Below are 230,686 nucleotides of genomic sequence, written 5' to 3' on the forward strand. Positions count from 1 at the left end.
GGACAGAAAAACTGGCTCTGCTGCCAGCCGCCGCGCTTCACCAGCGCCTGATAACCGGAAAATTGACGCGCCTGATTCAGCATCAGCATGAACACATGTTCGACCACTGACGGCGTGGCGTAGCCGCGCACATTGCACACCGGCACGCCATATTCGGCTGCCGCCGCCAAGTCGACATTGTTGTACCCGGTCGCAGCGATGCAAATCAGCTTGAGCGATTGCGCCGTTGCAATGGCGTCACGGCTGATATAAACCTTGTTGCTGACGATCACCTCAGCGGCGCGAATGCGTTCCGCCACTTCCGTCTCGGAGGAATCGTGATAAAACTGCCACGGCGATATCGCCCGCTCCATCGCCGCGCAATCCATATCGCCGCGGGTGACAGAACCAAAATCCAAAAATACAGCACGCATATTCTTCTCCCTGATGATGGAAAATCATACCACAGGCTAATCTTGGAATTTCCCGGCGCGATCACGTAGAATCGGGCGGGTCAAAATAAATAAGGAAGCTCTGAAAAAGGTAGCGAGCATAGTAGTTTTTCAGAGCTTCCCAAGAATAAACCGGAGACCGCATGGCCCTAGCCTGGAACGAAATCAAAGACCGCGCGCTGGCGTTTTCCCGCGAATGGGCCAAAGCGGAATCGGAAGACGCCGACGCCAAACCGTTCTGGATCGAATTTTTCAATGTGTTTGGCATCACCTCGCGGCGCATCGGCAGCTTTGAGCAGAAAGTCAAAAAACTCGGCGACCGCGACGGCTACATCGACTGGCTGTGGAAAGGCAATCTACTGATCGAGCACAAATCGCGCGGGCGCGACCTGGATCGCGCTTATCAGCAAGCCATCGACTATTTTCCCGGACTGAAGGAACACGAGCTGCCGCGTTTCGTGCTGGTCAGCGACTTCGCGCGCTTCCGCCTGTACGACATGGTGGAAGGCACGCAGACCGAGTTTCTGCTCAAGGAACTGTACAAAAACGTCAAGCTGTTCTGGTTCATCGCCGGTTACCAGCCGCAAAAAATTTCACCGGAAAGCCCGGTCAACGCCAAGGCGGTGCAGCGCATGGCGAAGCTGCACGACCAATTGAAACAAATCGGTTATGGCAAGGCCAAGCCGCGCGACTTGGAAGTCTATCTGGTGCGCCTGCTGTTTTGCCTGTTCGCCGAGGACACCGGCATTTTCGAGCGCACCCAGTTCACCGAATTCATCAGTCAGCAAACGCGCGAAGACGGCAGCGACCTGGCGCCGCAACTGGCACAACTGTTCGACGTGCTCAACACACCGGAACACGCGCGGCTGAAAAACCTCGACGACACGCTGGCCCGGTTTCCGTACGTCAACGGGAAACTGTTTGAAGAGCGCCTGCCGTTCGCCAGCTTCGACCGCGACATGCGCGCCGCGCTGCTGGTTTGCTGCGCGCTCGACTGGAGCGGCATCTCCCCGGCGATTTTCGGCTCGCTGTTCCAGAACATCATGGACGAAACGCCGAACGCGCGGCGCAACCTCGGCGCGCATTACACCACCGAGGAAAACATCCTCAAGCTGATCCGCCCGCTGTTTCTCGATGAACTGCACGCCGAATTTGAAAAAATCCGCCAGACTGTCAAAGGCCGCACGCAAAACCTGCAAGCCTTTCACAGCAAACTCGCCGGTCTCAGATTTTTAGACCCGGCGTGCGGCTGCGGCAATTTCCTGGTGATCGCGTACCGCGAACTGCGCCGCCTCGAATTGGAGGTATTGCGCACACTCCATGGGGGCGGGCAGTTAGTACTCGATATATCGAATATTGTCCGGGTTAATGTCGACCAATTCCACGGCATCGAAATCGAAGAATTCCCGGTGCAAATCGCGCAAGTCGCCTTATGGCTCACCGACCACCAGATGAATGCGCAAGTGTCGGAAGAATTCGGCCAAAACTTCACCCGCCTGCCGCTGACCAAATCCGCGCATATCGTGCACGGCAACGCGCTGCGACTGGATTGGAATGCAGTGATTCCTGCGGAGCAATGCCATTACGTGATGGGGAATCCGCCGTTCATTGGCAAAACCTATTTAAACGACGAGCAACGCGCCGATGTCGCCGCGATTTTTCACGATACCAAGAATGCCGGATTGCTTGATTACGTCAGTTGCTGGTACCGCAAAGCTACCGATTATATCGCTGCTCATCCGGCGATCCGGGTGGCATTCGTGTCGACCAACTCGATCACGCAAGGCGAACAGACCGGCGTATTGTGGCCGGATTTATTGCGCCGTGGCGTGCATCTGCATTTCGCCCACCGCACCTTTCAATGGACAAGCGAAGCCAGCGGCAAAGCGGCGGTGCATTGCGTCATCATTGGTTTTGGCTTGCAAGAAGCAGCGCAGAAAACCATTTTTGAGTACGCCGACATTCAAGGTGAACCGCATGCCGTAGCGGCCAAAAACATCAATCCCTATTTAGTGGATGCTACCGATGCGGTTCTGGAAAACCGCACCCATCCAATTTGCAATGTACCTGAAATGCTTTATGGCAATAAGCCAGTTGATGGAGGCAATCTTCTGTTATCACCAGAAGAAAAAATTGAATTGTTAAGTAAAGAACCTCAAGCAGAAAAATGGCTACAGCCTCTACTTGGTGCAGAGGAGTTTATCAATGGAAAAACACGTTGGTGCCTGTGGTTGATTAACATTGCTCCCAATGAGTTACGGGGCATGCCTGAAGTAATGAAACGAGTTGAAGCTGTACGAATTTTTCGACTTAAAAGTACAAAAGCGCAAACCCGGCAACATGCTGCAACAGCGACCTTGTTTGTCGAAAATCGCCAACCTGAAAGCAACTATATTCTAGTTCCACGTGTTTCATCTGAGCGCAGATTATTTGTACCAATAGGATTTTTCGATAGTCATACTATCAGCACAGATCTGAATAATATGATTCCCAATGCCACCCTCTACCACTTCGGTGTCCTCACTTCCACGATGCACAACGCCTGGATGCGCACCGTATGCGGGCGCTTGAAAAGCGATTATCGCTATTCCGTTGGGATCGTCTACAACAATTTCCCGTGGCCGGAACCCAGCGATACCCAGCGCCGAACCATCGAAACCGCAGCACGGGCTGTGCTCAACGCCCGCGCGTTGTTCCCCAATGCCACGCTGGCCGATTTGTACGACCCGCTGGCGATGCCGCCGGAGCTGGTGCGCGCGCATCAGCGGCTGGACCGCGCCGTCGACGCCGCATACGGCAAAAAATCATTCGTTTCCGAAGCCGAACGCGTGGCGTTTTTGTTCGAGCGCTACCAAACGATCACCAGCCTGCTGCCCGCCGCCGCAACCCGGAAACCCGGCAAGAAAACAACGAAGCAACCCGACCTTACCTGACGATGAAACCCGCACCGAGCATTACGGTACGCTACTACACGCATTTTCTGCATGCCGCCGGTCATTGAAAACGGTCACCCGGCCGATCTCGATGTTTTAATTGAGTCAATCACATCCAGCCTTGTAGGGTTTGCCGTCATTGATAACCGGTAAACTGAGCTGAAAATCAGCAGCCGTTATTTTTCCGAAGGATCTGTAATGAATCCGATGCGGGTCATACCAGCCTTGGCGGCAATGCTCATTATCCGTGCGACATGCTCATAATGCGCCAGTTTGTCCGCACGGATATGCAACTCAGTATTGGGCGCTTGAGCGGCTGTTTCGCCAAAGCGAGGCGCCAATTGCTCCAATGCCACCGGCTCGCCATTCCAAAAGAAACTCCCTTCTGCCCGGATGGCCAGTTCAACGTGCTCGGGCTGGGTGATATTGGGCGTGCTTTCGGCCTTTGGTAAATCAATTTTGACGGAATGTGTCAGCAACGGTGCTGTGATAATAAAAATGATCAACAATACCAGCATGACATCGACCAATGGCACCACATTGATTTCCGCCATCGGCGCTTGACGGCCGCTATCATGCATACTACCGAACGCCATTATTGCCGCCTCCTTTCATAGGCTGTATCCAGTGTTTCTGCAACAACGGATGTGGCGGAGGATTGCGCCGGAGAATTTTTTTCATCGCCATCCCCGACTGTAATCAGGATAAAAAGATCATGCGCAAAAGCTTCCAGGCGCGCCAGCCAAATGCGATTCCGGCGCACAAAGGCGTTATAGGCAAGCACTGCGGGGATAGCCACCGCCAATCCCAGTGCTGTCATGATCAGCGCTTCTCCGACAGGGCCGGCCACTTTATCCAATGTGCCCTGCCCCGAAAGCCCGATCTGAATCAAGGCATGATAGATTCCCCAAACTGTACCAAACAAACCGATATAAGGCGCTGCCGAACCTGCTGTTGCAATCAGCGTGAGCCCATTCTCAACCCGGGTAGCTTCCTGATCGATGCCATTACGCAAAGTGCGCGTCAGGAATTCACTGGTGCCGCCTGCTGCCGCTAATTTATGCGAACTGTGAATTTTGGAATCAGCCGCGGCATCGATTCCCAGCCTGGCAATCGCTGCGAAAGCATTATTGGGGAGATTATCCGGGTCGTTCTTTTTAAACTCGGTACTGACTGCCTGGAGAGAATCAAAGCTCCAGAAATGTTTAATAAATGCTTCGGCGCGGCGCTTGGCCATATAGTTGGCGATACTTTTTGTGATAATCAGATACCAGCTCGCTATTGAGAGTAATACCAGTAGCGCCAGCACACTGATACCGACTTCATCAATTTGCGCGAGAAAGTGAGAAAAACCAAGTCCTGTTTCCATTTATTCATTTCCTTGCAATACAAAATTAAAAGGTTGTAAGGCGACTGCCCGAACGGGCTGGCCATTGCGCAGCGATGGATTGCATTGCCAGCTTTTCACCGCGGCCAATGCCGCTGCATCAAGCCGCTGATAGCCGCTGCTATTGATGATACTGATTGTGTCGACGCGCCCGTTTTCATCCAGCTCCACACGCAGCTCCACCTTACCTTCCTCACCCATGCGGCGGGAAATCGCGGGGTAAACTGGCGCCGTCAATTTTGAGCAGGAAACGGACAATTCCGCAGATAGCGCAACGGGGCCAGTTTGCATTGGTGCAGGCGGCGCAACCACGGGGGCAGCGGCTTTAGTTTGTTCTGCTGCCGGAGGCGCCGGTGACGGCTCGACAGACACATCCTGCTTGGACGTTACCGGTGCTTTCGCGGCAAGACGCTCTTGTTTTGGCTTGACTACTGCGTTTTTTTTGACAGGCTGAGGCTTGGCAACCGGAGGTTCCGTCACGCTGACCGGGGGCGGCAACGTAATGAGATCGGCAAATAATGCCACCATTTGCTCAGGCGGTGGCGTCAGGCGCTGATTCCACAAAAAATAAAACAGGCCCGCATGTATTATCAGTACACACAACAATCCTGGTAAGGTAATAGCCCGCTGTTGTGATCCCAGATAGCCAATATTGTTTCGCGATAATGATTGCATTGCGAAATTGAAATATCGAAAGATTAAAGACCGGCTTGGGCAACGAGTACGTTAAATTCACCTAACGTAACAATATTGGCGCCAAATTCACCACCCACCGCAAAGATATGATTATCTTTTATACCGACACAAACGTTGTTTCGATAACAGCGCGCGTAATATCCAAGCGCTATGATTGATGCCGTTGTGTGTGGAAACAGAGCGGGATAATTGGATTCGGCCCAATTAAATAATTTATCGGCTAGCGCGGTATCGGTATTCGGTTGCAGCACACGTCCCGCCACGGCTTGTTGAAAATCCGCTAATGGCAAACCGTTATTGAACATGATCCACAGCGAGTCGGAAGGTACAGGGTAAGACTCGGTGACCAACTGTAATTCAACCATGTAAGCACCCGCAGGCGCATTCGAAGCACCCCGGTCTGACTCAACAATCCAGTCGAGATGCGTGTGTAAGGAGCCATTGGCACGCACTTCACCGACAATGAGTGATGTTGCGCTGCTTACGCCGTGCCGGTTAAATAGCGTAAATCCTTCGACAGTTTTGGGAAGACAGAATACCTGGCCGCAATCTTGATTCGGCTGCAAATCCAAACCACCAGCCAAGCGGATTTGTATTCCTTCCGGCGCTAGTGTCCATTGGCGCTTATCGGTACTCCAATAACTCAAGTGTCCGCTGGCACGGTAGCGCACCCGGTCTCCGGCCGTCATATCGCCAGCAATGCTCTCGAAGCCTGGACTATCAATCGCGGTACGGTCGGGGAAGATGCTGAACTCCGATACATAAATCGGGGTGCCGGTCAGTTGGTCAATCGGCATCTGCCCGGCGGGTAAACCGAGGGTTTCCGGCTTCACCAAGCTGCATCCTTTTTCTGGGTTACAAAAGCTGGCTTGTACACGTTCAGCCACAACTTTAACCTCGATATGCTGATGCAATTCACCGGCATTCAGCGTCAGCGGATGCGATAAATACAGTCCCAGCAAGATGCTAGAGATTACATGGCGTGAATTAGCACCCAGTGCAGGAAGAGAATTTTTGATTACGTTTCTAAATAGATTAGGCATATCTCAGTGTCAGTAAAGTTGATTAATCTTGCGTTCAGTGCGATTGAACATGGCTAAAATGTGGCACTCATGCCAACTTGCGCGCTAAAACCCGGCTCAGGCGCAAAATTCCGCAAAAAGGAAGTCGAATTCCTGATGGTCATGTTCGTCATATTCGATAGCTTAGCGAAGAACAGGATTTTTCTATGATCGGACATCTTCCAATCGTAGGATAAATCCAAGTCCAGCCGATGGTAGCTTGGTGTTTCGGTTTCCAGAATTCCGGGCCTGTTTTGTTCCAGCGCATGGGTATAACGTAGCCCGCTGCGCCATTGTGTCCATTGGACTCCTATTTCACCACCGAATCGCAAGGGCGGAAGTCTTGGCACATCGCCAAAGGCATCGTTCTGAAACCAGCCCCGCACATAATCAGAAAATAGCGTTAAACGGGGTTGGACGGGTATGCCCAAGCGCGGATGAGCGGTAATCTCAGCTTCGTAACCGGCAAAGTTTGCGGTATTAGCCTGATACCCGAAAACCGGCAAACAATTTCTTAAGTTCGCGCAAGTCAGTTGGAAACGCGGTGGATCAGGTGCGAAATTAAAGAAGAAACCTTGGTTTTCCAGATAGATAAAGTCTTGTATCGATTTGTAATAACCATTGGTATGAAAGGAAACATGCCTGCCGGTATAGCGTAAACCTAATTCGTAGTGATTGGTTTGCTCAGCGCTGAGATTAAGGCGGCCGATTTCATAACTGCGGGTAGCGAAATGCGGCCCTGCTGCAAATAATTCTTGCACATCGGGCGCCCGCTGCGCTCGCTGCCAACTCAAATACAATGAAGTTTGCGGCAGGATTTCGTAATTCAAGCTCGCCGCCAGCGAGTAAGTCAGATAATTCAATTCATTGGGCAAGGGCAATGCACCCGAAATGCCCGCTAATTTAATTTGATCACTCTTCGGCGTGGTGGTTTGATTTTCGATACGTGCGCCCATTTCAAGATTGAGACGATCGGTAATAAAGACCGTTTCAGTGATGAAGAATCCTAAGGAATCAATAGTGGCGGCCGGGGTGAATGTTTCGATTCCTGCCGCGGCAAAATTGCGATTCTGCCATTGCATGCCAAATGTGCCATCGAGCCAGCCTCCGCGCTGATGATTCATTTCTAAGCGCGACTCCCATACTGAATTCTTAAACTGGGTCAGCGATGAACTTCTATCGGTCACACTTTTATCATAATCCTTATGATTGTAATCAACGTAGCTCAGTTTTGCCTTGATTCTGGGTAATGCTGGCCAATAGGTTTTCCACAGCCCATCTAAATCATAACGGCGTTGTGACATATCAATCCGGATGGCTTCTTGCTGCACTCTGCCCGCTTCGGTGTGACCTGGAACGCCGGGTGGAATTCCATAATTTCTGGTCATCTCATGATAACTTCCGCCCAAATGGCCATGTTTACCGATCATCGATATGCCGGCCGAGCCGCCCTGACTGCTGGAATGGCTATTTTGGATGACGTTCTTGCTATTGCTACTCGGATCAACTTGGAATTGTTGCCGGATTGCTGCTTCGTCTAAAGCAGTTCCCGGAATGTGTGTGTTATTGGAAGAGCGCTGAAAATAGTCGACATGAATCGCAAACATTCCCTTGCCCACATCCAGTGCGAACATCCCGGCCTTATCGGCGGAGTTATGGTCGTAACGGAAATCCATCCGGCCAGCAACGCCTTTCAGCGGAACCTTTTCCGGTATGCGTTGATGCTTAATATCAACCATACCGCCAATTGCATTGCCGCCATAGCGCAGCGTGGCAGGTCCTCTTAGCACCGTAATGCTGTCCGCCAGCATGGTTTCAAAAGCGACCGCAAGATCGGGACTTAAAGCGGAAAGATCATGTGCGCCTATCCCATTTTGCATGATTCTGACGCGCGGGCCGCTCATGCCACGAATGACCGGTTGACCCACACCCGGCCCATAGGACAGATTGCTGACTCCCAATTCACGCTCCAGTGTTTTACCGAGCGTTTCACCTGTGCGAATGCGTAATTCCCGGCTCTCCAGCTTTTGGATAGGGTCAGCCGATGTAGAGCTCGCTTCAATGGTCATTGTTTCAAATTTGACCGGCTCTGGCGGAATAGTAGCACTGGGCTTGGGTTGCACAGGATTCGGCTGATTTTCCGCTGGTGACTTTTTTTGCGCATTCTGATCATCCGCGAAGGCGGGATTCAAAAAACAAATCATCAACGCAGGCAAAAAAATACAGCGGAAACCCATATACAAAACCTGCATTAAAGCCCTGCCGCGTCATAAAAAGTTTCTATCGAACCCTGTTCAGCGATGTCGCCCAGAATTCCGCCAGCCGTGTAAATCTTGCCGTCTTTGCTGCCCACGCACACGGAATTGTCATAACAGCGGGCATAGTAGCCGAAGACAAAACGGCTTTCGGCAGCATGCGGGAATAATTCTTTCATCTCTGCTTCCGCCCAATCAAACAGTGCATCCATGCGCTGGTAATCGTTCAATCGGACTTCCGGCGGCACTTTCAACGCTTCGGAAAGCGCCAATGGATCGAACTTGGCTTGGGCATTGATATGAAAAACCAATGCAAATGGAACAGAGGGTTTATAGAGTATGCGCTCGCCTGATTCATCGACGCCTGCAATACTGATGAAGACCATATAAGCGCCATCATCCGGTAACGATCCGTCCGCTTTCTGGATCTTGAAAATCGCATGGGCTTCGAAATTACTCTTGTTCGTTAAACTATCGATGATTCCTTGTAATCCATTCCCTTCTTTATCAGTGACTACGTTATCATCCGCTAAACGGCTGATCACGAGTTGCTCGGCAAAGCCTTCTTTCAACCATTGTGATTGCTCACTTGACCATTTCAACAAGGTGCTTTCGGTTTGATAGCCGACTATGCCGCCTTGGTCAAAACCTAAGCCCGTAAATCCGGAATCTCCCATGCGATAAGGCGTTAATGAATCGGCAAATGAGATGACGAATGCTTTGTGGTCACCCAGCGCCCTTCCCTGACGCTGGATATCGACTTCAATTTTTCCATCGCGCCATGCAAATGCCATGTTCGGTTCACCTTCATGCGCCATCGCCATGGTGCTGAAAAAAAGTAAAAGCGATCCCATACAAATAGTTTTAATCAAAAGATACTCCGGTAATTTTTCAAAAAAGGATTCGTAATACGAATCTATAAAAGCGTTGCTACCCTTGAGGGAGGAATTCCGATTTCCATAAGAACTCCCAATTGACGTAATTCAGAATTCATTTATTGTTGTCATGCGTTGCAACAAACCTATTTCCTGATAGAGGAGAACCTTCAAATCAATTCTAGATTGCCACAACTATTGAACCGATTTTATTAAAATAGGAAATGAAGATCAATGCGGCAAAATGCCGCACAGGCCGTACTTATCAAGCACGGTGACTGGGCCGGATGAATCAAGACACAATCTCGTAAAGATAAAATAGTGCTCACTTCAGCGTTGGACCGGCTGTTGATGGAAACCGTATTGCGGTTCGATGCATTAAGAAAGTCCTGACACTACGGCTTCCCTTGGCCCGAAGTTATCAACCAGCCTGATGCCCGCTATTACAATTAGAAAATCCGGTAGAAAACGATGCAAACCGTTGATAGTGAATACATGGCTGGTACTGATGTCCGCATGGAAGAATGGACAGATAAAAATACGGTGAACCGGTCATTCACCGTATGTTAGGGTGCTGAGGCTAGTAGGACGATTGCTTTGGTGCGGGGGCGGGTGTGGATACGGCTTGCTTAAAATGGGTTACAGCATCTGTGGCCGCTTTCTTGGCTGCTTCGGTATTTCCACCCTTGCCTTCTTTGATCGCGTCATCCAGGCACTTAATACCATCATCGATATGTTTGGGGTCGCTTTTGGAGTTTTTATTATTTTTCGCATCAATGGCATGCGCTTTCGCATGCTCGGCATGTTCGGCTACTGCTTTGCCATCAGCCGCAGCGGCCGCAGCTTCAGCGTGCTTTATGGCGTGCACCAGATGGCTTTCCCCGGCTATTGCACTCAGTGAAAAAAGAATCATGATCATGATGCTGGTAAAAAACAGCCGTGTTTTTACGCTCATTTTATAACTCCTTTCAAATTCATTGATCGACGGGAAATCTTTTGATTACCCTCCGCTTTTCATACTAGAGTGATTGGCTTAATTAATGAATAAGCATTGTGCTTATTTTTCTTGTAGTTATTCGCCTACAGCTGTCAGGGTATATGCCGTTGGCGATACCAGAAAGAACATCGAGGACTCGGATTATTTAACCACCACGCAGGCAATGTTCGATGCCCGTTAATGCCGCAGCCGTTAAAAAAACCAGTAAGCGGTCAGCAGCCTAAACTAGCCAAGCTATTTTGCGATGGTAATACTCGGCACACCGACGCGAGGAATGTCGGTGACGGTCATTTGAAACAGCAGGAATAATAACTGGAAGGCATCGCGGTTCCAGCGTGCGTAAGGTCCCGCGGTATTCACCGCGTAATAGCGGCCATTCCAGCGGATGGAAAGATCGACATCCTGGGGGCGCCAATCGGAAACGGTGAATTCCATGGTCAGATCGGGATTTTCGTTATTGAGGATCGGTGGCGTTCTGGGATCTTTCTCGACGTGATAGCCGCGCTCTTCGCCCAGCGCTTTGCCGAGAAAACCGAGAATCGAGTGGAAGCTTCTGAGACGGAACACGCCGCTCATCGCCCAATCTCCGCCATAATGCCCGGCGCGGATATCAAACGCGATGTCGCTGCTATTACCGTCCCCCACATGCTGGCGCAAGGTTTCACGTTCTTCGTCGGACAAGATATTGGGGTCGTAGTTGGTGATCAGAATCGGTCCGGCGATGTGTTTCTTCAGCGTGTAGGTATTGTCTTGCGGATTGTAGCGCACGCTGAATTCCTTTTGCAGCGACTGAAAACCATCCGCCGTGATGGCGCTGCCCGGGATATGCCAGGTATTAATCAGCGCCAAAGGCTCGGCGTACAACTGGTTATGATCTTGAATCGACGACAAGTGCAGCACCACGCGGCGGAACATTTCATAACCGGCTTCGTCCGCCGGATTGTTGCGATAAACGCCATTCGATTTCTTTGCATTCAACAGGTGCACTTCTTGCGCCATCATGCGCAGCAACAGATCGACGTCGAAGCGCTGGCGCAACAACAATGTCAGCTTGTTCTGCGGAAACGGTGTCAGCAGCCGCTTGGTGAATTCCTCCCCTTCGATCGGTACGATGCTGATGGTCGGGCTTTCCGCCATGCCGCCGCCAAAAACCGGCGATATCACGGCACCGGCCAGCCCGCCCGGCGATGGTGTGGCGCCCGCACTCGCCTGAAAATTGAAAGTTGCGGCGATGTTGGATACGCCGGTGAAATGAATCGGCTGACGGTGATGCGCGCGCACGATATTGATCAGCAACTGCTGCGAAACCGCATCGGTAACGGCGTCATCATACGCAAGCACGGCACGATTCAGCGCCATCGGCGACAGGCAACCGGTGAGAATGATCTGGATAAACAGGCATGACAACAGTCGCAGCAAACGGTTTTGCCGAATTGGCCGCACGTTCTTATATTTCACTCATCATCTCACTATCTAAAATAGACCTTTTCGATACAACGCGCACAGATCCATCGTCAGCGCAACACTACAGTGAATCATAACACCCAGCCAGATACTTTTGCTTTTTAAGCTCAGGAATCCTAAAACGACGCCCGCGATGATCGCAGCGATCGTTTCCGGCATCGGCTTGCCGAAATGGATCATGCAATACGGGATCACCATGACGAAAATGGCGTAAAACCCGAAACGCTGCTTGGTGCCGTGCAGAATAAAACCACGGAAGAAGAATTCCAACGCGAGAAATTGCAGGAAATACACGATTTCCCAGAGGAAGAAATTGGGGAACAGGCTTTCATTTCGAGCCACGTTATAAAACGGATAGCGCTCGAGAAAGCTCTCGCTGCCGGAAAAATAAAATACCAGCGGCATCATGATCGCCAGCATCCCGAGATACAGCGGATAGCCTTGACTGGCGTTCTTCAACTGTAATCCGTATTCCGTCAGGCTTTCCTTGAAAACCAACAGAATAATGCCCGCCGGGAAAACGAAGTAAAAGAAAATGATGACCGCTGCCCAGTAAAGCAACTGGTGCAATTGCGCATTGGCATGCTGGAAAAGGAGATGATTCGCTAGCTGCGCCAACCCGGTCAGATTCAAATCGCGCAAAAAGGCAACCGGAAAGTGCGCATTGTCCAGATAGTATGTGCACGTGAGGGAAAAAGCGACGACCAGACATACCAGCACTACTTTCACATCGAGCTGACTGATGTTTTCCTGCAATGACCGTAACGAACTGACTTCCGACTTCAGAAACACAAAAGAAAAAAGTTTTTTATTGATCATCTTTAATCTATAAACCAAGGAAATAAACCGGAAATAACGCTCAACGCTTGCTCACCCGAGAAACTGAAAAACTGCCAAAAGCTTTACCTGGCTTAGTTTTACAATAGAGCCGGAGTGAATTATTGGTTAATTTTATGTGAGTGCGGCTGATTAAATGCTTCACATCGATCCATCGTGAAGAATGGTTTGGAAACACACCAAAAACCCGAGCTAGTAATATTCCGGCCTGGCGAGGCTTTCAAAACATGTGTATTGGCCCAGGAAAGCCAAATCGACTTTGCCGATCGGACCGTTACGCTGTTTGCCGATGATAATCTCGGCGATGCCTTTGTCGGGTGAATCGGGGTTATACACTTCGTCGCGGTAAATGAACAGAATCACGTCGGCGTCTTGCTCGATTGCACCCGATTCACGTAAATCCGACATCACCGGGCGTTTGTTGGGGCGTTGCTCCAGGCTGCGGTTCAGCTGCGACAACGCGATCACCGGCACTTTCAGTTCCTTCGCCAGCCCCTTCAATGCGCGCGATATTTCCGAAATTTCCGTGGCGCGATTTTCCCCTTGACTGGCGGAAGACATCAGTTGCAAATAATCGACCACGATCAAACCGAGCTCGCCGTACTGACGGTACAGCCGCCGCGCGCGCGCGCGCAATTCCAAGGCATTCAGCGCGGCGGTCTCATCGATGTAAAGCGGTGCTTCGTTCAGTTTTCCCAGCGCATGCGTGAGTTTCGGCCAATCGTCGTCGTCCAGCCGTCCGGTGCGCACTTTGTGCTGATCGAGCTTGCCGACCGACCCCAGCATCCGCATGGCCAGCTGCGCGCCGCCCATTTCCATACTGAATACCGCCACCGGTTTGTTTAATTCCAGCGCGACATTCTCGGCGATGTTCAAGGAAAACGCGGTTTTTCCCATCGACGGACGTCCCGCGACGATGATCAGATCGCCGGGCTGGAACCCTGAAGTCTTTTGGTCGAGATCGTGAAAACCGGAGGCGATGCCGGTGACGTTGCTGGGATTATCCTGGCTGTACAGCAGCTCGATCCGCTCCACTACTTGTTTCAACAGCGGCTGAATGCCGACGAAACCCTCCTTGCCGCGCGCACCTTCCTCGGCGATTTCAAACACCTTGGCTTCCGCTTCGTCGAGTAAGTCCGCCGCAGAACGCCCCGCCGGGTTGTACGCGGAATCGGTGATCTGCACCCCGACTTGCGCCAGGTAGCGCATGATGGACCGTTCCCGGACGATTTCGGCGTAGCGCTTGATATTCGCCGCCGATGGCGTGTTTTGCACGATGGTGCCGATGTACGCGAGACCGCCGACAGTTTGCAGCTCCGCCGATGTTTCCAGGGATTCCGCCACGGTAATGACATCCGCTGGTTTGTTATGTTCGATCAGTTTACAAATGTGGTGATAAATCAGGCGATGATCGTGGCGGTAAAAATCGCTGTCGGTGATGATGTCAGCGACTTTTTCCCAGGCGTTATTATCCAGCATGAGTCCGCCCAGCACCGATTGCTCGCTTTCTATCGAATGCGGCGGTGTTTTATAGGGATCGAGAAACTGCTCTTGATGAAGACTGATCGGTGATTGTGCCATAGGATCCGGAAACACCATTGAAGGAGTATTGATTTTATCACTTGCTGACCAGCAAATGAAAAAGGACTACCGAAATAGTCCTTTTAAAAATGTAACCACCTGAAAATAGGCTATTACATCGCTGCCTCACCCAATACCGATACGGTGATATTGGCGGTCACATCGCTGTTCAGCGCAATGGTCAACGGATAATCGCCAACCTGTTTCAATTGGCCATTAGGCATGCGGATCATGGCGCGCTCCACGGTAAAGCCGAGTGCAGCAAGCGCTTCGGCGATATTGGCATTGGTTACTGAACCGAACAATTTTCCATCGCTACCGGCTTTTTGCGTAATTTGCACCAGCAATCCTTCGAGTTTCGCAGCAACCGCTTGCGCTGCTGCCAGAACGGCTGCTTGTTTTTTCTCCAGTTCCGCACGTTTCGATTGGAACTCTGCAATGGATTGCTCGGTTGCACGTCTTGCCTTGCCTTGCGGAATCAGATAATTCCGTGCAAAACCGCTTTTGACGTTCACAACATCACCCAATTGCCCTAAATTCGTAATTTTTTCCATCAAAATAATTTGCATCGTAATTACTCCTTAGTGACGATCGGTGTAAGGCAATAACGCCAGAAAACGCGCATGCTCTATCGCGGTGCTCAGCTGACGCTGGTAGAAGGAAGTCGTGCCGGTAATACGCGCCGGGATGATCTTGCCATTTTCACTGACAAAATCCTTCAGGATTTCAATGTCTTTATAGTCCACATGTTTGATGCCTTCCGCGGTGAAACGGCAGAATTTTTTGCGTTTGAATAACGGGCGGTTGGCTTTCTTTTCTCTTTCTTTATCTTTGCTGTCTTTGCGTCTACTGGTAAAACGTGCCATGTTAATTCCTGTTTTCTGATTAAATAAGTTCGATATGTTCCGCGTGCAAAACCAATTGTTGGCTCATGTGACTCTTTCTGTTGAGAAATCCGCTCAGTTTGACCATGCTGTCAAGCTTAAACCCGGCGATCGTCAGAGCTAATTGGCCCAATGCAACAGCCAGAATATCCAATATTATTTGCCGAACTACACCTGCTTCCTTTTGCTTCGACACATGATTGATCGTAAACTCAATCACGGCCATACCAGCCGGTGTGTAGCGTAAAACGCCCAGTTTGACAATTTTTCCACAAATGATGGTGCGATTACATTCCAATTGCAATGCGTTTACGCAGGGGTGCTGGATTCATCCGGCACGTCATCGGTTTCCAGTTCGTCAGCCACCGCTTCGGCAGTACTCAAACCTGCGGCGCGCGATCTTTCCTCTTGACGCATCATCGCCGATGGTTCCGTGATAGGGCCGTCGACCTTAATGGTTAAATGCCGCAGCACAGCGTCGCTGAATTTGAATGCATGATCCAAGTCATCCAGCGCTTCTTGATTGCATTCGATATTCATCAACACATAGTGCGCTTTGTGAACTTTCTGAATCAGATAGGCAAGCTGACGGCGCCCCCAATCTTCCACGCGATGAACCTTGCCATCTTTTGCGGTTACAATGCCGCGATAGCGTTCGATCATTGCAGGTACTTGTTCACTTTGATCAGGATGAACAATAAAAACGATTTCGTAATGTCGCATAATTTCCTTTTGGGTAAAGCCTCCCACGACTTTCATGTGGTGAGACAAGGTTGAAAAGCCGGTAATTTTACTGAATTATTAAGGCAATATCAATTACTGTTCAAATAATTGCGATTCTATTATTCGCCTCACGGCTGAACTGGTAAAATTCACGTGCTGCGCGCAGGCATTCATCCTTTGCTATAATCTCTTCCGTCACAATTAAACGATAGTAAGTACAAACAAAGAGTTAAAACCAATGCTGCTGATGATAGACAACTACGATTCCTTTACCTATAACTTGGTGCAGTATTTCTCCGAGCTGGGTGAAAAGGTTGCGGTATACCGGAACGATGAAATCACACTGGATAAAATCGCGCAATTGAATCCCGAGCGGATCGTTATTTCTCCAGGGCCGTGCACACCCAATGAAGCCGGAGTATCGTTGGCGGTGATCAATCAGTTCAGTCAAAACATTCCGGTATTGGGCGTCTGTCTGGGACATCAAAGCATCGGGCAGGCGTTTGGCGGACGAGTAGTTCATGCAAAACAACTGATGCATGGCAAAACATCGCCGATTTTTCATCACGACACCGGCGTTTTCCGCGGCTTGCCCAATCCATTCACCGCCACCCGTTACCATTCCTTGGTCGTTGAACGCGCAACGCTGCCGGATTGCCTTGAAATCACAGCGTGGACCGAGGACGGCGAAATCATGGGCATCCGTCACAAAACACTCGCCATCGAGGGCATTCAATTCCATCCCGAATCGATTCTAAGCGAGCATGGGCACCAAATGCTCGAGAACTTTCTCCACCGGCAATAAGCCCGCTCGATCAAAGGTGATTGAATGACGCCACAAGAAGCACTCCAGCGCATTACTGCGCATCAGGAAATTATGCATGATGACATGGTTTCCTTGATGCGCCAGATCATGCAAGGAGAAATCCCGCCCGTTCTTATTGCCGCGATCATCACCGGTCTCCGGGTAAAAAAAGAAACGGTCGGGGAAATCACCGCAGCGGCGCAAGTAATGCGTGAATTTGCCAGCAAAGTGGCTGTTCCTGAGCACACGCATTTAGTGGATACCTGCGGCACAGGTGGAGATTCCTTGCATACATTCAATATTTCCACGGCATCGGCTTTTGTCGCCGCAGCGGCAGGCGCGCGCGTCGCCAAACATGGCGGCCGGTCGGTTTCAAGCAAATCAGGCAGCGCGGATGTATTGGAAGCGCTCGGCGTCAATCTCAACCAAACACCGCAACAAGTTGCGCAAAGTGTCGGTGAAATCGGCGTCGGCTTCATGTTTGCGCCCAACTATCATGCAGCCATGAAACATGCTGCACCGGTCCGGCGTGAACTGGGTATCAAAACATTATTCAACATCCTCGGCCCGTTAACTAATCCCGCCAGCGCCAAAAGGCAAGTTCTAGGTGTGTTCAATGCAGATCTGGTCAAAACCCTGGCGCTTGTGCTGCAACGGTTGGGCAGCGAACATGTGCTGATCGTGCATGGCAGCGATGGATTGGATGAAATCACCATCACAGGCGAAACAAGCATTGGTGAGTTGAAGAATGGTCAAGTCACCGTTTATGCCGTCAGGCCGGAGGATTTCAATCTAAAAACATCAGCAATCGAAGCTATCCAGGTTACCGATAGCGCCGATGCCAAAACAATGTTGCTTTCGGTATTGGAAAACACCGCCGGTCCGGCGCGCGATATCGTGCTGATGAATGCCGGCGCGGCGATATATGCCGCCGGAATTGCGGACACGCTCGAACAGGGAATCAAAGCCGCGCTCCGCGCTATCGAAAGCGGCGCCGCGTTAAAGAAACTCCACGACCTGGTGGAATTCACCCACAGAAATTCTGTATAAGATCACAATGTCCGATATTCTAAAAAAAATCCTCACCGTCAAAAAACAAGAGGTCAGTGCCGCCAAGGCATTAAAGCCGTATGCCATTTTAAGCCAGGAAGCGCAATCCGCATCACCACCGCGCGATTTCACCGCCGCGATTACTAACAAAATTAAAGGGGGACAGTCGGCTGTCATCGCCGAAATCAAACAAGCCAGCCCCAGCAAGGGAATATTGCGCGGCCGCTCCGCTGGCGGAAGTGGTTCTGCATTTGAATTTCTTCCTGCCGAGATAGCCAAAACTTATGCGCAACATGGCGCAGCTTGCCTGTCGGTATTGACGGATAGGCAGTTCTTTATGGGTAGCCCCGAATATTTACAAGCAGCACGTGCCGCATGCGCATTGCCGGTTTTGCGTAAGGATTTTATTCTGGATGAATATCAGATTGCCGAAGCGCGTGCGATGGATGCCGATTGTATTTTATTGATCGTGAGCGCTTTCATGATGGAATTCGGCGCCGGATCCAGTGATGCTGCCGATAATGCCTTGCAGCAAATGGTTGCACTCGAGAAATTGTCCCACTCGCTGGGCATGGCGGTTCTGGTCGAAGTTCACGATGCGGTCGAATTGCAACTGGCGTTGCAGCTGACCACTCCGCTCATCGGCATCAATAACCGTAATCTGCGGACTTTTGAAACTTCCCTCGATACAACGCTGGAGTTACTTGATCAAATTCCATCCGGGAGGATTGTGATTACCGAAAGCGGCATTCATACCCCAGCGGACGTTGCACGCATGCGATCGCATCACGTCAATGCTTTCCTTGTCGGTGAAGCTTTTATGCGCGCCGAAGACCCCGGCATTGAATTAGCACGATTATTTTTCTGATCCCGAGTGTCGCTGCCAATGCGCTAGCGTCAAAAGAAGCTCGCTGTTCCAATTGACATTGAGGAAGGATAGTGCATTGTTTCCTCAAGATTTATCCATAGGTGTCGTAGAAAATTCCTGACGTATCTCATTCAGGAGTTGAAAATGCTACAACAACATCAAAGAAAATTATCGGATTGGGTTAATTTTCTTACAACAGCTGAAATTCCTGTTCTCAAACAGACAGCTCGAAACCTCGCCATTCTCCAACAGGACGAGCAACATCTCAACGCGCGCAGTTTCGCTCATGTTGTGAAAAACGACCCGTTAATGACTGTAAAGCTACTGCGTTATATGCAGCAGCATAAACACCGGACGCAAGAACATGATGTAATGGAAGTTGAGCAAATCATTTTGATGCTCGGCCTTGAAGCGACGCTGAACAAGATACCTGCCAAGCCTCTGGTTGAAGACATTTTGGCGCGCAACAATATGAATGCGCTGGTCTATTTACTAAAAACCACTCACCGCGCAAATATAGCTTCTACCTACGCTTTTGACTGGGCGGTCCGCCTGCACGATTTACATTTTGCGGAAATCCGTCTGGCGGCATTACTGCACGATATCGCCGAAATGCTCATGTGGTGCTTTTCCCCCGCGGAAATGCTAAAAATAAAGCAGCTACAAAAACAAAACAAAGCACTTCGCAGCACCGTCGCACAAGAAAAAATCCTCGGCTTTTCTTTGTATCAACTCCAGCTGGAACTTGCAATTAAATGGAAACTACCAGCATTATTAATCACCCTTATGGATGATAATAATTCAAGCTTACAGAGAGTGCGTAATGTGGTCTTGGCAGTAAATTTAGCCCGGCATTCCGCTAATGGGTGGGACGATGCTGCATTACCGGATGATTATGAAGATATTGCGAAACTTCTACATCTGCAAGCGGGCGACATCATGACCATCGTAGGCGCCAGCAAACAATCCGAAGACGCGAGTCATCTCGCATGAATCCATTTTAAATAGGGAAATTGGTGCCGACACCAAGAATCGAACTCGGGACCTTCTGATTACAAAACTTATTTACAAATTATAATCACATATAAATCAATCACTTACAATGCTTGCCAAGCATAAAAACTGTCTCACACAACCACAAACAGTGACACTTGCAGAGTAGTTTGGCACAAATTTGACACAGTCAATTCTGCATCTTATTTCGTTCTCGCATAACGCTGCTCCTTTGGTAACTACCTTTAACACAAAATACCTAAGATCATTCTTCCCAAGGATTGATGATGGGCACTCCGGCAGCGGCAAAAGGCTCAGTATCTCGCGTCGCTATGGTGAATCCATGTACGACCGCGATTGCGGCAATCTGACCGTCTGCCACAGAGATGAGGCGGCCATTAGTCCTAGCTCGACCGACTATGGGCGCATATGCTATCGCAGCCTGTTGATCGAATGATAGTATGCGCGCCCCAAAAAGCCTCTCCATCAGTTTCCTCAATGCAGCATCAAGTCCTTCTTTACGCTTTCCATCTGGCAGGTTTTGAATGCCGACCAGCAATTCGGAAAGACTTGTTGCAGTCAGATACAGTGTCTCGGCTGTTTGCCGATCAAGCCAAGCTTGAACGGCGGGATTGCCGTTGGGTTTCATTGGCTCGGATATGACATTCGTATCCAGAACGATCATTCGAACACTGCCGGATCAGTCGGTGTCTGATCACGAGTATCATTAAAATCAAGCCCCCCAAAGGATTGCCTAAAAGCAGCGAGTTCAGATCCGATTTTGACACGCGTCCTAGGACGCACTGCCTCTTCCAGAATTTCCCGGATTTCAGCTTCGGTGCTACGTCCATGCTGAGCAGCACGCAGCTTAAGCGCGCGATGCGTTTCTTCGGGCAAATTGCGAACAGTAACAACAGACATTTGACTTCACTCCTTATTATGTGAAATCAATGATAGCATATGATAACAAACGACATCAATTCTTGATATGCACTGCCAAAATGTGTAAGCCCGCGTATGCTGTTCTGCGCAAACTAAACACCAAGCGTATATGCATGCTTTTAGAGCCATACTTCAATTTAATCGGATTAACATAAACATCTGTTTTTTGGAAAGTGGATAGATCCTACATGATCGATCCGCTGCAAGAAGTAGCTCTCGTTAGCTTCCCCATTGAATCCGCCAAAGGATAACCCCCCATTTTTAAAAGTTTATGACCAGAAAGCCTGCGAAAAATATGGCAACTCACTCAATACCAATAAAACCGAAGATTAACCAGTCGTAGGAAACCTATCGTTAAAACTGCCTGTGGAAATCCGAACTATTCTACCGCACGCGCGGCAACGTTTACCGGTATTGAAGATATCCGGTTTGTTCAGCCGAGCATGGCGAACGGATAAACGGCGCCGCGCTTGATCGAAGTGTAGGCATACCGGCTATAATATACAGAAATGAGTTAAGCACGTGATGAACACATAGCTCAGTTCGAGGAGGTTGCTTCACAATGTTGGGAAACGGCTTTCTAATTAGGATAAATAACTGCCGGTAGCGCCTCGAACGCCGGGCGAGCAAACAAATAGCCCTGAAAAAGAACAATCCCCTCGTTCCGGAGCCACTCATACTCCGCAGCGGTTTCCACACCCTCGGCGACTATATCAATCCCGAGATCTTCACAAGTGCGTAACACACCGCGAACAATCGCTTGCCGCGGTCCGCGGTGCTCGATATCCCGTACCAATAGCATATCCAATTTGACCGCCTCCGGCTGAAACTCAGCCAACAAGTTGAGACCGGAATAACCGCTGCCAAAATCATCAATGGCAAACTTGACACCGAGTCTGCGGCATTGATTGGCATGTTCGACAAAACAATCGAAATCCTTGATCGTCTCCGATTCGCTCACTTCGAGCACAAGTTGATCCGGCTTCAAACCGTATTGAACGGCCATTTCCACCATGGCCTGCAAGGCTTCCATGCTTGATCCATCCTCGAAATCCGCCATAGCTTCCGGCAACACGTTGAGGTTGATGCGGCTAGATAGTCCGAGCTGAGCGCTTAATTTGATTGCCCGCAGCCTGGCATCCGCATCAAAGGCGCGCAGCTGTGCCGCATTATGTTGCTTCAACACCCAATTTGCGGGTTCGTTGTTGGGACCGCGGACCAGAGCCTCAAAAGAATGTGTTTCATGTTTTTCGACATTCACTATGGGTTGGTAAGCAAAAGTAAATTCAAGAGCCATTTTTTGGGATCCTCTCTACAAAAGATCGGCGGGAAGCATTGGCCGCGGCAGCGATTCAAAGCCTGGTTTGGCGAACAGGAAGCCCTGAAATAGCTCGATACTTTCATCGCGCAGCCAAGAATATTCTTCTATGGTTTCTACGCCCTTGGCAATAATATCCACACCCAAATCGCGGCAAGTCTGTATCAAGCCTCGCAAGATAGCCTGGCGTGCCCCATGACTCTCGATGCCGCGAACAAGCCACATGCTGAGAGAAATCATCTCAGGTTGATAATGTTCCAGCAGGGCGAGGCCAGAATAGCCAGAACCAAAATCATCGATACTGATGCGCAATCCTTGGCGCCGTGACTCTTTCAACCATTCGCTAACCGCCGATGGATTGCTCACGGTCGCTTCGTGCTTGAGTTCGAATATGATTCGAGTGATGTCAATGCCGCAAAGCCTGGCAGTTTCGAGCGAAGACTCAATAGTCTTGGGCGCGTTTGCCCAAGAATAGGGAAAAACGTTCAAGTGGAGATTTCCTGCGATGCCGAGCCTTGAAGCAAAACCGATTGCCATACGGCGGGCATCTTCATCAAAAGCGCCGAGCTCACCCAATTGAATGTGTTGCAGCACATCCGCAGCAGTGCCGGTTTCTTTCGAACGAACCAGCGCCTCATAACCGGAAACCATTCGCCGGGAAGCATCAACGATCGGCTGAAAAGCAAATGTAAAGACCGGGCGAGGCTCAATAACTCTTTTCTTTTTACCGCCCACCCGTGTTACTAGCGGCGGAGACTGTGTCGTGGCTGATAACCTGACGCGCCAACGGCCTTGCTTAAAGGCAATCAACAATTTCTTCGCGCGGCCGGAATCGATATCGGTCAAAACGTTGCCAGTGGTGAAAAAATCATTTAAGCCCTCAATTTCATTCAGATCTTTTAAGGAGATCTGCGTAAATCCCATGGTCCACTCGCTGAATGCGCGTTTTACGATTGGTTCACGGATAATTGTAGTCATGCGGGTATGCCTGGGATCTTGGCGAATTGTCTCTGCCAGCGCATTCACAGTATTTTCCGGCCCTTCCAGCACCTGAAAAAAACAACCTTCGATATATAGCAACATACCCGTAATATCGAGCGAAGCATTTTTACTGCGCGCCTTTCTTAACATGACGGAAAAATCTTCTTCCGTGAAAGCACAAGTTGCAGCGCTATTGTAAATCAGATGAATCAGGTTACTCATGGAATTCCTTCGGCTATGGCCATAAACTGTAAATCTCCTTTATATTGGCATTGAGTTTCTAAATACAAGTCTCCCAATCGTTTATTTTTTCCTTAAGTAACCACCTCGTGAAATAGCAGGTGTCATAAGTAGATTTTTCTTGTAATTGATAGGCGGGAGAGCCCTGCAATGAAGCAATCGAAATTCAGTGGTAACCCGATCATGACGATACTCAGACAAATGGAAACCCGCATTCCGGCCCCTTAACTGTGCCGTGAACCGGGTATGAGCAATGCGGCATTTCTGCTGGCGCCACCGTACGATGTGTCTGGGCGTTAATGTGGATAGAAAGGAAAGGCCTAAAGCTGAAACGCCCCCTTCTCCAATCACGGCAAGGGGGCGCCTACGGCACGGCTAACTAATCAATGGCCTGAGAAACCTCTCGGATACTTTTCTAAAGCCACAGTGAAACTGTTATCAAACTATGAAGTTTGCATCAGGTGCATAAATATTGACTGTGTAACCCGTCGTATTTCCACCCTGATCGGTACCCACTATAGCCACTTGGATGGAGATAGTTGCAAAATAAAACCGCTAGACCGAACCAGGTTAGCGGTTTTATCGTTGAAATTCAGCGTTATCTTTACTCCATTTATTATGGAACAGGATTAAGCTGAGAAGCGGTCAAATTTGTTTTCCATGAATCCGGTAAATTTTGAACCCATCCATTATAAATATTTGGAATTGCATAAACACCCTGACCACCCGTACCTGCTAGCTTCGTGACTGTATCATCGGTTGGCACGCTCCTGTCAGCAACCAACGAGATCCGCCCAGCTATTTTTGAATTGGCGGGATTATCCAAATCCACGTCGACAACAATCAACTGATTTGAAAACTTGCTTGTCACATAGGCATAGTAACCTCCGCCCAATTTTGCACCGAAATTGGCTCCATGGCACCCCGGATCACAAGGCAGCATCGCAACAACTTTGTCCAATTTCGTATCAATGATTGTGATTGAGCCGCCAGTATTGGCAGTTACTACCACACGGCCGGTCGGATCAACCGGTGTTTGGATAGGAAGTACGCCTACTGTGGCCAGACCATCTCCATCACGATCTTTGACGGTATCAGGACCGGTCGGACTGACAGGATCATAATCGGCGATAAGATTAATGGTTTTCAGTAGCTTTCCACTAAAGTCGCTAACATTCATGGAATGATCCAACAAATTAGTCGTATAGACTTTATCCACACTGACTCCAACAGCAAGCGGGTGAGGTGCTGCAGGAAAAATACCACCCGCAGGTGTTCTTGCAACGATACCACCGGTCGTTGTATCGTAGAGACCAATGTCAGAGGTATTCACATTGGGTGTCACAATCAACTTACCATCCGGTGTAACCCAGTGACCATGCGGTGCTGCTGCTGTTTGACCTGGAAGCTGAGTCATTATCATAGGTTGAGGCGACATTGTCCCCGCTGGAATGATTCGAACCCCATTTTCACCGTTAATAGCCACAGTAAGATCATCATTGGTAGGTAGAGTTACGACATGCGATGGCGTATTCCCAATCTGGATGTTATTGATTAATTTGCCATCTTCGCGATTAATAAATGTCAGTTTATTATCAAACCATTGTGTCTGAAAGACGATGGTCTGATCGCTATTACTCCACATGTTGTGGGGATGATTCATATTAATTTCAGGCAAAGCGATTTTTCGCTTGATTTTCCAAGTCGAGGCATCCAATACCGTAATCGTGCCCGGTTTCGTTTTACCGGCAGTTTTCTCAAACTGTGTATTAATCCATACTTCTCCGACACCCGGCGTAGCTGGATTAAAGAGACTTGCTAGCTTTATGTCCTGGCCGTACCGGCTCTCCAGTACCGTTTTTAAATTTGCTACCGCTCCTCCTGTGATACGAACATCGACACTCGGATATTCCGGATGCCAAGGGTTGGGCGATGTATAATTTTGCCAGTTTTCCTGAGTAGTGGCGACAAAGAAAGTTCTGAGTAAACGGGTTGCTAGATCACTACTGGTCGGAAGGTTATTGATACCTGTCACGATATCGATCGATTCTCCCAAATCCAACCCATCTGTTGCAGGATCATCGACGATCACAGCACCGAACATGTAAGGATGTATCTTGCAGGTAAATACATATAGACCCGGCACATCCAGCTGCAAAATAGCGCCACCTTTATAAGCCTTGGTTTGACTGAATGGTATAACACGATGATCACCATGATCGGTATCATTGGCATCGCTAGGCCAGAGTAACGACGTTATTGTATGCACAGCGTTGGTATCCGACATAATGAAGTGCACACTGCTACCCGGAGGAATAATTTCCAGTGAGCGAGTTTTGGTAATGGGACTCAGTATATCGCTGCGGACACTTCTGAAGAATTGCCCCGGCTCATCGGAGATCTCAAAGGTTACAAGACCGGGTACACTGGCAGTTGGATTAAGAAAAATCTTGCCGCTAGGAGAAGCTCCAGCAAGACTATCACCCGATTCACCTTTAGCGGCTACATGAAATTTTCCAGCCATGCCAGCTTCCATATGCGAAACCAGATGACAGTGATATTGCCAATGCCCGGTTCCAACCCCTGCGCCCGCTTTGATTGTGAAAGAGTGGCTGTCTAAAGTATCTTTCAGCAATTTCACATCAATAATTGAATCGCTGTTATTGTTATCAGGCCAGCGATGCGCATGCAAATGCCAAGTATGGCCGGGACCTACAGAAAGAATATGAAACCTGACAATGTCATCCTGTACAGCTCCAAGAGTAGGATTAGTCCATAATGGTCTTTGTACGCCATTGACAGTTTCCGATCCCCAGAACGTCGAGCCGACCATGAACATTACAAATTCTTTATCCACATCGCTGCGCTTTGTTGCGACGCGATTGCCGATTTCATCGACGAAATCTTGTACCGAGCCATCGGCATGATCAACAACGAGTGCACCGAATAATCCAAGCAAATGCGAAGATTCGTCACCATAAGCAAAGGTACCCACATCATTTGCGGTGTAAGTGTAGGTTCTTGCTTCGCCATAGGCAACTTCAATGCTACCAACTGTTAATCCAACTTTGAATTGCGTGCCACCGGGTAGTTGAATATTGTTGGTCAGTGTTACGTTAAGGATATCGCCTTTTTTTACAAATACGGTCGGGCCTGGAATCGTTGCTTCAGCCGGATATAACGGGGTTGGGCCGTCACTGCTAGTATGCTTTTCCATTTTAAAAGCATACTGTCCATTGGGGAGAGTATTCGCGGATAGATGAATGTCATGCGTAGCTGCAAATGTGTTACCGGCAAACCATAAGACAGAAAACAACACAAGCGTCATCATGGTCTTAAAATTTAATCCTGAAATATTTAATTTCATTATTTTATCCTTTGAATTGAGAAATGTGCTTTTTAGGGATTAACAGTGAAACTACCGGTCATGTTTTGTGCTTTACCCGCAAAAGATGCATCCATATAGCTGGAACTAGCGCCAGCTTTAATAGCAAAAACATGTTTCTCAAGTGGACCGATTGCTTTTTCCTCAATAATGGTCCGAGTTGCCGGATCAGGCCAGCTATAACCGGGCAGTTTAAATTGATGAAAGTTAGTCCCCATTGCGATCAGATGAAACCGGATATTTGTTCCAGCCTGAGCCGATAGCGCCGGATTAACCCAAATTGGCGTTTGTTGACCTGTGCGATTGTCAATTTCTGTTCCAACAAAGGCATCGTCTATGACGTATAAAATGTAATCTTTAGCAATACTTGAAAGTGGAACACTGGTAATACCACCGTCTTGGCCAATAGATACGGTTCTCGATGCTGGATTGACAATCAGAGCACCGTACAGACCTTTGTCTTCCGCGCCATTGTGGGTATGCATATTGTGATCATGATATGCCCAGGTACCAGCTGTGCCGAACGCAGCATCCCAGCGGTATGTATATGACTGAACCAATGTTGCGCCTTCATCTTTAAATAAATTGATGTATTTAAGCGTACCGTCACTGACGATATCGTAGTGCACACCATGTACATGGAGACTGACATTTTCGTGTAGATCGATATGATCTGCGTTTTCAGGGATAGGAACTTCACTATAAAGTGTGATTTCGGCTACATCACCTTCATCCATGATAATAGTCGGGCCGGGGATGATAGGAGCCGTACTATAACGGGAGGTAATGTCAGTGGTCAGGCCATTTTTATCTGTAATTTCGTGCCGTATCATCCCATAAGCAAGATATTCATAATCTGGATGGGGTTTTTTAGCATACATCTCGATACGATGGAGATTATGCGCTGCAACATTGCTTATATAAATGAAGCACGAGATCGCGAGCAGTAAGCCAAAAATAGCAATCCGTTTTGCATAGCCATTCGATCGAATTGTTCCGGGAGTACACAGCGAGCTGTCTAAATTCGGTGGAAATTCTTTCTGACACTTACTTTTCATTCTATGACCCTCCATTATTCGCAAGTTTAAAAGATCAATGAGGATAATTGATTATCTATCGGTTTTGAATGAGTGCGAATACTCATTTTGGGGCACATGATTTACGAGTTGATTGCAACTACAGCGCCAGATAATGAATGATTTGGGCTCTCAACCTTAAAATGCGACTGCATTGACAAATCATCGGTATATCAAAGCAAAGCGGAGAAATATCAGCAAAAATTGCTGTTTGTTTAATCGGAATAGAGGTGAAAAATTAATGAGCATCCATACTCATTGCTGTGTCGATTGGATGAAGAGGTAAAATCATAGAAACATGCCGCACGTGAAGCGGCCTCATAAATTCTAGCAACCGGAATCACTCCGCAATCCGTGCGCAGGTAAAACATGTATTCCGGGTGATAGAACGGCAATTTATATACGAGCGCAAAAAACTAACAGCAATTCCAAGAAATCTTAAAACCGCCAGTTGTTATAGGTTTTCCCAGACTCAACAATGCAATCGTGTAATCCCAAAGAATCAATACGCATTCGTTTTAAAATAGCTGGCAATATTTCGTAAATCATCCAGTACCAGTGTGCCTGCTGCTAACTGCAAGCGCAGATAGGCCAGTAGATAATCAAACCGCGCCTGTGAAAGATCGCGTTGTGCGGTATATAGTTGTTGTTGCGCATCCAAAAGATTTAAATTGATGCGGATACCGCCACGGATACTTTTTTCTGTCGCATCGACGAGCAACTCAGCAGACTTGACTGCCAGCTCCAGCGATTCAATTTTTTTGACGCCGCTTTTTAGCAGATTGTATTGTTTTTTCAATTCGACGAGGACCTTATCGGTTACCGCATCGAGATCCGCTTCCGCGCGTGCGTGATTCGCTTTAGCCTGAGCCGTGAGGGCATTTACACGGCCACCGGCATACAGAGGGAAATTAACTTCAACCCCAATGGTGGCAAGTTCGGCATCCTGACTCCGTGTGATAAATGACCCTCTATTATTTTTAGAGAGACTGGCGACTAAATCGACGCGCGGTGTATGTCCGGCAAAACTCTTTCTGATTTCTTCCTTACCGGATGTTACTGCATGGCGTTGTGTTACCAGCTCGGCATTGCGTTCCAGCGCCAAGGAATACCAACTGTCATAATCTTGCAACTGAATGGCACGCGTATTAAACGCATCGGACAGTCGGTCTAGCTGGTTTGTTTTTTGTCCTATGATGGCTTCAAGTTTGAGCCGGGCTCCTTCCAGCTCATCATTGGCTTCAATAACACGTGCTTGTGCAATGGCGTGTTTCGATTGTGTTTCCAAGACATCGGTCGTTGTTCCCTCGCCCTTGATTAACATACGTTCATTGACACGTTTGAGTTCTTCAAGGGAAGTCAGTTGCGCTTCGGAGAGCTTGACGTGATCCTGTGCCAGTAAGGTTTCCACGTAAGCCTCTACCAGCCTTACAACCAGCTGTTGGCTGCGGCCGGTGAATTTTGCCCGGCTGGAATCGGCTTGCGCTTTTCCGATGCGGTAACTGGCTACCGCTTCCAAATTGATCAATGGCTGACGCAAAGTCAATGCGCTGATCTGGCTATCAAAATGCGTATTGTCTGAAACTTCGATGACCCTGTTTGGCGCGACTTGTTGCGGGGCTGTGATAGTTCCCGTGCTTCTGCTTTGATTATGCGTGAGCGAGAGATTGGGCAGTAAGCTAGCCAGGCCGATGGCCTCGGCTTGTTGCCCGGCTTCATTTTCATGATAAGCGGAACGATAAGTCGGGTCATGCAGCAATGCAGCTTCATAAGCCTCTAAGAGGCTCATTGCATGGCCATAGCTGATCGGGCTCAAGAAAAACCCGGCTAAGACTAAAATTTTACGGATATCTATCATTACCGTTATTCTTCACTCAAGGCCGAATGAACACGATCCAGGATCGGTTTGAAGAGGTAGCTCATCAACGAGCGTTCACCGGTTTTAATGAATATTTCCACCGGCATGCCGGCGCGTATTTGTTGATCGGTCAACTTTTTCATGCCTTCCGGTGTAACCTTGGCCTTGATATTATAAAACGGAAGCCCGCTGCGTTCATCCATAAGACGATCCGCCGATACCTGAGTGACGGTGCCCGGTATGTTAGGGGTTTGCTTTTGATTCAGCGCGGAAAAAATAAGATCGACAGGAAGGTCGACGTGCACCCGGTCAATCAGATGAACCGGCACTTGCCCGGTAATGATCAGCATATCATCGCTCGGAACGATATCCATGAGCTTAAATCCCGGGCTGATCACACCGCCTTCGGTAAAAACGTTCATACCGACCACAAAACCGTCCACAGGTGCTTTGACTTCCACGTTGGCCAGTTCAAAATCCTGTCCGCTCAGGCGGCTGCTTAAAGAATCAATTTCCCGTTTGATATCGGATAACTGTTGCCGCACTTCTTTCTGGTATTCCTGCTGGCGGTGGATGCGCCGTTGTTCCAGTTCGGCTATTTGGCGCTGGATGCGGCCGATATTGCCGGTTTCCGCAGAAATCTCCCCGGTCAATTGGGTATAGGTGCGTTCGAGTTCCAACACGCGATTGCGCGGGACGAAACCATCCTGTGCCAAGTCGCGCAGATTGACAAGCTGCTCTTCCAGAAACTTCAATTGCGCATTTTTACTGCTCCGCGAAGCTTCCAGTCCACGCAATTGCATTCTTGAGCCTGCAATATTTTCTTCCAGTGCCGCGATTTCATGATGCAAGGCTAACTGGCGCGATGTGAATAATTGGTTCTGAGTGATGATGTTATTGGCAATGCGCGGATCATGCTGGAATGTCAGCAAGTCTTGCGGAAAAGTGATTTCCTTGCTGCCATCGCGCTCCGCCAATAGACGCGCTTCCACTGCGCGCGCGGTATACAGTTGACTGCGGGTGATTTCAGCTTGCGCTTTGAGCTGAACATCATTCATCCGGACTAAAACTTGGCCAACCGCGACATGCTCTCCTTCCTTCACCAGAATGCTGTCGATAATGCCACCGATTTGATGCTGGACCGCTTGCAGATGACTGGCGACCGTGACTGTGCCAGGAACCGGCACGCCTTTATCCAATGGTGCGAAAGATGCCCATAGGATAAATCCGCCAAAGCCTGCCAAAACGATCCACCAGCCCAATTTGGTATGGAGCGTCTCATCGGTGTCAACCTGATGGGATAAATCGGCGGGAACATTTTCAATAACGGTCTTTTTTTCTTCAGCTGCAAGCTTCATTATTCTTCCTGTCCGGTAATCTGTATGTGCTCAAGGTAAGGTTGAAAGGCGCGGTAAAAATTAGCCGGTTTGAGAGTCGACCGCAGGAGTGGTTGGAGGTGCTGGGGGTGCTGGATTTTGCGCAGCTTGCTGCCCGGCTTTCTTTTGCGCCAGCTGTGCCTGATGCGCTTGTTGTTGTTTTGCGAGCGCCTCCACCACTTGATTGGTCGGCCCGAATATTTTTGCTGCGCCGTCCTGCAATAGCAGCAATTTAGTGGTTACACTGAGAATACTGGTGCGGTGTGTGATCAACACGATGGTTTTGCCGCGTATGCGCAGATCGGTGATGGCGGCCAGAAGTGCTTGTTCACCCACATCGTCCAGGTTTGAATTGGGTTCATCGAGAACAATCAGGGATGGATCGTCATACATGGCGCGCGCCAAACCGATGCGTTGTTTTTGTCCGCCGGAAAGACCGGCGCCACCTTCACCCAGATGCGTGTCGTAACCTTCCGGCATATTCAAGATCATGTCGTGAACCCCGGCACGTCTGGCTGCCAGAATAACTTTTTCCGCGTTGATTTCGCCAAAACGGGCGATATTTTCCGAAACCGTGCCAGCGAAGAGCTCGATATCCTGCGGCAGATAACCGATATGCGGGCCCAATTCATCCTTGTTCCACAGATAAACATCAGCGCCATCCAATCTGACTTTCCCCGCCGCTGCCGGCCACACGCCGACCAATAAGCGCGCCAGAGTTGATTTCCCCGATCCGCTCGGGCCAATAATACCGAGCACTTCACCGGCAGCGAGGGAAAAATTCAATCCCTTGATGACGGGAACTTTACTGCCGGGCGGCGCTGCCGTGACATTTTCCACCGCAATCACGCCGAGCGGTTTAGGCAGTGCCATGCCAGCCGTTCGTTCCGGATTCTGTTCAAGCAATTGCGTCAGACGCTCATAAGCGCTGCGGGTGCCGCCAATCTGCTTCCACACACTGATGAGTAACTGTACCGGTGCGATGGCTCTGCCCAACAGGATTGAACCGGCGATCATCATGCCCGGCGTGATGCTGTTATCCAGCACCAATAAAGCACCTAATCCCAGCATCAGCGACTGCAATGCGACGGTACAAGATTTTGACAGCGCGGTGACAATACCTGATTTCTCGCTGGCCTCGGCTTGCAGATTGAGAAAACGGCGATGCAGCTTATACCAGCGCGCTTGGAGATTAGGCAGCATGCCCATCGCTTCGATGACTTCGGCATTGCGTAAATTGTTGGAGGCGATATTGCTGGACGCAATCGACATCGAATTAGCTTCGGCTAGCGGTTTATGCGAGATCTTCTCATTGATGTACGCTAATGCAATCAATATGACTGTGCCGCATAAAGCGAAAACTCCCAGAATGGGATGAAACATGAATATCACGAACAAATAAATCGGAAACCATGGTGCGTCAAAAAAAGCGAACAAGGCATTGCCGGTCAGGAACTGCCGTAGATTAGTCAGATCTTTTAAAGCTTGCCCGGCGTTGCTATCGCCTTTTTTGAGGCTTTCCTCAAAGGCGGCGGTGTAAACGCGCTTGTTCAACTTCATGTCGAGTTGCGCGCCGACACGGATCAATACAAAGCTGCGGACGAATTCCAGCGCGCCCATGAAAATGTAGGCGCCTAACATGATCAATGTCAGCATCAACAGAGTCATTTCATTGCGGCTGGTCAGTACGCTGTCATACAGTTGCAGCATGTAAATGGCCGGCATGAGCATCAGCATGTTGATGACTGCACTAAAAACACCAATGTTTCTAAAGGTCTTCTTAAAGCCGGTCAGTACCTGCGCAATTTCATTCTGAGGCGCTTTAAATTTGAAATTCATCTGGTTATCAATACCGTGCTGTTAAGGGAGTTATCGGTGAAAGTGCAATTCATTGAATGGATTTTTGTGTCAGTGGTTAAGTGAGGAGCCGGTAAGCGATACTATCAGCATGCAAGGAAAACGATTCGTCGCTTCGAATACATTCCAGAAACGTTAAAACCATTCCTGCTGCATCAAAACGCTTCCGATTAAATAAGTCGATGCTTCATTACTATCAGCCACTTCATAGGCAAGCTGTTCTCTGCTTATCTGATGATTCTCCAGCCGCAATAACTGATCTGTTAATTCTTTTTCCGTTGCCAAGCGCCCTAATGTTTGCTCATAAATTTTTTGTATGTAATTTTCATTCGGAATATTTTTCAGCTCCGAATGCTCCTGAAACCACTTTAAAATTCCTTCGAAATTTGCGGATTCATTGAGCACTTCCACATTACCCAGCACCTCAATGCCAAGCTCCCATTCATCCGCTGTTACGTCACGATTAAAGAAACTGTGCACAAGGTGTGCAAGCGTCGCTTGTGCTTGATTTTGGGCAATTACAATCGTTTCTCCACTATCGAAAGCTACCGCCTCGGCATTGACAATGCTTTGCATCGCACCATCGCTCAATCGGGTTAATTGCAGACGATGGTCTACAAATTCATAATGGAAATCTGTGCGACTGCCAGGCATCTTTAAAATATCGCACCCTTTACCGCCGTCCGCATATACAGTCAGACCCAGAGGCAAATAACCAACTTCATTTGCTTCTGTGCCAACAAGCGATTGGTGCGTAACTTCCCAGTGGACAAGATTGGGATCGGTTGGTAAATCGCGCAGCAATTCCTCATCGCTCATATCCCTAACATTGGCTGCTTCGGGCAAACTGCGAAAAACTCGCAGGATTTCATCGGTTGAAGCGGCGGTCCAATTCTGCACCGCAACACCTTCTGCTACCGTTAAATCACGTCCCAGCCAAGTCTTTACAAGATGATGCGCAATTGCTTCCGTCGATGAATAAGGGATTGCTAATGCCGGTCCCGAAGTAAATTTGATCAGTTGAATATCGGTAAAAATATCGGTTTCACTGCTTGCCTTATTGGCAAGCTTGAGCGAGTTTCCGGTAAATTCCAGTTCATAGTCGGACAACTTCCCTTCTTGTTCTGCAATATTAAAGCCGGCACCGCCATTTATGCGGTCATTGCCAGTTCCCCCGCTCAGTAAGTCGTTCCCATCGCCGCCGAAAACAATATCGTAGCCAGCATCGCCAAAAACCTGATCGTTGCCGGTTAAGCTTCCAACGGTATCGTCACCTCCTCCGCCATGCAAAATATCGTCATCCGCGCCGAGTACAATATATTGGACGGCATTATCGCCAATGGCGAAATTTTCTCCGGCACCGCCCATCGCATGAACTGAGCCGATAAAACTCACAAAGGCTATATTATCCAATTGGATGACCGTAGCCACTGGCAGCTTGCTGGTATCAACAATCAATGCCTGCCGGACGGTATCGGATTGTCCCGTGCCGCTGATTAATATAGGTTTTGTGAGCGCAGTATCGCCATTTACTACTGGCGTTAGCAGTTGAACAACTACCGGCGATACCGCAGCCTGAGAAGAAAGGAAGGTTTCCACGCCACTTTTTAAAACCCCCTTGAGGGTCTCATCGGATGCTACTTTATCAATCAATTGATTCAGACTATTCTTTGCATCGTTCCCACTCAATGGATCCGATCGGCCTTCTGCATTCAAGCCTGCTCCGACCGGCAAACTGACATTCAACAAGCCTTGACCCGCCGCATTCTTTATAAGAGGAATATCGGCATAGTCCCTAAACAAACTTTGCGAATCGTCCTTGCGGTCAATGGCAACCACAGGAATCGTGGTAATCACGCTGCCATCGGCTTGAGAAAGCGTATTAACAGTTACTCCATCCACATTTGTGACGGTAGGAAGTGGTGGTTCTGAAATTTCTTTCGTATTTATTGTAAAGTTTTCAGAATTTACGCTCCCGCTGTTGCTGTTGCCGGCCACGTCCGTAACACTAGCGGATGCCAGCGTGATAACGTTGGTGTCATCTTCAAGATCGGCAACCGGCGTGAACGCCGCTGTCCAGGTAACGCCGCCGTCAGTGCTCGATATCGGACTTAATGTACCGTTGGTAATCGTCAGATCGCTGTTATCGAAACCGATGACTTTTTCGCTGAACGTGATCGTCATCAGGCTGCTTTCACCCGCTTTCAGCGCAGTATCCGCCAACACGATGGTCGCCGTCGGCAGTTTGGTGTCGATGGCGTAGTTGTTGGAATTTACGCTCCCGCTGTTGCTATTGCCGGCCGCATTCGTAACGCTTGCATCCTTCAGCGTGATCACGTTGGTGGCATCCTCGGTGCCGGTTGACGGCGTGAACTCCGCCGTCCAGGTGATGCCGCCGTCCGCGCTCGATACCGTGCTCAGCGTGCCGTTGGCTATCGTCAAATCGCTATTGGTAAAACCGCTCACCGCTTCGCTGAACGTAATCGTCACCAGGCTGGTTTCGCCCACTTTCAGCGCAGTATCGGCGACTACAATCGTGGCCGTCGGCAGTTTGGTGTCGATGGCGTAGTTGTTGGAATTTACGCTCCCGCTGTTGCCGTTGCCGGCCGCGTCCGTAACGCTGGCGTCCGCCAGCGTTATGACGTTGCTGGCATCCTCGATTCCGGTTGACGGCGTCAACGACGCTGTCCAGGTGACGCCGCCGTCCGCGCTCGATACCGTGCTCAGCGTGCCGTTGGCTATCGTCAAATCGCTATTGGTAAAACCGCTCACCGCTTCGCTGAACGTAATCGTCACCAGGCTGGTTTCACCTGCTTTCAGCGCAGTATCGGCGACTGCAATCGTGGCCGTCGGCAGTTTGGTATCGATGATGTAGTTGTTGGAATTTACGCTCCCGCTGTTGCTGTTGCCAGCCGCATCCGTAACGCTAGCGGATACCAGCGTGATGACGTTGGTAGCATCTTCGGTAGCGGTTGACGGCGTCAACGTCGCTGTCCAAATAATGCCGTCCGCACTCGATACCGTGCTCAGCGTGCCGTTGGCTATCGTCAAACCGCTATTAGTAAAACCGCTCACCGCTTCGCTGAACGTGATCGTCACCAGACTGATTTCTCCCGCTTTCAGCGCAGTATCGGCCAACACGATGGTCGCCGTCGGCAGTTTGGTGTCGATGGCGTAGTTGTTGGAATTTACGCTCCCGCTGTTGCTATTGCCGGCCGCATTCGTAACGCTTGCATCCTTCAGCGTGATCACGTTGGTGGTATCCTCGGTGCCGGTTGACGGCGTGAACTCCGCCGTCCAGGTGACGCCGCCGTCCGCGCTCGATACCGCCGTCAGCGTGCCGTTGGCAATCATCAGATCGCTATTGGTAAAACCGCTCACCGCTCCGCTGAATGTGATGGTCACCAGACTGGTTTCACCCGCTTTCAGTGCAGACTTAGCCACCTCGATGGCGGCGGTTGGCCGTTTGGTGTCGATGGCGTAGTTGTTCGAATCGGTGGCGCCGCTGTTGCTGTTGCCGGCCGCGTCCATCACGCTGGCGGACGCCAGCGTGATGACGTTGCTGGCATCCTCGATGCCGGTTGACGGCGTGAACGACGCCGTCCAGGTGACGCCGCCGTCCGTGCTCGATACCGTGCTCAGCGTGCCGTTGGCAATCGTCAAATCGCTATTGGTAAAGCCGCTCACCACTTCGCTGAACGTAATCGTCACCAAGCTGGTTTCGCCCGCTTTTAGCGCGTCGTCCGCTACCGTGATGGTCGCGGTTGGCGCGGTGGTGTCGATAGTGATTACTTGCTGAGTTGAGTAAACATTACCAGCAGCATCGGTTGCTTTTATGATTAAATCGTATTCGCCATCGCCCAGCTCAACTATTCCATTGTCAACGAAATCAAATGTGAACGTGCCTGATTGACCTGTAACTTCATTTGCGGAGCCAATAAATATCTCGTCACTTCCATCATCAAGAAACACTTCCACCGTCGATTCCGCTTCGGCGGTTATCGTCAATACCGGCGTGTTGTCGCTGGTTACATAATCAATGCCGCTTATTCCCGTGTCGTCGCTCAAGCTGACAATAGAGGTGGCCGGATTTGGATTTGTCGCATCTATGGCGATGACACACGCAGCCGATTCGCTGACATTACCGGCCGCATCGGTGACTTTGGCAGTGAAACTGTAGGAGCCATCTCCCAGTGCTGCCGAGGTAAACGTGAACGAACCCGGCTGACCTTCAACTTCGGTTGCGGTACCCACCAACACCTTGTCCCGGAATACTTGCACAGTCGCTCCCGCTTCCGCAGTGATTGTCAGCGTTGGCGTTGTATCTTTGGTTAGGTTGTCGCTGGTATTCGCGCCTGTGTCGTCGCTAAAGCTATCAATCTTTGTGGCGGGAGTTGGCTTTGTCGCATCGACCGTTACGGTTAATTCCGCCGCAGTCGAAATTAGACCGTTCGCGCCTGCTTCCGTCAACGTCGCGGAAAGATTGTGCGCGCCATCGCTCAACGCGGTGGCAAAGGTATAGTCGACGTAACCGTCCTCAATATGATCGGCTGTCAGTATTATGGTTGTGACTTCCGTTGCGCCGTCGTAGATGGTCAGTGTGTCGCCCGCTTTAGCCAGTTCTCCCGAATTTGGCAAGGAAACTTTGATCGTTGGATTCGTTTCCTTAGTCAGATCATCGGTTATCGAAGTACCGGTGTCGCTGGTAGACAGCAAATCGATGGTTGGGGTGCCGATCGGCGTGCCTTGAACCGTCACCGTGAAGCTGACAGGGTCGGATTCGATGCTGATGTCGCCATCCAGCGGATCGGTGTATGTGTCCTTAACCACGAAGCTGAATTGGCGGTCGCCTTGCGTCGGCGTGTCGGATGTATTGTTATAGCGCAACGCATCGAGCAGCGCTTCGCCTTCCGAAAGCGTCAGGTTACCGCCACCGTCCTTGGTGAACGTCAGGGTGCTGGTTCCGCCATTGACTGCTGCTTGCACCAGATAGGTTACGCCAGCCAGCGTGACCGGACCGATCGCTGTGCTATCGGCGAAATCCAGCGCGATCGAATCGCCTGCCGTGGCGCCGTCGATGCGCAATTGCTCGGCCGCGCCGTCCTTAATCGCTGAAGTGCCGAAGGATAGTTTGATGTACTGCAGTTCCGCGCCAATATCCGCATCTGTAACCGATATATCAAAACCCAGCGGCACGTCATTGCCGCCATCGTCTACACCCGCCGTTTCGGTGTAAGTACCCACTGTATTAGCCAGCGTAATGACCGGCTTGTCGTTGGCCTGATAGATATTAATCGTTGCCTCGCTCGGCAACAGGGTGGTATAACCCTCAGCGTCCGTCAAACTGAACGTTACAATTCTATTTTCAACATCCGGATTGTCCGTAACATTGTTGAAATATATTTCATTTAACACTCCTTCCATGATGGTATTGGATACTTGACTCGCATACCCCGCAGCAGGGGTAACCGTGACGACTATTTGCGCCGTTCCGTCCACCAGGGATCCGATGGTGTGAATCTGATAGGAGAGTTCTACGCCTGAAACGGTCATTGTTCCGTTAGCTGCCGTTCCGCCTGCTGTATAAGCAGCTCCGCTTAACAGATATAACTGATCGCCGTCTTTCGCATTGGTCAGCGTTGCTGTCAGCGATGCAATGCTGTCGCCATCCAGATTTTCAACTTTGAAACCGGCACGGGTCAGGGGGATATCTCCTTGACCGTCGATCGCCAGAGAAACAACATTCGAACCGATGCGGCCTTCTTCGACAAAACGCAAGTCATCCAGACCATATCCGGGCGCGTCCTTATCAATATCGACGTTTGGAACGAAACCCAATGAATTGGTTTGCGTTAAAGTAACTTCATAGGATTTACTGGCTGTGGTGCCAACGATGAAGCCGCTGGATAGCTGCCAGTTTTCAAACGTTTGCGCTGTCGAACCGCCGAGCGTGCTGACCTCGAGGGCCGCTGCCCCAGTCGCCGTTAATTCAATTCTGATCTCAGTTTCAGAAACAATCGTAACACTGCCGCTGTTAACCCAGGTGCCAGCACCGGTTTTTATTACACTATTGTTGAGCTTGATCTGTAGCTTCGTAATATCGAGGTAACTGCTTGCAGTTGCCCCGGGATTGAATCCAGCACCCCCAATTATTAGCGTATGGGAATTAAGATCAAATCCTAATGAGGAAAATGAGGGTTGTTGAACCAGAACTTGCTGGAATCCGGCAAGTGTATCGGCAGTAAACGGTGGAGCTGGAGAAAATCCCAATGGAATGCAAGAGGAATTTGGAAAATATTTAGTATTCATAGCGAAACTCCATTTAAAGAACTTTCCTCTGCTTCACAATTCGCAGAAAGAAATTGGGAAATATTTATCAGGTAATATCGAATAAGCGCAACTCACTAAAATTTAATAAAAAAAAGACTGACAGATCGCATTTGTAAATCCATCCCCCATCACAGATAACCTCCCATTTCCAGTTGGTTATCTGTGACGATTAATGATGCGTTAGCTGTCAGTCCTCAAGTGCTACTTAGTGGTCAACCTTGCTTATCCTTGTATCACTATGTGCGTATTGAGAAGCTGATCGACGCCAACGAGTGAAGTGATTTCCACTGCACTTCCCGCACCCGAGCCGTCCGCATCGTAACTTAATACATGCGTAGAGCTGTTATAAACAAACTGCGCTTTGGCGGTTGTTGCATGGCCGTCAACATTAGATGCTAAGCCATCGGATTCCAGCGTGTACCACTTGCCAGCGGATGATCCACTTACCAAGCCTGTCACATCGCCCGTCAATTCGGACAATTTGAACGTCAACACATCGCCGTTGATCAAGCCGGTGCTGGAAGCGCCTTTCAGTATGGTCGAATTGCCTTTGAAATCCAAAATGGTATCCAGACCGTTGCCATCCAGACCTGCCCAATTAACGGCTTTATCCATATAGCGGAATTGATCGTAGCCACCATTGCCCACAGTGGTTTTACCGCCGCCGGTCAGCACATCCGCGCCGCTGCCGCCCGTCAGAATATCGTTACCGCTGCCACCCTGAATATCGTCGTTACCCGCTCCACCGGACAGCACATCGTTACCATCCTGGCCGAACAGCAAGTCCTCCAGACTGCCGCCCGTAACTGTGTCATTGCCGGAAAGCGCGTAATAGATGTTGTTGGTCGAGTCACCCAAGGTAACCAGATCAATACCGTTGCTGGTGGATGAGGATGCCGTGCCGTTGCGATAAGTATATTCTTCGCTAATGGTATCGCCATTCAACGATGCATCTAGAGTGAAGTTGTACGTCGCACCGGCGGTAAGTGGAGTACTACCCACTGACAGCGTCTTGGTGTTGTTGTCAACCTTGAACAGGCCGGCATTGGCGCCGCTGAGCGAGTAATTGTACTGGCTGCCCTCGCCGGTATCGGCATCGGCCACGCTCAAGTCGGCTATTACCGCGCGTATATTTTGCACAGCATTGCCATAAGTCGGGGTTCTTCCGGCAAGTAGGATATTAGTAGGTTTATCGTCAACAGATGCCACATTGACTGTGGCCGTCTGCGGATCGCTGAATCCTCCTTTACCATCGGAAACGACGTAACTAAAGCTGGCTGCTCCATGGAAGTTAGCGCTTGGCGTAAATACCACATCGCCATTGCCATCGAGCGAAACCGTACCGCCTGCAACAGCCGTAACCGAAGCGATCGATAAGGTATCGATGACGCCAGCCGAATAGTTATTATCCACATCGCTATCGTTACCCAGCAAATCGGCTTTCGAGAATGTCACCGGAGTGTCTTCCTCGGCAGCCAGGGTGTCGGCAGAAGCAACAGGCGCATCGTTGACGTTATCGACGGCGAAAGTCAATGTTCCATCGGCTGAATTATCGTAATCATCCAGCACGGTGTATGCAATCGTTACATCGCCGAAGAAATCGGCTTCCGCTGCAATCGTCCAGGAATCGCCAACTTTTGTCACCTCCAACTCGTTTCCAGTATCGGTTGTTGCAGTGACGGCACCGACATGAATTGAACCGAAATCGGTGCTCCATCCTTGCAGCAGATCCGCTGCGGTTACGGTGTAATTCTGATCCTCTGTTCCATCATCGAGATCTGCCTGGTCACCTGTCAGTTCAGGTTTATCGAACTTGCCAAGGATAGAGATCTTGACGGTTCCGAAAGCACCTGCTGTACCGGGATCATCCGGAAGAATTTGCGGATTGATCGTGAAAATAGCTTGCATCTCAGAGCCTGGCGCCACTGGAACCAAATTCTGAATTACTTCACGATCATTTTTGACCGCATAAGTCCAGTTACCCTGCTCATCGATGCTGAAGACCGATAACATATCGCCATTGTCATCGTAACTCACATCCCATTGCGGCTCGATCAGTGTCGATTGCACCGATGTCAACCCAATCGTACCCGTTTTCACCAGCACATCCGTCAAGTCATAGCCTTCGCCAATGCTCTCATTGAATACCGTATACGTCGCTTGAACATCGGTATCCTCGGTTACCGAACCTTCCGATATCGTTTCAAAGACACCTTGGTCGTCCGCGCTGGTAACGTCAATTTGTATCCATTGCTCGGCTTCGCCATCCTTGGATTTGACGCTGAAGACTTCGAATGGATTATTTTCCGATGACAACTGTTGCGTGACGATACGGTCATTGTCGATGAAATAATTCCATTCCCCGTTATCGGTATTGAAAATCAGATTACCGTACAAACCGGTAACCGTCGCAAACGATCCACTAAGGGTCACGACACCGACCGTAAGGTCGTCATAGTTTCCGGTAACGGTATTGAGGTACTCGATCGAGTAACCATTGGCATCGGCAACTTCACCGTTATAGGTGAAATACTCGGTACTGAAAGAATTCCAGCCTGGTTGCACATTTTGAAGCGTCAGCACGCCGCTGGCGGTGAAATAGCCAGGATCATCGCCATGCGCAACCAACTCATAGTTGTTGTTACGGTCGGCAATCTTCTGACCGTCATATCCACCTTTCTCGTAAACCTCGCCGGTCAAATCGCCATCGATAACCGTATCGAGCAGCGTATCGATTTCGAAATTGTCCGACGAAGCTTCAGAATTACCATTACCGGCCGCGTCGAAAACACTTCCAGCGGCCAGCGTGATGGCGTTGCTGTTGTCTTCGGTACCGGCATCCGGCGTAAACGTCGCCGTATAGCTGAAAGTGCCATCGTTATTGTCTACCGCGCTCGAGAGATTATCGATTGTGCCATTTTCATAGTTCAGATCGGACAAATCGAAACCGCTCACCGCTTCACTGAATGTAATTGTCACGTTGGCTATGTCGCCAGTTCTCAAGACGGTATCGTCAAGAGTAATGGTGGCCGTTGGCAACAGCGTATCGATCGCGTAGTTGTTCGAATCGCTGCTGCCGCTGTTTAAGTTACCGGCCGCATCCGCAACGCTCGCATCCGCCAGCGTAATCAGGTTGCTGGTATCTTCCACGTCGACATCCGGTGTGAACGTCGCTGTCCAGGTAACGCCGCCGTCTTCGCTTGATACTGCGGTTAGCGTGCCGTTGGCAATCGCCAGGTCGCTGTTATCGAAGTTGCTTACCGCTTCGCTGAACGTGATGGTCACCAAGCTGCTTTCGCCTGCTTTCAGCGCGTCATCAGCCACGGTAATCGACGTTACAACTGGAATCAGCGTATCGATCGCGTAGTTGTTCGAATCGGTGGCGCCGCTGTTGTTGTTGCCGGCCGCATCCGCAACGCTCGCATCCGCCAGCGTGATCAGGTTGCTGGCATCTTCCACGTCGACATCCGGTGTGAATGTCGCTGTCCAGGTGACGCCGCCGTCCTCGCTTGATACTGCGGTTAGCGTGCCGTTGGCAATCGTCAGGTCGCTGTTATCGAAGTTGCTTACCGCTTCGCTGAACGTGATGGTCACCAAGCTGCTTTCGCCTGCTTTCAGCGCGTCATCAGCCACGGTAATCGACGTTACAACTGGAATCAGCGTATCGATCGCGTAGTTGTTCGAATCGGTGGCGCCGCTGTTGTTGTTGCCGGCCGCATCCGCAACGCTCGCATCCGCCAGCGTGATCAGGTTGCTGGCATCTTCCACGTCGACATCCGGTGTGAATGTCGCTGTCCAGGTGACGCCGCCGTCCTCGCTTGATACTGCGGTTAGCGTGCCGTTGGCAATCGTCAGGTCGCTGTTATCGAAGTTGCTTACCGCTTCGCTGAACGTGATGGTCACCAAGCTGCTTTCGCCCGCTTTCAGCGCATCGTCTGCTACTGCAATGGTGGCTGTTGGCAGTTTGGTGTCAATCGCGTAGTTGTTCGAATCGCTGCTGCCGCTGTTTAAGTTACCGGCCGCATCCGCAACGCTCGCATCCGCCAGCGTAATCAGGTTGCTGGTATCTTCCACGTCGACATCCGGTGTGAATGTCGCTGTCCAGGTGACGCCGCCGTCTTCGCTTGATACTGCGGTTAGCGTGCCGTTGGCAATCGTCAGGTCGCTGTTATCGAAGTTGCTTACCGCTTGACTAAACGTGATGGTCACCAAGCTGCTTTCGCCTGCTTTCAGCGCGTCATCAGCCACGGTAATCGACGTTACAACTGGAATCAGCGTATCGATCGCGTAGTTGTTCGAATCGGTAGCGCCGCTGTTGTTGTTGCCGGCCGCATCCGCAACGCTCGCATCCGCCAGCGTGATCAGGTTGCTGGTATCTTCCACGTCGACATCCGGTGTGAATGTCGCTGTCCAGGTGACGCCGCCGTCCTCGCTTGATACTGCGGTTAGCGTGCCGTTGGCAATCGTCAGGTCGCTGTTATCGAAGTTGCTTACCGCTTCGCTGAACGTGATGGTCACCAAGCTGCTTTCGCCTGCTTTCAGCGCGTCATCAGCCACGGTAATCGACGTTACAACTGGAATCAGCGTATCGATCGCGTAGTTGTTCGAATCGGTGGCGCCGCTGTTGTTGTTGCCGGCCGCATCCGCAACGCTCGCATCCGCCAGCGTAATCAGGTTGCTGGTATCTTCCACGTCGACATCCGGTGTGAATGTCGCTGTCCAGGTGACGCCGCCGTCTTCGCTTGATACTGCGGTTAGCGTGCCGTTGGCAATCGTCAGGTCGCTGTTATCGAAGTTGCTTACCGCTTCGCTGAACGTGATGGTCACCAAGCTGCTTTCGCCTGCTTTCAGCGCGTCATCAGCCACGGTAATCGACGTTACAACTGGAATCAGCGTATCGATCGCGTAGTTGTTCGAATCGGTGGCGCCGCTGTTGTTGTTGCCGGCCGCATCCGCAACGCTCGCATCCGCCAGCGTGATCAGGTTGCTGGCATCTTCCACGTCGACATCCGGTGTGAATGTCGCTGTCCAGGTGACGCCGCCGTCCTCGCTTGATACTGCGGTTAGCGTGCCGTTGGCAATCGTCAGGTCGCTGTTATCGAAGTTGCTTACCGCTTCGCTGAACGTGATGGTCACCAAGCTGCTTTCGCCCGCTTTCAGCGCATCGTCTGCTACTGCAATGGTGGCTGTTGGCAGTTTGGTGTCAATCGCGTAGTTGTTCGAATCGCTGCTGCCGCTGTTTAAGTTACCGGCCGCATCCGCAACGCTCGCATCCGCCAGCGTAATCAGGTTGCTGGTATCTTCCACGTCGACATCCGGTGTGAATGTCGCTGTCCAGGTGACGCCGCCGTCTTCGCTTGATACTGCGGTTAGCGTGCCGTTGGCAATCGTCAGGTCGCTGTTATCGAAGTTGCTTACCGCTTGACTAAACGTGATGGTCACCAAGCTGCTTTCGCCTGCTTTCAGCGCGTCATCAGCCACGGTAATCGACGTTACAACTGGAATCAGCGTATCGATCGCGTAGTTGTTCGAATCGGTAGCGCCGCTGTTGTTGTTGCCGGCCGCATCCGCAACGCTTGCATCCGCCAGCGTGATCAGGTTGCTGGCATCTTCCACGTCGACATCCGGTGTAAACGTCGCTGTCCAGGTAACGCCGCCGTCCTCGCTTGATACTGCGGTTAGCGTGCCGTTGGCAATCGCCAGGTCGCTGTTATCGAAGTTGCTTACCGCTTCGCTGAACGTGATGGTCACCAAGCTGCTTTCGCCTGCTTTCAGCGCGTCATCAGCCACGGTAATCGACGTTACAACTGGAATCAGCGTATCGATCGCGTAGTTGTTCGAATCGGTGGCGCCGCTGTTGTTGTTGCCGGCCGCATCCGCAACGCTCGCATCCGCCAGCGTGATCAGGTTGCTGGCATCTTCCACGTCGACATCCGGTGTGAATGTCGCTGTCCAGGTAACGCCGCCGTCCTCGCTTGATACTGCGGTTAGCGTGCCGTTGGCAATCGCCAGGTCGCTGTTATCGAAGTTGCTTACCGCTTCGCTGAACGTGATGGTCACCAAGCTGCTTTCGCCTGCTTTCAGCGCGTCATCAGCCACGGTAATCGACGTTACAACTGGAATCAGCGTATCGATCGCGTAGTTGTTCGAATCGGTGGCGCCGCTGTTGTTGTTGCCGGCCGCATCCGCAACGCTCGCATCCGCCAGCGTGATCAGGTTGCTGGCATCTTCCACGTCGACATCCGGTGTGAATGTCGCTGTCCAGGTGACGCCGCCGTCCTCGCTTGATACTGCGGTTAGCGTGCCGTTGGCAATCGTCAGGTCGCTGTTATCGAAGTTGCTTACCGCTTCGCTGAACGTGATGGTCACCAAGCTGCTTTCGCCTGCTTTCAGCGCGTCATCAGCCACGGTAATCGACGTTACAACTGGAATCAGCGTATCGATCGCGTAGTTGTTCGAATCGGTGGCGCCGCTGTTGTTGTTGCCGGCCGCATCCGCAACGCTCGCATCCGCCAGCGTGATCAGGTTGCTGGCATCTTCCACGTCGACATCCGGTGTGAATGTCGCTGTCCAGGTGACGCCGCCGTCCTCGCTTGATACTGCGGTTAGCGTGCCGTTGGCAATCGTCAGGTCGCTGTTATCGAAGTTGCTTACCGCTTCGCTGAACGTGATGGTCACCAAGCTGCTTTCGCCCGCTTTCAGCGCATCGTCTGCTACTGCAATGGTGGCTGTTGGCAGTTTGGTGTCAATCGCGTAGTTGTTCGAATCGCTGCTGCCGCTGTTTAAGTTACCGGCCGCATCCGCAACGCTCGCATCCGCCAGCGTAATCAGGTTGCTGGTATCTTCCACGTCGACATCCGGTGTGAATGTCGCTGTCCAGGTGACGCCGCCGTCTTCGCTTGATACTGCGGTTAGCGTGCCGTTGGCAATCGTCAGGTCGCTGTTATCGAAGTTGCTTACCGCTTGACTAAACGTGATGGTCACCAAGCTGCTTTCGCCTGCTTTCAGCGCGTCATCAGCCACGGTAATCGACGTTACAACTGGAATCAGCGTATCGATCGCGTAGTTGTTCGAATCGGTAGCGCCGCTGTTGTTGTTGCCGGCCGCATCCGCAACGCTTGCATCCGCCAGCGTGATCAGGTTGCTGGCATCTTCCACGTCGACATCCGGTGTAAACGTCGCTGTCCAGGTAACGCCGCCGTCCTCGCTTGATACTGCGGTTAGCGTGCCGTTGGCAATCGCCAGGTCGCTGTTATCGAAGTTGCTTACCGCTTCGCTGAACGTGATGGTCACCAAGCTGCTTTCGCCTGCTTTCAGCGCGTCATCAGCCACGGTAATCGACGTTACAACTGGAATCAGCGTATCGATCGCGTAGTTGTTCGAATCGGTGGCGCCGCTGTTGTTGTTGCCGGCCGCATCCGCAACGCTCGCATCCGCCAGCGTGATCAGGTTGCTGGCATCTTCCACGTCGACATCCGGTGTGAATGTCGCTGTCCAGGTGACGCCGCCGTCCTCGCTTGATACTGCGGTTAGCGTGCCGTTGGCAATCGTCAGGTCGCTGTTATCGAAGTTGCTTACCGCTTCGCTGAACGTGATGGTCACCAAGCTGCTTTCGCCCGCTTTCAGCGCATCGTCTGCTACTGCAATGGTGGCTGTTGGCAGTTTGGTGTCAATCGCGTAGTTGTTCGAATCGCTGCTGCCGCTGTTTAAGTTACCGGCCGCATCCGCAACGCTCGCATCCGCCAGCGTAATCAGGTTGCTGGTATCTTCCACGTCGACATCCGGTGTGAATGTCGCTGTCCAGGTGACGCCGCCGTCTTCGCTTGATACTGCGGTTAGCGTGCCGTTGGCAATCGTCAGGTCGCTGTTATCGAAGTTGCTTACCGCTTGACTAAACGTGATGGTCACCAAGCTGCTTTCGCCTGCTTTCAGCGCGTCATCAGCCACGGTAATCGACGTTACAACTGGAATCAGCGTATCGATCGCGTAGTTGTTCGAATCGGTAGCGCCGCTGTTGTTGTTGCCGGCCGCATCCGCAACGCTTGCATCCGCCAGCGTGATCAGGTTGCTGGCATCTTCCACGTCGACATCCGGTGTAAACGTCGCTGTCCAGGTGACGCCGCCGTCCTCGCTTGATACTGCGGTTAGCGTGCCGTTGGCAATCGTCAGGTCGCTGTTATCGAAGTTGCTTACCGCTTCGCTGAACGTGATGGTCACCAAGCTGCTTTCGCCCGCTTTCAGCGCATCGTCTGCTACTGCAATGGTGGCTGTTGGCAGTTTGGTGTCAATCGCGTAGTTGTTCGAATCGCTGCTGCCGCTGTTTAAGTTACCGGCCGCATCCGCAACGCTCGCATCCGCCAGCGTAATCAGGTTGCTGGTATCTTCCACGTCGACATCCGGTGTGAATGTCGCTGTCCAGGTGACGCCGCCGTCTTCGCTTGATACTGCGGTTAGCGTGCCGTTGGCAATCGTCAGGTCGCTGTTATCGAAGTTGCTTACCGCTTGACTAAACGTGATGGTCACCAAGCTGCTTTCGCCTGCTTTCAGCGCGTCATCAGCCACGGTAATCGACGTTACAACTGGAATCAGCGTATCGATCGCGTAGTTGTTCGAATCGGTAGCGCCGCTGTTGTTGTTGCCGGCCGCATCCGCAACGCTTGCATCCGCCAGCGTGATCAGGTTGCTGGCATCTTCCACGTCGACATCCGGTGTAAACGTCGCTGTCCAGGTAACGCCGCCGTCCTCGCTTGATACTGCGGTTAGCGTGCCGTTGGCAATCGCCAGGTCGCTGTTATCGAAGTTGCTTACCGCTTCGCTGAACGTGATGGTCACCAAGCTGCTTTCGCCTGCTTTCAGCGCGTCATCAGCCACGGTAATCGACGTTACAACTGGAATCAGCGTATCGATCGCGTAGTTGTTCGAATCGGTGGCGCCGCTGTTGTTGTTGCCGGCCGCATCCGCAACGCTCGCATCCGCCAGCGTGATCAGGTTGCTGGCATCTTCCACGTCGACATCCGGTGTGAATGTCGCTGTCCAGGTGACGCCGCCGTCCTCGCTTGATACTGCGGTTAGCGTGCCGTTGGCAATCGTCAGGTCGCTGTTATCGAAGTTGCTTACCGCTTCGCTGAACGTGATGGTCACCAAGCTGCTTTCGCCCGCTTTCAGCGCATCGTCTGCTACTGCAATGGTGGCTGTTGGCAGTTTGGTGTCAATCGCGTAGTTGTTCGAATCGCTGCTGCCGCTGTTTAAGTTACCGGCCGCATCCGCAACGCTCGCATCCGCCAGCGTAATCAGGTTGCTGGTATCTTCCACGTCGACATCCGGTGTGAATGTCGCTGTCCAGGTGACGCCGCCGTCTTCGCTTGATACTGCGGTTAGCGTGCCGTTGGCAATCGTCAGGTCGCTGTTATCGAAGTTGCTTACCGCTTCGCTGAACGTGATGGTCACCAAGCTGCTTTCGCCTGCTTTCAGCGCGTCATCAGCCACGGTAATCGACGTTACAACTGGAATCAGCGTATCGATCGCGTAGTTGTTCGAATCGGTGGCGCCGCTGTTGTTGTTGCCGGCCGCATCCGCAACGCTCGCATCCGCCAGCGTGATCAGGTTGCTGGCATCTTCCACGTCGACATCCGGTGTGAATGTCGCTGTCCAGGTGACGCCGCCGTCCTCGCTTGATACTGCGGTTAGCGTGCCGTTGGCAATCGTCAGGTCGCTGTTATCGAAGTTGCTTACCGCTTCGCTGAACGTGATGGTCACCAAGCTGCTTTCGCCCGCTTTCAGCGCATCGTCTGCTACTGCAATGGTGGCTGTTGGCAGTTTGGTGTCAATCGCGTAGTTGTTCGAATCGCTGCTGCCGCTGTTTAAGTTACCGGCCGCATCCGCAACGCTCGCATCCGCCAGCGTAATCAGGTTGCTGGTATCTTCCACGTCGACATCCGGTGTGAACGTCGCTGTCCAGGTGACGCCGCCGTCTTCGCTTGATACTGCGGTTAGCGTGCCGTTGGCAATCGTCAGGTCGCTGTTATCGAAGTTGCTTACCGCTTGACTAAACGTGATGGTCACCAAGCTGCTTTCGCCTGCTTTCAGCGCGTCATCAGCCACGGTAATCGACGTTACAACTGGAATCAGCGTATCGATCGCGTAGTTGTTCGAATCGGTAGCGCCGCTGTTGTTGTTGCCGGCCGCATCCGCAACGCTTGCATCCGCCAGCGTGATCAGGTTGCTGGCATCTTCCACGTCGACATCCGGTGTAAACGTCGCTGTCCAGGTAACGCCGCCGTCCTCGCTTGATACTGCGGTTAGCGTGCCGTTGGCAATCGCCAGGTCGCTGTTATCGAAGTTGCTTACCGCTTCGCTGAACGTGATGGTCACCAAGCTGCTTTCGCCTGCTTTCAGCGCGTCATCAGCCACGGTAATCGACGTTACAACTGGAATCAGCGTATCGATCGCGTAGTTGTTCGAATCGGTGGCGCCGCTGTTGTTGTTGCCGGCCGCATCCGCAACGCTCGCATCCGCCAGCGTGATCAGGTTGCTGGCATCTTCCACGTCGACATCCGGTGTGAATGTCGCTGTCCAGGTGACGCCGCCGTCCTCGCTTGATACTGCGGTTAGCGTGCCGTTGGCAATCGTCAGGTCGCTGTTATCGAAGTTGCTTACCGCTTCGCTGAACGTGATGGTCACCAAGCTGCTTTCGCCCGCTTTCAGCGCATCGTCTGCTACTGCAATGGTGGCTGTTGGCAGTTTGGTGTCAATCGCGTAGTTGTTCGAATCGCTGCTGCCGCTGTTTAAGTTACCGGCCGCATCCGCAACGCTCGCATCCGCCAGCGTAATCAGGTTGCTGGTATCTTCCACGTCGACATCCGGTGTGAATGTCGCTGTCCAGGTGACGCCGCCGTCTTCGCTTGATACTGCGGTTAGCGTGCCGTTGGCAATCGTCAGGTCGCTGTTATCGAAGTTGCTTACCGCTTGACTAAACGTGATGGTCACCAAGCTGCTTTCGCCTGCTTTCAGCGCGTCATCAGCCACGGTAATCGACGTTACAACTGGAATCAGCGTATCGATCGCGTAGTTGTTCGAATCGGTAGCGCCGCTGTTGTTGTTGCCGGCCGCATCCGCAACGCTTGCATCCGCCAGCGTGATCAGGTTGCTGGCATCTTCCACGTCGACATCCGGTGTAAACGTCGCTGTCCAGGTAACGCCGCCGTCCTCGCTTGATACTGCGGTTAGCGTGCCGTTGGCAATCGCCAGGTCGCTGTTATCGAAGTTGCTTACCGCTTCGCTGAACGTGATGGTCACCAAGCTGCTTTCGCCCGCTTTCAGCGCATCGTCTGCTACTGCAATGGTGGCTGTTGGCAGTTTGGTGTCAATCGCGTAGTTGTTCGAATCGCTGCTGCCGCTGTTTAAGTTACCGGCCGCATCCGCAACGCTCGCATCCGCCAGCGTAATCAGGTTGCTGGTATCTTCCACGTCGACATCCGGTGTGAATGTCGCTGTCCAGGTGACGCCGCCGTCTTCGCTTGATACTGCGGTTAGCGTGCCGTTGGCAATCGTCAGGTCGCTGTTATCGAAGTTGCTTACCGCTTGACTAAACGTGATGGTCACCAAGCTGCTTTCGCCTGCTTTCAGCGCGTCATCAGCCACGGTAATCGACGTTACAACTGGAATCAGCGTATCGATCGCGTAGTTGTTCGAATCGGTAGCGCCGCTGTTGTTGTTGCCGGCCGCATCCGCAACGCTTGCATCCGCCAGCGTGATCAGGTTGCTGGCATCTTCCACGTCGACATCCGGTGTAAACGTCGCTGTCCAGGTGACGCCGCCGTCCTCGCTTGATACTGCGGTTAGCGTGCCGTTGGCAATCGTCAGGTCGCTGTTATCGAAGTTGCTTACCGCTTCGCTGAACGTGATGGTCACCAAGCTGCTTTCGCCCGCTTTCAGCGCATCGTCTGCTACTGCAATGGTGGCTGTTGGCAGTTTGGTGTCAATCGCGTAGTTGTTCGAATCGCTGCTGCCGCTGTTTAAGTTACCGGCCGCATCCGCAACGCTCGCATCCGCCAGCGTAATCAGGTTGCTGGTATCTTCCACGTCGACATCCGGTGTGAATGTCGCTGTCCAGGTGACGCCGCCGTCTTCGCTTGATACTGCGGTTAGCGTGCCGTTGGCAATCGTCAGGTCGCTGTTATCGAAGTTGCTTACCGCTTCGCTGAACGTGATGGTCACCAAGCTGCTTTCGCCCGCTTTCAGCGCATCGTCTGCTACTGCAATGGTGGCTGTTGGCAGTTTGGTGTCAATCGCGTAGTTGTTCGAATCGCTGCTGCCGCTGTTTAAGTTACCGGCCGCATCCGCAACGCTCGCATCCGCCAGCGTAATCAGGTTGCTGGTATCTTCCACGTCGACATCCGGTGTGAATGTCGCTGTCCAGGTGACGCCGCCGTCTTCGCTTGATACTGCGGTTAGCGTGCCGTTGGCAATCGTCAGGTCGCTGTTATCGAAGTTGCTTACCGCTTGACTAAACGTGATGGTCACCAAGCTGCTTTCGCCTGCTTTCAGCGCGTCATCAGCCACGGTAATCGACGTTACAACTGGAATCAGCGTATCGATCGCGTAGTTGTTCGAATCGGTAGCGCCGCTGTTGTTGTTGCCGGCCGCATCCGCAACGCTTGCATCCGCCAGCGTGATCAGGTTGCTGGCATCTTCCACGTCGACATCCGGTGTAAACGTCGCTGTCCAGGTAACGCCGCCGTCCTCGCTTGATACTGCGGTTAGCGTGCCGTTGGCAATCGCCAGGTCGCTGTTATCGAAGTTGCTTACCGCTTCGCTGAACGTGATGGTCACCAAGCTGCTTTCGCCCGCTTTCAGCGCATCGTCTGCTACTGCAATGGTGGCTGTTGGCAGTTTGGTGTCAATCGCGTAGTTGTTCGAATCGCTGCTGCCGCTGTTTAAGTTACCGGCCGCATCCGCAACGCTCGCATCCGCCAGCGTAATCAGGTTGCTGGTATCTTCCACGTCGACATCCGGTGTGAATGTCGCTGTCCAGGTGACGCCGCCGTCTTCGCTTGATACTGCGGTTAGCGTGCCGTTGGCAATCGTCAGGTCGCTGTTATCGAAGTTGCTTACCGCTTGACTAAACGTGATGGTCACCAAGCTGCTTTCGCCTGCTTTCAGCGCGTCATCAGCCACGGTAATCGACGTTACAACTGGAATCAGCGTATCGATCGCGTAGTTGTTCGAATCGGTAGCGCCGCTGTTGTTGTTGCCGGCCGCATCCGCAACGCTTGCATCCGCCAGCGTGATCAGGTTGCTGGCATCTTCCACGTCGACATCCGGTGTAAACGTCGCTGTCCAGGTAACGCCGCCGTCCTCGCTTGATACTGCGGTTAGCGTGCCGTTGGCAATCGCCAGGTCGCTGTTATCGAAGTTGCTTACCGCTTCGCTGAACGTGATGGTCACCAAGCTGCTTTCGCCCGCTTTCAGCGCATCGTCTGCTACTGCAATGGTGGCTGTTGGCAGTTTGGTGTCAATCGCGTAGTTGTTCGAATCGCTGCTGCCGCTGTTTAAGTTACCGGCCGCATCCGCAACGCTCGCATCCGCCAGCGTAATCAGGTTGCTGGTATCTTCCACGTCGACATCCGGTGTGAATGTCGCTGTCCAGGTGACGCCGCCGTCTTCGCTTGATACTGCGGTTAGCGTGCCGTTGGCAATCGTCAGGTCGCTGTTATCGAAGTTGCTTACCGCTTGACTAAACGTGATGGTCACCAAGCTGCTTTCGCCTGCTTTCAGCGCGTCATCAGCCACGGTAATCGACGTTACAACTGGAATCAGCGTATCGATCGCGTAGTTGTTCGAATCGGTAGCGCCGCTGTTGTTGTTGCCGGCCGCATCCGCAACGCTTGCATCCGCCAGCGTGATCAGGTTGCTGGCATCTTCCACGTCGACATCCGGTGTAAACGTCGCTGTCCAGGTAACGCCGCCGTCCTCGCTTGATACTGCGGTTAGCGTGCCGTTGGCAATCGCCAGGTCGCTGTTATCGAAGTTGCTTACCGCTTCGCTGAACGTGATGGTCACCAAGCTGCTTTCGCCCGCTTTCAGCGCATCGTCTGCTACTGCAATGGTGGCTGTTGGCAGTTTGGTGTCAATCGCGTAGTTGTTCGAATCGCTGCTGCCGCTGTTTAAGTTACCGGCCGCATCCGCAACGCTCGCATCCGCCAGCGTAATCAGGTTGCTGGTATCTTCCACGTCGACATCCGGTGTGAATGTCGCTGTCCAGGTGACGCCGCCGTCTTCGCTTGATACTGCGGTTAGCGTGCCGTTGGCAATCGTCAGGTCGCTGTTATCGAAGTTGCTTACCGCTTGACTAAACGTGATGGTCACCAAGCTGCTTTCGCCTGCTTTCAGCGCGTCATCAGCCACGGTAATCGACGTTACAACTGGAATCAGCGTATCGATCGCGTAGTTGTTCGAATCGGTGGCGCCGCTGTTGTTGTTGCCGGCCGCATCCGCAACGCTCGCATCCGCCAGCGTGATCAGGTTGCTGGCATCTTCCACGTCGACATCCGGTGTGAATGTCGCTGTCCAGGTAACGCCGCCGTCCTCGCTTGATACTGCGGTTAGCGTGCCGTTGGCAATCGCCAGGTCGCTGTTATCGAAGTTGCTTACCGCTTCGCTGAACGTGATGGTCACCAAGCTGCTTTCGCCCGCTTTCAGCGCATCGTCTGCTACTGCAATGGTGGCTGTTGGCAGTTTGGTGTCAATCGCGTAGTTGTTCGAATCGCTGCTGCCGCTGTTTAAGTTACCGGCCGCATCCGCAACGCTCGCATCCGCTAGCGTAATCAGGTTGCTGGTATCTTCCACGTCGACATCCGGTGTGAATGTCGCTGTCCAGGTGACGCCGCCGTCTTCGCTTGATACTGCGGTTAGCGTGCCGTTGGCAATCGTCAGGTCGCTGTTATCGAAGTTGCTTACCGCTTGACTAAACGTGATGGTCACCAAGCTGCTTTCGCCTGCTTTCAGCGCGTCATCAGCCACGGTAATCGACGTTACAACTGGAATCAGCGTATCGATCGTCACGGTTAATTCCGCCGCACCCGAGGTTAAACCGTTCGCGCCCGCTTCCGTCACAGTGGCGGAGAATTCGTGCGTGCCATCTTCCAAAAAGGGTGATGCGTAGTCGACATAGCCAGCCGCGATATGACCGGGTGTGAGTGTTATGGTATCGGCAAAGACTATCGTACCATTGCCGTCTTTGTCCTCGATGGTCAGTGTGTCGCCCGCTTCCGCCAATTCTCCCGAATTTGGCAAGGAAACTCTGATCGTTGGATTCGTTTCCTTAGTCAGATTATCGGTTGCAGAAGTACCGGTGTCGCTGGTAGGCAATAAATCGATAGTTGGCGTGCCGATCGGCGTGCCTTGAACTGTTACCGTGAAGCTGACAGGGTCGGATTCGATGCTGATGTCGCCATCCAGCGGATCGGTGTATGTATCCTTCATCACGAAACTGAATTGGCGATCTCCTTGCGTCGGCGTGTCGGATGTATTGTTATAGCGCAACGCATCGAGCAGCGCTTCGCCTTCCGAAAGCGTCAGGTTACCGCCACCGTCCTTGGTGAACGTCAGGGTGCTGGTTCCGCCATTGACTGCTGCTTGCACCAGATAGGTTACGCCAGCCAGCGTGACCGGACCGATCAAATCCAGCGCGATCGAATCGCCTGCCGTGGCGCCGTCGATGCGCAATTGCTCGGCCGCGCCGTCCTTAATCGCTGAAGTGCCGAAGGATAGTTTGATGTACTGCAGTTCCGCGCCAATATCCGCATCTGTAACCGATATATCAAAACCCAGCGGCACGTCATTGCCGCCATCGTCTACACCCGCCGTTTCGGTGTAAGTACCCGCTGTATTAGCCAGCGTAATGACCGGCTTGTCGTTGGCCTGATAGATATTAATCGTTGCCTCGCTCGGCAACAGGGTGGTATAGCCCTCAACGTCCGTCAAACTGAACGTTACAATTCTATTTTCAACATCCGGATTGTCGGTAACATTGTTGAAATATATTTCATTCAACACCCCTTCCATGATGGTATTGGATACTTGGCTCTCATAACCCGCAGCAGGGGTAACCGTGAGGACAATTTGCGCCGTTCCGTCCACCAGGGATCCGGTGGTATCAATCTGATAGGAGAGTTCTACGCCTGAAACGGTTATTGTTCCGTTAGCAGGTGTTCCACCCGCCGTGTAATTATCTCCGCTAAGCAGATACAACTGATCGCCGTCTTTTGCATTGGTCAGCGTTACTGTCAGCGATGCAAGGTTGTCACTATCCAGATTTTCAACTTTGAAGCCACCACGTGTCAGGGGAATACCTCCTTGACCGTCGATCGCCAAATATTCAACATTCGAACCGATATGGCCTTCTTCGACAAAACGCAAGTCATCCAGGCCATACCCGGGCGCGTTCTTATCAATATCGACATTTGGAACGAATTGCAATGAATTGGTTTGCGTTAAAGTTGATTCATAGGATTTACTGGCTGTGGTGCCGACGATAAAGCCGCTGGATAGCTGCCAGTTTTCAAACGTTGACCCTGTCGAACCGCCGAGCGTGCTGACCTCGAGGGCCGCTGCCCCGATCGCCGTTAATTCAATTCTGATTTCAGTATCAGAAACAATCGTAACACTGCCGCTGTTAACCCAGGTGGTAGCTCCGGTTTTTGTTGTACTATTGTTGAGCTTGATCTGTAACTTCGTAATATCGAGGTAACTGCTTGCAGTAGCTTCGGTGTCGAATCCCGTACCTGTGATTATCAACGTATTAAGATTAGGGTCGTATGCCAAAGCGGTGAACGTAGGCGTAGGCGGAATCAGAACTTGCTGGAATTGTTCCAATGCCGCATTGGCAAATGGAACCAATGCGTATACTTGCGCTTGATTTAGGCTGCCATCGATTTTGTGTCTGTTTCCTTTGTTTAACATTTTTTAATCCCTTTAACGATTGAATAATTTTTTCTAAATAATGACTTTAGCGTATGAATCTTGCCGGTCCGCGTTCACGGCAACCGCACTTATCCTGCGTGCTCTAACCAACGTTTCTTTTTTCATGTTTAATTCTTTATTGCATTGATGCTATAGCGCGGATATGCAACCACATCGAGTTGCCAACCTCCCCCGCATTTCGAATGACCAACCAAATTGCTCGATGCATAAACATTCGCTCCCGTGCAATCCGCCACGTGCTGCATAAAAATCTTGCCTTTGCTTCCTTTTCCGGTATTGCACGACCAAAAACAGATATTCCATTGATGTGAAAGAGTTGTATTTTTTTGCCACGATGAAATTTTTCCCGGCTGCATTTGCGCAATTTCTGAAATACCGCCGGTTAAATATGACCAATTGGCAATGTCGACTTTTACATCCCCCAAAGTGATCGAACCCGGCATGCCATGGCCGAGCAAGTGAAGCACCGATAGCTCGTAGTTACTGAATGCCTTCTTTAATAACTCTTGCGCGCCGCCATCCTTTTCAATCATCCAGCAGTCAATCCCCAGCTTGAGACCCGCAATGAGCACATCCACATCTTTCACGCTCGCATCGGCAATTAATAATTTTCTTGTTTTTTTTATTGGCGATCTGTTCGCAAATGATTGAGAAGATACCAACTTGAGATTGCCCATAGATTTATTCGCTTAAATTCAGGTAAAAACCACCATTTGACCAAAGACAAGGAATCGTTGTTGAACCACGGACGCAAAACACGCGACAGTTTTTTTGTTAATTTTAATCAATACAGATCAGAAAGTTAATGAGCATAAATACTCATTTTCATGAGTATTGATACTCTTTTTTATGGTTCTATGAATTACTTTATCCCCTGAAATGAAGTTTCGAAGATGAATTGATATGAGGTAATCGCGTTCGCTACATATGGCGCGATGGATTTGTTGCTTTTGAGGTAAATGCACAGGAACTTCGGACCGGGAATGCCAGGTCGTGGAGAATGTATGCGGAAGTAGCGCTAAAGCTCGATACACTACAAGATGCTGCCGCAAAAGGTTTTAGCCCCGGCGAAGACGATTGAACCGATTTTCAACTTATGACAGCAAAACGCTATCCATCTTACCGGCAAGTTTGCCGGTAAGATGGGGAGACGTAATCTTTATCCTTTTGCCGGGCTGGGCACGGGCACTGATTGAGAGGCCTGTTATTAATTTAGAGTTTTTGACAATTTGGCACGTATGGCAAAACCAACCAAACTATTGGGACCGCTGAGATTAAGTTTCCGGGAAATATTATTCCGGTGATTTTCTATGGTTCTTCTGCTTAAAAACAAGGTTCTCGCAATTTCTTCCGACGTATAACCTCGAGCTATCAAATCGAAAATGTAGGCTTCTTTTTTTGTAAGAACATCTAATTTTTCATTAAAAACCACCTGATCCTGATTGGCTCGAATCGATTCATACATTTGCAATTTTCTTAATTCCTTCAATTTTTCCAATCGCGCATGAATGCTGTTGAATAGCTCCTCTTTTGAAAACGGTTTGCAGATATAGTCATCCGCCCCCAGGTTCATACCCACCCGAATATCGGCATGAGTTGCTTTTGCCGTCAGAAATATAAAGGCTGTCGATAGCACGCTCACTTTTGAATTAAAAGCGGAATGAGGTATCTCTTTCATTCTGCGCAACACTTCATAACCATCCATGTCCGGCAACATAATGTCGCAGAGAACGACATCCGGTATTTTTTGAAGCAAAAGCTTTAAACCTTCTACGCCGGTCTTGGCAGGTATTGCTTCATATCCAAAATGTTCAATCAATTCACAGATTCCCTCACGCAATTCATCTTCATCTTCAATGACAAGAATCAGAAATTTAATAGAATTCATAGTTGTGTTTTTATTAAAGTAATGTTGCGTTTTGAACTAGCGACTTTGAATTCCATGCTGCCTAATTCTTAGTCGCTCCAATGTTATTATCGAGATATACTCAGTTACGTATAATGCTCTGAATTCAATAACTCAACTTTAGTTAAGAGGCAATTTAATAGTGACCGTGGTGCCTTCATCTAATTTACTGTCAATGCTTATATCACCACCATGAAGTTGTATTAACCTTTTTGCTATTAACAACCCCAAGCCAGATCCTTGCAAATTTTTTGCATTGCGTGCCCTAAAAAAGGATTGAAACAAAAACTTTTTGTCGCCATCTGGGATTCCTATCCCATAATCTTTTATGGTTAGAAAATAAGCGGAATCATGATACGTGACGCCCAGCTCAGGTTCTTGCCTGCCTTGCGAGTATTTAAAAGCATTCGAAATGATATTTTCCAGAACATTTGTAAAAATCATTTCATCAAGACATACAGTGTTATCAGGCGCAATAAAAAAATATTTTAATTTTCTCTTATCATCATACGTAAGATTAAAATTATTTATAAATTGATTGAGAAATTTTTTTAAGGACACTTCTTTCTTGATCAGATCAATTTTATTTTCATCGATTCTGCCCAGCTCCAAAATGTTTTCCAGGAGTTTCACCATGCGCAAAGTTTCTTTTGCCATGATCGTTTTATATTTCTGAAAAACATCATGAAATTTCGTGTAATTATCCTTTTGCAATTTTAAATCGAGCACGTCCAAAGCCGTTCGCATGGTAGCCAGAGGAGTGCGAAACTGATGAGAAACCAGATTAATAAATTGCGTTTTAAATAGATTCAACTGCCGTTCTAATTGCAAGCTATTCTTAAGTTGTTCCTCTGCTTCTTTTATCGGCGTAATATCATGATTAACAGATATAAAATGATCCAGATTTCCATCCTTGTCATGAATTGCCGTGAAATCGACATAGAGATGAATTGCGGTGTTATTTTTTTTGACGAATTCAATTTCACCGACAAAAACTCCACTCTTACTCAACGAGTCATGAATTGACTTAAAAGACCTTCTCGAAATATTCTTGGCGTGCAAAAAATCGATCAACGACAGTTGTTCGGCTTCAGGTAATGAATAGTCCAGTTTTGCGCGGAAGCTATTATTCGTCCAGACTATCTTGCCTTGTTGATCGGCAATCAGCACCAGGCTACTGGTTTTCTCCGCTACAATCGCCATACGTTGTAATGCTATTTCTTTTTTTCTGTAAAAATCTATTTCTCTGCATATGCAGATAAATCCATCATCATCTAGCTTTGTTAGTGATAATTCTTTTAAAACTGGTGTTCCATCTTTTTTTGTTCCATGTGTATAACCCTTCCAACTTCTATCTCTGAATAAAATTGGAAGGATTTCTTGCTCAATTCTGCTAATCTCAGGCTCTTGATATAAAACGCGCCATGAGTTCCCTATCAATTCTTCTTGATCTTGATATCCTAAAATTCTTACATATGAATTATTTAGATAAGTAAATTTGGCTTCACTATCCAGTAGTGCAATGCCATCCATGGCTTGTTCGATTGCCTCAAAAAAAATCCCAGAATTAATCTGAACAATGCTTAGCGATTTTTTATCAATTTCTGCTTGGTATGGAATTTTGGCATTGATTATATTCATAACATGAGAATCTATTTTAATAATGTTATTTAACAATATTTTTTGATATCAATACTCTATCAAGAGCAAATCTTTCGATTGATTCTTACTGTAACTAATTTTTTAATTAGTTTCTCCGCAAAAATTGAATAATCGGAAAAGTAGTAGAATAAGTCTGAGAAGTTAAGAAAACTTCTCAAGATTTTTTTGGGGGTCTATCAAAACAGATAACTTCTCTTAATTTAATGTAATAGTCTAAACGTGAATTTATATATCTAATGCCTTGAGGCGAACGCTCTTTCTTTTGAATTTTTTTTATTAGGTATAAATAACTATCAAATAAACATATGGTTGATTCATACAAAACCACCCCCGGAGCAAGATGAAGTAATTCGACATTGCAACGTATAAGTTCTCGCAACATAACGTAAAAATCAACACGCCTATCTATATATTCAATATATTGATCAGAACAGTTTGAAAACTCGGGCCGATCCGCAATTTTGATGTAAACATACAACAAGGATGCTATTTTTTTATATAAACCGGCCCTCTCTTCGTTACGGTCCAATAAGTCTTCGATTTTGCCATATTCTCCACAAAAATACCGAATGTGCTCCAAAATTCCTTTTGGCGTACTTACATTCACACAAAAAGTATCAAGTTCATACAATAGCTCATTAAGTCGTTGATTATTATTTCCGCAACTACTTTCCTGAAGGTGCTGCATATTAGAACTCATATTCATCGTTTCATAATCAATTTAGCACCCTCCGCGAGACCAGCGAGGTATTAAACCGGAGGAGATTAAACATGATTGCAATCATAGGATTCATATCGAATCATCTGAAAGCGCACATTACTGTAAAATTTTATCGAATTTTCAATTTTCTCCAATTGATTCACAGAGTATCCCGCTGCTTCCATTTCTTCGGCAAGAATCGTATAAGCACATGACAAATCAATAACTGCTTTATTGAAATTATTACGCAATATTTTTCTTAATTCGAGATCTTCTGCATTACCTCTCTTCCCACAAAAGTAAAGAATATGCTCTAACTCATCTTTAGGAAAATTGACTTTGATGCATAAAGACCGCACTTTTTCAAGCGCTGAATCCAACTCTGCCCGCGCTTTCACTAGGCGAGTTTGCATTAAGACGCTGCACCGTACAGTTTCCCGTAATTGAATATAGTAATCAACACGGTTTATGACACTATTTTTTGCATCGGTCGTATAGCCCGCAGCCTCCATCTCATCGGCAATGCCGATATAAAAGCGCAATAATGAAGCGGTAAGCTTGTAAAGAGTTTTGCGCTTATTCTCTGTAAATAAAAGTTCTTGCAGAGTTCCGCTCTTACCACAAAAGAAATGAATATAATTCAATTCGTTCTTTGGAAACTCAACTTTACTACATAACAAATCAAGTTCTTTAAGCACAACATCAAGCTGTATACGTTCATTAATTAGATGGTTCTGCAAAAGAACATTCGAATAAATAGTCTCACGTATACTCACATAATTGTTGATAGTTTTCTCTAGCTCAGACAATGAGTTATCATTGAAATCATTATTATCAGATTTTGACCCGCCCATGATATTGATATACGAAATCACCAATTCATTAATGGCCTTAAGTAAACCTGACCGCTTAGTTTTGGTTGCATTAAGTTCTACTGCAGATCCGCTTCGACCGCAAAAATAACCGATATATTCCATCTTGCCACGAGGCAAGGGCACTTCACGAAAAATGGTTTCGACTTTCTGCAAGTTTTCTTTTAACTGTGTTCTGCAATAATAAAAAAAATCTTGCGATGGAATAAACTGAGTGGCGCCTTTAGAAGAATCATAGGATTTAACAGCGTAATTGCTCATATTTAATTCTCACTAGGATAAATTTATGAATCTTTCGATTAACCCAGATTCTGACAGGGAATGTAGTCGCGATCTTACTTCAATTTACTTTTAAATAAAATGAGTATTGATCCTCATTTTTAAATGAAAAAACTCTAAACTAGCAGAGACAATTTCGCTTAATTCTCAAGCAATAAAGCACCCCGCCACAAGCAGCGAGGTATTAAAAGCGCTCTTCAGACTGCTGGTTTTCAACCAACTTTCGCCCCAAGGGACAAGGAATTAAACCCGGAAGAGATTAACTCCCAAAACCGGCCACAACATTACAGCAATAGCATCCTGCCAGCAAAGACTGAAAATCTGGCTTATTTTTTATCCGCAATCAGTTGACCGCTACAGTGTGATTTTTTGCCAATGCCCCGATCACTAAGGAAAAGCGCTATAACCACCATTTGGTGATCATCTAAATTGAGTATTGGCACTCATTTAATGGCGATAGGCAATCAATTAACATAGTTGTATTAGCCCAAATAAAGTTGACTCTCAGTTTTTATTTGCGACTTCAACTAGGAAAAATTCGACATAGTTTACTATTTCTAAAGATGCGTACAATCTCATCAGATTCAAGAGCAATTTTTAAGATTTTAGAAGAAATTGAGACACTTGAAGAATCTACTAATCAGAACAATCGCACAAGAAATATAACACTGGAAGATTGTTATGATGCAAGATTACTGAGAAAATTTAATGATTTTTATAGCTTTTTGATAAATTCATTGGCAAGTTTTATTTTTATACTCGATAAAGAAGGAAAATTTGTATTTGTTAGTGAACAAGTTTATGAAATTCTCGGCTATAGAGCCAAGAATTTAATTGGAATGCATTTTTCGCAACTGGTTGATGAAGCAGATTTGTCAATGGCGCGCCATGTTTTTTTAGAGCGAAGAATTAGTGAGCGCGCTTCCTACAATGTTGAATTCCGTCTCAAACGAAAGCTTCCCGATCAATATGAAAGCACAACAACTATCAAAACAAGCTTATGTGTTTCTTGCAGCTCGATTGGCATTTATTCAGAGTATGAAAAAATCGAAGAAAATAAATACTTAGGCTCCTTTGGAATTATTAATAAAATTGTAGATATGAAAGGAACAAATGGCACGAATCATTACCATGAGAATTGCGATATCCTAACGGGCTTACCAAACAAATACTCTTTTCTTAAAGAATTTGACTTCGCTAAATTACAAGCTATTCAAAATGAAACAAGCTTGGTGTTGATGATAATTGACTTGGATCAATTTAAATTAATCAATGATTCATATGGTCTAGAAAAGGGCGATGAGCTTTTGCGGCAGGTAGCCAATCGAATTCAACGTTACATTAAACAAACCGATACGTTAATGAGGATGGGGGGGGATGAATTTGTTCTTTTATTAGAAGGAATTAATAATCAACAAGATACCGCATGCTTCACTGAGAGTCTACTTATAAGCTTTAGAGAACCGTTTCATCTAGGCAATAAAAAAATAAAGATATCTGCCAGTATCGGTGTTGCTTGTTATCCCCAAGATGGTGAAACAGTTGATGAGTTGTTAACAAAAGCGGACTTGGCTATGCAAGATTTAAAAGCCAAAGGCAAAAACGGCTATCGTTTCTTCAACAATTCAATGTTAAATCACTCGAATGTAAAAATGATCGTCAATCAAGATCTCAGTGCTGCACTGGATAAAAACGAATTTGAAATGTACTACCAACCGCAAGTCAATGCCGTTAGTTGTCAGGTGGTTGGCGCGGAAGCTTTAATTCGCTGGAATCATCCCGAGAGAGGCTTGTTAACTGCAGGAGCGTTCATTGATTATATTGAAGATAGCGGATTTATCATACCAATTACCGAATGGGTAATTAATGACGTAATGCAGACGTTGCACGACTGGAATTCGATGAATTACTACATAGACCAGATTTCTATCAACATATCCCCCACTTATCTGGAACGCCTGGATTTTGTTGCTCAATTAACAGCAGCTATGAAGCATTATAGCGTTCGTCCCGAACAGATAGAGATCGAGATTCTGGAAAATTTCAATATTTTTAATTCTAAGCACATAATTGATCAGTTGTGGCAACTGAGAAAACTGGGTGTCAAAATTGCTATTGATGATTTTGGAACAGGTTATTCTTCTTTAAATTATCTTAAGCATTTCCCAATTGATACCATTAAGCTCGATCAATCGTTTGTCCGGGAAATTAAAGAGGACAATATCAGTTTGCCGATTTTGTCGGCTATTATTTCAATCGCGCATGAACTTAAGCTTAATCTGATAGCAGAGGGTGTGGAAACATTTTATCAATCGAATTACTTGAGAAAGCATGGTTGCTATTGGATGCAAGGCTATTTATATAGTAAGCCATTACCGAAAAATCAGTTTGTAGAAATTCTTAAAACAAAAGAATTTAAATTTGCCACTTGATTAATGTGAATCTTAATGATCGATTTTTATTACACCCAAGTTATTGAAATAAAAAATAACGGCATTCCCGCTTAAAAATATGTTGAATTATTTCTTGAACTGAGGTTTCTAATCAAAGTAAGAGATAAAAATGCCTGACAATAATACATTAAAAGATAAAAACAATGATGTATCAAACCAACAACTGAAAAAAATTAACATACGGATAAAACAAATGGATAACTCAATCCAACCGATCTATTCGAATGTTACCTCAGCTTTAGGAAGTAAAGAAATCGTAATGCTTGATTTTGGATATCTCGATATTCAACTGATTGCATCTTTGAATCGAATGCTCGCTTCAGGAGAAAATATTCCAAATATCATTGATGCAAAAATGACATGCCGTGTTGCATTAAATTTTGATGCTGTCAGCCAATTAATCAAGCAATTAAATAACATCTTGGAACCTCAACAAGTAATCAAATCTGGAGAACCCATAGTTGAACAAACTGCCCCAGTTCCAGAAAAAGAACTGGGATCATCTGTCGAAGTTGGCGAACGGCTAGATCAAGACCCCGCCAAACCTTCTCATAGTGGATTCAAATTTCCCTGGTCCAAGTAGAAAATTATCTCCATCTAAGGATGCCCTGAAAAAGCTAGCTAGCGATAGTCAGGCAAGGCAAATAAAGTTAAAAAGCTTACTTTACAAGTGGTAAATAAACATCTTGAACCTGATTTCAACGCAGAATGGCCAAGTGAAGTAGTCTTTCAAAGTTTCCTTGAGCCATCCGATGCGAGGAAAAATGTGTTCGATCAATTTTCCTGAATTCAATAGCTGCGTAATTTTTTCCAGCCTGTCATGCGCAGCGGTTCACTGTATGCCTTTATTTAAAACACACTGTTTTCTTTTCATCCTGCTTGCCATTGCCACATTGGTGTGCTATCACCAGTTTGACCAGTATCTGCAAATCGGTCCTGATCTTTTGACCGGAAACTGGAAATTCCGGTCAACGGAAAACAGCCGGGTTGATTATACAGAAAAGGGCTTAACCCTTTTTTCCAGCGATGCAAGAATTGGCGCCAGCGCGCACCTGGATCTCCGGATGGTAAATCCCGGCACTGTTTTATTGGTTTCCGCCGATGTGAAATGCGATAGCGTGAAAACGGGCAAGCAATCCTGGAACGCGGGAAGATTGCTATTGGCGCAAAATGATGGAAAAAAAAACCGCTGGGATCTGCCGCACTCTGCAGTGGACCTGACTGGAAGTCATGACTGGAAAAATTACCGCAAAACTTTCACCATTGCACCGGATACTGAAAAAATCTGGCTGCTTGCGCAACTCAGTCAATCCAGCGGGTCGTTGCAATTTCAGAATATTCATGTTTACCCGGTACATGAAAATGAAGCTTATCGATGGGCGAAAAGCTTCATTCTGATCGCATGGAGCGCTTATTTCCTGCTGTTTGCCGGTTCATTTCTTTTTGTTAGCGAAATGAATCTCTTCAGCCGCTTACTATTAATTTCCATTTTCATCTTTATCATTGCGGGCACTGCCATACCGGGCGATATGAAAAATCAAGTATTGACCGAAGTCAAAATCCTGCTGGATAGCGGATCATTCAAATCCGCTATCCCGTGGAATTTATCCAAGGTCTGGCATCTGTGCTTTTTTTTCTTATTTGGTGCAATTCTCTGCATAACGATGAGAAAGGAATCAATCCTTCAGACAGTAACGATTATTCTTATGCTGGCCGCAGGTACTGAATTCGCACAACTGTATATCAAAGGACGGACAGCGTTGCTGGGCGACTTTTTTATTGATGTGGCGGGAGGAGTTTTTGGAGTGATTTTGACCGGATTCTTTATTTCAAAGCTGAAAAGCATGCGTTTAGGAAAAAAAACCGTCCAATAATAATTTTATGGTTACCCAGACTTTTTGTCGACCGTCGAATGATCATACAAACCTAGGAATATTGCTCCCCCTTAGATACGGCCGGTTGTGTGTAAATATTCCTCATTCATTTGCGGAGAAACCGTTAAAAAATAATTGGTCTCTGACAAATTAATCCGGAATCACACCGGAATTATAATTTTACGGCATTCTGCAATGGTCTCAGTACCTCTGAGTCAGGTCTATTTTGGAAAAGAATTCTTACTAATTGAGACCTTTGCACGGTCAAGAGCAGATTTAGCTGCGCGAGATGATATAATTTATTTTTGAATCATGGTGTTGGACTAATCCAATGAGTTTTTCTGAATATGATGTAACCCGCCGAACCCGCAAAGGGAATTTCTTGAAGCAAATCGATGAATTGATAGACTGGGACTCGATAGAGAAGGCGATCTCAGTTCATTATGCACCACTATCGGACATAACAGGACGTCCTGCCTATCCTGGGTTGCTGCTTTTCAAAATGCTGTTAGTGGGAATCTGGAATGGTGGTTTAAGTGATGAAGCGGTTGAAGAAATGGCTAATTCTAATTTGCACGTGATGCGATTTCTGGGATTGTCACTTGAAGATGAAGTACCGGATCATTCTGTGCTGTCGCGTTTCAGAACCCGTTTGACGATAGCCGCAGCGTGGGATGGTTTATTGGGGCAAATCAATCACCAAATTCAGCTGCTCAATGTTACTGTAGCCACTGGATGTCACGTTGACGCCAGCATCACGCCTAGTCCACGTAAGCCAAAGACCCGGCCCGCCTATGAAGTAGTTAGTGATCGCGAAGAGCGTGATGACGAAACAGACGCACAAACATCCATGCGGGTCATCGCGGTCACTCAACCTGGTGTCGATATTGAGGCGCGTTGGGTTAAAAAAGGCGGCCAATCGGTTTTTGGTTATAAACAGCACACGCTGGTTGATCACAATGGTTTGGTGATGGCTGTTGAAACAACGGCCGCTAATTGCCATGACAGCAAGCTGCTGCTAACACTGCTCGATAAAGCCGGGATCGTACTAGGTACCCGGGTTCATGCTGATAAAGCTTACTGTAGTCAGAAACATCGTGAAGCCTTTAAATCGCGCGGCATCAAAAATGGCATTCAGGATAAAGCCTTGAAGAACAAACCGTTGACTGCGCGGCAAATACAGCGCAATCGTTTAATTACACAAGCCCGGTATGTCGTGGAACGTACCTTTGGCAGTCAAACACGCTGGTTTGGTAGCAAGATCCTCCGTTACTACGGTCGAGCCAAAGCACATGCCTGGCATATCCTGCAGGCTATGGCCTATAACCTGAAAAGGTTGCCAAGATTGTATGTTGAGAGGCTTCTACCACGACAACCACAAGCTAGTTGCGTCTTCTAACAAAGAAATGGCGTAATAATGTCTTTATCTCTTGGTTTTTGCAAAAAATTCACTAAAATTCCCCAGAATTTCAACATTGAATTGGGTTTTTAAGAATTTGCAGCAGAAGTGGATAGTTTTGCAAAGGTCTCTAATTAGGGATATTTGAAGAAGGGAATCGAGCTTCTAGCCAGTTTGCCCATTTGACGGACTTAGTAATCAAATCAGCCCGATACTTTGCATTATATTTTGGCGTACGTGAATGATAATTGGCTGCTTTTGTCCAGATGTCGCCTTTATCATTTTTGATATGTAAACGCACTCGCCATGCGGCCAGATCATAAGCATAACACCCCGGATTTTCCACATGATCAGGTGTAATGCCATATTTCGATAAATCTTGAAGAAATAAAGTATTAAACTGCATCGAGCCAATATCGTGAGTACCGTTACTGTTACGCACCCATTGGCCCGGTTTACCACTCTCTTTCTCGGCTATCGCCAGCATGATATTGGCTGGTATTTCATACTTGATGGCAGCAGTGATTGAACACACTATCCTTTCCTGCATATCCGGCGGTAAATCCATCATGGAGCGAATCGCTTGAATGCCTTACCTATATTATTTACTCCCTCCTCGCGAAATATTGTTCATACCTGATGATTCCTGGGCCTGACCTTTTTCAATTGCACTCCGCAAAGCATCCATTCCCGCACTTCTTGCTGTTGTCAGCCGACCGGCTGCCAGTGTGCCGCCATAAGACGCAACGGCTGCTGCCGTACCGGCCGCTGCCATAAAACTACCTGCACTATAACTGCCAATTCCAGCGCTCGAGCCTATGCTGCTTCCCGTTATAATGCCAGCAAGTAACGATGGTAATCTGGAAATCAACACAAAAAATGCAATCGTAAAAATCAGCATGACCGCCAGTTCTTCATAATTCAGAACGTTTTTACCCATTTTGGCGTAAAAACTGGATAACAGATCACTACCAATACCAACGATCAGGAGCATAACAAATAGCTGAATACCAACACCCAGAACTGTTTTAAAGTAGTTTATGGCGATGTCGGATGTCCAACGTGCGCCGCCAAAACCCAAAAAGAAGATACCCGCATACATTAGCACCCAGGATGAGATTAACAAAAGCAGCATATTCACTGCAATTACCGCTAAAACAATAAGAACTATCAACGATATGATGACAGCAATCAGACTATCGACCGGTTGCAGTATTGTAAGATTACTCGTTGCTTGATTCCAGATTAAAACACCTATATCCATAATACTGGAATGACTGGCACCACTAGGTAGGCCAGCAGCAGTACCGCCTAACTGCTGCATCGAGGCAATAATAGTACCCGCAATATTGTGTCCAGACACTGCATTAGTCAGCAGCCAGAAGTAAAACCCGGTGAAGATAATAAAACGGGTAAACTCAGCAAAGAAATCCGCGATATCGGCTTTGCGCAACAGCATCACTCCAAATGTCCACACCATGGAAATCAGCACCAACGTCCAGAACAAGCGCTCAGCAGCACCTTGAATGACCGCTTGCCAAGATTTGGCTTTTCCTAAAAACTTCTGAATTACCTGATCTAATACACTTTGATTCGTAGCAGGATCAATGTAAGCAAGCTCTGCAAACACAACAGATGAGAAACTTGACGATACAATAAAAACAAGGAAAATTACGCCTGGATTCTTAAGCATCTTGCTATTCCCATAATATGTAAGGCTCTAGACTATCAGAGGTTAATAATATCTAACGAGCTGCCATAGTTCAGTAGCAAGTTCATCAGGTTGTTTTTTCCAGCGCCATTCAGATTCTTTCAAATGCAGCTCAAAGTTAACTGATACGCCGTTAAACTTTGCCAATCGTCGCTTGGTAAAACTCCAAAACGATTCAATACCGTTAATGTGGCAATGCCCATCACGGGCAAATTCATTGTCACCGTGCGATACTCGAAAATGCTTGGAGTATCCCACATCTACCAAACCATTATAGCCACGCCAGCCATCACTATAAATGACACTTTCAATCGACACTTTACCCAGTATTACCGCTTGTAAGGTCAAGCGTTTACAGTCCGGTACTATTTCGGTGTATACCCTGCCATCTCGCTCAAACACTCCGAATACAGGTTGTTTTAATGTACCGCGACCGCGTTTGAGTTTGCCGTGATAACCACGATGCCGTTTCGCACCAAAATAGCTTTCATCAACTTCCACTCTGCCTAACAACTTGTCTTTAAGGGCAGTCTGATGGCGGTAAATTACTTGCCTGTATATGCCATCATATTAATCGTGTTACGATTTTTACCTAATAGCAGCGCTGTTTTGCTGGCTGGTATATCAATGCATAAGCATTGAATTATTTTTTTAACAGAATAATCACTTAATTTGCTATTTCTTAACATCTTTCTAGACTAACAGATTGTTTCTGCTAGTCTAGAGCCTATGTAATTAGCTACTCAGAACCATCCATTTGTTTCTTAAATTTATCAGGATCAGAAATATCCATTTCAAGCCAGTTCTTTCTTTCCGGCATTTCACTTAATTCCTTTTTAGGCTCCTTCAGTTCAAGCTTGCCATCGCCATCCTTATAACACCCTGACAGCAGCAACAAAGACAATGAGTAGATCACTGCAATAATCAAATAGCCTTTTTTCATCGGTATCTCCTTGAGTTGGTGTTTCAAAAGGCATCTTTCACAGACCAGTTTCTACCAACTGGCAGTATTTCAGGACTCAATCGCTTGGTTGCTGCCTCACGCGTAGCCTGCTGCATGGCCTTTTGATCCACCTCGGCCTGACTCTGCGTATTGGCAGCATTATGCTGGGCAATCAGCATCTGGCGCATCTGCAGTAACTGGTTTGCCTGGTACGCGGCCAGCTGGTTGGCATATTGCAGAGCTTCCATTTGTCCCTGGGCAGATTCGGTTCTTTGTTGTAAGACTTGCAGGTGCGCTGCATCGAGCGGGATCTGATTCTGATGTTCGCTTAAACCCCGCAAGAGCGAATCATTGGCGTTTTTCTGCGCATCGGTGCTGGTATTTTGTCCATCCTTCAGGAGTTTCCAGGCGCCTTCATTGCATTTTTCCTGCAAACTAAAGCACGGGGAACTGCGATAATATTCAACATTGCGAAACCGCTGCATATAACCATCCAGCCCTCCATACTGTTGTTCATAATAGCGTATGGTATTGGTCAGATAGAGCAACCGGTTCATCGTATATTGCGCTTGCGCCCAAACATAAGCTGGTGGCGCCAGCGTGTTGCGGATCATGTTTTCATATTGCTGCAATTGTGTCTGATACTGCTCGATCTGCTTCAGTGTCTGCGCTACATTCTCAATAGCGGTCGTTGTGGTTTGTTTTATGTTCGCTATATCAATGACGGCAAGGCCGCCTGCTTTGATAACCGATGAATAACCGGCATTACCCAGTGCGAGCAGAATTACGATCAACTGAGCAGCTAGATTTTTGCTATTTATCATGTTTGATCACTCCTGTTATTAATAATCAAATGATTGATACGGTTTGGAAAACCTCATGTCTTTGGTCACAATGATGTTGAAGCGATACCCAGGCCTGATTTCAAGCGTTGGGGATATATTCAGGTTTTTACGAATGAGATTGGCGGTTACCAACCCCAATTGCTGACCGAGCGATTGACTCATGATGCTGCCCGCATTTTGCCGCCCGAACGCACCACCTGCATCACGTTGACTGTACGTGGCACCGGCCACAATAGCCGACATGATCAGGGCTGAACCAAAGATGCGTAGATAATGGTTATTGACCAGATCCTTAAAACCTGCGTAACCCACCCCGTCAGCGCCCGGCATGGCACCAATATCCATAGTTTTACCATCTGGAAAAATGATGCGTTGCCAGGCAACCAGCACTCGTGCCTGACCGAATTCCACTTCACTGGAATACGTACCCACTAATCTTGATCCTTGTGGAATCAAACGCCATTTACCAATGGGGGAATCATAAATATGTTGGCTGACCTGTGCCATGATCTGCCCCGGCAGACTCGAATTGATACCGGATATCAGAGTTGCCGGTATGACAAACCCTGTTTGCAGGACATAAGGCGATGCGGGCTTTTGCACTTCGCTATTCAATTTCCAGCGTGCTTCTCCTTCTGCTGAATCAAAGCGCGAATAATCCCTATCCCGTGTACCGGACTCGTCATCCAGCAATCGAGGGGCGCCATCGTCCATGGATTCATCACTTCTACCCGCTCCCGTTCCTCCGGCTCCATCCTGCCGCAACTGCGCCAGGCGCGCATGATACGCAGCCGTTGGATCTTCACGCAGGTTTGAATCAATCTGTTGACGCACCGATGCCAATTTTGCCAGCATTTCATCACGTGTTTTAGGTGCACCGGCATTGGCTAAATCCGGTGATGATCCCGTACTTCTGGGCGCAATGACATTCACATTGGTTTTAGCCTTGATCGCCTCTTCCAGTTGCTGGCGTTTCAGCATCCGAATATGGGCAATATCAGCGTGAAGCGATGGATCGACAGTATCCATAGAGGGCGGCAGAGGCGGCCGATCCAGATCTGATGGCCGCTCAATGATGATTCCATGTAGGGGTGCTTTTTCGGTTAAATCAGAAGTTTTAGTCTGAGTTTTGGGTTCGATAATGCCTCCGATATAGTCTTTGGCAATCAGTGAGGCAAAAGAATTGCTCGACTGAGTATCATGATTACCATCAAAATCGTATTGACCGCGTTCAGCTGCCCGATTCATGGCGACGATCATCATGAGCAACATGAATATCAGCATAATCGCACCGAAAATGACGATCGGAAGATTATTGACGCGCCGCACCCCAACGTTTTTGGCAACTACATCTGGAGATGAATCCGGTGACAGGAGTTTAGAATTGGTTGACATATCACCCTCACCCCCTTATTCTTTTCTGACCCAAAGACCGGCAGGATGGGTACTATCGCCTTGCACACTGAATGCGCGCGATAAGCGCATATCGTCAATCATGAGTTTGACATGATACAAATCCCCCGATTGGTCAATGATGTAACTCAAGGCCAGGCCTTTTTGCGACTCAGTATCAGGTTGATTCGGCGCAGCAAAGATTGGTTGCTGAATGACTTCCTGAACTGCAAACCCTGCCAGTCTCAGGTTCTCGATCAAGGCATGACCAAACGGATCATTAATCACATGGCGCAGATTGAACTGCGTATTGGCCGCCGGGTACAGCCGCACTATTTGGGCCGCCACATCATCGGCCATGACTTTGCTGGTTTCGATTGAAGGATTCTGAATAAAATTGCCATAGGGGTGCGTAGCACAACCATTCAATAGCAATAAAACCAGCATGAGGATAAAAACAGCGTTGGATGCGGTGATCATTTTATTCATCATCAATTCCCCCGCGTAATCGTCACCCGGCTTTGATTGCCGCCTACACCGGCAATCAGAATCGCACGATCAAACACGGTATCCACAATATAGCGATCACCCTGCAAGCGGTAATTCACCATAACGGTTTCATCTTCACTAAAAATACCGCCTTCTTTGTTCAGTAGTAGCAAAGTCGGTGCTTCAGTCTGTGCCATGATGGCAGGCATTTGTATGATGGTTTTTTGACCGTCGTTATAGACACGCAGCGGCTTCCAGGTAGCATCGCCAGACACTGCATACGCAAAATCCAGATTGCCCAGATATTCTCCGGTTTCAGGAAGGGTGCGCGATTTCCTGATTCCCATAACATGGCTTTCTTTATCTCTAATCGCATCCCATTTAATCAGCGCATCTTCCGGATAAGTAAAACTGACTCTCGGCATGAAATCACGACGGTGAGACCGAAGACGCATGTGATACGTGCGCCGGTTGGTCGTCACTACCAAGGATGTTTCAAGCCCCACATCCAATGGTTTTACAATCAGATGTTGCACCTCAGCAGAACCTTGGCCGGTCACTGCTGGTTCAATCAACCAGCGTGCCTGGTCACCCAGGTGGATGGAATTAACCTGCTCACCCGGCTGCAATTCGATATCGCATACCTGCAATACTGCACAGACGATGCTGGGTTGTTGCGAGCCAAACAGAAAACGAATGGATCCATCCGGCCCTGCAACCGGCTTTGTACCGTTAGGATTGACTGCTTGCCATTTCTTGGCCAGATCGATGGCCGCGCGTTCCTGTGGTGTCAGTTGAGGGTTCTTATCGGAGAAATACGCATCCGACAAACCATTAGAATAGCCTGGAGTAACCAGTCCAACGGATAAAGTCAACATGCTCAGCATGCCTATGGTACTGCGCGTACTTAATGAGAGTAACGGTTTCATGATGAGCGGCCCCTTTATGTCTGTTTCGACCAGGAGAAATCCTGGATATAAATACCCAGCGGGTTATTGCGGATCTGTTCTTCCGTCGTGCTTTGCGTGGTCGGCTTGTTATAAATCCTAAGCAGAGCACGCATCTTGAAGGGTGGCTCGGTTAAGTGTCCCTGCCGGTCATAGATTTTCTCCAGCCAATCGACCTGCCAGGTCTCCGGTGATTGGGGTATGACCGATATGATTTCAACATTAACGGTTTGTGTTTCAGCTCGTTTGAAAGGACTACTGGCCTCAGTACTATTGAACCATTCATTAGCTTTTGCCGTGGCGGGGTCGTTATTGGATAGCATGGCATACGCACGAAAGATGGCACGTCGCTGCAAGGCGATATCCGGTGTCACCATCCGCAAATCATTAATAAACGCTGCAACCGACGCATGCACTACGCGCTGATCGGCCACCGCAGCAATATCCGCACGAGAAACCGCGATGGCTTCTCCCAGTTTATTAACCTGTACCACGTAAGGGATGAATTTGGATTGGCTGCCGATGACAATGACTCCTCCCACCCCAGCCAGCGCAATCAGCAAACATAGTAGCGCCAGCATTTGCCACATATTGCGCGAAGCCTGAATCCCGCGCATATGGTCATTCCAGGTGCGCCGTGCTGACAGATAGGGGTTTTCATTTTCACCGCAGCGGTGACCACCTTCCATCCTGTCGTCATTGGCACGCATAGTCTCATCCACAACCGGCTTTAACTTGAATAGCTCGTTGATCATATTCATGCAGCAACTCCATAATCTGATAACGTCAACCCTTTTATCGCCAGCCATTCGTGAACCCATAGGTCGCCATACTTGTCGCACAGGTTTTTAATCGTGGCGATTGATTCCTTATCCGTAGATCCCACAAAAGCCAGCGCTAATGGCCCGAGTGCCAGGTCATAGAGCCGCCTGCCGTTCTCGGATACGGTGTAATATTGCTGTTTGGGAATGGCAGAAGCCAGGATCTCAATCTGGCGCGTATTCAATCCCATGCGCCGGTAGAGTGCCGAAGCCTCTTCATCGCGCGCAAATACGTTGGGCAGAAATATCTTGGTGGCGGTGGATTCGACAATGACATCGAGAATTCCGCTGTTGGCCGCATCCGACAGGCTTTGCGTTGCCATCAATACTAGGCAATTGTTTTTACGCATGACCTTGAGCCATTCGCGGATCTTGGCGCGAAACACCGGATGACCCAGCATCAGCCAGGCTTCATCGAGGATAATCGCGGATGGTTGACCATGCAGGCTGCGCTCGATGCGCCGGAATAGATACAACAGCGTCGGCAGTGCGTATTTATCACCGAGATTCATCAACTCTTCGATCTCGAACGTGGTGAAGGTAGACAGATTCAACCCATCGGCTTCAGCATCGAGTAAGTGCCCCATCATGCCGTCGATGGTATATTGCCGAAGACACTCGCGTATCGATTCATCCTGGATTGTCACTGACAAATCCGATAAGGTTTTTGAGCCGCTTTGATGCATATTGGCAATGGCTTGACTGATTTCATTACGCTGCAAAGGTGTAACGGTAATGCCATTGAGTTCTATCACCATGCAAATCCATTCCAGCGCCCAGGCACGATCTCCCTTAGTCTGCAAGAATTGCAGTGGACAAAAAGACAGCGACTCATCATCCCCTGCTACTGTAAAATGATGGCCACCTATTGCTTTTGTGAGTGGATACATTGACATCCCCTTATCGAAGCAATAAATCGACATGCCCTGATAACGCCGCAATTGCGCGGCAATCAGCGCCAAATGCGTGGATTTACCCGCTCCGGTTGGGCCGAACATGAAAGTGTGACCTAAATCGCGCACATGCAAATTCAGCCGGAAAGGCGTAGCACCTTGTGTGACACAATGCATCAGCGGGGGTGAATTGGGCGGATACATCGGACAGGGTGCTATGGGTTTGCCTGTCCAAATGGTATTGACCGGCAACAAATCGGCCAGATTCATGGTATTGATGAGAGGTCTGCGCACATTCTCAACACCGTGACCGGGCAAGCTGCCCAGATACGCATCCATGGTGTTGATCGTCTCAACCCGCGCGGCAAAGCCCAGATGATTGATTGCTTTCTCTACCTTACGCCCGGCTTCTTCCAATGCTGCCCGATCTTCCATCATCAGCACCACCACGCTGGTATAGCACCCTTGGCCGACCATGCCGCTATTGGTTTCCGCAATGGCAGACTGCGCATCTTCAGTCATATTGAGCGCGTCTTCATCGATGTTGCTGCTTTGCAGGTTAAACACCTGGTCAAAGAATCCACGGATTTTTTGTTTCCAGCGTCTGCGGAATTTTTCCAGATGATTGACCGCTTCATGCGCATCCATAAAGATAAATCGCGATGACCAGCGATACACACCCGGCAATTCAGAGAGCAGATTTAACATGCCGGGAGAAGATTCCAGCGGGAAACCCTCAATCGATACCACTTGAACGAAATTGCGGCCAATTTTAGGCACAACCCCGCCCCACATTTCCTGACCACCGAGCAAGGTATCCAGATACATCGGATTCGTAGGTAATACCATCGGATGATCCAGGCCGGTTACGCATAATTGCAACCACTGTAAGAAATCATCATGGATGATGGTTGTACCGTCTTCATTCACCAGCTTGCGGCTTTTTAAACGCGACAGATGAAATACGCTGGATAATCGGGATTCAAAGTTGGCACATTCGCGCTGGAAATATTCCAGCAATCCTTGCGTGCGAGCTTTTTGGTCGGGTGCCTCGGCTTCATCGTCAAACATCAGTTCAACAAACTTGCGTTGCGCCAGCATCGGCGGCAAGTACGTCAGTGATACGATAAAGCAACTCTCGTATAGGGTGCCGATACGCTCGAACAGATTGCGCCGCTCCTCGTCAATGGCAGCGGTAACGGGATCAGGGTAATTGGAAAGCGCTTTGTCTGAATAACCTTGCGCGGGTTTGCGGATGGCATCGACATGAATCATCCAGCCATTGCCCAAACGGGATAAAGCCTGGTTAATGCGGAATGACACCCGCTCGCGCTCAATCTCGGTGCTGCTGGCCGTATCGTCACCACGAAATATCCAGGCGGCCATTAATGAACCGTTCTTGCCGACAATCACGCCGTCTTCCACCACGGCTGCATACACCAGCAGATCGGCAAAACCCATTTTTTTGGATCGATGTTGATCCAGTTTTAATTCTTTGCCAGCATCACGGATATGGATAAATAGTATCAAGAGCAGCACAGCACCGCATATTGCGATAAAGATAGAAATAGCGGCAATCATAGATGCTGTTTCTCCTGCTGGCGGGTATTGTCATGAAAAGGAGTGCTGCGCGCCGGATAGTATTTTTTGTATTGCATCTGGCGCAGGTAAACATGACGCAATTGCGGATCATTTTTTGCCATCAGTCGCAGTGCAAACAGTGCAAAGATCCATAGGGCTATGCCGAAAAGCGTGGCCTTTATTTCCATAGCCACAAAGATTGAAGTAGCCGCAATCAGGATAGAAAACATAACCAGTTCCCGGTCGCCACCCATAAACAAGTTGGGACGGTTTCCCGATTGACGGATAGGTATGGTTCGAAGCGCCATTAGTTTGCTTCCTATTCTTGTGGATTTACGACTAATTCCTGATCTTGGGGCATTTCACCCGGAATGACCGCACCCTGGAATAAATTGGTCATGATGTTGTTGGCACCGACGAGTAATGCCATAACCAGCACGATAAAAATCAGTGTGCGAAAAAAAGCGTTGAGTTCGCCACCAAAGATCAGAATGCCGCCTGCAACGACAATGCCGACAATGGATAGGGTAAAAGCAACGGGACCGGTAACAGAGTTTCTGAGATTCACCAGCCAGGTTTCATAGGGAAGCGCACCGCCTGCGCCAACAGCGGCTTGTGCGTTATCAATCAACAAGAAAAACAAAAGAAAACTGCATAAAGAAACAATGAAGAAGAGTGAAATTGAAGGCAATATTTTCATTAACTAACTCCTGTTATTTATTTACAGCTTCTTGATTTGGTAACTTCCTCTTTTAAAACCTTGTACTTCGATAATCTGCTGGATTTTCCTGCCGTGGGGTGTGCGCGTGATATGTACGACCATATCAACCGCCTCCGCGATCAATGGCATGATCTCTTTAGGTGCTGAAGGATTGCGTGAAATCAGGGATTCCAGACGAGTCAGTCCTGATAGCGCATCATTGGCGTGCAGTGTGGCAGCCCCTCCTTCATGCCCTGTGTTCCAGGCATCAAGCAAATCCAGTGCTTCAGGGCCTCTCACTTCACCGACCAGGATGCGATCCGGGCGCATACGCAAGGTTGTTTTGAGCAATTGCGTCATATCGACATCGATCGTGGTGTGATACTGCACAAAATTCCGGGCAGTGCATTGAATCTCGCCGGTATCCTCCAGGATAAAGATGCGCTCATCCGGGTCATTGACAACCATTTCATTGATGATGGCGTTGATCAGCGTTGTTTTACCTGACCCGGTGCCACCAATAACCAAAATATTGCGGTGCTTGCGCACGGCCTCTTTAATGACATCACAGTGTCTGGGCGACAACACACCGGTTTCCACATACTGCTCGAGTGTAAAAATCTTGATGGCTTTTTTACGAATGGCAAATGTGGGGGATGAAACAATGGGTGGCAGTTGACCGGCGAAGCGTGAATTATCGAGTGGAAATTCACCTTCGATCATCGGGTTGAATCGATTGATTTCTTTGCCGTGGAAACCTGCAACCGTTTTGATGACCGCTTCAACCTGGGCAGCTTGGATATTTCCGATATGTTGTATCTTTTGACCTAGTTTCTCTTGCCAGATACGGCCATCGGCGTTGACCATGATTTCAACCGTTTCAGGATCTTGCAATGCAGACAGTATTTCCCTTGCATCGCGCTCCAGCTTGCTCTTTGCCCGGTCTTTAACGGATGCGATGTAAGGTAATTGATCTTGCGATGTCATGCGAATACTCCAGAAGCTTACACATGACATTACAATATAACGTAATTATATTTTGCGCAATACTTTTTTACTGCTTTTAACATTTTTCTCTTTTGCTTAATTTTTATTTTTTAATAAGAACGCTCTGTTCTTTTTATCCCATTGCTCGACTTGATAAGCCTCATATTCACTTAGCACGCCACCTTTCCAGACAAAGCCTTTAGGCAAATGCTTTAGTTTTCGATTGGTTAATGCTTCAAGATCAGCCGTGCTCATATCCGTGCTATCCAATAGCATCGGTAGTGGGGTCTCGAGCGCTTCTGCGACGGCTTCTATAATCCTGAGTGATGGATTGGCTTTATCATTGGTCAGATCGGTAAAAAAAGATATAGAGACCCCCGCCTTCTCTGCCAATTCGGACTTGGTCATATCCTTCTCATCAAGGATACGCAAAATATTTGTGATTAAGATTAAATTGTACATATAATAGCCCTGCCATTTTTAGGGTTTAAGCAGCTTAACTAAACAGCACCATTGTTTTGCAGTAGTATTGCTGCTATTTTAATCCAAAATAAAAACACAAATTTATTAATTCAATGGAGGGCCGAATAATAGTTTCGTTATATACATATCTTATGGATAATTATTAATAGTAGATTTAAAATAGAAATTTAAACTATAAATTTATCATGTTATTGATTTATATCAACATAATTAATATTAATAGTTACCTTAGAATGCGATGAATAGAGGATAGATGAGTAGCTGATGGAAAACCTGGCGAGTCTAAAAACGTAACCCGTTTTCTGATACGAGAGGTTAGGCATTCAATAAACTGAACAAGAAGAATAAAAATATAAAAGCGCAAAAACAACTTTTGCGCTTTTATATTTGTTGATGACTGCATCCATCGTTTCTATCTTTCTAATCATAAATTGGCAGAATCATTTAATCCAAATAAATATTTCTGCCCAGCATAACGAGCACAAGTTAGGTCCAAGATAAAAATGGCAGAGAGAAAAAAGGAAAATATAAAAGGGCTTGTTGCGCCTATCGGCGCAACAGAAATTGATATTACGCTGATCAGCGAAGATATCCATCAACCCAGGAAAGAGTTTAATCAGGAAACGTTACGAGAATTAACGGAGACGATTAAATTACGCGGAGTCAAATCACCGATATCGGTTCGCCCCAATCCGGATAAACCGGGAACTTATATCATCAATCATGGGGCGAGACGCTATCGCGCCAGCATTAATGCCAGGTTAACCAAGATTCCTGCATTCATTGATACCGATTACAGCGAAGCGGATCAGGTAATCGAAAATCTGCAAAGAGATGATTTAACCTCCAGAGAGATTGCTGACTTTATTGGGCGGCAACTGGCAGGTGGTAAAACCAAGTCTGAAATTGCCAGACTCATTGGCAAAACCAATCCTTATATCACCATGCACGCTGCATTACTCGATCTACCCGATCCACTCGGAGAATTATACCGGTCAGGTCGTTGCACCGATGTCACAGCACTCTATGATTTAACCAGACTCTATAAAGCCAATAAAGAGGAAGTAATCACCTGGCTGGCACTCAGTACACAAGAAGAAATATCACGATTGGATGTCTATCAATTCAGTCAATTCTTAAAGCTGAAAAAAACGCCCCCATCTAATTCTGCGGATGATCAAGTATCCAGCGCTGAAGGCAAATCGAATACCCCTTCAACTCATAACAACGATCAAACACAAACCACGCCGAATTCATTGCTGGATTCTGTTTACAATCTGATAAAAAAAGACAAATGCAAGCCACAGGATTTAATGCGTGATCTGTCTAACGATAATAAAGAGTTACTAAAAACCAAGATTGGCGATTATTTTGAGCAAGGCAGAAATTGCCCAAATGTCGTTCAGTTCACCATCAAAGCGCTTCAAGATGGTAGCTTCTCAGCCAAGGGGAGCGGCGCACTGCAGTTGATCGCCTTTTTGCATGGTATGGAAAGATCAGAGTCTTTTGATCTCATGAAAATACTGGAAGAAATTGCCGGACAACAGGAAGCAGGATAATTTAATCTTGCCAGTAATCCTACTTACAACTAATTTGAAATGACGACACCCGCAAAGCTACGAATGATTGTAATGAATGGCCAAAAGATTCTACAAACTCAAAATAATAATGAATGGGAAACGATCGGCACTATCAAGAAGGTTGATGAAGGCATCAAGCCAGGTGTCTACAATATTTATCTAGCTACAGCACCCGTTGATAAAAATCAGTATGAGGGACAAATCATTCATGTTGATAAAGAGAATGCTGTTTTTTATCAGCAGGTCAAGAAGGATTTTATTGTGCATCAATTAAATGATGTTGATGGTAAACCTGTTGCGGGGAAAGATGTGGCTATTACTTATGATGGGGAGAAAGCTACGTTAACTCTGGTAAATTCACCTAAGAATAAAAGAATATTAAAAATTTAATGGGTAAATTCTGCCTGACAGCATTGAAGATTTGTCGGTTAGCAGCATTATGTTTTTTAAGCACGCGTAAGGGTCAGCAAAATTTTGGAGTGACCTTGCTCTGGTAATCCGCACATCTTAACGGGCTTATTATGTGATCTTTTGTAACTGTGCCACAAGCCAGTTTTGCTCGAACTTCATTGGACTGATGAATCCCAGTGTCGAATGCAGTCTCTGCGGCTGTAGTAGTTAACCAATCAATGACTCCATCCATTGCCTGACGGCGTATTTCAAACCTCATTCCATACAATCTGCCTGCTTTCAACACGATCCCAACAGCTGCAGATCCCCGTGGCAAGACCACGGGGAATCACAAGTTTAAGAAGCTATTACCATGGTTATGTATCCAAAGATACGGCGGATTTACTGTAGGCCTCCAACCTTTCTATTTTGAGTATTGATGCTTATTGGATCAAGACTGATTATTTGTTTTAATCTCAACAAGCTCAATCCCCCGCTCCTAAGGGAAAAAGCTGGTTAAAACCAGCCCATTGATGAGTGCAGTTATTGCACTGCTTGCGCTGGATGTGCAGTATCTAATAACAACAGAAAAGGATTAATCACACCATATCCTGCCATTGGTTCAGATCGCGAAGTCGAAGCGAATTGGTTTGGATTGTAGGGAATGGAGATCAATTCGATACGCAAGGCATTGTGCCAGCCCAGTAAATTCCACTACAAAGAAACTCATACTGGATATACCAAAGCAAGCACCACGACATTATCGGCGGCAGTAAGGCTTTTAAAGATTTTATTTTGCTCAATGAAGCAAGAGATCCGGAATTTCCCATTTATCTAAGCTACACCCCGGAAGGGGTGGATCGGGTTGGCGGGGAAAGTTCTCGTCATAGTTACTCTGTTTTCTATGCCATATGCGACAAACAACTCATTGGTGCAATTTCAATTAAGCAATTAACAACTAACGAGGATTAAGCATGCCAAATATTTCCGGCATTAAAAGCGTGGATTTTAAAATAGTTGCTAATGGCTATGGCGTAGTTAACTGGAATGGCCCGACTACATTGGTTGGTACTGATGGAATAAATCAAGGCAATCATGCGTTGCCAAAACTACGTGGTTACAGCAACTTAAATGGGATAGTAAAAGAAGAAACGGGGTTCAAATATAAAAAACATGCATCTGATATAGATTTTAAAGAAACTCCTATGTACATAAGTCAAAACTGTATCAGACACCATTTATTTAGAGATCAGGCTTTTGATTTGCATTATGCAAAAGATAAAAACTTGTTGTCGGTTTTAACGTCAATTACAGGTCTGATTCGCGGGTACGTTGTTCCAGCTAGTCAATGTAAACGAACAAGCCCATTATTGCTTGAAGATTTTGTTGATCAGCTTGGTAATGGAAATTTTGAACAACTCTCATCTTCAAGTTCGACTGAAGAAATAATTAATGCGAATGGTACAACAGATTATAAGAAAGGAAAAAATTCGATTTTTTCGAAGACTACATTCGGGGAAACTGAGTATTTAGCTTACGGCTCAATCAGTATTGAACAATTGCAATTTATTTCGCTGGATAAAAAATTTGACCGGGCTTCCATGGTTATCAAGGACGGTGAAGGCGAAAAAATTGCTCAGACTGTTCAATATTTCATTAAATCCATCGATCCTAGCCGTAATCCCAAAGCAGTGTTTCACCCCAACTACGTGCGTGCCGGTACGATATTTGAGGAGGGCGAGGTCGGCATTTTATTGGATAACGAAGCGACGGATGTTCTCGTCAAAAAAACGTTACAAATGATTGAAGAACTCAGTATCCGTCAAGCCAAAGGCTATATGTGTGTCGATCACTTACTCGTCGATTACAACGACAGCATCAAAATGATGCGCATAAAGCGCAACTCAGCCGAAATAAACCAAGAACCCCAATCCCCTTATGCCATTTATTTTTATGCTAAATAAGGGAGAATCATGCGGATTACTATTAACTATGAAGCTTCCTGGCGAAATTCGTTCTTGGATGGCTCCAATAACGACCCCTTACCAAAAGGTGGCCGGGTATTTGTTGGCTCTATGACGACTTTGGGAAAACGGGATAGTCAAGGCAAATATCCGAATTTTATTAAACGTGAGATTACTCATGACACCGTGATGGGTGTTTTGAATCGGCTTATCGGCGATCAAAGAAAGCTCTATTAATCCAGAAATTGCCCTAAATACTTCTTTTCAGGTTTGGAAGAACGCATATCTTTTAACGACCAGCAGGATTCAAGTGCGTCTATCAATACTGAAACGGTTTATATCCGGAATATGGAAGGAAATACCGATCAAAATTCATTCACTGGAATGATTAAAGCAAATGATCCGGTTTTTACATCCGATTATTCAAACATTTTTTGGGGAGTCTTGACGCTTGATATCGAAAATCTTTGCCGCTTCATTGTCGATGAAAGCTTTCAAGTGAGTTCTTCCAAGCAGTTTGATCCTTTGGATGTTTTACAAAAACTGCATGAATTAAATAAATTAAAGGCTATTGATATTGAAACAGTGAAAAATGCTTTGGATGCATTACAGAAACATTTTTCCGACGCTGCTTATAAAGCCGTCGACAGCAAAATAAAGCCAATTGAATTGTACTGTTCAGCGTTGTATTTGCAGATTAGCCGTTTAAGTCACGAATATGACGTATCTCTAGCACTTACAAAGAATGGTGGTCTAGCCGGTATTTCAAAACGTGGTTATACACCAAAAGATTTTATGGATCGATACACCACGGGCAGTAAAAAACCAATATGGGGAAATCCGTACCAACTGAAGGAAAAACGCAAAGGCGAAGGTGAGGTTGTCTCTTTATTAACTAAAGCCAACGGTACGCTTGATATTCTTCTCAACATTCCCGGCGACAAAGCTGAACAACTAAAAAGAATGATCGATGACGCTGGCGTTTCCAGTTTTTACCTGGGTAAAAAAGGCTTGGCTTACGTTGACGTAATTCGCTAATTGGAAGATGCCATGAACTATTATCTTGAAATCACCTTATTATCGAATTATGAAATCAATCTTTTCAGCCTCTGGTCCCAAGCCTTCCAGCAAATCCACTTGGGATTAGTCGAAACACAGGATACGGAAAAACGGGCACCGATCGGCCTATCGTTCCCCGAATACAAGATGGGTGAGAGATTCGGCATGCTGGGCAACAGGCTTCGTTTGTTTGCTCCGGACGAAACCTCCCTGATCCGGTTCGACGCGAAAAAACGATTAAGCCATCTGAGCGATCACGTGAATTGCACCGGTATCCTCCTGGTGCCAAGTATCGTCGAAGGTTATGCCGTTTATCAGCGCGAGCAACCCAAAACTGGCCGGGAACGCCTAGCCCGGCGCTATGCGAAGCGGCACAACCTGGATTACCAAACTGCATTCAATGGCAAGGTTGAGTTGTGCGCAAAGCACGATAATGCAACCGAATATAAAAAAGTGTTGATGAGTTACAGCGAAATGCCGCACAAAACCATCACCACCCCGTTTATCCGGCTGAAAAGTCTAAGTAGCGGCAATACGTTCTGCCTGTGGATCAAAAAAAGAGAAATAGAAAACAGTGTTAAAGGAATTTTTACCACCTATGGTTTAAGTTCTACTGCTTCCGTACCCGAATTTTGACTTATTTTTTGGACGATCTTTAACAATCCAAACAAATAGGCTAATTGCGATGCAGGTATTTACAGGATGGTTATCCATTCCTAAATATCCTGCACACTGCACCACAACTGGCTTTGAGTTTTTTTATCGTCTGTTCGCTGCCGCGCAGGCAGCTTAGAAATTTATTTTGGCTTGCGTTATTATGGCTTCGATGTTCGCTGCCGCACAGGCAGCTTAGAAATTATTTCATTAATGCTTACCAGGCTGTTTTTTAGTTTTCTGCCGAGAAGGCAGCTTAGAAAAAGATTGAGCGAGGAAGTTACACTGAATCGATGTTTGCTGCAGGAGGTGATTTAACTTTTTTTGAAATTGTAAGAAATCTGTCTAACGAGCGATGTTCGAATGTTCCTGGACTTATGATTCCGAGCATGACCACTCATCGGTTCGTGGTAAGTTCGATGCAAGCATACGATACAATGGATTCGGATTCCGTATAGTTTGCCTTTTCCCAGACTAAATCTTTTCTTTCACGACTAGCAGGATTACTTATAAATTTAAACGATATTGCACTCGTTACCGGTGCACGTGGCGGCATTGGGCGCGCACTAGCGGCTCGGCTACGCTCACGAGGGCTGCGCGTTGCTGCGGTTGGCCGTGATATGGCCGCGCTGATTAACGTTCCTGCCGAAGCTCTCATTGCCGCTGACACGACCACTCCAGAGGGCGCAGCTGCAGCATTCAAAGCTTGCCGTGAACAGCTAGGTGCTGCTCCATCGTGGTTGGCTCATGCCGTAGGTAGCACCTTGATTGCACCGCTGCATCGTAGTCCGGTAGAGCAGGTAAGAGAAGTGCTGCGCATCAATCTTGAAAGCAGTCTTTGGACATTACAGGCCTGGATTGCATCGCTGAATGGTGCTCCAGGCGCAGCAGTGTTTACAAGCTCGGTTGTTGCGCGCATTGGGGTCGCCAACCACGAGAGCATTGCCGCCGCCAAAGGCGGCGTAGAGGCATTAGTGCGCGGTGCTGCCGCCACCTATGCGTCACACAGGGTCTGCGCATCAACGCGGTTGCACCTGGCATGACAGAAACGCCAATGACGATGGGCATGCTGAAACAGCCTGCGATGCGCGATGGAGCCGCCAAGCAATATCCACTTGGCGGCTTACAAACTGCTGACGAGGTGGCTGCCGTAATGGATTGGCTGCTGTCTCCGGATGCTGCGAGGCTCACTGGACAGATCTTGGCTGTCGATGGCGGTTTTACATCTGTGCGGCCTTTAGTGAGGTGATCGCCAGGATTAAGCGGACATCATGCAGTTTGTACAAGCTTCGGAATGATTGGAGTGGTCATGGATGCATGACTACCTCCCAGTGCAGTACCACGCCATGTTTAGTACTCTGCGCCCACTTCGCTTCCGTCATCCACGCACAGACCATGCCGTAGCCGATCACCCTCTCTCCGTCGATATCGATCGGCGTGAATGCGGGGAAACATGAGCGCCTGCTAGAATAGGCTCGAGTTTTGAGCCTGCGGTGTGGATATTATGTCGCTAAATGACTTGCGAAGTCATTTGCTTCCCTAAGGAAGCGCTGATTAATTAACCATCATCAGATTTTTCGGTACTGCTGGCGGTTTTTTAAACACGAACACCCAGCAATTCATTTTTTTGCAGTATTTTGCTGCCGAATTTCCCCTGTTTGTGCTTCATCGTCCGCCATCAGGTGTATTTTGAGCGGACTCCTCCCTCAAGTAGTCAACAATCGCCTTCGCAGCAGGTACAGTTTGGCCAAGCCCATCAACATGTTCACCTGAGCAGCATTCTTCATCAGCCCGCGGTAGCGGGTTCGGGTAAATCCAAACTGCCGTTTGATCACCCGGAACACATGTTCCACCCGTGCCCGGATTGAAGAATACTTCCGGTTACGCTTCTTCTGACTCACTGAAAGATTCTGTCCGGGCTTGCGTTTGTCTTGCACACACCAGCGTATTCCCAACTGCCGTGACCCGCGCTTGTACTCATCGCTGGTGTAGCCCGCATCGCCAAAAATAACCTCGTCTTCTGCCCGCAGTAGCTTGGGCAGGATGTTGATGTCGGCTTCATTGGCAGCGGTAACTTCAACCGTGTGCATCGCGCCTGAATCTACGTCTGCCCCTACATGCACTTTCATGCCAAAGTACCATTGCATCCCCTTCTTCGCTTGGTGCATCTCGGGATCTCGCGCCCGTTCCCCATTCTTGGTCGAACTTGGGGCGTGAATGAGTGTGGCGTCCACCATCGTGCCTTTGGAAACCAGCAACCCCCGAGCCTTGAGGTGAGCATTGATCGCCTCAAGGAATACCACCGTCAATTCGTGCTTCTCTAAAAGATGCCGGAAATTCAGTATCGTGGTCTCGTCCGGCAGGGTATCCGGTAACTCCGCTGAATCCCGCAAAACAGCGCATGCTCTTAATCTCGTATAGAGCATCTTCCATTTGCCGATCGGATAGGTTGAACCAATTCTGCAGACAGTAGATGCGAAACATGTTACTCAGCACCATCGGCTGGCGGCCCCGTTGTCCATTCTTGGGGTAATGGGGTTCAATATGCGACAGCAATTCTTGCCAGGGTATTACCCCTTCCATTTCGCTTAAGAAAACCTCCCGGCGCGTCCGGCGCTTCTTGTGATTGTTGTCCAGATCGGCAAAGCTCGTTTGGCGTGGCATTGCATTTTTGAAAAATTATAAGGAAAAACTATTATCCCAGACCTCGGGATTTGTTCAGCGCTTCCCTAAGTGACCAATTAGAAATGCCAACTAGAATAGCCCCGCAGATTCATGAAGAGCACTTGCGAAGTGCGAGAAACACACTCTAAGTCACAACATATGTGACATTTATCACATATGAGGGCTTTTATTTCCAATTATGGTGATTCAATCATTGCTAATGTGTGAAAATTAATGATAATGATGTTAGTGTGATAATAATAGTAAATGTATGATCAATCATAGCAGTGCGGCAGAAATCAAAGTAATTTAAGCATATGAGTAGGCATCCAGGTGTATTCGCAGCTGAATGTTAACCACATAACGAATCATACTTCTTAAGGGATAAATGTCACATGGAACGAAAATATTATAACACCACTTCAGTGTCATGGGAATATGCTCGCCATAGTCAAAAATGTGCTGTTAGCGCAGAAGAACAACTTAAGGAAGAACTTCTGGCTATTAAAGAATTGGCACATTGTATTGAAGCTCTTTCGGAGATGGCAATAAGCGGCGATCAAAGCGGGGTCGCTAATTTAACCATTGTTCATTTGGCTAAGAAAATCGAACAGATGATTGATGTTTGTAACACATTGCAAGTCAATAGTGATGAAACTAATCAGGTAGATGACTTGTTACGATCGTTTATGAAGAAATCGAAAAAATCTGGATTTTTTCCTGAATAGCCCTACAACTGCCTCTTGCGCCGAGAATGAGATTAGTTGGCAGGAAACTGCTTATATATTTTTGGAGTAAAAATGACCACCCCCCCCCCTCCCCTGCCGACCGGCCTAATTAATAACAGGTAACCCTCCAGCTTTGCCGAGGGGTTACCTGTTATTAATTAAAATCATTTTATCCCCGAAAAATCCGGCACGATTCAGCTGATTATTCATTAGTGGGCATGGTTAACAAGAGAGCTTCAAGCCGATCCGTTGCGACATGTATTTTCTCATTTAATTTCTCACAATGAGCATGCGTGTCTTCAAGTTCTTTACGCAGCTTTATGATTTCATTGGTTGCATCCCGATGCAAACGTAAAAGTTGAGAAACTTTGTCTTCTAAAGATTTCAATTCTGTTTCCATAGGGCACTCATTTCCGAACTATTAAAATGTTAATAGGTAATCAAATGCTAAATTCTTATGCTGTGCCCTAGATAGGGTCGTCACAAGATCTTGAGTAAGAATGCGAGGCAGCGGGCAAACAAGGAAAAGAGGTTATTGGTGTAACGAGTAGCGCTGCCGCGACACAGATTCTCTACGTGTGTTCTGTTCCTCCAACTCACCGAATGTCTGAAAGAAATTTTTTGGCGAGCACATCATGAGCACCAAGGCCACACATCTCTTTCATGTCGTAAAGAATCTGCTCAAGCATCGCAAGATCCGCCACAAAGGAATGGAAAAAATAACCGCTTAGATGATTTACGAGTGATTGTGATCTGTGATCTTCCGGGAAAATCCGGCAACCAACAGCCAATCCCCGTCAGAATGATTAACCCGTTTATACAACCGCCCCCTGCCCCACCCAAACTCCAATCGATTATTGTTGATGCAAAGCGGACAGAGGTAGACCCAAAAATCTTGCCCGGGCATCATGCAATCCCCGAAATAAGAATCACCTTCAAGCGGATTTTGGCAATGATCACAAATCTCCGGTGGATCACCGAAATAAAGTGGATCAACATAAGCACGCGTCAGATCGGCGCGCGCAGCACAATACGCTTTGCTAGCGCTGTCTTCCATTATTACTTCCCTTTTCTTGCAGCGCCTGCTTGGCACATGGCTCGCTCGGTTCGATCTGTAATCGACACACATTGTGATCTATCCTGTCCTAACTCCACGCGGCATCGTATCCTTAAATCTGCATTGACAATGGATGCACAGTCCGTGGAACGCTGGTTTTCCTTGGCGAGGCAATATGCGCGGTCATCCGGTTGCGACAGCATCAAGCAAGTACTCGCGGCAGCCATCCAAATAGTAGTTGCCCCTCCCATCATTGTTGCGCCCACTCCTCGAGTCCCTTGAAAAAAAGGCAGTCAAAGACTGCTTCAAGACCGGAATGTGTCCCTCTGAGGCCCGCGACCACTCGCGCCGCCCATTCAAAGTAAGCGCGTTTGCGTTCTGCAGACCAATCGGCGGCGGGAGATGCAAGAATATCGCGCAGATTGCAGATCTTGTCGGCCAGTTTTACAAGCTTGGCTTCAGCCGAAATGTAAGGGGCGTGCCGAACTTGCTCTTCTTTGCGAATCGATTTTTCCAGATTCTTGTCGTCTGTTAATTCCAAAACGATATTCGTAACTTTATCGCCAAATGCAGCCCGGAGCTCATCAGCCGTGGTATCGGTATCCTCGATGGTGTCATGAAGGAGCGCAGCGCAGATTACATCCCGATCGTGGATTCCACCTTCGGCTGCTAGAACAGTAGCCAACGCCAAAGGGTGATTGATATACGGCGATGCCTCCGCGTCTTTACGGCGCTGGTTTTTATGTTTTTCTGCTGCAAACTGAGCTGCTTTCAAAATTCGTGCTGCACTCATGAGTCCACCTTTCATCAATCGTCTATGAATCACCCAAGTTTTGCGGAGACTGATAAGTCAGAGTCCGGCTGCATCGGTTTTCCCCTTTAATTGATGGAATATTTCCATATCGGTTCTAGTAACTTGCGATTGTTGAACCAATCCACCCATTCAAGCGTGGCGAACTCCACTTCTTCGATAGTGCGTCATGGCTGCGATGCCGTATGACCACCTTTTGATCCAAAAGAAATCATAGTGGCTTGAGGAAAAACTCCTGCGATTTTTTATCTTCTCTTATTAAAAATTCCGCAATTTATTGATCGTATAATTAATCTTACGAGTACTGATAAACGCAGCAAATCGCACGCGCAAGTAATTAATCGATTTTTTAAATATGATAGTTGCTTTTACTTTTATTAAAATGAGTGCCAATACTCAATTTTCAATAATCGACTAGGACATGATCATAATGTGATCTTGCTCTGCAAAATCGCATTACTTAGCCGAGATCACGCTATACGTTAGGGAGATGAAGAAATGAGAGTAGAAAAAGGAAAGGAGGAAATATCGTGCATATTGGAATACAAATCGGAAGCGGTACGATCTGCTCAGGGAAGGTAATCATGCAAAGTCAGCGATTGTTGCGGAATACTATAATTTTCTGAATTTTTAAACCAAGCACCATGCTGGACAATAAAAGCGTTATCAGATTAGCCAATATAACGGGCACACTACCGATCAGATAACCATAAAAAAGCCAAAACCCGACGCCGATAGTGAACATGGCGTACATCGGCAGCGATACACCCGATAGATTGCGCGTTTTCCAAGAATGATAAGCCTTTGGCACAAAAGCAGCAATTTAACCAATAATGGGTCGACATCCCTTCAAACATGTTTGATGAGTCTTTTAAAATTCAGCGTTTTTCATAAATCACTTTAGCTCGTTCAATAAAAGATTCTACAGAGCTATTGGCGATTTTATGAAATACTGGCCCGACTAGCTTCTCAAGAATTTTGTGGGAAAAAGTAAAATTCAATCGGAATTTAATCAGGCAAGTGTTTTCCGATATCGGAATAAACTGCCAATGTCCATCCAAATGCTTAAACGGACCATCCAACAGGCTCATCTCGATCAATTCAGGCGGAAAACGTTTGTTTTTAGTAGTAAAGCTGTGTTTGATATGATGATAATTAATCTTGACGGTCGCATGCGTTGTAACCTCGTCTTGCGGTTCGGATGAGGCTCCTCCACACCATGGAAGAAATTTTGGGTATTCCTCAACATTATCGACTAATTCGAACATTTGATTTGCTGAGTATTCAACCAAAGCCGATCTTTCTATTTCTGCCATAAAAGTAAATTACTCCGTATTAATGGAATGATACTGAAACAATTAAAACACATTAAAAATTACTGTTTCCCACCACTCATATTGCTGTTTGAATATAGTGAAAAAATAATAAAACTTTTCAGGATTATTATATGAGTGAAAATTGGTAGACCAGATTTTACTGATGGATCATATTCGAGAGAGAGAAACTCAAAGCAATTCGCGATGACCGTATACAGTTAAAGAAGCTTATCTCTTTATCCATACAAACAGCGAATTTTATCTGATCAGATTTCATATCAGTGCGCCTAAAAATGCTTCAACCTCATTATTTATAAGTGATCAAGTTGGTCATTATATCAAGGCGTACTTTCACGGCCTAACCAAAAAGAAAGTATGGCACAGCTGATGGCGCTGTATGCTCTATTAAAATCCGTAAATGATGCGACAAAACAATCAGACCCTTATTTTTGGCCAGAAAACGGCAGTATGCTTTCCAGCAAATACTGTAGGTTGGCAGTGGCCGATGAGTAATCCTCAAGAAGCTCTAAAAAAGGTAGTGAGCGACACCAGGTAAGTAGAAATGAATCGGGAAATCGTAATTTACAAATGATAAATAAATGTTATAGCTTGATTCAATGCAGTATTGCCGTGTACAGCAGTTTCTCAGTGCTTTCGTAGAGAAAATATATTACTGGCGATTTTTCGCATTATTAATCGTAAGAATTGAATGCACTCATCGCCTAATTTGCAGTCCATAAAGGTGAATTAATAGCATAAGATATTTTGAGGAACTTGGGTTTACCGGAGCCACAGGAGCATTGTCTTCACCGTGAACTGGGTTATCTAGTGTGCTTGAGCAATCGGATGAAGTGGGTTGGTTACTATCAGAAAGTAATATAAGATGCTCCGCGTTAACGGCTAAAGGGCTGGTAAGAACACAATAAATATGTAAGGAATCGAAACTTCTTGGTTTAGCAAAAACTACGCAGGAGATACAGTAATGCTTGGGTTGTTTAAAGATAGTCCTGTCATTGGTAAGGGCAGTACAATTATAAAAAGTACCACCGATAAGGTTTTCAACTTTATTGGGAATGATTTACTTAAAAATTATCCCCGATGGTCACCGGAAGTCAAGGAGTTAGAAAAACTTACCGATGGTCCCATCAAATTGGGTACTACTTGCCGTCAAGTACGTATTGATCAAGGTAATCGTTCCGAGTCGACATTCAAAGTTAAAATATTCAATGAAGGTTCACGTATCTGTTTTGAGGGAGTTTCTAATCCCTATCGTTGCGATTATTTGATCGAGCCAGTTGGTTCAACGGATAGCCGCATTACTTTCACTTTCGAATTGTTGAGCTTAGATTTACATGTCAGGCCTTTTGAGAAACTGGTCCGCATAGCAGTGCAGGATGGCTCTGAACGAACAGTAAGAAATATTAAGAAAATCATAGAAGAAGATCAAGCAAGCTCACAATAATATGTTGTAAAAAAGTTTTTAAGCGAATAGTAAGTTAACCTGGAGAGAAAATATGGATTTTATCGTTGAAAAAGACCCTGGATTAATTCCACAAGTATTGTCTAAAATCCTTGACTCATGCGTCAATGGCGTAACATTGGCTGATCCTGATCAAGAAGACTTACCCTTGGTATATGTTAACAAAGCGTTTGAATCAATAACTGGTTACACGTTAGCGGAGACAGTAGGTAAGAATTGCCGTTTTCTACAAGGAAATGAACATGATCAAGCAGGTGTTAAGCAATTGCGCGAAGCGATAAAAAATAAACAGCCTGTCGAAGTCGTACTGCGGAATTATCGTAAGAATGGTGAGCTGTTCTATAATCATTTATTGGTATCGCCTTTATTTGACTCACACGGCAACTTACTTTATTTCCTCGGAGTTCAGTTCGATATCACACCTCAAATCCGTGCCGAGGAAGAAATTAAATCTTTAAAAGAACAGATAGCTGCACTGAGAAAACCTTGATTTCATTCAATCCTGTTGACTCCGATCAGAAATTAAACAAGTAACTCAGGTATCTTGCTACACTACAGTTGAATCTACAGTTGCTTTTTTAGAAGCTCACATACTCGTATAGATCTTTTGTTCCGGTGAGACTACCTTGGTATCGCACTGTTAAGTTTGCCTGCCTCCGCCATCTTCACCCAGTTGCGTAGCGTTTGCTCAACCAACCCCGGTTTCTTTGGGATGAATCGCCCCGGGTTCTGTGGAGGCTGTTTGGTTTAAGTAACACTGGCAGAATCCGAGTTGTCTAACTGCCGGTAGTATTGTGCCTCAGCTTCTTCCGGCGGTATATAGCCGATAGATCCCAGCAAGCGCTGGTGATTGAACCAGAATACCCAGTTTAACGTCGCCAATTCAACAGATTCCCTGTTTTTCCAAGGCCCTCGTTTGTGAATCAATTCAGCCTTGTACAGCCCATTAATCGTTTCGGCCAGTGCGTTGTCGTAACTATCGCCACGGCTTCCTACTGACGGTTCTATTCCAGCCTCGGCAAGCCGCTCCGTATAACGGATAGAAACATACTGGGAACCCCTGTCGCTGTGATGAGTCAAGGCACCTAGCTCCGGTTGCCGAGCGTATAAAGCCTGCTCCAGTGCATCCAGTACGAAGTCCGTGTGCATGCTGGAACTGACGCGCCAACCCACGATGTACCGGGCAAACACGTCGATGACGAACGCGACATATAGCCAACCTTGCCAGGTGGAAACATAAGTAAAATCCGACACCCACAACTGGTTTGGGCGATCCGCCTTGAATTGCCGGTTCACGCGATCCAGTGGGCATGGCAGCCTCTTGTCAGGAACCGTCGTGCGGACAATCTTGCCGCGCCGCACACCTTCCAGCCCCAACCGTTTCATCAGCCGTTCTACTGTGCAGCGAGCTACCAGCATCCCTTCGCGCTTGAGTTGCCGCCATACCTTGTCGGCACCATAAACCTGCAGGTTGACCTGCCAGACTCGTTGTATCTGCGGCATCAGCTCATCATCGCGAATAGTTCGGGCACAGCGCAATGCCGGATTACGCAGCTCGACAGCGTGACGTCGATATCCTGACGGGGCAACCTGCAATACCTTGCAGATCGGCTCGACCCCGTGGGTGTCGCGATGCCGATCGATGAATGACCTCAGGATTTGAGTTTGCGGTCGAGCTCCGCCTGGGCGAAAAAAGCACTGGCCAGTTTCAGAATTTCATTGGCGCGACGTAATTCCTTGACCTCACGTTCCAGTGCTTTGATATGCTGACGCTCTACACTGGTGACGCCATCTCGCAGGCCTGTGTCGATCTCGTGCTTCTTTACCCAATCATGCAATGTCGGCGATGTGCAGCCAATCTTCGGCGCTATCGATTCTATCGTTGCCCACAGCGAAGAATACTCACTGCGATGCTCTTGCACCAGACGAACTGCTCGTTCTTTGACTTCGGGGGAAAATTTATTTGATTTGTTCATGACTCCATTCTCTCAAGATTTGGAGCCTCCTCAAAACCCGGGGCGATTCAGGAAGGCACAATATCGATGCCTTAAAAATGAGTATCGATGCTTATTTCTCTTACACTCAGAATCAATTAGCATTTTGAATCAGAATAAGCATAAGGAGAGTTTTGTGAAAACTAAAATATTTGTGTTGTTTTTCTTAATGACTACTGCGATGTTTGCTCACGCAAATATTGGTAATACAACAACCCAGCAGCATTGTACTTCGATCGGTACCGAGTCCGCACCGCTACCTCCCAATCAAGACAGCACTTGGGCAAACGGTGGATTAAACCGTTCTCACGATAGACAAATCTATGGTGTAGACATCGTTGCTTACAAAATTAAATGGTCTTCAGGCTGGAGCGATTGGTTTGTCAAAGGTGTGAATGATCTTTATGCTTTCTCAACACCGAACTCAGCTTCACCCAGTGATCAAGATGCACGATTAGCATGGATATATTTCTATGATCACAATTTTATAGCGATTTACTGTCAATAGCTGTTACTAAACAACCCTTTTTAGTTTACGCAGTAACAATGTAGTTAGTGAGAAAAATGCAGCATTAAGTGTATCGTTGCATGATGTTTTTGGTAGATAGCAAAGTTAAGCTTTTTTTTCATTTTTTTAGGCTCTAGACTAGCGGACATGATCTGTTAATCTAGGGCCATCTTTGTAAGATGGCCCTGAAATAGTGAGATATTTTTTGCCTTCTTCTCTCATTCTCATTTTCAGAAGGGTAGAGATATCCAAAAATAATTAAGCTCTACGAAAACCCATGCTCTAGCTTTGCAAAGCAATTTTTCCAATCATTTTTATGTGCTACGGTTGCGCCTTGTCAGTATTTGCAAGAAAAAACCTTGGAGCCATCTAGTAATTCCTCGGCGCTTTCTTGCATCAAGAATATCACTGCTGAGTTTCTTCAGGACTTGTTCAACAAGAAATGATCTTACAGACATAATAAATACCAAATTGAAAACTGTCAGCGTTTATGACTTTTGCATTTGCCCGATCCGTCCTCTTCCTTCACAAATGTTCTAGGCTTCCTAAAAATGGCACTTATTTCACCGGGCATTGACGCAAACACTCCTTCTTCTCGCAATGACCGATAATCAGCCCCCTCTACAGTTAACACATCTTTTAGTATGCCAACTTCACAAGCTTTGGATAATACCGGGTGCCTGTAATCATTGGCATTCGTGATAGCAAATACCGTATTGACACCTGAATTGCGGGCAAAATTTTGCAGTCGCGCCAGCAGCAAATTTTGAGAGCGATCCAGTACCGATAAGGGTAACTCACTTAACGATAATACATATCCTGTTGCACTGATGCCTATCAAGTTAAAAAACTGATCCCGTCTCTTTAAAGTATGGCCTATCTTTGCAAGATCCTCCGGTGAAGTTATTTTCTCCAAGAGCAGCTCATGACTTTTATAGTGGTTATTCTGATAACCACCCGCCAAGTCCCGCATCCAATTCATAAAATCGACATGACCATCTTTATCAATGACACTGTATTGACTGGTATTGATAATGACATGGCCTTTGAAACCCGGAACAGTTGATGCAATTATTTCTGTAAGCCTGATATCCTGATTCGATGGCGTAGCATTACCCGATGGATGGTTATGCAATAACCAGTACCCATCTGCTTTAACATGTCGTCTAGTCTTTTCTACCAAAACACCCAGATCATGTTTGTCATGCCCAATTTTTTCCAGATAGACTGCGCCCGGTAATCTGGAACTCACAGCCGTATGATGAACGATGCGATTCATACGGGTATAGAAGATTCGCAGCGTTTCATAACGCGGATCACGCAGTATTTGCGCCATTATTGCCAGATCATGGCCTGACTTAATAGGCTGATTTAGGAAAGTGGTTTCTCCTTTTTCTCGGAAGTCTTTTGGGAAATCGCAACCCAGTAAGGTGCCACCTGCCCATCGAGCATGAGCTTCGAGCAATTCTGTATAGGCACCTCGCCCTGCTTCCCTTTGTTTTTCGGTAGTACCGGGACGAGTCTCAATGTTTTCATAAAGATCACCTTCATCAGAATGGAATGAATTTCCTGGAGTCTTTAACCTATTATCGCGCATCTTGTAGTCTCCTTAAAAGATTACCTGGCCAATGCCCGTTTTTGCTTGATTTCCTGCTGCTTAGGTTCAATAGGGACTTGTAACTTCAATAAGCTGTCCTGTTTAGCCTGCTGAGAAACTTTCTCAAAAACCGATCCGACCTGACGTTTTACCGCCTCAATACCCAGCGCGCTTTTATTGGCCAGATCATTAAAATCATTTAATTTCTTTGAGTCCTGCTCACCCGGTGCAAAAACCGGAAATACCGCAGCCCCATTGACCAATACCGCTGCTTCAAGCGCTTTTTCCTTGCCGGGGTTTTTGCTAAGGGTCGATTCCAGATGATGATCATCGTCGCCTGCGATAATGATTGGCTTATGTGGATACTTTTCATGCAAATCCTTAGATACTTTGGGTAGGTTACCTGAATCAAATGCGGCGATGACAGGATAATCCAGCGCCTGGGATAGCGTGTCTGCGGTGGCATAGCCTTCAGCAATAACAATGGCAGGTGCAGCATCCAGTGCTGTAAGTCCCTGACTCTCGCCACCAACGACATGAAAGTTATTCTCCTTTCTGCTACCCGCTGCAAAAAGCTTTGCACCACTGGGTTGTATCGTTTGTACACCCCAGATTTGTCCATGAACATCTTGTGCGGCCAGCAACAAATCACCGGCACTCAGTACAATGCTATTTGGATTTTCTTCTCGCAATACTTTGACTTCCTGCCAGTTCTGACCAATTTTGATGATTGAGTCATTGGGTAAATCATCAGCATTCTGCGGCACAATTCTCAGATCGCCTGGCCGGGCGTGCTTGTCTTTCAGATAAGGATGTTCGGAATCGGCAGCAGGTGCGATAGTCAGCAATTGTTGAATTGCATCAGCAACTTTAATTTGCTGCGCATGTTGTTCGGCTTTTCTGTTCTGCTGCTTGATAGCAGCTTGGGCGAATAGCTCGGCTTTTTGCTCATCCGTAAGAGAGTACCCCCTGGCCTTCCAGCGAATTTCAATACCGGTTCGATTATTCTTGAAATATCCGGCAGGATGACCATCCAGATGCGCCACATAAAACCCTGATTTCTCGACCGACTTGTCGCCTTCGACTTTAATTCTGTGTTTACTGCCATCCATCACTGGATGATTGCCATCAACCAAACAACCTTGAGCGCGCAGCAAGTCAGCAAATTCCACGTGAGGATCAGTAGCTAGTTCCTGTTGGCTGGAAACATTCTCCGGTAACCAACGTTGTAATGTTTGAATATCTGCTTCTGGCCCTACATACCAGGAACGGGCCTTTTTGTCCCAACGAGCGCCAGCAGCCTTTGCTAAGTCCTTATCACGATAAGGAACGATCAAATATTGACGAGCATTGTCATCGTTTTGCTCGGCCTTGGTTCCTAATATCGATACTTCAGTGCTAATTGGATCATTTCGGATGCGGTTTTCATGGATGTTAGCAAGCTTAACGGCCTTTTCATGTTCATTTTGTTCTGCGGCGGCGTCGATGAGTGCAAGCAGATCAGTCAAATCCTGCGCTTCTTGTTTGGATTCACAGTCTTTCACCCATTGGAAAGTCTGATCATCACGCTGCATAGTCACACCCCAAAATTGTGGCTCCATGTTTATTAAATCAGCGGATACTATAGACTCAATACCATTTTCATTGGTTTGAATCGTATTACCCTGAATCTGTAACTGTCCATTCCAGTCAGCCGGAATTCTAAAACCCAATTTGTCTTCCGCAACTTCTTCAAACTCCAAGTTATCAATACCGCCGCCCCTCGTAAATTTGAGTGCATCAGCAACCAGAATGATGGCATCCTGATCCTTTTTTGACATATCCTGTGTCAGATCATTAAATCGTTTGATATTGTGGGATGAGATGGTGGCCAGATCATGTGAGAGATTCAGTAAATAAGCTGCGGTGTTTTGCTTGATTTGATCCATCTTGATTGCCTCCTGTGCATAAACTTTCTGTGCAATTTCATGTTGTTGTGACAATGCCAGTACAAAATCCTGGATTTTTTCTGCATCAGCGGCGGCACGGAATATCTCTGTCGGATCCTCCTGCAGCGCTTTGATCCATGAACTCACATAAGCCACATGCTGCCCTGGATCATGACCAATCCCCAGCTCACCACTGAGCAGCATGCTGGCTATCTCAGCGCGTAATTCTTCGCGGCCGTAACCTTCGCTTCCAAATGGATGCGATAGATCACGATTTAAGCGCAATTCATGGCCTGTCCAGTGCCCCAGCTCATGCAATGCAGTTGCGTAGTAGCGATCGGGGGTCGGAAACTGGTGCTTATGGGGTAAGTGGATACTGTCTGTGGATGGTCGGTAAAATGCGCGGTCTGCCTCACCATGACGAATCACGGCATTGGATGCCTGTAATATGTGTTCAGCCCGCTCCAGTGGATCCCAGTCGGGGGCTTTAATGTCAAGTTCTGGCAGATTATCCATTTGTTCCGCATTAAATACGGAGGCATAAAACACTCGGGGGCGCTCTAGTCTGACTTGTTCTTTAATTAGATTGCCTTCACTATTTAAAACAGGATTTCCGTTATCATCTTTTTTGATGTGCTCCTCAGTAAATTTCCAGTATTGCACGAGCGTGCTTTTTTCACCTTTACGCACCTGCGCACCCAGGCTTATCGCTTGCTTGTAGGTTAGCCAACGCGGATCCGTATATGCACGACTCATCAGGTTTAGGCTATTGATGCCCCGGTAGCGCTTACCCGTAGTTGGGTTGATAGGTAATGCGGCTAGCAGATCACCTGGTTTCCACGGTTTTTGCCAGGGTGCAGCGCCTTTTTTGAGTTGCTCAATCAAATTCTCGGCGACTTGTTCATGAAAAGCCTTTTTAGCCTCTTTCATCGTTAACCTCCGCTACATGATCAATTGTGCTATCCAGCGCATCCTGTTCACTCAAGGCATCTTCCGTGAATGCGCCCAGCCTTTCAGCCTCTAAAGGATCAAATTCAGCCTGAAAGCCCGGTATTTCTGCATCGAGTAGCTTGTCCGTTATGACTTCTTGTATGTCAGGATTGTTTGTTTCAGCATCAATCAGTGGTCTATGCATGGCTTTGACTCCTATTAATTTTTGATTAATGACTCCAGGTAAAAATCGGACGAAAAACTTGCTTAATCTGATCACGCGTAATCAGTCCGAAATAGCGCGCGTCAAAGGATTGCGGGTTCAAATCGGATAGCAGCAGGTACTCAGAATCATTGAGCACAGCTTTAAGCCTGTATTGCGGCAATGGTTGACCCTCAGCATCTGCTATTAGTTGAGTGCTGTTGGGTAAGTGTTTGCCATTCACAAAGATGCCAGCCTGATCGATGGAAACCGTATCTCCGGATTGTGCAAACACACGTTTGAGCAACAAACCATAGCCACCAGGGCAATCCCCTCGGTTGATGTAGGATCGATCCATAGCCATATCAAAAACCACATCCTGTGGTGGGCAAAAAGCGACATAAGCGCCGCTGACAATCGGTTCATCAACCATTTTGTAAAAACCTACTGGCAAACTGGGTGTGGTATTGATATAAATCCCGCTGATTCGTGCACCAATACTTAGTACAAATACGCTAACGCTTAGGGTCAGAATCAAAACACCCAGGATTTTGATGGGTTTTTTCATGAAATTGACTCAGTAGAGTTCGAGGTATCTCAAAGTCCGGTTAATTTGTCGCTGAAGCTCGGGGGATTCACTTGTGCCCGTGCCGTAAAGGTTTCATCCTGGAAATACAATGGCTGCGTGCCATAGATGGCAGGGAAACCAGCCACATAAATAATCATGTCGCCAGGCTTTGTGATCTTGCCTTCAGCATCTTTCATCGGGCCTGGCAGTCGCATACACTCATCCGGCGTTAATAACGCGCGCTGCGTCTCCTGTAGGGTACGGGTGACATGTCCATGCATCATTGATGAGCGGCGGCCGCTGGTGGTAATCTGTTCTTTGATGACCGTGGTTTGCCCGGTCAGTTTGGATAAATGCTCCGCTGTTTCAATCCGGTTGGGTGCAAATGCGGTCTGGATGTGACAGTTGGAAGTAATCGCTTCATCATGCCCGTAGCCGGTCTCGCGACTTTTGAGTTGATTTAAGTCTTGGCAAATCAGATAGGCTTTCATGCCATAGCCTGCGATAAACGCGAGAGATTCCTGAAAGATCTCAAGTTTTCCTAAGCTTGGGAATTCATCCAGCATTAATAGCAGTTTGTGTTTGTAATGCGCGCTGGGTTGACCGTCTTTGAACGTGATTCTATCGGCTAACTTTCTGATGATCATATTGATCAGAATGCGGATTAAAGGGCGCAACCGCGATTTATCATTGGGGTGTGACACAATGTATAAGCTGACGGGATGCTCATGGTGCATGAGGTCACGGATTGTAAAATCCGATGTGCTGATATTGTTGGCCACGATCGGATCTCGATACAGGGACAAATACGATTTGGCTGTCGACAACACGGAGCCGGCTTCTTCTTCAGGGCGATCCAGCATATCGCGCGCACTGGCTGCAATCACTGGATGACTCTTGCCATCCAGATAATCTTGCATGGCCATTTCCATCCACAATTCCCTGATGTCGCGATCAGGATCGGATAGCATTGCATCGACAGTCGATAATGTGGCAGGGGTTCCTTCTCGCTGCGATTTGTACAAAACATGCAAAATGACACCTACCAGCAATGCCTGGCTGGTTTTCTGCCAGTGGGTTTGTAATCCCTTGCCATCCGGATCAACAATTAAGGTAGTCAGGTTTTGAACATCGGCGACTTCGGTGCCGCTGCCAATTTGGATTTCATCCAGCGGATTCCAGTGCGCGCTGCTGGTTGATGCCGGGTCAAAGCGCAGCACCTTGTTTTCGGCGTGAAGCTTTCTCCAACCGGCGGTCAATGCCCATAACTCACCTTTAAGATCAGTAATGACCGCGCTCTGAGTCCAGGAAAGCAAAGTGGGTATGACCAGACTCACACCTTTGCCTGAGCGGGTTGGGGCATAGCACAATACATGTTCCGGGCCGCGGTGTTTCAGATAGTGGGTTTTGCCGGAATTATCCCGCCAGCCGCCGACATAAACCGCATCGCTTTTGTGATTCTTGCCTGTTGCCAGTAGTCCTGCGGCTACAATGTCCTGCTTATCCGCCCATCTGGCTGAGCCATGCAATCCCTGATTGGTCCGGGATGAATTGGCCAATACCATTTTAATGACCAGCACCAGAATCAAACCGATGCTGGAAAATAAAATACCAAAACCTGCCGCCAGATCGAAGATGCCCGAATACTCGCCATACCATTTATTCGCCCACACCAGAATTGCCCAGGGTTCATAAATATGAAAAAGGTGTGTACCTAATTGCGGTTGATAATTGAATTGTTGCGCAAAATACTGAGTGGCGACTTGGAATCCGCCAACAAGGCAGACAATGGATAATGAGCGGACGATAATCTTGTCTTTTTTGATATTTCTGCTGTCTTTAGAACTCAGATTGATGTTATTCATCAGAAGCTCCTTCGGGTGGTGATGGAGGTGGTGGGTCGTTTTTGACCTGCCGATTGCACTTTATTGACCCTGTGCTGTTTCATTAACTGCTGACGGTATTGTTCAAGCGGCTTATCGTCAAAAGTGATGCGCATTTGATTTTGTGCGGTCACTTCAGCGATCTCAAGACGAAACGATTCAGTTCCATTGATCGCCAGGTGGCTGCCGTACTTCTTCATGGCCACTTGTAAAATATCCACTAATGCATCTTGTGTTGTATCCGGCAGCACGACTAATCGCTTGCCGTCATCACGGATGGTGGTTGATCCTGCTTTATAAGTGACTGTGCCGATCTTGGTGATCGATTCAACAGAGCTGTCTTTAATAAAGCCATCTTTGAAGTAGCCATTAGGTTTATCATGGCTTTGCTTGGCCGATACCTGATTGCCCTTAAATTGACCGGATCTTCTGGATCGCAACACGGCCAATGCTTCAGCATTGCCATTTCTGGCCTCAAATGTGAGCCAATCCAGCCACCCCATTCTGGAATGATGGGCCTTAGAGTGCTGATAGGATTTTTGATAATCACTTTTAATGACTTCGATAGTCGTTTTGAATTGCTGATGTGCGGTTGCATACAGCGCTTTTTTGGCCAATCTCCCAGCTTTGATGCTTTTAATGATGTTTCGCTTGAGTTTGGCTTCCCGTTTGGCGCGGTCAATGAGTTGATCTCTGCTTTGGCGCAACATAACCCACTGGCTTGAATTCTGTCTGGCGCTATTTGCTTGCTCTTGCTGGTATCGCGCATAAAGCTTTGAAGTATCGATTCGATTCTGCAGTGGTTTTGGCTGGTATTGTTTGGCGTTTTGTTGTGACGATTGTCCAAAATTATCACTAGGTACAAATGCACCCAGTCTTTGAGTTAAATTCCCTTTGGATAAAGAGCGATCAACTGAACTGGCCTTAACAGCCACGCCATTATTGGCAACCAACACAAACCCGTTGCCACGCTCCTTGATTTCAAGGCCATGCCTAACTAGAACCTGATGCAAGTCATGCCAGTTGTCCGCGCCTTTGATTTCAGTAAGTGCCTCACGCTTGATCCAACCCAGCAAGCTCTCTACACCTGTTCTGGTTTCGATTTCTTGCGCTACTCTGGAGGCTTTATCATTCACGGTTTCATGATTAACTATTGTTAAACCATATTCCTGTTCGATTTGTTCACAAAGCTTCGCTACTTTCTTGTAATCATAATAAAGATTGTGGATTGTTAAGTTTCTAGAATGTATCTTATTGATTGCGATATGCATGTGAAGGCTATTGGTATCATCATGCACGACACTGATCCGTTGATGATCTGTAAAACCCAAGACATCACAAAATTGTTCTTCAATGGCATTAAGACTCTCAAGGGATAAACGCTCTCCTTCCGGGAAGCTCAACACCAAATGGCAGGTTTTGTCTGATTTGGCGCGCTTATTCATTTCCTGTGTGTTTTGTATCTCTATCAATGCAGCTATCTGATCATCTGAATAACAGTTTGATACCTTGATCTGGCTGACACGTTCACTCTTGTCCTGAGGATCGGTCAGATACTGTATCAGTGCAGAGTAGTTGCTTTTGCGCACTGATTTGATGGGTATGATTTTAGCGATCATCGTATTTAAGCTGCTTAAGTCAAAAAGGACTATTCCGAAAGTTATTTTTTAAGCTTCATAATGACATCCAGCATCGCGCTTTGCGTATTCCGGATACTGTCCAAGGTTAAGTGCAACTGCGACTTGCCAATTAATTTTGTGCGCCTGTCGTTGGTGAGCCAAAACTTGATTAATCCACCCAGCCTGCCAAGATCCGCATTGATTCTTAACAAAGCATCCACTTTCCGGTTATCTATAACACTGGGCACTTGATAACCTAGGCCCAGATTGCGCAGGTACTCGGCAACGGTTAATCCGGCATCCGTAGCTTTGCTCTTTATTTCAGCGTCTTCGATTGGCAAAACAGGAACCCTGAGCTTTTTGTCTCTTCTCTCTTTTTTAATTGTCTTGAGGTTCTTTTTGTCAATCATTTCAGTTTTCCTCGAAGAGCAAGATCAACGTTGAGCACAGAGTGCGAATAAGTTGGGGTGGAGATGGCCATCTCCACATATCTTGCCCGGCTGTGTGAGATTCAAGAAATATACTAACACTATAATCGATGTTTGCAAATAGTTTATTTTCGTTATATCATAATTACAAACAGTATTAAAATACTTGAAAAAAGCTTTATTCAACTAAATAACAGTCACTTGGAAGCAAAAAAAAGGATAAGCAATTAATTGATACTGAAAGCAACAAAAATAAACAGAAAGGAAAGCAAAAAAACAAAAAGCTGTTTGGACGCCAAGATAACTATTTTTTTGGAAATTGTGTGATGAATAAATCCTTATCAGATCGAATCGCACTTTATGCGGATAAAAACAAAAGTACCGGTAAGCAATTTTTACCAGCGTTCATCGCATTGAAACCTGATATTGAGCAAGCACTCAAGGATGGCTGGACGATTCGACAGATCTGGAACATTTTGCACCAGGAAGAAAAAATCAAATGTTCTTATCAATGGTTCAGGACTTTGGTCAATCGACATATTGGTGAGGACAGAAAGCAACATCTACGCATTGATCAAGGAAATTCAGCCGGGAATGGTCATGAAGGATTTCGTTTTAATTCTGCAACTGAAAAAGAGGAGTTGATCTGATGGCTAAAATACATATGATTCTGCAAGGGAAGGGCGGAGTAGGCAAGTCGTTCATATCATCCACGCTAGCACAACATAAGTTTGCTAAAGGCGGCAATCCAATATGCATTGATACAGATCCGGTTAATGCCACTTTTTATGGATTTAAAAAACTCAATGTTAAGCAGATTAATGTGATGAACAATGATGAGATTGATCCGAGAAAGTTTGATGATTTAATTGAACTTATCGCCAATGCTGAAAATGACGTCATTATTGACAATGGTGCCAGCACCTTTGTGCCGATGTCGCATTATCTCATCAGCAATCAGATACCCGCCTTGCTTTTAGATATGGGGCATGAGTTGGTTGTGCATACCGTCATCACCGGCAGCCAGGCTCTATTGGATACATTGAATGGTTTTGTACATCTGATTAAACAGTTTCCGAAAGAAGCACTGTTTGTTGTCTGGTTAAATCCTTACTGGGGAGAAATCACCATGAATGGCAAGCAGTTTGAGGAAATGAAAGCGTATATGGATAACAAAGGGCGAGTATCCGCCATCATCCGAATTCCACATTACAAGCCTGAGACTTTCGGCAAAGATTTGAGCGAAATCCTGCAATCAAAATTTACCTTCGATGAAGCGCTGAAGAATAGTGCTTTGCCGATGATGGTACGTCAACGATTAACGATTATCCGCAGGCAGCTCTTCACCAACATTGAAAATGTGGCTGCGGTTTTAACATGAATGCCGACAAATTAGATGCGATCATTGAAAGAATAGCGTCAGAACACGGCATTGTTCTGTCACAGGATGATCCGGTGTTGATGATGCACACCTTGAATGAAGTATTGCTGGAACAAAATGAAAAAGCTCATGCTGAACTGCTAAGCAATTACCAGGCGATATTAGAAGAAAACTTTAATCGATGGTGTGAGTATTCTACCAAAAAATCCAATGCCATTATCAGTGCATCCATGGGTAATGCACGATTAACACGAGACCAATTTCTGGAAAGCTGTATTCAGCTGATTAATGAAAAAATAAAAAGTAGAGAGGGTCAGGAGATTTATGAGCTGACCAGAATTTCCAGGCAGGCGGCCATTATTAATTTACTGGCATCAACCTTACTCTTAATTTCGGTTTTAATCATATTTTTGATTTTGCTATAGCCAATCTTTTTTAACAATGCAATGAGATGGCGCATGAGAACATTAAATTTAAATGAAGCTGCCCAATTCTTGAAGTTGCACCCTGAAGAAGTGCGCCGTCGCGCTAAAGCAGGAATTATTCCGGGGGCAAAATTAGGGAAACGGTGGGCATTTATTGAAGATGATCTTGCTGATCACATTCGCTCGTTATATGCTTGCACTCGGCAAGCGTTGCAAGTGGGACATGAGGAGAAACAATTATGTCACTCTGTAAACGTGGTAAGACGTGGTGGATTAGTTTCACCACACCAAGCGGCGAGCGAGTTAGATGCTCTGCTGCAACTGAAGATAAAACCCAGGCGCAAGAATTCCACGATAAGCTGAAAGCGGAATCCTGGCGGGTTGCAAGACTGGGGGATAAGCCAAAGCGCACTTGGGATGAAGCGGCTTATAAATGGCTGATGGAGACGCAACATAAGGCTTCACATAAGCAGGACATGAAGCAGGTTGCATGGTTTCAACAGTTTTTTAGGGGCCAATTACTTTCTGAATTAACTCGGGAAGTAATTGCTGAAGTGGGCGAGATAAAATGCAAAGAAACTTCACCTTCAACAGCTAATCGTTATTTGGCTACAATTCGAGCCATTCTACGAAGAGCCGCTTTAGATTGGGAATGGATTGAGAAAGCACCCTTTATCCGGCTATATAAGGAACCCAAACGGCGGATTCGTTGGATAGCTCCTGAGCAAGTACAAATATTACTAAATGAATTACCTGAGCATTTGGTTGATTTGGTAAAGTTTTCACTTTCAACAGGATTGCGCAAACGCAATGTTACTGATTTGGAATGGTCGCAGGTTGATTTGCAGAGAAATGTTGCATGGATTCATGCAGATCAAGCCAAAGCACGAAAAAGCATTCATATTTCACTGAATGCAACGGCTATGGGAGTTCTGAGAAAGCAGGTTGGCAAACATTCGTTAAGAGTGTTTACTTACCAAGGAAAACCAATTATTCAGGTCAATACCAGGGCATGGCGAAAGGCATTAAGAAGAGCAGGCATAGAAGACTTTCGTTGGCATGATTTGCGCCATACTTGGGCCAGCTGGTTAACTCAAAAAGGTGTACCGTTAAATGTAATTCAAGAAATGGGAGCTTGGGAGTCAACTGAGATGGTGAAACGTTATGCTCATTTGGCGCCCGAACAATTCAGAAAACATGCAATGGTTGTAGATGAAATTCTGAATGACACAATTTTGACACAAGTGAAAAATTAGAAGATCACAAAATCAATCTAACTCATTGATTTTATGGTGCCGACACCAAGAATCGAACTCGGGACCTTCTGATTACAAATCAGCTGCTCTACCATCTGAGCTATGCCGGCAAATTGACAAGTACAAATTAAATTTAAAGAAACTTACTTGATGATGCGAAGTTTTGGTTTACCAGAAGTTTTGGGTTGCGCAACCAGTGAATTTTGAACTGAATCACTTGATTTTTCAATGGCAATTTCATTTTTAATCTCTTCGTCTTCCGATGGGAATGCTATGCCTTGATTGACTTCCTTTGCAAAAATTCCTTTAACTGCATCGATTGGAATATTAAGCTTTCTTGCTACCCCATTAAACCGGGCATCAAAACTAATTGATTCATTATTTATGATCAGTGCATGAACTGCATTTGCACTAATATTAAAAACTATTTCGCCATTTTTTATGTATTGCATAGGAACATCCAGCTCTGGATAAGCTTTTACCGATACAAAAGGGGTAAAGCCACTATCATTGCACCATTCATATATGGAACGAATCAAATATGGTTTCGTTGAATTATCACTCATTTCCGCATTACTTTCTCTGACGCCGATAATGCATCTATGAATAATGGACGACTGAACAATCTTTCTGAATATTTCAATAATGGTGCTGCTTGCTTAGGAAGACGAATTCCATAATGCTCCAGACGCCAAAGCAATGGTGCAATGGCGACATCAAGCATTGAAAATTCATCCCCTAGCATGAATTTTTGCTTATCAAAAATTGGCGATATCATCGCAAGATTATCAGCAATAACTGTCCGAGCTTTGTCAATGACCTTCTGATCTGTGCCATCAAATGCATCGATATGACAAAATAATTCCTGCTCAAAACGAAACAGCAACAACCGTGCTCGTGCACGCATTACTGGATCTGCAGGCATTAGCTGCGGATGTGGAAAGCGATCGTCAATATATTCATTAATGATATTTGACTCATACAACACTAGATCGCGTTCCACAAGTACCGGAGCTTTGCCATAGGGACTCATCACCGCTATATCTTCTGATTTATTATTTGGATCAACATCTATTACTTGAAAATCCATATCTTTCTCGTGCAATACAATCCTGCAGCGATGACTATATGGGCAAGTAATTGTTGAATATAGCGTCATCATAACTTCTAATCTTTGACTAAGTTACCTGTATATCCAGCAAATTTGATATTAATGAATATCTTTCCAATATTCTTTTTTGAGCGCATACGATAAAACTAGCATGCCTAACAAAAAGATCATCACTTCAATCCCTAATTGTTTTCTCGCATTAGCATGCGGTTCGCCCAGATAAACCAAATAATTAACTAAATCACCAACGAATTTATCATATTCGGTTGCACTCAATTGTCCCGCTTTTTCGAGTGCCAGGCTTTTTTGCTCGCCTTTATCTGACGTTTTAACCACCAGTCTTTGCTCACCTTGCAGCTGATACAAAACGTGTGGCATCGCAACACGATCAAAAACCAGATTGTTCCAGCCTGTATGAGTCGCATCATCACGATAGAATGCACGCAGGTACGTGTACAACCAATCGGCACCGCGTGCACGAGCTATGACCGACAAATCTGGCGGCACTACACCAAACCACTCTTCACCTTCTTTTTTCCGCATAGCTGATTGCATCAGATCGCCAACTTTCTGACCTGTGAAAACCAGCTTACTAAGAATTTCTTCGTTTGTATAACCAATATCCCGATGCCGGTTATAACGCATATAACTCGCGCCATGACAGGTCAAACAGTAGTTCACAAAGCTTTCCGCTCCACGTTGCAAGGAAGCATTGTCAGTTGTATCAATCGGAGCTCTATCCAATGGCATACCGGATTCACCAGCAAGAACGCCAAACGGAGCCATGCATAAGATTAATAAAGCAATCGTTATTTTCTTCATTTTTCTACTCTTTTAGTCTTTTTGGTTCAGGCTTTGTTTTATCTATCTTGCTATACCATGGCATCAAAACAAAGAATGCAAAATAAATGACTGTAAAGATTTGTGCCAGCAACGTGTATAAAGGTGTTGGAGATTTTGTTCCCAGCCAGCCCAGTACAAAAAAGCTAATCACAAAAAGTGTCAATGCTATTTTGAAATAAGGGCCTTTATAACGTATCGATTTGACCGGACTTCTATCCAGCCATGGCAAGAAACAAAAAACCACTACAGAGCCTGCCATCAAAATAACACCCCAAAGCTTAGCATCAATACCCAGAAAGTTGACTGTTACAGCCCGTAACATCGAGTAGTAAGGAGTGAAGTACCAGACCGGTGCAATATGATCCGGTGTTTGCAAAGTATTTGCTGGGATAAAATTGTTATATTCCAGGAAGTACCCGCCCATTTCCGGAGCAAAGAAGATAATTCCGCAAAATACAATCAGAAATACTACGACACCAACGATATCCTTAACAGAATAATAAGGATGGAATGGAATGCCATCCACGGGAATACCCGTTTCAGGATTTTTGTTCTCTTTAATCTCTATGCCATCAGGATTATTAGATCCCGTCTCATGTAACGCTAAAATATGCACAAAAACCAAAACCAGCAATACTAAGGGTAATGTCACAACATGATAGGCAAAGAAGCGGTTCAGGGCAGCATCGGAGAGTGTAAAATCTCCCAACAACCATTGTTGCAATGTTTCCCCGATACTCGGAATTGCTCCAAACATACTAACAATTACTTGCGCTCCCCAATAAGACATTTGCCCCCATGGAAGAATATATCCGGTGAAGGCCAAGCTCATCAGCACAAAAAATATAACCATCCCGATCAACCAGAGTAGCTCTCTCGGCTTACGGTATGATCCATACATCATTCCACGGAACATATGAAGGTAGACCACGACGAAAAACATCGATGCGCCCGTCGAATGCATGTAACGGATTAACCAGCCATAATCCACATCACGCATGATATATTCAACCGATGCAAAAGCTTGACTGGCATCCGGTTTGTAATTCATGGTAAGAAAAATTCCCGTCAGCAACTGATTGACAAGAACCAATAAAGCTAATGAACCAAAGAAGTACCAGAAATTAAAATTCTTCGGTGCATAATATTCGGACAAGTGTGCTTTCCAGTTTGACGACAACGGAAAACGTTTATCGACCCAGGCAAGCATTGAATTAAATATATTACTCATTTACGCAGATCCCTCGCTTTCAGATCCAATCAAAAGCCGACTATCGCTCAAATATACATGAGGAGGAACAACCATATTAGTTGGAGCCGGCACACTTTTATACACGCGCCCTGCCAAATCAAATTTTGAACCGTGACATGGACAGAAAAAACCACCCAACCAATCGGGACCCAGATCTGCAGGCGCCACATCCTTCCTGAATACAGGCGAGCAACCTAAGTGCGTACAAACACCCTCAGCAACCAAGATCTCAGGTTTTATTGAACGTGTACGATTTTTTGCATAATCCGGTTGCTGTTTCTTATCCGAATTCGGGTCAGCAAGCTGACCTTCAACTTTAACCAGACTTTCCAACATATCTGGCGTACGATTTAAAATCCAAACGACTTTTCCGCGCCATTCAACCATTAACAGCATTCCAGGTTCAAGCTTGGATATGTCAACTTCTACAGGGGCTCCAGCTGCTTTCGCCCGTTCGCTAGGCATCATGCTCAATAAAAAAGGCGTTGCAATCGCAGCGCCAGCAATTCCACCTGCTACTGAGGTTGCAGCCACAAGGAACTTTCTCCTGCCGCTCATCTCTTCATTAATGCTGAAACTATCCGCCATGTTCAATCATTCCATCAGTAATAATATTGTAAGATTATCAATACAACAAAGGAAAAAACCTCTTCCAATCCCTATTAGATTTATTTGTTAATTACGTTACCCAAACTACAAAAGCGCGCAGTATACCACAATCGTTTTAAGGATTATAGCAATCCTGGAAGTATTTATATTTGCGATAGGCTCACTCAGTTTAATTACAATAACATACTGTTTATTATGATTTACTTTATTTTTCCATGGCATTGCTTATATTTCTTACCTGAACCGCAGGGGCAGGGTTGGTTGCGGCCTACTTTCTCATTTTGACGCACAAAGGGCTGGGTTTTATCATCCTCAGTTTGTATATACCCGTTCTCTTCCACCAACGCTTCTTCATAAGTTTCATGATGAAGTTGTATATTTTCCGGTGACCGCAAAGTGTCTGTCACAGCTTCTACCTGCTGCTCATTCTTGATTTGTACCGTCAACAGTATTTTGGTAACTTCTCGCTTGACTTCTTCGAGCATAATCGTAAAAAGTTCAAACGCCTCGCGCTTATATTCCTGTTTGGGGTTTTTCTGCGCATAGCCGCGCAGGTGAATGCCTTGGCGCAAATGATCCAATCCCGCCAAATGCTCTCGCCAATGTGAATCGAGGATTTGCAACATCACCACACGCTCGTAGTGATGCATGATATCCGCGCCGACTTGTGCAACCTTAGTCTGATAATGGTCACTTGCAAGATCAATAATGCGTTGGAGTAAATTCTCTTCATGCAGGCCGGATTCTTCTTCAAGCCACTCGCGCACCGGGAAATGCAATTGATACTCCGCTGCCAGGGCTTTCTCCAATCCCGCAACATCCCATTGCTCCTCGACACTTTGCGGGGGAATATAGAGATTGAACAAGTCTCCCAAAACACTCTCGCGTATTGCGGTTATCGTTTCCGAGATATCCTGTTCCGCTTCCAATAACTCATTTCGCTGCTGATAAATGACCTGCCGCTGATCATTCGCAACATCATCGTATTCCAGCAACTGCTTACGCATATCGAAGTTTCTCGCTTCCACCTTGCGCTGCGCGTTTTCAATCGCGCGGGTAACCCATGGATGCTCAATAGCCTCGCCTTCCGGCATTTTAAGGCGCGTCATGATACTGGCTACACGATCCGAGGCAAAAATACGTAACAAAGGATCTTCAAGCGAAAGAAAAAAACGGCTGGAACCCGGATCTCCCTGCCTGCCGGAACGTCCGCGCAATTGATTATCCACCCGCCGGGATTCGTGCCGCTCTGTACCGATGATATGCAAACCGCCTTTCTTCAGCACTTCCTCATGCGTCAATTTCCATTTTTCTTGCACTTCTTGAATGCGTTTCTCTTTTACTTCATCACTTAATTTTTCATCATGCCGTATCTGTTCTATTTCAGGTTCCGGGTTCCCGCCCAGCACAATGTCCGTTCCGCGACCCGCCATATTAGTCGCTATCGTAATCATTTTAGGCCGGCCTGCTTGTGCGACAATACTCGCTTCGCTGGCATGCTGTTTAGCATTCAAAACTTGATGCGGAAGTTTGTCGCGATCCAGCAACCTGGACAATAACTCGTTATTTTCAATAGAAGTCGTACCAACCAATACCGGCTGGCCACTTTCATAACATTCTCTGATTTCACGAACAATCGCTTCATTTTTCTCTTTCATCGTACGGAATATCTGATCCATACGATCTTCCCGAATCATCGGTCTATGTGTTGGAATAATGATGGTTTCCAATCCATAAATCTGTTGAAATTCAGCTGCTTCCGTATCGGCAGTACCGGTCATACCCGACAATTTTTGGTACATACGGAAGTAATTTTGAAAAGTAATGGAAGCAAGTGTCTGATTTTCTTTCTGAATAGCGACACCTTCTTTCGCCTCCACCGCTTGATGCAAACCATCGGACCAACGGCGGCCGGACATCAAGCGCCCGGTGAATTCATCCACGATCACTACTTCATCGTTTTGCACGACATAGTGCTGATCAAGCAAATACAAATTATGAGCGCGCAGACCTGCAATAAGGTGATGCACTAAATTGATATTGGCCGGATCATAAAGGCTAGATCCTGTTTTGAGCAGTCCAGCCGATTCCAGCAACTTCTCCGCATGTTCAAAACCGGCTTCGCTCAGCGTGACCTGATGAGACTTTTCATCCACACTATAGTCACCTTGACTTTCCTCCGTTTCCTGCCGGATAAGTTTTGGCACCAGTGCGTTAATGCGCACATAGATCTCGGTATCACCTTCCGCCTGGCCCGAAATGATGAGCGGCGTGCGCGCCTCATCAATTAAAATCGAATCCACTTCGTCCACGATTGCGAAATTAAGCACGCGCTGCGCACGTTCATTCGCATGCGCTACCATATTGTCGCGCAAATAATCAAAGCCATACTCGTTATTGGTGCCGTAAGTGATATCAGCCGCATAAGCAGCTTGTTTTTCGTCATGCGGCATCTGCGCATAAATAACTCCGACACTCATTCCAAGAAACCGGTAGATCTTACCCATCCACTCAGCATCGCGCTTTGCCAGGTAATCATTCACGGTGACAACGTGCACGCCCTTGCCCGACAATGCATTCAAGTAGGCCGGCAATGTTGCCATGAGCGTTTTTCCCTCGCCGGTACGCATCTCGGCAATTTTACCGCCGTGCAAAACCATGCCGCCGATAAGCTGCGCATCAAAATGACGCATCCCGAGAACCCGCTTGCCAGTCTCACGAACCACAGCAAATGCTTCGGGCAGCAATGCATCCAGTGTTTCGCCATTTTGAATACGCTGCTTGAATTCATCCGTCTTGCCACGTAAGTCGGTATCCGGCAACTCTGCAATAGCCGGTTCCAGTTCATTGATAGATCGCACAGCCTGGGTATACTGTTTGATCATCCGGTCATTGCGGCTGCCAAAAATTTTCTTAAGTAGATTGCCTAGCATAAGTCTCTAAATATTCCGTATGAATACATTGTCTAAAAAAACAAAGGGTGAGCATATTTCTCACCCTGCAAAAATCCTGAAGAAATCAGTGCTCCCATTTAACCCGGCTTTTTCAAAAATTTGGCTGGATTCTGCGGTTTGTCTTTATGCCGGATTTCAAAATGCAAATGCGGCCCCGTGGAACGGCCGGTATTGCCAACTTCAGCTATTTTCTGCCCCTGCAATACAACCTCTCCGAGATTCACCAGACGCTTCGATGCATGTGCATACCGCGTAACCAAATCATCACCATGATCAATTTCAACCATATTACCATACTCAGGATGCCTATCAGAATAGATCACCACACCGCCCGCAGCGGCTTTGATGGGTGCGCCCACTTCCGCAGTAAAATCCACACCTTCATGAAACGCTCGCTTTCCAGTAAACGGATCGATCCGGTATCCGTAACCGGAAGAAAACCAATCGGTCTCAACCGGCATCTCGGAGGGCAACACAAACTTTGTGATCCGGTCATGCCGCAACAAGGAATCTAATGCCCCCAGCTTATCCGTTCTTTCATCCAGCATATTGGATAATTCCTGCAACTTGAGGCTGAACTCAGAAAATGACAGCGCTTCAGCGGACAGATCATTCCGCGCACCGCCCTGTCCCGGCATTTGATTAAATGAGAAATCCCCCGATTTGATTCCTGAAGATTCCGCCAGACGCTCACCCAAAGCATCCAAGCGGAGTAACTGCGCCTGCATTTGGCCTAATTTACTCGCCATGATATTCAAGTTATCTTGCAGATGCGTTTGAATCTTCTGATGCCGTTCTTCTTGCGGATTAACCAATACGGCTCTCAGAAGAGGCGCATCGATCCGATCGGCGTAGCGCAATGAAACAAAATTCAAACTCAGCGCTACCGTCACAATGACGAGTAATAAAGCGCTCATTAATAATACAATATGGACTTTGGTTAACGCCAGCTTACGCGCTCGTTCCGAATTATTTGAAATAAAAATAATATTCATACTTTGTTTTCACTGGATATCGATTAAATACCCATGGCCTCTCATAAAGTTAACGCTTACTTTAACCTGCTTGGCAAAACACCTGAATACGCGAGCCTGTTCACAGCGGCTCAAAAACTGCATGAAGATCAATCCACATTTTCCAAGCTGATCCCAACCCAATTGGCACAGCATTGTAACCTTGGCCGGATCACGGACGGCAGATTGACCATAGTGGCCGAGAATGGCGCAATCGCTGCAAAACTAAAGCAAATTTCTCCATCACTGTTGCTTAAGCTGCAGAAATTAGAGTGGCAAGTTACTGCAATTCAAATTTTGGTGCAAGCGGATTACGCTGCCAAAAACGCAAAACCATCAGCAAGACATGGATACAACAAGAAAAAATTAAAATTAAGTTCAAGCGGAAAAACATGCTTAAATCAATTAGCCGCAACACTGCCGGATTCCGAATTGAAAAACACCATTCAGTCGTTCGTTAAAAAGCACCAGAACGATTAAATCTCTTTTTCACTTCAACAATATGCAGTTCATTGACAGCACGCGCGCCACACCTTACCGGAAACTTTTTAATTCAGCTCCGATCTTCCTCATACCGGCGCCAGAGAATTGCTTGATCAAGCATCAGTAACATCCCGGACATCAATCAGTATCCTGAGAAATACCGGCACCATTCCCGGCAATCATGGTCTACTGTTTTTTTATTCAACCGATGTCTCGTATATAATGCAAATCGCTGAGCAGTTTTTCACATCACAAAAAAAGTCTTTTAGTATTGTTTAAGCCTTTAATTTTATGATGATAATGCATTTCCTCCCGATACAATAACTGAACCCCGATTATTCAATCGACCCTGCAAAAACAATCTCATGAATGTTTTTTATGAAGAAGCTGGAACCTTTAAGATAGGCACTATTCTGGCTGACAATACAACGTCGCTGCAAATAGAGGCTGTGCATGGCAAACGATCGAAAATCAAGGCCTCGTCCGTGTTGTTCAGGTTCGATAAACCGCCTTTAACCGAATTCATGGGGCATGTACAAAAAATAACCGATGAATTGGATCCTGATTTTCTTTGGGAATGCTGCGCGCAAGAAACCGAATTTACCAGCGATACGCTGGCTGCAGATTACTTTGGCCATTCCCCGAGCCCGGTTGAATCGGCCGCGACCTTGCTGCTGCTGCAAAATGCGCCGATGTATTTCTATAAAAAAGGACACGGCCGCTACAAAGCCGCGCCGCCGGATGCACTGAAGGCCGCGCTCGCCGGTCAGGAAAAAAAGCGCCTGCAAGCTGCGCAACAAGCACGCTATGTTGAACAGCTAAATCAATTCATCCTGCCCGAGGAATTCCAATCGTGCATCTCCGGTTTACTCTATAAACCGGATAAGAACTCGCTGGAATGGAAAGCCCTCGAGGCCGTCTGTACGGATAAAAAACTCACTGCCGTAAGATTACTGGAAAAATGCGGCGCTATTCCGTCTTCTCACGATTACCATTTCAATCAATTCATCTGGGAATATTTTCCTGAAGGCACTGGTTTCGGTGAACTGGAATCACAGTCGGTTGATGATGTTCCGCTTGATTTAGCGGTAGCCAATGTTGCGGCATTCAGTATTGATGATGCCTCAACGACAGAAATTGACGACGCATTTTCCGTAACCCCATTGCCTTTGGGAAGTTTCCGCATCGGCATTCATATTGCAGCACCGGCATTGGGAATTATCCCTGAATCAACACTCGACAAAACCGCTTCATCCAGACTTTCCACGGTGTACTTGCCTGGAAAAAAAATCACCATGCTGCCAGATGCGGTGATCAATCACTTTACGTTGGCTGAAAGCAAATTGTGCCCGGTCCTGTCCTTGTATCTGGATGTATCGGATGATTTCACCGTCACGGCTACTGAAAGCCGGCTTGAAAAAATCAACATTGTCGCAAACCTGCGCAACAATGCGCTGGAGCAGCATTTCAACGAAACCGCTTTAAACAAAGGCGATTTCACGCATACCTTCAGCAAAGAATTGAGTCTCTTATGGAAATTTGCTTGCAAAATGGAAATTCAGCGTGGCAAAACCAATGACAGTAATAGCGATAAAGTCGATTACAGCTTTGAAATCAATGGCGATCATGTCACGATCAGCGAGCGCAGACGCGGTTCGCCGATCGATAAGGTCGTATCCGAATTGATGATTTATGTGAATACGGAGTGGGGCAAACAACTCACCGATGCCGGTATCATCGGTATTTTTCGCAGCCAAACCAATGGCAAAGTGAAAATGGGCATCTCTCCCGCACCTCACCAAGGATTGGGCGTTTCCCAATACGCCTGGAGCAGTTCTCCGATGCGGCGGTATGTCGATCTGATCAATCAAAGGCAACTCATCGCCATGCTACGCAATGAAGCACCACCCTACCACAAGGACAGCAACAGCCTTTTAATCGCCATGCGCGACTTTGAAACAGCCTACGGGATTTATGGCGAATTCCAGCGTGCCATGGAACGTTACTGGTGCCTGCGCTGGTTATTGCAGGAAAAGATTCAAACCGTGAACGCTCAGGTTATCAAGGAAAATTTAGTAAAACTCGATCATATCCCCTTCGTCGCGCGAGTTCCTTCGTTGCCTGAGATGGCGCCGGGTGCTTATGTCAAACTTAAATTATCTGGGATCGACTTGTTGGAACGCACCTTGCATGCGGAATTTTTGCAAAAACTGGATGCATAAAGACCTATCTTCCATGAATCTGCATGAATCATGTGACAAGCCCATTGTTGTTGCCTAAAATAATGCAATCATCTGTAGCGTATAGACTTAACTCAAGGTTTAACCCTTAGGCTGTGACCACTCAAACTCTCGCAACTTCACCTTTAGCGCTGGCTGGTTATCAGTACTTACAGAGCCATCGTCTAGTTGCCGCGATGATGGCTTCTTTGTTGTTACATGCCCTTGTATTCTTCGGTGTGACTTTTCAGTTTCCGCAACCGAAATCCGACAAGATTGCCTCATCCTTGGAAGTAGTGCTGGTTAACAACAAGACACAGACAAAACCGAAAGAATCCCAATTACTGGCGCAAGATAATCTGGATGGCGGAGGCAACACGGAAGAGGATCGCCGGGCAAAAACGCCGTTCCCGGTACTACCAAGAAACAAACCGGTTATCGCTGAGAGTATTGCGCAGCAAAAAGTTAAACAACTGGAGCAAGAAGCCAAGAAGCTGATGGCCGCTGTCAGCGAAACGCCCCAGATCGAGCTGCCCAAGGAACACAAGAACGAATCGGAAAGCAAATCGGTCGCAATCGACTCGACCGATTTACTGCTGCGCAGCCTGGATATCGCCCGCCTGAGAGCACAGATCGATCAAGACCATGACAGTTATCAGAAACGCCCCAAACGCAAATTTGTCGGCGCGCGTACCAAAGAGTACCGATTCGCCCGCTACGTTGAGGACTGGCGCATCAAAGTCGAACGTATCGGTAATTTGAATTACCCCGAAGCCGCCAGAAAAGAAAAGCTCTATGGCAACCTGCAACTGACCGTCGGTATCCGCGCCGATGGCAGTCTGGAATCGATTGAAATCAATCGCTCATCCGGAGAAAAAATCCTCGACGAAGCGGCTGTCAATATCGTTAAACTCGCCGGGCAAAATGGATTCGCGCCCTTTCCACCGGATATAAGCCAGGACACGGATATTTTGCACATCACCCGTACCTGGGTATTCGCAGCTTCCGATATGTTACTGAGTCAATAATTGTTGAGTCTTAGGAAATTTAATCAGAGATACCAGCCATGCTTGATTCTTATGCCGTAATCGGCAACCCTGTCTCACATAGCAAATCACCGTTGATCCATACCGCCTTTGCGCAACAAACGAACCAGGGCATGCAATATGTGGCCTTGCTGGCACCGCTGGATGGTTTTCAGGCAACCGCGCAAGACTTCCACCAACGAGGCGGAAAGGGATTGAATGTCACCGTGCCATTTAAGCTGGAAGCCTATCAACTGGCGACCCGTTTAACCGAACGAGCAAGCATCGCACAGGCCGTCAATACACTTAAATTTGAAAACGGCGAAATTCTCGGTGACAACACCGATGGCATCGGGCTAGTGCGCGACATCGAATCCAATCTGGGAATTCCCATCGCGAGAAAACGCATACTGCTCCTGGGCGCGGGTGGTGCCGCACGGGGCGTCATCCTACCGTTGCTGCAGCATATGCCCTCGCTGCTGGCAATCGCTAACCGTACCCCTGAAAAAGCAGCAGCGCTACGGAAACAGTTCAACACTTATGGCAACATTGCCGCAGGCGATTTTATGTTTTTCGCCGATGAGCATTTTGACATCATCATCAATGCTACTTCCGCCAGCCTGCACAATGCACTGCCTGAATTACCCGCTAATGTATTTGCAAAGGCGACTTTCGCCTACGACATGATGTATCAGCATGAACCAACTCCTTTTCTCAAATTCGCCCTGCAACATGGCGCGCAACAGATAACCGATGGAATTGGTATGCTGGTTGAACAAGCGGCCGAGTCTTTCTTTATATGGCGCGGGATCAGGCCTCAGACAAAACCCGTCATTGCACAGTTGAAATTATTAATTTGATTCAGTTCACCAAGCATGCAGACCTGATAATCCAAGAAATACGGTGATTACGCACCTGACCGGCAAACGTAATCACCATGCAAAATCTCTAATAAACAATCGAAGCTACATTGCTGGCTGTCGATATATTACCCATCGCATCGAAAGCCTTCACTGTGTAACTATAAATAGACCCAGTAGCATTTCCAAGTGAGTCTGAATAACTCGTTGAAGTACTAACTGCAATTTTTGTTCCATTCCTGTAGATGTAATACCCCGCAACAGCGATATTATCGGAGGATGCATTCCAGGATAGCGAAACCGATGCAGAGGAAATAGTTCTTGTCTTACCTTTTACTTTTGTCGTGGTTGTAGTCGATTTTAATGCCGCCAGAAGTGAAGTGGGTACAGTCGGAGCAACAGAATCCGCATTGACGCAAGACACTCCGTCGCCACAAGGGAAGTCATTCCATATCTCCAATCCGGTAATGTGATTATCCACTGACACATGACCACCACTATATGGATTGCTCACAAAAATCCGGGTTATAGGAAGATTGTAATCCCCCATATTTGGCCCGTGGTAATCCGCTATCACTTCGCCATCGACGGCTGCCCAGAAGCGTCCATCAGTGCCACTTGACCGATGCCAGTAAACTTCAAACTTAAACCATTTATCTATCGGCACTGGAACAATATGATTATCTTCACGCCAGTAATCGACCCTGGTGGGGAATACGCCGCCCACATTATCACCCTTTGTCATCCAGTAGAGCTTGCCATCAGCTCCTTTCATTACAGTCACGCTCATCCGATAATCACCCTCTCCTGTGTTATTGTACCCCCCTGTCTTGAGTGAGAATTGTGTCCGCCAATTCGCGGACGAAACCGTATTATCCAACTGCGTTTCTAAATTTGCCTGATACTTAAACCAGTAAGTAATGTACAAATCATTGACATCACCTATTGTCCATGGTCTTCTAATCAACAGTGGCGCCTGTGAACCAGCCCGCCCCAATTCACCGGTTATTTTCACTTGTTGAAAAAGCTCATTAACCGCTTCCCCTTTTGGCCCAGCTACTGATCTGATTTCACCACTGATGTAATCTCCGATCGTCGTAGAAGTAATAGGATCGACAGTAATCAGTTGCACACCCGAGAAATTTGCACCTAGAGCAGAGACCGGCCAGCTATAACCAGTTTCTTTATCTGTACCTATAATATCCTGATAAGCCCCTTTAGTAGCAAAGCCATAGGGTGCTCCAAGCGATATACCCGCACCAAAGTTAGATTTAAACAGCAGACCGGCCGCATGGGTGACGGGAGCAGCCGCCAATACCAGCATCATGAGCACTACACCAGCACTCAGCTTGATCATGTAACTTGTTCCGGCGTTTCTCATTAACTCTGTTGCGTCATCCGTTGCCAGCGGATTGGCAGTTTGTCGTTTCTGATGATTGAAATTCATATTAGGGTTCCTCCTTAACGTTAAAAGGACGGAACTGCGTGGATATGCTTGTATCAACATTACTTCGTTCGATACTTGTCGAATCATTGCGATGATCAAGACGAGAGCGTTATCTGGCAGTCCTGCTATCCTGGGGCACTGGCCCGTTAGATCAGTGACTTTGCGTCCCCTGCTTTCGCAGGGTTTGCCTTTTTCATACTACGAACCATCTATAAGCAGGAACTGTGCCAATCAAGAATTTGCCGGTCGACAATTCAAGAAAATACAATTAACAAATACATTAAATGTATTCTTGTCATGGACACGCAGGAATCAAGCAAAGAGTAGGTGACGTTTCTTGTCAGCTGGCGACAAGAACGGTCAGCGCCGCATAGTAAAAATACAAAAAAGTGGAACGACCCCGGTTAGCCGTCCAATATTTTGTTGGTGCTGACATAGCACGGACGGTTATACTTCCCGGTCATTAAATTGCAAACTATTCAGCGTATAAGCAGGCTGAATTTATTCCCAACGAGAAAGCTGCTTCGCCAGCGCAAACCTGTTATGACTGAAACTGACAACGACAACGATCAGGACAATTCACCGACGCCGCTGCAGCAGGTCACGTTTCTGTTACGCAAATACAAGCTGGTCGAAGGTCTGGTGAATCTGCAGGATGCACCGGACGAATCGCTGGTTCATTCCGCGGTGCAAAAACAAAATCTGTCCGAGCTGCAACATTTTCTGGATCAACTCCACCCCGCCGATATTGCGCTGATTCTGGAAGCGCTGCCGCTGGAAGACCGGCTGCTGATCTGGAGCATGGTCAAATCGGACCGGGACGGGGAAGTCCTGCTGGAAACCTCCGACGCCGTCCGCGCCTCGCTGATTACCGACATGCACAATCAGGAACTGGTCGCGGCGGCGGAATATCTCGATGCCGACGAAATCGCCGACCTTGCGCCCGATTTGCCGCAGGAAGTCATGGACGACGTTTTCCGTTCGCTCCCCGTGGAAGAACGCGAACAACTGCGCGCCGCCATGTCGTACCCGGAGGATTCCGTCGGCGCCTTAATGGATTTCGATGTCATCACGATCCGCGAGGATGTCCGCATGGAGGTGGTGTTGCGCTACCTGCGCATGCTGGACGAAATGCCGGATCATACCGACCAGCTCTTCGTGGTCGACCGGAATGAACAATTGAAAGGCGTGTTGCTGATCAACCGCCTGCTCGTCAGCGATCCGGACACCTTGGTTGCCGATGTCATGACCAACGAAATCATCAAACTGCAACCGGACGATGTCGCTCAGCAAGCGGCCAATGCGTTCGAGCGCTACGATCTGGTCTCCGCGTCCGTGGTGGATGAAAACGACAAACTGCTGGGCCGCGTCACCGTCAACACCGTCATCGATTTCATCCGTGACAAAGCCGAAAACGAAGCATTGAATCTCGCCGGTTTGAGCGAAGAAGAGGATCTTTTCGCACCAGTCTTAAAAAGCGTGCAGAACCGTTGGGTGTGGCTGGCCGTCAATCTGGTCACCGCGTTCATCGCCTCGCGCGTCATCGGCCTGTTTGAAGATTCCATCGAGAAACTGGTCGCGCTCGCCGCGCTGATGCCGATTATCGCCGGTATCGGCGGCAATTCGGGCAACCAAACCATCACCATGATCGTGCGCGCGTTGGCGCTCGATCAAATCAACACCAGCAGCGCCTGGAAATTGATCACCAAGGAAGTCGGCGTCAGTATCGTCAACGGCCTGCTGTGGGGAACCATCGTCGGCCTGTTCACCTTCGCCATCTACCAGAACGCCGAACTCGGCCTGGTCATGACCCTGGCGCTGGTGCTGAATCTGCTGCTGGCCGCGTTGCTCGGTGTCCTGATCCCGCTGACCCTGCGCAAATTCGGCCGCGACCCGGCGATTGGCTCCAGCGTGATGATTACTGCCGTGACGGATAGCGGCGGATTCTTTATTTTTCTGGGGTTGGCGACGATTTTTTTGCTGTAAACAGCGAAGGTGTATTTGCTGGCATGGTTTGTTCGATTGTTATACTGTATAGAAAGTATCTAGTTTCAGAAATTATTGGATAATTGATGTCGTAATATTACTTTGGGTTTCACCTTATGCTTAAGCTAATATTTGGATTTTCATTTTTACTGCTATCAGCTTGTGTCTTCGGGCAAGTTATCGATGCAGAGACTTATATCAAACAAAATGGCTTCCAAAAGAAAGCTGCTGCTGGCTTCGGCATTTTCTACACAACGATAAAAAGGGTCAGGGCAGATGAAATGCCACCATTTATAGAAGCAGTAAAAACAATGCCCCGCACTGAAGATGCACTTAATATGTGCCAACAGCAAGCCATTGGAGCGCAGAAGCAGTTCGACTCAGAGGGAAGGCAAGATCTTCGTATTCAAAAGTCAGTGGGCTACGGGGGACCACAAGACGAAAAATTTGGATGTATTTTCTTTATTGAATCGCAGAGCAAGATTGCAGCTACTCAAGTTTATTTTCTAAAAATCGTGCTTCGTGGTGATACCTACGATGCTTACACCGTAATTGTTTCACACTAGTGATAAAAAACGCATCGGGTCCACTACGGTAATCCCTCACGCCAAAAGGCTAAGCCTCGCATGATTCCCTCCAAACTGCTTAACGATCTTATCGCTTCCGCCATCGGCGCGAAGGCGCACTACGATATGTGGTGGGCACAAGTAAATGAAGCATTGCCGCACTTCGAGCGCGAAATGAACGAGCACAGCGACTTCTTCCTCGCATGCCGCGATGCGCATTACACAGCATTCTTCGTTCACGTCGCCCGTCTATTCGACCATCGCCACGATTCATCCTCACTGTTCAATTACCTCAAAGCCATCCGCAATCAAACTGATCCCGCAAGAATGAGTGTCCTTGATGCTCGCTATGATTCTCTTTTAGTGCGAGCAAAGCCTCTTCTAACCATTCGTCACAAGACCATTGCTCACATAGATGCTCGCTTAACCGAAAAAGACATCTTTGCACCACTGAACATCACATGGAACGAAATTCGAAGCATCATCAACGACACTGCTATATTCGTCACCGAGCTTGCGGGCGCGTCTCAGCCCGGCGAAGTTGGTATTCCGCGTGACGGGCGATTAAGTGAGGCAACAATACGACTTATTGACGCACTCCGATCGAATAAGACCTAAGACCTAAGACCTGATCGACATTCAGGTGAAACTGTAAAGGGAAACACAATCCCTCAATTCTTTCGTTATGCACTTTTTAAAAATATTTAGAACATCCATGAAACTCCTAACCTTCCTCGGCACAGTCCGCAGCAGCTCACCCCCCAACCCGCCCCGGCTCGGTCTGAGAGTCGCCAGAGCTTGTGTGGCACAGCTTCACCAAGGCGATATTTCAGTGGAGCTGATCGATCCGCTGGATTTAGACCTTGGTTCGATATTCAAGCCGCACTTTGCTTACGCTCAGGGCAAAGCGCCCGTTCAACTGCAAACCTTGGCGGACAAAATCGCAGCCGCGGATGGTTATGTCATGGTGAGTCCGGAATACAATCATTCGCTCAGCCCGGCTTTGGCGCATTTGCTCAATCACTTCGGCAGTTCGCTGTTTTCGTACAAACCCAGCGCGATTGTCACTTATTCGGCGGGGCAATGGGGTGGTATCAGGGCGGCGGTGGGGATGCGATCTTTTCTGTCGGAATTGGGTTGTTTGCCGGTTTCGGCGATGATCCATGTCCCGAAAGCGCAGGAAGTGCTCGCCGAGGACGGAAGCTTTCTCGCATCCGTCGACACGGAAAGATGGACGAACTATTTTTCCCGATCCTTTGCGCAGCTCACTTGGTGGGCATCCGCCGCCAAAAATCAGCGGGATGCTATCGACCCGCACAAACTGGCACCCGCTTTTAAAAAAGACCCGTCACAAAGGAACGCTCCCTAAGCGCATGAATTACTAAACTGCTTAACCCGCAGGTTGCACGCCGGGTATGAAAAATATCCATTAGGGTTCAAATGCCTCATGTCCGAACGATTGCACCACGTATAATAAACCCGGTTAACGATTCCCCCTGCAATTATGCCCGCGCCTGAAAATAACAAGCACCCGCAAACCAAAAACCCTTTGCAAGGCGTTACCCTGGAAGCGCTGCTGACCGAGTTGCATGCGCACTATGGCTGGGAGGGGTTGGCTCAAAGGATCGATATCAATTGCTTCAAGCAAGATCCCAGCATCAAATCCAGTTTGAAATTTTTGCGCAAGACGCCGTGGGCCAGAGAGAAAGTCGAGGCCCTCTACATCCAATTGAAACAAGGCAGCCATGAGTGAATTCAGTCTTAAAGGGCACGACACGATTGCATTGAACGATCTGCTGAAGATCACCGGCCTGTGCGGGAGCGGTGGCGAAGCCAAGGCCGTGATCGCTAAGGGCAAGGTCAAAGTGGATGGTCAGGTTGAGCTGCGCAAAACCTGCAAGATCCGCAACGGCCAAGTGGTGGAATACGCCCGGGAGCAAGTCACCGTAACAGGCTGAACCACCCGGTTCAAAAAAGCCAGCGCGCTGGCAGCACATTCGAGTATCCTACGCGGTTATTCAGCCCAGACCGTAAACCATGACGCAATACCAACTCTTCGCCACCACGCCCAAAGCGATGGAAGGCATACTCGCCAACGAAATCCAAGCGCTCGGCGGGCAAAACGTGCAGCAGAAACTCGCCGGGGTGGCTTTTCAAGGCGATCTGGCGCTGGCGTATCAAGCTTGTTTATGGTTGCGCACCGCCAGCCGCGTGCTATTGCTGCTCAGCAGCTTCGAGGTGAAATCGCAGCAGGATCTCTACGATGGCGTGCAACGCATCGACTGGTCCGGGCATCTGAACGCCGACGACAGCTTGGCGGTATCGTTTAACAGCAAGAATAATCCGGCGATCAACAACACGCATTTCGGCGCGCTCAAAGTGAAAGACGCCATCGTCGATCAGCTGCGCGCCAAGTTCGGCAGCCGTCCCAATGTCGATACCGAGTACCCGAACATCCGCGTCAACGTCTATCTGCACAACGACACCGCGCAGTTGAGCCTGGATTTATCCGGCGAAAGTTCGCATAAACGCGGTTACCGCGAAGTCAGCATCGCCGCGCCGATCAAGGAAAACCTGGCCGCGGCGATTTTGTTGCGCGCCGGTTGGCCGGACATTGCCGCGCAAGGCGGCTCATTGATTGATCCGATGTGCGGATCCGGCACGCTGCTGGTGGAAGGCGCGCTGATCGCCGGGGATATCGCACCGGGGTTACAACGCGATTATTTCGGTTTTCTCGGCTGGAAACAGCACGACACCGTGCTCTGGGAAAGTATTTGGGACGATGCGCAGCAGCGCCGCGAGATGGGTTTGAGCAAGTTGCCGGTAATCGCCGGTTTTGACCAGGATCGCCGCACCGTCGCCGCCGCGTTGCAGCATGTCGAAAACGCCGGGCTGGCGGGAAAAATCCACATTGAAAAGCGCGATATCGCCGATGCTTCCGCGGCAGAAAGCTGGGCAAAAGGGCTGATCGTCTGCAACCCGCCGTATGGCGAACGGCTCGGCGATGAAGAACAAGCCGCCTTGCTCTACCGCCAGTTCGGCGAGGTGTTAAAACAACGCTTCGCCGGTTGGCAGGCGGCGATGATCATCGGCAATCCGGAGCTGGGCTTCCGCTTGGGCATCCGCTCGCACAAGCCGATTACGCTGTTCAATGGTGCGCTGGAGTGCAAGTTATTGCGCTTCACCATCGAGGAAAAAGCCTTTTTTGAACCGAAAGCCAAATCGCAGCAGGAACGCATTGAACACATCAGCCGCCGCGCCCAGTCCGGGCAAGTCGACAGCCAAGCGGAAATGTTCGCCAACCGCTTGCGCAAAAATCTGAAAAAACTGACCAAGTGGGCCAAACAAAATCAAGTGCATTGCTACCGGCTATACGACGCCGATCTGCCGGAATACGCGGTGGCCGTGGATGTGTATCAAGGCGAGCAGACTTGGGTCAATGTGCAGGAATACGAATCGCCGAAAACGGTCGATCCCGCCAAAGCGAATCAGCGGCTGGCCGGTGTGATGGCGGAAATCCCCAAAGTGCTGGAAATTCCTGCCGATCAGGTTTTTCTAAAAATCCGCCGCAAACAGAAAAGCACCGATCAATACGAGAAACTGAGCGACTCGCGTCACTTTCATGTGGTGGAAGAAGGTGGCTGCAAGTTTTGGGTGAATTTCGAGGATTATCTCGACACGGGCCTGTTTCTCGATCATCGGCCCATGCGTTTACTGATTCAGCAGCAAGCCAAGGGCAAGCGCTTCCTGAATTTATTCGCCTACACCGGCAGCGCCACGGTGCATGCGGCGATCGGCGGTGCAACATCAAGTGTCACGGTGGATATGTCCAACACGTATCTGGACTGGGCCAGACGGAATTTCGTGCTCAACGGCATTGACGGCGATCACCGGCTGGTGCGCGCCGATTGCGCACAATGGCTGACCGAGCAAGCCGGCGCCAAACAAAAACCGCAATTCGACCTGATCTTTCTCGATCCGCCTACTTTCTCGAACTCCAAGAAAATGGACGAAGCTTTCGACATCCAGAAAGATCACGTGGCACTGATCCACAATGCTGCTGCTTTGCTGGCGCCGGGTGGAATCTTGTATTTCTCGACCAACTTCCGCCGTTTCAAAATGGACATGGAAGCGCTCAATGACTTGATCATCGAAGACATCAGCAGCAAGATGATTCCCGAGGATTTCGCGCGCGATGCCAAGATTCATTATTGCTGGAAGATTTCTCACTGAGAGTCCCGCAGTAATCAGGCAGTATTGCAGCGGTTAAGACAAATCAACGCAAGCCCATTTTCGTGACTGGACTGCATGCACTTATGTATTCCATCCATACTGGACAATGATCACACTTCTTCGTATGATCATATTGTCTTCACATAAGTGTGCGTCAAATTATGACACATCGAACCACCATCACGCTGGATGATGAAATTTTTGCATTTCTGGATCAAGTTGCCGGTGATAACCGTAGCGCTTACATTAATGCGCTTCTGAAACAAGAACGCTCTAATTTCCTCAAGCAGGCATTAATCAAAGCCAATCAGGAAGAAGCCGAAGATGCGGATTATCAGGAAGAATTGCAGTCATGGGAAAGCACTCTCTCCGATGGTCTGATCAATGACTGAATTCAAGCAACTGGATATTCACTGGATTGATCTTGAACCGGCAAAGGGTGCGGAAACCAAGAAACTGAGACCGTGCGTGATGCTTCAAGGCGACCTTGTCAATGTACAATCAAAAACAGTGATTGTTGCCCCTTTGCTACCGAACCACAAGCCCTGGCCTTTCGCAGTAAACCTGGAACCAACCCAAGAAAACGGTTTGGATAAAAATCGCCACATCAATCTCAAACAATTACGTGCGGTTGATGTTTCCAGGATTGGCAGAAAACAAGGAAAACTGGAAAGTCAGTATATCGATGCTATTAAAGCGGCCCTAACCATCGTATTTGATTTGTAGATCAAAAAAGACGTATGCATTGCATGACCTCAGTATAAATTGAGAAACCTTGTAACTTGCATGTTATTACCTGATCGCACTATCCACCACCGCATAGCGCAGCATACTGCGCAGATAATTCATTTAAATTATCTCCAGCCGCAATAAAAAGATCGCCTTTTTCTCTATACCTAATACCCTCAAACTAAAAGTATGACTTCAAAGCACTCATCGGCTAATCGATTTCTAAAAATGGGCTTTTTTGAGAACCTGAGTACCTTCCCCGATCTCGAAGCCAAAATTTCCGCGCTCTCTGGCAACAAGGAACGTGGCGATGCCTTCGAAATATTTGCGGAAGCCTATCTCGCCACCCAGAAAATCACTCTGGTGCAGGAGGTATGGCCATTTGAGGCAATTCCGCTGGAACAGCGCCAGGCGCTTTCGCTCGATACTGGGCGTGACATGGGTGTGGACGGCACTTATCTGACCATCGATGGCGAGTTGCGTGCCTATCAGGTCAAGTTCCGTAGTAACAGGCCCGCGCTCACCTGGGATGAGCTTTCCACTTTCATGGGACTAACCGATCAAGTCAGCCAGCGGGTTTTGCTCACCAACTGCGAAGCGCTGCCCAGTCTCATACAAGACCGCAGCGGATTTATACCCATTCGCGGCAGCGACTTCGACCGTCTCACCACAGAAGATTTCGAGGCCATGCAGCAATGGTTACGTAGCGGCCAGGTCAAGTTGCCACGCAAACAACCGAGGCCGCATCAGCAGGAAGCGCTGACGGCCATTGCGAACGGATTGTCAGAAAACGACCGCGCCACCGTCGTCATGGCCTGCGGCACAGGCAAGTCACTGGTCGCGCTGTGGGCCGCAGAGCAGCGCGGTTGCAAAAACTTGCTGGTGCTGGTGCCGTCATTGGCGCTGGTGCGCCAACTGCTGCACGAGTGGCTGAAGGAAACGGCCTGGGAGCAACTCACTTTCATGTGCGTCTGCTCCGATCCGACGGTGACCAAAGGGGCGGATGACCTGATCGTGCATCAGGCTGACCTCGATTTTCCGGTAACGACCGAAAGCGCAGCCGTCAGCCGGTTCCTCAGCAAGCCGTTTGACGGCGTCAAGATTGTCTTCTCCACTTATCAATCGGCGCAGGTGGTGGCCGATGGTATGCCGGTTGGCGCGGATGGGGCGATACAGTCCTTTGACCTAGCCGTTTTCGACGAAGCCCACAAAACCGCCAGCCGCGATGGAACCCGCTTCAGCTTCGCGCTGGAAGATACCAACTTGCCGATCCGCAAGCGGCTGTTCTTTACCGCCACTCCACGCCATTACGACATCCGCAAAAAGGACAAGGAAGGCGACAACACGCTGGTTTATTCGATGGACAAGCCGAAAGTCTATGGTCCGGTCATCCACACTCTGAGTTTTGCCGAAGCCGCACGGCGCGGCATCATCTGCGATTACAAGGTGGTAATCTCGGTAGTGACTTCCGCGATGATCAACGACCATCTGCTTCAGCATGGCGAAGTGATCGTCGATGGCGACTTGATCAAAGCCCGCCAGGTAGCATTGCAGATTGCCCTGCAAAAAGCAGTCGAGAAATACGGCGTGAGCCGCATCTTTACCTTCCACGGTTCGGTTGCGGCGGCACGTTCATTTACCTCCGAGGATGGGGAAGGCATCCGAAATCACCTGCCCGATTTCACCACGCTGCATGTCAGCGGTGAAATGCCGACGGCCCGACGCGAAGATCACATGAAAGTCTTCCGCCAAGCCAAAAAAGCCGTGATGTCGAATGCTCGCTGCCTGACCGAGGGCGTGGACGTACCCGCCGTGGATATGGTGGCTTTCATCTCGCCGCGCAAAAGCAAAGTGGACATCGTGCAGGCCACCGGCCGCGCCATGCGCAAATCGAATGAGACCGGCAAACAATTCGGCTATGTCATGGTGCCGCTGTTTGTCGAACAAACTGCCAACGAGTCCATTGAGGAAGCATTAAAGCGTACCGGTTTTGGCGACATTTGGGACTTGCTCGGCGCGATGAAAGAACAGGATGACGTGCTCACCGACATCATCCGCCAAATGCGCGAGGACAAAGGCCGGACAGGCGGCTACGATGAAAGCCGGTTCAACGAGCGCGTGGAAGTGCTGGGGCCGAATGTGTCGCTGGACACGATACGGGAGTCGATAACTGCTGAGTGCTTGGAATCACTTGGTGCTTCTTGGGATGAGTGGTTCGGATTACTTACGGCGTTTGCTAATCGGGAAGGACATGCGAATGTTCCCAGAGCTTGGGTGATGGAAAACGGGTATCGACTTGGTAGTTGGGTAGCAGAGCAGCGAAAAAAGCAAGACAGACTCTCGCACGAACAAAGCTCACGATTAAAAGCTTTATCTGGATGGGTTTGGAATGCTATTGATGAACGATGGGAAGAAGGTTTTCGCAACCTCAGTTCATATTCGATAGAGATAGGGCATTGTAATGTTCCTATGATGTATAGAACCTCCAGTGGATACCGACTCGGTGGCTGGGTAGGAGAGCAGCGTAAAAAACAAGACAGACTCTCAGTCGAACGAAAAGCACGATTAGAAGCTTTACCCGGGTGGATTTGGAGTGCTAGTTCAGAGCGTTGGGAAACAGGGTTTTCTTACCTTCGTAACTATGTAAAGCAAAATGGCAGTGCGAGAATGTTGAATACTTACATGACAGATGACAGTTTTCGTCTTGGTGGCTGGGTCAGTGAGCAACGAAAGAAACGGAGCACAATATCACCTGAACGGAAGGTACTACTTGAGGATTTACCTGGATGGACATGGGATGTATTTTCAGATCAATGGAATGAGGGTTTGGACTACATACACGAGTTTATAAATCAAAATGGACATAGTCGAGTTCCACAGTACTATAAAACTGAAAATGGATACCCTCTTGGTCAATGGGTAAGTGAACGTCGTAAGAAGAAAGATCAGCTTAGCTTTGAACGACGGGTGCAGTTGGAAACCTTGCCTGGATGGGTTTGGAACAAAGTCGAGGCAGATTGGGAAAAGAGCTATCGTTATCTTTGCGCATTTGCGGATCAAAACGGACATTGTAAGGTTGCGATAGGTTACCGCACTCCAGATGGGTATAACCTCCGGGAGTGGATTTTTACGCAGCGAAAGGCGATAGATAAAATGCCGTTGGAACAAAAAAAGCGATTAGAAGCGCTGCCCGGCTGGGCTTGGAATCCATACAACGAACAATGGGAGCAAAAATTTCATTATCTGCAAGAATTTGCTGAGAGAGAGGGACATTGCAATATTCCCAAAAACTACCAGACAGATGATGGAGATCGTCTTGGCCTATGGGTATCAAATCAGAAAAGGATTAAGAATGAAATGCTACCAGAGCGTAAAGCGCGATTGGAGGCATTGCCCGGCTGGGTTTGGGATGTTCTTGCCGAACAGTGGGAGATCAATTTTCGCAGTCTCATGGAATTCGTAGATCGCGAGGGGCATTGCCGAGTCCCTGCAAACTATCGAACGAGCGATGGACTCCGTCTGGGTTCGTGGGTGAGTAACCAACGAGCCAGTAAGGATGACTTGCTCGCTGAGCGAAAGAAAAGACTTGAAGAGATGCCTGGATGGTTATGGCGAGTTAGGGGTAATGAGGATGACTAATAAACAAATTGATGTGGATGGTTGGTCGAAATGGCTTGAAGAACACGGAACCATTAGGTCCAAGTTGCGCGGGGCAAATAGCCCGGTAGGATGTGCCAAACGCAAGGAGGCACATCAATCAAGTGATAGTTTAAAAGCTGCAAAACAAACGAAATGACAGAATACCGGAGGGTGTAAATAATTTTGTGTAAATGGTCATATTGCAGGAAACTGCTTATATATTTTTGGAGTAAAAATGACCACACCCAACCCCCTGCCGGCCGGCTTAATTGATAGCCTGCTGGCCGATTACAAAAAGCCAGAAGATTTAATCGGTGAGCATGGTCTTCTCAAGCAACTCACCAAAGCGTTGGTTGAACGTGCCTTGCAAGCAGAAATGGCCGATCATCTTGGTCACGATAAGCACGAAACGGTAGTCAATGCCACTGGCAATACCAGAAATGGTAAAAGCCGTAAGACCCTGAAAGGTGAATTCGGTGAGTTACCCATCGAGATCCCCCGTGACCGTGAGGGCAGCTTCGAGCCTCTGATCATTTCCAAGCATCAGACCCGCTGGGCGGGCTTTGATGACAAGATCCTCTCGCTGTATGCCCGTGGCATGACAGTGCGTGAAATCCAACAGCACCTCACTGAAATGTATGGCGCCGAAGTATCGCCTACGCTCATTTCTACGGTCACTGATGGCGTAATGGATGAAGTGAAGCAGTGGCAATCCCGGCCTCTCGATGCGGTGTATCCTGTGATCTATCTCGATTGTATCCATACCAAAGTTCGTGACGCTGGTAGCGTTCGTACCAAAGCGATTTACCTGGCGATCGGCATTAACATGGAGGGCCATAAAGAAATACTGGGCTTATGGATTGCTCAGACCGAGGGTGCCAAGTTCTGGCTCAGCGTTGTCACTGAACTCAAAAATCGTGGCGTGCAAGATATCTTTATCGCCTGTGTCGATGGCTTAAAGGGCTTTCCCGAAGCGATTGAAACCGTCTATCCACATGCCATTGTACAACTCTGTATCGTGCACATGGTTCGTAACAGTCTCAACTACGTCAGCTGGAATAAACGCAAGGAAGTAGCTGCTGATCTACGTTTGGTCTACAGCGCCGCCACGATTGATGAGGCTGAGCACGCGTTAGCCGGCTTTGAAGATAAATGGAACAATGCTTATCCACCGATCGCCCGATCTTGGCGCAATAACTGGCAACGCATCATTCTATTCTTCGACTACCCGACTGAGATACGGCGCATCATTTATACCACCAATGCGATTGAGTCAGTCAATATGAGCCTACGCAAAGTCAGCAAAAACCGTGGATCGTTTCCCAACGATGAAGCTGTGATCAAATTGTTTTATTTGGCTCTCAGCAATATCGCCAAAAAATGGTCTATGCCACTAAGAGATTGGAAACCAGCACTAAACAGGTTTACTATTCAATTTAACGAAAGAATGCCTCGGCATTATTAACCACCGTTTACACAAAATCTAGGACACCCCCAAATACCGGTGTGCCTATATTCCCGGAGGTTCCCGGTTTCTTACGGTCAATCTTGCCGAACGCAAGACCAACCGGCTATTAATCGAGGAAATCGATTACTATGCAGCGCATTTGAATACATCAAACAGCGCTACCCTTTTCGCATGGATGCCGTCGTTATTTTGCCGGATCACTTACACTTTATCTGGGCGCTGCCGCAGGCCGATGGAATCGGTTGAAAGGTTACTTTTCTAATTACATATCAACCGGAGAAAAGATTCCTGCTAGCCGGAAATCTCGCCAGGAAAGGGGAATATAGCAACGTCGATTCTGAGAGCATCTTCTACATGACCAAAATGATTTTAACCGGCATGTCAATTATATTCATTGGAATCCTGTTAAACATAGCTGGACAAAAAGAGCAAATGATTGACCTCACTCCAGCTTTCATCGTTATGTTGAACAAGGCGTCTATCTCGAGAATTGGTGAAATCATGAAGGTTATGATATCGAGAGACTTGAATGATACAGCCGATGCGCCTCCTTTCGGTCGGCACATCCTACCGAGCTTCCGCCGCTTCAAGATGGACCAGGAAGCTTTGCGTGATTTAGTCATCGAAGACATCAGCAGCAAGATGATTCCCGAAGATTTCGCACGCGATGCCAAGATTCATTATTGCTGGAAGATTTACGATAAATGAGCGTGGCTAAATTCCGCTTTAACGAACGCATCGTTACAATTCGAGAAGACCAATCCAGGGATACTCAGGATTGGTCTTAATTTTTCTTACCGGTTGACTGCGATTTGTGTAGCAATACGCCGCCGGATTCAGGTTGGCTCGCAGTTATTGCGGCGGTGGCGTGCGGCAAACCCCAGCAGCCCTAATCCGGCCAGTAGCATGGCATACGTTCCGGGTTCAGGGACGGCCGTCACAACGATATTATCAAAGTATACGTTGCCCGCAATTGCATCAGATCCAACAAAATCTTCCAGCATAAGATGCAGCGGCATACCATTCATGGGGGTGCCGCCATAAACAAATAGAGCGGTATTGGCATCGATCGTGATCGAATAGTTTGTCCATGCTCCATTGTGGGTCAACACCACGTTGAGTCCCGGATAACCGGCCTGAGTGCCCGCGATCCAAGTGTGCGATCCCGGTTTACCATCACTGATACCCACGAATCCGCCCAGATCATTCGTGGGAGCACCAGGGGTCTCGACACTCAAGTAATCGAAACTAACGGTATAAATTTGTGACGGCGCAAAGAAGGAAGCGGCGGTAAAAATATCACCACCGGAGCCGAGTCCAGTAAATGACAGAACGTCATTGCCACTCAGCGGATTCGCTGGATCGGCAACGACAACACCGGTTCCGACGGGATTCCATTGACCCAGACCGGATTCAAAATCTTCACTAAAAAGCGCAGTGCTCGCTTGCACGGAAAAAGACGCAAACACCGCAATCAATGCACCCAAATAATTCGAGTATTTCATGATGATCTCCCTTGTTAAAAAATCTTGATACTAAAACCCCTCGCCGCAAACGGCAGGGCATTCAGTACACCTATCCAATAATCACTCAAAAACATCGCAGCCGATATCAGTAGAAATACGCAGGATCGGCGCTTACACTTTATATCAGTGTTTTATGTGCCTCAACATTGAGCTCACCAAACCTGAATCAAAACCTCAACTAGCCGTTGCATTCCGCCGGTGCACCAATTGATACAACACCGGCACCACCAGCAATGACAGCAAAGATTGCGACAATGTGCTGCCGATCATCACGGTCGCCAGGGTGCGTTGCACTTCCGCACCGGTGGTGGTGCTCAGCGCCATCGGCAAGAAACCTAGCGATTCGACCCACGTGGTGATCAGGACCGGGCGCAGCCGCAATAGCGCCCCGGTCCTGATGGCTTCTTCGAGCTTTAACCCCTGCGCGCGCAAATCGCGGATAAACGACAGCAGCACCAGACCATCCAGCACCGCCACGCCGGACATGGCGATGAATCCGACCCCAGCGGAAATCGATAGCGGAATATCGCGCAGCCACAGCGCGACGATGCCGCCGGTAATCGCCAATGGCACCGCGCTGAACACCAACAAGCTATCGCGCATACTGCCAAGCATGGTGTACAACAGGAAAAATACCAATCCAAGCGCCAGCGGAATAACAATCTGCAAGCGTTCCGCCGCCATGATCAACTGCTCGAATTGTCCGCCCCACGACAACCAATAACCGGCGGGCATTTTGACTTGCTTGGCAATATGTTCTTGCGCCTCCATGACAAACGACCCGATGTCGCGGCCACGCACGTTGGCGGTGATCACCACGCGGCGCTTGCCGTTTTCCCGGCTGATTTGATTGGGGCCTTTGGCAATGTGCAGATCAGCGACCTCGCCAAGCGCCACATACACCGGCAATGGCGCGGCTGGAGCATTTTGGCCGCCGCCTGCTAACAACGGATTCACTGCCATATTCTGCGCTCCCGGCGCGACCGGTACCGGCAGCTTGACCGGCAGGCGTTTGAGCATTTCGATATCACCGCGAATCTGTTCCGGCAGCCGCACTTGCAACTCGAAACGGCGGTCGCCTTCAAAAATCAAACCGGTCGTTCTGCCGCCGATAGCGATATTGATCGCGTCTTGCACATCGCTGCCATTGAGACCGTAACGCGCCATTTTGGTACGATCCATCTGAATCGATAGCACTGGTAAGCCGGTAATTTGTTCTACCCGCACATCTGCCGCGCCGGGCACCGCCTTGATGATTTTTTCAATCCGTTCGGCAAGATTGAGCATGACATCGAGATCGTCGCCGAATACTTTCACCGCGACATCCGCGCGCACGCCGGATAGCAGTTCGTTGAAGCGCATTTGTATCGGCTGCGTGAACTCGTAATTGTTACCCGGCACTTTGCGCACCGCTTCCTCCATCGCCGCGATCAATTCCTGCTTGCTGCGATACTTACCGGACCATTCGGATTGCGGTTTGATAATGATGAAGATATCCGCAACACTCGGCGGCATCGGATCGGTCGCGATTTCCGCTGTACCGATTTTGGAAAACACCCGGCTGACTTCGGAAAACTTCTTGATCGTTTCTTCCAGCTCATTCTGCATCTCAACGGCTGTACTGAGGCTGGTACCGGGAATACGGATGGCGTGCAGCGCAATATCCTCTTCGTCCAAGCTGGGAATAAACTCACTGCCCATGCGCGTGGTCAGCAGCAGCGACAAAATCACGATAACAGCAGCGATGGTCACCGTTAACCCCTTGTTATCCATCGCAACATCCAATGCAGGCGCGTAGATTTTCTTCGCCCATAGCACTGCGGCACCTTCTTTTTCCATCATTTTGCCGGAGAGAAACATGGCCACCGCCGCCGGCACAAACGTCACCGACAGAAATACCGCGCCCAGCAATGCCAGCAATACCGTGTATGCCATCGGATGAAACATCTTGCCTTCCACACCGGACAGCGCAAACACCGGCAGATAAACCACCATGATGATAATCTGCCCGAACAGCAGGGCTTCCCTGACTTCTTTGGAAGCATCGAAAACGATCTCGAAGCGTTCGTCAGGCGTCAATTCCCGCCCCATTCGCCCTTGTTCCAGCGAAAGACGGCGAATACAGTTCTCCACGATGATGACAGCGCCGTCGACAATGATACCGAAATCAAGCGCACCCAGACTCAGCAGATTGGCACTGACATTACTGGCTACCATGCCGCTGATGGTGAACAACATCGCCAGCGGAATAATCAGCGCGGTGATCAGCGCAGCGCGCAGATTGCCAAGCGATATGAACAGTACCACGATGACCAGCGCGGCGCCTTCCATCAAGTTGTTTGAAACCGTGCTGATGGTTTTGTCGACCAGCGTAGTACGGTTATAAACTGGTGTTGCAGTGATACCGGCAGGCAAACCGCGGTTGATTTCGGCCAGTTTTTCCGCCGCCGCCTGCGAAACGGTGCGGCTGTTTTCCCCGATCAGCATAAACGCCGTACCCAGCACCACTTCGTGGCCGTTCTGCGTCGCGGCACCAGTACGCAGCTCCTTGCCGATCAGCACATCGGCGACATTCTTGACGCGTATTGGAACACCCTGATTACTGCCCAGAATGATCTCGCCGATTTCGACCAGATCGGCCACTTGTCCCGGCACCCTGACCAGATACTGTTCGCCGCTTTTCTCGATGTAACCCGCACCGATGTTGAGATTGTTACGCTCCAGCGCCAGCACCAAGTCTTGCAGCGTCAAACCAAACGATATCAGTTTCTCCGGATAAGGCGTGACATGAAATTGCTTGACGTAGCCGCCGACCGAGTTGACCTCCGTCACCCCTTTCACCATGCGCATGCGGGGTTTGACGATCCAGTCTTGCAACTCGCGCAAATCCATCGACGTATACGGCGTGCCATCCGGTTTGCGCGCCTCGGGATCGGCATCGACAGTCCACATGAAAATTTCACCCAGACCCGTCGAAATCGGCCCTATGGTCGGGACAATCGCGACTGGCAACCGGCTTCTGACTTCTTGAATGCGTTGACTGACCAGTTGCCGCACCAGGTAGATATCGGTGCCATCCTTAAAAATCACCGTAACTTGCGATAAGCCGTAACGCGACAGAGAACGGGTATATTCCAGACCGGGCAGTCCGGCCATCGCCATTTCGATCGGAAAGGTAATGCGCTGTTCGGCTTCCAGGGGCGAATAACCGGGCGCCGTGGTATTGATTTGCACCTGCACATTGGTGATGTCCGGCACCGCGTCGATCGGCAGCTTCAGGTAGTTGTACATGCCGAATGCGGCCATTGCCAGTACTGCTAACAAAACAAGCCCGCGCTGGTATATCGATATTTTCAAAATCCGTTCAAACATGATTTTTCCTTGGGTAGCTTATTTTGAGTTGGCTAATGGTCATGCGATGCACCGGCTTTATCGATATCGGCCTTGATGGCGAAGCTGTTGCCCGAAGCATAACGCTCCCCGGCAGCCAATCCTTTCAACACCTCCACCATTTTGCCGTCGCTGCGGCCCAATTCCAGCGGGCGCGCTTCGAGATAGCCGCCGTAACGGCCAAACACCACCGTCCAGTCACGGAACGTCTGTATCGCTTGCGCCGAAACCGCAACCGGCACTTCTATTTCGTCGGATACCAGCTCGATGTTGACGAACATGCCGGGATGCCAGCGGCCGTCCTTGTTGTCCAGGATGACTCGCGCCGTGGCCGTGCGCGTCTGCCCGCCGATCAACGTGGTGATATACGTGACAACGCCTTCGCCTTCGACGTCGAAGGCGGTCGCTTTGATCAAGGCTTTCTGCCCGACTCTGACGATACTCAGATCTTTCGGGTATACCGTCACGGCGGTCCACACCGTCGACATATCGGCCACGGTGAAGATGGTGATATCCTCTTTCAACGCCGCGCCCAGAGCCACCGTCCGGGTAATGATGAGCCCGGAAATCGGCGCGCGCACTTCGTAGCGGGTCAGTTCTTTTGCCGGCAATCCCGGCTCAGGCCGGACACCCAGCGCTTTCAGCTTTTCCGCAGCCAGATCAACCGCGATCTGGGCTTCGTTCAATACCAATTCCGCCGCCAGATAATCCTGTTTGGCCGATATTTTCTCTTCCCACAATTGCTTTTCCCGCTGATAAACGGTTCGCGCCAGCGACAGCCGTTTCTGAGCGGCCATGTACTGACTATGCAAATCCGCCAGCATTTGGCTTTCGATAACCGCCAGCACGTCGCCTTTTTTCACCATCTGTCCCGGCTCGAAATTCACCTCCGCCACCACGCCGGGCAAACGCGGCACCACTTGCACGATCCTATCGGGATTAAACACAATTTCGCCCGGCAGCTTGAGTGTTGACTTGATCATGGCCGGACCGGCCATTTGTATCTCGACACCCATCGTTTTGAGCATCTCATCCGTCATTTCCAAGCGCGCCTCAACTTGGCTGGAGCCCCAGCGGAATGTCTGTCCGTTGCGCTCGGCGGCAATCGCCAGATCAAATGAATGCGGTTCCTCCACCACTTGATCGCCGAGCAGATAATCGGCTTCCGGTGCAAACTTAATCAGCTGCACCGGCGCCCCAAGCCGTGTCAATGCGATAGACACCTTGGCGGCAGCCGGTGGAAGCGGCTTGCCGTTTTCGTACAGATAAATCCGGAACTGCGGCGGCACGCCTTTTTCAAAGATCGTCAATTCCAGCCCAAAACCATTGTCAGCAAACAATTTGCCGCCTCTTGGACCGGTATCCAGCTGATTCTCACCCGCTATCCCGCTGGCATCGCCAGCCGCCGTCTCCGCTGTGTCTGCCGACGGTTTATCCAGCAACAAAATCAATCCCGCCAGTACAATGCCTATGGCAATGACGATCAGGATTGGCATCAATCGCGTTTTATTCATCATGTATCCTTTTTACTTTTTCCGCTGTTAAGGCAAACGTCCGTTGATTTCATGCTTGGGCTTGATGCTATCGATAGGCGCTGCGATCAGGCGTTCTATGTCGTTCATCAGGCGCTGATAGTTTGCCAACGCACGCACATAGAGCAGTTGATTCTGAAACAGCACGCGCTGCGCATCGAGCAGCTCCAGCAAACCGAATTTTCCCAGCTCATAACCTCTACGCATCACATTGAAGGCGCTCCGGGCGCCGGGCAAGATTTCATCGCGCAGAATATTGATTTCATTCCACACCGCCGACATCGTTTCATACGATTGCGCCAGCTCGGTTCTAAGCCGTATGTCGGTCGCCACTTGTTCATCAACGGCTTTATCCACGCGCTGATAAGCCTCCTTGAGATTGCCTTGATTGCGATCGAAGAGCGGCAATGGAATCATCACGCCCGCGACCGCCGTGGTGCCGCCCAATTGCGCATGATGCACAGCACCGGCACTCAGGGTCAGATTGGGAATGCGGCGGGTCTGCTCGACTTCGACCAGCGCTTTGCGATGTTCAATGTTTTTCATGGCACGCAGCGCCATCGGATTTTCTAGCACACGGTCTTGCAGCGTTTGAAAATCGGGCGGTGCAATCGATGTTTCCAGAGTCCCCAAGGCTTTAGCAAACTGCGGCACGGCGCTATCCCATAGCAAGGCAAGCCGTTTCCGGGCGGAAATCAGATCCCGTTGCGCCTGCTCGAATTCGATGCGCGCCGTAGACAGTCCGACTTTGGCTCTGGTTTCTTCAATAGGAGGCACCTTGCCTGCCTGCACCCGCAAAACCACGGTATCCACCACATTTTGCGCCAGCTGCCTGGTTTCCTCCGCGAGCTTGAGCCGTTCCTGGCCGGCCAGCACTTCGGTAAACACATTAGCCACCCGGGCTATGATTTCCACGCGCCTGGACTCATAGTCCCGCGCAGCCAGTTCCTCATTCAACCGGGCGGCGCCAACCCGGGCGGCGCGTTTGCCGCCCAGTTCTATCAATTGCCCGATACGGATGGTGGTCAACTGCTGCACCACCTCCTGCGATACCGAATCCTGCGAATTGATGTCGCCGCTCAGCTTTTGTATATTCCCGGGATTCTCAACATTCACCGACAATTCCGGGTTTCTCAGTAACCCCGCTTGCAGGGTAGCCCCTTCCAGCGCGCGCATTTCCTTGGCAAACGACGCCAATTCGGGATTACGAAGCAAAGCCAGATTGACGGCGTCACGCAACGTGAGATCACCCGTCTCATGCGCGGACGAGTCTGCTGTTTGACTTTTGATACCGTCAGGCGCAACGCCGAAAGCATCGGCGCTGACATCGACCTGGAACGAAAAACCCAGTAAAAAAAAGAACCCCGGCAAGATACGCCGCAATCCGGATACCGCCCAATAGCACGGCGCGATCGATAAGCCGCTCAATGTCATAAATCCTCCGCATAAACCTATGCTATGCAAATGTGAAACGGATCATCGAAAAATCAGAACTGATCTGTTTTTTGCATAACTATGGATTATTACCATCCATCCACAAAAAATACTTTTTAAAATCTGGTTTATAGCAAACGAAGGGCGCGCGGAGGACGCAGGGGCAAATCCGGGATTGTCTCGGGAATCAAGGAAGAAATGAACACCACCATGACTTCCGTCACAACTACATCGGGAATCAAGGGGAAAGAATGAAAGAAAAACGGCTGGTATTGCCCTGCCGAATGCAGGCACAAGTGCGTTGTCGCGTCGAGATCGACACCTTCCCACGACACATTATTGCGATGCAGCTCCAAATGCGTTGCAGGATCGGCGGACAAGGATTGACGGACATGATCCAGTTCATGGGCAAATACTTCACCTCTGAACGATAAGCTCAATCCATTCGTCAATATGCTGACAATAAGCATAAAGATGATTGGATAAGCCGAATATTTCCGCATAAAGTATTTAATCTATAAAAAATGAAAATTTCATTTAAGCGCAATCATTCCACAGAATGATGCTATTTGCAATTTAGAAGTTTATGAAAAAAATCAAACTTTATAAAATTCCAACGTCCTCAGCCATCAGCATATCCACCAGCGCAATGAGCGGCAATCCGATCAGGCCATTCGGATCATCCCCGGTCATGCGTTCAATGAGCGCAATCCCCAGTCCCTCGGATTTTGCACTACCGGCGCAGTGATAAGGCTGCTCTTTGCACAAATAATTTTCAATTTGCTGGTCGCTCAGCGGGCGGAATTTGACGTGATAAGGAATGACACGCGACTGCAAACGATCCGCCGCGCTATTCAGCAGACATAAAGCGGTATAAAAAACAACCTCTTTACCTCGAACCAGTTGCAATTGTTTTACCGCATTCTGATGATTCAAGGGCTTGCCGAGTGGAATATTCCCCAATGCCGCGACTTGATCGGAACCGATAATTAAGGCATGCGGATAAGTCTTCGCCACGGCACGCGCTTTTGCCTCAGCCAAACGCACTGCTGTTTCTTCGGGCGATTCATTGGGCAGCGGTGTCTCATTAATATCCGGATGTTCCGTTTCAAAGGGAAGCTGCAACCGTTGCAGTAATTCCTTACGATAAATCGAACTGGATCCCAGTATAATTTGCGGGGTAATGTTTTGTGTTTTCAAAATTTCCTTCTGTAATTTTTGACACTTAGGTTTAAAAAATATAACATGCGCGCCTTATGTCTGATAGGTTAGTCATAGACTCTCTGGATTTTGTGCGTAATGCGGGCAGTCGTCATGGTAAAATCCCGTTGGTTGAGCTTGTGCGCTTACATGATCTGTTATTTGATCAGGAAGGGGAGCTAATCTATCAAATCAGCGGCCAATTCGACAAGAATGAAAGGCCGGGGATATACGTTGAAATAACTGGAAAAATCCATCTTCATTGTCAACGCTGTCTTGGTAAACTAGTGCATCATATTGATTTGAAGACGTTTCTGATACTGGCTAAAAACGAAACAGAGCTGGAACTGGCCGATGATGACGATACGATTGATGCGATTATAGCAGCCCCTGATCTGGATGTTTTTAATTTAATTGAAGATGAAGTGATTCTCAGCTTATCGATCGCATTGCGTCACGCGGATAACGAATGCAGCATGTTTAAACTGAAATCAAACGGTAACGGCTTAGCTGATAAAACACAACCGGCACACCCTTTTGCAGCATTGGCAGCATTAAAAAAGAAAAATTGAGTTCAAGGAGTTATTCACATGGCAGTCCAGCAAAATAAAAAATCCCCATCAAAACGCGGCATGCACCGTTCACATGATTTTTTGACCAATCCGCCATTAGCGGTAGAGTCAAGCACGGGAGAAATGCATTTACGCCATCATATCAGCCCTAACGGCTATTATCGCGGCAAAAAAGTGGTTAAAACCAAAAACGATTAAAAACACAATTCTTATTGCTACAGATCGCATCAACTATAGCTTCTTCCAGCCGCAAGAGCACCGAAATTGGATATCACTGTAGCAATAGACTGTATGGGGGGCGATCATGGCCCCCACGTGACCGTTCCATCCGCGCTCGAATATTTGCGCCAGGACCCTGAAGCCAATATTATTTTAGTCGGCATTCCCGATGCCATCGAGGCAGAACTGCGCGCCGCTAAATCCGAGTTTGGCCCAAGAATCCGCTTACATCCGGCAAGTGAAGTTGTCGGCATGGATGAATCACCGGCCACAGCCTTGCGCGGCAAAAAAGACTCCTCCATGCGTGTCGCCATAAATCTCGTCAAAACCGGTGAAGCGCAGGCTTGTATCAGCGCTGGCAACACTGGTGCGTTGCTGGCTACTTCCCGCTTTGTCTTAAAAACGATCCCAGGCGTTGACCGCCCGGCGCTGGCGGTAATATTGCCGACCAGTACCGGCCACACTTACGTGCTGGACTTGGGCGCTAACGTCGATTGCACGGCGGAACACTTGTTCCAATTTGGCATCATGGGCGCATCCCTGGTATCCTCGGTAGAGAATAAAGCCTTCCCAAGCGTCGGATTGCTCAACATCGGCGAGGAAGAAATCAAAGGCAATGAAATAGTCAAGCAGGCGGCTGAATTACTGCGCAATAGCGGTCTCAATTTTTATGGCAACGTGGAAGGCAACGATATTTACAAAGGAACCACGGATGTCGTGGTATGCGATGGCTTTGTCGGCAACATCACGCTAAAAACTTCCGAAGGCTTAGCACAAATGTTGGCAGCCTATCTGCGTGAGGAATTCAAACGCAATCTGCTGACAAAACTCGCCGGTGTCATTGCGATGCCGGTCATCAACTCCTTTAAGCGCCGCGTTGATCACCGGCGTTATAACGGTGCCAGTTTCCTGGGTTTACGCGGCATCGTGATTAAAAGCCATGGCTCGGCGGACAAATATGCTTTTGGTTTTGCCATCAAGCGCGCCGCCGACGAGGTGCGCGGCGGCATGCTGCGGCGCATTAGTGAACGGGTAGCCGAGTTCTCCCGTCATTCTCAAACTTCCTCTAAAGAAATAATACGATAATGTATTCAAGAATCACTGGAACAGGCAGTTATTTACCGGAGAAAATTCTCACTAATCTTGATCTGGAACGCATGGTGGATACCAGCGATGAGTGGATCCGCACGCGCACCGGCATCACGCAGCGGCATATTGCCGGAGAAGGTCAAGTGGCCAGCGATCTGGCGCTGTATGCGTGTCAGAATGCCATGCAGGCTGCCGGTGTAACCGGTCAGGACATCGATCTCATTATCGTCGCCACCACGACGCCGGATATGATTTTCCCGAGCACCGCCTGTATTTTGCAAAACAAGCTGGGCATCGAAAATTGTCCGGCTTTTGATGTGCAGGCTGTCTGTAGCGGTTTTGTTTATGCGCTTGCCACAGCCGATATGTTTGTCAGTTCCGGCAAATGCCGCAATGCGCTCGTAGTAGGCAGTGAAATCTATTCGAAAATAATGGATTGGAATGACCGCAGCACTTGTGTGTTATTCGGTGATGGCGCAGGAGCAGTCGTACTTTCGCAGAGCGATCAACCCGGTATTTTATCGACGCATCTGCACGCCAGCGGCAGCCATAGCAACATTCTTTCCGCACCGGGAAGCATCAGCGGGGGAAAAGTACAAGGCACGCCTTATATCAACATGGAAGGCAATGCTGTATTCAAATTCGCCGTCAAAGTGCTGGAAGAAGTCGTACAGGAAGCGGTGGCAAAAAACAATTTGCAATCCACCGATATCGATTGGCTGATTCCGCATCAGGCGAATATCCGGATTATTCAATCAACCGCCAGAAAACTTGGATTGCCGATGGACAAAGTGGTTGTAGCCGTGGACAAGCACGGCAACACCTCCGCCGCTTCCATCCCGCTCGCACTGGACATGGCTGTGCGTGACGGACGTATTCAGCGCGATCAATTGGTTTTACTGGAAGGTGTCGGCGGTGGTTTTACATGGGGAGCAGTCTTACTGCGTTGGTGATTTATGAAATTTGCATTTGTATTTCCGGGCCAAGGATCGCAATCCGTCGGCATGATGAATGGGTACAGCGATTTACCCGTCATTCAGGAAACCTTTCAAGAAGCGTCCGATATCCTTAAGCAGGATCTTTGGTCCATGGTCGTTAACGGCCCGGCGGATGATCTCAATCTGACGATCAATACCCAACCGCTCATGCTGACCGCAGGGATCGCAGTGTACCGCGCCTGGGGAAGTCTGGGCGGCGAGCCACCGGCATTGATGGCCGGGCATAGCTTGGGTGAATATACCGCGCTGGTCGCCTCGGAAGCATTGAGTTTTGCCGATGCCTTGGCATTGGTGCGTTTTCGCGCACAAGCCATGCAACAAGCCGTGCCGGAAGGTGTTGGCGGCATGGCGGCGATTTTGGGACTGGACGATGAAATCATCGAAACCATCTGCCGTGATATCGCCAGTCAAAACAGTGAAGAATCGCTTGAACCGGCCAACTTCAATTCACCGGGACAAATCGTCATCGCCGGGCATAAGAATGCCATTGTGCAGGGAATCGAACTGGCTAAGTCGAAGGGAGCGAAACGCGCCATCATGCTGCCCATGAGCATCCCGTCGCACTGTTCACTGATGAAACCGGCGGCTGACAGCATGCGGCAGCAGCTAGACCATGTGACCATGCAACCGCCGCGCATCCCGGTTCTACATAATGCCGATGTAAAAACGCATAGCGATACCGCGGATATCAAAGAAATTCTGATTCGCCAGCTCACCAGCCCGGTTCGCTGGGTGGATACCGTCAAAGCGTTTGCCGCCAACGGCGTTACGCATGTTGTTGAATGCGGCCCGGGAAAAGTATTGGCCGGACTCAACAAACGCATTGACCCAAACCTGCAGCAGCTATCGCTGACAGATGGTGAAGCCGTCAAACAAGCGATTAACCATTTAAGGACATAGCATTAAAATGAACATTCGTAACACATTATCATGGCTCGATTTAAGGAGGTATGGTTTTGGAAAATAAGATAACGTTGATCACGGGCGCCAGCCGGGGTATCGGGCAAGCCATCGCAATCAAATTGGGGCAATCGGGCGCTGTCGTGATCGGAACCGCAACCACGGAAAACGGTGTCAGCGCGATTAATCAATATTTGGAAAAATCCGGTATCAAAGGAATGGGGATTGCTTTAAACGTCAACGATGCCGAGCAAATCAATCACGCCCTCCAAACCATACGGGAAAAATTCGGTGAAGTGGAAATACTGGTCAATAACGCCGGCATCACACGGGACAATTTATTGGTGCGCATGAAAGACGAGGAATGGGACGATATATTGGAAACCGATTTGAAATCAGTATTCCGGTTAAGCCGCGCAGTTCTCCGCGCCATGATGAAAGCCCGTTACGGCCGCATTATCAACATTTCCTCTGTTGTCGGCGCGATGGGCAATTTGGGGCAAGCCAATTATGCCGCCGCAAAAGCGGGGATGTTCGGATTCAGTAAATCATTGGCGCGTGAAGTGGGCAGCCGCAACATTACTGTCAATTGCGTTGCTCCCGGTTTCATCGATACCGACATGACCCGCGCGCTGGCTGATGAATTCCAGCAGAGCTTGATTCAACACGTTCCACTGGGGCGATTAGGCCGTCCGGAAGAAGTTGCTTCAGCCGTTGCTTTTCTGGCATCGTCCGCCGCAGGCTATATCACAGGCACGACACTGCACGTGAACGGCGGCATGTATATGGATTAACACAGAAACGGAATAGATTGATTCAATCGGATCGTAAAATCAGATTAATCACAAAACAATCACAAAAAGTTCTTTATAATGCGCCACCTAATTAAAAACTTAAATAGGAAGTTATGTGACCGCAGTCATGTTTTGGTTTTGCTGGCATTTAAAATTTGTTAGAATGGCACGCATTTTTCTTACCTGAGAAGGAAATACCTAGATGGAAAATATTGAGCAGCGTATTAAAAAAATTGTAGCTGAACAACTTGGTGTTAATGAAGCAGAAGTCAAAAATGAATCATCTTTCGTCAACGACCTGGGAGCAGATTCGCTCGATACGGTTGAACTGGTTATGGCATTGGAAGAAGAATTCGAATGTGAAATCCCAGATGAGCAAGCTGAAAAAATAAATACCGTCCAGGAAGCGATTGATTACGTCACCGCCAATACCAGCGCCAGTTAGTATTTTGTTTTTCAAGAATAAGTAAGCGGAGTTATTTTGTCCAAACGCAGGGTAGTCGTTACCGGATTGGGTATTGTGTCGCCTGTAGGCAGCACAGTATCCAGCGCATGGGAGGGCATCATCTCAGGAAAATCCGGTATCACCCGGATAACCCGTTTTGATGCATCGAGTTTTGCTTCACAAATTGCAGGCGAAGTGAAAGATTTCGATATTCACCAATATCTTTCTGTAAAAGAAGCGCGCCGCATGGACGTTTTCATCCATTACGGCATGGCAGCCGCAATTCAAGCCGTCAAAGACGCGGGTATCGATGATATTTCCCATCTTGATGCGGAAAAAATCGGCGTCAATATCGGTTCCGGTATCGGCGGCTTGCCGATGATCGAAAATACCGATACAGCGTATCATGCAGGTGGACCGCGTAAAATCTCTCCATTCTTTATTCCCAGCACCATTATCAATATGATCGCGGGTAATTTATCCATCATGTATGGCTATAAAGGACCCAACATCGCAATCGTAACCGCTTGTACCACGGCCACACATAGCATCGGCTATTCAGCCCGCATGATTGAGTACGGCGATGCCGATGTCATGGTGTGCGGCGGCGCGGAATCCTGTGTAACGCCGCTGGCCATCGGCGGATTTGCAGCGGCAAAAGCATTATCTGGAAACAATGACAATCCGGAAACTGCCAGCCGTCCTTGGGATGTCGACCGCGATGGCTTTGTTCTGGGCGAAGGCGCGGGGGTTCTGGTACTGGAAGAACTGGAGCACGCCAAACGGCGCGGCGCAAAAATTTATGCGGAATTGGCCGGTTTTGGCATGAGCGCGGACGCATTCCATATGACCGCTCCTTGCGACGATGGCGAGGGTGCGGCACGCTGTATGACCAATGCGCTCAAGAATGCGGGCATTAATACTACGGAAGTCGATTACATCAATGCACACGGCACATCCACTCCATTGGGTGATATCGCCGAAACCATTGCAGTCAAACGCTGCTTCGGTGAACATAGCAAGAAACTGGCAGTTAGCTCAACGAAATCAATGACCGGGCACTTGCTCGGCGCGGCCGGTGGCGTGGAAGCGGTTTTCTCCGTACTTGCGCTCCATCAGCACATTGCACCGCCAACCATCAATCTGGTCAATCAGGATCCGCAGTGTGATCTGGATTTCATTCCCAATACCGCGCGAGACATGAATATCAAGGTTGCGCTATCCAATTCCTTCGGGTTTGGAGGGACTAACGGAACACTCGTTTTCCGTAGCGTATAAATCATCATCTGTGGCGCATGCACACGCTGAAACGCCTCCTGTTCTACGCGTTTTTCGCAACCCTCCTGCTTATCGGATGGTTTTATCTTCATGTTCATTCCAGTATCACGCTACCGGTCAAGCCGTATGAATTTTCTATCCGGCATGGCAGCAACCTGAAACAAACCGCCCAGCAGTTGGCCGATGCCGGTGTCATCCACACCAAATGGTCACTAATTCTATTGGCGCGTTACCTGAACCTGGAATCCGCCATCAAGGCCGGAGACTATCTGCTGACCGAGAATATCACCCAGATCGCGCTGTTAAACTATCTGACCAAGGGCGATGCCAAGCAGCATGAAATCAGAATTCTTGAAGGTTCGACGTTTGCGCAGCTGCGAAAAACCTTAAATGAACATCCGGCCATACAAAATCAGACGGCCGGACTCAGTGATCCGGAAATTTTACACTTGATCGGCGCGGCTGAAAGTGCTGCCGAAGGATTGTTCTTCCCCGATACCTATTTTTTTGTGCGCGACAACAGCGATATCGACATCTTGCAGCGCGCCTACCGCACCATGCAAAATCACCTGCAAACCAGTTGGGAGTCACGCGCCGGATCGTTGCCGCTAACCTCGCCTTACGAAGCGCTCATTCTGGCTTCCATTATTGAGAAAGAAACCGGCCTGGAGAGTGATCGCGCTGAAATAGCCGGTGTATTTATCAACCGGCTGCGCAAAGGCATGCGGTTACAGACAGATCCCACCATCATCTATGGCATGGGCGAACAGTTTAACGGTAATTTGCGCAAACAAGATCTGCTTGCGGATCAGGAATACAACACATATACTCGCGCAGGTTTGCCGCCCACCCCGATTGCCCTGCCCAGCCTCGCTTCCATTCGTGCGGCAGTGAATCCGGCTGAAACGGATGCGCTGTATTTCGTGGCCAAAGGTAATGGGGAATCTCAATTCTCCACTAACCTGGCAGACCATAATAAAGCGGTAAATAAATACCAGAAGCTACAAAAATAAAATCATGCCGCCAATCGCCACGCCTCAACGTTAATCTGTGGAACTACATGACTCAATTTTCGATTGTAGTGCCCACATTGAATGAAGCCGGGAATATTGATTTACTGCTAACTCGTTTATCCGCACTTAACTTTGCCCCGGATAGCTTTGAAGTAATTTTCGTTGACGACGGTTCTACCGATGGCACACCGGACAAAGTGCGCGCGTGGAGAAATCAGTCTAACGTTCATCTCATTGAACGGCGCGAGAAACCCGATCTGACTGCCGCGATTCTCACCGGCATAGCCGCAGCCAAAAGTGATGTCATTGTCGTCATGGATGCCAATCTGAGCCACCCGCCGGAACAGTTACCGGCAATTGTTACGCCGGTTCTGAACGGAAACTGCGATGTCGTGATCGGCAGCCGCTACGTGGCAGGCGGTAGCACGGAAAACTGGCCGCTGTATCGGCAATTATTATCTCGTGCTGGCAGCTGGATAGCCCGCCCGCTGTGCGATGTGAACGATGCCACCTCGGGTTTCTTTGCCTTCCGCCGTGAATTGGCTGCCAGCATTTCCAACCATACGCGCGGTTACAAAATCCTGCTCGAATTGCTCATGGTCAATCAAGGGAAATTGCGCGTCATGGAGGTGCCGATTTGTTTTCGCGACCGCGCGCAGGGCTCTTTCAAATTATCATTGTCGCACCAGCAAGCCTATGTTCAACGTCTGATCACTTTGGCGGGCGGCACAGCTACACTGAATACCGCCGGACGTTTCGCCGCGGTTGGATTATTCGGCGCACTGATCGATGCCGTCGTTTTTCAGTGGATGATCAGCCGTGACGCCGGACTCGCGCTGGCTCACTTCATCAGTTTCTTCGTCGCCGCGGTCACCAACTATACGTTCAATTCAAAGTGGTCATTCCGCGAACATCATGCGGGTTATCTCAAATGGCATCAATTCGGCCGTTTTCTGACCGTCGGCGCGCTTGCATTATTACTACGCGGCGGTGTCCTGGCCCTGCTGGTTTATGTGTGGCATATACCGCCTTTACTGGCCATATTTCCGGCTATCGTGGCCACTGCGGCGGTCAATTATCTGGGCTCGGCCTTTTATGTATTCCCCAGCGAAAAAGATTTGCCCTCGCTGGATATACGCTGGCGCACCGCGGCGATCGGCATCGTGCTGTTTGCCATATTGTTACGCCTGGTTTATTTCGGCCTGGCGCAACTCATACCGGATGAAACGTATTACTGGCAGTATGCGCAACACATGGACCTGAGCTTCTATGATCACCCGCCCATGGTGGCGTGGTTAATCTGGTTCGGCACCGCTGTCGTGGGTAATAATGAATTTGGCGTACGCATCGGCGCACTGCTATGCGGCTCGATCACCTTGGGTTATTTGTATGCGCTGGCGCAGAATCTGTACGACAAATCCACCGCGATGCGCACTTTGTTATTACTGGCCATTCTACCGCTGGGATTTGGTTCCGGTCTGCTCATGACGCCTGACGCGCCGCTGGTTGCGGCTTGGGCTGCCACGCTGTATTACATGGAACGCGCGTTGGTTGCCGGTCAGCGCACGGCTTGGCTGGGCATGGGTATCGCTTTCGGCGCCGGATTATTATCCAAATACACGATCGGATTACTGGGTATCGCGGCGCTGGTGTTCGTCATCTTAGATCCAACCGCGCGGCGCTGGATGAAAAGTTTTCATCCTTATCTGGCGGCATTGCTGGCGTTATTACTTTTTTCACCGGTCATTATCTGGAACTATGAGAATGACTGGTCATCGTTTGTCTTTCAATCGAACCAGCTGCTGACGGATCACCATGAATTCGCCGTGCATTTTTTAATTTTTCACATTTTGGTGTTACTTACCCCGATCGGCTTTGCTGCGGCGCTGCTCGCCTTGTTTTCGAATAAACCCTCCGGGGATCGGCCATTCGAACGCAGACGTCAGTTATTTGTACAGATCTTCACCGGCGTTCCGCTTTGTATTTTTTTCGCCATCAGCACTTTTGAAACACCGCGTGTTCATTGGACCGGACCGATTTGGCTCGCGGTTTTACCCGCCATCGCTTGGATGATCGGCCAAACAGATCAAGTCAGCGCCTTCGCCAGACGGATTCAAGCCAGCTGGCGATTGACCATCATCAGCTGCATTTTTGTCTATGCTTTCGTATTGCACTACGTGGTGCTGGGAATACCAGGTGTACCTTATCATATGTTCACGGAACATTATTTCTGGCGGGAGACGGCGGGTGAAATCAAGCAGATTGCCGCGGAAGTGAGGCACCAGACCGGTCAGGAACCGATTATTGTCGGCATGAGCAAATGGTCCGTTGCCAGCGCGTTATATTTTTATACGCACGGCGACGATCCATTGGATATCCGATCACGCAATATGTTTGGCGACAGCGGCGCCATGTACGAATACTGGCTGCCTTCGCAGGAAGCAGCTGACCGCCCTATCATTCAGGTGGGTATGAAACGCCGCCATTTGGAGAAAACCCGGAAAAAAAATGACATTAACCACATGCTGAATCACCCAGGCCCTATCGAGTACCGGGTCATCGAACGCTACGGCACACCGGTGCGGCGTGTTTATTACCGGATTTCCCAGGGATTCAAGGGAGTCAGCTGATCCGGGATACAGCGAAATCCTTTATTTGGCCTCATAGTCGGCAATTTGCCAGGTATCATCTTTTGCTTTTGCCAGCGTAATGGTCTCCAATGCCAGACCATTCTCCCCGAAAGTAGTGTAAAACTGCAGCACAACATACTCTCCGTCGGGAAATCCCGATAGCGACTTGGTCGCACCCGCAGTTGCAATATAACGCGCGGTTATTGCGCCACGCGGCGCTCTGATCGCAGTGATCGATTTAATCCATGCGCCTTCGGAAGTTTTCCCCTTGAATAGCGGCGATGTGTTCTCCCAGCTATCTTTATAATCACCGCTGTCCACTAGCTTTAACCATGCGCGTGCGCTGCTTTCAGTTTTTTCGAGAATATTTTTGTCCTCTTGCGCATACCCCGTATTGGTACAAAAAAGCAGCAATAACAGCATTATGAATCGTTTCATTGTGGAATACCTCGTCAGTAAAGTCTCTTTGAGCATCGCGTCAATCATGCGGAAAAAATCCTCCCATGATCCAGATCGAAGCGATGCCCAGTAAAATCAATGTCACCTGTTGGATGGTCGCATGAATCTCCGGGCGTTTATGCAAACCGGGAATCAGATCCGACATCGCCACATAAATCATGCTCGCCGAAGCGATCGCCAGTAACGGTTGCACCAGAAAATTCATATTATGCAACATGAAATAAGCCAGCACACCGCCCACGAGCGTGGCAAAACTGGATAGCAGGTTCATTAGAAATGCCATGCGGCGCGTATAGCCTGAATTCAACAGAATAATAAAATCACCCGCTTCCTGCGGGATTTCATGGGCGATAATCGCAATCGATGTCACGATTCCCAACTGCACATCCACCATGAAGGCAGCGGCGATCAAGATGCCATCGACAAAATTATGGAAAGTATCCCCGACAATCACCATCATACCGCTGCGTCCATGATCATGATCGTGTCCGTGGTGACCGGCAGCGGATGAAACCGCAGCTACCGGCGCGTGTGACAGGTCATGCGCCTCGCAATCTTCCAAATGGCAATGACGCCATAGCACCAGCTTTTCCAGGATAAAAAACACCAAAATACCGAGCAATACGATGAGCGTTATTTGCTTTGGATCGTCCGAATGTTCAAGCGCTTCGGGCAAAGTATTCAGAAAAGCAGCGCCCAGTAAGGCACCGATGGCATACGATACCAGCATGGAAAGCCACGATATCCGGGCATTGAGTGCCAGTATTGCGGCAAATAGTAAACTCAATATCCCGCCCAGCAAGCTGGCGGTAATGATCCAGGTCAGCGTCGACATAAAACCAATGACAAAAGAAAGGCCGGATTATACGCTGTTACAATCCAACAAATTAACAAGTTAAAGAATTTTTACGCCAGCCAGATCAAGGCCGCCATGCGTCCGGTATCACCATCCCGGCGGTAAGAAAAAAAACGCGCGGGGTCGCTATAAGTGCAAACACCACCGCCATAAATTTCCGTGACACCCGCACTGATCAGCCGCTGCCGCGCCAGCAGAAAAATATCCGCCAGCCATTTTTGCTCATGCTGACTGTTTTTGGGCCCAAAGGCTTGCCCCGCTTGCGCGTCATGCCGCATAAAAGTGTCATAAACATCCTTGCCGACCTCAAAATGATCCGGTCCAATTGCCGGGCCCAGCCAGGCCATCAGCTTGCCGTGATCCACCTGCATTGCGGCAATGGATTGCTCGATGATTCCGCCAGCCAGACCACGCCATCCGGCATGCACAATACCCACCGTGGTTCCTGCCGTGTCGCAAAGAAACACCGGCAAGCAATCCGCCACCATGACAGCGCACACAGTGCCTGACTTGCGGCTGAGAACGGCATCGCCCTCCGGCGTTGCCGCTGCTGCATGATCGATCCAGACCGGTGAGGTACCGTGTACTTGTTTCAACCATTTCGGCTCATTCGGCAAATGGCGGCGCAGTAAAGCGCGATTGCGCGTCACATGCGTGACATCATCATTGACATGCGCCCCTAAATTCAGCGAAGCGTAGACGTCATTCTCGCCACGGCTGACGCCGCCATTACGGGTTGTGAACAATGCTTTCACATTGGCTGGCGCCGGCCAATCCGGGATTATCCAATCGTTCATAGAGATCTACCCATCATTAACTACCGCAAGTGAATTCATACTATTTTTACTGATAAAATAAAGCTTATCTTAACCAGTCAATTAGAACGAAGAAAAGATATTTCTAGGTTAGAATACCGGCCATGAAAATCAACGATCCAACATCAGTGCAAAAAGCATTGATCAGTTTATCCCGAAATTAAATCCTGAAAGTCGATCACTACATTACAAGCCCGATATAGGTGTCATAGATGAATTATATAAAAAACTTTGTAAATTTTACGCGCGCATTCGTTATTTTTCCGGTCATCGCAGCGCTATTGACCGTTTCTGCCGCCAACGCTTCTTCCGATGATGAAGCCGAATTTCTTAAAGCGGCATTCTCCGGACAACCGCAAAACCTCAAGCAGTTACTGGATAAGGGAGTCAACGTCAATTACCAGAATGACAAGGGATTCAGCGCGCTGATCGTGGCTTCGCAATACGGGCACGCCGACAACGTCAACTTGTTACTGGACAAGAACGCCGATGTCAATCTGAAAAACGCCGGTGGTGCGACCGCACTGATCATTGCCGCCAAAAACGGGCATGCGGATGTAGTCAACGCATTGCTGGCAAAAGGCGCGCAAATCAATGCACAGACAACGGATGGCATCACCGCCTTGATGCTGGCGATTCAGAAAGGTCATGAAGCCATCGCCAATACACTGCTGGAAAAGGGCGCGGATATCCATTTACAAACCCAGGACAAACTCACCGCTCTGATCATTGCCGCCATGGACGGTAGAGCCGGCATGGTCGACACCCTGCTGGCAAAAGGCGCGAAAATCGATGCACAAGCCGCCGACAATACCACCGCGCTGTATATGGCGGCCAGAAACGGCCACACCGCGATTGTCAAAACGTTGCTGGCGAAGAATGCGCCGGTCGATGTCGTGGCGATCAACGATACCACGCCACTCTACATTGCCGCGCAGAACGGACATGGTGAAATTGTCGATGCGCTGCTGGCAAAAGGCGCCAAAACAGATGTGCAGGATAAAAACGGCGCAACACCGCTCACCCTGGCTGCGTTGATCGGGCACGCCGACGTGGTCAAAGCCTTGATCAAACAGGGCGCCAAAGTCGATCATCAAGCCACCAACGGATTCACACCGCTGATCCTGGCAGCGCAAAACGGGCATACCCCGGTCATTGAGATATTGCTGGAAAATGGTGCAAAAATCGATCTGCAAAACGACGACGGCATAACCGCCTTAATGTGGGCTGCGTTACACGATCATGCGGACGCTGTGAAAGTACTGCTGGCCAAAGGCGCCGACCCGAAAATCAAAAGCAAGACCGAAAAAACCGCCGCTGAAATAGCCAAAGATCCTGCCATCGTTGAGCTGCTGCAGGCTGCTGTGAAGTAATCAAACTATCCATCGACGCGATGTCCGGACTCAACAACCAGCCGCGCAAAAAGTCCCTGGTGTTCGCGCATCGCGGCGCTAACCGGGAAGCGCTGGAAAACACCCGTAGCGCTTTCGATAAAGCGTTAGGGTATGCCATCGATGGCATCGAGACCGATGTGCAGTTGAGCCGGGATGAGATTGCGGTGCTCTGGCACGACCGCTTTCTGAATAAAATCGGTTTGGACGGCAAACGCATCGACGATTTCGATTACCGCGAACTCAAGGCATTGATTCATCCGGAATCGGACGGCGAGGGCATCATGACCTTGCAGGATTTTCTGGCCGCTTACCGTACCCGCTGCCGCTTACTCATTGAGATCAAGAATCGCGACTGGGAAGCGGTTTCCCGTCATCAATTGAAAATCCGCCAGACGCTCGATATGATCGGGCAAAACACGGAGCAACGCATTATCGTTTCCTCGTTCAATCTGCCCAGCCTAGCGTACGCGCATCAATACAACCCGGCATTTCCGCTGGTATACAATTTCGAAGACGATCAAACTGTCGCGGATGCGCGTGCACTTTTAAGCACGCATGCATTCCTTCACGGGCTTTGTGTGCCCATTCAAAATCTGGATCGCGAGATGGTCGATCTGTTACGTGAACAGGGTAAATGTGTCGCGGTTTATACCTGCAACAGCGACGCGGAGATCACAGCAGCTCTGCAATTGGGCGTGGATATTCTGATCAGCGATGTGCCGCAACAAGCGCTGACGCTGCGCGATCGATGAAACGGGACTTCGCCGCATTACACCATCAACCCTTCGATCTCTTTGTGTGCGGCGGCGGCATCTATGGCGCGTGGACAGCTTATGACGCCGCATCGCGCGGCCTGAAAGTCGCCCTCGTCGAGCAAAACGACTGGGCCAGCGCCACATCGTCCGCATCGAGCAAATTGATTCACGGCGGTTTGCGCTACCTGGAAACCTACGATTTCAAACTGGTCAGCAAGTCTCTGAAAGAACGCACTCTGCTGCTGCATAACGCGCCGCACCGCATTTGGCCGCTGCGCTTTGGCGTGCCCGTGTACGCGCAGCAGCGTTTAAACCGTCTGCAATTGAAACTGGGGTTAACGCTGTACGATTTTCTGGCGCAAGACCCAGAACCGCGCATGCGGCACCAGTATTTCAATCCGGAACAATTCACTGCGCATTTTCCGGCACTCACCAACGTTGCACTGAAAGGCGGCTTCACGTACGCCGATGCGCAAACCGATGATGCCCGCTTAGTGCTGGAACTCATCGCCGGTGCGCAACAAGCTGGTGCGCACTGCATCAATTATTGCCAGCTGGTGCGATTATTGGAAACTGATGGCAAAGCAGACGGCGCGATTATCCGCGATCAGCTCACGCAAGCCGAACAGGCAATCCGTGCCAAGCAGATCGTTTTCACCACCGGCCAGTGGCTGGCAACCGGATCACCCAGCCGCGACTGGTGCCGTTTGGCCAAAGGTGTGCATCTGCTCATGCCCGCCGTGCTGCACGATGAAGCTTTATTGCTGACAGCCCAGTCCGATGGACGGGTGTTTTTTATGATTCCCTGGTACGGCTTAACGCTGCTCGGCACTACCGATACCGATTTCACTGGCGATGTGGAAGCAATCCGTGCCAATGACAGCGATATCGATTATCTGCTCGCTGCTGCCAACGGCTATCTGAAAACGCCGTGGACTAAAGCCGATATCATTGGCCGTTTTGCCGGTGTACGGGTTTTTAAACAATCCACGCAAACCGCTTCTTCCGGCTCGCCTTCCGCAGTCAGCCGCGATTGGGAGCTAAAAACCGCCGCTAACGGTGTGCACTATGCCATCGGCGGAAAAATAACCTCATCGCGCCAGGATGCCGCTTGCATCGTCGACACAGTATGCACGCAATTGGGCATCGTACAGCCTTGCATCACGCACACAACCCGCTTTCCTTGGGCGCCGCAAGAAGCTTTTCCAGCATGGTTCAGCACGATGCAGAACCGCGCGATACAGCTAAACATTGACGCGGAAAGCGCAACATGGCTGCTACGCCGTCACGGCACACAAGTGACTGAAATTTTTGGCCGCATCGAAGCGGACACCAGCCTGGCACAACGTATTGTCCCGTCGCTACCGTTCATTGTTGCCGATCTGCTGTACTGTGCAACGAACGAAATGATCGCCCACCTCGACGATCTATTACGCCGCCGCTTGCCGTTATTGATTCTCACCCAACTGACGCAGGATCAGTTGCGGCAGATCGCCTTACGCGTGGCGGTGCCCTTGCAGTGGTCTGATGCTCGTTTGCATCACGAAATTGAGCGCTGCGCGCCGTGGATCGCACACTGATTTCAGCCGCCGCCGTTGCGCTCGATTTGGGCTCAACCTCGATCAAAGCCGCTTTACTCGACCGGCAGGGAAAACTCCAGCATATCGTCACTCAACCTGCACCCGCGATCGATAGCCGCGATGGGCGGTACGAAAGCAGCGCGTCGGATTATGCCCGGATCGCCGCGCAAGTGCTGCAAGACTGCATCGCACAAGCAGACAACAAACCGCCGCTGGGATTGTGCAGCCAGCGCTCGTCCTTTCTGATCTGGGATAAAGCCAGCGGAAAGCCGGTAACACCTCTGATTTCGTGGCAGGATGACCGGGGGAAAAGCTGTTGCGAGCGCTTGCATGCGTCGGAGGAGACCTTGCACTCGCTGACCGGCTTGCGTTTGACGCCCTATTACTTCGCCCCCAAGCTCAGTGTTTTATTACAGGAAAATCCGTCATGGCGTGAGAAACTGGTTCAAGGCGAATGGCTTGCAGGCACACTGGATACTTTCCTGATCTGGCACTGGACCAACGGTACGCACTTTGTCACCGACGCTTCGATGGCCGCGCGCACGCTATTGATGGATATCCACCGGCAACAGTGGTCGGATACGTTATGCCATCTGTTTGATATTCCCCGCTCGATTTTGCCGCACCTCAAGCCATCCACCGGATTGAATTTATCGCTGAATACCGGTGTAACTTTACAAGCCAGCGTGGGTGATCAATCCGCCGCGCTCATTGCCAGTTTGACCGATCGTTCTTCCGAAGCTTTGGTGAATCTCGGCACCGGCGGTTTCGTGATCCGCTCCCTTGCCGCCGATACATCCGCGTTTGGCGGTTACCTGCACACATTGGTTTATCAGGATAACCAGCGGGAAACAAAGTTTGCTGTCGAAGGCACGCTCAATTCCATCGCCGCTGCGCTCGCGCCTTATCCGGTCAAAGATTGCAACACCGCAGATTTAGCGCAAAATGATATTTTCTGCCTGGCGGAACCCAGCGGTTTAGGCGCGCCGTATTTTCGCAATGACTGGGGCATACACTTTTCCGAATCGACATCCGCGCTGACCGCACGGCAAATCGCCGCGTTATTGCTCGAAGCCATTATTTTCCGGGTGTCATGCATTCTGGAAGATTTTCACCGGCACTCGCCATTAACCAGAGTCTATCTATCAGGCGGACTATCCGAACTACCTTGTCTGCAACAGGGCATCGCGCAGTGCGCTCCTTGCCCGGTTTCGCATTTGCAGCAAAAAGAAGCGAGTCTGCTGGGCGCGGCATTACTCGCGAGCGAACATAAAATAAAATACCATCGGCATGCCGAGGACATCATGGCTTTCAATGACAACAACGCTTTAGTCAAAAAATACCAGCGCTGGAAAGTCTGGTTCGATGCGTTATTGAAAACACCTAATCATTAACCTTAAAAAGGTTACCCGCACAAATTATCAATCCTGTAGAATCCGCGTTGCAAATATTTAACCGGTTTACTTTTCTCTAGCATTTAACAAGAATTCATTGCATAACAGCATGATATACAATGCATAGCTAACGACAATCGCTGTTAGTTATGGTGATTAACCTCGTAAACATTTAAAAAGGAAATTTTATGGCAACAAATATACCTGGCTATACCTACGGTACCGCTGCTGTTGGAAAATCTCCCGTATCCCTGGATGATTTCGCCAAGCTGAAACAAGCATCGCTATTCGGTGATGACGATGTGCGTTATCTGAAAATGTCGCACGACATATTGAAAGATCAAGTCGAGCAAATTCTCGACGTGTGGTACGGTTTTGTCGGTTCAACCCCTTTCCTGCTGCACTACTTTACCAATGCAGCCGACGGTCAACCCAACATGGATTACCTCGGTGGCGTACGCAAACGTTTTGGCCAGTGGATTCTGGATACCGCCAATGCGGAATACAATCAAGACTGGTTAAACTATCAACACGAAATCGGTCTGCGTCACCACACCACCAAGAAAAACACCACGGACAACGTCAAAGCGGTGCCGATCATTCATGTGCATTACATTTTTGCCTTATTGATCCCGATCACCACCACTCTGCGTCCGTTCCTGGAAAAAGGCGGTCATTCCCGCGATGATGTGGATCGCATGCAAGACGCATGGCGCAAATCCGTGCTGATGCAAGTAATTCTGTGGTCACAACCTTACATCAAACAAGGCGAGTTCTAATTTCGCACTGGAGAGCGGTCCCCCGCTCTCCATCCTGAATCCGCACATTCACTTTCAATTCCAAGCTGGCCATGCATCTGTCGATCGTCATCCCCGCTTTTAACGAAGAACAGCTGATCCTCGACTGTTTGGATTCCATCAAAGTATCAGTCGGCGCCAACGCAAAACCCGGTTTTACCCATGAAGTCATTGTCGTGGACAACAATTCCAGCGACAAAACCGCGGAACTGGCCACGCAAGCAGGCGCAAAAGTCGTGTTCGAGCCAATCAACCAGATCGGCCGCGCACGCAACACCGGCGCGGCAGCCGCCACTGGTGACTGGCTGCTGTTTGTCGATGCCGACAGCTTGCTGAATCCCGGCATGATCACCGACATTCTTCACATGATTGAATCGGGTAAATACGTCGGCTGCGGCAGTGTCATGCATATGCCCGGGTTGCCGTGGTGGGGTAATGCCGCGATGCGGCTATGGACCGTGTGCTCAGTCACTTTCCATTGGGCATCGGGCGCGCTGGTGGTTTGCCGTACCGATGCGTTTCGCGACGTGGGCGGTTTTAATCAGGAATTATTCGCCGCCGATGAAATCGATCTCAGTCAATTGCTTAAGCAATGGGGCCGCAAGCGCGGCTTGAAATTCACCATCCTGACCCGCCACCCGCTGGTGACTTCACCGCGCAAGGTAAAACTCTATACCGGCCGGGAAATCGCCGGGCAAATCTTCAGCGTCATGTTCAGTCCACGTAAGACGTTGCAGGATAAAAAGAAACTACCAATTTGGTACGATGGGCGGCGCTAATGTAAATTGTAATACCTGACTTTTCATGCAGCTCTCTATTCCAACTCCCATACCTCCGAATACAACTCACTTGCCATCCCTTAAGCTTGCGCTGATCTGTGGCGGCACCGGCGCCGAACATATTGGCAGCATCGAAAGCGCTCTCTGGCTCTTGAGTCAGTTCCGGCCGGATCACCAGCCAGGATTCTTTTATCAATATCCGGATGGGCGTCTGGCGGAAGCAGCCGAGTTACCGGCTTTATTTGAAACCTGGGCAGTTCATCCTTACATCAAAGCTTGGATCGATCCGGCCGGTGCCGAACACTGCCGCGCTGTTTTCCGGAAGGCCACCCATTGGACTGGACCAGCCTGGACCGCTCTTACCAGCGGTAGCTGGGATCTGATTTGGCCAGCCTTTCATGGTCAAGGCGGCGAAGATGGCAGCATACAGGGCCTGTTGGAATTCTTAGGCCTAGCCTACGGCGGCTGTAATCTGGAAGGCTCGGCGTTGGGTATCGACAAGATCCTGACCAAGCAGTGCTGTGAAGCCGTAGGGTTGGCTGTGGCGCCGTGGGCCGCCATCGACAGCGCCGCCTGGGCCAGAGATCCGGCAGCTTGCCTGGAACGCTGCCGCCCTTTGGGGTTGCCGCTCTTTATCAAGCCCGCCCGGCTCGGCTCTTCCATCGGCCTCAGCCGGATCACACGATTCGAAGATCTGGCTCCAGCCATCCAAGCGGGCTTGAACTGGGATAGCCGCATTCTAATTGAAGCCCAAGTTCAGGGCATTGAATACGGCATCGGCATCGTCGGTAACCAAGCCCAGCCAATGATTTCAGCAGTAGCGGAATCCACCCTCCATTCCGATAGCTACGATTACGAGGCAAAGTATAGCGCTGATGCCTTGGACGATATTGTGCCCGCCCGGCTGGATGCTGACACCACCGCCCGGCTTCAGGATTTTGCGCTCAAAGCGTGGCAAGCCTTGGATATGTGTGGATTGGCTCGTATTGATTGTTTCCTAGGCCCGCACGGCCCAATCCTGAATGAAGTCAACACCATGCCGGGTCTGTCCGCTTGGGCTCCTTTTGTCATGGCCTGGCGCCACATCGGAGTCAATGCTCCCGGTCTGATGGATCTGATTGTTCAAGAAGCTCTGAATCGCAATCTCGTTTCTGATAGAAAACGTGCAGACAATATTGTCTTAACCAATTAAATATAATTTTAAACCAGCAAATTAGGCAGCTCTAGACTTACAAATTGTATCTGCAAGTCTAGAGCTATGGCATTAATCCAAATCTATTACGAATAAACAATCAAATACCATTGGATCACCAACATTACCTGCAAAATTAGCCATACTCACCATCCCGGATAAGCGTACTTTTCCTGAAGCATCTGCGAAGCGTCCGGTCCCACCGATAACGGAATTTTGATCACTGGCAGCACCCGTAATATGAGTAACCGTGAGTCCCCTAGGGGTTGTAGTCGGCTGAAGGACTGGCTGTACACTGGTCTTGCCTCTGGTAATCAAAGTACCAGCGGGTAAATGAAAGTATGTTGTACCGACCAAAGCAACCCCAGTTCCTGTTGGAGTAACTTTTGACAAACAATCGGTTCCACGTCCTACGATCTGATTATTTTTCGCATTAACTACATGAACATCAAAACACATTGCATTATCTTCTACACCATCTCCATCGATATCCGGAACTTTACTTTCATACATATCTCCAGATCCTGTCAAATTAAGAACCATGTGTTTACCTGCATTATCATCATGATCTTTAGCATGAACTGCCAATGGAATTAAAATACAAATAAATACTGGAACAATTACTTTTTTCAGATTCATACTTCTCTCCTTTAAAAATTTACTTAAGGAAGTTCTGAAAAACTAATGCACTCTTGGTCATGCTGTGATGAAAACAGATTCAAAATGTTCATTGTCCATTCCAAAGCTTCGGCTTTCACCTAATTTCACCCTGCTTTACCATCGTTTTTTATCTTTCTCAGAACTTCCTTAAGTATCTAACTACTTAAAATCCGATGCGATTTACGAATCCTGCACTCAGTCAATCGCAATTATTTCTTTAATTTCTAAACCGGCATTAACTATCTCATTAAATCCTCTCTTTTCGTGTGATTTTTCTCACAGAGAACATAAGATAGTTTATCTATACTAATGCCATTAGTTCAGCATGACTATAGTGAGTTTTCATTAATTCAATTAGACTAACTACGCTCCATTTTAGTAATTATCGAACATTACACTGAGTTATATTTTAGAAATCCGATTCACTTTTATCCACAGAGAAGGAGGAAACAAATGAAACACCAGAATGTAAGAAAAGTAGCACTCGTAACTTTGGGAACCGCAATGTATTTTTGCAGCCAATTCACGATTGCAGAAACTATCGTAACAAAATGGAATGAAGCGGCATTACAAGCAATCCGCACAACCCATCCAGGTCCGCCGATTGTGGCTAGAGCACTGGCAATCACACATACTTGCATGTTTGATGCATGGGCAGCCTATGACAGAAAAGCAAAAGGCACGCAATTGGATGACCACTTACGTCGGCCAGTCCATGAACACACCGATGCAAATAAAGCAAAAGCCATGAGCTACGCTGCTCATAAATGCTTATCTGACCTTTTCCCTACGCAAGTTTCTAGTTTTAACGGTTTAATGGGGGCATTAGGTTATTCTTTAGATAATTCAACCGATACCTCCACTCCTGCAGGGATCGGCAACGTAGCTGCAGCGGCTGTCATCGAATACCGCCATCATGATGGTTCCAATCAATTGGGTGATCTCAATGGTGGAGGAGCACCTTATAGTGATTACACTGGGTATACGCCGGTTAACACATCTTCATCCATCAACGACCCGAATCACTGGCAACCATTGTCTGTAGGCGGCGCTGATCAACACTATATTGCACCGCATTGGGGAAATGTAAAACCGTACGCACTTAAATCCGGTGCACAATACCGCAAGGAAATACCAGCTCCGGCAAACTTTAATAAAGAACCTGACCGTTATCGTATCCAAGCACAGCAGGTGGTCGATTATGCCGCTCATTTAACCGATGAGAAAAAAGTCATCGCCGAATACTGGGCGGATGGTCCATCATCCGAGCTGCCACCGGGTCACTGGACATTGTTTGCCACCGTTGTATCCGAGCGTGATGCACATACTATCGATCAAGATGTCAAAATGTTTTTCGCCCTAACAAATGCGATTTTTGACGCTAGTATTGTATCGTGGGACGCTAAACGGTATTTTGACTATGTCAGACCCGTTACCGCTATACATTTTCTCTTTGCCGGACAAAACATTCCCTCGTGGCAAGGCCTCATTGACGGCGCCGATTGGAAACCTTATCAAGCAGCCAGCGTGGTTACGCCACCATTCCCTGAATATTTCTCGGGACACAGCATTTTCAGTGCCGCAGGTGCAGAAACGCTTAAGTTGTTCACCAAAAGTGACAACTTTAGGCACAGCGTAGTCATACCGACCGGATCATCCAGAGTCGAACCCGGTACCGTACCGGCAACTGATATTGTCCTTTATTGGGCCACATTCTCCGATGCAGCTGATGAAGCTGGCGTTTCCAGACGCTACGGCGGCATCCATTTTATCGATGGTGATCTTGTTGCTCGCAAGTTTGGCCGGATAGTGGGACAAAATGCCTGGAAAAAATCATTGAAGCATTTTGGTGAGCATAGCGATAGCAAAGACAAGTCTGATAAGGATTGATGAAAAACAAAGCTTTTCCGTGATGCAGGAAAATAATCTATTAGTTGCTATGCTAGAACTGTTACGGAAAGCTTTTATTTAATTCGTCTGATCAAACTGATTCTAGCTGGAATCAGTATCGTAACAACAAGAAGACTACCGGCTCTCAATTGGTGGTCTTCTACCCAAATTCCACAAGCATACTTACAAATCACAAGCAATTTCGGCTTAATTCAGCAAGCGTGACTTTTCTCACAGCGCAAAACTGCTCGGTTATTTAGACTATAACCACTAGTTCAACAAGACTATATCCAGTCTTAATTTATTCGACTAGGACTAAGCCCCAATCTTCAGCATTTGACTGAAACTTTGTTGCGCTAAATTTTGAGAAAAATTTAGCCATTTTATTCACAAATAGGAGAAAGTAAGTGAAGAACAATATTAAGCTGCAAGCAATATCAGCATTACTTATCATGCTGGCAGCACCCGCGTTTGCCAAAGACAGCCATGATCTCGAGCATGATGATCATCCAAACCGCCTGCCGAATATGTTCAGCGCGAAAAATAGCCATGGGAAAGATGCGACCTATAGCACAGCAGGTTTTATTGATCTTAATAACCCATTTTTCAAAAGTATCGGAACCAATGGCCGCAGCTGCGCTTCTTGCCATGCACCGGATCAAGGATGGACAATCACCCCGCAAGAAGTAAAGAAACTTTTCAATAAAACAGAAGGTTTGGATCCGCTTTTCCGTCTGGTGGATGGCGCCAATTCCCCGCTTGCCGATGTAACGACCGTTGACAAACGACGTTCCGCCTACAGCATGCTGCTCAACAAAGCCAATATCCGTGTGGGAATCGGTATTCCCAGCGGCGCGGAATTTGAATTGATCGAGGCCGATGATCCTTATGGCTTCGCGAGCGAAGCCGAATTGTCTTTATTCCGCCGCCCGATGCCAACCACTAATCTGAAGTTTCTCAGCGCTGTCATGTGGGATGGCCGCGAAACGACGCTGAGTCCAGGTTCCGGTAATTGTATTTTCGGCACATCGACTTGCTTCTCTCCGGTATCGTTTGACTTGGGCACTCAAGCCAATCATGCCACACGCGGCCATGCCGAAGCGCTGCGCGATCTGACCGAAGAAGAGCGCGACGCAATCGTCGCTTTTGAATCCGGATTATTTACCGCGCAAATTGAAGATAATGAAGCCGGTCTGCTCACGGCAGAAAATGCATATGGCGGTCCTAAAGCATACGCTAGGGAGAAATACTACTTTGGCATTAACGATACATTGGCTGGTGATTACAAAACCCGTGCTCCCTTCAACCCAAAAACAATGTCGCTCTATGACAGCTGGAACCGCTACAACACAAGCAAGTCGCCGCACAGCACCAGAAGCGCACGCGCTGCCATTGCACGCGGACAAGCGCTATTCAACAGCAAACCGATCTTGATCAAAGGGGTAAAAGGCATTAATGATGATTTGGCTGTGAGTGTACTGCCAGGCACATGCACAACATGCCATAATACCCCGAATTCGGGCAATCACTCCACCCCGATGCCTCTGGATATCGGTATTGCCGATGAATCGCGCCGCACACCGGATATGCCGCTGTACACCCTGAAAAACAAAACGACCGGTGAGATCGTCAAAACAACCGATCCAGGCCGTGCGTTGCTGACCGGAAAATGGAAGGATATTGGCCGCTTCAAAGGACCGATCCTGCGTTCGGTTGCTTCGCGTCCGCCTTACTTCCACGATGGCTCTGCACCGGATCTGCAATCCGTGGTTGAGTTTTACAACACCCGCTTCAGTATCGGTCTGACTGAAAGAGAAAAAGCCGATCTCGCGGCTTTCCTCGCAGCGCTGTAATGTTGAAAACCACATCCGCCGGTTAGGGGATGAAAACGGGCCAATTTATGCTTGACTGGATAAATTGGCCCTTTATCAATCGGTGATTCCCCTGCGCCGCAACCAGTATTTTTCAAATTCAATCGCTACAAACAAAATCAAACTCACTGCGGCAATACGTCCCCAAGCCGCGCCATCCAGTGCAACGGTACCGAATAATTGTTGCATGACGGGTAAATAAGTAAGCAGCAACTGCAATATCAGTAACGAACCCGCCGCCAACACCACATAGCGATTACCCAGCATGCCCTGACGCGAGCACACGGAAGCGATCAAATAGCGGCAATTGAATAAGTAGACGATTTCACATAGCACCAGCACATTCACCACCACGGTGCGGCCAAGTTCAACACTCGAACCTTGCGCCAGCTCCCAGAAATACAAGGCAAAGCTGCCGCCAATCATCAAGAGCGTGACAAAAACGATACGCCACACCAGGAAGCCCGACAAAACCGGCGCATGCGGATCATGCGGCGGACGTGACATCACATTCATTTCGGGCCGTTCAAACGAAAGAGAAATCGCCAAAGTCACCGTCGTGACCATATTGATCCATAAAATTTGCAGCGGCGTAATCGGTAACGCCATACCAAACATGATGGCCAGCAGCACCAATCCGGCTTCACCGCCATTGGTCGGCAGCACATACACCATTGTTTTGCGGATATTATCGTAAACTGTGCGGCCTTCTTCCACGGCATGCGCAATTGACGCAAAATTATCGTCCGTCAGTACCATTTCAGCCGCTTCCTTGGCCACCTCGGTACCTTTCCGTCCCATGGCTACACCGATATCGGCGCGCTTTAAGGCTGGCGCATCGTTCACACCGTCGCCGGTCATGGCAACAATTTCACCGTTATTCTGTAAAGCGTTCACCAGCCGCAGCTTGTGCCCCGGATCGGCGCGGGCAAAAATATCCACATCCGCAGCCGCCCGGCGCAATTGCGCATCGTCCATTCCATCCAGCTCAATTCCCGTCACGGTCTGCTGACCATCCCCAATGCCCAGGCTTGCACCAATCGCAGCAGCGGTGATGCGGTGATCGCCGGTAATCATTTTGACGCGTATGCCCGCGGCATGACATTGCTGCACAGCGGCAATCGCTTCCTCGCGCGGCGGATCCATAATGCCAACCAAGCCGAGCAAAGTGAATCCGGTTTCCACATCGGACATCGCCAATGTGTGCTGCTTTACCGGCATCACACGGCTGGCAATGGCGAGGATACGCTGTCCGTTCTCGCTTGCTTCGCGTATTCTGGCCTGCCAGAAATCGGACTGAAGCGGGCGGTCTTCCCCTTGGCTACGCTGATGACTGCACATAACCAGCACTCTTTCCGGCGCGCCTTTGACATAAACCAGGCTTTGCCCGGTGTGATCATGATGCAGTGTCGCCATAAAGCGGTGCTCCGGCTCAAACGGAATCACATCAATGCGCGGCAGCTGCTCATGTTCCCGCGCGGGATCCAGCGCGGCCTTCGTCGCCAAGGTAATCAGCGCACCTTCTGTCGGATCGCCTTGTATCTCCCAAGTATCATCGCCCTGCCGCAGTAATGCGTCATTACACAACAAACCGGCGCGGCACAGCTCCCGCAGATCGGCATGACCGGCGCTGGAAATTTCCGCGCCATCCCGGCTAAAACCGCCCTTTGGCGCATAACCCGCGCCACTGACCTGCAATTGATCGCCGGCAGTGATTACGCGTTGCACGGTCATCTCATTGCGCGTCAGCGTTCCGGTCTTGTCGGTGCAAATGACCGTTACGGCCCCCAGCGTTTCAACCGCCGGGAGTCTGCGCACAATGGCGCTGCGCCGCGCCATATTCTGCACTCCCAATGCCAGCGTGATCGTCATGATGGCCGGTAACTCTTCCGGGATAGCCGCGATCGCCATACTGACTGCCGCCATAAAAATTTCACTGAGCGGATAGTCTTGCCACAACAATCCATACACAAAAATACCAGCGGCCAGCAATAAAACCACCAGCGTCAGCCAACGGGCAAAAATCGCCATTTGCCGCAGGAGCGGCGAGGTCAGCTTATCGACTTGCGCGATCATCTGACTGATACGGCCGATCTCGGTCTGCTGGCCGGTGGCAACCACGATACCCGTTCCTTGTCCATAAACCACCAGCGTACCGGAGTACGCCATGCAAAACCGGTCTCCGATAGCTGTCACGGCCTCAACCGCACTGATGGATTTCTCCACCGCTTGCGATTCTCCGGTCAATGCAGCTTCCTCGATACGCAGGTTTTTACAATGGAGCAAGCGCAAATCGGCCGGTACCTTATCGCCCGATTGCAGCAGGACAATATCACCGGGCACCAGTTGCTCTGCCGGAATCTGTTCCCGTTGACCCGCACGTATCACAATCGCAGAAAGCGACAGCATGTGCCGGATTGCATTGAGCGCTTTTTCCGCTTTGCCTTCTTGCACGAAACCGATGATGGCATTAATGACCACCACACCCAGAATGACACCGCTATCCACCCAATGCCCGAGAACAGCAGTCAACACCGATGCAACCAGCAAGATATAAATCAGCACATTATGAAACTGCAATAGAAACCGCATCACGGCACTCTTCGCCTGCGATGGCTTCAAACGGTTTGCACCATAGCGCTCAAGCCGCTGCTGCGCTTCCGTTTGCGATAGTCCGTCGCTTCCGGTATTCAGCGCATCCAGCGTGTGCTGCGGTGGATAGGTATGCCATGCGGGTGTACCGTTGGCTTCCGATGCGTGTTCATGCGGCATGAGCGTTTTTCCTTTGATGAAATTTGTCGGATTGCATTGCGTCCATTCAATAGACTGGAACCGGCAGGAATAATTTGTATTTCATTATTCAGTCCGGCTACAATGAAAACAATCTTTTTTCACTTAACACAGCAAATGGGGCTTTCTATGAAATACTCTATCATTCTGATTACGCTGGCGGGCATGTTGTTTACCGGCCTTACACAAGCATCGGGTGGCCGCGTGCCATTCGCGCACCAGGTAATTCCCGTACAAAATTACAGCCGCGCTACGGAACAAGTCGCCATATCAGGAATGATCAGCGATGGCGGCGTGCAAGCACTATCAGCTACCGGCTTCAAAACGGTTATTGATTTGCGTACCAAAAACGAAGGAACTGCCGAAGAAAAAGGATTGGTCGACTCGGTTGGTATCGCCTATTTCAACATCCCAACGACAGTGGCCGGTATCACTAAGGAGCAAGTGGCCCAATTCGCCAAAGTGTTCCAATCGGTGCAAACGCCAGTACTGATTCATTGCGGATCGGGTAACCGGGCCAGTGCCATGTGGGCCAGCTATCGCATCACCCAAGGCATCGATCCGGAAGTCGCCATTGCAGATGCCCGGAAAACCGGATTGCGCCCTCCACTGGAAGAAAAACTACGTGAAATCATGCTGAACTGAACGTTAGCTTCACTTGCCAACCGGCTCAACGCAATTTAACAACATCCATGAACGAAACACTTGCAGGAACTACAGCGGGCTCTGCTGTAGTTCCTGCTTTGCTGTTGGTAATCAGCAGGTCATCAAACATACTCCTTATAACCCACTGATAGAATAAGACAATCGAAAAAATCTGCTAAAAACGGTATCACGAAAAACTGCCGTCAAAACGAACTGCTCAAGCCGGTATCAGTATGATCGCGCCCTTCCTTCAATCGGGATGATTTTTACAATACAGACTGAATAAAGTTTCCATGATTTTGACGGCGTCCTGGCTTGCCAAACTGTAGTAAATGTATTTCCCTTTACGCTCCGTCGCAACCAAATTCTCTTCACGCAACACCGTCAATTGCTGCGACAAGGTGGGTTGATGAATTCCCAGCAATTCTTCCAGCTCCCCCACATTACGGGTTCCTTTGGTCAATTCGCATAAAATGAGCAGCCGGTCTTCGTTAGCCAATATTTTCAGTAAAGCGCAGGCCTCCGATGCGGATGAATGCAGCGCTGCGATATTGTTTAAGGCTGAATCTGTTTTCATGGTTAATTAATTCTTTACGTTAACTTATGTTAATAAGACTAGGATAATAAAATAATATTTATCTGACATTCAAGATTCTAATTCATTTACATCAAATCAGCCACGATCTTGCATTATTTGGTAGATCCCCATCCCCAGTAGCATCGCAACCAGAAACACCAGAGCATCACCGTTGCCCGTTCCCATTAATACCAAGGCCGGCCCGGGACAAATGCCTGCAATTCCCCAGCCAATTCCGAACAAGAGACTCCCTAAAAGCAAGCGGCTATCTACTTTAGCCACACCAGGTATCTGCATCGGTAAACCGAGATAGGATTGCTCACGCTTTCTTGCCAGCATAAAAGCAACAGTACCAACAGTCACTGCACCGCCCATCACCCATAGCAACGTAGCATCCCAATCGCCTGTCACATCAAGAAATGCCAAAACCAATGCCGGATTAACCATGCCTGAGCCGATGATTCCGAAACCGAAAATAATCCCAGCGATTAACGCGATAAAACTCACCATTTTGATTCTCCAATAATCCATTTATTCAGGCTAAACTAAAACATGCCGCAATAAATAAACCGCTGCGAAACCAGTCAGCATGAATACCACCGTCGCTGCAATGGAGCGCGGCGACCCGCGCGATAGACCGCACACGCCATGACCGCTGGTACACCCCGAACCCAGACGGGTACCATAGCCCACCAGTAGGCCAGCAAGCGCGAGCATCGCATGGCTGGTTTCTATTTGTATTGGCGGCATGTCAAAAAAAAGCTTCCAGATCACCGCCGATGCCATAAGTCCAAAAATAAACGCAACACGCCAGCTGATATCGCCTTTTTTTACCCGGTATAATCCACCCACAATCCCGGATATGCCTGCAATGCGGCCGTCAAAAAATAATAGCAAAGTCACCGCAATTCCTATGACAAAACCACCGGTCAGCGCATGCCATGGTACTAAATCAAAAGTGATGGACATGGTTGATTTCCTCCTTCTATTGCATTTCGATCACAATGCATAAATTAATTACAATATGTAATATTGTATAATTATAGATAAATGCAATATAATATGTAAGATTTTTCCTAATAATATAACAGGAGAACGCAATGAAGCCTACTATTCAAGCATTCTACGATCCGGCAACCTGGACCGTCAGTTATGTTGTTTTTGACGAATCGGGCGGAAATTGCGCCATTATTGATCCAGTTCTGGATTACGATCCCAAATCGGGCAGAACCAGCACGTATTCTGCTGACAAGTTGATTGCATTCATCCGTGAACGGCGGTTATCGGTAGAGTGGATACTGGAAACGCATGCGCACGCGGATCATTTGTCATCCGCCGATTACCTCAAACATCAAGTAGGTGGAAAAACCGGCATTGGTGATCATATTCCCGCCGTACAGAAGACCTTCACGAAAATTTTCAATCTAGGCGATGAATTTGTCCCTAACGGCCATCATTTCGATCACCTGTTTGCTGATGGCGAGTTATTCTCAGTTGGGAATCTAACGGGCAAAGCCATCTCCGTATCCGGCCACACCCCCGCTGATTTAGCATATCAATTCGATGATGCCGTGTTTGTGGGCGATACACTCTTCATGCCGGACATAGGTACGGCACGTGCGGATTTCCCGGGAGGGGATGCGCATCAGCTATTTCATTCCATCCGGAAAATACTGGCTCTGCCGCCAACAACACGGCTCTTTATGTGTCATGACTACCCTCCCGCCACGCGCGCGGCTGCATGGGAAAGCACCGTGGCACTACAACGCGCGCACAATATTCATGTTCATGACGGTATTGACGAAAACGCCTTTGTCAGCATGCGCAATCGCCGTGACGCAACCCTGGAGATGCCCAATTTATTGCTGCCTTCGATACAGGTGAATATCAGAGCAGGGAAACTGCCGCCGGTCGAGACAAATGGTGTTGCCTACTTTAAGATACCGGTCAATTTGATTTGATGTGACCTACTGTGAATGATTTAAGACGACGACTTTATCATCGGTTTACACCTGCACTGTGACAAAATTCCCATAGCGCTGATCAAATTTAATGGCAATAAAACGAGTTCCAACCGAAAGCCCTTTTTTCTCATGCCGCTTATGCGTTACTTCAGCCACGGCCTGAAAACTGGGCGCATCAATTTTAATGACGTCATTGGAATCGAGCATCTCAGTAGTCATGAAGCGTATTCCCATCGGTGAAAGATCCTGGCATGTGCCCAGGCATGGCTGCCCCGGCCAGAATAAGTAAAACTCAAACCTTCCACTGATATTGATCCGCCGCATGGCGCGCTGCGATGACTCCAGATTCTCATGATGCAATAAAAGCAATGGGCTCCCGCATTCGAGACAATTTTCACTTTGATACACGCCAGGTTGCGGCACATTGGGCGTTTTGCAAAACGAGCAATAACGCGTGATAACTGGCCGATACTGCTCAACAGCAAATTGTGATGCATTGCTTTCCCGAACCGTCAATCCAGACAAGCTATTATTTTGTTGCGTGATTTTTCTCGCTGCACGAAACAATCCTCCCGCGAATATATCATCATATTGTTGACGCATCCTGGAATCGGACAAAATTCGATAGGCTTCATCAAGTAACGCGGTATCTCCGGCAGTACTCTTTTTTAGCGCCAGATAACTAGCCTTGATTGTGGCAATCGGCGCATCGGGCTGGATTTGCAGTATCCGGTAATAATTGCGTTGATTCAATCCGGATGACTGTTCACTTCTGGCGCTTTCTACTTCAATTTCCGTTTTAGAACCCAGCGCACCCTGGCTCAGCACTCTAATATGATAACGTTTCAGCAACTCACGATCATAAGCAGCACGCTTAATAGGATCCCGCAAGGTGCTATAAGCTATATTGAGTAAACTGGCATTCCAATCCGGACTATTCAGATCAGCACGAATGTTCAGCTTTTGCATCAACACCCGATAGCTCTCCGTTATCACCGCCATCGGAGCATCGGGCTGAACATGTAGAATTCGATAAAAATTACGCCGTTCGATCATCACTGTAGAATCAAATCGCCTTACTCATTCATGATGAGCAGCTCAATTGTTTACAAAAACTTTAACTATACATCTCAATAGCTTGCAATCACCTAAACAGCAAATTTGCAGTATACACTTATCTATTGACTTCACCAATAAAACCCCTGCAAATTTTGATGGCTATTCGGACTCATCTACTTTTCGCTATTCCAGTATCAAAAAGCCGCTCAAACAAAATTTCTAGCGAGGTCTTGCATTTCATCATGAATTACATATAATGAGAATCATTCTCATTATATGTAATTCTAATTAACCATGAATACTACAAACCCATCTCAAGCAATCGTAAGAAATTCACCCAAACCTGATTTATTGAATTTAAGTACATTGATCAATAGCGATGTGCTATTCAAGAATGGCGATGTTGTGCTGATACTGCATAAAGGCGAGCAATATTCGCTGCGCCGCACCCGGAATGGCAAGTTAATTCTGAACAAATAGTGGATAAAAGACACATATCATGTATATTAATGCGTGCAATCTGTTAGCACTCTCGCTAGCCGTAAATCATCATGAACCGTAAGGCTGAGTGGATGCCTAATCTGGGGTAATGCCGGGGTTTCCTCTGCAAGAATGCTGGATCCAGCAAGTGATAAATACCATACAGAGCGATATCTTCTCACCACCCGGATACATCAAGAGAGATTCATCTTAGGAGCTAAAAATGAAAGGTAACGCAGATATTATTCGCTGGTTGAATCAGCAATTGCAACATGAACTAACTGCCATTAACCAATATTTTCTTCATGCACGCATGTACAAAAACTGGGGATTCAACAGTTTGGGAAAACACGAGTTTGAAGAATCGTGCGAAGAGATGAAACATGCCGATGCATTAATTGAACGGATCCTGCTACTGGAAGGATTACCCAATTTGCAGGATCTCGGTAAGTTGATGATCGGAGAGACCGCTGAAGAATGCGTCGCATGCGATTTAAAACTTGAGTTAGCTTCGCGAGGCACACTGCTCGCCGCAATAGCGGCTTGCGAATCAGTGCAGGATTATGTATCACGCGAAGTTTTTGAACGAATTTTGGAAGATACCGAGGAACACATTGATTGGTTGGAAACTCAACTCAGTGTCATGCAAAAAACCGGTATTCATAACTGGCTACAAAGTCAGATGTAGTTTTTTCTGCCGCTGAAGTTTACCTCTTCCTTCTTCAGCGGCACATTCAGCCAGCCAGCCTGTCTCCAGGTCAGCCAGCCAATTTTTTATTCGCTGATGATTTTTTAGGAGATATCACAATGAAATTTCTAAAGAAACTGGCATTGGCCAATACCACCGGCACGATTCCTCATAATCATTTCACGGTTTCAGAACCCACGGATACTTTTTTATCCTGCTGCTTACGCAGTCTCACACAACTGTCACGCGCGTGGAAGCAAAGTCTCGATCACGCCAGCTCAAAGATTACCAGTTCCCGCAGGAGATCGGATAAGAGCACCCCTGTCGCTAATTGGGCACCGCTGGTCAAAGCGAGGTATTCAACTGAGGCCAACAAAAAGTACAACCAAACGAGCCATCAAAATAATTCCGGTTGCCGGTTAGCTGGACGATCTGTTTTATGTGTTGGGGGCCGGATTAAGCTTTATCCGGAATACAACCGATTGGTAAAAAATTGTGACGGTTGTTTCATGGGATTCCATGGCGGCTCGCACGATTATTTGGAGGACTTGCCGCAACTCTTGAAACAAGCAGATATGATCATTTGCCCGGTTGACTGCGTGAATCATGAAGCTTTTTTCACTGTAAAACATTACTGCAAGTATTCCGGCAAACCGTGCGTGCTGCTTGCGCATTCCGAAGTTAATACTTTTGAAGCGGGGATTGGAGTTCTGGTTGCAATGGCTACATCAGGATAACCGCCATCTTGCTCAGGAAATACTACCAGCAGGATTGTGAAATCCATTGAATGAAGAGTTCATCAGGGTTGATACCCACGACGTACAATGCCACTGCGATAAGAAACCATAACCAATATCCACTAAAGTTTATTTTTTTTAGGTCGTTGAAACAGCTTCATTGCTGTTAATTTATTGACTAAGCCATTAATAAATAAAACTTACCTGGAAAAAAGTTATGAAAATTCTTGTTCATTTCAAGTCTGGATTCAAGCAAACCTTTATTGTTCCCAAATGCATGCTAGCGCTCGAGTTCAGAAATATGGCCAAAGATATTGGCGGCAGTATCGAAAGCATTGAATTTTCATTACCACCTCGTCGGCAATCAAATATCTCTATCGCAGAACGCCGGTTGGGAATAGTCCGCTTACCTGAAAAACGTTGAAACAATCGCATTCTGACCGGTCAGAATGGAATATCATCATCCATATCATCAAATCCACTCGGCGCCTTGCCTGACGAAGTAGACCGGTTAGAAATTGAGCTATCTTCTTCGTGGTCAGGTGCCGACTCAAAACTGCCGCTTCCTGATCGATTTCCCAGCATTTTCATATCACTGGCAATAATATCCGTCGTATACCGTTCCACGCCGTTCTTGTCCGTCCATTTACGGGTTTCAAGCCTGCCTTCGACATAAACCGAACGACCTTTCTTTAAATATTCCCCTGCAATTTCAGCAAGTTTACGGTAAAAAGTGACACGATGCCACTCCGTTTTCTCTTGCTTTTCGCCACTTTTATCTTTCCATGTATCCGTCGTTGCCACTGTAATATTGGTCACCGCATCACCATTTGACATGTAACGCGTTTCCGGATCTTTACCCAAATTACCGATGAGTATGACTTTATTGAGCGATGCCATTTATGTTTCCTCCCCAAGCAATTTAATCACTTTCTCTTCATCGAAGCCCTTCATATCAACTTTCAGATACGCCACTCTCTCATTGACCAGCACCAAGGCTTCATATACACCGGGTATCGCGGCAAGCTGACGTGAAAGTGCTTCTGATTGAATAGTATCCATCTCGTTCACATGATACATTTTGGAGCGAACTGCTGCCGGCGCCTGCATCGTAGCAGCCAGTATCAACCATACCAGCAATAACGCCCCGCAGAACGCATATAACGCATCGCTTCCATAAGTAGCAACCAAGTGACCGCCTACTGCAGCCCCGGCAAATGCCCCCAGAAACTGCGTACTGCTGTAAATGCCGATTGCCGTTCCTTTCGCTCCGACTGGCGCGATTTTCGAAATCAACGATGGCAAACTGGCCTCCAGCAAATTGAACGCCGTGAAAAAAACCAATAATGCAGCAGCCGTGCCCCAGATTGAATCCAAAGTAATCGCCAGTAATAGTTGGCCTGTCAGCAATGTCGCAACGGCCGCGATAAATACCGGTTTTAATTTGGCCTTTTTCTCGGCATAAATAATGGCTGGAACGATCAGAATGATCGATAGAATCAGAACCGGCAAATATATCTGCCAGTGGTCGTCCGCGGCCATGCCCGCCTGGCGTAAGGTCAGCGGCACCACCAGCCACAGCGCCATCAACGCGGCATGTAACGCAAAAATGCCGTAATTTAAACGCAGCAACTGCGTATTGCGCAATACGCTGGCAAAACTCGCCGGCGATGCTTCCGTATCGGAATGAAAGCGGCTAATCACCGGATCAGGAATGACTTTCTTCACCACAATCATGGCCAGCAGCGCCAATATACCGGTCATGGCAAAAATTCCCGGCACACCGATCCATTGATTTAGAACCGGCGCGGCAATCAAGGAAATAGCGAACACTGTGCCGATCGTCATACCGATGGTTGCCATCGCTTTAGTACGATGCTCTTCGCGCGTAAGATCCGCTGCCAGCGCCATCACAGCCGCGGAGATAGCACCGGCGCCTTGAATGACCCGCCCCGCTATCACCCAATAAATATCGGTGGCCATCGCTGCGATCAAGCTGCCCACAGCAAACAGAATCAATCCCAGATAAATGACGGGTTTGCGTCCGATACGATCGGATAACCAGCCGAAAGGGATTTGCAGCACAGCCTGCGTCAGACCATATGCTCCCAGTGCGATGCCGACCAAGGTGTAGTTGTCCCCGCCCGGCAAGTCCTCAGCGTAAAAAGCAAACACCGGCAAAATGATAAACAAGCCCAGCATGCGCAAGCCATATACACCGGCTAAACCGATGGTCGCACGCAACTCCGCCGGGGACATTTTTTCAGTTGAAGAGGAAGCAGACATGAATCAGGTTGTGATATTCCTAAAAAGTTGGGTATATTAGCAGGTTGACTCTTACATAGATAGTTCATGGAATCCATAAAAATACGGGGTGCGCGTACGCACAATCTGAAAAACATTCATCTCGATCTGCCACGTAACAAACTCGTGGTCATTACCGGTTTATCGGGATCTGGAAAATCTTCGCTCGCTTTCGATACGCTCTACGCGGAAGGCCAGCGCCGTTATGTGGAATCGCTCTCAGCGTACGCTAGACAATTTTTGCAGCTGATGGAGAAACCCGATGTGGATTTGATCGAAGGACTTTCACCGGCCATCGCCATCGAGCAAAAAGCGACCTCGCACAACCCGCGTTCGACGGTCGGCACGGTCACGGAAATTCATGATTATCTGCGTTTGTTGTTCGCCCGCGTCGGCGATCCTTACTGTCCCGAGCACAATATCACGCTGACCGCGCAAAGCGTGTCGCAAATGGTCGATCATATATTGCAGCTGCCGCCCGATACCCGCCTGATGATCCTCTCCCCATTGATCGTGGAGCGCAAAGGTGAAAACACTGACTTATTCGATGAATTGCGCGCACAAGGTTTCGTGCGCTTACGGATCGACGGCGAAGTGCATGAAATCGACGCATTGCCCAAGCTGCAAAAAACCAAAAAACACACGATTGAAGTTGTGATTGATCGCCTGAAAGTTTCTCCGGATGCCAAACAGCGGCTCGCGGAATCATTTGAAGTGGCATTACGTCATTCCGAAGGACGCGCGCTGGCGGTTGAGATGGATAGCGGCCATGAACATTTGTTTTCCGCCAAATTCAGTTGCCCGGTATGCAGCTATTCGCTCTCCGAACTGGAACCGAGATTATTTTCATTCAATAACCCGCTGGGCGCTTGCACCAAGTGCGATGGCCTGGGGCAAATCACATTCTTTGATCCGTCACGTGTGGTCGCTTTTCCGCACCTTTCACTGGCGGCCGGCGCGGTCAAAAACTGGGACCGGCGCAACCAATTTTACTTTCAGCTATTAACCAGCCTGGCGGCACATTATCAATTCGATTTGGAAACTCCCTTTGAGAATTTGGATGAATCCATCCGCAACATTATCCTGCAAGGTTCCGGTAAGGAAAAAATCCATTTTTCCTATTTAACCGAAAACGGACGCAAGCAGCAAGAAACGCATCCTTTTGAGGGGATTATTCCGAATCTGACGCGGCGCTATAAGGAAACCGAATCGCAAACCGTGCGCGAAGAACTGGCAAAATATCTCAATGCGCAAATCTGTCCGGAATGCCAAGGTACGCGCTTATGTCAAGCCGCGCGGCATGTGCATGTTGCCGGACAGGCGATTTATGAAATCAGCGCTTTCCCGCTCAAAAAAGCCAAGCAATTCTTTGATCAAATTGCATTAACGGGTCACAAACAATCGATCGCCGAGCGCATCGTGAAGGAAATTTCCAGCCGCCTGCAATTTCTCAATAATGTCGGCTTGGATTACCTGTCGCTGGATCGCTCAGCCGACACGCTATCCGGCGGTGAATCGCAGCGCATCCGCTTGGCCAGTCAGATCGGCTCCGGCCTGACGGGTGTCATGTACGTACTGGACGAGCCTTCCATCGGGTTGCATCAGCGCGATAATGGCCGCCTGCTGGATACACTGAAGAACCTGCGTGACCTTGGCAATAGCGTGATCGTCGTCGAACATGACCAGGATGCCATTCAAATCGCGGATTATGTCGTCGACATGGGGCCCGGTGCCGGTGAGCACGGTGGTTTCGTGGTAGCTCAAGGCAGTCCGCAAGCCATTCAGGAGGACAATCATTCTCTGACCGGCAAATACTTATCCGGAAAATTATCGATCCATATCCCGGAAAAACGCCACGCACCGGATCACGACCGGATACTGCGGATTGAAGGCGCTTCTGGGAATAATCTCAAGAATGTTACGCTGAACCTGCCGGTTGGACTCTTTATCTGTGTCACCGGCGTTTCAGGATCGGGAAAATCCACGCTGATCAATGAAACACTACATCGCGCGGTCGCCCGGCACCTGTACGCCAGCAACGCCGAACCCGCACCTTATCAGCAGATTGACGGACTGGCTTTTTTCGACAAAGTAATCAATATGGATCAAAGTCCGATCGGACGCACACCGCGCTCCAATCCGGCCACGTATACCGGTTTGTTCACGCCGATCCGGGAGTTATTCGCCGGTGTGCCGCAAGCGCGCGAACGCGGTTATGCACCCGGCCGCTTCTCATTCAATGTCAAAGGCGGGCGCTGCGAATCTTGCCAGGGCGATGGCGTCATCAAAGTGGAAATGCATTTTCTGCCGGACATCTATGTCACCTGCGATGTTTGCCATGGCCGCCGCTATAACCGTGAAACACTGGAGATTCAATACAAAGGCAAAAATATTAACGAAGTGCTGCAAATGACGGTGGAAAATGCGCATGAATTCTTCACGCCGGTACCGGTGGTTGCCCGCAAACTGCAAACGCTGCTGGAGGTCGGTCTCGGCTATATTACCCTGGGACAATCCGCCACCACATTATCCGGCGGAGAAGCGCAGCGGGTGAAATTATCGCTCGAACTATCCAAACGCGATACCGGGCGCACGCTGTATATTCTGGATGAACCCACCACCGGTCTGCATTTTCAGGATATTGATCTGCTGCTGAAAGTGTTACACCGGTTGCGCGATCACGGTAATACCGTGGTGGTGATTGAACACAACCTGGATGTCATTAAAACCGCCGATTGGATTATTGATCTGGGCCCAGAAGGCGGTGACGGGGGCGGATGCATTATCGCGGAAGGCACACCGGAAGACATTGCCGCCAACACAAACAGTTTTACCGGCCATTACCTGCAACCGATGCTAGCAAAATGAATCCGCGCGGCTATTTGCTGGAAAGCTTCTCGGTGGCTGTGAAAGCTGCTGATCCAGCACATATCGTACCGCAGCATCTCCCCAACCCTCCCGTAGGCCGCACACTCGTTGTCGGCGCCGGGAAGGCGGCGGCTGCCATGGCACAAGCGGTTGAAAATGCCTGGCCTGCGGATGCACAGCTCGACGGTCTGGTAGTCACGCGCTACGGACACACGCTACCCACGCATAAAATCAGAGTCGTTGAAGCCGGGCATCCCATCCCTGATGATCATGGCGCGCAAGCGGCGCAAGAAATTCTCTCGATGGCTCAGGCATTAAGCGCAGATGATTTGTTATTATGCTTGTTCAGTGGCGGCGGTTCCAGCTTGCTTTCCCTGCCCATAGCGGGCATTTCATTGCCAGACCTGAAAGAGGTCACGCAGCAATTATTACGTTGCGGTGCAAGCATTCAAGAAATCAACACGGTGCGCAAACATTTATCGGCCATTCAAGGCGGCAGGCTCGCGGCTGTTTGCAAGGCGCCGGTACTGGCCTTGATCATTTCCGATGTTACCGGCGATGCCGCAACGCATATTGCTTCCGGCCCCTGCGCACCCGATCCGACAACCTTCACCGATGCGCTTGCAGTATTGGATCGCTATGCTCTCAATGTGCCGCCAGCAGTTAAAGAAGTATTACTGACAGGGAAAGCCGGTGCTGCGCATGAAACGCCTAAGCCCGGTTCCGTTATTTTTGCCCGCGTGGAAAACCGGATCATCGCCAATGCCCATCAATCACTGGTTGCAGGCGCCGAATATTTCCGGGGTACCGGGATTACACCTTTGATTCTGGGTGATACCGTTAGCGGTGAATCACGCGAAATCGCCAAAAGCTACGCTGCATTCGCCAAAGAGATCGTCACCACCCACAATGGTTAAGAGCGCCCGTGGCTCTGTTATCGGGTGGCGAAACCACAGTCACAGTCAAAGGTAATGGCCGCGGCGGCCGCAATGCCGAGTTTTTGCTATCGCTATTGATAGAGCTTGCAGGCACAGAAGCAATTTACGCCCTTGCCTGCGATACGGATGGATTGGATGGCAGTGAAAACAATGCCGGTGCACTCATTACACCGGATTCACTCCACCGTGCGGAAAAACTTGGCTTGAATGCTACTGCGTATCTAGCCAATAACGATGCCTACACATTTTTTCAGCAACTAAACGATTTAGTGATTACAGGCCCAACCTTCACCAATGTGAATGATTACCACGCCATTCTCATTCTTTGATTGAGCATGTGTAATTCAAAGAACTCTTTTCTCGATTGCGGTCCACTTGTATTGATGACAATATCAGTCCTTGCTGAAACCATCTGGCGATGACATATTCATAAAATTTCCGGTTTCCCGGCGCCTTATAATTCAGCGCTAATTTCTTACCGCGCTCGGTCAGCAGCACATGCCCCAAGTCCAGGTAATTACCGGCATCCTGTTGGAATCCTATCTTCGTTGGCTTACCGTCATAAAACAACCGCGTATGTTTACCGTAGCCTTTCTTAATAAAACCATTGTTCTCAAACACAATCAGACCGATTTCTTCAAGGCGCTCAAGTGTCGATCGGGTAATTCCTTGCGTCGCATAAATCTCATTTTCCACATCAAAAATAAGTGGCAGCAAATCACCCTGAATCCATACAAATTGACAAAGTGCCTTAAAAATCAAGCTATCTTCCGCACTTAAATCCGATGATTCACACAAATCATCTTGCAAATGATTTTTTTCTGAATGCGCTACTTTGGAAACAACAAATTGAACAAATGTTGTCCATAAATTACCCATTTTCATACCGAAGTTGGCGTTCTGATTTCTCTTTCTTTATTTCTTATCAGTAACCTGAGATTCCGTTACAGATGGCTCTTGCTTGTCACCCTCTTTGATTTGCTCATCCATTTTATTGGTGGATTTTGAAGTATCTTTCAATTTTCGCGCTTTAATCTCTTTGTTGATCTCGGCCAGAAATCCAATATTGTCTTTAAGTTGCTTGTCACTTCTGTACCAGGAAAAACATGTCACTGCGCCCATAACGATCAATATCACACTCATCACATCGATACCATCAAGAAAGATAAATGCGACTCCGGTGGAAATGGCAAACGCACCCAAAAGTGCTGTCAATAACCACATTTTTGAGCCCGCGCCCGAACTCTTCCTTCTTTTATCCCAAGCATCCAGATTGTTGCGCGTAGTAATCAGTTCTTCGTCAGTCCATTTCTTCATACTCATAATTGCAAACTCTCCTTTAAAAATCCTTCAATATTTCCTTGATTACAAATTCGTAACCAGAAAAAGACTAGTAAGGATTTATTATATTTCTTTCTGACAATAAAAAAGGCACCAATCGGTGCCTTTTTTATGAGACTAAAACTTTCTTAGAAGTTGTGACGCATACCTATGCTATAGGTGTTGCTATCTCTGAATACAGCGTTTCTATCATCAACCATTGCGCGCTGATAACCGCCAAAGAGGCTAGAACGTTTGCTGAGATGATGTATAGCACCAACGGTAAAGCTGCTCACTTCGCGGCGTGATGCACCACCTGCTAACCCATGTGCATTTGTCATACCGCCTTGAGCGATAAAGCTGGTATTACCCCAGTCATATTGACCGCCCGCAAACCAGATGTTACCGTCACCGCCCCAGTTCATCGCTGAGTTGCATTGTCCACGTGAATCAGGTGAGCCCGTTGCTGGGTTACCTAACATACCAGCATTGGTACAAGTAGCTGCACCTACGGCATTGTTAATATTTTCATACTGGCCATTCAACTTGAAGTTTTGGAAGCTCCATGATGCACCACCACGCCAGATATGCTCGTTGTTAACTAAAGCTGGATAACCTGCGTTACCTGTTCTTTGACGGGTGCTGAGATTATCACGAGAATAACCACCAAATACGGCTAAATTATGACCTTGGAATTGAGCTTCGTATTTACCTGCAACTTGGAAGTCCCATTCACCATCTTCACCACCTGAATTTGACTGACTTCCAGCAAAGCTACCCGATGGAACGATAACATTTGCAGGATCTAATCTGTTAGAGTCACCTGGCATTAATATACCTGAGAAGCTAAAACCTTCGACTTTAGGTGAGTCATAGCGAGCTGCGCTATTTACGAAGCCATTTGCTCCTGATCCCAGACCATTTGCTGATGCTGACATAGTACCGCCACTACCTGATGCTTGGAGAGTTGTATATGCGAATGGATCAATGGTCATACCACCAGCGAAATCTTTAAATGGTGATTGAACACGGCCAAATTTTACTTCACCCCAATTGTCATTGGCCAATCCAACCCAACGCTCACGCGCAATACCCAGAGCGCCGCTGCCTGTACTAAAACCATACTCAACATGCGCTTTTGCTTTCAAGCCGGCACCCAAATTTTCAGTAACGTGCATACCCCATCTGGAACGACCTGTATCGTCACCGATATGAGCCTGGCTACTTTGACCTTCTTTGTTCACTGTTGCATATTCAGCTTGTACACTACCAAACAGTGTTACGTTTGTTCCTTGTGCTGATGCAACCATCGGAGCTGCAAGTGCACCGGCTACTGCCAACGAAATAAGTTTCTTCTTCATACCGAAGTTCTCCTTTAATGTTAAAACGACTGGGGCCGTCTTATTTTGTCTCACTACATTCCGGTGGAATGCACCCCGCTTGTTCGGACCTCCCCAATCGGGAGGTTTGATTTGATTGTGCCCCAATACAGAAACATACTGCAAGAAAAACAAACAAATCTTGCACATTAAGCAACAAATATGTTGTTCTCATACAACATATTTGTTGTTTTTCTGATGATAAATTTTATTTTACATCACTGGGAAATTCGTTCAGAATTTCTTAAACTTACTGATATTGAAGCAATATAAATTAATTGCCTCCTCACTCGAGAAGACATATTTATACTGTTTTTCATGTTTCAAATCAGGGAATTTCAGCTATCATCCGCTACATTCATGACCTCATAACTTAAGCAGGACAACACCTTTGTAAGGTACGACTTATGCGTAAATCTTCTTTGCTTCTCTTTGCAATACTGAATTTGATCGCCGCTTTTCCAATTAAAGCTGAAACATGGGTACTCCCACCCTCTGATATTGATGTTTTTGGCCAAATACGAACAACACATGCAAGCAGTGCGGAAACACTACTCGATATCGCACGCCAATACGATATTGGTCAAATTGAAATTCTACTGGCCAATCCCAATGTAGATCGATGGTTACCCCAGGATGGCGCAGAGGTTATTCTACCTAGCCGCTATATCATTCCTCACGGCGACCGCAAGGGATTATTGCTTAACTTGCCTGAAATGAGAATTTATTATTTCCCGGAACCTAAAAAAGGTGAAAAACCAATGATTATTACACACCCGGTCGGCATCGGCAGAATGGACTGGATAACCCCCTTGGGAACAACAAAAATAGTTGATAAAAAGAAAGACCCCACCTGGATACCGCCGAAATCTCTCCAAATGGACAGAATTGCCAATGGGGAACAACCCTATCCCAGTATAGTTCCGCCAGGCCCCACGAATCCCTTAGGACGGCACGCCATGCGCTTAGGTATCAGTAGTGGCAGTTATCTGATACACGGAACAATCAAACCATTTGGTGTCGGTATGCGCGTTTCCGCAGGATGTGTTCGCATGTATCCGGAAGACATAGAAGCACTCTTTGATAAAGTCCCGGTGGGAACAGCAGTGCAAATAGTGAATCAACCCATTAAGCTTGGCTGGTTACTGGACTCGCTTTTCATTGAACTTCACCCGCCATTAGAAGAAGACGAAGGGAAATACGCCAACTATAAGCACATGATAGTTACCGCCATCAATGATTTTCTCGCATTAAAAAGCAGCAAAAGAACCATACCCGTAGATTTTGAAATCGACCAAGAAGCACTAAAGCAAGCGATCATGGAAAAAAGTGGCATGCCTGTGCTGATCTCTCGCTCTACTGCACAAGCCCAATTACACACGCAAAACAGCCATTAATCCCATCGAAATGAAAGTTGCGTAAACGTATAAAGACACACATAAAAAACCCCTCGAATGAGGGGTTTTTTATGAATGCAAATCCAAATTTTACTTTGGTATTACTTATGCATTGCTTTTTTGAACATGCGATCTATTTTGGATTCTGTATCTATTGAACGTCTGTTTGCTTCGTCCGCAATACGCAGCGCATCATTTGCTTTAGCGTTAGCTGCATCTGCCGCTGCTTTTGCTGCAGCTGCGTCAGCTTTTACAGCCGCAATATCAGCATTCACTTTATTTTGCAGTTCTTCTAATTGACCTGTCGTCGCACATCCTGTCAACCCAATAATAGCGCCTGCAATTGCTGCCAGTGTTAACATGCGAACTGGATGCTGGATTTTTCCTTTCATTCCGATCTCCTCAGTTGTTTATTCTATTCAATACGCAAAAACATCCACTATTTCTACTAGTTAATGATATTTTGATATCATTAACGCATCGGAATCTTATCCGATTTTTCCCGCAAAATAAATGCATTTCATGACAAATTTACCACGCGCCGCATCAACAAAACCATAAACACAATCATAAGTAATTAATAGAAATGACTATTTTCCTATATTATGCAATTCAATTAATTAACAACAAAGAACGAAGACCTGCATAAATAGTCATTCCAGCACTAACGAATATTCACCCATACACCGGGTCTGATCCATTTGCCGAGCTGATCGATTTGCTCATTCGTCAACGCAATGCAGCCGTTCGTCCAATTATACTGATGATGAATCTCTCGATCACCCCTGCCAATCCCATGTATGCCGATATGGCCGCCCAGCGGTGTATTCTGAGGTGGTGTCTTACCCATACTTTTTGCCGCCAAGATTGATAACCAAGTATCTTCATCGATCCTATTTTCCTCCAGTGCGCGTTTTGCAGTATCAAGATTCGGATAATTAAGGCCAAAAAACCGATAATAACGGCTTTTCTCATTGACCCAGCCAATCTTGAATCTACCCAGCGGCGTTTTATCGTCTTTTGTCATTTTTGACCATGTCGTACCGAAACGCCCAATCGCTACATTTTTAAATACCGCTTGAACAGTATTTCCCTGCATCACAGACAAAGTGTGTTCAATGGTATCCACGTCGATCCACACGCTATTATCCGCACGCGCTGAATTGTGCATGACGCACAAGCCAGCTAATCCAATCAACACAATTATCGAATATTGAATAAAAAAATTTCGCTTGATCACTTTCTGACTATCAATAATGAGGATGATTAATTATGTCATAATTTCACTCTCCGGAAATTCCCATTAAGCGCCCATGTGCCTTGCTATTCCTGCTTGTGTCGAACAATTGACTGCGCAAAATCATGCCATCGTAAATCTCAGCGGCGTGCGCAAAGAAATTTCACTGGCATTGGTTGAAGATATTGTTCCCGGAGATTACGTCATCGTACATGTTGGTTTTGCGCTACAAAAGCTGGATCCGCTGGAAGCGGAGCGCACCTTGGCGATGTTCGCCGAAATATCGGCGCTCGATAACAATCTTTTATGATGAAATATATCGATGAATTTCGCGCAGGCGCTCTGGCACAACAAATTGCTGCAAAAATCGCATCAGAAGCCAGCCCCGGACGCGATTACCATTTCATGGAATTTTGCGGTGGCCATACCCATGCCATTTCGCGTTTCGGTATCGTCGATCTGCTTCCCGGCAATGTGCATATGATTCATGGCCCGGGTTGTCCGGTATGCGTTTTACCTATCGGCCGCGTGGAAAATGCCATTCAATTGGCACAGATGCCGGGATTGATACTCTGCAGTTACGGGGATATGCTGCGCATACCCACCGCCAACGGGATGAGTCTGTTGAAAGCGAAGGCACAAGGCGCGGATATCCGCATGGTTTACAGCAGTGCGGATGCCATAAAAATCGCCCGGGGAAATCCGCAACGGCAGGTCGTTTTCTTTGCCATCGGCTTTGAAACCACGACACCGCCAACGGCTGTTGCAATCCAGCAGGCGCAGGCGCTGGGTTTGAATAACTTCACGGTATTCTGCAATCACGTCCTGACCCCTTCCGCCATCTCACATATTTTGCAATCGCCGGGAGTCCGTGAATTTGGACTGGTTCCGTTGGATGGTTTTATCGGCCCGGCGCATGTTTCCGTCGTCATCGGCAGCCAGCCGTACGAATATTTCGCCGAGGAATTTCAAAAACCGGTCGTGATCGCCGGTTTTGAGCCGCTCGATGTCATGCAGGCCATCTTGATGCTGATACGCCAAATCAATGCGGGTTACGCCAAGGTAGAAAATGAATTTACCCGCGCGGTTTCTCCGGAAGGCAATCGCAAAGCGCAATCGCTTGTTGCCGAAGTGTTCGAATTACGCCGTACATTTGAGTGGCGCGGCTTGGGGTGGGTGCCTTACAGCGCGCTGAAAATCAAATCCAGCTATGCTGATTTTGACGCCGAACAGCGTTTTCGCATTTCCACAACATCCATTGCCGATAACAAAGCCTGCGAGTGTGGTGCTATTCTGCGCGGCGTTAAACGGCCGCAGGATTGCAAAATTTTTGGCACCGTCTGCACGCCCGAAAACCCGGTTGGCTCCTGTATGGTTTCTTCTGAAGGTGCTTGCGCCGCTCATTACAGCTATGGCCGTTTCCGTGAAAATAATCATGTTGCAGCGCAGGAAAATTAATGTCCGCAGGTAAAGTTAAACCGGGTTATACCCGCGCACTTGACCTGAAGCATGGCTGCATCGAAATGAGTCATGGCAGCGGCGGACGGGCGATGGCGCAATTGATCCAGCAATTGTTCATTACCGCATTTGATAACGAATTCTTGCGGCAAATGAATGATCAGGCTTGCTTCCCGAGCGTTCATGGCCGCATGGTGATGTCTACCGACAGCCATGTCGTTACCCCTTTATTTTTTCCTGGCGGGGATATCGGCAGTTTGGCAGTGCACGGCACCATCAATGACATTGCCATGTCTGGCGCCAAGCCTTGCTACCTGGCTGCCAGTTTTATTCTGGAAGAAGGTTTCCCGCTATCCGATCTGAAACGCATCGTGGATTCCATGGCCAAGGCAGCGCAAGCTGCGCAAGTACCAATTGTCACCGGTGACACCAAAGTGGTGGAAAAAGGCAGCGGCGACGGTGTATTCATCACCACGACCGGCATTGGCATGGTGCCGGAAGGGATTCATATTTCCGGTAACAACGCCCAGCCTGGCGATAAGATATTGGTATCCGGCACACTCGGAGATCATGGCATTGCCATCATGGCGCTGCGTGAAAACTTGTCTTTCCAAACCAGTATCGAATCGGACAGCACAGCCTTGCATGATCTGGTCGCCGCCATGATCGCAGCCACACCCGGCATCCATGTATTGCGTGACCCTACGCGCGGCGGCTTAGCCACTGCCTTGAACGAAATTGCGCAGCAATCGTCGATCGGGATGATGATCTATGAGAACGAACTGCCGATCCAGGAGCAAGTCCAAGCCGCTTGTGAATTCATCGGCCTGGACCCGCTGTACATTGCCAATGAAGGCAAGCTGATTGCAATCTGCGCCGCGCAAGATGCCGAAAAGCTATTGCATGCGATGCATGCCCACCCACTGGGCAAGCATGCCCGCATCATCGGCGAAGTCATCGAAGACGCGCACTGCTTTGTGCAAATGCAAACCCGGTTTGGCGGCAAACGCGTCGTTGATTGGTTAAGCGGCGAGCAACTTCCCCGGATCTGTTGATTCCCGTCAATTGAAAATTCTGTTTCTCACGCACAGCTTCAATTGCCTGTCGCAACGTCTGTTTGTCGAATTGACGTATTGCGGACATGATATATCCATCGAGTTTGATATCAACGACGCGACGAGCTGTGAAGCTGTCGCGCTATTCCAGCCGGATCTGATTATCGCGCCTTATCTAAAACGCCCCATCCCGGAAACCATCTGGCGCAAACATACCTGTTTTATCGTTCACCCGGGAATCATCGGAGACCGCGGCCCTGCGGCGCTCGATTGGGCGATCATGCTGGATCGGCAAGAATGGGGCGTAACCGTATTGCAAGCCAATGCAGAAATGGATGCGGGCGATATCTGGGCTGCGGAAGTTTTTCCGATGCGGCTGGCCCGCAAAAGCAGCTTGTACCGCCACGAAGTCGTCGAAGCGGCAACCCGTGCTGTGCTCACAGCGGTAGCGCGTTTTCAGTCCGGTGCTTATCAACCGGTTCCGCTGGATTATTCATGCGCTGATGTCTATGGCCGGTTACATACGCCCATCCGGCAAGTTGACCGTCGCATCGATTGGCAACGAGACAACACGCGCACTATTGTGAGAAAAATCCATGCCGCCGATGGATTCCCCGGTGTTCTGGATACGCTGTTGGAAGAATCCTATTATTTGTATGATGCCTGCTGCGAAGAAGATCTGACCGGCACCCCTGGAGCAATTATCGCCAAGCGTCACAACGCTATCTGCCGGGCTACCGTGGACGGCGCGGTCTGGATCGGTCATTTGAAACATAAAAATGACGCTGAGCCTACTTTCAAACTGGCTGCCACGATTGCTTTAAAAGATTGTCTCAACGCTGTACCGGAAATTTCTTTTGATCCTTTCACCGCGAAGTCTTGCAACACTTACCGGGACATCTGGTTTGAACGAAAGAAAGACATCGGTTACCTGCATTTTGATTTTTATAACGGCGCTATGGATACCGGGCAGTGCGAACGTTTGCGTCAAGCTTACTTGCAAGCCACGGCAAGCGATGTTCGTGTGATCGTGTTGATGGGTGGATCCGATTTCTGGAGCAATGGCATCCATCTCAATCACATCGAAAATGCCGATAGTCCCGCCGACGAGTCCTGGCGCAACATTAATGCCATGAATGATCTGGTGCAGGAAATTATCACCACCAGCCGGCAGCTCACGATCGCAGCCCTACAAGGCAATGCCGGTGCCGGTGGCGTGTTTCTATCACTGGCTGCCGATTACATTTTTGCGCGTGCCAGTGTCTTACTCAATCCGCATTACAAAAGCATGGGAAATCTTTACGGCTCGGAATATTGGACTTATTTGCTGCCGCGCCGGGTCGGCGCATCGTGTGTACACGCATTGACACAGAATCGTTTGCCGGTCAGTGCACAGAAAGCCCGGGATATCGGATTGATCGATGATTGCTTTGCTTTAAACCCGGAAGACTTTAAGAAGGAAATAGCTCGTATTGCCGAAACGCTTGCTGCAAATCCGGATTTCGCTGCGTTCTTACAACACAAAACGCAGCAGCGTCAATTGGATGAACAATTAAAGCCGTTACAAAACTACCGCACCGAAGAACTCCGGCACATGCAAATGAATTTTTATGGCTTTGACCCTAGTTATCATGTGGCACGTTATCATTTTGTGCACAAGATCCCACATGGCTGGACACCGCGTTATCTTGCACGGCATCGCCGCCTCTCAGTGCAATCCGGTTCAAAAATTAAAACATGATTTATTTCTTAACGTTGACTTGTCTTGGTATCCGGCTTATGTGAATCGACCAGATTGGGATCAAATTCCGGCGGTTTCTCTGCAGGTGGAATCACACCGGGGCATTGTTTGATGACCGCCCATTGTTGTATCGCATCATATTCACTCTTTAATTGTGCATATTCGGCTTCTTGTTCTTTAGTTCCGCCAAGTGCAAATAACGCTGCCCAGGAAAGCGATAAATCGGCGCCCAGTATCCATTTATCCTTGGCCGGTGTCTTATCATCCGGCTTACCCGTCAATTGACTGACTCTGGTTTGAATTCGCTCAATTTCTGCCAGTAATTCGTTGCAATTGTAAGTTTGAAATTGCGCTGGCGAGATATAAGGCGCTTGATGATTCCCCGATGAAGCCACGCAGCCGGATAGTGTAATCGCAACAATAAAAAAAACAGCAGCAATTAATCTCTTCATAACAACCACTTCCCTCGCAAGTTATCACATTAAATCTGACTGATACGCATCCAATTCCGTGAATTGTACACCGATATTTACTCTCGTAAGCTCGCATTATGGAATTGAGTGCGCCAACGAATGTGTTATCGATTTTATAGACAAGATGGGCAAAACCAATACATTCACAAAGATTGAAGATTAATCTGTTTTCTTTGCTATATCGAGAGTAAGGAATTTCACAAACCCTGATTACCGGAAGCGTGCTTCGCAATCATTGCTGAGTTGTTTGCGCTCATTGCTGGTAGCGCATGTATTGAATTACTTTAAATGCAGAAGACAAAAAAGCCACAGAGAAAACCTTATCTCTGTGGCTTCTAAATTTGTTTCTAATTACACTGCGCTACGGCGGCGTGCTGAGAAGCCAATCAAACCTAAGCCAGCCAGCAACATTGCATAGGTTTCTGGTTCTGGAACAGCCATGATGTATTCATAACCGATTGTCTGAGTAGCCCCATTAGCCATGTCACCTAATGCATAAGCCAAGTTGATTGAGCTATCCGCAAAACCGTAGCTACCAACTGCTTGTCCAGCAGCCAAAATGGTAGCAGGATCAATCGGAGTGCAGCAGCTAAGCGGATCAATATACCCAGCAAGGGCAGATGCATCTGCACTGGTGGTGTTAGCCAGGGTTAACGACCATCCATCCCGACTGGTCGCTTTTACAGCAGAAGCGTTGCCTATTCCCAGGATCTCATTTGTTGTGCCAAATCCGACACCGCCTGGAATGCCTTGGTCAGGATCAACACCAACGCTCCATTGCACATTGGTAGCATCAGCACCCGTGTTGTTGGTCAATTGAATTTGAACAGCTACGTGACCGCTCGTTGGAATACTGACTGTCTCAACCAGAGTCCAGCCACCGCTGCCAAGATTGGTAGTAAGGGAAACGCTGCTGCCTCCGCTAAAAGTAACCGTTCCTAACGGATTGGTAGGGGACGCCGCATTAGCAACGGCAACAGATCCGCCGTTGGCATTGAGCGACCAATTGGATCCAAATGTGCCCAGATTAACAAATTCTCTACCCAGGAAGCTTAAGCCGAGTGCGCTAGTAGGTGAGAAAAAACCTGCATCGTCAATCGTTGCGGAAGTTGTGCCAAAACCGCTAATCACGGTTGGTGCAGCTTGAGCTGCAGTTGCCAATGCGCCGCAAAAAGCCAGTGCCACAGCTTTTGTAATATGACTTTTCAATTCGAATTTCATAATTAACTCCTTAAATTTATCGGTGCAACATAAAATAGTTGTTAGAATCTTCGCTCTTCACAACCAACTTAAATCTCAAACCACCCATTAATCAATTAAACTTTGTATGTTTCAATGCAAAATTTATTTAACGATTACAGCGTGTTCCATTATAGGTTTGAATTTTTTTAAGTACATAGAACATCATTCCCTTTTTGTTAGTACATGTGTACTGCAATTGTCACACCCGAATGTTCACTACTTCGGGCTGTTTTGAATTTGTACAGAACTAAATTCTGTTTTAGTTAACGCCGTGATAATCTTCGTTATGCAAAGCGACAACCATCCACTTCCGATGATTTATAACTATCACCGCCAATGACCACACTAGAAGAACAAACTACCGCGTCAACCGGTAAAAGTGACACGCAAGACGAACCGATCAAGATTGTCAAAACCGGCAACGGCAGCATTACATTACTGGGTACCGCACATGTTTCAAAAGCCAGCGCAGACAAGGTTCAAGAGCTGATTGCCACCGGACAATACGATGCAGTGGCGGTTGAGTTATGCCCAAGCCGGCATAAAGCCATCGTAAATCCCGACGCGATGGCTAAAATGGATTTATTCCAAGTCATCAAAAACGGTCAAGCGAGCATGGTCGCGGCCAGTCTCGCATTAGGCGCTTTTCAGCAGCGCATGGCGGAGCAATTCGGAATAGAACCGGGAGCGGAGATGCGTGTCGCCATCAAGGATGCGCAAGCGGCGCAATTACCGGTGTTGCTGATTGACCGCGAAATCGGCACGACCATGAAGCGGATTTACCATAGCGTGCCTTGGTGGAAACGCATCAATATTTTTGCTGGTCTGATCGCCAGCGTTATCAGCCAGGAAAAATTCAGCGCTGCGGAAATCGAAAAATTGAAAGAAGGCGATGTACTGGAAAGTTCCTTTTCCCAGTTCGCGGAAAATGAGCAAGATTTATTCCGCCCGCTCATCCGCGAACGGGATGAATACATGGCCGCGCGGCTCACCAAAGAATGCCGGGAAAACAATTACCGGCACATTCTAGCCGTAGTCGGCGCCGGTCATTTGAATGGCATGGCAAGGCAATTCGAAGAACATCCTATAGATAATCCGGACGAGCGCATTGCGCAACTCGACACCATTCCGCCACCATCGCCGTGGCTCAAGTTCATCCCCTGGCTGATCGTGGTATTCATTTTGGCCGGTTTCGTTTTCGGCTTTATGCAAAGCCCGGATATCGGCATCAGCATGGTCATGGACTGGGTGCTGATAACCGGCGGATTGTCCGCGGTGGGAACAGCCATTGCTTTTGCGCATCCGCTGTCCATCCTCAGCGCTTTCCTGGCGGCTCCGTTCACTACGCTGCATCCCGCCATTGGAGCCGGGATGGTCGTGGCTGCCGTTGAAGCTTATTTGCGCAAGCCCAAGGTCAGTGATTTTAACCGGCTCAGAACCGACACAACCAGCTTGAAAGGCTGGTGGAATAATCAAGTCACACGTATTTTGTTGATTTTCATTTTCTCCTCACTGGGCGCCGCGATAGGCACTTATGTCGCCGGATTCCGGATTTTCGAACAACTAAGCGGCAGTTAAATCAAGAGTATCGCAACCATGTTCGGCTTCTTCGAGCGTTTGATCGACCCTTACCCGCCGGAGCACCCCGCCGAACCGCCGCAGGGGCTGTATCAATTCTGCCGCCACTACATTCGCGGCATTGAGCGTTATCTGGCACTGCTGGCGCTGCTGACGACGCTTTTAGCAGTCAGCGAAGCAATGCTTTACAGCTTGGTCGGACAAATGGTCGATTGGCTGGCGGAAAAGAAAACCGGGCATTTCCTCGAAAGCGAATGGCCAACGCTGCTGAGCATGTCGATCTTCATTCTGGTATGGATTCCGTTATTGGTGCTGTCGCACGCTTTAGTGATCAACCAATTGCTGATGGGCAATTTCCCGATGCGGGTGCGCTGGTTATCGCATCGTTATCTGCTCAACCAAAGCTACGCATTCTTTCAGCACGAATTCAGCGGACGGATTGCCGCCAAAGTCATGCAGACCGCCCTGTCGGTACGCGAAACCGTGCTAAAACTGCTCGATGTCATTTTGTTCGTGATCATTTATCTGGCCACGACCTTATTGTTAGTGGTCAACGCCGATCCTTATCTGTGCTTACCGATAGTCGCCTGGTTAATTTTGTACATCGGCATACTGATGTATTTTGTGCCGCGCTTAAAACGCGTTTCCACTTTGCAAGCCGATGCGCGCGCGTTGATGACCGGGCGTATCGCCGACAGTTACACCAATATTCTGACCCTTAAATTGTTTTCCCAGAGCCAGCGGGAATCGGCCTACGCGCGAGCTGGAATGGAAGAATTCATGGCCACGGTCTATCCGCAAATGCGTTTGGCGACCGGTCTGAATTTCAGCGTCTGGACCATCAATATGCTGATGGTATTCGCCACCGGCGCGCTGGGGCTCGCAATCTGGCTGCAAGGCGGTATCGGTCCTGGTGCGATTGCAATTGTCATGAGCTTGGCGATCCGGATGACGGGCATGTCGCATTGGATCATGTGGGAAGTCAATGCATTGTTTGAAAATATGGGCACCGTGCAAGACGGTATCAACACCATTTCAAAACCGCAGCGTGTCACGGATGCGCCGGATGCCAAGGAACTCACCGTAGCGCAAGGCGCGATTGATTTTAACCGTGTCGTTTTTTCGTATCACCCGGAACAATCCGAATCACTGCGTATTTTCTCCGGTCTCAGTTTGCATATCGCCGCAGGCGAGAAAGTCGGCATCGTCGGCCGTTCAGGCGCGGGCAAATCGACATTCGTCAATTTGTTACTGCGTTTTTATGATACCCAGCAAGGCAACATTACCATCGACGGGCAGGACATCCGCACCGTCACGCAAGACAGCTTGCGCGCCAATATCGCCATGGTGACGCAGGATACTTCGTTGCTGCATCGCTCGGTGCGCGACAACATTCTTTTCGGCAGGCCGGACGCCAGCGATGCGCAAATGATCGCAGCCGCCAAACAAGCGCAAGCGCATGAATTCATTCTGGGATTGCGCGACATCAAAGGCCGCACCGGCTATGATGCGCACGTCGGCGAACGCGGCGTGACGCTCTCCGGCGGGCAGCGGCAACGCATCGCTATCGCCCGCGTGCTGCTCAAGAACGCGCCTATCCTGGTACTGGATGAAGCCACATCGGCACTGGATTCCGAAGTGGAAGCCGGTATCCAGCAAAGCCTGTATCAATTGATGGAAGGTAAAACCGTCATCGCGATCGCGCACCGCCTGTCGACCATCGCGGCAATGGACCGGCTCATCGTTTTCGACAAAGGCCAAATTGTCGAGCAAGGCAGCCACGCCAAACTCATCGCCAACAATCAACTCTACGCGCAATTATGGAATCATCAATCGGGAGGATTCCTGGGGTTGCTGGAAAACGAACGCGCATAATACCGGCACAGCCGCTTTATAGCGCCAAACTAACGCACGATTTCCCGTTTATTCCAAGTTGTTAGGAAGAAATTTCAGGATTACAATCCTGAATCCCATGATTTTGCGCGCAAAAATTTCTTATCAAACACCCGGCACCTTCACTCATGACCGTGACTTCCAATAAGAAAACAACGCATGTAACTTGGAAGCGCCTGCTGTTTTACCTCTTATTTTCAGGTACGAGCACCGCGGTCACGGCTCAAAATGTGCCATTAAAGCAAGATATTTCCGATGCTTCGCTGGCCGAGCTGATGGGCACGAAAATATCGACCGTTTCACGCAAACCGCAAACCTTGAGTGACACGCCTGCCGCGGTTTTTGTCATTTCCCAGGAGGATATCCGCCGCGCCAGCGCCAATAGCATTCCTGAACTGCTGCGCATGGCGCCCGGCTTGTCCGTGGCGCGCATCGATGCGAATAAATGGTCAGTGACCTCGCGCGGATACAGCGGCCGCTTTGCCGACGACTTGCTGGTCATGATCGATGGCCGTACGGTCTACTCGCCATTGTTTGCCGGGACATTCTGGGAGACATTGGATCTTCCGCTGGAAGATATCGAACGTATCGAAGTGATTCGCGGACCAAGCGGCACCATCTGGGGCGCTAATGCCGCCAATGGCGCCATCCACATCATCACCAAGCATGCCAGATCCACACAGGGTAATTTAATTACCTCGGGCGGCGGTAGCGAGGAGCGAGGATTCACCACGCTGCGCCACGGCGGAAAAATCGGCGATAGTTTTTTCTACCGCTTCTTTACCAAAGGATTCACCCGCGATAACAGCTTCAGTCCGAACGGGGCCAATGACAGCTGGCGCATGGGAACGGTGGGTTTTCGCGCGGATTGGGATGTCAACGGCAGCAACGCCGTGACTTTTCAAGGTCAGTACTACGGTGGCAAAGCCGGTCAGAATACGGCATTCGCCAGCCCCGCGGATCCTGAATCCGTAACTATTCGCGCGGAAGACGCCAATCTGGCCGGCGGGCATGCATTGGCGCGCTGGCAACGCACCACCGGCGAGCGTTCCAACACCGCATTGCAAGTCTATTATGACCGCACGCACCGCAACGAATTATCTTTCCGGGAAACCCGCCAGACCGTCGATGTGGATTTCCAACATCGTTTTCCGCTTCAAATTCCTTTTGTTCCTATCCAGCAGGATATCGTCTGGGGTGGCGGCTATCGCTGGACATCGGATCACCTGGGTGTGGGTTTGCCGATTTCTTTTGATCCCGCAAGACGCCACTTGCAGACCGGCAATGTTTTCGCGCAAACGGATATTCCTCTGGTGGAAGACCGGCTGAAACTGACCGCGGGGATTAAATTTCTCGATAACACCTACTCGCACGGGAATTTTTTACCCAATGCCCGGTTGCTGTGGACGCCCGATGCCAAACAGTCTTTCTGGGCTTCTGCCACCCGCTCGATACGCTTGCCATCGCGCTTTGAACGTGACGGCAATCAATTAATCCGGGATGGCGCGGAATTTATCCGCCTCATCAGCAATCCGCATCTGCTGGCCGAGACACTATGGGGATTCGAGGCCGGGTATCGCCGTCAAATAACTTCGGATTTATCGGTGGATATCGCCGGTTTCTTCAATGACTACTCAAATTCGGCCAGTGAAAAAACTGTAACTGCGGATACTATTCAAATCACCGATCAGCGCCACACCCACATTTTCGGCTTTGAAATTTACGGGCAGTGGAATGCCTTTGATCGCTTGCGCTTCATGCCCAGTTATAGCCATTTGCAGGTAAGGAACCGGATTCCGCTGGGTCAGGAAGCCGAATCGGGCGAAGATCCCAAGCATCAATTCACCCTGCGCACACAACTGGATCTGGTCAGAAACGTTGAACTGGATGCTTTTTTCCGCCATATCGATAAATTACCGGGACTGAAGGTGGCCAGTTACCAAGCGCTGGACCTGCGCTTAGCTTGGAAGCCTAAAGCAAATATAGAACTATCAGTGATCGGGCAGAATTTGTTACAGTCACACCATCAGGAGTTCGCACCGGAGTTGATCCCAACGATGCCAGTACAAATTCAGCGCGGCGTTTTTGGCCGGTTCACGTTGCGTTTCTAACAATATCGCACGATGACGGCAACGCTCAAGCTACTCATCCACCAGTTATGCAGGCTGTTCGCACGCAGAATGGCTTATGCAAAACTCGGCTTGCTGCTATGCAGTGCCAGCATCGCTTTGGCATCGAACGCGCACGCGGATGAATCGGGCGAGTACATGTTGAAAGCGGCTTTCTTGTATAACTTCGCGATTTTCACATCGTGGCCCGAGCGCAGCATGGATAACTTTAATCTATGCATTTATGGAAAAGATCCTTTCAACCGGGATTTCGATTCATTGATGCAGAAAAAGAATGTCAATGAGCGCAAAGTAATCATCCATAGAATAAATACGACCGATCGTCTCGATCAATGCCAGCTGGTTTTCATCTCCCGCTCCGCGATTGGCGATTTGGCGGGCGTGATCAATAGCATCAAAGACAAACCGGTTCTAACCGTGGCGGATAGTCCCGGGGTAAGTGAACAAGGTGTTGTACTTAACATGAATGTTAAAGATGACAAAATCACGTTTGAAGCAAACTTAAACCGGGCGAGGAAAGCCGGCTTAAACTTAAGCTCCCAATTGCTGCGCCTTGCCACCGAGGTACATCAGTAGTAGCAAGCGTAATGCCTGCTGTTTCCATCCATCATCAATCCGGATTACTTATGCAGATTTTTATTGAATATTTGGATTAAGATAAGAATAATCCTACTTCTCTTCATTTTGATACTCAATCCCCCATGTTTAAATTCCATGATTTGAGAATTAAATCTGCCGATTGTGTTTGCTCTGCCAAAACTCTTTTTTCCCAGCAAAAATTCTGACGTAAGAAGATACTTACTTCTTTATTTGGTCTTTGTACCGATATTTCCAGTTTTCGCATCATCGAATCTGGAACAGATGAGCCTGGAACAATTGATGAACATCAGCGTTGTCGGTGCCGCCAAATATGAGCAGAAGCAACAGCAAGCCGCCGCTGCTGTCAGCATCATCACGCGCAAGGATATCCGCACCTATGGCTGGCGCACGCTGAATCAAGCTTTGGCGAGTCTGCCGGGTATTCATACCACCTACGATTATCAATATGAATACCTGGGCACACGCGGTTTTGGCTTGCCGGGGGATTTCAATACGCGCGTGCTGATCACCATCAACGGTAATCGCATCAACGACGCCACCTACGACCAAGGACCGACAGGACGGGATTTTCCCCTCGATATCGATCTGATTGAACGCATCGAATTCATTCCCGGCCCCGGCAGTGCCGTGTACGGTCAGAATGCCATGCTCGGCGTGGTCAATATCGTGACCCGTAAAGGCGCCGACATCAAAGGCGCCGAGCTGTCCGCCTCGTACCAAACCGCGGAAGTCATGCCGCAAGAGCGTGTCACATTGGGCAAGCAATTCGATAATGGCGCCGATGCGCTCATTTCTTTTTCCGGGCTGCAATCGCGCGGCGCGGATCGTTTCTTTGAATTCGGCGATTCCGGCGTTTCCGGTATCGCGCACCGCTTGGATGGCGAGAATGTTAAACAGATGTTCGCACGCGCCTCGCATGGCCCATTATCGTTCGACTTTATCTACGGCAACCGGCACAAAGGCGATCCAATCGGTATGTTCTTTACCGATCCGCTGATCAAAGGCGCCTCAGTCATCGATCGCCGCCTCAACACACAAATTCAGTATAACGATAATTTTCTCAATAACACTCTCAATGTTTTAGGTCGTGCATTTCTCGGACGATACAGTTATGAACAGCCAGGCTTCTATAGCGGCGAAAAAACGTTGAGTACCGGCCCGAGCGATTGGCACGGTGTGGAGTTGCGCTTACTCTCCACTGCTTTTGCCGATCACAAGCTGATGGCAGGATTCGAATACCAAAACAACACCAGCATCAGGCAAACATTCCAAAACTTCGATAATCCGGATGAAAATTTCCGTATTAAAAGCTCCGTTATGCGTCTAGGCGTATATATTCAGGACGAATGGCGCATCACCGATACCCTGTCGGCCACTGCCGGTTTGCGCTACGACCACAATCACTGGATCGGTAGCCGTCTGAGTCCGCGCGGCGCGTTGATCTGGCAGGCTACCCCCAAAGCGACCTTCAAAGCGCTCTATGGCCGCGCGCACCGCTCGCCCAATTCGTACGAGCGGGATTATGGCGATGGCATATCGCAAGTCGCCACCCCTGGATTGCACAGCGAATTCATCGACACGGCCGAACTGGTGGCGGATTATCTGGCACAACCCAGTATGAATCTGCGCGCGAACGTCTACGCCTGGGATATGTACAACCTCATTGCGCTTGGAATAGACCCGCTCAGCGGGCTGTCCCAATATCAGCAAAATTCCAAAAAAGTGGTTGCCCGGGGCGCGGAACTGTCATTGGACAAAACCTGGGATTGGGGCGCGCGCTTACGCGGCAGCTTCGGTATTCAAAATGCCGAGCAGCAGGATTCCCATCTGCCCAATTCTCCTTATCATCTCGGAAAATTAAATATCTCCATCCCGATACCGCTAATTACCGGTCTGCGGGCTGGATACGAATTGCAGTATTACGGCAAGCGCAAAACGCTCGATGGCTCCAATACCGATAGCTACGTGCTCGCCAATCTCAATTTGGTCACCAATGTTCCTCAAGTAAAAGGACTGGAAGCTTCGCTCAGCATTTATAACCTGTTTAACGAAAACTATCTGCACCCAGCCGCGGATACCAATTGGCAGAATACCCTCTGGCAGCCTGGCCGGACGGTTCGTTTCAGATTGGATTATCGCTTCTAAGTGCGCACCATCGTGATGTTCCCGCAGCATTACAAGCAAAAAACACCCGCAGCAATGCGTTGCTATACAGCATTGCTGCTATCCCTGTTTTTCATCCAAGCGATACCTGGCTATGCCGCCAAGGATTTAGAGCAGATGAGCATAGAAGAATTAATGAATATCCGTGTCGTGGGTGCTTCAAAATATGAGCAGAAGCAACAACAAGCCGCCGCAGCTGTCAGTGTGATTACGCGCAAGGATATCCGCACCTATGGCTGGCGCACGTTGAATCAGGCATTGGCCAGCTTACCCGGAATTCACACCACATACGATTATCAATATGAATACCTGGGCACCCGAGGCTTTAGTCAGCCCGGAGACTTCAATAGCCGTGTGCTGATTACGATCAATGGCAATCGCATCAATGACGCGACCTACGATCAAGGCCCCACGGGGCGGGATTTTCCGCTCGATATCGACTTGATTGAGCGGATTGAATTCATTCCCTGGTCTGGCAGCACAATCTACGGTTTGAATGCCATGCTCGGCGTGGTCAATATTATTACCCGCAAGGGCGCCGACGTGAAAGGCACCGAGCTCTCCGCGTCATATCAGACGGCGGAGATGATGCCGCAAGAACGCGTCACCTTGGGCAAGCAATTCGATAATGGTGCGGATGCATTAATTTCCTTTTCTGGCCTTCAGTCCAAGGGAGCAAACCGGTTTTTTGAATTTGGTGATTCCGGCCTATCCGGGGTGGCGCGGCACATGGATGGAGAAAACGTCAAACAGATGTTTGCCCGCGCTTCGTACGGCCCGCTTTCATTTGACTTCATCTACGGAGACCGGAAAAAAGAAGATCCAACGGGCGCTTATTTATCGGATCCGCTAGTGACCGGTCAGTTTCAGCGCGATCGCCGTCTCAATGCGCAAATTCAATATAACGATCATTTCGCCAACGATACGTTGAACGTGCTTGGCCGGCTGTTTCTCGGTCAATACCGCTACGATAACCCGATGGTCTATGGTGGCGAGAGAACTTTATCCACCGGCCCCAGCGATTGGCACGGCGCCGAATTACGTCTGCTTTCAACTGCAATCGCTAATCATAAGTTAATGTTCGGTGTTGAGTATCAGAACAACACCGGCATCAAACAAACTTTTCAGAATTTCGACAATCCCGGTCAGAATATCGCGATTCACAATTCCTTGCTGCGGACGGGCGTCTACATTCAAGACGAGTGGCGCATCAACGACACTTTGTCGGTAACCGCGGGACTGCGTTATGACCACAACAAGTGGATAGATAGCGTGTTTAGCCCGCGTGGGGCAGTTATCTGGCAAGCAACTCCGAAAACCACATTTAAGGCGCTGTACGGCCGCTCGCATCGCGCACCCAATTCGTTCGAGCGCAATTACAGCGATGGCGCCTACCAAGTGGCCAATCCGGGATTACATAGCGAAATGGCTGATACCGCTGAGTTTGTGGCGGATTACCTGCCATTGCCCAGCATGAATCTGCGCGCAACGGTTTATCAATGGGATATGCACAATATCATCGCACTGGGTGCCGATCCGGTCAGCGGGCTGTCGCAATACCAACAGACCGGAAAAAGAGTTCTAGCCAGAGGCGCCGAGCTATCGCTCGATAAAACATGGGATTCTGGAGCCCGGCTGCGCGCCAGCTATGGTATCCAGGATGCCGAACAACACAACTCCCATTTGGTTAATTCACCGTATCACTTGGGGAAAATTAACGTGTCCATCCCGATACCGCTCATTACCGGACTACACGCCGGCTATGAATTGCAGTACTACGGCAAGCGCAAAACGCTCGACGGCAGCAATACCGATAGCTACGTCCTTGCCAATCTCAATCTGGTCACCAATGTTCCTCAGGTGAAAGGATTGGAAGCTTCGCTCAGTATTTATAATTTATTTAACGAAAACTATCTGCATCCGGCAGCAGATTCCAATTGGCAAAACACTTTCTGGCAGCCTGGCCGGACAGTTCGTTTCAGATTGAATTACCGTTTTTAAGTGCACGCCGATATGACCTTCCTGCTCGCAAAATTCCGTCAGTTAATCGAATGCATAGCCAAAGTTCGGGCTATGCTGTTCGGTATGCCGGCTAAGCAGGTTGCCAATCATCGCCACAACAGGAATCAATCCTGCTTGCTACATTTACCAATTGTTGCGTTATGCTGCTTATTAATGACCTATTCCTCATGGACACATGCAGAACAACCGCCGGAATATCGCTTAAAAGTAGCTTTCCTATACAATTTTATTGCTTATACTGAGTGGCCGGATCAGCAAAATCTCAATTTAAATTTTTGTATCTATGGTGAAGATCCATTTGGTGAGCATTTGCAGCATTTACGGAGCAAGAAAACCAATGAGCAGGAAATATTGATTCGACATACCAAAAATATTGAGGATCTTTCCATGTGCCAGATTGTTTTTATTTCCAGATCCGTTATGAACGATCTTAACGCCATCCTCAATCAATTGGGTGAGAAGCCGATATTAACCATCAGTGATAGCCCTAATGCCAGTCTGCAAGGTGTTGTAATCAACATGTTTATCAAAGAGGGTAAAGTAACCTTTGAAGCCAATATCGCACGTGCGAAAAGAAATGGCTTAAAACTCAGCTCTCAATTACTACGTTTCGCCAGTGAGGTATATCAATAATGAAGAGTTCATCATCGGTCGCCGTAACATTGCGCGCCAAATTGCAGCAAATCAGTTTTGCCACTCAGGGCACAGCCATGCTGCTGGTTGCAACATTGGTCATTTTGAGCAGCTTCTTCATCAGCTTTTTCTCGTTATTACAAACCAGTCAATCGACAGCGAAATTACTGGCTGAAAATGCGGTAGCGACACTGATGTTTCAGGATACGGCCACCGCCAAAACGCTCCTGCATTCGCTGAACAACACCCGCGAAGTACAGGCCGCGGCTATTTACAATGAAGAAAAAAAACAATTCGTGCAGTACTCGGTTGAAGATAAACCACTCCCGGAAACTTTAACATCCCTGAGTGAAAGCTATACGACGAATATCCACTCATTGACGATCACGCAACCCATTCACTTCAACGATCAACTTCTGGGCGGCCTTTATCTGGAAATAACCTTATCTCCGCTTTACTGGCAGATTCTTTGGTATGTTGTGATTACCATCGCTGCGGCTATCATCGCTCTATTCATTGCCAACCTGATGCTGCAACGGCTTAACCGCTCCGTGCTGGATCCCCTCAAAAATCTCTCTTCTGTGATGGAACATGTCACCAGCAAGGCGGATTACACCACACGGCTGGAACCGGGTGCGATTAGTGAGTTGAATACACTATCAAAGGGATTCAATAATATGCTCGAGATGATCCAAGAACGCGATGCGAAGCTGGCAAACCATTTGGATGACCTCGAAGAAGAGGTCACAAAAAGAACAGCCGAATTGGTGCTGGCGAAAGAATCCGCTGAAGCCGCGAGCAAAGCCAAAAGTGAATTTCTGGCCACGATGAGCCACGAGATCCGCACGCCGATGAACGGCATTCTGGGTATGACCGAATTGCTGCTGGACACACACCTGGATAAGGATCAACGCCGTTTTGCAGATACCGTCCAGAGCTCAGGACAGCATCTTTTGGGTATCATTAACGACATTCTTGATTTCTCCAAAATCGAATCGGATCACATGGAATTGGAAATCATCGATTTCGATTTGGTCAAGATGATTGAAGACACATTGGCCATGTTCGCGCAACCGGCTGATAAAAAAGGCCTGGAACTGGCGGCACAGTTTACCCCGCCCAATGTCGCCTTCATGGTGCGCGGAGACTCGTTCCGTTTACGTCAGATCATCGCGAATCTGCTCAATAATGCCATCAAATTCACATCAGAGGGTGAAGTAGTCGTCCGCACCACGCTGACCAATGAACCGGGGACACGATCAAATATCAGTATATGTGTGGAAGATACCGGGATCGGCATTCCTGCAGAGCATCACGACAAGATTTTCCAGCATTTTTCTCAAGCCGATGGTTCCACGACGCGTCAATATGGCGGAACCGGGCTCGGATTAACGATCTGTAAACGATTATTGGAACTGATGGGCGGAAGCATCCATGTCGAAAGCTTGCCGGGTCAAGGTTCCAAATTCTGGATACATGTGCAGCTGGAAAAATCGCAGCTGGAATACAGTCATTCTTCCAATATCACCGATTTAATTGGCATTAAGGCATTGGTTGTCGATGACAATCAGACAAACCGTGAGATTCTTAAAATACAGTTGCAGAACTGGCAAATTAACGTTGTGTGCGCAAATGGCGCCGAGCAAGCGCTCATGTTCATGAACAAGGCGCTGGAAAACAATGAGCCTTTTCATTTGGCCATACTGGACATGCATATGCCCAAAATGAACGGCTTGGAATTGGCCGATAAAATTTATGCGCACCCCGGCATGCGTAAAACACGCATGATGATGCTCACTTCAACTCATAGCGATGCAAGCCAGCTGGAAAGACAAAGCATCGGGATTCTGCGATGCGTCAACAAGCCAATCCGCCAGAAGGAGTTATTTGAAATTATCCGTGACGTAATGGGCCGCGATCTCGCCAAATCGGTCACGGAGGCTGTTATTGAGCAAGCGCCGCCGGCTCAGCTTACATCCGGAATAAAGGGCAGGATTCTGGTCGCCGAAGACAATCCGGTCAATCAGGAAGTGGCTAAAGCAATGCTGAACAGACTTGGCATGGAGACAACCATTGCGAACGATGGAAAACAAGCGATCGAACTGGTTTACAGCAATCCATACGATATTATCCTCATGGATTGTCAAATGCCGGTGATGGATGGCTTTGCAGCAACCTCGGAAATCCGCAAGCGATTCAGTAATATCCCCATTATTGCACTGACGGCAAATGCAACCGAAGATGATCGCACCCATTGTTTAAATGCCGGAATGAACGACTTTCTTTCCAAGCCCTACTCAATCGATCAATTACAGCAAAAAATCACCGATTGGTTATCTAAAGAAAAAAGTAACTCATTGAATGTTGTAAAATTAGAAGCTATTGATATGAAACATGATGCTAACACTATGCCTGCACTCAATCCAACGCGGCTGAATCAAATCCGGGAACTTGATTCATCGGGTGGAGATAGCTTACTGAACAAAATTCTGCAAGCCTTTCTCGAATCCGCTGAAAGCAATATCCGCCAGCTTGAACAGGCCATTTTGAATTGTGATGCCGATAGCCTGCGCCAGACGGCCCATGCGTTAAAATCCAGTTCGGGCAATATTGGCGCCGAAGACTTATCCGCCATCTTTAAACAATTGGAAGCGGATGGCCGATCGGGAGAACTCGCTCATGCGCAAACGCTACAACAACACATGCAGCAACAATACCAAAGCGTAATTACCGAGATTAAAAAAATACTCAATCCATCGTGACAACAGAATCTTTCAGAATCCTACTGGCCGACGATGATGCGACGGTCAGATTGCTCATGCAGGCCGCTTTAGAAAAAGCAGGCTTCAATGTCACCGTGGCATGCGACGGTGTGGAAGCGGTTCGCTTGTTTGAAGCAGGGCCCGCAGATATGGTCATGCTGGATGTTGAAATGCCGGGTATGGACGGTTATGCGGTTTGTTCGTATTTACGGGAGAAAGTAGGCGACGAATTACCCATCATGATGGTCACCGGAATGGATGATATGCAATCGATCAACCGTTCCTTTGAAGCCGGCGCGACCGATTTTATCGCTAAGCCCATCAACTGGAATCTGATCGCCTATCGCATTTTATATTTGCGGCGCGGCTATCTGAACATGCTCGCGCTCAAAGTTGCCAATGCGCGCAGCACAGCCATTTTCAGTGCCATCCCCGATACCATGTTCATCTTGAACGATAAAGGCAAGATCATCGATATCTGTAGCCATCCTGATAACACACCTTGGTTGACTTCCGGTGCGGCAAGCACATTGAGCCAAAGCTTGCCGGAACAAATTGTCGGCCTTTATCTGGGTGCGGCTGATCGTGCACGCAGCCATAGCACGGTGGAGCTTTTCGAGTACCCGCTCAAACTGGCCGATGGCAAAACCAGATACTATGAAAACCGTATCGTGGTTATTGACCCCAAGGAAACACTGTGCCTGGTGCGCGATATCACGGAACGCAAAGACTCCGAAAATAAAATATTTCACCTCGCTTATTTCGATAATCTGACTGGATTGCCCAATCGTCAATCGTTCATGGAACGCTTGGAAGGAGAAATCAAACGCGCCCAATTTACGGGTAACAAATTAGCCGTACTGTTTCTCGATTTGGATGGATTCAAAAGTATCAACGACACCATGGGGCACAATACCGGCGACACCATTCTACAGTGGGCGGCCGAACGGTTGCAGAGCAGCACGCGCCCTTCCGACTTTGTTTCCCGCAACAATGCTGAGCAACCGGAAGTTAAACTCGCCCGCCTCGGCGGTGATGAATTTACGGTTGTCATTCCCAATCTGCCGCGCGCCGAAGATGCATTGATTCTGGCGCACCGCATCCGCGAAGCCATGCGCCGCCCTTTTCAGCTTGAAAGCCGCGATGTCGTGTTAACCGCAAGCATCGGAATTGCTTTATATCCGGACGATGGCACAGACGCGGAAACTTTGCTCAAGCACGCGGATACAGCCATGTATCACGCCAAGAACGAAGGCAGGGATAATTGCCAGTTCTACAACGTCGACTTGACCCTTCAAGCCGAGAGACGCATGCATCTGGAAAATGATTTACGCAATGCATTACAACAGAATGAATTTTATCTTGTCTACCAGCCGCAACTGGATGTAGCGGAGGAAAATTTCCAATCGGTGGAAGCGCTGATCCGCTGGCAACATCCTAAACAAGGACTTATTTCGCCACTTGACTTTATTCCGTTGGCGGAAGAAAACGGCTTGATCATTCCGATCGGTGATTGGGTGCTGCGAACCGCCTGCACCGAAGCCGCACAATGGCATCAGCGCGGACGGTCGTTACAGATCGCAGTCAATCTCTCGCCGCTGCAGATTAAGAATCCTGATTTTGTTAAAAATGTGCTCGATATCCTGGCGGAAACCGGTTTCCCGCCCGACAAGCTGGTATTGGAAATTACCGAGGGCGCTTTGATGGAGCATAGCGAGAATACCTTGGCGACACTGCTTGCGTTGCGTGAACATCATATCCAAATCGCTTTGGATGATTTCGGCACTGGTTATTCGTCGATGAATTATTTAAAGCGCTTGCCCATTAATAATATCAAGGTGGATCAGAGCTTTGTGCGCGGCTTGCTGGATAAAAAAGAAAATGTCGCGATTGTCCGGGCGATTATTTCGTTATCCAAGAATCTTGGCTTTTCCGTTACCGCCGAAGGTATCGAGTCACTGAATCAGGCGCAGGTCTTGAAATATTTCGGCTGTGAAACTTTGCAAGGCTACTACTTCAGTGAGCCGATCACGATGCAGGAAATGCTCGCGCTTGCCGATAAGCAGTGGTGCATTGAGCCACTTAGACCGAATGGAGTCAATCATGAAAGTAGCTGACATCAATCAATTAAATATCAGCTCTTCACTGCCCAGCCCCAAAGGCGTCGCCCTGGCCCTGCTGGAAGCCTGCCGCCAAGAGGATGTCACCATTAGTGAAATCACCAAACTGATCCAGACCGATCCGGCGCTCTCAGGCCGTCTGATTCAGCGCGCCAATGCCACCAAACAAACTGCGCGCGCCGTTTCATCGATCTCGGATGCAGTGTCGCGCGTCGGTTTGACCGCAGTCAAGCAACTGGCCATGGGTTTTTCATTGATCGACCAATATCAGAAAGGCTCCAGCCAAGGATTTGACTATCAGGAATTCTGGTCGCATTCGTTGTTGATGGCGATTGCCATGCAAGAGTTGGGCAAAGTAACCCGGGTAACAGCGCCTGATGAATTATTTGCCTGCGGTCTGATGATGCGCATCGGTTGCTTGGCATTGGCTTCAATTTATCCGGACAAGTATTCTGAAATACTGCTGCAACAATCACCCGACATCACACTGAGTCAACTGGAACAACAGCATCTGCAAACCGATCATAACGAATTGACCGCAGCCATGTTGATCAATTTCGGCTTTCCCACGATCTTTGTCGAATCCATTTACTATCATGAAACCCCGGACGAATCGGGTTTCTCCGAAGGCTCACGCCCGTACCAGATTGTGCATCTGCTGTATTTGGCAAAACAAATCGCGGATTTCGCTCTAACCGAAGAATCCGCACGGAATCAGCATATCTCCGCACTGATATTGCTGGGCGGAAAAATTGGCCTGGATACCGAAACATTCGGTGCTTTCATCGACCAAATCATACAAGAATGGCACGCATGGGGAGCAATATTGAAGATCCCGGTCATGGATTTTCCTCTGCCATTTCACAAGATGATGAACGCCTCTGCGCCACGCCCGGAAAATGCCACAAATGCCGCTGCGTTGCGTATTTTATTAGTCGAAGATGATCCCACCAGTCTTATTCTCACTAAAGAATTGCTCGCCAATGTACTCGGTCACACCGTGTTCACCACCGGCGACGGTCAACAAGCGTTGGCACTAGCGATGGAAGTCTTACCGCATATCGTTATCACCGATTGGATGATGCCGATCATGAACGGGCTTGAATTGACCCGGTCTCTGCGCGCAACCGACTGGGGACAAAATTTATACGTCATCATGCTGACCAGCATCGAAGATGAGGAAGAAGTCATCAAGGCATTCGACGCCGGTGTGGATGATTACATCACCAAGCCGATTAACATCCGTGCTTTCCGGGCGCGATTGCGAGCAGCCTGGCACTACCGGCAACTGCAGGAATCCTGGGAGCGGGACCGCGAGCAACTCAAGCGTTTTGCCGCTGAATTGGCGGTTACCAACCGCAAACTGGAGTACTTTGCCTTAACCGACATGCTCACCGAGTTACCGAACCGGCGCTCCGGCATGGAAGCACTGGCGGAAACCTGGAGTGTCGCCAACCGGTCTGGACAATTGATGGCTGTGATGCTCCTCGACATCGATCATTTCAAAGCAATCAACGACAACTACGGCCATGCGGTGGGTGATAAAGTATTGAAAGAAATATCCGCGATCATCCGCAAAACCGCCCGTAAAGGCGATACTTTCTGCCGCATGGGCGGTGAAGAGTTCTTGGTTGTATGCCAGCTTGGCAATTCGGATGCTAAGTCGGTCATTCTGTTCGCCGAAAGGTTACGCCAGCAAATCAGTCAGCAACAAATCAATATCGGTGAAGTCCATATCCAAATCACCATCAGCATCGGAGTTGCATTAAAAGAACCCGGCATGAAAAGTGAAGATCATTTGGTCAACGCAGCCGATAAAGCGCTCTATGCCGCCAAGAACGCAGGGAGAAACCGGGTGTTCCTGACATTAAAAAACAGACTTCTGCCAGCACCGTCCGTCATCGAAAAACCACCCATCAAAACTTAGTCCATAAAATTATTTTTTGAAAAACAAGCCTGAATTTGCTGTAATTAAGGCTTTGAAGAATTCTCTGACGCAGTATCATGGCAAATTCTGACAAGTATCGTTTTTAACAAAAACAAATGCCGCACGATCGCACTCACCGGAAATTAATGACTTTTGGTTTCGATGCTTAATCCGGCAAAACCATTCCATCCGAAGCTATTCATCGTCCTTGCCCTCTGCTGGCTGGCAAATACCGCATCGGCTGAAAGCAAATCGATCAGCGGAAAGCAGCCGGTGAGCAATCCTTTCCTCGATCTAAGCATCGAAGAATTGATGAAAGTCGAGGTTACCTCTGCATCGCGGCATTCGCAAAAACTATCCGAAGTCCCTTCCGCCATTTTCGTCATCACTCAAGACGACATCCGCCGCTCGGGCGCAACCAGTATCCCGGAAGCCTTGCGCATGGCGCCCGGAGTCGAGGTCGCCCGCATCGGCACGGACAAATGGGCCGTTAGTATACGTGGCTTCAACGGACGTTTTGCCGACAAGCTGCAAGTCATGATGGATGGCCGCAGTGTCTACAATCCGCTGTTCGCCGGGGTGCAATGGGAGCAACAGGATACGCTGATGGAAGACATCGACCGCATCGAAGTCATCCGCGGCCCCAACGCAGCCGTGTGGGGGGCCAATGCGGTCAACGGGGTGATCAATATCATCACCAAAAAAGCTGCCGATACGCAGGGTGCGTTATTCTCCGGCGGCGGTGGCAGTTTTGAACGCGGCTTTGCGGGCGCGCGCTACGGCGGAAAAATCAACGACGACACGCACTACCGTTTTTATGTCAAGGGATTCACCCGCGACCACATGAAAACAGTCACCGGGGAGAATGCCAACGATGCCTGGCATCAAGCCAGAGGAGGCTTCCGGCTGGATCATGCGCGCGGCATCGATCTGTTTACCGTGCAAGGTGACATTTTTTACAACGCCTTTGGCGACCGGCTGGACAAATCGCAATTGAGCGCGCCGGTCATTCAGGCAGAAACGGCCAGAGGACATAACGAAGGTGGTAATATCCGCTTGCGCTGGGACCGGAAGTTCTCGGAAAAATCGGCCATCATGCTGCAAACGTATTATGATCGCGTCGATTACCGCCTGCTAACCAGCTCCATTTTCAGCGCCGAAAGTTTCGATATTGATCTGCAACATCGTTTCCCGCTTTTTGACAGACACGATGTGACGTGGGGAGCGAACTACCGTCTTTATCACAACAAAGTATCCGACACCGAGCTGATTTCCTTCAGTCCGCGTGAGCAAACCAATCATCTTGCCAGCGCTTATATTCGCGATGAAATTACGGTATTGCCCGAACGCTTACGGCTCAATTTGGGCTCGCGCTTTGATCACAATGATTTTACCGGCATGGAAATCCAGCCCAACGCACGTTTAATGTGGACACCGGACAACCAAAATTCGATCTGGATGGCCGTTTCCCGCGCAGTACGGACACCATCCCGGGCGGAAAACGATATTCAGCTCAACACCCGGACACTCGGTGCAATTCCCGGCTTATCAGCGCTGCTGCCGTTTCCGGTTTTGGCACAACTCAATGGCGCTTCAAACTTCAATGCGGAAAAGCTAATCGCCTACGAAATAGGCTACCGGCATCAGTTTTCACCCCAGGCCTCCATCGATATTTCCGCTTTCTATAATGATTATAGCCAGTTACGAGACCTATCCGTCGGATTACCGCTGTTTCACGCAAGCTTCCCGCCCCATTTGATACTGCCGGTCGGACTGACCAACAAAGCTTCGGGACATACACATGGCGTGGAAACATCGATTGAATGGAAACCGAATGACAAATGGCGTCTGCAAAGCAGCTACAGTTACCTGAATATGCATATTCACTCCGATTCGCCACTCAGACGAATCGACCCGACGACCGGCAGTGCCGACAAAGTCAGTCCGCAACACCAGGTATCCGTCCGCTCGAATTACGATTTATCGGAAAAATTGCAGCTCAATCTTTGGTTGCGTTATGTCAGCAGCGTAGATTTCTACCGCATTCCCGGCTACGTCACTATGGACGCCAAACTGGTGCATAGGCCGCTCAAAAATGTCGAATTATTTGTGGTCGGGCAAAACCTGTTCAGCCAGAATCACAGAGAATTCTCTGCCGATTTTCTCCCTTCATTTCCAGTCTATATACCACGCGGCGTTTATGCCGGAGCGGAATGGCGGTTTTAGCGATGAATACCGGACAAACAACCCATCAACTCATTGCAATGCAAGCCGAACCTGCGGTCCGGGGGCGGGCTCTAATGCGTAGATGGCTGTTGCAGTTCACCGTTCTCTGCTTCCTGGGGTGTTTTGTAGAACTTGCACCGGCAAACGGTAAGCTTGCCGAAGATCAGTTTCTGAATTTAAGCATCGAAGAATTGATGAACGTCAAAGTGACCACGGTATCGCGGCGTCCGCAAAAACTGACTGAAGTCGCATCGGCTGTGTTTGTGATTACTCAGGACGATATCCGCCGTTCTGGCGCAACGAGTATTCCCGATGCTTTAAGAATGGCCCCCGGCGTACAAGTAGAGCGCATCGATACGAATAAATGGGCCGTCAGTGTGCGCGGTTTTAACGGCCGCTTTGCCAATAAATTGCAAGTCCTGATGGATGGACGCAGCGTGTATTCACCCTTATTCTCAGGTACGTTGTGGGAACATCAGGACACGTTGATGGAAGATATCGAACGTATCGAAGTGATCCGTGGACCTGCTGCTGCGGTATGGGGAGCGAATGCGGTAAATGGCGTGATTAACATCATCACCAAAAAAGCCGCCGATACACAGGGAACACTGCTCAGCGCGGGCGGTGGAAGTTTTGAACATGCCTTCGCAGGTGCGCGTTATGGCGGGAAAATTAATGAAGATACACCGTTCCGTGTTTATGCCAAAGGCTTCACCCGGGACAACACCGCATCGTTATCCGGAGAAAACAATCGCGACCAATGGCATTCGTCCAGGGGAGGATTCCGCGTAGATCATAGCCGTGGAATCGATCAATTCACCCTGCAAGGCGATGTCTTTTTCAATACCAACGGTGATCGGATTAATAGAGCGGTACTCGATTTGCCAACAATCCCGGTCAACGGCTACCGTGGCTATGAAGAGGGCGGAAATATCCGTTTCCGTTGGGACCGGACAATGTCCGATCGTTCTTCCATCATGTTTCAAACCTACTATGACCGTATCCGCCAGAAGATATTGCCGGTGGTAGATTATGACGCTGAAAGCTTTGATCTTGATTTTCAGCATCGTTTTGCCTTGCTCGACCGGCATGACTTAACCTGGGGTGCGAATTACCGGCTTTATCATAATACCTTCTTCGATACTGACATCATTAATTTTAATCCGCGCACGCGCACCAATCAGCTCTTCAGCGGTTTTATCCGCGACGAAATCGCGCTCATCCCCGATTACTTGCGGCTCTTAATCGGCACTCGTTTGGATCACAATGATTTTAGCGGATTGGAAGTACAGCCCAATGCACGTCTCATGTGGACTCCCAATGCCGAGAACTCGGTCTGGATGGCGGTTTCACGCGCAGTTCGCACCCCATCCCGGGCTGAAAACGACATCCGCATCAATGCGGCACAAATCCGTGATTTTCCGGGATTGTCGATATTACCTTTCCCGCTATTGGCGGTAATTCAGGGTTCGCATGGTTTTAATTCGGAAAAACTCATCGCTTATGAATTAGGCTACCGTCATCAATTCTCTCCGCGCGCATCCGTCGATATTGCCGGATTTGTTAACGACTATAGTCAGCTGCGCGATGCCAGCTTTGGCGCATTATCGCTGAGTACAGGGATGCCCATTCAATTGTTATTACCGGTCATGGGCAATAACAAAGCATCCGCATTAACTTACGGATTTGAGATTTCCGCTGATTGGAAGCCTACCGACAAATGGCGCTTGCAAGGCAATTACAGTTTTCTGCACATGGATATCTCCGCGAGTTCACTGACAAAACGGTTTGATCCCATTACCAGCGGGGCTGACAAAGTAAATCCTCAACATCAATTGTCGCTCCGTTCCAACTACGATTTATCGGATAAATTGGAAGCCAATCTCTGGTTGCGCTACATCAGTGATATCTCGTATTACAACATCCCCGGCTATGTCACGATGGACGCCAAAATGACGTATAAACCGGTCAAAAACCTTGAGCTGTTCGTTGTCGGGCAAAACCTGTTCAGTCAGAATCACCGTGAGTTCGTGGCTGATTTCCTGCCCTCATCACCAGCCTTTATTCCGCGAGGAATCTATGGTGGAGCGCAGTGGCGCTTCTAATCAGAACAATGAATATGCCCACACTTAACCAGCTCATCAGACGCTCAGGCACCATCGTAAAACGATGTGTCTACGGCTTCATTTTGGCCCTAGGGTTAGTTTATGGTCTGCCGGTTAAGCACTCAATTGCTCAAACGGGCGGTATCACCGAATATCAGGTCAAAGCGGCTTTTATCTATAACTTTGTCGCATTCACGCAATGGCCGGACACTACCGGACCAACCATCCATCTTTGTGTCTACGGCGAAGACTATTTTGGCAGTGAAATCGATAAACTACAGAGCAAACCGGTGGATAAGCGCAATATCAAGATCATGCGCATCGCCAATCCGGAAAAATTGGTGGATTGCCAGGTGGTATTTTTCTCCAAATCGGCCGGCAGCTCGCTATCCAGCTTATTGAGCAACTTACCGGCGCAACCTATCCTGACCTTGGCCGACAGCCCCAATGCCATGGCGCAAGGGGTGATCATCAACATGAATCTGGTCAATGAAAAAATTGTATTTGAAATCAATCTGGAAATTGCACGCAAATCCGGATTGGATATCAGTTCAAAATTACTGCAACTTGCTGTCAAAGTGTATCAATAACTCCCGCCACCCGATTGCCGAGGTCATCCCCGAACGGCCACGGTGATTATCCCTTCACGAAAGCTCCTGCTTTCTGCAAGAAATAGTCCTTTTTTATCAGCCAATTCCTGCCTTAGCGCTAACCCGTAAAATGCGAAAATTTCATCCAAAAATTAGCCGGTGAAGCCGTCGCAGTCATTTCAAGCAATTGCGCTGCCACATCCGATCTAACCAGCACCGCTCGGGAGTGTGCTGAAACTTGTTCAGCTCAACCCTGGAAATCGGTTTGCAGTATCCACATCAGCGCAAAGAGACCGTTGTAAATGAAAACATACCTATGAAGATATTTTGTCCATTTACGCAATTGCATTCCATTCACCGGCAACCCAAAAAGCAGCATGGAAAAACCCTGATGCTGCGGCTTGCAAGCTTGTTTCTGCTTGGATACCTTGCGAATCCGGCGATGGCAGAGAACAAACCGGTCAACAATCAGTTTCTGAATCTAAGCATTGAAGAATTGATGAACGTCAAGGTAACCACGGTCTCGAGAAATCCGCAACGGCTTACCCAAGTGGCATCCGCAGTTTTTGTCATTACCCAGGACGACATCCGCCGATCTGGTGCAACCAGTATTCCCGATGCGCTGCGCATGGCGCCCGGCGTGCAAGTCGAGCGCGTCGGCACCGATAAATGGGCCATCAGCGTACGCGGTTTTAACGGTCTTTATGCCAACAAGCTGCAAGTGCTGATGGACGGCCGCAGCGTCTATTCACCGATTTTCTCCGGCGTATTATGGGAACAGCAAGATACGCTGATGGAGGATATCGAACGCATCGAGGTGATCCGCGGGCCTGCCGCCACATCGTGGGGATCCAATGCAGTCAACGGCGTCATCAATATTATCACCAAGAAAGCCGCCGATACCCAGGGCGCGCTCTTTACCGCCGGTGGAGGAAGTTTCGAAAACGGTTTCGCAGGCGCCCGCTATGGCGGCATGATCAATGAAGACACCCCTTTCCGTGTCTATGCCAAAGGATTCAGCCGAGGCCAGACCCAATCGCTTTCCGGGGAAAGCGCCAACGATCGATGGCATTCGGCTAGGGGTGGATTCCGCCTCGACCATAACCGTGGCATTGATCAATTTACCTTGCAAAGCGATTTCTTTTCCAATTTTGATGGCGGCACGCTAGATAAAAGCGCTTCCAACCTATCGGCCAACCGCTCCGGTGATATGCGCGGACATAACGAAGGCGGCAATATCCGCTTTCGCTGGGACCGGACATTCTCCGAGCAATCCGCTTTTATGTTGCAAGCCTACTACGACCGCAGCCGGTCGCAATTATTGCCGATCGGGAAATTCGATGCCGAAAGCTTCGATGTGGACATGCAATACCGGTTCCCTTTGTTCGAGCGGCATAATCTGACATGGGGCGCTAATTACCGGCTGTATCACAACAAAGTTCCCGATACCAATCTACTCACGCTTACTCCACGCGAACAAACGAATCATTTAATTGGCACATTTATCCGCGATGACATCACGCTGATACCGGATCGCTTGTTGTTTACTGTCGGCAGCCGGTTTGAGCATAACGATTTTACCGGTATGGAGATACAGCCCAACGCGCGCCTGATGTGGACGCCCAACACGGAGAACTCGATCTGGCTGGCGGTATCGCGCGCGGTCAGGACGCCTTCCCGCGCTGAAAATGACGCCATCATCAATATCACACCGCAATTACAGAACTCTATCGGATCGCCTCTTTTGCCGCTTCCTATCACCGCATTATTAAACGGTAGCAGTGGCTTCAATTCCGAGAAACTGATCGCGTACGAACTGGGATACCGTTATCAGTTTTCACCCCAGGCTTCCATCGACATGACAGGCTTTATCAACGATTACAGTCAAATGCGGGATTCAGCTTTGGGCGCTTTATCGCTGAGCAGCGGATCTCCGAGACAGCTTATTCTGCCTTTCACAATCAGCAATCAAGGATCCGCGCTCACCTATGGTTTTGAGACCTCGCTGGATTGGAAACCCAAAGATAACTGGCGCTTGCAAAGCAGCTATAGTTTTCTCCATATCGACTTCTCCTCGAAAAATTTCCTCTCGAAATCCGATCCTTCCGGTGGAGGGGCAGAGAAAGTAACGCCGCAACATCAATTATCGGTTCGTTCCAACCACGACTTGTCCGAACGGCTGCAATTCAACCTTTGGCTGCGCTATATCAGCAATATCGGGTTTTATCATATCCCGGGCTACGTCACGATGGATGCCAAGCTGGTATACAAACCGGCAAAAAATACCGAGCTATTCGTCGTGGGACAAAATTTATTCAGTCAAAACCATAGAGAATCGGTATCCGAGTTCATTCCCATTGTTCCCGTGTTCATTCCACGGGGTGTTTATGCAGGCGTGCAGTGGCGCTTTTAATGAGAACGTGAGCATGCACTTTTTGCATCGACTATTGCGGCTGCCGGATAGCCGCTTGAAGCGCGGCATCCGGGCCTGCCTGTTCGCTTTATTTATCGGCTATGGCTTGCCTGCCGCGCACTTGCCGGTCTACGCGGGCGGCGTTTTGGAATACCAAGTCAAGGCTGCTTTCATTTACAACTTTATCGCATTCACGCAATGGCCCGATACCACCGGTCCCACGATCAATCTGTGTGTATACGGGGAAGATTTCTTTGGCAGTGAAATCGATAAACTACAAAACAAGTCTGTCGATAAGCGTCATATCAACATCGCACGTATCGGCAATCCCGAGAAATTAACGGATTGTCAGGTAATTTTCTTCTCCAAATCGGTGAGCGGCAGCCTGTCGAGCTTTTTGAGCGACTTACCGGCGCGACCTATCCTAACCCTGGCCGATAGCCCCAATGCCATATCCCACGGGATAATGATCAATATGAATCTGGTTAATGAAAAAATCATATTCGAGATTAATTTAGGAATTGTCCGCCAATCGGGACTGGATATCAGCTCAAAACTGCTTCAGCTGGCAACCAAAGTGCACCAGTAAGCGCTATCGGCACTATCTTACTTGCCATGCTCAGAAATGCTCGCTTTTTCCCGGTCAAATCCTTCTTTAGATCGAATACTTGAAATGTACAATATTTCTTATCCTTTCCATTGATGATCAAGAAGAAAGTCCATCGCGGATACTTATCCATACCATCCAATTTACCGGAGATTTAACTATGAAACGGCTCATTCTATCGGCTTGCACATTTGTCATGATCGCTCACATTCAGCTTGCTTTCGCTACCTTATCCAGCGACACGGAAAAATTGCTCAATTGGGCTGAAAAAACCTTCCCGCAATTCTTCCCCAGCCCTCAAGCCACACAAAATATCGAACCTTGGTTATTCCGCTATTATCCGGAGACTGGCGTGTATGCGGGTGTCAATAAAAGTGACAATGCTGTTTATGTGCTTGGCGGACCTTGGGGAAACACTCCGGCAGTGATCGATACACTCGCTAACCTGATCACCCAGGTTGACAGTTCCGGCGGTAACGGCGGCATCGCGGGTTGTGATACGACTGATGCGCTTTCCGGCGTATCGTACAGTCAAAGCGGCAATGTCGTAACAGTGACAACCAACGGTCAATGCGTCACCGCCCCGGACATCTCTAAAACCAATCTCTGCCAAGTACCTCAGCAAACAGCGGCGAGCGGTGTTTCCATGCTCGGCAGCAATACCATAACCGAATCCCGCATTGAAGGTTTGTCGACCAGTATTCCGGGATTACCCAATCCGTTTCAAGCCATTGTAGATGCCGCGGCCAATGTTAAACACTGCACGATAAATGCACCGGCTGCAACTACCAATTTGGTTGTGAACTCCGATCTGTGTCTCGATATTACAGCGCCCATCAGCGAAACCCTGGCAGGTCTGCCAATCACAGGCATCGTAGTTTCTCCGCCAGTGAAATATTACACAAAAGGAACCTATACCAGCCAAACTGTCAGTGATTGCTTTGCTACCGACGCCACTACCATCAGCGACGCATTTACAGGAGAAGTCTGGGTGAAACAAAGCGGTAGTTTCGTCAAGATTCAATAACAGGAGGGGATTAAAGCTGGCGCGAAACCATCCGCGCGAATCATCTCAAAGTTGTGAGCTCGTTGAGTGCAGCCGACAAACGAACAAAACGAGGTTCTCCAGGCGACAATTCATTGGCCGCTTGGAGACTATGCCGTGCTTCTTCAACCAATTCCGGGGCCGGGCCTTTTTTCTGCATATAGGTAATGATCACATACGCCAGATTGAGCAGCACGCGTATGTTTCCGGGCATCGCGCTATAGGCATCGCGCATCGCGCTCACAGCTTCTTCATACTGCCCTTTACTGATCAGCAATACCCCACGATTCATAATCAGCATGGCTTCTTGGCGCGAAGTTTCAATCAACCGGCTGCCTTCTTCGCCCATACCGGCCCGGTCAAATATTTCTGCCACATCGCGCAGTAGAGTAGCGCTTTCAGGATTATTCTTGATTTCACTTTGCAGTAACTGAATAGCTTTCTCTTTATCGCCGGTCGTCAAGAGCAAACGGGCAATTTCCAAAGCTCCGTCAGAATCCGGATGTATGCTGTCATTGCTGATCGACTGACCCAGCTCCTCGGCGATCTGTTTCGCCTTTTCGGTATTTCCACTTTGATGATGAATCAGCCCTTCAACCGCCAATGCTTTCGTGCGCACCTCGCCTGCCGCAAAATTCTTATTGAGCTGCCCCAGCACTTTCAATGCTTGTTCGGGGTTTTTATTGGCACTGCATGCCTTGGCAAGACCCAAATAGGCATCCGCTGTGCGCAACACGGAATTTTCTCCGAGCGACACACTCTTGCGAAATGCACGTTCGGCGTCTTCCAGTTTACCGAGTTTCATCGCAACCTGACCGAGGTTTCTCTGCCGTGTAACTGAATTCGGCGATAGCTTCACTGTACGTTCAAGCACATTCCCGGCTTCTTCCAGATCACCCATCGCTTGCAAGGTATGCGCCAGCAGATCTTGCGCCTCAAGATAAGCCGGATTGGCTTCCGTGGTTTCTTCCAGCAAATGCTTGGCCGCATCCAAATCATTTTTCTTTAGCAATATTTTGGCCAATGCCGCTTTGGCCCAGGGAAGATCGCGTACAGCGAGAATATCTTCCAGTACTTGTTTGGCACGATCATACTCACCGCTGACCAGCAACAAATCACATTTGGTGCGAAGCAAGTCAGCTGCATGAGCCTTATCCGAAGCCAAGCGCTGATCGCACAAAAACATGGCTTTAGAATAATCTTGCTGTTTTATGGCCTTGTATATTTCCGCAAATGCCTCTTTTTTTGTCCAAATTTTGGCTAACCGTGAACGCAAGCTCGCTTCCGTGACCGGTTTCAGCAAATAGGCATCCGGCTGATATTCCGCAGTCCCTGTAACCGCTTCCATGGTTTTTTCCGCAGTGATCATGAGCCAAAGACAAGAAGGCCCGACCAGCGATTGATATTTTGCTTCTTCAAGCACTTGTTGGCCATTCTTTCCGGAACCCAGAATAAGATCGCAGAGCACAATGTCAAATGGCACCTTTTTCAACCAGGCGATCGCTTCATTGCCATTGGTTGCCATATGTATCTTCTTCATTTCAGCGCCGCAACTACTGAGCATATCGCGCAAAATACTGCGCATCTCCATGTAATCATCGACGATCAATACATTTTTCCCGGAAAAATTTAATTCAGTGACAGGCGATGAGATGTCTAGCGGATTAATATGCATGATTCAAAAATTAGAATGAATGGCTGTTACGGCAGATGGAGTACGAAGCAGGCGCCTTGCAGCGAACCGCCGTTTTCCAGGCAAAGATCGCCTTGCGCGCCTTGATTACGATGCATTCGTGCCACCATGGCGGAAAAATAAAGCCCCAGACCTGTACTACCGCCATGGAAATCGACGCTCTGCATGACATTGCCATTTCCTTCCAATAACTCAGGCGGATAGCCATCGCCATCATCTTCAACCCGCAGCATTAATCCACCCTCGCCTGCTTCGGCACTGATCAGAATATGATCATGGGTATGGCGCATGGCGTTATTTAGAGCATTACCGATGACACCGCTAATGAGATCTTCGTCAAAATACCAGTACAGTCCGGAATCTACCCGGACCTCCAGGTGAATCTGGCGAAATTTGAGCAACTGCGCATATTGCGCTACGGTCGTACGCAAAAAGTCATCCAGGCAAACGGATTGCGGATCAAAGGGATATATTTTCTGACCCAGCTTATAGAGTGTCAGTAATTGAATCAGGCGGTTATTGATGCGTTTTGCTTCATGATTCATTTGCACCAATTCGGCATGCGTGGAAAGTTCGGTCGCCTCAACCGATGTCAGCACCTTATCCAGACCGCAAATGAGCATGCTGACTGAGTTTTTCATGTCGTGCACGGAAGAAACCAGAAAGTTTGCCATATTGAAAACAACCGGAGTGTTGGTTGTATTCGTCTGCTTCTTATTCGATATTCCTATCATGTGATTCCCCGCATAGCATGCGTTTTCGATTCGTTATCAATGGGGAATCTAACGGCAAATCACTTTAAACCTGTAGTGTTGAAGCGCAATCAGCAAGTTAGGAATAGGTTCCTAGAATCACATGGCATTTTCTTAAGTTTTGCAATATTTCGATGCCTCCCTGAATCACGGCATCGGGTTGAGGATGATTCAGCTCTGCGGCAACTTGTTGCAGCGCCGTCCGTCCCGGCACAGGATCATCGCCGGAAAGCAATTGCAGCAGCCGCGCAGTTACCGGATTGATTTCGATAAAACGCACGTCAAAATCCGTGTCACGATAGACAATCAAATGGGTTGGCTTGCCATCAGCTTCCTTGGGTTGAAAAGCCGGACTGATTTTATGAACAGGAAAGCAATAGCTCAATGGCCAAGCTAACGGCGAAATCACCGGAACACCATCGAGCAGATCGCCGTACACATCGATTTCCGTCGCATTGATTTTTTCATCCAGCAGCGAAAGCGCTAATTCAACCCACTCATAATGCGCCAGCTCCAGCATAAAAGGCGGATCATCCGGTTGCGGCTCGCGTTCATGCTCCAAATATTTCAGGAACTCGCGCGGCATTTCCGGGAACAGCGGCGTATGCGAGAGATGATGGGCGAAATAGTCGCGGATCATGGCATGCCAGCGGTCATCCGGCAACACCCGGCGCAACACCGGAAACGTGTTGGCGATAAAATCCTCCACGTTGTTATAAAACAATTCGCGGTAGATTTTCATGCGCCGGTCTTCGACCCCTTCCGGGCAAGGATTTCTCTGCGGATCGCGGATATGCGCCGCAAAAGCATACTGTTGCCGCACAAAACCGGGACGATCAGCCGTGTTGTGCGTGCTCACCGGTTTGATCCTGCCATTTGGATTGCAGCGCGTGAATGATTTCCACTTCTTGCAGCAGCTCCACTAGCGGCGGAAGATTGAAATCGCGCTCCAGCAAGGTCGGAATAACGCCAAAATGCTGATATGTTTTTTCGAGTAATTGCCAGACCGGATCGATCACATCCGCGCCATGCGTATCCACGATCAGATCTTCGGCTTCCCGGTAGTGTCCGGCAACGTGCACATAGCGAATGCGCGCTGCGGGCAGTTGTTGTAGAAATGTCTCGGCATCGTAGCGATGGTTGATACTGTTCACATAAATATTATTCACGTCCAGCAGCAAATCGCAATCGGCTTCCTGCAATACCGCAGTGAGAAAATCAATCTCTTCCATCGCTTTTCCCGGCGCGGCATAGTACGAAACGTTCTCGATGGCGATGCGTTGTTCCAGAATATCCTGTACCCGCCGGATACGATCCGCCACATAGCGCACGGCTTCGCCGGTAAACGGAACCGGCAGCAGATCGTATAAATGTCCGTCGTCACTGCAATAACTCAGATGCTCACTGTAATAGCGGATGCGGTGTTCGCGCAGAAAACGTTTCAATCGTTGCAGAAAAGCTTGGTCCAGTGGCGCCGGTCCGCCGATTGAAAGCGATAGTCCATGACAAATAAACGGAAACCTTTCGGTCAGCTCGCGAAACGTCTTGCCGTAACGCCCGCCGACATTGATCCAATTTTCCGGAGCCACTTCCCAGAAATCGACCGGCTGGGCGGTTTGATCTGCCAGCGAACTGAGCATCGCGCGCCGCAGACCCAAACCGGCGCCATGAACAGGATAATGCTGGCTGCTCATGGGTGTTGCGGATTACTTCTTAGAACCGCATTTACCTTCACCGCATTTACCCTCTTGCTCGGCTTTCTTACCGCCGCATTTACCTTCCATGTTCTGTTTCATTTCTTCTTTTTTAGCGCCACACTTGCCCTCGCCACACTTACCTTCCATATTCTGCTTGGTTTCCTTGCCGCCGTCTTGCGCCGGTTTATTCGCGCCGCTGGCATCGGCCAGTTGCATGTAGCCGCCGGATAACTCATTCATCGCAAATGGGTTGGCAACGGTGTCAGCCGAGAGATTGCTGGCCGCCAGACTGGTGACTAATGCAGTACCTATTGCCAGTGAAACGGGTTTCATCGATTTTTTCGACATTGATTATTTTCTCCATAAAAATTGATCGTAACTGCAAACGCCAATGATAACGCCAAACCGGCGCGAAGTCGCCCGTTTCTGTACGCTCAACCTGACCTATCTTACTTTTGTTGCCTGCGCCTCTCTGATAAACTCAGCGCTTCGAAAAATATTATAAAAATATGCCAGTTAACTAAGGAGCTCCGAATGTTTGACAAACCCAACCAGCTTGTTTTTTACATCAATGCCGCGATCTTTGTCTTTGGTGTATTGGTTGCACTGCTGACGAAATTCATCGTGATTGCACTGATCGTTGCAGTCTGCGCCGCGTTGCTAATTTACGAGCAAATCCGGCAAAACAAATTCGCATTTTCCATCGCGGATTTAAGAAAAGTATTGACCGTGCACGATACTTGCGGAAAAAAAGCGACCTTGACACAGACACAAATGACCACCGCTTGTCATACCGATAATTCAGAATACTGGTTTAAAAATATCCGCTCGGCCGGCAGCATCAGTAATTTCCGGGTTAACGGCAACAGTCCAGCCGAGCAAAAGCATGAAAACGGAAGCTACCAAGTCTGTATAAAATTCCCGCCAGAATTGAAAGTCATTAACGGTTCCGACTTAACCCTCACGTATCAATGCGAAGGTGCGTTCACGCAGAACGAAGGCATACTCTCCCATGTCGTTGACGATGACACGCAGCGATTACGCATGGTCGTTGAATTACCGGGAGGGCGCGCCATCTCGACCGCCCGTTTTTTCAGCATCCATGACGGCAAAGAAGAAGCGCTGCTACCACCCGTCATCATCGGACAAACCATTGAAGCGGATATCAAAAACCCAAAACGGGGAGTGGAATACTGCCTGCAGTGGAATTGGGAAGAAGAAGGCTTGATCAAAAAAGTAAGCTGCATGTTCTAAGCGGCCATCAAACTGTCATCCTGCCCATTTACAGCAACAGGATTGAATCAGCAGAACGATTGCCTAAATTTCCCAACCGGGCGACTGGATTGAAAAATCCGGTTTGCCCGGCTTCTCACCGCCGCCTTGATAGCTCAAACATCGCACACCATTGAATCTTCTTAAAGCACTCGCTGCGGTCAGCAGCATGACTTTCATCTCGCGCATTCTCGGTTTTGTGCGCGATATCATCATCGCGCGGATTTTTGGCGCGGGCATGGAAACGGATGCTTTCTTTGTCGCATTCCGCATTCCGAACCTGCTGCGGCGGATTTTCGGAGAGGGAGCCTTTTCGCAAGCATTCGTTCCCATTCTCGCCGAATACAAAAACAATCGCACGGCTGAAGAAACGCACGATTTCATCGATCACATCACGATGATCCTGGGCATCACGCTGTTCGTGGTCACTGTTATCGGTATTATCGCTGCGCCGCTGATTATTTATGTCAGCGCACCGGGATTCTCCGCCGATCAGGACAAATTCAATTTGACCGTGACGCTGCTGCAAATCACATTCCCCTACATATTGTTTATTGCGTTGGTCGCTTTGGCGGGAAGCATACTCAACACATTCGGGAAATTTAACATCCCCGCGCTGACCCCCGCATTATTAAACCTATCCTTTATTGCTTGCGCGCTATGGCTTACCCCTTTGATTGATCCGCCCATTCTGGCACTGGCTTGGGCGGTTTTTATCGGCGGCATATTGCAACTGGCTTTTCAGATTCCTTTCCTCTTACGGCTCAAATTAATGCCGCGGATCCGTTTTAAAAATCCGGACACCGGCGCCTGGCGCGTGCTCAAATTGATGGGACCCGCTATTTTCGGTGTATCGGTGAGTCAAATCAGTCTGCTGATCAACACCATTTTTGCTTCATTGCTGGTAACCGGCAGCGTATCGTGGCTTTATTATGCCGACAGGCTCATGGAGTTTCCCGCGGGCCTGCTCGGCGTCGCGCTGGGCACCATTCTGCTGCCATCGCTAGCACGGCATTACACCAGCAACAGCCGGGAAGAATACTCCCGTCTGCTGGATTGGGGATTACGCATGACCATCTTGTTGACCTTACCGGCAGCGCTGGCGTTTGCATTGCTGGCCACCCCCCTAATCACCACACTCTTTCATCATGGCGCATTCACGGATCATGATGTCTGGATGACACGCGAAGCCCTGATCGCCTACAGCGTAGGATTGCTCGGATTAATCCTGGTGAAAGTGCTCGCACCGGCATTCTACGCGCGCCAGAACATCAAAACTCCGGTAAAAATCGCCATCATCACGTTAACTGCAACGCAACTGATGAACCTCGCCTTCATCGGCACACTCCAGCATGCCGGACTGGCGCTGGCCATCGGCTTGGGCGCATGCCTCAATGCCGGATTGCTGTTTTACCAATTGCGCAAGCAGGAAATCTTCCAACCGCAACCCGGCTGGCTCATCTTCTGTGTAAAAATTTTGCTGGCATTGGCGGCAATGGGCGTTGTGTTATGGTTTGCAGCAGGAAGCGATGCCTCGTGGCTGACCGACTCGACACTGACACGTGCCGGGCGGTTAAGCTGGGTAGTCGCAGCCGGTGCAAGCAGCTATTTTGCCGCACTCTGGCTGCTCGGATTCCGCCTGAAAGACTTCACCCAGCGGCAGACGTTGTAATTCGTCCGGCGGATATAGCCAGCGAAATAGGGAATGCCAAGCTCTAGACGATTGAGCAATTCTTACTGATAGGATCACTTAGCTCAATACGAGAATTTGCCTGTTCATACAAGAAATATGCTATCCGATCCTTGCTTATCAGTTAGGTCTGATACTTGGATGATCATAATCGGTTACATAAAAATCGGAATTTTCTTACCCCATTAGTGATTGTTAACCGGAAATATTGATGTTTTAATGCCGGTAGTACCCAACTAAGCTCATCATAGAAGTTCATTACACCAAGTTTAATTGAGCAGCCGGCATTACTCTTCAATACACAATCAGCACTAACATATTGATACCTTAAATATATGTGCAGATCCTGATGGGAGGATGAATCATGCTTCGAAACCATTGCAGTCCCCAATATAACCATCTCCTCAATTCACTAACACCAGAGGAATACGAGCGTATTTCTCCTTATCTGGAATTAGTTGAAATGCCATTGGGCAATGTGCTTTATGAATCCGGCGAGAAACTGCATTATGTCTATTTCCCAATTGACTGCATCATATCGCTGCTGTATGTGATGGAGAATGGCTCATCAGCAGAGATTGCTGTGGTCGGCTTTGAAGGGGCCATCGGCATCGCTCACTTCATGGGCGGAAAAACCATGCCTAATCGTGCGGTGGTGCAAAGTGCAGGGTATTCCTACCGGATACGGCCCAATCATTTTATGCAGGAATTTGACCGGCATGGTGCGATGCTTCATATCATGCTGAAATATACGCAGGCGATCATCACTCAAATGGCACAAACGGCCGTTTGCAACCGCCATCATTCGGTCGATCAACAGCTTTGCCGCTGGTTGTTGCTCAGCCTGGATCGTCTGTCTACCAATGAGCTGGTCATGACTCAGGAATTGATCGCCAATATGCTGGGCGTGCGCCGCGAGGGCGTCACAGAAGCTGCTGGAAAATTGCAACAGGCAGGATTGATTCAATACAGTCGAGGCCATATCACCGTGCTAGACCGGCAAGGACTGGAGGAGCGGGTCTGCGAATGTTACCAAGTGGTTAAAAAGGAATTCGAGCGCCTATTGCCAGCAACCAAACGGCAGGGAGCACCGTTAGCTGGTATTTCCTTGGCGCGTCACCTTGAAATTCGCGCAGCAAACAGACATTCTGTTTCTTAGAAAATTGAGGAACGCTCAGCAGACAGTCAGGCTGGTCATCACACTGCGATCCATCGATACGATTCATTGCCCATGTAGTTGATTGTATTCATCATGCTGTCTCGGTTGATGGTGAAGCAGCTCATCTGAGCAATCGCATTAAAATCGCCAGTACGCTCCATTTATTTATTACTGCATAAGCGCTGTGCAGTTCTTCATGCGCTACAGCATGAGCCTATTTTCCTATTGAAGATTACATATCTTCATACGATTTATCCCAACCGACCGTCGATATTCACTCAATTACGCCCAATGTGCGGTCACGTACAGAACAGCACGCGCATAAGGAGGATTATTGTGATGCTAAGTCCAATCTTGGGAAATGCCAGAGCTTAGCATCCGATTTAATCACAAGGAGTCTTATCATGATTCAAGTTAAAAAAACCTCAATAATCACTTTGGTTATCAGCGCCGCTTTTTTGTTAACCAGTACCGCCGCCCTTGCCGAATACACTCAGACACAGAATAAAATTGATGACAAGCAGGATTCAGGCAAGCAATCACAATCCAACGCGGATTCTAAAAAGAAAAGCGATGAAGACAAAAGCGGAAAAAGTGCTTCCGATAAAAAAACTGACAGTAAAACCAGCAAACCTGCCGAAGTGGACAAAAAAATCCCTGCGGGAACAGAAAAAAAAGGAAATTACTAATTTTGAGGTGATTCCCAATAACCGAGCCGGTTTTGGGCACAACTTCACGAAGATAAACCTCCGGATAATTGATTCGGAAGTTTATTGGACTAAATATTAAAGTATAAGGAGAAAACACATGATTAGCTGGGCAGTTACATTCCTCATCATTGCGATTATTGCAGGTGTTCTGGGTTTTTCAGGTATTGCGGGTACGGCAACCCAAATAGCCTGGATTGCATTTGTGGTCGGCATTATTATGGCCATCTTTTTCTTTTTAACGGGAAGAGGATCGCCTCCATCCTGAAGCAGGCATTCAGGTAGCGTTTCGTGTGAGGCTATGGGTTGGCTTTGCGATGCATGAATATCTGCAACATGAACCTTGGTCAATGTCAGATCCCCCCTTGACTTTCTCCCGGGTTATGCAGATTTCTTAACAAAGCCAATACCAGAGCCTGACTTCCCATTTTACCCGGGAAGTTTTAGGATCATCCATTCATCGCAACTGTTTTAAATGCAATTTCAGTCCCAATGACCATTATGCATTGCACTCACCCTGGCAATCCGGCGTACCGGCAAGTGACATTACGCTGCGCTGCTGAGCTCTAATGTATCTAATTGGCAAAATTGCATACAAATATTAGAGCCAGCCCTGCAATCGATACCAGGCGATGGCATCTCGCGCAGCCTCACGTATCGGACGAGGATGCAATCCGAGTTCCTTTGCGCTGGCGGTAGAATCAAAAAACATATGACGGCGGGTCAGGCGCACCCCGGTTAGGGTGGCCATCGGAATTGTTCCACTGACATGATCCGCCCACTTTTCACTGAACCACGCCACCAGCAAGGCCAGTGCATAAGGAACTTTCCAGCGCGGCAGAGGTTGTTTCGTTTCTTCGCTCAAAATACTTAACCAGTCCGAAAGCCGGATATTTTCCGCGCCCAGTAGATAGCGAATCCCTGGTCTCCCTTTCTTCATGGCCAGGATCATGCCTGTCGCCACATCTCTCGCATCGATCAGATTGAAATTGCATTCCAAGTAACCCGGCAGTTCACCTCGGCAAAAAGCCAGCGATAAGCGAGTGGGCGGTGTCTGTAAGCGGTCTCCCGGGCCTATGGGCAACGTAGGACTGACGACGATAATGG

Annotated in this window: 192 protein-coding genes, 1 tRNA gene, 3 pseudogenes, 1 riboswitch and 1 other annotated feature (2 of these 198 running past the window's edge); of the genes and pseudogenes, 98 read left to right on the top strand and 98 right to left on the bottom strand. The window is 48.5% G+C overall.

What is annotated here, in order from left to right; translation table 11 throughout:
• Positions 1 to 413: the start of a 2-hydroxyacid dehydrogenase gene (locus R2103_RS11685; protein ID WP_317531571.1), read on the bottom strand. It extends 565 nt beyond the left edge of the window; only the first 413 of its 978 coding nucleotides appear in the window; the start codon lies at positions 411 to 413; its stop codon lies beyond the left edge, outside the window.
• Between the two features lie 161 nt (positions 414 to 574).
• Between R2103_RS11685 and R2103_RS11690 the strand changes: the two genes are divergently transcribed.
• Entirely contained in the window at positions 575 to 3,364 is a 2,790-nt protein-coding gene (locus R2103_RS11690) for a DNA methyltransferase (RefSeq protein WP_317531572.1), read from the top strand.
• A 176-nt stretch (positions 3,365 to 3,540) separates the two neighbouring features.
• On the opposite strand, the gene R2103_RS11695 is transcribed toward R2103_RS11690, so the two are convergent.
• From R2103_RS11695 to rpsF, 14 genes are all read right to left on the bottom strand, one after another.
• Positions 3,541 to 3,960, bottom strand: coding sequence for a biopolymer transporter ExbD (locus tag R2103_RS11695; protein ID WP_317531573.1), 420 nt, complete (start codon positions 3,958 to 3,960; stop codon positions 3,541 to 3,543).
• A complete protein-coding gene (locus tag R2103_RS11700) occupies positions 3,960 to 4,733 on the bottom strand; it encodes a MotA/TolQ/ExbB proton channel family protein (RefSeq protein ID WP_317531574.1) in 774 nt (257 codons plus the stop codon). Before R2103_RS11700 ends, R2103_RS11695 begins: the two co-directional genes overlap by 1 nt.
• Positions 4,734 to 5,426, bottom strand: a complete 693-nt coding sequence (locus tag R2103_RS11705) for an energy transducer TonB (protein ID WP_317531575.1) — start codon at positions 5,424 to 5,426, stop codon at positions 4,734 to 4,736.
• A 23-nt stretch (positions 5,427 to 5,449) separates the two neighbouring features.
• Positions 5,450 to 6,490, bottom strand: coding sequence for a hypothetical protein (locus R2103_RS11710; protein ID WP_317531576.1), 1,041 nt, complete (start codon positions 6,488 to 6,490; stop codon positions 5,450 to 5,452).
• 53 nt (positions 6,491 to 6,543) lie between these two features.
• Positions 6,544 to 8,760, bottom strand: coding sequence for a TonB-dependent receptor (locus tag R2103_RS11715; protein ID WP_317531577.1), 2,217 nt, complete (start codon positions 8,758 to 8,760; stop codon positions 6,544 to 6,546).
• Positions 8,760 to 9,635: a hypothetical protein gene (locus R2103_RS11720; RefSeq protein ID WP_317531578.1), complete on the bottom strand. Its 876-nt coding sequence runs from the start codon at positions 9,633 to 9,635 to the stop codon at positions 8,760 to 8,762. Before R2103_RS11720 ends, R2103_RS11715 begins: the two co-directional genes overlap by 1 nt.
• 583 nt (positions 9,636 to 10,218) lie before the next feature.
• On the bottom strand, positions 10,219 to 10,593 hold the full coding sequence (gene smbP / locus R2103_RS11725) for a small metal-binding protein SmbP (protein ID WP_317531579.1): 375 nt from the start codon (positions 10,591 to 10,593) through the stop codon (positions 10,219 to 10,221).
• 276 nt (positions 10,594 to 10,869) lie between these two features.
• Positions 10,870 to 12,093, bottom strand: a complete 1,224-nt coding sequence (locus R2103_RS11730) for a hypothetical protein (protein ID WP_317531580.1) — start codon at positions 12,091 to 12,093, stop codon at positions 10,870 to 10,872.
• A 15-nt stretch (positions 12,094 to 12,108) separates the two neighbouring features.
• Positions 12,109 to 12,918: a CPBP family intramembrane glutamic endopeptidase gene (locus R2103_RS11735; protein WP_317531581.1), complete on the bottom strand. Its 810-nt coding sequence runs from the start codon at positions 12,916 to 12,918 to the stop codon at positions 12,109 to 12,111.
• A gap of 210 nt (positions 12,919 to 13,128) precedes the next feature.
• A complete protein-coding gene (gene dnaB, locus R2103_RS11740) occupies positions 13,129 to 14,517 on the bottom strand; it encodes a replicative DNA helicase (RefSeq protein ID WP_317531582.1) in 1,389 nt (462 codons plus the stop codon).
• A gap of 113 nt (positions 14,518 to 14,630) precedes the next feature.
• Positions 14,631 to 15,086, bottom strand: coding sequence for a 50S ribosomal protein L9 (gene rplI / locus R2103_RS11745; protein ID WP_317531583.1), 456 nt, complete (start codon positions 15,084 to 15,086; stop codon positions 14,631 to 14,633).
• Positions 15,087 to 15,098: 12 nt separating this feature from the next.
• Positions 15,099 to 15,383 (bottom strand): 30S ribosomal protein S18, encoded by a 285-nt coding sequence (gene rpsR / locus R2103_RS11750; protein ID WP_090318030.1) that lies wholly within the window; start codon positions 15,381 to 15,383, stop codon positions 15,099 to 15,101.
• A 19-nt stretch (positions 15,384 to 15,402) separates the two neighbouring features.
• Positions 15,403 to 15,699: a primosomal replication protein N gene (gene priB / locus R2103_RS11755; protein ID WP_317531584.1), complete on the bottom strand. Its 297-nt coding sequence runs from the start codon at positions 15,697 to 15,699 to the stop codon at positions 15,403 to 15,405.
• A gap of 11 nt (positions 15,700 to 15,710) precedes the next feature.
• Positions 15,711 to 16,124 carry a 30S ribosomal protein S6 gene (gene rpsF, locus R2103_RS11760; protein ID WP_292984761.1) on the bottom strand — a complete coding sequence of 138 codons (414 nt, stop codon included), beginning with the start codon at positions 16,122 to 16,124 and terminating at the stop codon, positions 15,711 to 15,713.
• Between the two features lie 238 nt (positions 16,125 to 16,362).
• Here rpsF and R2103_RS11765 point away from each other — a divergent pair, with 238 nt between their 5' ends.
• The 4 genes from R2103_RS11765 (at position 16,363) to R2103_RS11780 (ending at position 19,840) form a co-directional block, all read left to right on the top strand.
• A complete protein-coding gene (locus R2103_RS11765) occupies positions 16,363 to 16,929 on the top strand; it encodes an anthranilate synthase component II (protein ID WP_121167200.1) in 567 nt (188 codons plus the stop codon).
• A 24-nt stretch (positions 16,930 to 16,953) separates the two neighbouring features.
• On the top strand, positions 16,954 to 17,979 hold the full coding sequence (gene trpD, locus R2103_RS11770) for an anthranilate phosphoribosyltransferase (RefSeq protein WP_317531585.1): 1,026 nt from the start codon (positions 16,954 to 16,956) through the stop codon (positions 17,977 to 17,979).
• Positions 17,980 to 17,986: 7 nt separating this feature from the next.
• A complete protein-coding gene (trpC, locus tag R2103_RS11775; protein ID WP_317531586.1) occupies positions 17,987 to 18,847 on the top strand; it encodes an indole-3-glycerol phosphate synthase TrpC in 861 nt (286 codons plus the stop codon).
• 144 nt (positions 18,848 to 18,991) lie between these two features.
• On the top strand, positions 18,992 to 19,840 hold the full coding sequence (locus R2103_RS11780) for an HDOD domain-containing protein (RefSeq protein WP_317531587.1): 849 nt from the start codon (positions 18,992 to 18,994) through the stop codon (positions 19,838 to 19,840).
• Positions 19,841 to 20,105: 265 nt separating this feature from the next.
• Here R2103_RS11780 and R2103_RS11785 read toward each other — a convergent pair whose 3' ends face one another.
• From R2103_RS11785 to R2103_RS11860, 16 genes are all read right to left on the bottom strand, one after another.
• Positions 20,106 to 20,525: a type II toxin-antitoxin system VapC family toxin gene (locus R2103_RS11785; RefSeq protein WP_317531588.1), complete on the bottom strand. Its 420-nt coding sequence runs from the start codon at positions 20,523 to 20,525 to the stop codon at positions 20,106 to 20,108.
• Positions 20,522 to 20,761, bottom strand: coding sequence for a FitA-like ribbon-helix-helix domain-containing protein (locus tag R2103_RS11790; RefSeq protein ID WP_317531589.1), 240 nt, complete (start codon positions 20,759 to 20,761; stop codon positions 20,522 to 20,524). The genes R2103_RS11785 and R2103_RS11790 overlap by 4 nt, the downstream gene beginning before the upstream one ends.
• 601 nt (positions 20,762 to 21,362) lie before the next feature.
• Positions 21,363 to 22,079 carry an EAL domain-containing protein gene (locus R2103_RS11795; protein ID WP_317531590.1) on the bottom strand — a complete coding sequence of 239 codons (717 nt, stop codon included), beginning with the start codon at positions 22,077 to 22,079 and terminating at the stop codon, positions 21,363 to 21,365.
• Between the two features lie 15 nt (positions 22,080 to 22,094).
• The gene (locus R2103_RS11800) at positions 22,095 to 23,303 is read right to left on the bottom strand and encodes a diguanylate phosphodiesterase (protein WP_317531591.1); all 1,209 of its coding nucleotides are present in this window, start codon (positions 23,301 to 23,303) and stop codon (positions 22,095 to 22,097) included.
• A gap of 634 nt (positions 23,304 to 23,937) precedes the next feature.
• Positions 23,938 to 26,688: a multicopper oxidase domain-containing protein gene (locus R2103_RS11805; RefSeq protein ID WP_317531592.1), complete on the bottom strand. Its 2,751-nt coding sequence runs from the start codon at positions 26,686 to 26,688 to the stop codon at positions 23,938 to 23,940.
• Positions 26,689 to 26,720: 32 nt separating this feature from the next.
• Positions 26,721 to 27,764, bottom strand: coding sequence for a multicopper oxidase domain-containing protein (locus tag R2103_RS11810; RefSeq protein WP_317531593.1), 1,044 nt, complete (start codon positions 27,762 to 27,764; stop codon positions 26,721 to 26,723).
• A 520-nt stretch (positions 27,765 to 28,284) separates the two neighbouring features.
• Positions 28,285 to 29,571: a TolC family outer membrane protein gene (locus tag R2103_RS11815; protein WP_317531594.1), complete on the bottom strand. Its 1,287-nt coding sequence runs from the start codon at positions 29,569 to 29,571 to the stop codon at positions 28,285 to 28,287.
• A 74-nt stretch (positions 29,572 to 29,645) separates the two neighbouring features.
• On the bottom strand, positions 29,646 to 30,998 hold the full coding sequence (locus R2103_RS11820) for an HlyD family type I secretion periplasmic adaptor subunit (protein ID WP_132427236.1): 1,353 nt from the start codon (positions 30,996 to 30,998) through the stop codon (positions 29,646 to 29,648).
• 60 nt (positions 30,999 to 31,058) lie between these two features.
• Entirely contained in the window at positions 31,059 to 32,855 is a 1,797-nt protein-coding gene (locus R2103_RS11825; protein ID WP_317531595.1) for a type I secretion system permease/ATPase, read from the bottom strand.
• A gap of 153 nt (positions 32,856 to 33,008) precedes the next feature.
• A complete protein-coding gene (locus R2103_RS11830) occupies positions 33,009 to 39,182 on the bottom strand; it encodes an Ig-like domain-containing protein (protein WP_317531596.1) in 6,174 nt (2,057 codons plus the stop codon).
• A 243-nt stretch (positions 39,183 to 39,425) separates the two neighbouring features.
• The gene (locus R2103_RS11835) at positions 39,426 to 56,165 is read right to left on the bottom strand and encodes an Ig-like domain-containing protein (RefSeq protein ID WP_317531597.1); all 16,740 of its coding nucleotides are present in this window, start codon (positions 56,163 to 56,165) and stop codon (positions 39,426 to 39,428) included.
• A 128-nt stretch (positions 56,166 to 56,293) separates the two neighbouring features.
• Positions 56,294 to 56,863, bottom strand: a complete 570-nt coding sequence (locus R2103_RS11840; protein WP_317531598.1) for a DUF4347 domain-containing protein — start codon at positions 56,861 to 56,863, stop codon at positions 56,294 to 56,296.
• A 530-nt stretch (positions 56,864 to 57,393) separates the two neighbouring features.
• Positions 57,394 to 58,074, bottom strand: a complete 681-nt coding sequence (locus tag R2103_RS11845; protein ID WP_317531599.1) for a response regulator transcription factor — start codon at positions 58,072 to 58,074, stop codon at positions 57,394 to 57,396.
• Positions 58,075 to 58,212: 138 nt separating this feature from the next.
• Positions 58,213 to 59,733, bottom strand: coding sequence for a sensor histidine kinase (locus R2103_RS11850; RefSeq protein ID WP_317531600.1), 1,521 nt, complete (start codon positions 59,731 to 59,733; stop codon positions 58,213 to 58,215).
• Positions 59,734 to 59,908: 175 nt separating this feature from the next.
• The gene (locus R2103_RS11855; protein ID WP_317531601.1) at positions 59,909 to 60,454 is read right to left on the bottom strand and encodes a hypothetical protein; all 546 of its coding nucleotides are present in this window, start codon (positions 60,452 to 60,454) and stop codon (positions 59,909 to 59,911) included.
• 65 nt (positions 60,455 to 60,519) lie between these two features.
• Positions 60,520 to 61,587: a hypothetical protein gene (locus R2103_RS11860; RefSeq protein ID WP_317531602.1), complete on the bottom strand. Its 1,068-nt coding sequence runs from the start codon at positions 61,585 to 61,587 to the stop codon at positions 60,520 to 60,522.
• Positions 61,588 to 62,168: 581 nt separating this feature from the next.
• On the opposite strand from R2103_RS11860, the gene R2103_RS11865 reads away from it, so the two are divergent.
• From R2103_RS11865 to R2103_RS11880, 4 genes are all read left to right on the top strand, one after another.
• A complete protein-coding gene (locus R2103_RS11865; protein ID WP_317531603.1) occupies positions 62,169 to 64,037 on the top strand; it encodes a bifunctional diguanylate cyclase/phosphodiesterase in 1,869 nt (622 codons plus the stop codon).
• Positions 64,038 to 64,167: 130 nt separating this feature from the next.
• On the top strand, positions 64,168 to 64,641 hold the full coding sequence (locus R2103_RS11870; protein WP_317531604.1) for a hypothetical protein: 474 nt from the start codon (positions 64,168 to 64,170) through the stop codon (positions 64,639 to 64,641).
• Between the two features lie 256 nt (positions 64,642 to 64,897).
• Entirely contained in the window at positions 64,898 to 65,932 is a 1,035-nt protein-coding gene (locus R2103_RS11875; RefSeq protein WP_317531605.1) for a VanZ family protein, read from the top strand.
• Positions 65,933 to 66,263: 331 nt separating this feature from the next.
• Positions 66,264 to 67,331: an IS5 family transposase gene (locus R2103_RS11880; protein ID WP_317531606.1), complete on the top strand. Its 1,068-nt coding sequence runs from the start codon at positions 66,264 to 66,266 to the stop codon at positions 67,329 to 67,331.
• Positions 67,332 to 67,461: 130 nt separating this feature from the next.
• Here the strand turns inward: R2103_RS11880 and R2103_RS11885 are convergent, their stop codons facing one another.
• The 14 genes and pseudogenes from R2103_RS11885 to R2103_RS11950 form a co-directional block, all read right to left on the bottom strand.
• On the bottom strand, positions 67,462 to 67,902 hold the full coding sequence (locus tag R2103_RS11885; protein WP_317531607.1) for a transglycosylase SLT domain-containing protein: 441 nt from the start codon (positions 67,900 to 67,902) through the stop codon (positions 67,462 to 67,464).
• A gap of 30 nt (positions 67,903 to 67,932) precedes the next feature.
• On the bottom strand, positions 67,933 to 69,024 hold the full coding sequence (trbL, locus tag R2103_RS11890) for a P-type conjugative transfer protein TrbL (protein WP_317531608.1): 1,092 nt from the start codon (positions 69,022 to 69,024) through the stop codon (positions 67,933 to 67,935).
• A gap of 42 nt (positions 69,025 to 69,066) precedes the next feature.
• Positions 69,067 to 69,731: pseudogene (locus tag R2103_RS11895) on the bottom strand (IS1595 family transposase).
• 50 nt (positions 69,732 to 69,781) lie between these two features.
• On the bottom strand, positions 69,782 to 69,985 hold the full coding sequence (locus tag R2103_RS11900; protein ID WP_317531609.1) for a hypothetical protein: 204 nt from the start codon (positions 69,983 to 69,985) through the stop codon (positions 69,782 to 69,784).
• A gap of 23 nt (positions 69,986 to 70,008) precedes the next feature.
• The gene (gene trbJ, locus R2103_RS11905) at positions 70,009 to 70,809 is read right to left on the bottom strand and encodes a P-type conjugative transfer protein TrbJ (protein ID WP_317531610.1); all 801 of its coding nucleotides are present in this window, start codon (positions 70,807 to 70,809) and stop codon (positions 70,009 to 70,011) included.
• 18 nt (positions 70,810 to 70,827) lie between these two features.
• Positions 70,828 to 72,225 (bottom strand): TrbI/VirB10 family protein, encoded by a 1,398-nt coding sequence (locus R2103_RS11910; RefSeq protein WP_317531611.1) that lies wholly within the window; start codon positions 72,223 to 72,225, stop codon positions 70,828 to 70,830.
• Between the two features lie 15 nt (positions 72,226 to 72,240).
• Entirely contained in the window at positions 72,241 to 72,711 is a 471-nt protein-coding gene (locus tag R2103_RS11915) for a conjugal transfer protein TrbH (RefSeq protein WP_317531612.1), read from the bottom strand.
• Positions 72,712 to 72,713: 2 nt separating this feature from the next.
• Positions 72,714 to 73,640, bottom strand: coding sequence for a P-type conjugative transfer protein TrbG (gene trbG / locus R2103_RS11920; RefSeq protein WP_317531613.1), 927 nt, complete (start codon positions 73,638 to 73,640; stop codon positions 72,714 to 72,716).
• Positions 73,641 to 73,654: 14 nt separating this feature from the next.
• Complete coding sequence (locus R2103_RS11925) at positions 73,655 to 74,419, bottom strand: VirB8/TrbF family protein (protein WP_317531614.1); 765 nt, start codon at positions 74,417 to 74,419, stop codon at positions 73,655 to 73,657.
• Positions 74,416 to 76,953, bottom strand: coding sequence for a VirB4 family type IV secretion/conjugal transfer ATPase (locus R2103_RS11930; RefSeq protein WP_317531615.1), 2,538 nt, complete (start codon positions 76,951 to 76,953; stop codon positions 74,416 to 74,418). Before R2103_RS11930 ends, R2103_RS11925 begins: the two co-directional genes overlap by 4 nt.
• On the bottom strand, positions 76,950 to 77,261 hold the full coding sequence (locus tag R2103_RS11935; protein ID WP_317531616.1) for a conjugal transfer protein TrbD: 312 nt from the start codon (positions 77,259 to 77,261) through the stop codon (positions 76,950 to 76,952). Before R2103_RS11935 ends, R2103_RS11930 begins: the two co-directional genes overlap by 4 nt.
• An 11-nt stretch (positions 77,262 to 77,272) precedes the next feature.
• Positions 77,273 to 77,653 carry a TrbC/VirB2 family protein gene (locus tag R2103_RS11940; RefSeq protein ID WP_317531617.1) on the bottom strand — a complete coding sequence of 127 codons (381 nt, stop codon included), beginning with the start codon at positions 77,651 to 77,653 and terminating at the stop codon, positions 77,273 to 77,275.
• A 21-nt stretch (positions 77,654 to 77,674) separates the two neighbouring features.
• The gene (gene trbB, locus R2103_RS11945) at positions 77,675 to 78,640 is read right to left on the bottom strand and encodes a P-type conjugative transfer ATPase TrbB (protein WP_317531618.1); all 966 of its coding nucleotides are present in this window, start codon (positions 78,638 to 78,640) and stop codon (positions 77,675 to 77,677) included.
• A gap of 96 nt (positions 78,641 to 78,736) precedes the next feature.
• Entirely contained in the window at positions 78,737 to 79,102 is a 366-nt protein-coding gene (locus R2103_RS11950; RefSeq protein ID WP_317531619.1) for a helix-turn-helix domain-containing protein, read from the bottom strand.
• Positions 79,103 to 79,626: 524 nt separating this feature from the next.
• On the opposite strand from R2103_RS11950, the gene R2103_RS11955 reads away from it, so the two are divergent.
• Both R2103_RS11955 and R2103_RS11960 read left to right on the top strand, forming a co-directional pair.
• Positions 79,627 to 80,682 (top strand): ParB/RepB/Spo0J family partition protein, encoded by a 1,056-nt coding sequence (locus tag R2103_RS11955; protein ID WP_317531620.1) that lies wholly within the window; start codon positions 79,627 to 79,629, stop codon positions 80,680 to 80,682.
• 39 nt (positions 80,683 to 80,721) lie between these two features.
• On the top strand, positions 80,722 to 81,093 hold the full coding sequence (locus tag R2103_RS11960) for a KfrB domain-containing protein (protein WP_317531621.1): 372 nt from the start codon (positions 80,722 to 80,724) through the stop codon (positions 81,091 to 81,093).
• A gap of 129 nt (positions 81,094 to 81,222) precedes the next feature.
• On the opposite strand, the pseudogene R2103_RS11965 reads toward R2103_RS11960, so the two are convergent.
• Positions 81,223 to 81,397: pseudogene (locus R2103_RS11965) on the bottom strand (IS3 family transposase); the annotation flags it as partial.
• 290 nt (positions 81,398 to 81,687) lie between these two features.
• Here R2103_RS11965 and R2103_RS14395 point away from each other — a divergent pair.
• The 7 genes from R2103_RS14395 to R2103_RS11995 all read left to right on the top strand — a co-directional run bounded on the left by R2103_RS14395 (position 81,688) and on the right by R2103_RS11995 (position 86,019).
• Positions 81,688 to 81,801, top strand: coding sequence for a hypothetical protein (locus tag R2103_RS14395; protein ID WP_411172545.1), 114 nt, complete (start codon positions 81,688 to 81,690; stop codon positions 81,799 to 81,801).
• Between the two features lie 266 nt (positions 81,802 to 82,067).
• Positions 82,068 to 83,057 (top strand): type I-Fv CRISPR-associated protein Cas7fv, encoded by a 990-nt coding sequence (cas7fv, locus tag R2103_RS11970; protein ID WP_317531622.1) that lies wholly within the window; start codon positions 82,068 to 82,070, stop codon positions 83,055 to 83,057.
• Between the two features lie 9 nt (positions 83,058 to 83,066).
• Positions 83,067 to 83,294: a hypothetical protein gene (locus R2103_RS11975; RefSeq protein ID WP_317531623.1), complete on the top strand. Its 228-nt coding sequence runs from the start codon at positions 83,067 to 83,069 to the stop codon at positions 83,292 to 83,294.
• Positions 83,295 to 83,327: 33 nt separating this feature from the next.
• The gene (gene cas5fv, locus R2103_RS11980) at positions 83,328 to 84,095 is read left to right on the top strand and encodes a type I-Fv CRISPR-associated protein Cas5fv (RefSeq protein ID WP_317531624.1); all 768 of its coding nucleotides are present in this window, start codon (positions 83,328 to 83,330) and stop codon (positions 84,093 to 84,095) included.
• 12 nt (positions 84,096 to 84,107) lie between these two features.
• The gene (gene cas6f, locus R2103_RS11985; RefSeq protein ID WP_317531625.1) at positions 84,108 to 84,752 is read left to right on the top strand and encodes a type I-F CRISPR-associated endoribonuclease Cas6/Csy4; all 645 of its coding nucleotides are present in this window, start codon (positions 84,108 to 84,110) and stop codon (positions 84,750 to 84,752) included.
• A 542-nt stretch (positions 84,753 to 85,294) separates the two neighbouring features.
• Positions 85,295 to 85,813, top strand: a complete 519-nt coding sequence (locus R2103_RS11990) for an SDR family oxidoreductase (RefSeq protein ID WP_317532092.1) — start codon at positions 85,295 to 85,297, stop codon at positions 85,811 to 85,813.
• The gene (locus tag R2103_RS11995) at positions 85,810 to 86,019 is read left to right on the top strand and encodes an SDR family oxidoreductase (RefSeq protein ID WP_317531626.1); all 210 of its coding nucleotides are present in this window, start codon (positions 85,810 to 85,812) and stop codon (positions 86,017 to 86,019) included. Before R2103_RS11990 ends, R2103_RS11995 begins: the two co-directional genes overlap by 4 nt.
• 457 nt (positions 86,020 to 86,476) lie before the next feature.
• Here R2103_RS11995 and R2103_RS12000 read toward each other — a convergent pair.
• A pseudogene (locus R2103_RS12000) lies at positions 86,477 to 87,434 on the bottom strand (IS5 family transposase).
• A 395-nt stretch (positions 87,435 to 87,829) separates the two neighbouring features.
• On the opposite strand from R2103_RS12000, the gene R2103_RS12005 reads away from it, so the two are divergent.
• Positions 87,830 to 88,162 (top strand): hypothetical protein, encoded by a 333-nt coding sequence (locus R2103_RS12005; RefSeq protein WP_317531627.1) that lies wholly within the window; start codon positions 87,830 to 87,832, stop codon positions 88,160 to 88,162.
• Between the two features lie 202 nt (positions 88,163 to 88,364).
• Here the strand turns inward: R2103_RS12005 and R2103_RS12010 are convergent, their stop codons facing one another.
• The 4 genes from R2103_RS12010 to R2103_RS12025 form a co-directional block, all read right to left on the bottom strand.
• Positions 88,365 to 88,562 (bottom strand): hypothetical protein, encoded by a 198-nt coding sequence (locus R2103_RS12010; protein WP_317531628.1) that lies wholly within the window; start codon positions 88,560 to 88,562, stop codon positions 88,365 to 88,367.
• A 907-nt stretch (positions 88,563 to 89,469) separates the two neighbouring features.
• Complete coding sequence (locus tag R2103_RS12015; RefSeq protein WP_317531629.1) at positions 89,470 to 90,012, bottom strand: HD domain-containing protein; 543 nt, start codon at positions 90,010 to 90,012, stop codon at positions 89,470 to 89,472.
• Between the two features lie 610 nt (positions 90,013 to 90,622).
• A complete protein-coding gene (locus tag R2103_RS12020) occupies positions 90,623 to 90,841 on the bottom strand; it encodes a SemiSWEET family transporter (protein WP_317531630.1) in 219 nt (72 codons plus the stop codon).
• Positions 90,842 to 90,908: 67 nt separating this feature from the next.
• The gene (locus R2103_RS12025; RefSeq protein ID WP_317531631.1) at positions 90,909 to 91,346 is read right to left on the bottom strand and encodes a type II toxin-antitoxin system RatA family toxin; all 438 of its coding nucleotides are present in this window, start codon (positions 91,344 to 91,346) and stop codon (positions 90,909 to 90,911) included.
• Positions 91,347 to 92,328: 982 nt separating this feature from the next.
• Between R2103_RS12025 and R2103_RS12030 the strand changes: the two genes are divergently transcribed.
• Both R2103_RS12030 and R2103_RS12035 read left to right on the top strand, forming a co-directional pair.
• Positions 92,329 to 92,808: an SRPBCC family protein gene (locus R2103_RS12030; RefSeq protein WP_317531632.1), complete on the top strand. Its 480-nt coding sequence runs from the start codon at positions 92,329 to 92,331 to the stop codon at positions 92,806 to 92,808.
• Between the two features lie 52 nt (positions 92,809 to 92,860).
• Positions 92,861 to 93,316, top strand: a complete 456-nt coding sequence (locus R2103_RS12035) for a PAS domain-containing protein (RefSeq protein WP_317531633.1) — start codon at positions 92,861 to 92,863, stop codon at positions 93,314 to 93,316.
• Positions 93,317 to 93,573: 257 nt separating this feature from the next.
• Here R2103_RS12035 and R2103_RS12040 read toward each other — a convergent pair.
• A protein-coding gene (locus tag R2103_RS12040; protein ID WP_411172513.1) for an IS3 family transposase occupies positions 93,574 to 94,802 on the bottom strand; the annotation gives its coding sequence in 2 pieces (ribosomal slippage) (positions 93,574 to 94,511 and positions 94,511 to 94,802; 1,230 coding nt in all).
• Positions 94,408 to 94,524: a sequence feature (AL1L pseudoknot), on the bottom strand. Its footprint overlaps the gene before it by 117 nt.
• Before the next feature lie 154 nt (positions 94,803 to 94,956).
• Here R2103_RS12040 and R2103_RS12045 point away from each other — a divergent pair.
• Entirely contained in the window at positions 94,957 to 95,328 is a 372-nt protein-coding gene (locus R2103_RS12045; protein WP_317531635.1) for a hypothetical protein, read from the top strand.
• Positions 95,329 to 95,809: 481 nt separating this feature from the next.
• On the opposite strand, the gene R2103_RS12050 is transcribed toward R2103_RS12045, so the two are convergent.
• Genes R2103_RS12050 through traJ form a run of 7 tightly spaced genes read right to left on the bottom strand, consistent with a single transcriptional unit; the run spans position 95,810 to position 104,465 of the window.
• A complete protein-coding gene (locus R2103_RS12050; RefSeq protein WP_317531636.1) occupies positions 95,810 to 96,925 on the bottom strand; it encodes a JAB domain-containing protein in 1,116 nt (371 codons plus the stop codon).
• 20 nt (positions 96,926 to 96,945) lie between these two features.
• Positions 96,946 to 99,783, bottom strand: coding sequence for a zincin-like metallopeptidase domain-containing protein (locus R2103_RS12055; protein ID WP_317531637.1), 2,838 nt, complete (start codon positions 99,781 to 99,783; stop codon positions 96,946 to 96,948).
• Positions 99,770 to 99,988 carry a conjugal transfer protein TraD gene (locus R2103_RS12060; protein ID WP_317531638.1) on the bottom strand — a complete coding sequence of 73 codons (219 nt, stop codon included), beginning with the start codon at positions 99,986 to 99,988 and terminating at the stop codon, positions 99,770 to 99,772. Before R2103_RS12060 ends, R2103_RS12055 begins: the two co-directional genes overlap by 14 nt.
• Before the next feature lie 25 nt (positions 99,989 to 100,013).
• Entirely contained in the window at positions 100,014 to 100,553 is a 540-nt protein-coding gene (gene traF, locus R2103_RS12065; RefSeq protein WP_317531639.1) for a conjugative transfer signal peptidase TraF, read from the bottom strand.
• Positions 100,554 to 100,582: 29 nt separating this feature from the next.
• On the bottom strand, positions 100,583 to 102,418 hold the full coding sequence (locus R2103_RS12070) for a type IV secretory system conjugative DNA transfer family protein (protein WP_317531640.1): 1,836 nt from the start codon (positions 102,416 to 102,418) through the stop codon (positions 100,583 to 100,585).
• A complete protein-coding gene (traI, locus tag R2103_RS12075; RefSeq protein ID WP_317531641.1) occupies positions 102,418 to 104,055 on the bottom strand; it encodes a TraI/MobA(P) family conjugative relaxase in 1,638 nt (545 codons plus the stop codon). Before traI ends, R2103_RS12070 begins: the two co-directional genes overlap by 1 nt.
• A gap of 41 nt (positions 104,056 to 104,096) precedes the next feature.
• Positions 104,097 to 104,465 carry a conjugal transfer transcriptional regulator TraJ gene (gene traJ, locus R2103_RS12080; RefSeq protein ID WP_317531642.1) on the bottom strand — a complete coding sequence of 123 codons (369 nt, stop codon included), beginning with the start codon at positions 104,463 to 104,465 and terminating at the stop codon, positions 104,097 to 104,099.
• Between the two features lie 344 nt (positions 104,466 to 104,809).
• Here traJ and R2103_RS12085 point away from each other — a divergent pair, with 344 nt between their 5' ends.
• The 5 genes from R2103_RS12085 to R2103_RS12105 are packed head-to-tail and all read left to right on the top strand — an operon-like array spanning position 104,810 to position 107,545.
• Positions 104,810 to 105,133: a TraK family protein gene (locus tag R2103_RS12085; RefSeq protein WP_317531643.1), complete on the top strand. Its 324-nt coding sequence runs from the start codon at positions 104,810 to 104,812 to the stop codon at positions 105,131 to 105,133.
• Positions 105,133 to 105,864, top strand: a complete 732-nt coding sequence (locus R2103_RS12090; protein ID WP_317531644.1) for a conjugal transfer protein TraL — start codon at positions 105,133 to 105,135, stop codon at positions 105,862 to 105,864. The genes R2103_RS12085 and R2103_RS12090 overlap by 1 nt, the downstream gene beginning before the upstream one ends.
• Positions 105,861 to 106,289, top strand: coding sequence for a conjugal transfer protein TraM (locus R2103_RS12095; protein WP_317531645.1), 429 nt, complete (start codon positions 105,861 to 105,863; stop codon positions 106,287 to 106,289). Before R2103_RS12090 ends, R2103_RS12095 begins: the two co-directional genes overlap by 4 nt.
• A 33-nt stretch (positions 106,290 to 106,322) precedes the next feature.
• Positions 106,323 to 106,652, top strand: coding sequence for a helix-turn-helix domain-containing protein (locus tag R2103_RS12100; protein WP_317531646.1), 330 nt, complete (start codon positions 106,323 to 106,325; stop codon positions 106,650 to 106,652).
• Positions 106,562 to 107,545, top strand: a complete 984-nt coding sequence (locus tag R2103_RS12105; RefSeq protein WP_317532093.1) for a site-specific integrase — start codon at positions 106,562 to 106,564, stop codon at positions 107,543 to 107,545. The genes R2103_RS12100 and R2103_RS12105 overlap by 91 nt, the downstream gene beginning before the upstream one ends.
• Before the next feature lie 34 nt (positions 107,546 to 107,579).
• On the opposite strand, the gene R2103_RS12110 is transcribed toward R2103_RS12105, so the two are convergent.
• From R2103_RS12110 to R2103_RS12145, 8 genes are all read right to left on the bottom strand, one after another.
• Positions 107,580 to 107,655, bottom strand: a tRNA-Thr gene (locus tag R2103_RS12110).
• A gap of 33 nt (positions 107,656 to 107,688) precedes the next feature.
• Positions 107,689 to 108,111 (bottom strand): ClpXP protease specificity-enhancing factor, encoded by a 423-nt coding sequence (locus R2103_RS12115; RefSeq protein ID WP_317531647.1) that lies wholly within the window; start codon positions 108,109 to 108,111, stop codon positions 107,689 to 107,691.
• Positions 108,108 to 108,707, bottom strand: a complete 600-nt coding sequence (locus tag R2103_RS12120) for a glutathione S-transferase N-terminal domain-containing protein (protein WP_317531648.1) — start codon at positions 108,705 to 108,707, stop codon at positions 108,108 to 108,110. Before R2103_RS12120 ends, R2103_RS12115 begins: the two co-directional genes overlap by 4 nt.
• A gap of 48 nt (positions 108,708 to 108,755) precedes the next feature.
• Positions 108,756 to 109,478, bottom strand: coding sequence for a cytochrome c1 (locus R2103_RS12125; RefSeq protein ID WP_317531649.1), 723 nt, complete (start codon positions 109,476 to 109,478; stop codon positions 108,756 to 108,758).
• A gap of 4 nt (positions 109,479 to 109,482) precedes the next feature.
• Positions 109,483 to 110,730, bottom strand: a complete 1,248-nt coding sequence (locus tag R2103_RS12130; RefSeq protein ID WP_317531650.1) for a cytochrome bc complex cytochrome b subunit — start codon at positions 110,728 to 110,730, stop codon at positions 109,483 to 109,485.
• Entirely contained in the window at positions 110,731 to 111,339 is a 609-nt protein-coding gene (gene petA / locus R2103_RS12135; protein ID WP_132429185.1) for a ubiquinol-cytochrome c reductase iron-sulfur subunit, read from the bottom strand. It abuts the gene before it with no gap.
• Between the two features lie 221 nt (positions 111,340 to 111,560).
• Positions 111,561 to 114,293 carry a preprotein translocase subunit SecA gene (gene secA / locus R2103_RS12140; protein WP_317531651.1) on the bottom strand — a complete coding sequence of 911 codons (2,733 nt, stop codon included), beginning with the start codon at positions 114,291 to 114,293 and terminating at the stop codon, positions 111,561 to 111,563.
• A 98-nt stretch (positions 114,294 to 114,391) separates the two neighbouring features.
• Positions 114,392 to 115,309, bottom strand: coding sequence for a M23 family metallopeptidase (locus tag R2103_RS12145; RefSeq protein WP_317531652.1), 918 nt, complete (start codon positions 115,307 to 115,309; stop codon positions 114,392 to 114,394).
• Between the two features lie 33 nt (positions 115,310 to 115,342).
• Here R2103_RS12145 and R2103_RS12150 point away from each other — a divergent pair, with 33 nt between their 5' ends.
• The 4 genes from R2103_RS12150 to aroE all read left to right on the top strand — a co-directional run bounded on the left by R2103_RS12150 (position 115,343) and on the right by aroE (position 119,914).
• The gene (locus R2103_RS12150) at positions 115,343 to 115,807 is read left to right on the top strand and encodes a DUF721 domain-containing protein (RefSeq protein WP_317531653.1); all 465 of its coding nucleotides are present in this window, start codon (positions 115,343 to 115,345) and stop codon (positions 115,805 to 115,807) included.
• Between the two features lie 368 nt (positions 115,808 to 116,175).
• Positions 116,176 to 118,032: a ribonuclease catalytic domain-containing protein gene (locus tag R2103_RS12155; protein ID WP_317531654.1), complete on the top strand. Its 1,857-nt coding sequence runs from the start codon at positions 116,176 to 116,178 to the stop codon at positions 118,030 to 118,032.
• 194 nt (positions 118,033 to 118,226) lie between these two features.
• Positions 118,227 to 119,057, top strand: a complete 831-nt coding sequence (locus R2103_RS12160) for an energy transducer TonB (RefSeq protein ID WP_411172646.1) — start codon at positions 118,227 to 118,229, stop codon at positions 119,055 to 119,057.
• Between the two features lie 38 nt (positions 119,058 to 119,095).
• Positions 119,096 to 119,914, top strand: coding sequence for a shikimate dehydrogenase (aroE, locus tag R2103_RS12165; protein ID WP_317531656.1), 819 nt, complete (start codon positions 119,096 to 119,098; stop codon positions 119,912 to 119,914).
• An 88-nt stretch (positions 119,915 to 120,002) separates the two neighbouring features.
• Here aroE and R2103_RS12170 read toward each other — a convergent pair whose 3' ends face one another.
• Complete coding sequence (locus R2103_RS12170; RefSeq protein WP_317531657.1) at positions 120,003 to 121,361, bottom strand: hypothetical protein; 1,359 nt, start codon at positions 121,359 to 121,361, stop codon at positions 120,003 to 120,005.
• A 112-nt stretch (positions 121,362 to 121,473) separates the two neighbouring features.
• Positions 121,474 to 121,560: riboswitch (cyclic di-GMP riboswitch) on the bottom strand.
• A 344-nt stretch (positions 121,561 to 121,904) separates the two neighbouring features.
• On the opposite strand from R2103_RS12170, the gene mgtE reads away from it, so the two are divergent.
• From mgtE to R2103_RS12235, 13 genes are all read left to right on the top strand, one after another.
• Complete coding sequence (gene mgtE / locus R2103_RS12175; RefSeq protein ID WP_317531658.1) at positions 121,905 to 123,347, top strand: magnesium transporter; 1,443 nt, start codon at positions 121,905 to 121,907, stop codon at positions 123,345 to 123,347.
• Positions 123,348 to 123,463: 116 nt separating this feature from the next.
• Complete coding sequence (locus R2103_RS12180) at positions 123,464 to 123,913, top strand: hypothetical protein (RefSeq protein ID WP_317531659.1); 450 nt, start codon at positions 123,464 to 123,466, stop codon at positions 123,911 to 123,913.
• Between the two features lie 60 nt (positions 123,914 to 123,973).
• Positions 123,974 to 124,531, top strand: coding sequence for a hypothetical protein (locus tag R2103_RS12185; RefSeq protein WP_317531660.1), 558 nt, complete (start codon positions 123,974 to 123,976; stop codon positions 124,529 to 124,531).
• A gap of 97 nt (positions 124,532 to 124,628) precedes the next feature.
• Positions 124,629 to 125,282, top strand: a complete 654-nt coding sequence (locus R2103_RS12190) for an NAD(P)H-dependent oxidoreductase (RefSeq protein WP_317531661.1) — start codon at positions 124,629 to 124,631, stop codon at positions 125,280 to 125,282.
• 135 nt (positions 125,283 to 125,417) lie between these two features.
• Complete coding sequence (locus R2103_RS12195; protein ID WP_317531662.1) at positions 125,418 to 125,666, top strand: VF530 family protein; 249 nt, start codon at positions 125,418 to 125,420, stop codon at positions 125,664 to 125,666.
• Positions 125,659 to 125,871 (top strand): RNA-binding S4 domain-containing protein, encoded by a 213-nt coding sequence (locus R2103_RS12200; protein ID WP_317531663.1) that lies wholly within the window; start codon positions 125,659 to 125,661, stop codon positions 125,869 to 125,871. Before R2103_RS12195 ends, R2103_RS12200 begins: the two co-directional genes overlap by 8 nt.
• A 79-nt stretch (positions 125,872 to 125,950) precedes the next feature.
• The gene (rlmKL, locus tag R2103_RS12205; RefSeq protein ID WP_317531664.1) at positions 125,951 to 128,146 is read left to right on the top strand and encodes a bifunctional 23S rRNA (guanine(2069)-N(7))-methyltransferase RlmK/23S rRNA (guanine(2445)-N(2))-methyltransferase RlmL; all 2,196 of its coding nucleotides are present in this window, start codon (positions 125,951 to 125,953) and stop codon (positions 128,144 to 128,146) included.
• A 161-nt stretch (positions 128,147 to 128,307) separates the two neighbouring features.
• Entirely contained in the window at positions 128,308 to 128,538 is a 231-nt protein-coding gene (locus tag R2103_RS12210; protein ID WP_317531665.1) for a CopG family transcriptional regulator, read from the top strand.
• Positions 128,531 to 128,872, top strand: coding sequence for a type II toxin-antitoxin system PemK/MazF family toxin (locus R2103_RS12215; protein ID WP_317531666.1), 342 nt, complete (start codon positions 128,531 to 128,533; stop codon positions 128,870 to 128,872). Before R2103_RS12210 ends, R2103_RS12215 begins: the two co-directional genes overlap by 8 nt.
• Before the next feature lie 192 nt (positions 128,873 to 129,064).
• Positions 129,065 to 132,514 carry a DEAD/DEAH box helicase gene (locus tag R2103_RS12220; protein WP_317531667.1) on the top strand — a complete coding sequence of 1,150 codons (3,450 nt, stop codon included), beginning with the start codon at positions 129,065 to 129,067 and terminating at the stop codon, positions 132,512 to 132,514.
• The gene (locus tag R2103_RS12225; RefSeq protein ID WP_317531668.1) at positions 132,507 to 132,671 is read left to right on the top strand and encodes a hypothetical protein; all 165 of its coding nucleotides are present in this window, start codon (positions 132,507 to 132,509) and stop codon (positions 132,669 to 132,671) included. Before R2103_RS12220 ends, R2103_RS12225 begins: the two co-directional genes overlap by 8 nt.
• A gap of 78 nt (positions 132,672 to 132,749) precedes the next feature.
• Positions 132,750 to 133,979 (top strand): IS256 family transposase, encoded by a 1,230-nt coding sequence (locus tag R2103_RS12230; RefSeq protein ID WP_317531669.1) that lies wholly within the window; start codon positions 132,750 to 132,752, stop codon positions 133,977 to 133,979.
• Positions 133,980 to 134,336: 357 nt separating this feature from the next.
• Positions 134,337 to 134,690: a hypothetical protein gene (locus R2103_RS12235; protein WP_317531670.1), complete on the top strand. Its 354-nt coding sequence runs from the start codon at positions 134,337 to 134,339 to the stop codon at positions 134,688 to 134,690.
• A gap of 128 nt (positions 134,691 to 134,818) precedes the next feature.
• Here the strand turns inward: R2103_RS12235 and R2103_RS12240 are convergent, their stop codons facing one another.
• The 6 genes from R2103_RS12240 to R2103_RS12265 all read right to left on the bottom strand — a co-directional run bounded on the left by R2103_RS12240 (position 134,819) and on the right by R2103_RS12265 (position 143,064).
• On the bottom strand, positions 134,819 to 135,487 hold the full coding sequence (locus R2103_RS12240; protein WP_317531671.1) for a PEP-CTERM sorting domain-containing protein: 669 nt from the start codon (positions 135,485 to 135,487) through the stop codon (positions 134,819 to 134,821).
• A gap of 195 nt (positions 135,488 to 135,682) precedes the next feature.
• Positions 135,683 to 138,880: a CusA/CzcA family heavy metal efflux RND transporter gene (locus R2103_RS12245; RefSeq protein ID WP_317531672.1), complete on the bottom strand. Its 3,198-nt coding sequence runs from the start codon at positions 138,878 to 138,880 to the stop codon at positions 135,683 to 135,685.
• Positions 138,881 to 138,912: 32 nt separating this feature from the next.
• Positions 138,913 to 140,412: an efflux RND transporter periplasmic adaptor subunit gene (locus R2103_RS12250; protein WP_317532094.1), complete on the bottom strand. Its 1,500-nt coding sequence runs from the start codon at positions 140,410 to 140,412 to the stop codon at positions 138,913 to 138,915.
• A gap of 27 nt (positions 140,413 to 140,439) precedes the next feature.
• A complete protein-coding gene (locus tag R2103_RS12255) occupies positions 140,440 to 141,864 on the bottom strand; it encodes a TolC family protein (RefSeq protein WP_317531673.1) in 1,425 nt (474 codons plus the stop codon).
• A gap of 128 nt (positions 141,865 to 141,992) precedes the next feature.
• Positions 141,993 to 142,334: a hypothetical protein gene (locus R2103_RS12260; RefSeq protein ID WP_317531674.1), complete on the bottom strand. Its 342-nt coding sequence runs from the start codon at positions 142,332 to 142,334 to the stop codon at positions 141,993 to 141,995.
• A gap of 133 nt (positions 142,335 to 142,467) precedes the next feature.
• The gene (locus tag R2103_RS12265) at positions 142,468 to 143,064 is read right to left on the bottom strand and encodes a Maf family protein (RefSeq protein WP_317531675.1); all 597 of its coding nucleotides are present in this window, start codon (positions 143,062 to 143,064) and stop codon (positions 142,468 to 142,470) included.
• A 56-nt stretch (positions 143,065 to 143,120) separates the two neighbouring features.
• Between R2103_RS12265 and R2103_RS12270 the strand changes: the two genes are divergently transcribed.
• The 10 genes from R2103_RS12270 (at position 143,121) to R2103_RS12315 (ending at position 153,002) form a co-directional block, all read left to right on the top strand.
• Positions 143,121 to 143,636 (top strand): YceD family protein, encoded by a 516-nt coding sequence (locus R2103_RS12270; RefSeq protein ID WP_317531676.1) that lies wholly within the window; start codon positions 143,121 to 143,123, stop codon positions 143,634 to 143,636.
• Between the two features lie 18 nt (positions 143,637 to 143,654).
• Complete coding sequence (rpmF, locus tag R2103_RS12275; protein WP_132424301.1) at positions 143,655 to 143,834, top strand: 50S ribosomal protein L32; 180 nt, start codon at positions 143,655 to 143,657, stop codon at positions 143,832 to 143,834.
• A 66-nt stretch (positions 143,835 to 143,900) separates the two neighbouring features.
• Positions 143,901 to 144,941, top strand: coding sequence for a phosphate acyltransferase PlsX (plsX, locus tag R2103_RS12280; protein ID WP_317531677.1), 1,041 nt, complete (start codon positions 143,901 to 143,903; stop codon positions 144,939 to 144,941).
• Positions 144,941 to 145,897 (top strand): beta-ketoacyl-ACP synthase III, encoded by a 957-nt coding sequence (locus R2103_RS12285; RefSeq protein ID WP_317531678.1) that lies wholly within the window; start codon positions 144,941 to 144,943, stop codon positions 145,895 to 145,897. Before plsX ends, R2103_RS12285 begins: the two co-directional genes overlap by 1 nt.
• Before the next feature lie 3 nt (positions 145,898 to 145,900).
• On the top strand, positions 145,901 to 146,842 hold the full coding sequence (gene fabD / locus R2103_RS12290; RefSeq protein ID WP_317531679.1) for an ACP S-malonyltransferase: 942 nt from the start codon (positions 145,901 to 145,903) through the stop codon (positions 146,840 to 146,842).
• 50 nt (positions 146,843 to 146,892) lie between these two features.
• Entirely contained in the window at positions 146,893 to 147,636 is a 744-nt protein-coding gene (gene fabG / locus R2103_RS12295; RefSeq protein WP_132424288.1) for a 3-oxoacyl-ACP reductase FabG, read from the top strand.
• Between the two features lie 202 nt (positions 147,637 to 147,838).
• Positions 147,839 to 148,081 (top strand): acyl carrier protein, encoded by a 243-nt coding sequence (gene acpP, locus R2103_RS12300; RefSeq protein ID WP_090316324.1) that lies wholly within the window; start codon positions 147,839 to 147,841, stop codon positions 148,079 to 148,081.
• Between the two features lie 36 nt (positions 148,082 to 148,117).
• Positions 148,118 to 149,359, top strand: coding sequence for a beta-ketoacyl-ACP synthase II (fabF, locus tag R2103_RS12305; RefSeq protein ID WP_317531680.1), 1,242 nt, complete (start codon positions 148,118 to 148,120; stop codon positions 149,357 to 149,359).
• Between the two features lie 17 nt (positions 149,360 to 149,376).
• On the top strand, positions 149,377 to 150,372 hold the full coding sequence (mltG, locus tag R2103_RS12310; RefSeq protein ID WP_317531681.1) for an endolytic transglycosylase MltG: 996 nt from the start codon (positions 149,377 to 149,379) through the stop codon (positions 150,370 to 150,372).
• A gap of 47 nt (positions 150,373 to 150,419) precedes the next feature.
• Positions 150,420 to 153,002 (top strand): glycosyltransferase family 39 protein, encoded by a 2,583-nt coding sequence (locus R2103_RS12315; RefSeq protein ID WP_317531682.1) that lies wholly within the window; start codon positions 150,420 to 150,422, stop codon positions 153,000 to 153,002.
• Between the two features lie 21 nt (positions 153,003 to 153,023).
• On the opposite strand, the gene R2103_RS12320 is transcribed toward R2103_RS12315, so the two are convergent.
• The 3 genes from R2103_RS12320 to pgeF all read right to left on the bottom strand — a co-directional run bounded on the left by R2103_RS12320 (position 153,024) and on the right by pgeF (position 155,114).
• Positions 153,024 to 153,440, bottom strand: a complete 417-nt coding sequence (locus R2103_RS12320) for a DUF4019 domain-containing protein (protein WP_317531683.1) — start codon at positions 153,438 to 153,440, stop codon at positions 153,024 to 153,026.
• Positions 153,441 to 153,480: 40 nt separating this feature from the next.
• Positions 153,481 to 154,296, bottom strand: coding sequence for a ZIP family metal transporter (locus tag R2103_RS12325; RefSeq protein ID WP_317531684.1), 816 nt, complete (start codon positions 154,294 to 154,296; stop codon positions 153,481 to 153,483).
• A gap of 71 nt (positions 154,297 to 154,367) precedes the next feature.
• Entirely contained in the window at positions 154,368 to 155,114 is a 747-nt protein-coding gene (gene pgeF / locus R2103_RS12330) for a peptidoglycan editing factor PgeF (protein ID WP_317531685.1), read from the bottom strand.
• Positions 155,115 to 155,344: 230 nt separating this feature from the next.
• Here pgeF and R2103_RS12335 point away from each other — a divergent pair, with 230 nt between their 5' ends.
• From R2103_RS12335 to R2103_RS12365, 7 genes are all read left to right on the top strand, one after another.
• Positions 155,345 to 156,505 (top strand): ankyrin repeat domain-containing protein, encoded by a 1,161-nt coding sequence (locus tag R2103_RS12335; protein WP_317531686.1) that lies wholly within the window; start codon positions 155,345 to 155,347, stop codon positions 156,503 to 156,505.
• A gap of 20 nt (positions 156,506 to 156,525) precedes the next feature.
• Positions 156,526 to 157,278 (top strand): glycerophosphodiester phosphodiesterase, encoded by a 753-nt coding sequence (locus tag R2103_RS12340; RefSeq protein WP_317531687.1) that lies wholly within the window; start codon positions 156,526 to 156,528, stop codon positions 157,276 to 157,278.
• On the top strand, positions 157,275 to 158,861 hold the full coding sequence (locus tag R2103_RS12345) for a glycerol-3-phosphate dehydrogenase/oxidase (protein ID WP_317531688.1): 1,587 nt from the start codon (positions 157,275 to 157,277) through the stop codon (positions 158,859 to 158,861). The genes R2103_RS12340 and R2103_RS12345 overlap by 4 nt, the downstream gene beginning before the upstream one ends.
• The gene (locus R2103_RS12350; RefSeq protein WP_317531689.1) at positions 158,846 to 160,255 is read left to right on the top strand and encodes an FGGY family carbohydrate kinase; all 1,410 of its coding nucleotides are present in this window, start codon (positions 158,846 to 158,848) and stop codon (positions 160,253 to 160,255) included. The genes R2103_RS12345 and R2103_RS12350 overlap by 16 nt, the downstream gene beginning before the upstream one ends.
• A 188-nt stretch (positions 160,256 to 160,443) precedes the next feature.
• Positions 160,444 to 161,034: a protoglobin domain-containing protein gene (locus R2103_RS12355; protein WP_317531690.1), complete on the top strand. Its 591-nt coding sequence runs from the start codon at positions 160,444 to 160,446 to the stop codon at positions 161,032 to 161,034.
• Positions 161,035 to 161,105: 71 nt separating this feature from the next.
• Complete coding sequence (locus R2103_RS12360) at positions 161,106 to 161,831, top strand: glycosyltransferase (RefSeq protein WP_317531691.1); 726 nt, start codon at positions 161,106 to 161,108, stop codon at positions 161,829 to 161,831.
• A gap of 70 nt (positions 161,832 to 161,901) precedes the next feature.
• Positions 161,902 to 163,023: a D-alanine--D-alanine ligase gene (locus R2103_RS12365; protein WP_317531692.1), complete on the top strand. Its 1,122-nt coding sequence runs from the start codon at positions 161,902 to 161,904 to the stop codon at positions 163,021 to 163,023.
• A 72-nt stretch (positions 163,024 to 163,095) separates the two neighbouring features.
• Here the strand turns inward: R2103_RS12365 and R2103_RS12370 are convergent, their stop codons facing one another.
• Positions 163,096 to 163,662 carry a hypothetical protein gene (locus R2103_RS12370; RefSeq protein ID WP_317531693.1) on the bottom strand — a complete coding sequence of 189 codons (567 nt, stop codon included), beginning with the start codon at positions 163,660 to 163,662 and terminating at the stop codon, positions 163,096 to 163,098.
• Between the two features lie 474 nt (positions 163,663 to 164,136).
• On the opposite strand from R2103_RS12370, the gene R2103_RS12375 reads away from it, so the two are divergent.
• Positions 164,137 to 165,573, top strand: coding sequence for a vanadium-dependent haloperoxidase (locus R2103_RS12375; RefSeq protein ID WP_317531694.1), 1,437 nt, complete (start codon positions 164,137 to 164,139; stop codon positions 165,571 to 165,573).
• Between the two features lie 407 nt (positions 165,574 to 165,980).
• Positions 165,981 to 167,426 (top strand): cytochrome c peroxidase, encoded by a 1,446-nt coding sequence (locus R2103_RS12380; protein WP_317531695.1) that lies wholly within the window; start codon positions 165,981 to 165,983, stop codon positions 167,424 to 167,426.
• A 75-nt stretch (positions 167,427 to 167,501) separates the two neighbouring features.
• Here the strand turns inward: R2103_RS12380 and R2103_RS12385 are convergent, their stop codons facing one another.
• The gene (locus R2103_RS12385) at positions 167,502 to 170,216 is read right to left on the bottom strand and encodes a cation-transporting P-type ATPase (RefSeq protein ID WP_317531696.1); all 2,715 of its coding nucleotides are present in this window, start codon (positions 170,214 to 170,216) and stop codon (positions 167,502 to 167,504) included.
• 147 nt (positions 170,217 to 170,363) lie between these two features.
• Here R2103_RS12385 and R2103_RS12390 point away from each other — a divergent pair, with 147 nt between their 5' ends.
• Positions 170,364 to 170,879: a protein tyrosine phosphatase family protein gene (locus R2103_RS12390; protein ID WP_317531697.1), complete on the top strand. Its 516-nt coding sequence runs from the start codon at positions 170,364 to 170,366 to the stop codon at positions 170,877 to 170,879.
• Between the two features lie 250 nt (positions 170,880 to 171,129).
• Here the strand turns inward: R2103_RS12390 and R2103_RS12395 are convergent, their stop codons facing one another.
• From R2103_RS12395 to R2103_RS12405, 3 genes are all read right to left on the bottom strand, one after another.
• Positions 171,130 to 171,456: a metalloregulator ArsR/SmtB family transcription factor gene (locus R2103_RS12395; protein WP_317531698.1), complete on the bottom strand. Its 327-nt coding sequence runs from the start codon at positions 171,454 to 171,456 to the stop codon at positions 171,130 to 171,132.
• A gap of 96 nt (positions 171,457 to 171,552) precedes the next feature.
• The gene (locus R2103_RS12400; protein ID WP_317531699.1) at positions 171,553 to 171,966 is read right to left on the bottom strand and encodes a DUF6691 family protein; all 414 of its coding nucleotides are present in this window, start codon (positions 171,964 to 171,966) and stop codon (positions 171,553 to 171,555) included.
• A gap of 30 nt (positions 171,967 to 171,996) precedes the next feature.
• Positions 171,997 to 172,425 (bottom strand): YeeE/YedE family protein, encoded by a 429-nt coding sequence (locus R2103_RS12405; protein WP_317531700.1) that lies wholly within the window; start codon positions 172,423 to 172,425, stop codon positions 171,997 to 171,999.
• Between the two features lie 131 nt (positions 172,426 to 172,556).
• On the opposite strand from R2103_RS12405, the gene R2103_RS12410 reads away from it, so the two are divergent.
• Positions 172,557 to 173,417, top strand: a complete 861-nt coding sequence (locus tag R2103_RS12410) for an MBL fold metallo-hydrolase (RefSeq protein WP_317531701.1) — start codon at positions 172,557 to 172,559, stop codon at positions 173,415 to 173,417.
• Positions 173,418 to 173,462: 45 nt separating this feature from the next.
• On the opposite strand, the gene R2103_RS12415 is transcribed toward R2103_RS12410, so the two are convergent.
• Entirely contained in the window at positions 173,463 to 174,422 is a 960-nt protein-coding gene (locus R2103_RS12415) for a molecular chaperone DnaJ (protein WP_317531702.1), read from the bottom strand.
• 351 nt (positions 174,423 to 174,773) lie between these two features.
• Here R2103_RS12415 and hemP point away from each other — a divergent pair, with 351 nt between their 5' ends.
• The 4 genes from hemP (at position 174,774) to R2103_RS12435 (ending at position 176,808) form a co-directional block, all read left to right on the top strand.
• Entirely contained in the window at positions 174,774 to 174,959 is a 186-nt protein-coding gene (hemP, locus tag R2103_RS12420) for a hemin uptake protein HemP (RefSeq protein ID WP_317531703.1), read from the top strand.
• 223 nt (positions 174,960 to 175,182) lie between these two features.
• Entirely contained in the window at positions 175,183 to 175,647 is a 465-nt protein-coding gene (gene bfr / locus R2103_RS12425) for a bacterioferritin (RefSeq protein ID WP_317531704.1), read from the top strand.
• A 119-nt stretch (positions 175,648 to 175,766) separates the two neighbouring features.
• Entirely contained in the window at positions 175,767 to 176,384 is a 618-nt protein-coding gene (locus tag R2103_RS12430; protein WP_317531705.1) for a DUF2325 domain-containing protein, read from the top strand.
• A gap of 217 nt (positions 176,385 to 176,601) precedes the next feature.
• Complete coding sequence (locus R2103_RS12435; protein WP_108699027.1) at positions 176,602 to 176,808, top strand: hypothetical protein; 207 nt, start codon at positions 176,602 to 176,604, stop codon at positions 176,806 to 176,808.
• A 20-nt stretch (positions 176,809 to 176,828) separates the two neighbouring features.
• Here the strand turns inward: R2103_RS12435 and ssb are convergent, their stop codons facing one another.
• Positions 176,829 to 177,284, bottom strand: coding sequence for a single-stranded DNA-binding protein (ssb, locus tag R2103_RS12440; RefSeq protein ID WP_317531706.1), 456 nt, complete (start codon positions 177,282 to 177,284; stop codon positions 176,829 to 176,831).
• Positions 177,285 to 178,670, bottom strand: a complete 1,386-nt coding sequence (locus R2103_RS12445; RefSeq protein ID WP_317531707.1) for an MFS transporter — start codon at positions 178,668 to 178,670, stop codon at positions 177,285 to 177,287.
• Positions 178,671 to 178,736: 66 nt separating this feature from the next.
• Here R2103_RS12445 and uvrA point away from each other — a divergent pair, with 66 nt between their 5' ends.
• Genes uvrA through R2103_RS12460 form a run of 3 tightly spaced genes read left to right on the top strand, consistent with a single transcriptional unit; the run spans position 178,737 to position 182,823 of the window.
• On the top strand, positions 178,737 to 181,556 hold the full coding sequence (gene uvrA, locus R2103_RS12450) for an excinuclease ABC subunit UvrA (RefSeq protein ID WP_317531708.1): 2,820 nt from the start codon (positions 178,737 to 178,739) through the stop codon (positions 181,554 to 181,556).
• A complete protein-coding gene (locus R2103_RS12455) occupies positions 181,553 to 182,473 on the top strand; it encodes a glycerate kinase (RefSeq protein ID WP_317531709.1) in 921 nt (306 codons plus the stop codon). The genes uvrA and R2103_RS12455 overlap by 4 nt, the downstream gene beginning before the upstream one ends.
• A gap of 8 nt (positions 182,474 to 182,481) precedes the next feature.
• A complete protein-coding gene (locus R2103_RS12460) occupies positions 182,482 to 182,823 on the top strand; it encodes an MOFRL family protein (protein WP_317531710.1) in 342 nt (113 codons plus the stop codon).
• Here R2103_RS12460 and R2103_RS12465 read toward each other — a convergent pair.
• The 3 genes from R2103_RS12465 to R2103_RS12475 form a co-directional block, all read right to left on the bottom strand.
• Positions 182,813 to 183,379 (bottom strand): hypothetical protein, encoded by a 567-nt coding sequence (locus tag R2103_RS12465; protein WP_317531711.1) that lies wholly within the window; start codon positions 183,377 to 183,379, stop codon positions 182,813 to 182,815. The two genes, R2103_RS12460 and R2103_RS12465, sit on opposite strands and share 11 nt — an antisense overlap.
• A gap of 30 nt (positions 183,380 to 183,409) precedes the next feature.
• Positions 183,410 to 183,817 (bottom strand): hypothetical protein, encoded by a 408-nt coding sequence (locus R2103_RS12470; RefSeq protein ID WP_317531712.1) that lies wholly within the window; start codon positions 183,815 to 183,817, stop codon positions 183,410 to 183,412.
• Positions 183,818 to 183,963: 146 nt separating this feature from the next.
• Positions 183,964 to 185,175 (bottom strand): porin, encoded by a 1,212-nt coding sequence (locus R2103_RS12475; protein WP_317531713.1) that lies wholly within the window; start codon positions 185,173 to 185,175, stop codon positions 183,964 to 183,966.
• A 425-nt stretch (positions 185,176 to 185,600) separates the two neighbouring features.
• Here R2103_RS12475 and R2103_RS12480 point away from each other — a divergent pair, with 425 nt between their 5' ends.
• A complete protein-coding gene (locus R2103_RS12480; RefSeq protein WP_317531714.1) occupies positions 185,601 to 186,590 on the top strand; it encodes a L,D-transpeptidase family protein in 990 nt (329 codons plus the stop codon).
• A 101-nt stretch (positions 186,591 to 186,691) separates the two neighbouring features.
• Here the strand turns inward: R2103_RS12480 and R2103_RS12485 are convergent, their stop codons facing one another.
• Together R2103_RS12485 and R2103_RS12490 are read right to left on the bottom strand one after the other, a co-directional pair.
• Entirely contained in the window at positions 186,692 to 186,982 is a 291-nt protein-coding gene (locus R2103_RS12485; RefSeq protein WP_317531715.1) for an Lpp/OprI family alanine-zipper lipoprotein, read from the bottom strand.
• Positions 186,983 to 187,254: 272 nt separating this feature from the next.
• Entirely contained in the window at positions 187,255 to 187,761 is a 507-nt protein-coding gene (locus R2103_RS12490; protein WP_317531716.1) for a L,D-transpeptidase, read from the bottom strand.
• Positions 187,762 to 187,903: 142 nt separating this feature from the next.
• Between R2103_RS12490 and R2103_RS12495 the strand changes: the two genes are divergently transcribed.
• The 4 genes from R2103_RS12495 to R2103_RS12510 are packed head-to-tail and all read left to right on the top strand — an operon-like array spanning position 187,904 to position 192,081.
• The gene (locus R2103_RS12495; RefSeq protein WP_317531717.1) at positions 187,904 to 188,137 is read left to right on the top strand and encodes a HypC/HybG/HupF family hydrogenase formation chaperone; all 234 of its coding nucleotides are present in this window, start codon (positions 187,904 to 187,906) and stop codon (positions 188,135 to 188,137) included.
• A complete protein-coding gene (gene hypD / locus R2103_RS12500) occupies positions 188,137 to 189,285 on the top strand; it encodes a hydrogenase formation protein HypD (RefSeq protein ID WP_317532095.1) in 1,149 nt (382 codons plus the stop codon). The genes R2103_RS12495 and hypD overlap by 1 nt, the downstream gene beginning before the upstream one ends.
• Positions 189,285 to 190,340 (top strand): hydrogenase expression/formation protein HypE, encoded by a 1,056-nt coding sequence (gene hypE / locus R2103_RS12505; protein WP_317531718.1) that lies wholly within the window; start codon positions 189,285 to 189,287, stop codon positions 190,338 to 190,340. The genes hypD and hypE overlap by 1 nt, the downstream gene beginning before the upstream one ends.
• Before the next feature lie 10 nt (positions 190,341 to 190,350).
• Positions 190,351 to 192,081, top strand: a complete 1,731-nt coding sequence (locus R2103_RS12510; RefSeq protein WP_317531719.1) for a hydrogenase maturation protein — start codon at positions 190,351 to 190,353, stop codon at positions 192,079 to 192,081.
• A gap of 8 nt (positions 192,082 to 192,089) precedes the next feature.
• Here the strand turns inward: R2103_RS12510 and R2103_RS12515 are convergent, their stop codons facing one another.
• Positions 192,090 to 192,533 carry a hypothetical protein gene (locus R2103_RS12515; protein ID WP_317531720.1) on the bottom strand — a complete coding sequence of 148 codons (444 nt, stop codon included), beginning with the start codon at positions 192,531 to 192,533 and terminating at the stop codon, positions 192,090 to 192,092.
• A 372-nt stretch (positions 192,534 to 192,905) separates the two neighbouring features.
• The gene (locus R2103_RS12520; RefSeq protein ID WP_317531721.1) at positions 192,906 to 193,775 is read right to left on the bottom strand and encodes a PEP-CTERM sorting domain-containing protein; all 870 of its coding nucleotides are present in this window, start codon (positions 193,773 to 193,775) and stop codon (positions 192,906 to 192,908) included.
• 357 nt (positions 193,776 to 194,132) lie between these two features.
• Between R2103_RS12520 and R2103_RS12525 the strand changes: the two genes are divergently transcribed.
• From R2103_RS12525 to R2103_RS12600, 16 genes are all read left to right on the top strand, one after another.
• On the top strand, positions 194,133 to 195,374 hold the full coding sequence (locus R2103_RS12525) for a TraB/GumN family protein (RefSeq protein WP_317531722.1): 1,242 nt from the start codon (positions 194,133 to 194,135) through the stop codon (positions 195,372 to 195,374).
• Positions 195,375 to 195,392: 18 nt separating this feature from the next.
• Positions 195,393 to 197,249 (top strand): ABC transporter ATP-binding protein, encoded by a 1,857-nt coding sequence (locus R2103_RS12530; protein ID WP_317531723.1) that lies wholly within the window; start codon positions 195,393 to 195,395, stop codon positions 197,247 to 197,249.
• Positions 197,250 to 197,395: 146 nt separating this feature from the next.
• Positions 197,396 to 199,378: a TonB-dependent receptor plug domain-containing protein gene (locus R2103_RS12535; RefSeq protein WP_317531724.1), complete on the top strand. Its 1,983-nt coding sequence runs from the start codon at positions 197,396 to 197,398 to the stop codon at positions 199,376 to 199,378.
• Between the two features lie 69 nt (positions 199,379 to 199,447).
• Positions 199,448 to 199,972 carry a YfiR family protein gene (locus R2103_RS12540; protein ID WP_317531725.1) on the top strand — a complete coding sequence of 175 codons (525 nt, stop codon included), beginning with the start codon at positions 199,448 to 199,450 and terminating at the stop codon, positions 199,970 to 199,972.
• A 285-nt stretch (positions 199,973 to 200,257) separates the two neighbouring features.
• The gene (locus tag R2103_RS12545) at positions 200,258 to 202,141 is read left to right on the top strand and encodes a TonB-dependent receptor plug domain-containing protein (protein ID WP_317531726.1); all 1,884 of its coding nucleotides are present in this window, start codon (positions 200,258 to 200,260) and stop codon (positions 202,139 to 202,141) included.
• On the top strand, positions 202,142 to 204,160 hold the full coding sequence (locus R2103_RS12550; protein ID WP_317531727.1) for a TonB-dependent receptor: 2,019 nt from the start codon (positions 202,142 to 202,144) through the stop codon (positions 204,158 to 204,160).
• Positions 204,161 to 204,244: 84 nt separating this feature from the next.
• Entirely contained in the window at positions 204,245 to 204,814 is a 570-nt protein-coding gene (locus R2103_RS12555; protein WP_317531728.1) for a YfiR family protein, read from the top strand.
• On the top strand, positions 204,814 to 207,576 hold the full coding sequence (locus R2103_RS12560) for a response regulator (RefSeq protein ID WP_317531729.1): 2,763 nt from the start codon (positions 204,814 to 204,816) through the stop codon (positions 207,574 to 207,576). Before R2103_RS12555 ends, R2103_RS12560 begins: the two co-directional genes overlap by 1 nt.
• Positions 207,573 to 209,693 (top strand): EAL domain-containing protein, encoded by a 2,121-nt coding sequence (locus tag R2103_RS12565; protein WP_317531730.1) that lies wholly within the window; start codon positions 207,573 to 207,575, stop codon positions 209,691 to 209,693. The genes R2103_RS12560 and R2103_RS12565 overlap by 4 nt, the downstream gene beginning before the upstream one ends.
• Entirely contained in the window at positions 209,680 to 211,623 is a 1,944-nt protein-coding gene (locus tag R2103_RS12570) for a diguanylate cyclase (protein WP_317531731.1), read from the top strand. The genes R2103_RS12565 and R2103_RS12570 overlap by 14 nt, the downstream gene beginning before the upstream one ends.
• A 162-nt stretch (positions 211,624 to 211,785) precedes the next feature.
• Positions 211,786 to 213,849, top strand: coding sequence for a TonB-dependent receptor (locus R2103_RS12575; protein ID WP_317532096.1), 2,064 nt, complete (start codon positions 211,786 to 211,788; stop codon positions 213,847 to 213,849).
• Positions 213,837 to 215,954 (top strand): TonB-dependent receptor, encoded by a 2,118-nt coding sequence (locus R2103_RS12580; protein ID WP_317531732.1) that lies wholly within the window; start codon positions 213,837 to 213,839, stop codon positions 215,952 to 215,954. Before R2103_RS12575 ends, R2103_RS12580 begins: the two co-directional genes overlap by 13 nt.
• A 14-nt stretch (positions 215,955 to 215,968) precedes the next feature.
• Complete coding sequence (locus R2103_RS12585) at positions 215,969 to 216,544, top strand: YfiR family protein (protein WP_317531733.1); 576 nt, start codon at positions 215,969 to 215,971, stop codon at positions 216,542 to 216,544.
• A gap of 316 nt (positions 216,545 to 216,860) precedes the next feature.
• Positions 216,861 to 218,957 carry a TonB-dependent receptor plug domain-containing protein gene (locus tag R2103_RS12590; RefSeq protein ID WP_317531734.1) on the top strand — a complete coding sequence of 699 codons (2,097 nt, stop codon included), beginning with the start codon at positions 216,861 to 216,863 and terminating at the stop codon, positions 218,955 to 218,957.
• A 13-nt stretch (positions 218,958 to 218,970) separates the two neighbouring features.
• Complete coding sequence (locus R2103_RS12595) at positions 218,971 to 219,546, top strand: YfiR family protein (RefSeq protein WP_317531735.1); 576 nt, start codon at positions 218,971 to 218,973, stop codon at positions 219,544 to 219,546.
• 178 nt (positions 219,547 to 219,724) lie between these two features.
• A complete protein-coding gene (locus R2103_RS12600; RefSeq protein WP_317531736.1) occupies positions 219,725 to 220,591 on the top strand; it encodes a hypothetical protein in 867 nt (288 codons plus the stop codon).
• Between the two features lie 40 nt (positions 220,592 to 220,631).
• Here the strand turns inward: R2103_RS12600 and R2103_RS12605 are convergent, their stop codons facing one another.
• The 5 genes from R2103_RS12605 to R2103_RS12625 form a co-directional block, all read right to left on the bottom strand.
• Positions 220,632 to 222,284: a tetratricopeptide repeat protein gene (locus R2103_RS12605; RefSeq protein WP_317531737.1), complete on the bottom strand. Its 1,653-nt coding sequence runs from the start codon at positions 222,282 to 222,284 to the stop codon at positions 220,632 to 220,634.
• Positions 222,285 to 222,310: 26 nt separating this feature from the next.
• Positions 222,311 to 223,036 carry a HAMP domain-containing sensor histidine kinase gene (locus R2103_RS12610; protein WP_317531738.1) on the bottom strand — a complete coding sequence of 242 codons (726 nt, stop codon included), beginning with the start codon at positions 223,034 to 223,036 and terminating at the stop codon, positions 222,311 to 222,313.
• A gap of 97 nt (positions 223,037 to 223,133) precedes the next feature.
• The gene (locus R2103_RS12615; RefSeq protein ID WP_317531739.1) at positions 223,134 to 223,913 is read right to left on the bottom strand and encodes a DUF2063 domain-containing protein; all 780 of its coding nucleotides are present in this window, start codon (positions 223,911 to 223,913) and stop codon (positions 223,134 to 223,136) included.
• Positions 223,891 to 224,748: a DUF692 domain-containing protein gene (locus R2103_RS12620; RefSeq protein ID WP_317531740.1), complete on the bottom strand. Its 858-nt coding sequence runs from the start codon at positions 224,746 to 224,748 to the stop codon at positions 223,891 to 223,893. The genes R2103_RS12615 and R2103_RS12620 overlap by 23 nt, the downstream gene beginning before the upstream one ends.
• A gap of 12 nt (positions 224,749 to 224,760) precedes the next feature.
• Complete coding sequence (locus R2103_RS12625) at positions 224,761 to 225,099, bottom strand: hypothetical protein (RefSeq protein WP_132424138.1); 339 nt, start codon at positions 225,097 to 225,099, stop codon at positions 224,761 to 224,763.
• Positions 225,100 to 225,285: 186 nt separating this feature from the next.
• On the opposite strand from R2103_RS12625, the gene R2103_RS12630 reads away from it, so the two are divergent.
• From R2103_RS12630 to R2103_RS12650, 5 genes are all read left to right on the top strand, one after another.
• Positions 225,286 to 226,005: a hypothetical protein gene (locus R2103_RS12630; protein ID WP_317531741.1), complete on the top strand. Its 720-nt coding sequence runs from the start codon at positions 225,286 to 225,288 to the stop codon at positions 226,003 to 226,005.
• 151 nt (positions 226,006 to 226,156) lie between these two features.
• Positions 226,157 to 227,695, top strand: coding sequence for a murein biosynthesis integral membrane protein MurJ (murJ, locus tag R2103_RS12635; protein WP_317531742.1), 1,539 nt, complete (start codon positions 226,157 to 226,159; stop codon positions 227,693 to 227,695).
• A gap of 382 nt (positions 227,696 to 228,077) precedes the next feature.
• Positions 228,078 to 228,872 carry a Crp/Fnr family transcriptional regulator gene (locus tag R2103_RS12640; protein WP_317531743.1) on the top strand — a complete coding sequence of 265 codons (795 nt, stop codon included), beginning with the start codon at positions 228,078 to 228,080 and terminating at the stop codon, positions 228,870 to 228,872.
• A 404-nt stretch (positions 228,873 to 229,276) separates the two neighbouring features.
• Positions 229,277 to 229,561, top strand: a complete 285-nt coding sequence (locus tag R2103_RS12645) for a hypothetical protein (RefSeq protein WP_317531744.1) — start codon at positions 229,277 to 229,279, stop codon at positions 229,559 to 229,561.
• A 118-nt stretch (positions 229,562 to 229,679) separates the two neighbouring features.
• Positions 229,680 to 229,847, top strand: a complete 168-nt coding sequence (locus R2103_RS12650) for a DUF1328 domain-containing protein (RefSeq protein ID WP_132424123.1) — start codon at positions 229,680 to 229,682, stop codon at positions 229,845 to 229,847.
• A gap of 333 nt (positions 229,848 to 230,180) precedes the next feature.
• Here R2103_RS12650 and R2103_RS12655 read toward each other — a convergent pair whose 3' ends face one another.
• Positions 230,181 to 230,686, bottom strand: the 3' portion of a protein-coding gene (locus R2103_RS12655; RefSeq protein ID WP_317532097.1) for an NAD-dependent epimerase/dehydratase family protein. The gene runs 472 nt beyond the window's last position; the window shows 506 of its 978 coding nt (coding positions 473–978); its start codon lies beyond the right edge, outside the window; its stop codon occupies positions 230,181 to 230,183.

The sequence above is a fragment of the Nitrosomonas sp. Is24 genome (genome assembly GCF_033063335.1).
Lineage (GTDB): Bacteria > Pseudomonadota > Gammaproteobacteria > Burkholderiales > Nitrosomonadaceae > Nitrosomonas.

Excerpts from the sequence above, each read along its gene's own strand:
- R2103_RS12535 (WP_317531724.1), top strand. The coding sequence starts at position 197,396 with ATGACCGTGACTTCCAATAAGAAAACAACGCATGTAACTTGGAAGCGC.
- R2103_RS11875 (WP_317531605.1), top strand. The coding sequence starts at position 64,898 with ATGCCTTTATTTAAAACACACTGTTTTCTTTTCATCCTGCTTGCCATT.
- R2103_RS11840 (WP_317531598.1), bottom strand. The coding sequence starts at position 56,863 with ATGGGCAATCTCAAGTTGGTATCTTCTCAATCATTTGCGAACAGATCG.
- hypD (WP_317532095.1), top strand. The coding sequence starts at position 188,137 with ATGAAATATATCGATGAATTTCGCGCAGGCGCTCTGGCACAACAAATT.
- R2103_RS11835 (WP_317531597.1), bottom strand. The coding sequence starts at position 56,165 with ATGTTAAACAAAGGAAACAGACACAAAATCGATGGCAGCCTAAATCAA.
- R2103_RS11695 (WP_317531573.1), bottom strand. The coding sequence starts at position 3,960 with ATGGCGTTCGGTAGTATGCATGATAGCGGCCGTCAAGCGCCGATGGCG.
- R2103_RS12590 (WP_317531734.1), top strand. The coding sequence starts at position 216,861 with ATGAAGATATTTTGTCCATTTACGCAATTGCATTCCATTCACCGGCAA.
- R2103_RS12435 (WP_108699027.1), top strand. The coding sequence starts at position 176,602 with ATGAAAATTCTTGTTCATTTCAAGTCTGGATTCAAGCAAACCTTTATT.
- R2103_RS11915 (WP_317531612.1), bottom strand. The coding sequence starts at position 72,711 with ATGAATAAAATGATCACCGCATCCAACGCTGTTTTTATCCTCATGCTG.
- R2103_RS11810 (WP_317531593.1), bottom strand. The coding sequence starts at position 27,764 with ATGAAAAGTAAGTGTCAGAAAGAATTTCCACCGAATTTAGACAGCTCG.
- R2103_RS11870 (WP_317531604.1), top strand. The coding sequence starts at position 64,168 with ATGCCTGACAATAATACATTAAAAGATAAAAACAATGATGTATCAAAC.
- trbJ (WP_317531610.1), bottom strand. The coding sequence starts at position 70,809 with ATGATAAATAGCAAAAATCTAGCTGCTCAGTTGATCGTAATTCTGCTC.
- R2103_RS11960 (WP_317531621.1), top strand. The coding sequence starts at position 80,722 with ATGACGACACCCGCAAAGCTACGAATGATTGTAATGAATGGCCAAAAG.
- R2103_RS12155 (WP_317531654.1), top strand. The coding sequence starts at position 116,176 with ATGAATGTTTTTTATGAAGAAGCTGGAACCTTTAAGATAGGCACTATT.
- R2103_RS12090 (WP_317531644.1), top strand. The coding sequence starts at position 105,133 with ATGGCTAAAATACATATGATTCTGCAAGGGAAGGGCGGAGTAGGCAAG.
- trpC (WP_317531586.1), top strand. The coding sequence starts at position 17,987 with ATGTCCGATATTCTAAAAAAAATCCTCACCGTCAAAAAACAAGAGGTC.
- R2103_RS12385 (WP_317531696.1), bottom strand. The coding sequence starts at position 170,216 with ATGCCGCATGAACACGCATCGGAAGCCAACGGTACACCCGCATGGCAT.
- R2103_RS11865 (WP_317531603.1), top strand. The coding sequence starts at position 62,169 with ATGCGTACAATCTCATCAGATTCAAGAGCAATTTTTAAGATTTTAGAA.
- R2103_RS12225 (WP_317531668.1), top strand. The coding sequence starts at position 132,507 with ATGACTAATAAACAAATTGATGTGGATGGTTGGTCGAAATGGCTTGAA.
- R2103_RS11795 (WP_317531590.1), bottom strand. The coding sequence starts at position 22,079 with ATGGCTCTTGAATTTACTTTTGCTTACCAACCCATAGTGAATGTCGAA.
- secA (WP_317531651.1), bottom strand. The coding sequence starts at position 114,293 with ATGCTAGGCAATCTACTTAAGAAAATTTTTGGCAGCCGCAATGACCGG.
- bfr (WP_317531704.1), top strand. The coding sequence starts at position 175,183 with ATGAAAGGTAACGCAGATATTATTCGCTGGTTGAATCAGCAATTGCAA.
- R2103_RS12235 (WP_317531670.1), top strand. The coding sequence starts at position 134,337 with ATGACCAAAATGATTTTAACCGGCATGTCAATTATATTCATTGGAATC.
- R2103_RS11935 (WP_317531616.1), bottom strand. The coding sequence starts at position 77,261 with ATGGCGCTTCGAACCATACCTATCCGTCAATCGGGAAACCGTCCCAAC.
- R2103_RS12415 (WP_317531702.1), bottom strand. The coding sequence starts at position 174,422 with ATGGCGGTGATAACGGAGAGCTATCGGGTGTTGATGCAAAAGCTGAAC.
- uvrA (WP_317531708.1), top strand. The coding sequence starts at position 178,737 with ATGGAATCCATAAAAATACGGGGTGCGCGTACGCACAATCTGAAAAAC.
- R2103_RS11805 (WP_317531592.1), bottom strand. The coding sequence starts at position 26,688 with ATGAAATTAAATATTTCAGGATTAAATTTTAAGACCATGATGACGCTT.
- R2103_RS12025 (WP_317531631.1), bottom strand. The coding sequence starts at position 91,346 with ATGGCAGAAATAGAAAGATCGGCTTTGGTTGAATACTCAGCAAATCAA.
- R2103_RS12005 (WP_317531627.1), top strand. The coding sequence starts at position 87,830 with ATGGAACGAAAATATTATAACACCACTTCAGTGTCATGGGAATATGCT.
- R2103_RS12485 (WP_317531715.1), bottom strand. The coding sequence starts at position 186,982 with ATGAAAGGAAAAATCCAGCATCCAGTTCGCATGTTAACACTGGCAGCA.
- R2103_RS11690 (WP_317531572.1), top strand. The coding sequence starts at position 575 with ATGGCCCTAGCCTGGAACGAAATCAAAGACCGCGCGCTGGCGTTTTCC.
- R2103_RS11735 (WP_317531581.1), bottom strand. The coding sequence starts at position 12,918 with ATGATCAATAAAAAACTTTTTTCTTTTGTGTTTCTGAAGTCGGAAGTC.
- R2103_RS12405 (WP_317531700.1), bottom strand. The coding sequence starts at position 172,425 with ATGTCCATCACTTTTGATTTAGTACCATGGCATGCGCTGACCGGTGGT.
- R2103_RS12250 (WP_317532094.1), bottom strand. The coding sequence starts at position 140,412 with ATGAATAAAACGCGATTGATGCCAATCCTGATCGTCATTGCCATAGGC.
- rpmF (WP_132424301.1), top strand. The coding sequence starts at position 143,655 with ATGGCAGTCCAGCAAAATAAAAAATCCCCATCAAAACGCGGCATGCAC.
- R2103_RS11940 (WP_317531617.1), bottom strand. The coding sequence starts at position 77,653 with ATGAAAATATTGCCTTCAATTTCACTCTTCTTCATTGTTTCTTTATGC.
- R2103_RS12325 (WP_317531684.1), bottom strand. The coding sequence starts at position 154,296 with ATGTCGACGCTGACCTGGATCATTACCGCCAGCTTGCTGGGCGGGATA.
- R2103_RS12545 (WP_317531726.1), top strand. The coding sequence starts at position 200,258 with ATGAGCCTGGAACAATTGATGAACATCAGCGTTGTCGGTGCCGCCAAA.
- fabG (WP_132424288.1), top strand. The coding sequence starts at position 146,893 with ATGGTTTTGGAAAATAAGATAACGTTGATCACGGGCGCCAGCCGGGGT.
- R2103_RS12230 (WP_317531669.1), top strand. The coding sequence starts at position 132,750 with ATGACCACACCCAACCCCCTGCCGGCCGGCTTAATTGATAGCCTGCTG.
- R2103_RS12130 (WP_317531650.1), bottom strand. The coding sequence starts at position 110,730 with ATGAGTAATATATTTAATTCAATGCTTGCCTGGGTCGATAAACGTTTT.
- R2103_RS12060 (WP_317531638.1), bottom strand. The coding sequence starts at position 99,988 with ATGCATAGACCACTGATTGATGCTGAAACAAACAATCCTGACATACAA.
- R2103_RS12555 (WP_317531728.1), top strand. The coding sequence starts at position 204,245 with ATGCCGGCTAAGCAGGTTGCCAATCATCGCCACAACAGGAATCAATCC.
- R2103_RS12070 (WP_317531640.1), bottom strand. The coding sequence starts at position 102,418 with ATGAATAACATCAATCTGAGTTCTAAAGACAGCAGAAATATCAAAAAA.
- R2103_RS12360 (WP_317531691.1), top strand. The coding sequence starts at position 161,106 with ATGCATCTGTCGATCGTCATCCCCGCTTTTAACGAAGAACAGCTGATC.
- R2103_RS12610 (WP_317531738.1), bottom strand. The coding sequence starts at position 223,036 with ATGATAGGAATATCGAATAAGAAGCAGACGAATACAACCAACACTCCG.
- R2103_RS12255 (WP_317531673.1), bottom strand. The coding sequence starts at position 141,864 with ATGACATTGAGCGGCTTATCGATCGCGCCGTGCTATTGGGCGGTATCC.
- R2103_RS12540 (WP_317531725.1), top strand. The coding sequence starts at position 199,448 with ATGGCTTATGCAAAACTCGGCTTGCTGCTATGCAGTGCCAGCATCGCT.
- hypE (WP_317531718.1), top strand. The coding sequence starts at position 189,285 with ATGTCCGCAGGTAAAGTTAAACCGGGTTATACCCGCGCACTTGACCTG.
- R2103_RS11855 (WP_317531601.1), bottom strand. The coding sequence starts at position 60,454 with ATGAGTTCTAATATGCAGCACCTTCAGGAAAGTAGTTGCGGAAATAAT.
- R2103_RS12560 (WP_317531729.1), top strand. The coding sequence starts at position 204,814 with ATGAAGAGTTCATCATCGGTCGCCGTAACATTGCGCGCCAAATTGCAG.
- R2103_RS12640 (WP_317531743.1), top strand. The coding sequence starts at position 228,078 with ATGCTTCGAAACCATTGCAGTCCCCAATATAACCATCTCCTCAATTCA.
- R2103_RS12150 (WP_317531653.1), top strand. The coding sequence starts at position 115,343 with ATGGCCTCTCATAAAGTTAACGCTTACTTTAACCTGCTTGGCAAAACA.
- R2103_RS11910 (WP_317531611.1), bottom strand. The coding sequence starts at position 72,225 with ATGTCAACCAATTCTAAACTCCTGTCACCGGATTCATCTCCAGATGTA.
- hemP (WP_317531703.1), top strand. The coding sequence starts at position 174,774 with ATGAATACTACAAACCCATCTCAAGCAATCGTAAGAAATTCACCCAAA.
- R2103_RS12055 (WP_317531637.1), bottom strand. The coding sequence starts at position 99,783 with ATGAAAGAGGCTAAAAAGGCTTTTCATGAACAAGTCGCCGAGAATTTG.
- R2103_RS12050 (WP_317531636.1), bottom strand. The coding sequence starts at position 96,925 with ATGCGCGATAATAGGTTAAAGACTCCAGGAAATTCATTCCATTCTGAT.
- R2103_RS11705 (WP_317531575.1), bottom strand. The coding sequence starts at position 5,426 with ATGCAATCATTATCGCGAAACAATATTGGCTATCTGGGATCACAACAG.
- R2103_RS11880 (WP_317531606.1), top strand. The coding sequence starts at position 66,264 with ATGAGTTTTTCTGAATATGATGTAACCCGCCGAACCCGCAAAGGGAAT.
- R2103_RS12160 (WP_411172646.1), top strand. The coding sequence starts at position 118,227 with ATGATGGCTTCTTTGTTGTTACATGCCCTTGTATTCTTCGGTGTGACT.
- rpsF (WP_292984761.1), bottom strand. The coding sequence starts at position 16,124 with ATGCGACATTACGAAATCGTTTTTATTGTTCATCCTGATCAAAGTGAA.
- traI (WP_317531641.1), bottom strand. The coding sequence starts at position 104,055 with ATGATCGCTAAAATCATACCCATCAAATCAGTGCGCAAAAGCAACTAC.
- R2103_RS12240 (WP_317531671.1), bottom strand. The coding sequence starts at position 135,487 with ATGAAATACTCGAATTATTTGGGTGCATTGATTGCGGTGTTTGCGTCT.
- R2103_RS12245 (WP_317531672.1), bottom strand. The coding sequence starts at position 138,880 with ATGTTTGAACGGATTTTGAAAATATCGATATACCAGCGCGGGCTTGTT.
- R2103_RS12475 (WP_317531713.1), bottom strand. The coding sequence starts at position 185,175 with ATGAAGAAGAAACTTATTTCGTTGGCAGTAGCCGGTGCACTTGCAGCT.
- R2103_RS12095 (WP_317531645.1), top strand. The coding sequence starts at position 105,861 with ATGAATGCCGACAAATTAGATGCGATCATTGAAAGAATAGCGTCAGAA.
- R2103_RS12480 (WP_317531714.1), top strand. The coding sequence starts at position 185,601 with ATGCGTAAATCTTCTTTGCTTCTCTTTGCAATACTGAATTTGATCGCC.
- mgtE (WP_317531658.1), top strand. The coding sequence starts at position 121,905 with ATGACTGAAACTGACAACGACAACGATCAGGACAATTCACCGACGCCG.
- R2103_RS12570 (WP_317531731.1), top strand. The coding sequence starts at position 209,680 with ATGAAAGTAGCTGACATCAATCAATTAAATATCAGCTCTTCACTGCCC.
- traJ (WP_317531642.1), bottom strand. The coding sequence starts at position 104,465 with ATGATTGACAAAAAGAACCTCAAGACAATTAAAAAAGAGAGAAGAGAC.
- R2103_RS12530 (WP_317531723.1), top strand. The coding sequence starts at position 195,393 with ATGTTCGGCTTCTTCGAGCGTTTGATCGACCCTTACCCGCCGGAGCAC.
- R2103_RS12525 (WP_317531722.1), top strand. The coding sequence starts at position 194,133 with ATGACCACACTAGAAGAACAAACTACCGCGTCAACCGGTAAAAGTGAC.
- cas7fv (WP_317531622.1), top strand. The coding sequence starts at position 82,068 with ATGCCAAATATTTCCGGCATTAAAAGCGTGGATTTTAAAATAGTTGCT.
- R2103_RS12345 (WP_317531688.1), top strand. The coding sequence starts at position 157,275 with ATGAAACGGGACTTCGCCGCATTACACCATCAACCCTTCGATCTCTTT.
- dnaB (WP_317531582.1), bottom strand. The coding sequence starts at position 14,517 with ATGGCACAATCACCGATCAGTCTTCATCAAGAGCAGTTTCTCGATCCC.
- R2103_RS11885 (WP_317531607.1), bottom strand. The coding sequence starts at position 67,902 with ATGATGGATTTACCGCCGGATATGCAGGAAAGGATAGTGTGTTCAATC.
- R2103_RS12125 (WP_317531649.1), bottom strand. The coding sequence starts at position 109,478 with ATGAAGAAAATAACGATTGCTTTATTAATCTTATGCATGGCTCCGTTT.
- R2103_RS12185 (WP_317531660.1), top strand. The coding sequence starts at position 123,974 with ATGATTCCCTCCAAACTGCTTAACGATCTTATCGCTTCCGCCATCGGC.
- R2103_RS11710 (WP_317531576.1), bottom strand. The coding sequence starts at position 6,490 with ATGCCTAATCTATTTAGAAACGTAATCAAAAATTCTCTTCCTGCACTG.
- R2103_RS12370 (WP_317531693.1), bottom strand. The coding sequence starts at position 163,662 with ATGAATCTGAAAAAAGTAATTGTTCCAGTATTTATTTGTATTTTAATT.
- R2103_RS11995 (WP_317531626.1), top strand. The coding sequence starts at position 85,810 with ATGACAGAAACGCCAATGACGATGGGCATGCTGAAACAGCCTGCGATG.
- R2103_RS12515 (WP_317531720.1), bottom strand. The coding sequence starts at position 192,533 with ATGAAGAGATTAATTGCTGCTGTTTTTTTTATTGTTGCGATTACACTA.
- R2103_RS12430 (WP_317531705.1), top strand. The coding sequence starts at position 175,767 with ATGAAATTTCTAAAGAAACTGGCATTGGCCAATACCACCGGCACGATT.
- R2103_RS11790 (WP_317531589.1), bottom strand. The coding sequence starts at position 20,761 with ATGTCTGTTGTTACTGTTCGCAATTTGCCCGAAGAAACGCATCGCGCG.
- R2103_RS12390 (WP_317531697.1), top strand. The coding sequence starts at position 170,364 with ATGAAATACTCTATCATTCTGATTACGCTGGCGGGCATGTTGTTTACC.
- R2103_RS12335 (WP_317531686.1), top strand. The coding sequence starts at position 155,345 with ATGAATTATATAAAAAACTTTGTAAATTTTACGCGCGCATTCGTTATT.
- trpD (WP_317531585.1), top strand. The coding sequence starts at position 16,954 with ATGACGCCACAAGAAGCACTCCAGCGCATTACTGCGCATCAGGAAATT.
- R2103_RS12035 (WP_317531633.1), top strand. The coding sequence starts at position 92,861 with ATGGATTTTATCGTTGAAAAAGACCCTGGATTAATTCCACAAGTATTG.
- R2103_RS11860 (WP_317531602.1), bottom strand. The coding sequence starts at position 61,587 with ATGAGCAATTACGCTGTTAAATCCTATGATTCTTCTAAAGGCGCCACT.
- R2103_RS12580 (WP_317531732.1), top strand. The coding sequence starts at position 213,837 with ATGGCGGTTTTAGCGATGAATACCGGACAAACAACCCATCAACTCATT.
- R2103_RS12620 (WP_317531740.1), bottom strand. The coding sequence starts at position 224,748 with ATGAGCAGCCAGCATTATCCTGTTCATGGCGCCGGTTTGGGTCTGCGG.
- R2103_RS12645 (WP_317531744.1), top strand. The coding sequence starts at position 229,277 with ATGATTCAAGTTAAAAAAACCTCAATAATCACTTTGGTTATCAGCGCC.
- R2103_RS11845 (WP_317531599.1), bottom strand. The coding sequence starts at position 58,074 with ATGAATTCTATTAAATTTCTGATTCTTGTCATTGAAGATGAAGATGAA.
- R2103_RS11900 (WP_317531609.1), bottom strand. The coding sequence starts at position 69,985 with ATGAAAAAAGGCTATTTGATTATTGCAGTGATCTACTCATTGTCTTTG.
- fabD (WP_317531679.1), top strand. The coding sequence starts at position 145,901 with ATGAAATTTGCATTTGTATTTCCGGGCCAAGGATCGCAATCCGTCGGC.
- R2103_RS12495 (WP_317531717.1), top strand. The coding sequence starts at position 187,904 with ATGTGCCTTGCTATTCCTGCTTGTGTCGAACAATTGACTGCGCAAAAT.
- R2103_RS12285 (WP_317531678.1), top strand. The coding sequence starts at position 144,941 with ATGTATTCAAGAATCACTGGAACAGGCAGTTATTTACCGGAGAAAATT.
- trbL (WP_317531608.1), bottom strand. The coding sequence starts at position 69,024 with ATGCTTAAGAATCCAGGCGTAATTTTCCTTGTTTTTATTGTATCGTCA.
- aroE (WP_317531656.1), top strand. The coding sequence starts at position 119,096 with ATGCTTGATTCTTATGCCGTAATCGGCAACCCTGTCTCACATAGCAAA.
- R2103_RS12630 (WP_317531741.1), top strand. The coding sequence starts at position 225,286 with ATGTTTGACAAACCCAACCAGCTTGTTTTTTACATCAATGCCGCGATC.
- R2103_RS11780 (WP_317531587.1), top strand. The coding sequence starts at position 18,992 with ATGCTACAACAACATCAAAGAAAATTATCGGATTGGGTTAATTTTCTT.
- R2103_RS12355 (WP_317531690.1), top strand. The coding sequence starts at position 160,444 with ATGGCAACAAATATACCTGGCTATACCTACGGTACCGCTGCTGTTGGA.
- rlmKL (WP_317531664.1), top strand. The coding sequence starts at position 125,951 with ATGACGCAATACCAACTCTTCGCCACCACGCCCAAAGCGATGGAAGGC.
- R2103_RS12215 (WP_317531666.1), top strand. The coding sequence starts at position 128,531 with ATGACTGAATTCAAGCAACTGGATATTCACTGGATTGATCTTGAACCG.
- R2103_RS12455 (WP_317531709.1), top strand. The coding sequence starts at position 181,553 with ATGAATCCGCGCGGCTATTTGCTGGAAAGCTTCTCGGTGGCTGTGAAA.
- R2103_RS12145 (WP_317531652.1), bottom strand. The coding sequence starts at position 115,309 with ATGAATATTATTTTTATTTCAAATAATTCGGAACGAGCGCGTAAGCTG.
- R2103_RS12180 (WP_317531659.1), top strand. The coding sequence starts at position 123,464 with ATGCTTAAGCTAATATTTGGATTTTCATTTTTACTGCTATCAGCTTGT.
- R2103_RS11715 (WP_317531577.1), bottom strand. The coding sequence starts at position 8,760 with ATGCAGGTTTTGTATATGGGTTTCCGCTGTATTTTTTTGCCTGCGTTG.
- R2103_RS12195 (WP_317531662.1), top strand. The coding sequence starts at position 125,418 with ATGCCCGCGCCTGAAAATAACAAGCACCCGCAAACCAAAAACCCTTTG.
- R2103_RS12010 (WP_317531628.1), bottom strand. The coding sequence starts at position 88,562 with ATGGAAACAGAATTGAAATCTTTAGAAGACAAAGTTTCTCAACTTTTA.
- R2103_RS11815 (WP_317531594.1), bottom strand. The coding sequence starts at position 29,571 with ATGAGCCTCTTAGAGGCTTATGAAGCTGCATTGCTGCATGACCCGACT.
- R2103_RS12490 (WP_317531716.1), bottom strand. The coding sequence starts at position 187,761 with ATGCACAATTCAGCGCGTGCGGATAATAGCGTGTGGATCGACGTGGAT.
- R2103_RS12100 (WP_317531646.1), top strand. The coding sequence starts at position 106,323 with ATGAGAACATTAAATTTAAATGAAGCTGCCCAATTCTTGAAGTTGCAC.
- pgeF (WP_317531685.1), bottom strand. The coding sequence starts at position 155,114 with ATGAACGATTGGATAATCCCGGATTGGCCGGCGCCAGCCAATGTGAAA.
- smbP (WP_317531579.1), bottom strand. The coding sequence starts at position 10,593 with ATGAGCGTAAAAACACGGCTGTTTTTTACCAGCATCATGATCATGATT.
- R2103_RS11800 (WP_317531591.1), bottom strand. The coding sequence starts at position 23,303 with ATGAGTAACCTGATTCATCTGATTTACAATAGCGCTGCAACTTGTGCT.
- R2103_RS12575 (WP_317532096.1), top strand. The coding sequence starts at position 211,786 with ATGCTTAATCCGGCAAAACCATTCCATCCGAAGCTATTCATCGTCCTT.
- R2103_RS11700 (WP_317531574.1), bottom strand. The coding sequence starts at position 4,733 with ATGGAAACAGGACTTGGTTTTTCTCACTTTCTCGCGCAAATTGATGAA.
- R2103_RS12085 (WP_317531643.1), top strand. The coding sequence starts at position 104,810 with ATGAATAAATCCTTATCAGATCGAATCGCACTTTATGCGGATAAAAAC.
- R2103_RS12200 (WP_317531663.1), top strand. The coding sequence starts at position 125,659 with ATGAGTGAATTCAGTCTTAAAGGGCACGACACGATTGCATTGAACGAT.
- R2103_RS11820 (WP_132427236.1), bottom strand. The coding sequence starts at position 30,998 with ATGAAGCTTGCAGCTGAAGAAAAAAAGACCGTTATTGAAAATGTTCCC.
- R2103_RS12410 (WP_317531701.1), top strand. The coding sequence starts at position 172,557 with ATGAAGCCTACTATTCAAGCATTCTACGATCCGGCAACCTGGACCGTC.
- R2103_RS12190 (WP_317531661.1), top strand. The coding sequence starts at position 124,629 with ATGAAACTCCTAACCTTCCTCGGCACAGTCCGCAGCAGCTCACCCCCC.
- R2103_RS11850 (WP_317531600.1), bottom strand. The coding sequence starts at position 59,733 with ATGAATATAATCAATGCCAAAATTCCATACCAAGCAGAAATTGATAAA.
- R2103_RS12445 (WP_317531707.1), bottom strand. The coding sequence starts at position 178,670 with ATGTCTGCTTCCTCTTCAACTGAAAAAATGTCCCCGGCGGAGTTGCGT.
- R2103_RS12585 (WP_317531733.1), top strand. The coding sequence starts at position 215,969 with ATGCCCACACTTAACCAGCTCATCAGACGCTCAGGCACCATCGTAAAA.
- R2103_RS12220 (WP_317531667.1), top strand. The coding sequence starts at position 129,065 with ATGACTTCAAAGCACTCATCGGCTAATCGATTTCTAAAAATGGGCTTT.
- R2103_RS12465 (WP_317531711.1), bottom strand. The coding sequence starts at position 183,379 with ATGAAAATGGGTAATTTATGGACAACATTTGTTCAATTTGTTGTTTCC.
- R2103_RS11825 (WP_317531595.1), bottom strand. The coding sequence starts at position 32,855 with ATGAATTTCAAATTTAAAGCGCCTCAGAATGAAATTGCGCAGGTACTG.
- rplI (WP_317531583.1), bottom strand. The coding sequence starts at position 15,086 with ATGCAAATTATTTTGATGGAAAAAATTACGAATTTAGGGCAATTGGGT.
- R2103_RS12600 (WP_317531736.1), top strand. The coding sequence starts at position 219,725 with ATGAAACGGCTCATTCTATCGGCTTGCACATTTGTCATGATCGCTCAC.
- R2103_RS12650 (WP_132424123.1), top strand. The coding sequence starts at position 229,680 with ATGATTAGCTGGGCAGTTACATTCCTCATCATTGCGATTATTGCAGGT.
- traF (WP_317531639.1), bottom strand. The coding sequence starts at position 100,553 with ATGAAAAAACCCATCAAAATCCTGGGTGTTTTGATTCTGACCCTAAGC.
- R2103_RS11765 (WP_121167200.1), top strand. The coding sequence starts at position 16,363 with ATGCTGCTGATGATAGACAACTACGATTCCTTTACCTATAACTTGGTG.
- R2103_RS12115 (WP_317531647.1), bottom strand. The coding sequence starts at position 108,111 with ATGAGTGATAATTCAACGAAACCATATTTGATTCGTTCCATATATGAA.
- R2103_RS12470 (WP_317531712.1), bottom strand. The coding sequence starts at position 183,817 with ATGAGTATGAAGAAATGGACTGACGAAGAACTGATTACTACGCGCAAC.
- trbB (WP_317531618.1), bottom strand. The coding sequence starts at position 78,640 with ATGACATCGCAAGATCAATTACCTTACATCGCATCCGTTAAAGACCGG.
- R2103_RS11930 (WP_317531615.1), bottom strand. The coding sequence starts at position 76,953 with ATGATTGCCGCTATTTCTATCTTTATCGCAATATGCGGTGCTGTGCTG.
- R2103_RS12595 (WP_317531735.1), top strand. The coding sequence starts at position 218,971 with ATGCACTTTTTGCATCGACTATTGCGGCTGCCGGATAGCCGCTTGAAG.
- R2103_RS12015 (WP_317531629.1), bottom strand. The coding sequence starts at position 90,012 with ATGAGTGCAGCACGAATTTTGAAAGCAGCTCAGTTTGCAGCAGAAAAA.
- R2103_RS12210 (WP_317531665.1), top strand. The coding sequence starts at position 128,308 with ATGACACATCGAACCACCATCACGCTGGATGATGAAATTTTTGCATTT.
- cas6f (WP_317531625.1), top strand. The coding sequence starts at position 84,108 with ATGAACTATTATCTTGAAATCACCTTATTATCGAATTATGAAATCAAT.
- R2103_RS12260 (WP_317531674.1), bottom strand. The coding sequence starts at position 142,334 with ATGCTTATTGTCAGCATATTGACGAATGGATTGAGCTTATCGTTCAGA.
- mltG (WP_317531681.1), top strand. The coding sequence starts at position 149,377 with ATGCACACGCTGAAACGCCTCCTGTTCTACGCGTTTTTCGCAACCCTC.
- R2103_RS12375 (WP_317531694.1), top strand. The coding sequence starts at position 164,137 with ATGAAACACCAGAATGTAAGAAAAGTAGCACTCGTAACTTTGGGAACC.
- R2103_RS11830 (WP_317531596.1), bottom strand. The coding sequence starts at position 39,182 with ATGAATACTAAATATTTTCCAAATTCCTCTTGCATTCCATTGGGATTT.
- R2103_RS12320 (WP_317531683.1), bottom strand. The coding sequence starts at position 153,440 with ATGAAACGATTCATAATGCTGTTATTGCTGCTTTTTTGTACCAATACG.
- acpP (WP_090316324.1), top strand. The coding sequence starts at position 147,839 with ATGGAAAATATTGAGCAGCGTATTAAAAAAATTGTAGCTGAACAACTT.
- R2103_RS12170 (WP_317531657.1), bottom strand. The coding sequence starts at position 121,361 with ATGAATTTCAATCATCAGAAACGACAAACTGCCAATCCGCTGGCAACG.
- R2103_RS11975 (WP_317531623.1), top strand. The coding sequence starts at position 83,067 with ATGCGGATTACTATTAACTATGAAGCTTCCTGGCGAAATTCGTTCTTG.
- R2103_RS11925 (WP_317531614.1), bottom strand. The coding sequence starts at position 74,419 with ATGAATATGATCAACGAGCTATTCAAGTTAAAGCCGGTTGTGGATGAG.
- R2103_RS12030 (WP_317531632.1), top strand. The coding sequence starts at position 92,329 with ATGCTTGGGTTGTTTAAAGATAGTCCTGTCATTGGTAAGGGCAGTACA.
- R2103_RS12315 (WP_317531682.1), top strand. The coding sequence starts at position 150,420 with ATGACTCAATTTTCGATTGTAGTGCCCACATTGAATGAAGCCGGGAAT.
- rpsR (WP_090318030.1), bottom strand. The coding sequence starts at position 15,383 with ATGGCACGTTTTACCAGTAGACGCAAAGACAGCAAAGATAAAGAAAGA.
- R2103_RS11955 (WP_317531620.1), top strand. The coding sequence starts at position 79,627 with ATGGCAGAGAGAAAAAAGGAAAATATAAAAGGGCTTGTTGCGCCTATC.
- petA (WP_132429185.1), bottom strand. The coding sequence starts at position 111,339 with ATGGCGGATAGTTTCAGCATTAATGAAGAGATGAGCGGCAGGAGAAAG.
- R2103_RS12270 (WP_317531676.1), top strand. The coding sequence starts at position 143,121 with ATGTCTGATAGGTTAGTCATAGACTCTCTGGATTTTGTGCGTAATGCG.
- R2103_RS11785 (WP_317531588.1), bottom strand. The coding sequence starts at position 20,525 with ATGATCGTTCTGGATACGAATGTCATATCCGAGCCAATGAAACCCAAC.
- trbG (WP_317531613.1), bottom strand. The coding sequence starts at position 73,640 with ATGAAACCGTTACTCTCATTAAGTACGCGCAGTACCATAGGCATGCTG.
- R2103_RS12340 (WP_317531687.1), top strand. The coding sequence starts at position 156,526 with ATGTCCGGACTCAACAACCAGCCGCGCAAAAAGTCCCTGGTGTTCGCG.
- R2103_RS12605 (WP_317531737.1), bottom strand. The coding sequence starts at position 222,284 with ATGCATATTAATCCGCTAGACATCTCATCGCCTGTCACTGAATTAAAT.
- R2103_RS12395 (WP_317531698.1), bottom strand. The coding sequence starts at position 171,456 with ATGAAAACAGATTCAGCCTTAAACAATATCGCAGCGCTGCATTCATCC.
- R2103_RS12520 (WP_317531721.1), bottom strand. The coding sequence starts at position 193,775 with ATGAAATTCGAATTGAAAAGTCATATTACAAAAGCTGTGGCACTGGCT.
- R2103_RS11950 (WP_317531619.1), bottom strand. The coding sequence starts at position 79,102 with ATGTACAATTTAATCTTAATCACAAATATTTTGCGTATCCTTGATGAG.
- R2103_RS12400 (WP_317531699.1), bottom strand. The coding sequence starts at position 171,966 with ATGGTGAGTTTTATCGCGTTAATCGCTGGGATTATTTTCGGTTTCGGA.
- ssb (WP_317531706.1), bottom strand. The coding sequence starts at position 177,284 with ATGGCATCGCTCAATAAAGTCATACTCATCGGTAATTTGGGTAAAGAT.
- R2103_RS12625 (WP_132424138.1), bottom strand. The coding sequence starts at position 225,099 with ATGTCGAAAAAATCGATGAAACCCGTTTCACTGGCAATAGGTACTGCA.
- R2103_RS12120 (WP_317531648.1), bottom strand. The coding sequence starts at position 108,707 with ATGATGACGCTATATTCAACAATTACTTGCCCATATAGTCATCGCTGC.